Origin of the sequence: Methylobacterium sp. E-045, from assembly GCF_022829685.1 — a bacterium.
Lineage (GTDB): Bacteria > Pseudomonadota > Alphaproteobacteria > Rhizobiales > Beijerinckiaceae > Methylobacterium.
On record NZ_JAKSYE010000064.1, the window covers coordinates 114,475 to 304,297 of the forward strand.

Annotated in this window: 166 protein-coding genes, 2 tRNA genes, 1 other RNA gene, 1 pseudogene and 1 riboswitch; of the genes and pseudogenes, 92 read left to right on the forward strand and 78 right to left on the reverse strand. The window is 65.9% G+C overall.

Annotation, left to right across the window (positions count from 1 at the left end; translation table 11 throughout):
* Positions 1 to 19: 19 nt before the first annotated feature.
* The 6 genes from truB to rimP all read right to left on the reverse strand — a co-directional run bounded on the left by truB (position 20) and on the right by rimP (position 8,028).
* Positions 20 to 1,045 carry a tRNA pseudouridine(55) synthase TruB gene (truB, locus tag MKK51_RS09160; protein ID WP_243976537.1) on the reverse strand — a complete coding sequence of 342 codons (1,026 nt, stop codon included), beginning with the start codon at positions 1,043 to 1,045 and terminating at the stop codon, positions 20 to 22.
* A gap of 135 nt (positions 1,046 to 1,180) precedes the next feature.
* Positions 1,181 to 1,612: a 30S ribosome-binding factor RbfA gene (gene rbfA, locus MKK51_RS09165; RefSeq protein WP_243976540.1), complete on the reverse strand. Its 432-nt coding sequence runs from the start codon at positions 1,610 to 1,612 to the stop codon at positions 1,181 to 1,183.
* Between the two features lie 143 nt (positions 1,613 to 1,755).
* Positions 1,756 to 4,680 carry a translation initiation factor IF-2 gene (gene infB / locus MKK51_RS09170; RefSeq protein ID WP_243976541.1) on the reverse strand — a complete coding sequence of 975 codons (2,925 nt, stop codon included), beginning with the start codon at positions 4,678 to 4,680 and terminating at the stop codon, positions 1,756 to 1,758.
* The gene (locus MKK51_RS09175) at positions 4,681 to 5,499 is read right to left on the reverse strand and encodes an RNA-binding protein (protein ID WP_243976543.1); all 819 of its coding nucleotides are present in this window, start codon (positions 5,497 to 5,499) and stop codon (positions 4,681 to 4,683) included.
* Between the two features lie 73 nt (positions 5,500 to 5,572).
* Complete coding sequence (gene nusA, locus MKK51_RS09180; RefSeq protein ID WP_243976544.1) at positions 5,573 to 7,174, reverse strand: transcription termination factor NusA; 1,602 nt, start codon at positions 7,172 to 7,174, stop codon at positions 5,573 to 5,575.
* 86 nt (positions 7,175 to 7,260) lie between these two features.
* Positions 7,261 to 8,028: a ribosome maturation factor RimP gene (gene rimP, locus MKK51_RS09185; protein WP_243976545.1), complete on the reverse strand. Its 768-nt coding sequence runs from the start codon at positions 8,026 to 8,028 to the stop codon at positions 7,261 to 7,263.
* A gap of 241 nt (positions 8,029 to 8,269) precedes the next feature.
* Between rimP and MKK51_RS09190 the strand changes: the two genes are divergently transcribed.
* On the forward strand, positions 8,270 to 8,938 hold the full coding sequence (locus MKK51_RS09190; RefSeq protein WP_243976546.1) for a CatB-related O-acetyltransferase: 669 nt from the start codon (positions 8,270 to 8,272) through the stop codon (positions 8,936 to 8,938).
* 13 nt (positions 8,939 to 8,951) lie between these two features.
* On the opposite strand, the gene MKK51_RS09195 is transcribed toward MKK51_RS09190, so the two are convergent.
* From MKK51_RS09195 to MKK51_RS09205, 3 genes are all read right to left on the reverse strand, one after another.
* Positions 8,952 to 9,635, reverse strand: coding sequence for a hypothetical protein (locus MKK51_RS09195; protein ID WP_243976547.1), 684 nt, complete (start codon positions 9,633 to 9,635; stop codon positions 8,952 to 8,954).
* Positions 9,635 to 10,648: a hypothetical protein gene (locus tag MKK51_RS09200; protein WP_243976548.1), complete on the reverse strand. Its 1,014-nt coding sequence runs from the start codon at positions 10,646 to 10,648 to the stop codon at positions 9,635 to 9,637. The genes MKK51_RS09195 and MKK51_RS09200 overlap by 1 nt, the downstream gene beginning before the upstream one ends.
* A gap of 370 nt (positions 10,649 to 11,018) precedes the next feature.
* A complete protein-coding gene (locus tag MKK51_RS09205) occupies positions 11,019 to 12,050 on the reverse strand; it encodes an aspartate-semialdehyde dehydrogenase (RefSeq protein ID WP_243976549.1) in 1,032 nt (343 codons plus the stop codon).
* Positions 12,051 to 12,571: 521 nt separating this feature from the next.
* Between MKK51_RS09205 and MKK51_RS09210 the strand changes: the two genes are divergently transcribed.
* Together MKK51_RS09210 and MKK51_RS09215 are read left to right on the forward strand one after the other, a co-directional pair.
* Positions 12,572 to 13,399: a hypothetical protein gene (locus MKK51_RS09210; RefSeq protein WP_243976550.1), complete on the forward strand. Its 828-nt coding sequence runs from the start codon at positions 12,572 to 12,574 to the stop codon at positions 13,397 to 13,399.
* A 101-nt stretch (positions 13,400 to 13,500) separates the two neighbouring features.
* Positions 13,501 to 13,905 carry a hypothetical protein gene (locus tag MKK51_RS09215; protein ID WP_243976552.1) on the forward strand — a complete coding sequence of 135 codons (405 nt, stop codon included), beginning with the start codon at positions 13,501 to 13,503 and terminating at the stop codon, positions 13,903 to 13,905.
* Positions 13,906 to 13,998: 93 nt separating this feature from the next.
* On the opposite strand, the gene leuB is transcribed toward MKK51_RS09215, so the two are convergent.
* The 3 genes from leuB to MKK51_RS09230 all read right to left on the reverse strand — a co-directional run bounded on the left by leuB (position 13,999) and on the right by MKK51_RS09230 (position 18,048).
* Positions 13,999 to 15,108: a 3-isopropylmalate dehydrogenase gene (leuB, locus tag MKK51_RS09220; protein ID WP_243976554.1), complete on the reverse strand. Its 1,110-nt coding sequence runs from the start codon at positions 15,106 to 15,108 to the stop codon at positions 13,999 to 14,001.
* 99 nt (positions 15,109 to 15,207) lie between these two features.
* Positions 15,208 to 16,692, reverse strand: a complete 1,485-nt coding sequence (locus tag MKK51_RS09225) for a SulP family inorganic anion transporter (RefSeq protein ID WP_243976556.1) — start codon at positions 16,690 to 16,692, stop codon at positions 15,208 to 15,210.
* A 396-nt stretch (positions 16,693 to 17,088) separates the two neighbouring features.
* On the reverse strand, positions 17,089 to 18,048 hold the full coding sequence (locus tag MKK51_RS09230; protein ID WP_243976558.1) for a polyprenyl synthetase family protein: 960 nt from the start codon (positions 18,046 to 18,048) through the stop codon (positions 17,089 to 17,091).
* A 151-nt stretch (positions 18,049 to 18,199) separates the two neighbouring features.
* On the opposite strand from MKK51_RS09230, the gene mtgA reads away from it, so the two are divergent.
* Positions 18,200 to 18,859: a monofunctional biosynthetic peptidoglycan transglycosylase gene (gene mtgA / locus MKK51_RS09235; protein WP_243976560.1), complete on the forward strand. Its 660-nt coding sequence runs from the start codon at positions 18,200 to 18,202 to the stop codon at positions 18,857 to 18,859.
* A 129-nt stretch (positions 18,860 to 18,988) separates the two neighbouring features.
* Entirely contained in the window at positions 18,989 to 19,558 is a 570-nt protein-coding gene (locus MKK51_RS09240; protein WP_243976562.1) for a hypothetical protein, read from the forward strand.
* Between the two features lie 51 nt (positions 19,559 to 19,609).
* Here MKK51_RS09240 and MKK51_RS09245 read toward each other — a convergent pair whose 3' ends face one another.
* Complete coding sequence (locus MKK51_RS09245) at positions 19,610 to 20,851, reverse strand: argininosuccinate synthase (protein ID WP_243976565.1); 1,242 nt, start codon at positions 20,849 to 20,851, stop codon at positions 19,610 to 19,612.
* A 205-nt stretch (positions 20,852 to 21,056) separates the two neighbouring features.
* Between MKK51_RS09245 and MKK51_RS09250 the strand changes: the two genes are divergently transcribed.
* The gene (locus tag MKK51_RS09250) at positions 21,057 to 21,683 is read left to right on the forward strand and encodes a 2-hydroxychromene-2-carboxylate isomerase (RefSeq protein WP_243976566.1); all 627 of its coding nucleotides are present in this window, start codon (positions 21,057 to 21,059) and stop codon (positions 21,681 to 21,683) included.
* Positions 21,684 to 21,808: 125 nt separating this feature from the next.
* Here MKK51_RS09250 and MKK51_RS09255 read toward each other — a convergent pair whose 3' ends face one another.
* Complete coding sequence (locus MKK51_RS09255) at positions 21,809 to 23,287, reverse strand: PAS domain S-box protein (protein WP_243976568.1); 1,479 nt, start codon at positions 23,285 to 23,287, stop codon at positions 21,809 to 21,811.
* A 505-nt stretch (positions 23,288 to 23,792) separates the two neighbouring features.
* Here MKK51_RS09255 and MKK51_RS09260 point away from each other — a divergent pair.
* The 7 genes from MKK51_RS09260 to atpC all read left to right on the forward strand — a co-directional run bounded on the left by MKK51_RS09260 (position 23,793) and on the right by atpC (position 30,233).
* Positions 23,793 to 24,488: a DsbA family protein gene (locus MKK51_RS09260; protein ID WP_243976570.1), complete on the forward strand. Its 696-nt coding sequence runs from the start codon at positions 23,793 to 23,795 to the stop codon at positions 24,486 to 24,488.
* Between the two features lie 287 nt (positions 24,489 to 24,775).
* Positions 24,776 to 25,345 (forward strand): F0F1 ATP synthase subunit delta, encoded by a 570-nt coding sequence (locus tag MKK51_RS09265; protein WP_243976572.1) that lies wholly within the window; start codon positions 24,776 to 24,778, stop codon positions 25,343 to 25,345.
* A 74-nt stretch (positions 25,346 to 25,419) separates the two neighbouring features.
* Positions 25,420 to 26,949, forward strand: coding sequence for a F0F1 ATP synthase subunit alpha (gene atpA, locus MKK51_RS09270; protein ID WP_027172267.1), 1,530 nt, complete (start codon positions 25,420 to 25,422; stop codon positions 26,947 to 26,949).
* A gap of 170 nt (positions 26,950 to 27,119) precedes the next feature.
* The gene (locus tag MKK51_RS09275; RefSeq protein ID WP_243976574.1) at positions 27,120 to 27,995 is read left to right on the forward strand and encodes a F0F1 ATP synthase subunit gamma; all 876 of its coding nucleotides are present in this window, start codon (positions 27,120 to 27,122) and stop codon (positions 27,993 to 27,995) included.
* 46 nt (positions 27,996 to 28,041) lie between these two features.
* Positions 28,042 to 29,502, forward strand: a complete 1,461-nt coding sequence (gene atpD, locus MKK51_RS09280; protein WP_027172269.1) for a F0F1 ATP synthase subunit beta — start codon at positions 28,042 to 28,044, stop codon at positions 29,500 to 29,502.
* A 2-nt stretch (positions 29,503 to 29,504) separates the two neighbouring features.
* Positions 29,505 to 29,753: a hypothetical protein gene (locus MKK51_RS09285; RefSeq protein ID WP_243976577.1), complete on the forward strand. Its 249-nt coding sequence runs from the start codon at positions 29,505 to 29,507 to the stop codon at positions 29,751 to 29,753.
* A gap of 78 nt (positions 29,754 to 29,831) precedes the next feature.
* Positions 29,832 to 30,233 (forward strand): ATP synthase F1 subunit epsilon, encoded by a 402-nt coding sequence (gene atpC / locus MKK51_RS09290; RefSeq protein ID WP_056257347.1) that lies wholly within the window; start codon positions 29,832 to 29,834, stop codon positions 30,231 to 30,233.
* 14 nt (positions 30,234 to 30,247) lie between these two features.
* On the opposite strand, the gene MKK51_RS09295 is transcribed toward atpC, so the two are convergent.
* From MKK51_RS09295 to MKK51_RS09315, 5 genes are read right to left on the reverse strand one after another with little or no spacing between them, the layout of a single operon-like run.
* Positions 30,248 to 31,516: a CCA tRNA nucleotidyltransferase gene (locus tag MKK51_RS09295; RefSeq protein ID WP_243976579.1), complete on the reverse strand. Its 1,269-nt coding sequence runs from the start codon at positions 31,514 to 31,516 to the stop codon at positions 30,248 to 30,250.
* The gene (locus MKK51_RS09300) at positions 31,513 to 31,770 is read right to left on the reverse strand and encodes a DUF6111 family protein (RefSeq protein WP_243976582.1); all 258 of its coding nucleotides are present in this window, start codon (positions 31,768 to 31,770) and stop codon (positions 31,513 to 31,515) included. Before MKK51_RS09300 ends, MKK51_RS09295 begins: the two co-directional genes overlap by 4 nt.
* A gap of 33 nt (positions 31,771 to 31,803) precedes the next feature.
* Positions 31,804 to 32,442 (reverse strand): CoA pyrophosphatase, encoded by a 639-nt coding sequence (locus tag MKK51_RS09305; protein ID WP_243976584.1) that lies wholly within the window; start codon positions 32,440 to 32,442, stop codon positions 31,804 to 31,806.
* Positions 32,439 to 33,029: a DUF1285 domain-containing protein gene (locus MKK51_RS09310; protein WP_243976586.1), complete on the reverse strand. Its 591-nt coding sequence runs from the start codon at positions 33,027 to 33,029 to the stop codon at positions 32,439 to 32,441. The genes MKK51_RS09305 and MKK51_RS09310 overlap by 4 nt, the downstream gene beginning before the upstream one ends.
* 25 nt (positions 33,030 to 33,054) lie before the next feature.
* Complete coding sequence (locus MKK51_RS09315) at positions 33,055 to 33,276, reverse strand: hypothetical protein (protein ID WP_243976588.1); 222 nt, start codon at positions 33,274 to 33,276, stop codon at positions 33,055 to 33,057.
* A gap of 94 nt (positions 33,277 to 33,370) precedes the next feature.
* On the opposite strand from MKK51_RS09315, the gene MKK51_RS09320 reads away from it, so the two are divergent.
* From MKK51_RS09320 to MKK51_RS09350, 7 genes are all read left to right on the forward strand, one after another.
* A complete protein-coding gene (locus tag MKK51_RS09320) occupies positions 33,371 to 35,518 on the forward strand; it encodes a sodium-translocating pyrophosphatase (protein ID WP_243976590.1) in 2,148 nt (715 codons plus the stop codon).
* 481 nt (positions 35,519 to 35,999) lie between these two features.
* Entirely contained in the window at positions 36,000 to 36,197 is a 198-nt protein-coding gene (locus tag MKK51_RS09325; RefSeq protein ID WP_243976592.1) for a type II toxin-antitoxin system ParD family antitoxin, read from the forward strand.
* A gap of 4 nt (positions 36,198 to 36,201) precedes the next feature.
* Entirely contained in the window at positions 36,202 to 39,507 is a 3,306-nt protein-coding gene (locus MKK51_RS09330; protein ID WP_243976594.1) for a PAS domain S-box protein, read from the forward strand.
* Between the two features lie 186 nt (positions 39,508 to 39,693).
* Positions 39,694 to 39,846: a hypothetical protein gene (locus tag MKK51_RS09335; RefSeq protein ID WP_243976596.1), complete on the forward strand. Its 153-nt coding sequence runs from the start codon at positions 39,694 to 39,696 to the stop codon at positions 39,844 to 39,846.
* A gap of 376 nt (positions 39,847 to 40,222) precedes the next feature.
* On the forward strand, positions 40,223 to 41,314 hold the full coding sequence (locus MKK51_RS09340) for an alkene reductase (protein ID WP_243976598.1): 1,092 nt from the start codon (positions 40,223 to 40,225) through the stop codon (positions 41,312 to 41,314).
* A gap of 287 nt (positions 41,315 to 41,601) precedes the next feature.
* Positions 41,602 to 42,240 carry an HAD hydrolase-like protein gene (locus tag MKK51_RS09345; RefSeq protein ID WP_243976600.1) on the forward strand — a complete coding sequence of 213 codons (639 nt, stop codon included), beginning with the start codon at positions 41,602 to 41,604 and terminating at the stop codon, positions 42,238 to 42,240.
* A 386-nt stretch (positions 42,241 to 42,626) separates the two neighbouring features.
* A complete protein-coding gene (locus MKK51_RS09350; protein WP_243976602.1) occupies positions 42,627 to 43,028 on the forward strand; it encodes a hypothetical protein in 402 nt (133 codons plus the stop codon).
* Between the two features lie 345 nt (positions 43,029 to 43,373).
* On the opposite strand, the gene MKK51_RS09355 is transcribed toward MKK51_RS09350, so the two are convergent.
* Positions 43,374 to 43,448, reverse strand: a tRNA-Gln gene (locus tag MKK51_RS09355).
* Positions 43,449 to 43,537: 89 nt separating this feature from the next.
* Between MKK51_RS09355 and MKK51_RS09360 the strand changes: the two genes are divergently transcribed.
* Both MKK51_RS09360 and MKK51_RS09365 read left to right on the forward strand, forming a co-directional pair.
* Positions 43,538 to 44,290: an SDR family oxidoreductase gene (locus MKK51_RS09360; RefSeq protein WP_243976603.1), complete on the forward strand. Its 753-nt coding sequence runs from the start codon at positions 43,538 to 43,540 to the stop codon at positions 44,288 to 44,290.
* Between the two features lie 104 nt (positions 44,291 to 44,394).
* Positions 44,395 to 46,029, forward strand: coding sequence for a peptide chain release factor 3 (locus tag MKK51_RS09365; RefSeq protein ID WP_243976605.1), 1,635 nt, complete (start codon positions 44,395 to 44,397; stop codon positions 46,027 to 46,029).
* An 85-nt stretch (positions 46,030 to 46,114) separates the two neighbouring features.
* On the opposite strand, the gene MKK51_RS09370 is transcribed toward MKK51_RS09365, so the two are convergent.
* The 3 genes from MKK51_RS09370 to MKK51_RS09380 all read right to left on the reverse strand — a co-directional run bounded on the left by MKK51_RS09370 (position 46,115) and on the right by MKK51_RS09380 (position 49,072).
* Positions 46,115 to 47,092, reverse strand: coding sequence for a TIM44-like domain-containing protein (locus MKK51_RS09370; RefSeq protein WP_243976607.1), 978 nt, complete (start codon positions 47,090 to 47,092; stop codon positions 46,115 to 46,117).
* Between the two features lie 138 nt (positions 47,093 to 47,230).
* Positions 47,231 to 48,343 carry an ATP-binding protein gene (locus MKK51_RS09375; RefSeq protein ID WP_243976610.1) on the reverse strand — a complete coding sequence of 371 codons (1,113 nt, stop codon included), beginning with the start codon at positions 48,341 to 48,343 and terminating at the stop codon, positions 47,231 to 47,233.
* Between the two features lie 96 nt (positions 48,344 to 48,439).
* A complete protein-coding gene (locus MKK51_RS09380) occupies positions 48,440 to 49,072 on the reverse strand; it encodes a helix-turn-helix transcriptional regulator (protein WP_227436314.1) in 633 nt (210 codons plus the stop codon).
* Between the two features lie 204 nt (positions 49,073 to 49,276).
* Between MKK51_RS09380 and MKK51_RS09385 the strand changes: the two genes are divergently transcribed.
* The 4 genes from MKK51_RS09385 to MKK51_RS09400 all read left to right on the forward strand — a co-directional run bounded on the left by MKK51_RS09385 (position 49,277) and on the right by MKK51_RS09400 (position 53,672).
* Entirely contained in the window at positions 49,277 to 49,654 is a 378-nt protein-coding gene (locus MKK51_RS09385) for a DUF952 domain-containing protein (protein WP_243976611.1), read from the forward strand.
* Complete coding sequence (locus MKK51_RS09390; RefSeq protein WP_243976612.1) at positions 49,651 to 50,739, forward strand: quinone-dependent dihydroorotate dehydrogenase; 1,089 nt, start codon at positions 49,651 to 49,653, stop codon at positions 50,737 to 50,739. Before MKK51_RS09385 ends, MKK51_RS09390 begins: the two co-directional genes overlap by 4 nt.
* A gap of 330 nt (positions 50,740 to 51,069) precedes the next feature.
* The gene (locus MKK51_RS09395) at positions 51,070 to 53,370 is read left to right on the forward strand and encodes an FdhF/YdeP family oxidoreductase (RefSeq protein ID WP_243976613.1); all 2,301 of its coding nucleotides are present in this window, start codon (positions 51,070 to 51,072) and stop codon (positions 53,368 to 53,370) included.
* Positions 53,367 to 53,672 (forward strand): hypothetical protein, encoded by a 306-nt coding sequence (locus MKK51_RS09400; protein ID WP_243976614.1) that lies wholly within the window; start codon positions 53,367 to 53,369, stop codon positions 53,670 to 53,672. The genes MKK51_RS09395 and MKK51_RS09400 overlap by 4 nt, the downstream gene beginning before the upstream one ends.
* A 203-nt stretch (positions 53,673 to 53,875) precedes the next feature.
* Here MKK51_RS09400 and fliP read toward each other — a convergent pair whose 3' ends face one another.
* The gene (fliP, locus tag MKK51_RS09405) at positions 53,876 to 54,640 is read right to left on the reverse strand and encodes a flagellar type III secretion system pore protein FliP (protein WP_243976615.1); all 765 of its coding nucleotides are present in this window, start codon (positions 54,638 to 54,640) and stop codon (positions 53,876 to 53,878) included.
* Between the two features lie 175 nt (positions 54,641 to 54,815).
* Between fliP and MKK51_RS09410 the strand changes: the two genes are divergently transcribed.
* On the forward strand, positions 54,816 to 56,936 hold the full coding sequence (locus MKK51_RS09410; protein WP_243976616.1) for a M3 family metallopeptidase: 2,121 nt from the start codon (positions 54,816 to 54,818) through the stop codon (positions 56,934 to 56,936).
* On the opposite strand, the gene MKK51_RS09415 is transcribed toward MKK51_RS09410, so the two are convergent.
* From MKK51_RS09415 to MKK51_RS09425, 3 genes are all read right to left on the reverse strand, one after another.
* Positions 56,890 to 58,680 (reverse strand): hypothetical protein, encoded by a 1,791-nt coding sequence (locus tag MKK51_RS09415; protein WP_243976617.1) that lies wholly within the window; start codon positions 58,678 to 58,680, stop codon positions 56,890 to 56,892. The genes MKK51_RS09410 and MKK51_RS09415 overlap by 47 nt on opposite strands.
* A 147-nt stretch (positions 58,681 to 58,827) precedes the next feature.
* The gene (gene flgK, locus MKK51_RS09420; protein WP_243976618.1) at positions 58,828 to 60,729 is read right to left on the reverse strand and encodes a flagellar hook-associated protein FlgK; all 1,902 of its coding nucleotides are present in this window, start codon (positions 60,727 to 60,729) and stop codon (positions 58,828 to 58,830) included.
* A gap of 37 nt (positions 60,730 to 60,766) precedes the next feature.
* Positions 60,767 to 62,161: a flagellar hook protein FlgE gene (locus tag MKK51_RS09425; RefSeq protein WP_243976619.1), complete on the reverse strand. Its 1,395-nt coding sequence runs from the start codon at positions 62,159 to 62,161 to the stop codon at positions 60,767 to 60,769.
* Between the two features lie 246 nt (positions 62,162 to 62,407).
* Here MKK51_RS09425 and MKK51_RS09430 point away from each other — a divergent pair, with 246 nt between their 5' ends.
* Both MKK51_RS09430 and MKK51_RS09435 read left to right on the forward strand, forming a co-directional pair.
* Positions 62,408 to 62,875 (forward strand): BLUF domain-containing protein, encoded by a 468-nt coding sequence (locus MKK51_RS09430; protein ID WP_243976621.1) that lies wholly within the window; start codon positions 62,408 to 62,410, stop codon positions 62,873 to 62,875.
* A 55-nt stretch (positions 62,876 to 62,930) separates the two neighbouring features.
* Positions 62,931 to 63,383, forward strand: a complete 453-nt coding sequence (locus MKK51_RS09435; protein WP_243976623.1) for a response regulator — start codon at positions 62,931 to 62,933, stop codon at positions 63,381 to 63,383.
* A gap of 86 nt (positions 63,384 to 63,469) precedes the next feature.
* Here MKK51_RS09435 and rsmA read toward each other — a convergent pair whose 3' ends face one another.
* From rsmA to lptF, 5 genes are read right to left on the reverse strand one after another with little or no spacing between them, the layout of a single operon-like run.
* Entirely contained in the window at positions 63,470 to 64,306 is an 837-nt protein-coding gene (gene rsmA, locus MKK51_RS09440; RefSeq protein ID WP_243976626.1) for a 16S rRNA (adenine(1518)-N(6)/adenine(1519)-N(6))-dimethyltransferase RsmA, read from the reverse strand.
* Positions 64,303 to 65,322, reverse strand: a complete 1,020-nt coding sequence (gene pdxA, locus MKK51_RS09445; RefSeq protein WP_243976627.1) for a 4-hydroxythreonine-4-phosphate dehydrogenase PdxA — start codon at positions 65,320 to 65,322, stop codon at positions 64,303 to 64,305. The genes rsmA and pdxA overlap by 4 nt, the downstream gene beginning before the upstream one ends.
* 49 nt (positions 65,323 to 65,371) lie before the next feature.
* Positions 65,372 to 68,005 carry an LPS-assembly protein LptD gene (locus MKK51_RS09450; protein ID WP_243976628.1) on the reverse strand — a complete coding sequence of 878 codons (2,634 nt, stop codon included), beginning with the start codon at positions 68,003 to 68,005 and terminating at the stop codon, positions 65,372 to 65,374.
* A 56-nt stretch (positions 68,006 to 68,061) separates the two neighbouring features.
* Positions 68,062 to 69,150, reverse strand: a complete 1,089-nt coding sequence (gene lptG, locus MKK51_RS09455; RefSeq protein ID WP_243976629.1) for an LPS export ABC transporter permease LptG — start codon at positions 69,148 to 69,150, stop codon at positions 68,062 to 68,064.
* Between the two features lie 10 nt (positions 69,151 to 69,160).
* Complete coding sequence (gene lptF, locus MKK51_RS09460; RefSeq protein WP_243976630.1) at positions 69,161 to 70,330, reverse strand: LPS export ABC transporter permease LptF; 1,170 nt, start codon at positions 70,328 to 70,330, stop codon at positions 69,161 to 69,163.
* Positions 70,331 to 70,568: 238 nt separating this feature from the next.
* Between lptF and MKK51_RS09465 the strand changes: the two genes are divergently transcribed.
* The 4 genes from MKK51_RS09465 to msrP all read left to right on the forward strand — a co-directional run bounded on the left by MKK51_RS09465 (position 70,569) and on the right by msrP (position 75,728).
* Positions 70,569 to 72,065 carry a leucyl aminopeptidase gene (locus MKK51_RS09465; RefSeq protein ID WP_243976631.1) on the forward strand — a complete coding sequence of 499 codons (1,497 nt, stop codon included), beginning with the start codon at positions 70,569 to 70,571 and terminating at the stop codon, positions 72,063 to 72,065.
* Between the two features lie 95 nt (positions 72,066 to 72,160).
* Positions 72,161 to 72,841: a hypothetical protein gene (locus tag MKK51_RS09470; protein ID WP_243976632.1), complete on the forward strand. Its 681-nt coding sequence runs from the start codon at positions 72,161 to 72,163 to the stop codon at positions 72,839 to 72,841.
* A 97-nt stretch (positions 72,842 to 72,938) separates the two neighbouring features.
* The gene (locus MKK51_RS09475) at positions 72,939 to 74,630 is read left to right on the forward strand and encodes an AMP-binding protein (protein ID WP_243976633.1); all 1,692 of its coding nucleotides are present in this window, start codon (positions 72,939 to 72,941) and stop codon (positions 74,628 to 74,630) included.
* Positions 74,631 to 74,771: 141 nt separating this feature from the next.
* Entirely contained in the window at positions 74,772 to 75,728 is a 957-nt protein-coding gene (gene msrP / locus MKK51_RS09480) for a protein-methionine-sulfoxide reductase catalytic subunit MsrP (RefSeq protein ID WP_243976635.1), read from the forward strand.
* A 13-nt stretch (positions 75,729 to 75,741) separates the two neighbouring features.
* On the opposite strand, the gene MKK51_RS09485 is transcribed toward msrP, so the two are convergent.
* The 6 genes from MKK51_RS09485 to carB form a co-directional block, all read right to left on the reverse strand.
* Positions 75,742 to 76,632: a LysR family transcriptional regulator gene (locus MKK51_RS09485; protein ID WP_243976785.1), complete on the reverse strand. Its 891-nt coding sequence runs from the start codon at positions 76,630 to 76,632 to the stop codon at positions 75,742 to 75,744.
* Between the two features lie 232 nt (positions 76,633 to 76,864).
* The gene (gene trxB / locus MKK51_RS09490) at positions 76,865 to 77,839 is read right to left on the reverse strand and encodes a thioredoxin-disulfide reductase (RefSeq protein ID WP_243976637.1); all 975 of its coding nucleotides are present in this window, start codon (positions 77,837 to 77,839) and stop codon (positions 76,865 to 76,867) included.
* A gap of 14 nt (positions 77,840 to 77,853) precedes the next feature.
* A complete protein-coding gene (locus MKK51_RS09495; protein WP_243976638.1) occupies positions 77,854 to 78,882 on the reverse strand; it encodes a mitochondrial fission ELM1 family protein in 1,029 nt (342 codons plus the stop codon).
* A gap of 34 nt (positions 78,883 to 78,916) precedes the next feature.
* On the reverse strand, positions 78,917 to 79,453 hold the full coding sequence (locus tag MKK51_RS09500; RefSeq protein WP_243976640.1) for a hypothetical protein: 537 nt from the start codon (positions 79,451 to 79,453) through the stop codon (positions 78,917 to 78,919).
* 17 nt (positions 79,454 to 79,470) lie between these two features.
* A complete protein-coding gene (gene greA, locus MKK51_RS09505) occupies positions 79,471 to 79,947 on the reverse strand; it encodes a transcription elongation factor GreA (protein ID WP_187273304.1) in 477 nt (158 codons plus the stop codon).
* 126 nt (positions 79,948 to 80,073) lie between these two features.
* A complete protein-coding gene (carB, locus tag MKK51_RS09510; RefSeq protein WP_243976641.1) occupies positions 80,074 to 83,559 on the reverse strand; it encodes a carbamoyl-phosphate synthase large subunit in 3,486 nt (1,161 codons plus the stop codon).
* A 317-nt stretch (positions 83,560 to 83,876) separates the two neighbouring features.
* On the opposite strand from carB, the gene MKK51_RS09515 reads away from it, so the two are divergent.
* Positions 83,877 to 84,317, forward strand: coding sequence for a pseudoazurin (locus MKK51_RS09515; RefSeq protein WP_243976643.1), 441 nt, complete (start codon positions 83,877 to 83,879; stop codon positions 84,315 to 84,317).
* Positions 84,318 to 84,368: 51 nt separating this feature from the next.
* Here the strand turns inward: MKK51_RS09515 and MKK51_RS09520 are convergent, their stop codons facing one another.
* Positions 84,369 to 84,746, reverse strand: a complete 378-nt coding sequence (locus MKK51_RS09520; protein WP_243976645.1) for a hypothetical protein — start codon at positions 84,744 to 84,746, stop codon at positions 84,369 to 84,371.
* A gap of 296 nt (positions 84,747 to 85,042) precedes the next feature.
* Here MKK51_RS09520 and MKK51_RS09525 point away from each other — a divergent pair, with 296 nt between their 5' ends.
* On the forward strand, positions 85,043 to 85,309 hold the full coding sequence (locus MKK51_RS09525; protein WP_243976646.1) for a hypothetical protein: 267 nt from the start codon (positions 85,043 to 85,045) through the stop codon (positions 85,307 to 85,309).
* A gap of 341 nt (positions 85,310 to 85,650) precedes the next feature.
* A complete protein-coding gene (locus MKK51_RS09530; protein WP_243976647.1) occupies positions 85,651 to 86,769 on the forward strand; it encodes a helix-turn-helix transcriptional regulator in 1,119 nt (372 codons plus the stop codon).
* Positions 86,770 to 86,871: 102 nt separating this feature from the next.
* Here MKK51_RS09530 and carA read toward each other — a convergent pair whose 3' ends face one another.
* Positions 86,872 to 88,107, reverse strand: coding sequence for a glutamine-hydrolyzing carbamoyl-phosphate synthase small subunit (gene carA / locus MKK51_RS09535; protein ID WP_243976648.1), 1,236 nt, complete (start codon positions 88,105 to 88,107; stop codon positions 86,872 to 86,874).
* Positions 88,108 to 88,325: 218 nt separating this feature from the next.
* Here carA and MKK51_RS09540 point away from each other — a divergent pair, with 218 nt between their 5' ends.
* The 3 genes from MKK51_RS09540 to rpoD all read left to right on the forward strand — a co-directional run bounded on the left by MKK51_RS09540 (position 88,326) and on the right by rpoD (position 93,058).
* Positions 88,326 to 88,787, forward strand: coding sequence for a GatB/YqeY domain-containing protein (locus MKK51_RS09540; RefSeq protein ID WP_243976649.1), 462 nt, complete (start codon positions 88,326 to 88,328; stop codon positions 88,785 to 88,787).
* A 149-nt stretch (positions 88,788 to 88,936) separates the two neighbouring features.
* Entirely contained in the window at positions 88,937 to 90,859 is a 1,923-nt protein-coding gene (gene dnaG / locus MKK51_RS09545; protein ID WP_243976650.1) for a DNA primase, read from the forward strand.
* A 198-nt stretch (positions 90,860 to 91,057) separates the two neighbouring features.
* Positions 91,058 to 93,058: an RNA polymerase sigma factor RpoD gene (rpoD, locus tag MKK51_RS09550; RefSeq protein WP_243976651.1), complete on the forward strand. Its 2,001-nt coding sequence runs from the start codon at positions 91,058 to 91,060 to the stop codon at positions 93,056 to 93,058.
* Positions 93,059 to 93,190: 132 nt separating this feature from the next.
* Here rpoD and MKK51_RS09555 read toward each other — a convergent pair whose 3' ends face one another.
* Positions 93,191 to 93,580, reverse strand: coding sequence for a hypothetical protein (locus MKK51_RS09555; RefSeq protein ID WP_243976652.1), 390 nt, complete (start codon positions 93,578 to 93,580; stop codon positions 93,191 to 93,193).
* A 160-nt stretch (positions 93,581 to 93,740) separates the two neighbouring features.
* On the opposite strand from MKK51_RS09555, the gene MKK51_RS09560 reads away from it, so the two are divergent.
* The 5 genes from MKK51_RS09560 to MKK51_RS09580 all read left to right on the forward strand — a co-directional run bounded on the left by MKK51_RS09560 (position 93,741) and on the right by MKK51_RS09580 (position 98,123).
* Positions 93,741 to 94,991, forward strand: a complete 1,251-nt coding sequence (locus MKK51_RS09560) for an adenylate/guanylate cyclase domain-containing protein (RefSeq protein WP_243976654.1) — start codon at positions 93,741 to 93,743, stop codon at positions 94,989 to 94,991.
* 65 nt (positions 94,992 to 95,056) lie between these two features.
* Positions 95,057 to 95,187, forward strand: a riboswitch (TPP riboswitch).
* A gap of 33 nt (positions 95,188 to 95,220) precedes the next feature.
* Positions 95,221 to 96,474: a glycine oxidase ThiO gene (gene thiO / locus MKK51_RS09565; protein ID WP_409565654.1), complete on the forward strand. Its 1,254-nt coding sequence runs from the start codon at positions 95,221 to 95,223 to the stop codon at positions 96,472 to 96,474.
* Complete coding sequence (thiS, locus tag MKK51_RS09570) at positions 96,471 to 96,683, forward strand: sulfur carrier protein ThiS (RefSeq protein WP_243976656.1); 213 nt, start codon at positions 96,471 to 96,473, stop codon at positions 96,681 to 96,683. The genes thiO and thiS overlap by 4 nt, the downstream gene beginning before the upstream one ends.
* Positions 96,684 to 96,699: 16 nt before the next feature.
* Positions 96,700 to 97,494: a thiazole synthase gene (locus tag MKK51_RS09575; RefSeq protein ID WP_243976658.1), complete on the forward strand. Its 795-nt coding sequence runs from the start codon at positions 96,700 to 96,702 to the stop codon at positions 97,492 to 97,494.
* On the forward strand, positions 97,491 to 98,123 hold the full coding sequence (locus MKK51_RS09580; RefSeq protein WP_313898803.1) for a thiamine phosphate synthase: 633 nt from the start codon (positions 97,491 to 97,493) through the stop codon (positions 98,121 to 98,123). Before MKK51_RS09575 ends, MKK51_RS09580 begins: the two co-directional genes overlap by 4 nt.
* A gap of 36 nt (positions 98,124 to 98,159) precedes the next feature.
* On the opposite strand, the gene MKK51_RS09585 is transcribed toward MKK51_RS09580, so the two are convergent.
* The 6 genes from MKK51_RS09585 to map form a co-directional block, all read right to left on the reverse strand.
* The gene (locus tag MKK51_RS09585) at positions 98,160 to 98,909 is read right to left on the reverse strand and encodes a peptidase (protein WP_243976661.1); all 750 of its coding nucleotides are present in this window, start codon (positions 98,907 to 98,909) and stop codon (positions 98,160 to 98,162) included.
* Positions 98,910 to 98,966: 57 nt separating this feature from the next.
* Complete coding sequence (locus MKK51_RS09590; protein WP_243976663.1) at positions 98,967 to 99,794, reverse strand: transglutaminase family protein; 828 nt, start codon at positions 99,792 to 99,794, stop codon at positions 98,967 to 98,969.
* Positions 99,795 to 99,830: 36 nt separating this feature from the next.
* On the reverse strand, positions 99,831 to 100,775 hold the full coding sequence (locus MKK51_RS09595) for an alpha-E domain-containing protein (RefSeq protein ID WP_243976665.1): 945 nt from the start codon (positions 100,773 to 100,775) through the stop codon (positions 99,831 to 99,833).
* A gap of 67 nt (positions 100,776 to 100,842) precedes the next feature.
* Positions 100,843 to 102,282, reverse strand: a complete 1,440-nt coding sequence (locus tag MKK51_RS09600) for a circularly permuted type 2 ATP-grasp protein (RefSeq protein WP_243976667.1) — start codon at positions 102,280 to 102,282, stop codon at positions 100,843 to 100,845.
* Between the two features lie 139 nt (positions 102,283 to 102,421).
* Positions 102,422 to 103,141, reverse strand: a complete 720-nt coding sequence (radC, locus tag MKK51_RS09605) for a RadC family protein (protein ID WP_243976670.1) — start codon at positions 103,139 to 103,141, stop codon at positions 102,422 to 102,424.
* 26 nt (positions 103,142 to 103,167) lie between these two features.
* Positions 103,168 to 103,998: a type I methionyl aminopeptidase gene (gene map, locus MKK51_RS09610; RefSeq protein ID WP_027172324.1), complete on the reverse strand. Its 831-nt coding sequence runs from the start codon at positions 103,996 to 103,998 to the stop codon at positions 103,168 to 103,170.
* Between the two features lie 212 nt (positions 103,999 to 104,210).
* Here map and MKK51_RS09615 point away from each other — a divergent pair, with 212 nt between their 5' ends.
* The 13 genes from MKK51_RS09615 (at position 104,211) to MKK51_RS09675 (ending at position 118,353) form a co-directional block, all read left to right on the forward strand.
* A complete protein-coding gene (locus tag MKK51_RS09615) occupies positions 104,211 to 104,465 on the forward strand; it encodes a zinc-finger domain-containing protein (protein WP_243976671.1) in 255 nt (84 codons plus the stop codon).
* Positions 104,466 to 104,497: 32 nt separating this feature from the next.
* Positions 104,498 to 105,715, forward strand: a complete 1,218-nt coding sequence (locus tag MKK51_RS09620; protein WP_243976673.1) for an FAD-dependent monooxygenase — start codon at positions 104,498 to 104,500, stop codon at positions 105,713 to 105,715.
* Between the two features lie 37 nt (positions 105,716 to 105,752).
* Positions 105,753 to 105,839, forward strand: a tRNA-Leu gene (locus MKK51_RS09625).
* A 149-nt stretch (positions 105,840 to 105,988) separates the two neighbouring features.
* A complete protein-coding gene (gene edd / locus MKK51_RS09630) occupies positions 105,989 to 107,812 on the forward strand; it encodes a phosphogluconate dehydratase (RefSeq protein WP_243976675.1) in 1,824 nt (607 codons plus the stop codon).
* A 118-nt stretch (positions 107,813 to 107,930) separates the two neighbouring features.
* Positions 107,931 to 108,548 (forward strand): bifunctional 4-hydroxy-2-oxoglutarate aldolase/2-dehydro-3-deoxy-phosphogluconate aldolase, encoded by a 618-nt coding sequence (eda, locus tag MKK51_RS09635; RefSeq protein WP_243976678.1) that lies wholly within the window; start codon positions 107,931 to 107,933, stop codon positions 108,546 to 108,548.
* A gap of 290 nt (positions 108,549 to 108,838) precedes the next feature.
* Positions 108,839 to 110,113 carry a dicarboxylate/amino acid:cation symporter gene (locus MKK51_RS09640; protein WP_243976680.1) on the forward strand — a complete coding sequence of 425 codons (1,275 nt, stop codon included), beginning with the start codon at positions 108,839 to 108,841 and terminating at the stop codon, positions 110,111 to 110,113.
* A 59-nt stretch (positions 110,114 to 110,172) separates the two neighbouring features.
* Positions 110,173 to 111,075 carry an amino acid ABC transporter substrate-binding protein gene (locus MKK51_RS09645; RefSeq protein ID WP_243976682.1) on the forward strand — a complete coding sequence of 301 codons (903 nt, stop codon included), beginning with the start codon at positions 110,173 to 110,175 and terminating at the stop codon, positions 111,073 to 111,075.
* A 98-nt stretch (positions 111,076 to 111,173) separates the two neighbouring features.
* On the forward strand, positions 111,174 to 112,679 hold the full coding sequence (locus MKK51_RS09650; RefSeq protein WP_243976684.1) for an aspartate ammonia-lyase: 1,506 nt from the start codon (positions 111,174 to 111,176) through the stop codon (positions 112,677 to 112,679).
* 466 nt (positions 112,680 to 113,145) lie between these two features.
* A complete protein-coding gene (locus MKK51_RS09655) occupies positions 113,146 to 114,768 on the forward strand; it encodes a porin (RefSeq protein WP_243976686.1) in 1,623 nt (540 codons plus the stop codon).
* 423 nt (positions 114,769 to 115,191) lie between these two features.
* The gene (locus MKK51_RS09660) at positions 115,192 to 116,070 is read left to right on the forward strand and encodes an amino acid ABC transporter substrate-binding protein (RefSeq protein WP_243976688.1); all 879 of its coding nucleotides are present in this window, start codon (positions 115,192 to 115,194) and stop codon (positions 116,068 to 116,070) included.
* Between the two features lie 28 nt (positions 116,071 to 116,098).
* Positions 116,099 to 116,821 carry an amino acid ABC transporter permease gene (locus MKK51_RS09665; protein WP_243976691.1) on the forward strand — a complete coding sequence of 241 codons (723 nt, stop codon included), beginning with the start codon at positions 116,099 to 116,101 and terminating at the stop codon, positions 116,819 to 116,821.
* A 57-nt stretch (positions 116,822 to 116,878) separates the two neighbouring features.
* Positions 116,879 to 117,571, forward strand: a complete 693-nt coding sequence (locus tag MKK51_RS09670; protein ID WP_018044823.1) for an amino acid ABC transporter permease — start codon at positions 116,879 to 116,881, stop codon at positions 117,569 to 117,571.
* Positions 117,572 to 117,624: 53 nt separating this feature from the next.
* On the forward strand, positions 117,625 to 118,353 hold the full coding sequence (locus tag MKK51_RS09675; protein WP_198290855.1) for an amino acid ABC transporter ATP-binding protein: 729 nt from the start codon (positions 117,625 to 117,627) through the stop codon (positions 118,351 to 118,353).
* A gap of 67 nt (positions 118,354 to 118,420) precedes the next feature.
* Here MKK51_RS09675 and MKK51_RS09680 read toward each other — a convergent pair whose 3' ends face one another.
* Positions 118,421 to 119,401: a substrate-binding domain-containing protein gene (locus MKK51_RS09680; protein WP_243976693.1), complete on the reverse strand. Its 981-nt coding sequence runs from the start codon at positions 119,399 to 119,401 to the stop codon at positions 118,421 to 118,423.
* 75 nt (positions 119,402 to 119,476) lie between these two features.
* On the opposite strand from MKK51_RS09680, the gene MKK51_RS09685 reads away from it, so the two are divergent.
* The 4 genes from MKK51_RS09685 (at position 119,477) to MKK51_RS09700 (ending at position 122,414) form a co-directional block, all read left to right on the forward strand.
* Positions 119,477 to 120,172 carry an ABC transporter permease gene (locus tag MKK51_RS09685; protein ID WP_243976695.1) on the forward strand — a complete coding sequence of 232 codons (696 nt, stop codon included), beginning with the start codon at positions 119,477 to 119,479 and terminating at the stop codon, positions 120,170 to 120,172.
* Positions 120,169 to 120,900: an ATP-binding cassette domain-containing protein gene (locus MKK51_RS09690; RefSeq protein WP_243976696.1), complete on the forward strand. Its 732-nt coding sequence runs from the start codon at positions 120,169 to 120,171 to the stop codon at positions 120,898 to 120,900. The genes MKK51_RS09685 and MKK51_RS09690 overlap by 4 nt, the downstream gene beginning before the upstream one ends.
* Complete coding sequence (locus MKK51_RS09695; RefSeq protein ID WP_243976698.1) at positions 120,873 to 121,709, forward strand: substrate-binding domain-containing protein; 837 nt, start codon at positions 120,873 to 120,875, stop codon at positions 121,707 to 121,709. Before MKK51_RS09690 ends, MKK51_RS09695 begins: the two co-directional genes overlap by 28 nt.
* 120 nt (positions 121,710 to 121,829) lie before the next feature.
* The gene (locus tag MKK51_RS09700) at positions 121,830 to 122,414 is read left to right on the forward strand and encodes a hypothetical protein (protein WP_243976700.1); all 585 of its coding nucleotides are present in this window, start codon (positions 121,830 to 121,832) and stop codon (positions 122,412 to 122,414) included.
* Positions 122,415 to 122,481: 67 nt separating this feature from the next.
* On the opposite strand, the gene MKK51_RS09705 is transcribed toward MKK51_RS09700, so the two are convergent.
* The 5 genes from MKK51_RS09705 to MKK51_RS09725 all read right to left on the reverse strand — a co-directional run bounded on the left by MKK51_RS09705 (position 122,482) and on the right by MKK51_RS09725 (position 128,205).
* On the reverse strand, positions 122,482 to 123,183 hold the full coding sequence (locus tag MKK51_RS09705) for a TerC family protein (RefSeq protein ID WP_243976702.1): 702 nt from the start codon (positions 123,181 to 123,183) through the stop codon (positions 122,482 to 122,484).
* Positions 123,184 to 123,337: 154 nt separating this feature from the next.
* The gene (gene glp, locus MKK51_RS09710; protein ID WP_243976704.1) at positions 123,338 to 124,594 is read right to left on the reverse strand and encodes a gephyrin-like molybdotransferase Glp; all 1,257 of its coding nucleotides are present in this window, start codon (positions 124,592 to 124,594) and stop codon (positions 123,338 to 123,340) included.
* On the reverse strand, positions 124,578 to 125,117 hold the full coding sequence (gene mobB / locus MKK51_RS09715; protein WP_409565655.1) for a molybdopterin-guanine dinucleotide biosynthesis protein B: 540 nt from the start codon (positions 125,115 to 125,117) through the stop codon (positions 124,578 to 124,580). The genes glp and mobB overlap by 17 nt, the downstream gene beginning before the upstream one ends.
* A gap of 11 nt (positions 125,118 to 125,128) precedes the next feature.
* Positions 125,129 to 127,123, reverse strand: a complete 1,995-nt coding sequence (locus tag MKK51_RS09720; RefSeq protein WP_243976707.1) for a molybdopterin biosynthesis protein — start codon at positions 127,121 to 127,123, stop codon at positions 125,129 to 125,131.
* Positions 127,120 to 128,205 (reverse strand): molybdopterin-binding protein, encoded by a 1,086-nt coding sequence (locus tag MKK51_RS09725; protein ID WP_243976709.1) that lies wholly within the window; start codon positions 128,203 to 128,205, stop codon positions 127,120 to 127,122. Before MKK51_RS09725 ends, MKK51_RS09720 begins: the two co-directional genes overlap by 4 nt.
* A 185-nt stretch (positions 128,206 to 128,390) precedes the next feature.
* Here MKK51_RS09725 and MKK51_RS09730 point away from each other — a divergent pair, with 185 nt between their 5' ends.
* Entirely contained in the window at positions 128,391 to 129,686 is a 1,296-nt protein-coding gene (locus MKK51_RS09730; RefSeq protein ID WP_243976710.1) for a c-type cytochrome, read from the forward strand.
* A gap of 11 nt (positions 129,687 to 129,697) precedes the next feature.
* Here MKK51_RS09730 and MKK51_RS09735 read toward each other — a convergent pair whose 3' ends face one another.
* On the reverse strand, positions 129,698 to 131,740 hold the full coding sequence (locus tag MKK51_RS09735; protein ID WP_243976711.1) for a 4Fe-4S dicluster domain-containing protein: 2,043 nt from the start codon (positions 131,738 to 131,740) through the stop codon (positions 129,698 to 129,700).
* Between the two features lie 128 nt (positions 131,741 to 131,868).
* Between MKK51_RS09735 and MKK51_RS09740 the strand changes: the two genes are divergently transcribed.
* From MKK51_RS09740 to MKK51_RS09795, 12 genes are all read left to right on the forward strand, one after another.
* Positions 131,869 to 132,606 carry a biotin/lipoate--protein ligase family protein gene (locus MKK51_RS09740; RefSeq protein ID WP_243976712.1) on the forward strand — a complete coding sequence of 246 codons (738 nt, stop codon included), beginning with the start codon at positions 131,869 to 131,871 and terminating at the stop codon, positions 132,604 to 132,606.
* Positions 132,603 to 133,898: an OprO/OprP family phosphate-selective porin gene (locus MKK51_RS09745; protein WP_243976713.1), complete on the forward strand. Its 1,296-nt coding sequence runs from the start codon at positions 132,603 to 132,605 to the stop codon at positions 133,896 to 133,898. The genes MKK51_RS09740 and MKK51_RS09745 overlap by 4 nt, the downstream gene beginning before the upstream one ends.
* 133 nt (positions 133,899 to 134,031) lie before the next feature.
* The gene (locus MKK51_RS09750; protein WP_243976714.1) at positions 134,032 to 134,610 is read left to right on the forward strand and encodes a DUF6505 family protein; all 579 of its coding nucleotides are present in this window, start codon (positions 134,032 to 134,034) and stop codon (positions 134,608 to 134,610) included.
* Positions 134,607 to 135,617, forward strand: a complete 1,011-nt coding sequence (locus MKK51_RS09755) for a DUF6352 family protein (protein ID WP_243976715.1) — start codon at positions 134,607 to 134,609, stop codon at positions 135,615 to 135,617. Before MKK51_RS09750 ends, MKK51_RS09755 begins: the two co-directional genes overlap by 4 nt.
* Complete coding sequence (locus MKK51_RS09760) at positions 135,614 to 136,156, forward strand: DUF3305 domain-containing protein (RefSeq protein ID WP_243976716.1); 543 nt, start codon at positions 135,614 to 135,616, stop codon at positions 136,154 to 136,156. Before MKK51_RS09755 ends, MKK51_RS09760 begins: the two co-directional genes overlap by 4 nt.
* Positions 136,153 to 136,815 (forward strand): DUF3306 domain-containing protein, encoded by a 663-nt coding sequence (locus MKK51_RS09765; RefSeq protein WP_243976717.1) that lies wholly within the window; start codon positions 136,153 to 136,155, stop codon positions 136,813 to 136,815. Before MKK51_RS09760 ends, MKK51_RS09765 begins: the two co-directional genes overlap by 4 nt.
* 95 nt (positions 136,816 to 136,910) lie before the next feature.
* Positions 136,911 to 137,558, forward strand: a complete 648-nt coding sequence (locus tag MKK51_RS09770) for a molecular chaperone (protein WP_243976718.1) — start codon at positions 136,911 to 136,913, stop codon at positions 137,556 to 137,558.
* Positions 137,559 to 137,602: 44 nt separating this feature from the next.
* Positions 137,603 to 137,827 (forward strand): formate dehydrogenase, encoded by a 225-nt coding sequence (locus MKK51_RS09775; RefSeq protein ID WP_019905151.1) that lies wholly within the window; start codon positions 137,603 to 137,605, stop codon positions 137,825 to 137,827.
* A 7-nt stretch (positions 137,828 to 137,834) separates the two neighbouring features.
* Positions 137,835 to 140,777 (forward strand): formate dehydrogenase subunit alpha, encoded by a 2,943-nt coding sequence (locus tag MKK51_RS09780; RefSeq protein WP_243976720.1) that lies wholly within the window; start codon positions 137,835 to 137,837, stop codon positions 140,775 to 140,777.
* A 12-nt stretch (positions 140,778 to 140,789) separates the two neighbouring features.
* Complete coding sequence (gene fdh3B / locus MKK51_RS09785; protein ID WP_243976722.1) at positions 140,790 to 141,386, forward strand: formate dehydrogenase FDH3 subunit beta; 597 nt, start codon at positions 140,790 to 140,792, stop codon at positions 141,384 to 141,386.
* Positions 141,387 to 141,433: 47 nt separating this feature from the next.
* Complete coding sequence (locus MKK51_RS09790) at positions 141,434 to 142,465, forward strand: formate dehydrogenase subunit gamma (RefSeq protein ID WP_243976724.1); 1,032 nt, start codon at positions 141,434 to 141,436, stop codon at positions 142,463 to 142,465.
* Positions 142,466 to 142,528: 63 nt separating this feature from the next.
* Entirely contained in the window at positions 142,529 to 142,732 is a 204-nt protein-coding gene (locus MKK51_RS09795; RefSeq protein WP_243976726.1) for a hypothetical protein, read from the forward strand.
* 119 nt (positions 142,733 to 142,851) lie between these two features.
* On the opposite strand, the gene MKK51_RS09800 is transcribed toward MKK51_RS09795, so the two are convergent.
* Positions 142,852 to 143,628, reverse strand: coding sequence for a HesA/MoeB/ThiF family protein (locus tag MKK51_RS09800; protein ID WP_243976728.1), 777 nt, complete (start codon positions 143,626 to 143,628; stop codon positions 142,852 to 142,854).
* 112 nt (positions 143,629 to 143,740) lie between these two features.
* Between MKK51_RS09800 and dapE the strand changes: the two genes are divergently transcribed.
* Positions 143,741 to 144,925 (forward strand): succinyl-diaminopimelate desuccinylase, encoded by a 1,185-nt coding sequence (gene dapE / locus MKK51_RS09805; protein ID WP_243976729.1) that lies wholly within the window; start codon positions 143,741 to 143,743, stop codon positions 144,923 to 144,925.
* A gap of 5 nt (positions 144,926 to 144,930) precedes the next feature.
* Here dapE and MKK51_RS09810 read toward each other — a convergent pair whose 3' ends face one another.
* The 5 genes from MKK51_RS09810 to recR all read right to left on the reverse strand — a co-directional run bounded on the left by MKK51_RS09810 (position 144,931) and on the right by recR (position 149,328).
* Entirely contained in the window at positions 144,931 to 146,214 is a 1,284-nt protein-coding gene (locus tag MKK51_RS09810) for a hypothetical protein (RefSeq protein WP_243976730.1), read from the reverse strand.
* Positions 146,215 to 146,344: 130 nt separating this feature from the next.
* A complete protein-coding gene (truA, locus tag MKK51_RS09815; protein ID WP_243976731.1) occupies positions 146,345 to 147,097 on the reverse strand; it encodes a tRNA pseudouridine(38-40) synthase TruA in 753 nt (250 codons plus the stop codon).
* 25 nt (positions 147,098 to 147,122) lie between these two features.
* A complete protein-coding gene (gene fmt / locus MKK51_RS09820; protein WP_243976732.1) occupies positions 147,123 to 148,052 on the reverse strand; it encodes a methionyl-tRNA formyltransferase in 930 nt (309 codons plus the stop codon).
* Positions 148,053 to 148,080: 28 nt separating this feature from the next.
* A complete protein-coding gene (locus tag MKK51_RS09825) occupies positions 148,081 to 148,599 on the reverse strand; it encodes a peptide deformylase (RefSeq protein WP_243976733.1) in 519 nt (172 codons plus the stop codon).
* 123 nt (positions 148,600 to 148,722) lie between these two features.
* The gene (gene recR / locus MKK51_RS09830; protein WP_056251929.1) at positions 148,723 to 149,328 is read right to left on the reverse strand and encodes a recombination mediator RecR; all 606 of its coding nucleotides are present in this window, start codon (positions 149,326 to 149,328) and stop codon (positions 148,723 to 148,725) included.
* A gap of 347 nt (positions 149,329 to 149,675) precedes the next feature.
* Here recR and MKK51_RS09835 point away from each other — a divergent pair, with 347 nt between their 5' ends.
* The gene (locus MKK51_RS09835; protein WP_243976734.1) at positions 149,676 to 151,292 is read left to right on the forward strand and encodes a phosphoenolpyruvate carboxykinase; all 1,617 of its coding nucleotides are present in this window, start codon (positions 149,676 to 149,678) and stop codon (positions 151,290 to 151,292) included.
* A gap of 64 nt (positions 151,293 to 151,356) precedes the next feature.
* On the opposite strand, the gene MKK51_RS09840 is transcribed toward MKK51_RS09835, so the two are convergent.
* The 4 genes from MKK51_RS09840 to MKK51_RS09855 form a co-directional block, all read right to left on the reverse strand.
* Positions 151,357 to 151,677 carry a YbaB/EbfC family nucleoid-associated protein gene (locus MKK51_RS09840; RefSeq protein WP_243976735.1) on the reverse strand — a complete coding sequence of 107 codons (321 nt, stop codon included), beginning with the start codon at positions 151,675 to 151,677 and terminating at the stop codon, positions 151,357 to 151,359.
* A 60-nt stretch (positions 151,678 to 151,737) separates the two neighbouring features.
* Positions 151,738 to 153,597, reverse strand: a complete 1,860-nt coding sequence (locus MKK51_RS09845) for a DNA polymerase III subunit gamma/tau (protein WP_243976736.1) — start codon at positions 153,595 to 153,597, stop codon at positions 151,738 to 151,740.
* A 67-nt stretch (positions 153,598 to 153,664) separates the two neighbouring features.
* An RNA gene (gene ffs / locus MKK51_RS09850) (signal recognition particle sRNA small type) lies at positions 153,665 to 153,763 on the reverse strand.
* 55 nt (positions 153,764 to 153,818) lie between these two features.
* Entirely contained in the window at positions 153,819 to 154,082 is a 264-nt protein-coding gene (locus MKK51_RS09855) for a PepSY domain-containing protein (RefSeq protein ID WP_027172369.1), read from the reverse strand.
* A 145-nt stretch (positions 154,083 to 154,227) separates the two neighbouring features.
* On the opposite strand from MKK51_RS09855, the gene MKK51_RS09860 reads away from it, so the two are divergent.
* A complete protein-coding gene (locus tag MKK51_RS09860; RefSeq protein WP_243976737.1) occupies positions 154,228 to 155,763 on the forward strand; it encodes a YifB family Mg chelatase-like AAA ATPase in 1,536 nt (511 codons plus the stop codon).
* A 97-nt stretch (positions 155,764 to 155,860) separates the two neighbouring features.
* On the opposite strand, the gene MKK51_RS09865 is transcribed toward MKK51_RS09860, so the two are convergent.
* Together MKK51_RS09865 and scpA are read right to left on the reverse strand one after the other, a co-directional pair.
* Positions 155,861 to 157,294, reverse strand: coding sequence for a mannose-1-phosphate guanylyltransferase/mannose-6-phosphate isomerase (locus MKK51_RS09865; protein WP_243976739.1), 1,434 nt, complete (start codon positions 157,292 to 157,294; stop codon positions 155,861 to 155,863).
* A gap of 173 nt (positions 157,295 to 157,467) precedes the next feature.
* Positions 157,468 to 159,636: a methylmalonyl-CoA mutase gene (scpA, locus tag MKK51_RS09870; RefSeq protein ID WP_243976741.1), complete on the reverse strand. Its 2,169-nt coding sequence runs from the start codon at positions 159,634 to 159,636 to the stop codon at positions 157,468 to 157,470.
* Positions 159,637 to 159,843: 207 nt separating this feature from the next.
* Between scpA and MKK51_RS09875 the strand changes: the two genes are divergently transcribed.
* Both MKK51_RS09875 and MKK51_RS09880 read left to right on the forward strand, forming a co-directional pair.
* Entirely contained in the window at positions 159,844 to 160,749 is a 906-nt protein-coding gene (locus MKK51_RS09875; protein ID WP_243976743.1) for a DUF817 domain-containing protein, read from the forward strand.
* 74 nt (positions 160,750 to 160,823) lie between these two features.
* Positions 160,824 to 161,024, forward strand: coding sequence for a hypothetical protein (locus MKK51_RS09880; RefSeq protein WP_243976745.1), 201 nt, complete (start codon positions 160,824 to 160,826; stop codon positions 161,022 to 161,024).
* 218 nt (positions 161,025 to 161,242) lie between these two features.
* Here the strand turns inward: MKK51_RS09880 and MKK51_RS09885 are convergent, their stop codons facing one another.
* Positions 161,243 to 161,458: a hypothetical protein gene (locus tag MKK51_RS09885; RefSeq protein WP_018044781.1), complete on the reverse strand. Its 216-nt coding sequence runs from the start codon at positions 161,456 to 161,458 to the stop codon at positions 161,243 to 161,245.
* A gap of 424 nt (positions 161,459 to 161,882) precedes the next feature.
* Here MKK51_RS09885 and MKK51_RS09890 point away from each other — a divergent pair, with 424 nt between their 5' ends.
* The 3 genes from MKK51_RS09890 (at position 161,883) to MKK51_RS09900 (ending at position 164,070) form a co-directional block, all read left to right on the forward strand.
* On the forward strand, positions 161,883 to 163,016 hold the full coding sequence (locus tag MKK51_RS09890) for a S1C family serine protease (RefSeq protein ID WP_243976748.1): 1,134 nt from the start codon (positions 161,883 to 161,885) through the stop codon (positions 163,014 to 163,016).
* Between the two features lie 86 nt (positions 163,017 to 163,102).
* Positions 163,103 to 163,360, forward strand: a complete 258-nt coding sequence (locus MKK51_RS09895) for a hypothetical protein (protein ID WP_243976750.1) — start codon at positions 163,103 to 163,105, stop codon at positions 163,358 to 163,360.
* Complete coding sequence (locus tag MKK51_RS09900; protein ID WP_243976752.1) at positions 163,357 to 164,070, forward strand: J domain-containing protein; 714 nt, start codon at positions 163,357 to 163,359, stop codon at positions 164,068 to 164,070. Before MKK51_RS09895 ends, MKK51_RS09900 begins: the two co-directional genes overlap by 4 nt.
* Before the next feature lie 145 nt (positions 164,071 to 164,215).
* On the opposite strand, the gene MKK51_RS09905 is transcribed toward MKK51_RS09900, so the two are convergent.
* The gene (locus tag MKK51_RS09905; RefSeq protein WP_243976754.1) at positions 164,216 to 165,706 is read right to left on the reverse strand and encodes an SPOR domain-containing protein; all 1,491 of its coding nucleotides are present in this window, start codon (positions 165,704 to 165,706) and stop codon (positions 164,216 to 164,218) included.
* A 301-nt stretch (positions 165,707 to 166,007) separates the two neighbouring features.
* Between MKK51_RS09905 and MKK51_RS09910 the strand changes: the two genes are divergently transcribed.
* The 4 genes from MKK51_RS09910 (at position 166,008) to MKK51_RS09925 (ending at position 170,176) form a co-directional block, all read left to right on the forward strand.
* Positions 166,008 to 166,352 (forward strand): phasin family protein, encoded by a 345-nt coding sequence (locus tag MKK51_RS09910; RefSeq protein WP_243976756.1) that lies wholly within the window; start codon positions 166,008 to 166,010, stop codon positions 166,350 to 166,352.
* A 307-nt stretch (positions 166,353 to 166,659) separates the two neighbouring features.
* Positions 166,660 to 167,106 carry an ATP-dependent Clp protease adapter ClpS gene (gene clpS / locus MKK51_RS09915; protein ID WP_243976757.1) on the forward strand — a complete coding sequence of 149 codons (447 nt, stop codon included), beginning with the start codon at positions 166,660 to 166,662 and terminating at the stop codon, positions 167,104 to 167,106.
* 23 nt (positions 167,107 to 167,129) lie between these two features.
* Positions 167,130 to 169,619 (forward strand): ATP-dependent Clp protease ATP-binding subunit ClpA, encoded by a 2,490-nt coding sequence (gene clpA / locus MKK51_RS09920; RefSeq protein WP_243976758.1) that lies wholly within the window; start codon positions 167,130 to 167,132, stop codon positions 169,617 to 169,619.
* 281 nt (positions 169,620 to 169,900) lie between these two features.
* Complete coding sequence (locus MKK51_RS09925; RefSeq protein ID WP_243976759.1) at positions 169,901 to 170,176, forward strand: hypothetical protein; 276 nt, start codon at positions 169,901 to 169,903, stop codon at positions 170,174 to 170,176.
* A 3-nt stretch (positions 170,177 to 170,179) separates the two neighbouring features.
* Here the strand turns inward: MKK51_RS09925 and egtD are convergent, their stop codons facing one another.
* Together egtD and egtB are read right to left on the reverse strand one after the other, a co-directional pair.
* Complete coding sequence (gene egtD, locus MKK51_RS09930) at positions 170,180 to 171,151, reverse strand: L-histidine N(alpha)-methyltransferase (RefSeq protein ID WP_243976760.1); 972 nt, start codon at positions 171,149 to 171,151, stop codon at positions 170,180 to 170,182.
* A gap of 49 nt (positions 171,152 to 171,200) precedes the next feature.
* Positions 171,201 to 172,472 carry an ergothioneine biosynthesis protein EgtB gene (egtB, locus tag MKK51_RS09935; RefSeq protein ID WP_243976788.1) on the reverse strand — a complete coding sequence of 424 codons (1,272 nt, stop codon included), beginning with the start codon at positions 172,470 to 172,472 and terminating at the stop codon, positions 171,201 to 171,203.
* Positions 172,473 to 172,667: 195 nt separating this feature from the next.
* Here egtB and murI point away from each other — a divergent pair, with 195 nt between their 5' ends.
* A complete protein-coding gene (murI, locus tag MKK51_RS09940) occupies positions 172,668 to 173,546 on the forward strand; it encodes a glutamate racemase (protein ID WP_243976761.1) in 879 nt (292 codons plus the stop codon).
* A 204-nt stretch (positions 173,547 to 173,750) separates the two neighbouring features.
* Entirely contained in the window at positions 173,751 to 174,368 is a 618-nt protein-coding gene (rpsD, locus tag MKK51_RS09945) for a 30S ribosomal protein S4 (RefSeq protein WP_027172386.1), read from the forward strand.
* Positions 174,369 to 174,662: 294 nt separating this feature from the next.
* Here the strand turns inward: rpsD and gltA are convergent, their stop codons facing one another.
* The gene (gene gltA, locus MKK51_RS09950; RefSeq protein ID WP_243976762.1) at positions 174,663 to 175,952 is read right to left on the reverse strand and encodes a citrate synthase; all 1,290 of its coding nucleotides are present in this window, start codon (positions 175,950 to 175,952) and stop codon (positions 174,663 to 174,665) included.
* A 229-nt stretch (positions 175,953 to 176,181) separates the two neighbouring features.
* The gene (gene gltX / locus MKK51_RS09955; protein WP_243976763.1) at positions 176,182 to 177,609 is read right to left on the reverse strand and encodes a glutamate--tRNA ligase; all 1,428 of its coding nucleotides are present in this window, start codon (positions 177,607 to 177,609) and stop codon (positions 176,182 to 176,184) included.
* Positions 177,610 to 177,785: 176 nt separating this feature from the next.
* Here gltX and MKK51_RS09960 point away from each other — a divergent pair, with 176 nt between their 5' ends.
* Positions 177,786 to 180,050, forward strand: a complete 2,265-nt coding sequence (locus MKK51_RS09960) for a ComEC/Rec2 family competence protein (protein ID WP_243976764.1) — start codon at positions 177,786 to 177,788, stop codon at positions 180,048 to 180,050.
* Here the strand turns inward: MKK51_RS09960 and lexA are convergent.
* Positions 180,044 to 180,781, reverse strand: a complete 738-nt coding sequence (lexA, locus tag MKK51_RS09965) for a transcriptional repressor LexA (RefSeq protein WP_243976766.1) — start codon at positions 180,779 to 180,781, stop codon at positions 180,044 to 180,046. The genes MKK51_RS09960 and lexA overlap by 7 nt on opposite strands.
* Before the next feature lie 295 nt (positions 180,782 to 181,076).
* Positions 181,077 to 181,769: a GntR family transcriptional regulator gene (locus tag MKK51_RS09970; RefSeq protein WP_027172391.1), complete on the reverse strand. Its 693-nt coding sequence runs from the start codon at positions 181,767 to 181,769 to the stop codon at positions 181,077 to 181,079.
* Between the two features lie 774 nt (positions 181,770 to 182,543).
* Between MKK51_RS09970 and oxc the strand changes: the two genes are divergently transcribed.
* Complete coding sequence (gene oxc, locus MKK51_RS09975) at positions 182,544 to 184,280, forward strand: oxalyl-CoA decarboxylase (protein WP_243976768.1); 1,737 nt, start codon at positions 182,544 to 182,546, stop codon at positions 184,278 to 184,280.
* 92 nt (positions 184,281 to 184,372) lie between these two features.
* On the forward strand, positions 184,373 to 185,647 hold the full coding sequence (gene frc, locus MKK51_RS09980) for a formyl-CoA transferase (protein ID WP_243976770.1): 1,275 nt from the start codon (positions 184,373 to 184,375) through the stop codon (positions 185,645 to 185,647).
* Positions 185,648 to 185,779: 132 nt separating this feature from the next.
* On the opposite strand, the gene MKK51_RS09985 is transcribed toward frc, so the two are convergent.
* The 4 genes from MKK51_RS09985 to MKK51_RS10000 form a co-directional block, all read right to left on the reverse strand.
* Positions 185,780 to 185,941 carry a hypothetical protein gene (locus MKK51_RS09985; protein ID WP_243976772.1) on the reverse strand — a complete coding sequence of 54 codons (162 nt, stop codon included), beginning with the start codon at positions 185,939 to 185,941 and terminating at the stop codon, positions 185,780 to 185,782.
* Positions 185,942 to 186,135: 194 nt separating this feature from the next.
* Positions 186,136 to 187,962 carry a zeta toxin family protein gene (locus MKK51_RS09990; RefSeq protein WP_243976774.1) on the reverse strand — a complete coding sequence of 609 codons (1,827 nt, stop codon included), beginning with the start codon at positions 187,960 to 187,962 and terminating at the stop codon, positions 186,136 to 186,138.
* A 74-nt stretch (positions 187,963 to 188,036) separates the two neighbouring features.
* The gene (locus tag MKK51_RS09995) at positions 188,037 to 188,318 is read right to left on the reverse strand and encodes a hypothetical protein (protein WP_243976775.1); all 282 of its coding nucleotides are present in this window, start codon (positions 188,316 to 188,318) and stop codon (positions 188,037 to 188,039) included.
* A gap of 325 nt (positions 188,319 to 188,643) precedes the next feature.
* Complete coding sequence (locus MKK51_RS10000; protein ID WP_243976776.1) at positions 188,644 to 189,060, reverse strand: CBS domain-containing protein; 417 nt, start codon at positions 189,058 to 189,060, stop codon at positions 188,644 to 188,646.
* 577 nt (positions 189,061 to 189,637) lie between these two features.
* Here MKK51_RS10000 and MKK51_RS10005 point away from each other — a divergent pair.
* Positions 189,638 to 189,823 (forward strand): annotated as a pseudogene (locus MKK51_RS10005) (oxalate/formate MFS antiporter); the annotation flags it as partial.

Here is a 189,823-nt window from a genome sequence, read left to right on the forward strand (position 1 = left end):
CTCATCGTTGGTGGTCCGCTCAACCCTGGCGTGCTGTCCCGCCGAGGTGGAATACGCGATGCGGAACCAACTCGCCGCGCTCGACGTCGCCGACGGCCACGAGGATACCGCCGCACGTGGCAAAAGCCTTGCCCTCCGTGGGGGCGTCTTGCCCACGGAGAAGAACCGGCTGGCCCCGCATCAGTCGAAGCGCCATGTCGCGCGAGACGGCGACGGAGACGACCGCGTCGAGGGCCGTCTCGACGGGTCGGAGATTGGCGGAATTGCCATCGGGGCCGCCCTCTTCAAGGGTCGCGACGAGGCACGATTCGGCCTCCGCGAACGGACCGACGCGGGTGCGGCGGAGCGCTGAGACGTGTCCGTAGCAGCCCAGCACGCGGCCGAGATCGCGGGCGATGGCACGCACATAGGTACCCTTGCCGCATTCGGCCGAAATGACGGTGCGATCGGGCGTATGTTCCACTACGGCGAGGTGATCGATCTGGACCGGGCGCGCGACGAGCTCAACCACCTCGCCGTCACGGGCGAGATCGTAGGCCCGTTCACCGGCGATCTTGATCGCCGAATAGCGCGGTGGCACCTGCTCGATGGCGCCGATGAAGGCGGGGAGCGCAGCCTCCACGAGGGCGCGGTCCGGCCGGGAGTCGCTGGTGGCGACAGGGCGTCCTTCCGCATCGTCGGTATCCGTCTCGATGCCCCAGGTCACGGTGAAGATGTAGGCCTTGCGGCCATCCATGACGAAGGGAACGGTCTTGGTCGCTTCGCCGAGGGCGATCGGCAGAATGCCGGAGGCCAGCGGATCGAGCGTGCCGGCATGGCCCGCCTTCTTCGCGTTGAAGGCTCGCTTCACCACGGCGACAGCATGGGTCGAGGTCATGCCGACGCTCTTGTCGAGGATCACCCAGCCGTTCACGTCGCGGCGCTTGGGCCGATCCGAGCCTTGACCCCGTTGCGGGCGGCGGCCCTGGGAGGGTCGTTCCTCGCCGGGATGGTGGGGAGGCGTGGAGGCGACGTCGGAATGCTCGATCGTCGGATCGTTGATCATGATGTCCTCGTCGACGGCGAGATGGAAGCAACGGCTTCTGCAGCCGGGACATCCTTGTCTACGCCAGGGTTAGTTCGTGATGGGATGTAACGCGGGACTGGGATCACTTGGATCCAGTCGGTGTCACCGCGACGGTCAATTCTGAGCGTCACCGTCTCGATCGTCCGAATCCCGAGGCTGCGATTCGAGATCGCGCCGAACCTTCTCGGTCCTCAGGAGGGCGTCGATCCGATCCGCCTCGTCGAACGTCTCGTCACGGAGGAAGCGCAGATCGGGCGCGAATTTCAGGTTCACGCGCCGGGCGACTTCTTGGCGCAACGCCTTCTTGTTGCGCTCCAGAGCCGCGATAACCGGTTTCTCGTCGAGCCCGCCGAGCGGCATGATGTAGGCCGTGGCGATCTTGAGATCGGGTGACATCCGTACTTCCGGCACGGTGATGACGTGTGAGCCGAGGACGGGATCCTGGATATCACCGCGCTGAAGCACCTCGGCGATGGCGTGACGGATGAGCTCCGCCACGCGCTGCTGGCGCTGTGAGGGGCCGCTGGGATTGGGTTTCTGAGCCATGGTCGTTTGGTCTCGGATCCGGGATCGCCTGGAGGTGAGCGCGACCCGCCTGCGGGGGCGCATCGAAATGCCGGCCCGCTTCAAAACAAAACGGCGGCTGCAGCGCGCGCTGCAGCCGCCGGGTTCGTCTGGCCGCGTCGCTGCTAGAGCGTGCGGCGGATCTCCTCGACCCGGTAGCACTCGATCGTATCGCCGGCACGCATGTCCTGGAAGTTCTCGAAGGACATACCGCACTCGTAACCCGAACCGACTTCCTTGGCGTCGTCCTTGAGGCGCTTCAGCTGAGACAGCTTGCCCTCGTGGATCACCACGCTGTCGCGGATCAGGCGGACATGGGCACCGCGCTGAACGACACCGTCGGTGACGCGGCAACCGGCGATCTTGCCGACCTTCGACACGTCGAAGATCTGCAGGATCTGCGCTTCGCCGAGGCGCTCCTCGCGCAGCGTCGGCGGGAGCATACCCGACAGGGTCGCTTTGATGTCATCCACGAGGTCGTAGATGATGTTGTAGTAGCGGATCTCGACGCCCTTGTTCTCGGCCGATTCGCGCGCTTCCTTGTGGGCGCGCACGTTGAAGCCGATGACGACGGCCTTGGAAGCCTCCGCCAGGGTCACGTCCGACTCGGTGATGCCGCCAACACCCGCGAGCAGGATTCGTGCCGACACCTCGTCGTTGCCGAGCTTTTCCAGCGCGCCGATGATGGCTTCCACCGAACCCTGCACATCGCCCTTGACGACGAGGGCGAGTTCCTTGCGGCCCAGCCCTTCCTTCAGGTCCCGCATCATGTCGACAAGCGAGCGGTTCGCTCCGCCGGTCCGTGCGGCGATGCGCTCACGCTTCTGACGGGCGCGGTACTCGGTGACCTCACGGGCACGGGCTTCGTTCGGCACCACGGCCACGCGGTCACCCGCGTCCGGAGTACCATTGAAGCCAAGCACCTCCACCGGCACTGATGGGCCGGCATAGGGGATGCTCTCGCCCTTGTCGTCGATGAGGGCGCGCACGCGGCCCCACTCGGCGCCGGCGACCACGATGTCCCCGGTGAAGAGCGTTCCGCGCTGTACGAGCACCGTGGCGACGGGGCCGCGACCGCGATCGAGCTTCGCCTCGATGACCGTGCCCTCGCCGTCGCGGGCCTCGTTGGCGCGCAGGTTCAGGATCTCGGCCTGGAGTTGCAGACCTTCGAGGAGGTCCGGCAGACCGTCGCCGGTCTTGGCGGAGACTTCGAATTCCAGGGTCTCACCACCCATCGATTCGACCTGGATGTCGTGCTGCAACAGCTCGGTACGGACCCGCTGTGGGTTCGCTTCGGGCTTGTCGATCTTGTTGATCGCCACGATGAGCGGCACGCCGGCCGCCTTCGCGTGGCTGATCGCTTCCACCGTCTGGGGCATGACGCCGTCATCGGCCGCCACAACGAGCACCACGATGTCCGTCACCTTGGCGCCACGTGCGCGCATGGAGGTGAAGGCCGCGTGACCTGGCGTGTCGATGAAGGTGACCATGTCACCCGACGGCGAGGCCACCTGATAGGCGCCGATATGCTGCGTGATGCCGCCGGCCTCGCCGGACACCACGGCCGTCTTGCGGATGGCATCGAGGAGCGAGGTCTTGCCGTGGTCGACGTGGCCCATGATGGTCACGACGGGCGGACGCGGATCAAGATCCTCCTCGAGGTCCGGCTCGTCGTTGAACAGGCCTTCCTCGACGTCGGACTCGGCGACGCGGCGAACGGTGTGACCGAGCTCTTCGGCGATGAGCTGCGCGGAATCCGAATCGATCACATCGGTGATCTTATGGATCTCCCCCTGCTTCATGAGCAGGCGAATCACGTCTACGGCCCGCTCCGACATGCGGTTCGCGAGTTCCTGGATGGTGATCGTCTCGGGGATCGTCACCTCGCGGGAGAGCTTTTCCTTCTGCTCCACCTGCCTGTTGCCGCTCATGCGCTGCTGGCGGCGGCGGAACGAGGCGACGGAACGCGTGCGCTCGTCCTCGCCCGACGTGGCGGTGGCGATGGTGAGACGCCCACGATTGCGGTCGCCGCCCGGCTGCTTCGGGGTCTTGGGCGGCGTAATGATCTTGAGCGGCATGCCGGGGCGGCGGATCACGCGCTTCTGCTCGCTCTCCTCCTCGGCGGCCTGGGGCCGTCCAGGCACGCGGGCGGCAGGAGCCCCCGCACCGGCCGGACGGGCGGCCGTGGCGGCGGTCGGGGCCGCCTCGGGCTCGGGCGCCGGAGCGGGCTTCGCCATGAAGTTCAGATCGCGCGGTTTGCGCACGTCGGCGGTGATGGTCTTGCGCGGCTCGGCCGGTGTCGGACGGGCCGTGAGCGGCTGACGTACCGCAGGGGCTGCCGGACGTGCCGGAACCGCAGCCTGCGGGGCGGGAGCAGGTGCAGCCGGAGCGGGCTTCGGAGCAGACGATATCGGAGCCGAAACGGGCGCCATCGGCACCGTCTTGGAGACGGGCCTCGGCGGTGTCGCCGCAACCGGGGCCGCAGCGGAGGGGGCTGCCGCGGCGGCCTCCTTCGCGGCGGCGTCGGCGGCGCGAGCCGCCTCGCGAGCGGCTTCTTCCTCGGCACGCAGGCGGGCCTGCTCCTCGGCGCGAAGGCGTTCTTCTTCCTGGCGACGACGCTCCTCGGCCTCGCGCTGGCGGACTTCCTCCGCCTCGCGAGCACGCTGGGCAGCTGCCTCTTCCTCGACCTTACGGCGAGCTTCCTGCTCGCGGCGCTGGGCGTCGGCGAGAGCGGCGGCTCGCGCATCACGCTCCTGCTCGCTTAACGTCCGCAGCACGACGCCGCCGGCCGCCCGCTGGGCGGGACGCGGCGCCGCAGGGGCGGGAGGCGCCACGCGCGACGCCGGGGCGACCGGTTGCGTTTCGCGCACGGGAGCGGCCGGTGCCGCCCCGATGACGCGTCGCTTCACGGTCTCGACCACGACCTGCTTCGAGCGGCCATGGGAGAAGCTCTGACGCACAGTTCCCTGCTCGATCGGGCGCTTCAAGGACAGCGGCTTCGAGGGGGGTCGTGCCTGCGTCTTGTCGCCCGGATTATTCGTATCGCTCATTCAGTCCAAACCCTGAGGGTTTCCATCGTCCCGTGAACCGGCAAACTGCTGTGCGCCGGGTAAATCCGTCTCGTCGTCGTCCTGCAGAGTCGAAGCGGTCTGCCCTGTTCGGGCGTAACCGGCCTCCTCGGCCGTCGTGGGCTTGCCCTCGAAAGAGCGTAGCCGACGCCAACGCGCAAGGCAGCCGGTGCTTCCGACTCCTGCGACAAGCGCCGCATGTATCACATGATCCCGACCCAAGGCCACGTCCAATTCTTCATTGGACAAATCATCGATGACCGGGATACGGGATATGGCATCGCCATGCCTCCGGTGCAATGCCGCAGCGATCTTCCGCCTGCCGTCCGCACTGCCATCGGAGGCCTGGATCACGGCGGCGACCCCGGCCTTGTCGCCGATCGCGGATTCGACCTTGGCGAAGCCTGCCACGAGGCAACCCGCCTTATTGGCCAGCGACAGGGATTGGCGCAGGTCCTCGCGCAGGATCGCAGCGATTCGGTCGCCGAGATCCGCCGGTGCCGCAGCATCCTTGGTCTTGAAGGCACGCTGGAACAGCCGCTTCTTCAACGCCGCCTCGACGGTGACGCGATCGGCGGTGAGCCAGGCGCCGCGCCCCGGCAGTTTCCCTTTCAGGTCGGTGACCACCTCGCCGTCCGGCGACAGGACAAATCGAATCATCCCATCCGGACTTTGCGGGACCCGGCTGACGAGGCATGTGCGCATTGCATTGCGCCGGCCGCGCCCGAGACCGGCATCGAGCAACGTGCTCGGCTCCGGATCGGCGGCATCGTCCGCGACTTCTGCGTATTCGCCCGTCATGCGGCGGTCGGATCCCTGTTGATCGTCGCACGGACCGCAAGAATTCGCGGACCCATCGCCTCGCACTCCGTGGTCAGACCGCCTCGGGCTCTCCATCGGTGGTCGCGATCTCATCCGCCTCGACCGGCGCCTCGATCCAGCCGGCCTTGACGCGGGCGGCCATGATCATGGCTTCCGCCTCTGCCCGGGAGATCTCGAACCCATCGAGATAGCCCGCGTGCTTGGTGGCCTCGGGGCCGCGTCCCTCGGTGTAGCCCACGAGATCGTCCGTGGCGCAGCCCGCGAGATCTTCGACCGACTTCACGTCGTTCTCGCCGAGGGCCACCAGCATCGGTGTGGTTACGCCATCGATCTCACGAAGTTCGTCGGCGACGCCGAGTTCCTGGCGCTTGGCATCGAACTCCGACTCGACGCGGGCGAGGTGATCCTGGGCGCGGGCCTGGATCTCGGTACCGCTCTCCTCGTCGAGGCCCTGGATGTTGGCGAGCTCGCCCGGCTCGACATAGGCGATTTCCTCGACGTTGCGGAACCCTTCCGCGGCGAGCAGCTGACCGACGGTCTCGTCGACGTCGAGGGCAGCCATGAACACGGCGGTCCGCTCGGCGAATTCCTTCTGGCGCCGCTCGGACTCCTCGGCCTCCGTGAGGATGTCGATGTCCCAGCCCGTGAGCTGCGAGGCGAGGCGCACATTCTGACCGCGACGGCCGATCGCCAGCGAGAGCTGGTCGTCGGGAACCACCACCTCGATACGGTCGGCCTCTTCATCGAGGACCACCTTGACCACTTCGGCCGGCTGGAGCGCGTTGACGATGAAGGTCGCCTGGTCTTCCGACCACGGGATGATGTCGACTTTCTCGCCCTGCAACTCGCCGACCACCGCCTGGACGCGGGAGCCGCGCATGCCGACGCAGGCGCCGACGGGATCGATGGAGCCGTCCCGCGAGATCACGGCGATCTTGGCACGCGAGCCCGGATCGCGGGCCACCGCCTTCACCTCGACGATGCCGTCATAGATTTCCGGAACTTCCTGGCCGAACAGCTTGGCCATGAATTGCGGATGCGAGCGCGACAGGAAGATCTGCGGGCCGCGCACTTCCCGGCGCACGTCGAACAGGTAGGAGCGGATGCGGTCGCCGGGGCGGAAGGTCTCGCGCGGGATCATCTCGTCGCGGCGGACGATGCCCTCGCCGCGTCCCAGATCAACGATGACGTTGCCGTACTCGACGCGCTTGACCAGACCGTTGACGATCTCGCCGATGCGGTCCTTGTACTCATCGAACTGACGGTCGCGCTCGGCGTCGCGCACTTTCTGGACGATGACCTGCTTGGCCGACTGGGCGGCGACGCGGCCGAAATCGAAGGGCGGCAGCGTGTCGGAGATCACGTCGCCGACGAGAGCGCCGGGATTGTAGCGGCGTGCCTGGTCGAGAGTGACCTCGCGGGCGTCGTTCTCCACCTCGTCCACCACCACGAGGTGGCGGGACAGGCGGAGCGCACCGGTCTTCGGGTCGATCTCGGCATGGACGTCCGTCTCCGCGCCATAGCGCGAGCGGGCGGCCTTTGCGATGGCCTCCTCCATGGCGTCGATGACGATGGAGCGGTCGATCACCTTCTCACGGGCGACCGCTTCGGCGATCTGCAGGAGCTCGAGCCTGTTGGCGCTGACGACAGCCATCGGATTTCGTCCTTCTCTTCGTCGTATGTTCGTCTCGGAAAACCCGGCACGCCAAGAGGCGCCCGCCGAGGTTCCGGATGGATGCTCTAGTGAAGCTTGCCGTCTTCCTTGACCCGCACCGCCTTGGTGCGGACAGGCTTGGCCTTGTTGGCCCGGCTCGCCTCGGTCTCGGTCTTTTCAGGCTTGGGCTTGGCCGAAGCCTTGGGCTTCAGCGGTCGCTCGACCTTCTTCTTCAGAGGGGCAGGGGGCGCGATCTCGGCCTCGGCGTCCTCCTCGATCTCGTCTTCGTCGTCCAGCATCGGCGGCGGCCCGCCGCCGCGGCGCAGCGACTCGCGCACGAGATCGTCGGTGAGGACGAGGTATGCGTCGCCGAGATCGCGAAGGGGCAGGTCAATGCGGCTCGGCAGGCCTTCCTTCACATCGGGAAGATCGATCGGCACGGTGAGGCCATCCGCGTTCGGGGTTCGGATGATCCCGCGAAAACGCTTGCGGCCGTCGAGGGGTATCGCCAACTCGATCTTGGCCTCGTAGCCGGCCCAACGTTCGAAATCGACGGCCCGCACCAGCGGCCGGTCGATGCCGGGGGAGGAGATCTCCAAATAGTAGGCCTTGCCCACCGGGTCATCGAGATCGAGGAGGGGCGAGATCGCCCGGCTCACGGTCTCGCAATCGTCCACCGTCATGGTGCCGTCAGGCCGTTCGGCCATGATCTGCACGGTACAGCCGTTGGCGCTCGACACCCGCACCCGAACCACGCGATAGCCGAGGCCCTCGATCGAAGCCTCGATGACCTGCACGACCCGCGCGGCGACGCCGGTCTCGGTGATCAGACGTTTTTCGGAAGTGTCCGCCATGCTGCGCTGTACGTCCGGCCTTGCGTGAGGCGATCCGGTGCGAGAGGCATTGCGGCAATAAAAAAGAGCGGACCCGGTGGGGCCCACTCCCGAACCGCAGCCTCAAGACTGCAACCAGAACTGATGTGGTATAAGTAGTCCGATCATCGGATCGTTTCAAGCGGTTTCGCGAGCCGTTCCCCCGGTGGAGCGCGACCTTCCCGCTCCATTCCCCATGACCGTTCGCCAGGGAGCCTCCGCCATGGCAGCCGATCCGCGTTTCGGCCCCGATCCGGACAGCCTTCACCCGGTTCCAGGCCACAGCCGCATCACCTTCATCCGCAATCTCGACCTGCCCCCGAATGTCGACGTCGGCGCCTACACCTATTACGACGACCCCGCCGGGCCGGGCGCCTTCCTCGACAACATCCTCTACCACTTCGCCTTCCTGGGCGACCGCTTGCGAATCGGTCGGTTCTGCGCCCTCGCGGCGGGCACGCGCTTCCTGATGAACGGGGGCAACCACCGCCTCGACGCGCCCTCCATCTACCCGTTCCTGATCTTCGGCGGCGCCTGGGCCGGACGCTTCCCCGAAGAGATGGCCTTTCCCAACCGGGGCGACACGGTGATCGGCAACGACGTTTGGATCGGCTACGACGCGACGATCCTGCCGGGCGTCAACATCGGCGACGGCGCCGTGGTGGCAGCCAAATCCGTGGTCACCCGCGACGTGCCCCACTACGCCATCGTCGCCGGCAACCCGGCTACCGTCGTACGGATGCGCGTACCGCCCGACATCGTCGCGCGCCTCCAGGCCGTGGCATGGTGGGACTGGGATGCGGAGAGGATCACCCGGTGCCTGCCGGCGATCAGTGGCGGGGACATGGCGGCGTTGGAGCACGAGGCGACCGGAGGCCTGACCGGTAGGTGAGCTGCCATGGGCATCAGAAAGGGTATTGTCCGGGAGACCAGTAGGGCTCCAACGGCGATCCGGCGATGGTCTCCGCCTCCCAGCGGCTTAGGATTGCGAAGAGCGCGTCCCGGTCAGCCGCCCGCAAGGGTTCATCGAGCAGGCGAAGCCGGTCGTGCATCTGCTGTTCGAATGCGTTCTCCGGGATGTAACCGCTGAAATAGAACGGACGCATCGAAGCCCAGATCTCTTGGGCTTTCTCGATCTCATCGAGGGCGATGCAGGCGGCGAGGTGCCAGTCCTTGTTGAGGAAACCGGCGCAGTACGGGTGAGTCCGTAAGAATTCTAGGCACTTGCGGCCGGTATCCAGGGGGCGGAGGGCCGAGAGGGCCACCGCATCGACCTGAAACACGAAGTCCTCGTAAATGGTGGGATCGGACCAGAACCAACCATAGCCTCCAGGAAAGTGACCGGATCGCTGGATTTCATCGCCGCCTCGTCCAAGGTCCTGCCAAGACCGCGTTTCGTGCATGAAGAATGGAACGAGGTGCCAGCTCACCACACAGACTTTTGGGCTCGAGATCCGATCGACTAAGATCATCCGTCCTACGGGCCCCACGGGCTTTAGCCAAACCTTGTTTCTGCCGGCGGGGAGCAGATCCGGGTTGGTTTGGAGCAGTGGCGCGTAGAGGCCTTTGATTTGCTGCTTCGTCGTCATCAGTTCGGCCTCACCTGGACAATAACGACGCCTTTGGCGTCCGGGAAATGCATCCGCGCGATCCTAGCCAGCAGGAGTGCTCTCGTTGGGCTGAGCCCCCTTCTGCCCGTCTTGTAGTCATAGACGCAAACCATCTGTCTTGGGGTATATTCATACAAATCCAGGCGAACAGAATTTTGCTTGCCATAACGAGATCTCGTTCCCCCGGTTTGATCGATTGAATATTCGACGCGAACGTTAGGATAGTTCCGCGATTTAAATGTCTCGCCGATATCGTAATGAATGAGGGTGCCAAGTACCGGCTCGCTAAGATGGGGATTCAAGGCTTTCAGCCGACGCGTCGCTTCGTCTGTCACCTCTTGGACTTCGGAGTTGAGCGGGCAATAGTCATTCAGGGTCGTTTGATCGACGCGCCCGACCCATATGCTTGGCAGCCTGTCTTTCTGATCGACTTGAAAATCGTATCGGAAGGCCGTTCGACCCGGTTGGCGTCCGAACGTGTCCGGCCGCGTCAGTAGATATGTGAAGAGAAGCGCGCCGGCTTCGATCGTCGCCGCGATGGCAGGAGCCACAACGAAGGGCACGACCGGCAGGAATGCTGGCTGCAGCGTCGCCTCCGGCGTGGAGCCCGAGGTGGCGAAGGGCGAGCGGGACAGAACCTCGCCGGTCTGCCCGTCGCGAATCGTCTGGATGTCGCCGTTGTTCTCGAAGACGCGGCTGTCGCCGTCCGGCGTGACGACGGTGTGCTCTTCGTCCCAGTCGCCCCGTCCAGATCGGATACGGAGGGTGAGAACCTCGCCGCCGCCGTCCAGCAGGGTACGTTTCGGTGCCTCCGTCTCAGGATCCGCCGCGTCGAGGGACGCCTGGCGTCCGCCCTGAGACCGATCGGCCGGAATACCGCCGGCGCCGCCACTCGAAACCCAGCGCCCGCCATCGCTCTGGCCCGCGGGCGCGCGAGGCTGATCCTGGCTGTACTTCCGGCTCAACGCGCGGCGCAGGCGGACCAGCTTCATCTCCGTCCGCAGCACCGCGAGGAGGAGGCGTAGATCGCGCACTTCGGCGGTATTCCCGAAGGCGACGCGGCGCTCGATCTTCGACGTCGTGATCGCCTCAGTTCATGATATGTTCTACCCCGCAATAATCGATTATAGGAAAAAATTCAAGGTATTTTGTCTTTAGGAGACGGCTTCAAAACGCAGAACGCCGCCCCGCGAGCGGGACGGCGTCGATCCGATCAGTCTCAGGAATGTCGCACGATGTCCGTCTGACACCCTGAGATCGAGTCCTCCCACCCAATCTCCGAATTTTTTTCCAAGCAAGACCAGAGCTTTGTCCTTCGGGCGAGCCCTCCGGTCGTCGCTGTGTCGCTCGAAGAAAACCTCCTCAGGCCGCTGCCCGCTCCTGCAGCAGCTTGCGGTTGATCAGCATCTCGGCGATCTGCACCGTGTTCAGGGCCGCGCCCTTGCGCAGGTTGTCGGCGACGCACCAGAACGAGAGGCCGTTATCGACCGTCGAATCGGCGCGGATGCGCGAGACGTAGGTCGCGTCCTCGCCTGCCGCCTCGTGGGGCGTCATGTAGCCGCCGGGCTCGCGCTTATCGACGACCAGGATGCCCGGCGCCGAGCGCAGGAGGGCGGTGGCCTCCTCGGGCGAGATCGGGTGCTCGAACTCCACGTTCACTGCCTCGGCATGGCCGATGAACACGGGCACGCGCACGCAGGTCGCCGTCAGCTTGATCTTGGGATCGAGCATCTTCTTGGTCTCGGCGACCATCTTCCACTCTTCCTTGGTGGAGCCGTCGTCGAGGAACACGTCGATCTGCGGGATGACGTTGAAGGCGATGCGCTTGGGGAACTTCTCCATGGTCATCTGGCCGGCGGTGAAGACCGAACGGGTCTGCTGGAACAGCTCGTCCATGGCCTCCTTGCCGGCGCCTGAGACCGATTGATAGGTCGCCACCACCACGCGGGTGATCTTGGCCACGTCGTGCAGGGGCTTCAGCGCAACGACGAGCTGCGCCGTGGAGCAGTTCGGATTGGCGATGATGTTCATTTTCGAGAAGCCGGTGATCGCCTCCGGATTCACTTCCGGCACGATCAGCGGCACGTCGGGATGGTAGCGGAAGGCCGACGAGTTATCGATGACGACGCAGCCGGTCTGCCCGATGCGCGGCGACCATTCCTTCGAGGTCTCACCGCCGGCGGACATCAGGCAGATGTCGATGTCGGAGAAATCGTAGGTGTCGAGTGCCTTCACCTTCAGGATTTTGTCACCGAAGGAGACTTCCTGTCCGGCACTGCGGCGCGAGGCGATAGCCACGACCTCGTCGGCGGGGAATGCCCGCTCCGACAGGATGTCCAGCATCTCGCGTCCGACATTGCCCGTCGCACCGACGACGGCGACCTTGTAACCCATCTCTCCAACTCCGCTTCGTAATGCCCTGGCTCACGCCATGGCCGGGCTCTTCGCCTCGGAACCGCAGCACGTATCCGTGTACCGTTGCCAGTAAGGTTCGCAGAGGTTCCCGGTCTCGACCGAACCGGCCGGCTGCGAAAACGCGTCGTACCGCAGACATGCCGGCACGCCCCGTCTCGTCCGGCCCGTAAAGAAGACCGGATGTCCCGTAAGCGGCGGAGCAAGACGCCTCGTCTGCGCGGCTGTCAAGGGTTGCGCCGCACGCGAGACTTGCCCGGTTGCACAGACGGGTCGCGAGGTCAGATGCGCCGACGCTCCGGCAAGGATTGATTCACCGCGAATTCCGAAACCTCGAGCCGGACACCTGGCGGGAAACCCGATCTGCGTACCCTCGACGGCATGGTCGCCACCCGAGCGGCGCGAGCCGCGAGACGAGCCGCCGGTTTCAGGGTTTCATGCATCGCATCGCTGTTCAGGACGAGACTGAGAAATTGCCGCCCAGAGGAGCCGGCCGATCCCTCATGCGGGTCGCCGTTCCCTGTCTCTCGGCCCTGCTCTGCTTTGCCGCCATCGGACGCCTTGCCGGAGGCGAGCCGACGCTCGTCGATCCGACAGCGAGGACAGCCAGAGCGGCGGACGCGACCCCTCCGGCATACGGCCCGTCCGGCGCCGCGAACGTCCGCCCGGCCCTTCCCATCGCCGCATCGGCGCCGCGATACCGGCTCGACGACCCCGATGCCCTCGATCAGGCGAAGATCGAGCCCGCGCGCATCAATCCGGTGATGGGGCTCCGCGAGGATAGCCTCTCGCAGGGCCGCTCCGACGCCAGCGAGGCTTCCTATCTGAGACTGACCATCGGCGAAGGCCCGAATCCTCCGGCCAGCCTGTTCGTCACCATCGCCCGGCGCGCCGCCGAGGGGCAGGGACTCGGGGTGGTGCGAACCGGCGAGCGGGGCTTGATCGTCACGAAGTTCGGTCCCTTCGAAACCCTGGACGCCACGTTGAGCGGTCCGGTGACGCGGGTCTGCACCGGCTTCTCCAATGCGGGGCAGAACGGGCTCGTGCCGCTCACTCCACGTATCGACGGCTGGCTCTGCGCTCCCTTGAGCCAGCCTCCCGAGCCGCGCGCCATCGTCTGCGCCCTGGACAAGCTCGTTCTGAATGGCCAAGCTTCTGCCAGCCTGGATACGGCGTATCGCGTGTTCGAGGCGAGGCGGGTGGATGGGTGCACACCGCCTGTTGCCGTCGCACCCAACCGAGAGGCCGCCGGGGAAACCGGTTCGATCTCGAAGCGACGCATTCGACATAATGAGGCGAAACTGCGGCGTACCGAACAAGCGCGGCCGTGAGCTGGGAACAACGGCGCCGCTGGCACGTCTACACACCATGAATGGCCGAGTTTCTTAAGGAAATCAGGTCTACCCTCACACAGGTTCAACGAAGGTCCGTCATGCGCACTGCCACGATTGCCCTGATGGGCGCGCTCACCCTCACCGCCGTCGCCGCGAACACTGCCGTCGAGGCACAGGGTCGATACGCCCCCGGTATCCGCGTCAGCCAGCCGCTGCCGATCCGTATCCGTCCGCGCAGCTGGCTTGATGCCGGCAACGTCGTCGAGGCGAACAACGGCTCGATCAGCAACCCGGCCACGAACCCGCACTTCATCACGGCGAGCTACCTGAACTCCCCGCCTTACGGCCGCAACGATCGCTTCGGCGGCGCGATCCTGCCCGATCCGATCACCAACGGTCCCTTCGTCGGCGCCCGCTCGAGCGCGATTCACAATATCGACTTCTCCGGCGTCGATGCGATCGACCCGACCTCCTACGTGTCGCGCAACGGCAACCCCTACTAAGCTCCACTGTCGCACGACAACGAACGAAAGGCGCCGACCCGGCCGGGTCGGCGCCTTTTTCCTGTCCGGACGCAGGCCGCGGAGCGAAGGCGCCTACCGCACCCGCGACCTGAGAGCCGCCACCACGGCCTCGCCCATTCCCGCCGTACCGAGCGGTGTCACACCCTCTCCGGCGATGTCCTTGGTGCGGGCGCCCGCCGCGAGGGCATCGGTGATGGCGCCGTCGAGAAGGTCGGCCGCCTCGCCGAGACCGAACGAGTAGCGGAGAGTCATCGCCAGCGAGCCGATCATGGCGAGGGGGTTGGCAAGATCCTGGCCGGCGATGTCCGGGGCAGAGCCATGGACGGGCTCGTAGAGCGCTTTGCGGCTGCCCTTGTCGTCCACTGCGCCGAGGGAGGCCGAGGGCAGCATGCCGAGGGAGCCGGTGAGCATCGCCGCCACGTCCGAAAGCACATCGCCGAACAGGTTGTCGGTAACGAGGACGTCGAACTGCTTCGGGCGGCGCACCAGCTGCATCGCGCAATTGTCGGCGAGGACGTGCTCCAGTTCGACATCGCTGTAGTGCTCGGAATGGACCTTGGTGACGACCTCCTTCCACAGGACGCCGGACTTCATCACGTTGTGCTTCTCGGCCGAGGCGACGCGGCCGGAGCGCTTGCGCGCCAGATCGAAGGCCACATGGGCGATCCGCTCGATCTCGCCCGTCGTGTAGACTTGGGTGTCGACGGCGCGCTTGGTGCCGTCGGGGAGGGTGGTGATCTCCTTCGGCTCACCGAAATAGACGCCGCCGGTGAGCTCGCGCACGATCATGATGTCGAGGCCCTCCACGAGATCGCGCTTGAGGGCCGAGGCGTCGGCGAGGGCAGGATAGCAGATCGCCGGGCGCAGGTTGGCGAACAGGCCGAGATCCTTGCGGAGCCGCAGGAGCCCCGCCTCGGGGCGGATGTCGTAGGCGACACCGGACCATTTCGGGCCGCCCACCGCCCCGAGCAGGATCGCATCGGCGGCGTCCGCCCGCGCCAGGGCCGCATCGGTGAGCGGCACGCCGTGAGCGTCGATCGATGACCCGCCGACGAGGTCGGTCTCGGTCTCGAACGTGGCGAGACCGGCCTCGGCCAACGCGCCGATCACGGTCGTCACCTGGGCCATCACCTCCGGGCCGATGCCGTCGCCGGGGAGAAGGAGGAGCTTGTAGGCGGTCATGGGAGCACTCTCGCGGCCAGGGGTGATACGTCGGGCGGCTGTAGCGAGGGGCTCGGGCGCTTGGCAAGCATTCCCGCGCGACGCCGGCCATCCCGCTGGTCAGTGACCCGACCCGGCGAGCACCGCACCGGGCTTCTGGTGCGTGCCGACTTGGTCCACGAGGGTCGCGGTCGCAGCATTCATTCCGGAGATTTCCACCGGAATGCCGTGGTGCCGGAACTTCAGCACCACCCGGTCGAGGGCATTGATGCTCGTGATGTCCCAGAAATGCGAGGCGGCGAGATCGATGACCACGCCGTTGAGGTTGTCCTCGCGGAAGTCGAACGCGGCGTGGAAGGCTTCGGCCGTGGCGAAGAAGATCTGGCCCGTCACCAGGTAGGTGCGTATGCGGGCGCTCTCGTCGCGTACCGACGACACGCGGAAGAACCGCGTCACCTTGTGGGCGAAGAACAGGCCCGAGAGGATCACGCCGAACAGGACGCCCTTGGCGAGGTCGTGGGTGGTGACGACGACGCCCACCGTGCCCAGCATCACCGCGCTGGAACTCTTCGGATGGGTCAGCAGCGTGCGGACAGAGTTCCACTGGAAGGTGTTGATCGAGACCATGATCATCACCGCAACCAGGGCCGCCATGGGAATTCGCGCCACGTAGGGGCCGAGGACCACGATGAGGAACAGCAGGAACGCGCCGGCCCAGAGGGTCGAGAGGCGGCCGCGTCCCCCGGACGAGACGTTGATGACCGATTGCCCGATCATGGCGCAGCCCGCCATCCCACCGAACAGGCCGGAGGTGACGTTGGCGAGGCCCTGACCGGCGCATTCGCGGTTCTTGTCGGAGGTCGTATCGGTCATCTCGTCGAGGATCGCCGCCGTCATCATGCTCTCGAGGAGACCGACCATCGCCAGGGTAAGGGCGTAGGGCAGGATGATTCGCAGGGTCTCCAGGGTGAACGGAACCTGGGGCAGGGCGAAGACGGGCAGTTCGCCCGGCAGGGCGCCCATGTCGCCGACGGTCCGGATGTCGAACCCGAACCATACGGTGACCCCGGAGAGGACGAGGATGGTGACGAGGGGGGAGGGGACGGCCTTCGTGAGGTAGGGCAGGCCGTAGATCATCGCGAGGCCGATGGCGGTCATCGCGTAGACGATCGGCCCCCGCCCGATCAGTTCCGGCATCTGCGCGAGGAAGATCAGGATCGCCAGAGCGTTGACGAAGCCGGTCACCACCGATCTCGAGACGAAGCGCATCAGGTTGCCGAGGCGCATCAGGCTTGCGCCGATCTGCAGGAGGCCGGTGAGGATGGTCGCGGCGAACAGGTAGCCGAGCCCGTGTTCCTTCACGAGGGTCACCATCACCAGGGACATGGCTCCGGTGGCGGCCGAGATCATGGCCGGGCGTCCTCCGGCAAAGGCAGAGATCACCGCGATGCAGAACGAAGCGTAGAGACCGACCTTGGGGTCCACGCCCGCGATGATCGAGAAGGCGATGGCCTCGGGGATCAGGGCGAGGGCGACCACCGTTCCGGCGAGGAGTTCACGCGTAACGTCGGGAGCCCACTCGCTCCGGAGGTGCTGACGGTTCATGGATGAGACTTTTCGAGGGTCCCCGCGCGCGGTGCGCCGGCAGGGACGGACATCTGAAACGCCCGGGCGCCTCAGCGCTCGCCGGGCACGGACGGGCCACGATACGGCACGCTGTCGCCTACGGCGGCGTCAGCCCGAGAAAATCGATGAACCGCTTCAGATGCATGGACGTCTGATAGCATGGACCTGCCGCAATGCAACATTGCGGCGGATCGGAGAGTCGACCGCACTCGTGGCGACGCGGCTCCGCATGACGTCCAGGGTGTCACCTCGTCATTCCGGGGCACCGAAGCGAAGCCGGAATGATGGTGGATGTCCTGGAGCGAGCGAACCTCTCACATGAAGGAGATGTTGCGGACCGGAAGTTCGAGCCCTGCGGACGAGGCGTAATTCTCGTCAGACCTTGCGCGCCACCGTGAACCGCGCCGCCTCGCGCAGGGTCTGGGCCTTGTCGCCCCAGGCGGACACAGCCTCCTCGCAGATGCCGACCAAGCGGTCACATTCGGTGCGGGCTCCGTCGATGCCGAGACGGTCGACGAGGGTCGCCTTGCCGGCATCCTTGTCTTTGCCCGTGGCCTTGCCCATGGCTTCCGGCGAGGCCTCGCGGTCGAGGATATCGTCGGCGATCTGGAAGGCCTGGCCGAGGGCGAGGCCGTAGCGCCACAGGGCGGCGCGCTGGTCGGCTGTCGCTCCGCCCACGAGGGCACCCGCATCCACCGAGAAGGCGAGGATGGCGCCGGTCTTCATCGCCTGGAGCTGGAGAGTGTCCTCGACGTCGAGGGAGACGGCACCGAAACGTCCTTCCGCGCCGAGATCGAGGATCTGCCCGCCGACCATGCCGCCGAGGCCCGAGGCCTTGGCGAGGCCCAGCACGAGGTCGGCGCGGATCGACGGGTCCGGCTGCCATGCGGCATCCGCCAGGATTTCGAAGGCGAGGGTCTGGAGGGCATCGCCGACGAGGATGGCGGTGGCCTCGTCATAGGCCTTGTGGACCGTGGGCTTGCCGCGCCGCATGTCGTCGTCGTCCATGGCCGGCATGTCGTCGTGGACGAGGGAGTAGCAATGGACGAGCTCGATGGCCGAACCGGCGGCCAGCGCCCCGGCCTCGGAGCCGCCCAGCATCCGGGCGGTCTCCACCGCCAGGAACGGGCGCAGGCGCTTGCCGCCGCCGAGAACGGCGTGGCGCATGGCCTTCATCAGCCGAACGGGCCGCGTGATCTCGCCCGCCTGCGTCTCGGGACCGAGGCGTTCGGCCAGAAACGCCTCGACGGCGTCGGCCACGCTCGAAAGCTTGTGGGAAAACGCCTGAGATGCGTCCGCCTTGACCGAAGCGTGGGATGCTTGTGGTGAGGTCATCGTAAGAAGGGCCTTGGTCAAGGGTGGGCGCGTCGTTGTGCGGGAGGTAGGAATTCAGGAACGGCGCGACGGTTCGGCGGAGGACGGAGATTCGCGATCGCGCCATGCGCGCGATCTCGATTCCATCCGCCAACGAGGAAAGAAGCATTGGGTGAGGCGGCTCGTCGGCCTCGTCATGCTGCTCCCCGTCATGGTGCTGGCCCTGATTCTTCTTCTCGGGCTCGTCTATAGTGCGCTGACGCCGCCCTCAACCCTGATGCTGGCGCGATGGGTGAGCGGGAAACCCGTAAGCCGCGAGGCCGTCACCCTCGATGCGATCTCGCCGCTTCTGGTCCAGGCCGTCATCGCCTCCGAGGACCAGCGCTTCTGCCTGCACAACGGCGTCGATTGGGGCGCCCTGCGTGACGTGGTGGATGACGACGAGGGGCCGAGCCGCGGGGCTTCGACCATCTCCATGCAGGCCGTGAAGAACGTGTTTCTCTGGCCCGGCCGCTCCTTTATCCGGAAGGGTCTCGAAATTCCCCTCGCCGTCGTCGCCGACGCCCTATGGGGCAAGCGGCGGATGATGGAGGTCTATCTCAACATCGCCGAATGGGGGGAGGGCGTCTACGGCGCCGAAGCCGCCTCGCAGCGCTGGTTCGGAAAGAGCGCCCGGAATCTCAGCCGCAGCGAGGCGAGCCTGCTCGCCGCCGTCCTGCCGAACCCGATCCTGCGCAACCCGGCCCTGCCGTCACGCGGCGTGCGCGCGGTCGCCGCCCGCATCCAGGCGCGGATGAACGGAGTCGGCGGATTGATGGGCTGCCTTCGCTGAATCCGAATACGTGGAGGCTTACCGCGAGTCGTGCCATAGAGCCGTGCATTCCCCGGCAGGCGGTCGGGGCCGGCCCGTGATGGGGCGGATACGAGACAAGACGAACATCACAGCGGTAGCGGACGCGACATGGCCGACAGCACAACCTTCGACCTCACCCTCGAGCGGATCGCCCTGATCCGCCGGATGGTGGTGGCCTGGAACCCGGCCGGGCAGGGGGCGCCCATCGTGCATCCGGACGCTCCCTATGGCAGCACCGACCGCGATGGCGACATCTTCAACGTCACCGGGGACGATGACGGGGCGGACGAGGAGCACCGGGCGCTCGGCGATGCGCTCGCGGTCTTCCTCCACAACGCCGTGCTGAAGCCGGGCCGCTACGCCTATCACAACACCCTGGCCAAGCTGTCCTCGGAGGATGTCGGCGACGTGTTCCGCGACGAGGCGACGGGCGTGACACCCGAGCACGTCACCTTCGACGTTACGGCCCAGCATCTGGCCCTGGTGCCGAAACTCAATGTCGTTTGGGACGAGAGCCGCGATGTGCCGGCCTTCGACACGGCCGAGCCTTACGGGGCTGAGACCGAACTCCCGGCTGTGCATCACGAGATGCAGCCGGCCCTGCAGATCTTCCTGCGCTACGGCGATCTCGGGCCGGGCCCCTTCGGCAAAGCGGGCGACCGCTGGGCCGCCGTCTGAGTATCGACACCATCCCTCCCCCGCGACGGGGGAGGGGTGGTGTCGCGAGTCCTATGCCCCGAGTTTCTTCTTGCGCTGCGCCAGAGTGCGAAGGCGAAGGGCGTTGAGCTTGATGAAGCCCGCCGCGTCGCGGTGGTCGTAGGCCACAGCGCCCTCCTCGAAGGTAACGAGATCCTGGTCGTAGAGGGAGTTCGGGCTGGTGCGGCCGATGACGTGGATGCCGCCCTTATAGAGCTTCAGCCTGACCTCGCCGGTGACCATCTCCTGGCTCTTGTCGATGAGGGCCTGGAGCATCTCGCGCTCCGGCGCGAACCAGAAGCCGTTATAGATCAGCTCCGCATATTGCGGCATGATCTGATCCTTCAGATGGGCCGCACCACGGTCCAGCGTGATCGACTCGATGGCGCGGTGGGCCGGCAGCAGGATCGTGCCGCCCGGCGTTTCGTACATGCCCCGGCTCTTCATGCCGACGAAACGGTTCTCCACGAGATCGAGACGGCCGATGCCGTTGTCGTGGCCGAGCTGGTTGAGCTTGGCGAGCAAGGTTGCCGGCGACAGTGCCTCACCGTCGATGGAGACCGCGTCGCCCTTCTCGAAGCCGATCGTGACGATGGTGGGCGTATCGGGTGCCTCCTCCGGCGAAAGCGTGCGCGAGTAGACGTAATCCGGCACCTCGTCGGCGGGGTCTTCGAGAACCTTCCCCTCGGAGGACGCGTGCAGGAGGTTGGCGTCCACGGAGAACGGGCTTTCGCCGCGCTTGTCCTTTGAGATCGGGATCTGGTGCTGCTCAGCGAAGGCGATGAGCTGTTCGCGGCTCTTGAGATCCCATTCGCGCCAGGGAGCGATGACGGTGACGTCGGGCTTCAAGGCATAATAGCCGAGCTCGAACCGGACCTGGTCGTTGCCCTTGCCGGTGGCGCCGTGACAGACGGCGTCTGCGCCGAGGCGCTCGGCGATCTCGATCTGCTTCTTGGCGATGAGCGGGCGGGCGATGGAGGTGCCGAGGAGGTAGACGCCCTCATAGACCGCGTTGGCGCGGAACATCGGGAAGACATAGTCGCGCACGAATTCCTCGCGCAGGTCTTCGATGAAGATGTTTTCCGGCTTGATGCCGAGCAACTCGGCCTTCTTGCGCGCCGGCTCCAGCTCCTCGCCCTGCCCGAGATCGGCGGTGAAGGTGATGACCTCGCAGCCATAGGTGGTCTGCAGCCATTTCAGGATGATCGACGTATCGAGGCCACCGGAATAGGCGAGCACGACCTTGTTGACGGGCTTCGGATTCGCGTCGGACATCGGGCTCGCTTCGGTTCTCGTGGAGTCGGGGCGACTTATCAGCCGAGAGCCGCGTCGTGCAACCGGCATGCCGCAGGAGACGTTGCAGAGAGGTTCGATCCCGCTTTCCACGACCGCGTCAGCGCGGCCTGTTGCCGCGATGGTCGTGACCGCCGAAACTGCGTAATCCGACCTCGCCTGTGACCCCACGCCGGAGATTCGACGAATGCCGCGACGGCCGACCCTCGAATTCTGGTACGAGTTCTCTTCCACATATTCCTATCTCGCGGCCATGCGGATCGACGGGATGGCGGATGCTGCCGGGGTCGCCGTGCGTTGGCGCCCGTTCCTCCTCGGCCCGATTTTCGCCAGCCAGGGCTGGAACTCCTCGCCGTTCAACCTCTTCCCGGCCAAGGGACGGCACATGTGGCGGGACGTGGAGCGGGAGGTGGCGCGACAAGGCCTCCCTCCGCTCAAACGTGTCGACCCATTCCCACAGAACAGCCTGAGCGCGACGCGTGCTGCCACCTATGGCATGGATCACGACTGGCTCGTTCCGTTCTCGAAAGCCGTCTACGAAACCCAGTTCTCCCTCGGGCATTCCATCGCCGAGCCTCAGGCCGTGGCCGGGATTCTCGACCGGCTCGGTCTCGATGGTACGGTGATTCTCAAGGCCGCCGCCTCGGAGGGTAACAAGGGGCGACTGCGCGTCAACGGGGAGGAGGCGCGCTCGCGCGGCATCTTCGGCGCCCCGACATTCCTGACCGGCGACGGCGAGCTGTTCTGGGGCAACGACCGGCTGGAGCAGGCGCTCGCCTGGGCGACGGGGGATCGGCCGGGGGCGATGCGGTAGTCGCATCTGTCCCCGGCGCCGCTACGGCCGGGGTGCATAAAGGCCAGGAGGTGGCGTCCTGCTAGCGGGATGCAGCCGCGTGCCTTGCCAGGCCGCGACTGCGCTCCTCTGGTCTGAACCGGTCCTTATGCAGCTGCCTGCGAGGCTGTCCTGACCTTCTGCGTGGCCTCGTCGACCTCTTCAGTGGAGCGCGCGATTTCACTGAGGCTTCCGGTGATGAGGGAAACGCCGTTGGAAGCGGTCTGCATGCTCGCCGACATCTCGCGGGTGACGGCGCTCTGCTCCTCCACCGCCGCCGAGATCGCGCTCGCGACCTCGTTCAGGGTCATGATCGTATTCTGGATCGAGGAGATCGCCCCCACCGCGTCACCGGTGGCCTGCTGGGTCGACGCGATCTGTGCGCTGATCTGTTCGGTGGCCTTCGAGGTCTGGGCGGCCAGCGCCTTCACTTCGGTGGCGACCACGGCAAAGCCCCGCCCGGCTTCACCGGCCCGTGCCGCCTCGATCGTGGCGTTGAGGGCGAGAAGATTGGTCTGTGCCGCGATGCCCTGGATCAGGGCGACGACCTCGCCGATCCGGGTCGCCGCACCGGAGAGGCCGGCGATGATGGTGCTGGTTTCCTGAGCCTGCCTGACCGCCTGACTGGAAATCTCCGACGCGTGAGAGACCTGCATGCTGATCTCGGACACTGATGCCGCCAATTCCTCCGCGCCGGACGCCACGGTCTGGATGTCGGCGGAGACCTGGGTCGAAGCCTGAGCGGCCTGACCGGCCTGCTGCGACGCGCCCGAGGCGGCTCCGGCTATGGCGTTGAGGTCGGTGGCGATGGCGATCTGGAGGTCGGCGCGGCGATTGCGCTCCAGCACCTGACGCGTGACGTCGATGCAGAATTTGACGACTTTCAGCGGTCGGCCATCGCGGTCGAGGATCGGGTTGTAGGTACCCTGGATGAAGACCTCGCGACCGCCTTTGGCTATGCGTCGGTACTCGTCCGACTGATACTCTCCGCGGCCGAGGTCGTCCCAGAAGCGCTTGTATGCGGCGCTGGCGCGCAGCGCGGGATCGACGAACAGGCTGTGGTGCTTGCCCCGGATCTCGGACAGGTCGTAGCCCATCACGTCGAGGAAGTTCCGGTTGGCGGTGAGGATGGTGCCGTCGAGGGCGAACTCGATCACCGCCTGCGAGCGGTGGATGGCCCTGATCTGGCCTTCATTGTTGATCGATTGCATCACCCGCTCGGTGATGTCGGAGGAGAACTTGACGATCTTGGCGGTTTTCCCGTCGCGGCCGAGGATGGGATTGTAGGTGGCCTGGAGCCAGATCTCGCGCCCGCCCTTGCCGATGCGCTTGAACTCGCCAGACTGAAAAGTACCGGCAACCAGCGCGTTCCAGAAGGCGCGGTAATCCTGGCTTTCCCGGTACGCCGGATCAACAAACAGGCTGTGGTGCTTGCCCAGGATTTCCGACAGTTCGTAGCCGATGGCGGCTAGAAAGTTTTCGTTGGCGGTCAGTACCTTGCCATCGGCATCAAATTCGATGACCGCCTGCGAGCGATCCAATGCTTCGATCTTTGATCGCAGATCGGTGTTCGTGAAGAAATTCATCACCGGATTTGACGCGTAAGGGTTAGGGGGATCGCCGCGCTCGACCCTGAAACCTCGGATACATTGGCTTCTCTATCCGCTAAGTTAACGAAATCATCATCGGGTCGAGAAAATTGGAAATTGTCCATCGAGACAACGCCATGAGAAACGATAAACATAGGTTGTATCTAAACTGCATCCCATTCGATTGCCGAATATTTTTTTTGCAAACCCGAAAAGAGATTTGCCGAAACCAGCCGATAAATCTGTCATGTCCGTTTATAAGTATATGTTGAATGAGCTTATCGTCTGAATACGTCGCAATTCTTCAAGTCGACCGGAGGGCGATATGACGTGGTAGGTAGCGGGACATGGAACGATATCTCGCCGACGGGCCGATTGTTTCCTGCGGGCCAACCGCCGGATCGGGGACCGGCAGACTGGATGCGATCACCAACCGGGATTAGAAGGCGCGACCTGCGGCGCCCCATGATCGGAAACCGCGCACATTCGAGGCCGGGTTCCCATGACCATCGACCGTCGATCTTTCCTGACCGGATCCGTGAGCCTGGCGTTCCTTGTCGCCTCCTCCGGCGCGAGCGATGCCCAGGGCTACGGCCAGACCTTCAAGGTCGATAACGACGACGGCCGACCGATCGCGAACACGCGGTTGCCGGGCGAGATCGTCGGGGAAATCCCCGCGCTGAAAGGCGTGACATACGTAGGGGCCCGTGAGGCGGAAATCACGCTCTACGAATTCTTCGACTGCAATTGCCCGTATTGTCGGAAAGCGGCGGCCGACATGGTGTCGCTCGCCGCGAGCGACACGGCCTTGCGAATCGGGCTCGTCAACAATCCGATTCTCTCGCCGCAATCGGCTCAAGCGGCGAAGGTCGCATTGGCGATCCAGCGCAAGCTGGGTTCGGCCGCGGCCTGGACGCTCTACCAGAGGCTTCTCGCCAAGCCGGGCAAGATCGACGGTACCGGCGCGCTGCAGATTGCCGCCACCCTGGGCGTACCCGCCTCCGAGGTGGAGACGATCGCCGACAGCGACGAGGTGCGTCTGGCGCTCAAGGCACAGATGCGGATGGCCGCCGATCTCGGCCTCGTGGCGACGCCCTCCTACGTCCTGGGCAATACCGGTCTTCTCGGACATCCCGGAGCGAAGTCCCTCGCGCGGATGATCGGCGCGATGCGCCGATGCGATCAGATCGCCTGCTGACGGCCCTTGTCGATGGTCCCGGCCGATGCCCTTCATCCGGCGCCTCACCTTCGCCATCGTTCGCGCGGATTGAGGACGACCGCACGACCGTGCTCCGCACAAGCTTATGCAGAGCCGTCTTCGTCTTGCGCCTCCCCAACACGCATGCTAGGCCCTCGCCGCGCCGGGAGGACGGGTTTCAGACCTGTATTCCGAGGCGGTTCCCACTCCTGACGGTTTCAGAGCCGATGCCTTGATGGGCGTCACGGGCCGAGACCCCGGGCCGGATTAAAAAGAGAGAGTGGCGCGTGGCGCAGACCAGTTCCGAGGCGGGTTCCCCGGTTGCAGGCGTAGCAGGTCGCTATGCCTCCGCACTGTTCGAGCTGGCCCGCGACGAGCGCCAGATCGATGCGGTGGCGGCAAGCCTTCAGCAGTTCGACGGCCTCCTGAAAGAGAGTGCCGACTTGACGCGCCTCGTGCGCAGCCCGGTCTTCACCGGCGAGCAGCAGGAAGCCGCCATCGGCGCCATCCTCGACAAGGCCGGGATCACCGGCCTCGGCGCCAACTTCATCCGCCTCGCAGCCGCAAACCGCCGTTTGTTCGTGCTGCCGGACATGATCCGCTGCTTCAACCGGCTCGTGGCCGCCTCGAAGGGCATCGTCAGGGCCGAAGTCACGGTCGCCGAGCGTCCCTCCGACACCGTCCTCGAAGAGATCAAGGCCTCTTTGCGCGATGTGGCCCGGTCCGAGATCGATCTCGACCTGCGGGTGGATCCGGCCCTGATCGGCGGTCTCATCGTCAAGATCGGCAGCCGGATGGTGGATGCGTCCCTGCGGACCAAGCTCAACGGTATTCGACTCGCGATGCGGGAAGCCTGAGGTCGGCGCCCCGGCGCACGACCGCTCCCGTTTTCTCCACAGCAACTTCGTTCCGAATTTAAAGAGGCCAGACGATGGACATCCGCGCTGCCGAGATCTCCGCGATCCTGAAAGAACAGATCAAGAATTTCGGCCAGGACGCCGAAGTCACCGAGGTAGGCCAGGTGCTCTCCGTCGGTGACGGCATCGCCCGCGCCTACGGCCTCGACAGCGTCCAGGCCGGCGAGATGGTCGAGTTCGAGTCGGGCGTGCGCGGCATGGCCCTCAACCTCGAGCAGGACAACGTCGGCATCGTGATCTTCGGGTCCGATCGCGACATCAAGGAAGGCCAGACCGTCAAGCGTACCGGCGCCATCGTGGACGTTCCGGTGGGCAAGGCGCTCCTCGGCCGCGTCGTAGACGCGCTCGGCAACCCCATCGACGGCAAGGGACCCATCGCCACCACCGAGCGTCGCCGCGTCGACGTCAAGGCCCCGGGCATCATTCCGCGCAAATCGGTGCATGAGCCGATGGCCACGGGCCTCAAGGCCATCGACGCCCTGATCCCCGTCGGCCGCGGCCAGCGCGAGCTCATCATCGGCGATCGCCAGACCGGCAAGACCGCCATCGCGCTGGATACCATCCTCAACCAGAAGCCGGCCCATGCGGGCACCGACGAGAACGCCAAGCTCTACTGCGTCTACGTCGCCATCGGTCAGAAGCGCTCCACCGTCGCCCAGTTCGTGAAGTCCCTCGAGGACAACGGCGCGCTCGAATACTCCATCGTCATCGCCGCCACCGCCTCCGACGCCGCGCCGATGCAGTTCATCGCCCCGTTCGCCGGCTGCGCCATGGGCGAGTATTTCCGCGACAACGGCATGCACGCCGTGATCGTGTACGACGATCTCTCCAAGCAGGCCGTGGCCTACCGCCAGATGTCGCTGCTGCTGCGCCGCCCGCCGGGCCGCGAGGCCTATCCCGGCGACGTGTTCTACCTTCACTCGCGCCTGCTCGAGCGCGCCGCCAAGATGGGCGACGCCGCCGGCAATGGCTCGCTGACCGCGCTTCCGGTCATCGAGACCCAGGCCAACGACGTCTCGGCCTACATCCCCACCAACGTGATCTCGATCACCGACGGCCAGATCTTCCTCGAGACCGACCTGTTCTACCAGGGCATCCGCCCGGCGGTGAACGTCGGCCTTTCGGTCTCCCGCGTGGGCTCCTCCGCCCAGACGAAGGCGATGAAGAAGGTCGCCGGCAAGATCAAGGGCGAGCTCGCCCAGTACCGCGAGATGGCCGCATTCGCACAGTTCGGCTCGGATCTCGACGCCTCGACCCAGAAGCTCCTGAACCGTGGCTCGCGCTTGACCGAACTCCTGAAGCAGCCGCAATTCTCGCCGCTGAAGATGGAAGAGCAGGTCGCGGTCATCTACGCTGGCGTGAACGGCTACCTCGACAGCCTCCCGGTCTCGAAGGTCCGTCCCTTCGAGGACGCTCTGCTCTCGACCCTGCGCACCAAGCATGCCGACCTGCTCGGCAAGATCCGCGACTCGAAGGACCTGTCCGACGACAGCGCCAAGACGCTGAAGGGCGTCGTCGAGAGCGTCGCCAAGTCGCTGGCCTAACCACCTCGCGGGCCGAACAAGGCTCTTCCCCTCTCCCTCGCGGGGAGGGGCAGGGGTGGGGGTGGCGCCGGACATGGCGCGACCTTTTCGGCACCACCCCCACCTCCGGCTTCTCCCCACAAGGGGGGGAGAGGCGCCCACGTCGAACGGCACGGATCTGGAAGACACCCATGGCGAGTTTGAAGGATCTGCGTAACCGCATCGCTTCGGTGAAGGGCACGCAGAAGATCACCAAGGCGATGCAGATGGTCGCCGCCGCCAAGTTGCGGCGCGCCCAGAATGCGGCGGAGAACGCACGCCCCTATGCCGAGAAGATGTCCCAGGTGCTCGGCAACCTCGCCGCGAACCTCATCGGTGGCGTCCAGGGACCGAAGCTTCTCTCCGGCACCGGCTCGGACAAGGTGCACCTCCTCGTGGTCTGCACGGCCGATCGCGGCCTCTGCGGCGGTTTCAACTCGTCGATCGTGCGTCTGGCCCGCGAGCACATCCGTGTGCTCAAGGCCGAGGGCAAGACGGTCAAGATCATCACCGTCGGCAAGAAGGGCTACGACCTGATGCGTCGTCAGTTCCGCGACGAAATCATCGAGAACCGGGATCTGCGCGGCAACAAGCCGGTGGACTACAACTTCGCCGCCGAAATCGCCGACAGCATCATCGCCCGTTTCGACGCCGGTGAGTTCGATGTGGCGACGCTGTTCTACTCGCGCTTCCGCTCGGTCATCGCCCAGGTGCCGACCGCCCAGAAGCTCATTCCCGCCGAGCTCCCCGAGGCCGGCGAGACCGTTCCCGATGCAGCCCTCGAATTCGAGCCGAGCGAGGAGGCGATCCTCGACACGCTCCTGCCGCGCAACCTCACCGTCCAGGTGTTCCGCGCGCTCCTCGAGAACGCCGCCTCCGAACAGGGTGCACGCACGGGTGCCATGGATTCCGCAACGCGTAACGCGGGCGAGATGATCAAGAAGCAGACGCAGATCTACAACCGTACGCGTCAGGCCATGATCACCAAGGAACTGATCGAAATCATCTCGGGTGCCGAAGCGCTCTAAGCGCTCCCCGTCGCCCTGACCGCAACATATTCGAAGGACCCGTAACATGGCGAACACCGCTCTCCCCGGCGCCGGCTCCAACAAGGTCGGCAAGATCACCCAGGTCATCGGCCCCGTGGTCGACGTTCACTTCGACGGCCACCTGCCCGAGATCCTGAACGCCCTCGAAACCAAGAACAACGGCAATCGACTCGTCCTCGAAGTCGCCATGCAGCTCGGCGAGAGCACCGTGCGCTGCGTCGCCATGGACACCTCGGAAGGCCTCGTGCGCGGCCAGGAAGTCACCGACACCGGCGAGGCCATCAAGGTCCCGGTCGGCTTCAACACCCTCGGACGCATCATGAACGTCATCGGTGAGCCGATCGACGAGGCCGGCCCGATCGTGTCGGAGACCCTCCGCGCCATCCACCAGCCCGCTCCGTCCTACGCCGAGCAGTCCACCGAGTCGCAGATCCTCGTCACCGGCATCAAGGTGGTGGATCTCCTCGCCCCCTACGCCAAGGGCGGCAAGATCGGCCTGTTCGGCGGCGCCGGCGTCGGTAAGACCGTGCTGATCATGGAGCTTATCAACAACATCGCCAAGGTGCACTCGGGATATTCGGTGTTCGCCGGCGTCGGTGAGCGCACCCGCGAGGGCAACGATCTCTACCACGAGATGATCGAGTCCAAGGTCAACATGGACCCGAAGGAGAACAACGGTTCCGCCGAAGGCTCCAAGTGCGCCCTCGTCTACGGCCAGATGAACGAGTCCCCCGGTGCCCGCTCGCGCGTGGCGCTCACCGGCCTGACCATCGCGGAAGACTTCCGCGACCAGGGCCAGGACGTGCTGTTCTTCGTGGACAACATCTTCCGCTTCACCCAGGCCGGTTCGGAAGTGTCCGCGCTTCTCGGCCGTATCCCCTCGGCCGTGGGCTACCAGCCGACGCTGGCCACCGACATGGGCGCCCTGCAGGAGCGCATCACCACCACCACCAAGGGTTCGATCACCTCGGTGCAGGCCATCTACGTGCCGGCCGACGATCTGACCGATCCGGCGCCCGCCGCCTCGTTCGCCCACCTGGACGCCACGACGGTGCTCTCGCGCTCCATCGCCGAGAAGGGCATCTACCCGGCTGTGGATCCGCTGGACTCGACCTCGCGCATGCTCAACCCCGCGGTGCTGGGCGAAGAGCACTACGATGTCGCCCGCCGCGTCCAGCAGACCCTGCAGCGCTACAAGGCCCTGCAGGACATCATCGCGATCCTGGGCATGGACGAGCTCTCGGAAGAGGACAAGCTCACCGTCGCCCGCGCCCGCAAGATCGAGCGCTTCTTCTCGCAGCCCTTCTCGGTGGCCGAGATCTTCACCGGCTCGCCCGGCATCCAGGTGCCGCTGGCCGACACGATCAAGGGCTTCAAGGGCCTCGTGAACGGTGATTACGACGACCTGCCCGAGGCGGCGTTCTACATGGTCGGCACGATCGAGGACGCCAAGGAAAAGGCGAAGAAGATCGCCGCGGCCGCCTGATCTTGAACGCCAGGATCGGTCTCCTCCTCGTCGGCCTCGTGGTCGGCGGTCTGGCCGGGTATCTCACCCGGCCCCAGGCCGCCGAGATCAGGATCGGCGATTTCAGCCTCGAGGTTCAGGGTGACAAGCCGGCCGGCACGTCCGGAGGTACCCTGACCACCGGCCAGATGCAGCATATCGGCATCTTCGCCGTCATCGGTGCGGCGCTGGGCCTCGGGATCGGCTTCGTCGCCGGTCGCGGCAGGGCCTGACCCCTTCCACGGCGCACGGCCCCGGGCCGCGCGCCGTCTCTTAGAAGCCAACACATCCGAACCGGGATCTCCCACGCTATGGCCACTTTCCAGTTCGATTTCGTCGGCCCCGAGCGGACGGTCTATTCCGGTCAGATCGAGGCCGTGCAGCTCCCCGGCGTCGAGGGCGAGATGACCGTGCTGCCGGGCCATGCTCCGGTGCTCACCGCCCTCAAGGTCGGTGTCATCGTCATCAACGAGGCCGGCCATGCCGGCAAGCGCGTGCTGGTGCGCGGCGGTTTCGCCGATATCGGACCGACCATGGTCACGGTCATCGCCGAGCGTGCCAACCCGTTCGAGGAGATCACGCCCGATTCCCTCGACAAGGATATCGCCGCCCTCGAACTGCAGCGCGATGCCACCGAGGATTTTGCCAAGAAGGACGAAATCACCGGGCAGATCGTTCAGCTTCAGGACGCCAAGGTCGCCCTCAACTTCTGAGTTCCCCGCCGCGCTCAGGCTTTCGAGCGGGCGATGGTGACGGCGTGATCGAGGAGGAGCGCGCGCTCCTCCTGCCCGGACTGGCATCCCCGTTTCAACCAAAGGGAACGGCCGGCAGCCAGACCCTGACCGACAGAGCGGCCCGGCGGGATCCCAGCTGCGACGAGGTCGCTTCCGCTCAAGGGAAAGACGGGTACAGATCGGTTGCCGTCGATAAATTGCTGCAAGACCGAGCGGGCCTCCGGGTCGATCAGCTTCTTGTAGTGGTCATCCAGTACGGCAATGGCCAGCCCCAAGCTTTCCAGGTCCTGTGTCGCGACAAGCCGGACGACATCGGTAGCCGCAATGACCGGCAGACGTTCAATCGCCCGTCTCGCCGCCGCATATGCCTGAAGGCAGGCATGCTCCTCGTTCGATAATCGTAGGGCCCATCTCAGTCGTTCGGCATCGGCGTTGGAATCGACGGCCAGGGTGGCGAGCCGTGCGACAGGTTCGAGTGGTGAGGCGTCATTGGCGCTCGCCGACAGGGCTCGTTCCAGACGATCGAGATATCCTTCCGTTCCGATGATGCGCGACAGAAGGCCGGCCTTCCGCATCTCAAGGACGGCTGCGATGACGCCGGGCGCGTCCAGGAGCTTCAGCAGTTCCGAACGGACCCGTTCGCGCGATAGGCCGTCGAGCGCCGTCCCCGCATCGGTCGCTGCCCGCAAACCGTCCTTGTCGGGTGCTCCGATGCCGTAGCGGGCATGGAAGCGGAAGAAGCGCAGGATTCGCAAGGCATCCTCGCGGATGCGTGTCGCCGCATCGCCGATGAAGCGCACGCGGCCCCCATGAAGATCCGCTTCACCTCCCGTCGTGTCGTGGAGTACGCCGTCCCGGCTCAGGGACAGGGCATTGATGGTGAAGTCGCGGCGCTCCGCATCGCGGGCGAAATCGCGTCCAAACCTCACCACCGCATGCCTCCCGTCGGTCTCGACATCCTCCCGCAGGGTCGTCACCTCGAACGCCCGTCCGTCGGCCAGGATCGTCACCGTCCCATGCTCGATTCCGGTGGGGATCGCCTTCAAGGAGGCGGCCGTCGCCCGCCGCATCACATCCTGGGGAAGCAGGGTGGTGGCAAGATCGATATCGGCGCCGACTTGTCCGAGCAGGGCATCGCGGACGGAGCCCCCGACGATCCGGGTTTCCTCCCCGTCCCCTTTCAGCACGGAGAGCACATGTGAGACGGCGGGATCCGCGAGAAGCGTATCGAGCCCGTCCCGCCGCAGAGCACGGATCGTCATTGGAAATGGCCAGGAACGACCTGACCGTTCTCGATCCGCGGCGGAACGTAGCCACCGCGATGCGCTTCGCCGGTCAATCCGACGATGACCAGGGACAGGATCACCAGAACGAGCCCTCCCATGGTCAGGCGGAACACGGACCCTTCCCAATGGGCGCCATGACGCGGATTGCGGCCTCTGATCGCGAGATAGAGTCCGAAGAGCACGAAGGGCAGCAGGAAGATGAGGAATTCTTCGGAGAGGCGACGGATCATGGGGCTTTCGGGGGGCGAGGGAAGGCCGTCATGTCACGGAAACAGGCGTTCGTGGAGATTGTTCACGATCCCAGCCGTCACACCCCAGATCATGCGCTCACCGAAGGGAATCGCGTAGTAGCGGCGCGGTCGGTCCTGCCAGAGCCCGACGCCGAGGCGCCGATAAGCCGGGTCCATCAGACGAACCAGCGGGACTTCGAATACGTCCGCCACTTCCGCCGGATCGAGAGCGAGCGGGATGTCTCCGGTGCAGAGCCCCACCACCGGCATCACGAGGAAGCCCGTGGCCGAAAGATAGGGGTCGAGATAGCCGAGGATACGGATGTCGTCGGGTCGAAGGCCGACTTCTTCGCGGGCTTCGCGAAGTGCGGCGTCCACCGGGCTCCTGTCGAAGGGTTCGATCTTGCCGCCGGGAAAGGCGATCTGGCCGGAATGGTCGCGCAGGTGCGAGGCCCTGACCGTAAAGAGCACGGAGAGTTCCGCGTCTCTGACGATCACGGGGACCAGCACTGCCGCCGGCCGGTGTGGCTTGCCCGGAGGCTGCGCGATGCCGACGGGATCGAGGTCGTGGTCGCCGCGCGGGTTCGAGATCGGGTCGTCGGCTTTGGGCGGAGTCGCGGAGAGGCCCCGTTCGGCTCTGACGAGCAGATCAGACACCGCGTCGACACTCATGCGCCTTCGCAGCGCGCCACGGTGTGAAAGCTGCCGCCGCCGGCGATGCCGAACCACGAGACGCCATCGATCAGGCGTTCCTCTCCAAGCGCCAGAAGGTCGTAGGTCGTGGCGCGGGTGAGCAGTGCCCAGAGGCCGCGGCGCACATGGACATAAGGGCGTAAGCCCCCGTCATCCCCCTCTTCGAACCGGAGGGAATGGTCGGCGTCGACGGTGACGAGATCGTCGACATTGGTGCGGAACGCGATGCGCCGGTCCTCGCCTTCCCCCTCCGCCGCCATTTCCACCGCAGCGAACGGTGCATCGTCCACGACGATGCCCACGCTCTCCACCGGTGTGACCAGGACGATACGGCCATCGGGCTCCCGCCGAAGGATGGAGGAGAACAGCTTCACCAGGGCCGGGCGGCGGATCGGCGAGCCGTTGTGGAACCATGTTCCGTCCGCGGCGATCCGCATGTCGATTTCGCCGCAATAGGGCGGGCTCCAGCGTTCCACCGGCGGCAACCCGCGTTGGGGTATCCCATCGAGCGCTAGGCTTAGCCGGGCGAGAGCCGGGTCCGGTGTCTGTTGTTCCAACTGAGTCATGGTGTCAGGAAATAGCGCGTTTCCGTTATTTTGAAACGGCCCCCTGTTTGGGAATCGATGCCGAAGCGGTGTCGCCGTTCAACGCTTCGTTGCGCTGCATTCTGCTTCGGCGCGGTTGCGTAAACATGCGAATACGAACGATTTCAATCAAACGCTTAGCGATTTGTGCGATGCAACAATATTCGTTGGAAAAATAGCGCAACAGGATTTGCTCTTGCCCCGGAAGTTTGGCACTCAGAGCAGGCATCCCAGGGAGGGAATGCCTAAAACGCATCAAGCGCCTCGTCCCACGGCCAGCCAGCCGAGCTTCGTCATCACGATAACAACGCAAGGACGGTAGAATGACCGCATTGTTGCTTATCATCCTGGGCGGTCTGTGTGCCGTCGCCTACGGGATCATCACGATCAACGACGTGATGAAACGCGACGCCGGCACCCAGCGGATGCAGGAGATCGCCGGAGCGATCGCGGAAGGGGCGCAGGCCTATCTGCGCCGGCAATACGCCACCATCGGCATCGTCGGCGTGGTCCTGTTCGTGGCGCTCGCCTATTTCCTCGGGCTCAAGGTCGCCATCGGCTTCCTCATGGGCGCGGTGCTCTCGGGAGCGGCCGGTTTCATCGGCATGAACGTGTCGGTTCGGGCCAACGTCCGCACGGCGCAGGCGGCCTCGACCTCCCTCGGCGCGGGGCTCGACGTCGCGTTCAAATCCGGCGCCGTCACCGGCATGTTCGTGGCCGGTCTCGCCCTCCTGGGGGTCGCGCTCTACTACACGTTCCTCACCCGTGTATCCGGCCTCGCGCCCGCCAGCCGCGAGGTCATCGATGCCCTGGTGGCCCTCGGCTTCGGGGCTTCGCTGATCTCAATCTTCGCGCGTCTCGGCGGCGGCATCTTCACCAAGGGCGCCGATGTGGGCGGCGATCTCGTCGGCAAGGTCGAGGCCGGGATTCCGGAGGACGATCCGCGCAACCCCGCCACCATCGCCGACAACGTGGGCGACAATGTCGGCGACTGCGCCGGCATGGCGGCCGATCTGTTCGAGACCTACGCGGTGACCGTCGTCGCCACCATGGTGCTCGCAGCCATCTTTTTCGCCGGCCAGACCGATGTCGGTGGTCGCAACGTGCTGGAGGCGATGCTTCTCTACCCGCTCGCCATCGGCTCGGCCTGCATCCTCACCTCCATCGCCGGCACCTACGCCGTGCGCCTTGGGGCCAACCAGTCGATCATGGGGGCGCTCTACAAAGGCCTCGTCACCGCCGGCGCCCTCTCCATCGTCGCCATCGCCCTGGTCAATTTTGCCCTGTTCGGTGGCTTCGCCACGGAGTTCAAGACCAATGCCGGCGTGACCTTCACCTCTGGCGGTCTGTTCGGCTGCGCCGTGATCGGCCTCGTCATCACCGCGCTCATCGTGGTGATCACCGAATACTATACCGGTACCAACTTCCGCCCGGTGAAGTCGATCGCCGACGCCTCCGTCACTGGCCACGGTACCAACGTGATCCAGGGCCTGGCGGTCTCGCTCGAATCGACGGCCCTTCCGGCCCTCGTCATCGTGGCGGGCATCATCTCCACCTACTCCCTGGCGGGCCTGTTCGGCATCGCCATCGCCGTCTCCGCCATGCTGGCGCTTGCCGGTTTCATCGTCGCTCTCGACGCGTTCGGCCCCGTCACCGACAATGCCGGCGGGATCGCCGAAATGGCCGGCCTGCCGCCGGAGGTCCGCAAGTCCACCGATGCCCTCGATGCCGTCGGCAACACCACGAAGGCCGTCACCAAGGGCTACGCAATCGGTTCGGCCGGCCTCGGTGCCCTGGTGCTGTTTGCCGCCTATACCAGCGATCTGGACTACTTCATCGCCCATGCGAGCCCGACGCAGTACCGCTTCTTCCAGGGCGTCACCGTCGATTTCTCTCTGTCGAACCCCTACGTCGTCGTCGGTCTGCTTCTCGGCGGCCTGATCCCGTTCCTGTTCGGCGGCATGGCGATGACGGCGGTGGGCCGCGCCGCCGGTGCCGTAGTCGAGGAGGTGCGTCGGCAGTTCCGCGAAAAGCCCGGCATCATGGCGGGCACGGACCGTCCGGATTACGGGCGGGCCGTCGACATGCTCACCCGCGCGGCGATCAAGGAGATGATCCTCCCCTCGCTTCTGCCGGTTCTGTCGCCCATCGTGCTGTTCTTCGCGATCCAGGCCATCGCCGGCAAGAGCCAGGCCTTCGCGACGGTGGGCGCCTCGCTCCTCGGCGTCATTCTGACCGGCCTCTACGTGGCGATTTCGATGACGTCCGGCGGCGGCGCGTGGGACAACGCCAAGAAGTACATCGAGGACGGGCACCACGGCGGCAAGGGCTCCGACGCGCACAAGGCGGCGGTGACCGGCGATACCGTCGGCGACCCCTACAAGGACACGGCGGGTCCCGCCGTGAACCCCGCGATCAAGATCACGAACATCATCGCCCTGCTGCTGCTCGCGGTCCTCGCCCATCTGTGATGATGGCCGATCGAAAGATGTGCGTTTACCCCCCGGAGTTCCGCCATCAATCAACTTAGAGTATGGCGAGGCGGTCCCAGCAGGGGCCGCCTCGCTGAGTTGAAGCGCCGGGTTTCGGCATCGGAGGCCGAGCTTCGGCTGCGGCTGGCTCCGCGTCTCGCTGGGAGTCGTCGGGGGACTGTTGCCAGGATGGATCCGAGTTTTCCGCCCGTCCGAGGGCCGCGAAGCCTCCGCCGACCATCGCCATCACCCAACTCGCCGACGAACTGGGCACGCCGGATAGGATATCCTCGGCCTGTCCAGGCGAGCCGGACTACGACGGGCCCGAGCACGTCCGGACGACAGCCAAAGCCGCCAATGATGCGGGCGCCACCCGCAACACCGACGTTGACGATAACCGGAACTCATGCAGGCGATCGGCCGCAAGTTCCGGCACGAAGCCAAGCTGTAAGCGGATGTATGAACGTGGTATCCGTGGACGATGGCCGTTCGTGAAACCATCACCGTCTCCGGCGCGCCCGAACCGCATGGCTTCCTCGGAGAGCGCGTGCATTCCGGGCGCTGCGGAAGCGTAAGCGGGGAGGTGAGGGCGGCCCTTCGGATGCTGGAGCAGAGCGAACCGGACGTCCCGCTCGACAAGAAGTCCCGTTTCCTCGCCGCCGACCTCAAGGCCCGCTGACACCATGCGGTACGCTTCCCGCTTCCCGGTCGGCGGCGGAGCCATGGGCGATGCCATCCGTTCGCACGATTGGTCGTCGACGCCCCTCGGGCCGATTGACGGATGGCCGGCGGCGCTCCGCATCAGCTTGAGCAACATGCTGAACTCCCCCGAGAGCATGTACCTCGTCTGGGGACCGGCGCTGACGCTCCTGTTCAACGATGCCTACCGTCCGATCCTCGGGCCACGCCTCGACGAGGCGCTTGGCCGGCCGCTTCCCGTGGTCTGGCCGGATGCCTGGGGCGCCGTCCGGCCGGCGGTGGAGCGGGCCTTTGCCGGTAAGGCGGGTCGTTTCGTCGACGACCCCATCGCCATGGCTCGGCACGGAACCGAGGAGGCCACATGGTGGTCGTATTCCTTCTCGCCCATTTTCGACGGACCCGACGTGTCGGGCATCCTCTGCCTCACGACGGAGACCAGCGATCGGGTTCTCGCGAGGAAGCGAAGCGCGTTCCTCCTCGAAATCATCGATGCCCTGCGCGGCTGCGATGCATCCGAGGCACTCATCGAAGCCGGATGCGAGCGACTCGGACTTCACCTGGGGGCGGACCGATGCGGGTTCGCCGAGTACGATTCCGAAGGCGGCGGGTTTCAGACGGTCGGAGCCTGGACGGACGGCGACGGGAGTGTCCATGGCGTCACGGAGCCGGGACTTCTGGCCAAGGAGGCATTGCGCGCCGGTCGATGCGTACGCATCGACGCTCCCCCGCACCGCCGGGGCGATACGGACAGAGCGACCCTATGCGTGCCGGTCATGGCGGAAAGCGGCCTTGCCGCCGCCGTCCTCATCGAGCGAGCCCCGTCCGGACGCTGGACCGACGAGGAGGACTCCCTCGTCCGCGACGTGTCCGGCAGAATCTTCGCGTCCTATCGCCGGTTACGGGCGCAGGAGGCGCTTTCAGCAAGGCACGGGGATCTCGAGGCCGCCCTGACGGCCACGCGCGAAAGCCAGGCCCGCCTGTCGATGGCCGTCGGCATCGCCCGCCTCGGCATCTTCGAATGGGACACCGTTACCGGTGCGGTGGAGATGGACGGCAGAAGCCGCGAGATCTTCGGTCTCGCGGCGGAGGGGCCGGTCCACCAGGACCAGGTCTTCTCCCGGTTGGAGAAGGTCGATGTCGAACGAGCCCACGCACTGACCGAGGCGGCGGGGGTCGATGGTGCCGAGGTCGTCGCCGATTATCGCGTCACCCGGCCCGACGGTACGACGCGGACGATCCTGAGCTCCAGCGAACCCCTCCACGACGACGGCGGCCACCTGAGAATGATCGGCGTCTTCCACGACGTCACGATGCTGAGGCAGGCCGAGACCGACTTGCGCAATCTCAATGCGGACCTGGAGCGCCAGGTCATCGAGCGCACCCAGGCCCGAGGGCGGACCTGGACGCTCACCCCGGACCTGATGTGCGCCCTGGACCGGCGCGGTCGTTTCGTGACCTCCAACCCCGCCTGGAAGTCCATGCTGGGATGGACCGAGGACGAGGTCGCCCGGATGCCCATCTGGGAGTTCCTGCATCCTGACGACGTCGAGCGAACCCGTGCGGGCCTCGAAAGGACGATGGACGGACAGCCCGCCGTGGGCGAGGCCAACCGTTACCGCTGCAAGGACGGCTCCTATCGTTGGATCTCGTGGATCGGCGTGACCGAGGACGGGCTCGTCTACTGCACCGGGCGCGACGTCACGGTCGAGAAGGAACGGGAGGCGGCGCTTGCCGCCCGGACGGCGGAGCGCGACCTGCTCGCCACCATCGTCGAATCGGACGCGGCGCCGATCTGCGCCTTCGACCATGATTTCCGCCTCATCGCCTTCAACCAGGCGCACAGCGACGAATTCCACCGAATCTTCGGCTATCGGGTGAAGCTCGGGGATGTCTTCCCGGACCTGTTCACGGACGACCAGTCGCCCATCATGCGGGCACTGATGGCGCGGGCGTTGGCCGGGGAGGTGTTCTCCGTCGTCGAGGAGTTCGGCGACCCGAGCATCGTCAAGCCGTACTGGGAGGTCTCGTACACCCCCCTGAGGGACGAGGCCGGACAGATTTTCGGTGCGTTCCACCACGCCCACGACATCACAGAGCGGGTGCGCGCCGCGGCCGAACTCGACAGGGCCCAGGACGCTCTGCGGCAGGCCCAGAAGATGGAAGCCGTCGGCCAGCTCACGGGCGGGGTCGCCCACGACTTCAACAATCTGCTCACCGTGATCATGTCGTCGACCGACCTCCTGAAGCGGCCGAACCTCTCCGAGGAGCGGCGCCAGCGATATATCGGCGCGATCTCCGACACGGTGACGCGGGCAGCGAAGCTGACCGGTCAGCTCCTCGCGTTCGCGCGGCGGCAGGCGCTCAAGCCCGAGGTCTTCGACGCCGCCCGCAGCGTCGAGACCATCGAGGAAATGGTCGGTACCCTGACGGGGTCGCGCATCCGTACCGTGACGCGGCTGCCGGCCGAGGCCTGTTTCATCGACGCCGATCCGAGCCAGTTCGAGACCGCCATCGTCAACATGGCCGTGAACGCCCGCGACGCGATGGACGGTGAGGGGAAGCTGACCATCTCCGTCCGGACCGTCGTCGCGATCCCCGCCGACCGGGTTCATGCGAGGGTCGGCGGTTCTTTCGTCGCCATCTCGATCTCCGACACCGGCACCGGCATCGACGCGGGCATCCTCGACAGGATCTTCGAGCCCTTCTTCACGACCAAGGAGGTGGGGCACGGCACCGGCCTCGGCCTGTCCCAGGTCATCGGCTTTGCCAAGCAGTCCGGCGGCGAGGTCCGTGTGGCGAGCGTCATCGGCGAGGGGACGACCTTCACGCTGTATCTGCCCCGTGCCACCGAGGAGGCCGCGCCCATGGTCGATGACGCAGACCCGGACCCCCTGATGGACGGACATGGCACCCGAGTGCTCCTCGTCGAGGACAATCGGGACGTCGGCACTTTCGCCAGCCAGACGCTGCATGACCTCGGCTACGAGACCGTCTGGGCCATGGATGCACGGCAGGCGCTCGCCGAGCTTGGCAAGGCCCCCGACCGCTTCGACGTGGTCTTCTCCGACGTGGTCATGCCCGGCATGGATGGGGTCGAACTGGCGCGGGAGATCGGCTTGCGGCACGGAGGCCTACCGGTGGTCCTCGCCTCCGGCTACAGCCACGTCCTGTCACAGAACGGGACGAACGGCCTCGACCTGCTGCACAAGCCGTACTCGGTCGAACAGCTTTCTCGCATCCTTCGGAAAGTGACGACGCGACGGCGCCAAATCAGGGACGCGGCACGGTAGGCGGTACCGGAAACGCTGATGCCCAGGGATTGCAAACCGAAGTGCGGTCCGTCTGTCAGATACCCATACGAGCGACGCGCCTTCTCGAAGCATCGGTCGTCCGCATGGTGGAAGACGACGGTCTCGTACGCCTGAATGCCGTGGACATGCTGGAGGATGCGGCCTTCACGGCGACTGCGGCCCGTCATGCCGACGGAGGCCTGGAACGGCCTGCATCTGCGACCCGACACCCGCGAGCTGTTCACCGACGTCGACATGCCGGGAGCCATGTGCGGCGAGACCCTCGCCGAGCGGGTCAACGAGACATGCCTCTTTCGCCGACCCGGATGCCCGGCCTGATCGTAGGAGCGCCGGCCGGGAGAGCCGGATGAGAGGGCGTCGTACAGGAGGTTATGCAGGCCCCCGTAGTCTGTGCGGATCATCGATGATCCAGGCGTGCAGCGGTGTTTGCCGCCCCGTCACCCCCAAGGTTCTCGAAGCGGAACGTTGGGTCGGCTATTGTCTGAAGATCGTAGTCGCGCCATCGCCTGGGCCATCGTTCCGACATCCCGCATCGAACCGATGCGCCAGACCGCCGCGTGCGGCGCCGCACAAGCGACATCGCACTGCACTCTCGGTCCCCCTGACGGTCTCTCGTCAGCGCCATAACTACCCACCTCGAAGGCGCGCCCGAAACGGTCGTGCCTCTGTTGTCGTAGTCTGACGAGAGATCTTCATGCCCTCACTGAACGATCCGATCCGCATCGGCGCGATCGACGCCAAGAACCGCATCTTCATGGCGCCTCTCACCCGTGGCCGCGCGACCCGGGAGCATGTCCCGACATCGATCATGATCGAATATTATACCCAGCGCGCCGGTGCGGGCGTGATCCTCACGGAAGCGACGGGCATCAGCCAGGAAGGCCTCGGCTGGCCCTTCGCGCCGGGCATCTGGTCGGACGAGCAGGTGGAAGCCTGGAAGCCGGTGGTGAAGGCGGTCCATGACGCCGGTGGCAGGATCGTATGCCAGCTCTGGCATATGGGGCGTGTGGTGCATCCGAGCTTCAACGGCGGCAAGGCGCCGATCTCGTCATCCGCCACCACGGCGCCCGATGAGGCCCACACCTACGAGGGCAAGCAGCCCTATGCCGAAGCCCGCGCCCTGCCGATCGACGAGATACCGCGCCTCCTGGCGGATTATGACCGCGCCGCACGTAATGCCATCGCCGCCGGATTTGACGGCGTGCAGATCCATGCGGCGAATGGCTACCTCATCGACCAATTCCTGCGCGACAACACCAATCATCGCGACGACCGCTACGGCGGCTCCATCGAGAACCGCATCCGCCTGCTGACGGAGGTCACGCAGACCGTGGCCGACGCCATCGGGAAGGACCGCACCGGAGTGCGCCTGTCGCCGAATGGCCAGATCCAGGGCGTGGACGATTCGAATCCGGACGCCCTGTTCGGGGCGGCGGCCGCGGCGCTCGGCAAGATCGGCATCGCCTTCCTCGAACTGCGCGAACCCGGCCCGAACGGCACCTTTGGCAAGCCGAACCACCCGCCGGTGGCGCCTGTGATGAGAAAGGCCTTCGATGGGCCGCTGATCCTCAACTCGGATTATGACCCCTCCGCCGCCGAGGCCACCCTGGCCGAGGGCAGGGCCGACGCCATCGCCTTCGGTCGCCCCTTTATCGCCAATCCCGATCTGGTCGAGCGGATCGCGACGCGTGCTCCTCTCCAGAAGGATGTGCAGGCGACGTGGTACAGTCAGGGTCCGGAGGGCTATATCGACTACCCGACGCTCACGGAGCCCAAAGCGGCCTGATCCGATAGGGGTATGGGTGCAGTTGCCCGATACCGCTTCGCTTGCAGAAAAATCGGCGCGAAGGAGATAAACCATCCTTCGGGCCGACGTCTTTCGTCGGTCCTTCCCCTGATTGAGTGGAACGGCCGCGTGGATCAATGGACACGTCGACGGTGTTGGGAACGGAGCCGTTTTTCGGGCGCATCGGCGCTCTCGGATGCCGAAGCGATGGTCCAGAGCCGGCGCCGTGACCGCGGACCTCTCAGGCGGGTGCGGGGACGGTCTTTCCCGTGTGGGGTGCCTGCGTGATGGGTAGACCCTACGCTGTCGTCGTCTTCGACTTCGACGGAACGCTCGCCGATACGTTTCCTTGGTTCTGCAGCGTCATCAACGGTGTTGCCCGTCGCTACCGGTTCCGCCAGATCGACCCCGCCGAGATCGAGGCGCTGCGCGGGCTGTCCGCCCGCGCCCTCATTCGCGAACTCGGCGTGCCTGCTTGGAAACTGCCCTTCATCACACGGCACATGCACCGCCTCGCGGCCCGCGATATCCATGCGATCGAGCTGTTTCCCGACATCCGCCACATGCTTCGCAAACTCGATGAGGCGGGAATCACGCTCGCAATCGTGAGTTCGAACAGCGAGGCCAATATCCGCCAGGTACTCGGACCCTGTGCCGCTCGCGTCCGCCACTATGCCTGCGGCGCATCGATGTTCGGCAAGGCCAAGCGCCTGAGGGCTGTCATGCGAAAGGCCGGCTTGAACGGCGGCGTCATCTATGTTGGCGACGAACTGCGCGACCAGGAAGCAGCCGAGGCGGCCGGTTGCGATTTCGCAGCCGTATCATGGGGATATACGCGACGCGATGTGTTGGCCGCCAATCAACCTGACGCTCTGTTCGAGCATCCTGGCGATGTTCTGGACGCGACCTGCCCGGCGGAACTCTAGGAACCTTGGCCTGCGGCATCGATATTGTATGGCCTCCCATCGTGAAGAGGGAGGTCGGGCTGAATGCCGTGCCCAGGACCGACGCGGTGCGCAAACCTCCGATACCATCTGCGGCAACGGGACGACGCGATGTCAGTTCAACGTTCTTCCGACGCATCGGATCACGGCGTTCGCCCTGCGGACGGCCATAGGGCGGCGGGGCGTCGCTCGCCTGGAAAACGGACCGTGGACAGCCTGACCGGTGGCCTGCGGTCAGTCTATCCACTCGATGATCAGGCCACGACCTCCGAGGTTTTTGCGGATGTGATCGATCGTCTGCGCCAGGGTCGTGACGAGCCACATTAACCCTCGCCACCCGAACGGTACGCGCGCGATCCCGAGTTCCGGTGACCGGCCTTCGAACAATCCCGACGCCCTGGCAGCGGGCCGTCGACCGCAAAAAAGGCCCGCATGCAAGATCGCAGAGGAGCGCCTCGCCCGGTGGTCCTTCAATCTTCCATCATGCGAAGAACCCGTTCGCCGAAGAGGCGGATCGTGCACAGGACGAGCACCGGAACCAGCGCTATGGCTCCTATATTGGGTCCAAGCAGAAACGACAGACCGACTCCAAGACCGGCTGTAAAAGCGGCGGGCACCATGGTGAACTCACACATTGCTATGATTGGCTGGCGAAACATCGCAACCGTATCCATTTTATAATGCCAATCAAGCAAAAAAATTCCGGTTTGAATCTGGATCTACCTGCCCCAAGGTTTCGAGGTGGATTTATTTTGCCATACGAGCAGTGAAGACTGCTATCTGTCTCTCGATGCGCAACGCCAAGTTTTAACGAATATGAGATCTATCGTTATGGCATATATTTCAATTATCATGCGCTTTTGAGATCTTTTTTATAATATACATATTATGGCAGATTTAATACATAATGATACTTGATTTGTCGACGATCGAATTAAATGCAGAGGTACTGTAGTAAAACACGTTGCATAAATATATCGTAGAAATTTATTAATAAAAGCACTCTCTTTGCTTCGTCCGAATGTCGAAGGGAACGATGAGGTGCGACTGGTAGGGCCGACGTTCCGGGCCAGGATCGCGAGCGAGGGGCCTGCGAGTCTGCCCGTTTGCGTGGATGGCTGGGGCGGGAGGATTCGAACCTCCGAATGGCGGTACCAAAAACCGCTGCCTTACCACTTGGCGACGCCCCATCGACGCAAGGCCGCGCGTTGTCTAGACGCCGCGTCGGCCCGTTGCAACAGCCTGTTCGCTCCGGTCGACACGGAAATGGAGAGGGCGGATGTCGAAACGCATCGCGATCGTCACGGGGGCGGGGTCCGGGATCGGGCGGGCGGTGTCGCTCGGGCTCGCGCGGGCCGGCTTCGTTCTCGTCCTGTCGGGCCGTCGGCGGGGGCCTCTCGATGAGGTCGCCGAGGCGGTGCGGGCGCTCGGGGGCGAGGCCTTGCCCCTGGTGACCGATGTCGGCGATGCCGCAGCCGTCGAGCATCTCTTCGCGGAGGTGAAGGGACGGTTCGGCCGCCTTGACCTTCTGTTCAACAATGCGGGGCTGTTCGCGCCTTCCGTGCCGCTGGACGAACTCACCCTGGCGCAGTGGCGGAGCGTGGTGGATGTCAACCTCACCGGCGCGTTCCTGTGCACGCAGGGCGCCTTCCGGATGATGAAGGCGCAAAGCCCGCGCGGCGGCCGCATCATCAACAACGGCTCGATCTCGGCCCAGGTGCCGCGCCCGAACTCGGCGCCCTACACGGCCACGAAACACGCCATTACCGGGTTGACCCGCTCCACCTCCCTCGACGGGCGCGACCACGACATCGCCTGCGGGCAGATCGACATCGGCAACGCCGAGACCGACATGACGAAACCGATGGCCGCCGGCATCCGCCAGCCCGACGGGTCGCTGAAGGTCGAGCCGGTGATGGATGCCCGTCACGTGGCGGATGCGGTGGTCTACATGGCGGGATTGCCCCTCGACGCGAACGTTCAGTTCATGACCGTGATGGCGACGAAAATGCCCTATATCGGGAGGGGTTGAGGCCCCGCGCTTTCGCCGTCTCCCCGTTCGCATTACAGACGGGACACGCGCCCGACCCGTACAGACAAGCCCGCCCCGGCGGACGAGAGAAGCAACCGCCCGCCATGTTGATGCAGACAGACCCCAAGGACGCCACCGGCAAGGAGGCCGACAGGGCGAAGGATCCCGTCGCTCGTCGCCGCACCTTCGCGATCATCTCCCACCCGGATGCGGGCAAGACGACGCTCACCGAAAAGCTGCTCCTGTTCGGCGGCGCGATCCAGCTCGCCGGCGAGGTCAAGGCCAAGCGCAACCGCGTCTCGACCCGGTCCGACTGGATGGGCATCGAGAAGGAGCGTGGCATCTCGGTGGTCACCTCGGTGATGACCTTCGAATATGGCGACTGCGTCTTCAACCTCCTCGATACGCCGGGCCACGAAGACTTCTCCGAGGATACCTACCGGACCCTGACGGCCGTCGATTCGGCGGTGATGGTGATCGACGCCGCGAAAGGCATCGAGGCGCGCACGCGAAAACTGTTCGAGGTCTGCCGCCTGCGCGACATCCCCATCGTCACCTTCATCAACAAGCTCGACCGCGAGGCCCGCGACCCGTTCGAGCTCCTCGACGAGATCGAGAAGACCCTGGCCCTGGACGTCGCGCCGGTCACTTGGCCCATCGGCCGCGGACGGAGCTTTGCCGGCACCTACGATCTCGGCAATGGCCGTGTCCGCCGGCTCGACGCGGCGGACGATGCCGGCACCGTGGCCGTGTCCGGCGTGGACGATCCGCTCTTCGACCAGCTTCTGACGGAAGAGGGCGAAGTGGCGACGTGGCGCGAGGAGGCGGAGCTCGCCGAATCCGGCCTGAAGCGGTTCGATCTCGAGGCGTTCCGCGAGGGGCACCTCACGCCGGTCTTCTTCGGCTCGGCCCTGCGCAATTTCGGCGTCCGCGACCTCATCGATGGGCTCGCCCGGTTCGCGCCGCCCCCGCGCGGTCAGGATTGCGACAAACGCCTGGTGGAGCCGACCGAGCCGAAGATGACGGGCTTCGTGTTCAAGATCCAGGCGAACATGGATCCCAACCACCGCGACCGCATCGCCTTCATGCGGGTCTGCTCGGGCAGGCTCAGCCGCGGGATGAAGGCGAAGCTCGTGCGCACCGGCAAGCCGATGTCGCTCTCCGCACCGCAATTCTTCTTTGCGCAGGACCGCGCCATCGCCGACGAGGCTTTTGCAGGCGATGTGGTCGGTATCCCCAACCACGGCACCCTGCGCATCGGCGACACGCTCACCGAGGGTGAGGAGATCGTGTTCCGCGGCGTGCCGAGCTTCGCCCCGGAAATCCTGCGCCGGATCAAACTCACCGACGCGATGAAGGCCAAGAAGCTGCGGGAAGCGCTGCAGCAGATGGGCGAGGAGGGCGTCGTTCAGGTGTTCCGCCCGCATGACGGCTCGCAGGCGATCGTCGGCGTCGTGGGTGCCCTGCAGCTCGACGTGCTGAAGGAGCGGCTCCAGGCCGAGTACGGCCTGCCCATCGATTACGAACCGACGCGCTTCTCGATCTGCCGCTGGATCGAATCGGATGCGGAAACCGATCTCGATGCCTTCATCGGCACACACGGCTCGGCCATGGCGAGCGACCTCGACGGGGCGCCCGTCTTCATGGCGACCACCGCCTTCTCCCTCCGCTACGAGGAGGAGCGCGCGCCGAAGGTGCGGTTCACGGACATCAAGGATTACCAGAAGCGCGCCGTCTGAGCCTGGGCGACGGCTGGATGAGAAAAGGGCCGCGCGGTTCTCGCCGCGCGACCCTATGTCGGTTTCAGTCAGTGCCGTGAGACGATCAGCGGCCCTGCTGGATCGCCGAGAGGATCCAGCGTCCGCCGCGCTCGCGCACGAACGTCCAGAGCTCCAGGGCCTCCGGCTCGCCGGTCTCCACCGTCTGGTTGGTCCGGAGGTCGACCGTCACATCGGTGATGGCATAGCGCATCGCCACGGTGGCATATTCCATCCGGCCCTCGCTCCAGGCTTCCGACAGGTCGCCCTGCAGAAGCTTCACGTTCGAGATCCGATTGACGACCCCACGGGATTCGTTGCCGCGCAGTTCGTCGACGAAGTAGCCCGCCATTTCCGGTGTCGCGAGGTTACGCAGGGCAGCGACGTCGCCACGGCCATAAGCGGCCTGCACGTCGTTGAGGGCGATCTCGAAGCTCTGGAAATCCCCGGGGCCGATATCGACCTTGCCGATGGTCGGCTGAGGCGCGCCGCGCGGGGCCGCACCCATCGCCGGTCCGGCACCCGTGGTCGAGCCCGGTGCGGCGCCGTAGCGGCCCGGCGTGGAGTCACCCTGGAAAACGGAGCGGGACATGCCGGCAGGAGCCGGATTGCCCTGGCGACGGCGGAACCACCGCACCGCGAAGGCGACGACCATCACGATGAGGCCGACCTGCAGCAGGAGGCCGATCATCGACGCGATGCCACCGAGTCCACCGAAAAAGCCGCCGCCGAGGAGCGCGCCGAGCAAACCCGCACCCAGCAGGCCCGCCATGAAGCCGCCGCCGAAGCGGGGGCGCTGCGTGGCGGCACTGGTCATGCCGGGATTGCCCATGGTCGACCCGGGCTGCGTCTGCGAACGCTGAATCGGCGCGGCGCTCGGTGCGGTATTCGTGGAGGAGGGCGCGTTGAAGGTCTTCGAGCCGCGCGAGCCCATGCCACCGCCGCCGCCTGGACGGGCCTCGGCAACGGGCGCAGCAACGGCCAGCATCGCGGCGAGCGCGAAGACGGTCGCGGCGCGGGTGCGACGCGTGGAGGGGATGAACATGAATACGCCTCTGAACCAAGTCTGAGAGAGTTCCGGCGGGAATGCCGAACCTTATATGGTGACGTCCGCCTCAGAGTTTTAGTCCGTTTTCGCCGTCGCTTTTGTTCAGCGGACGACGATGGGAAGAGTTGGGACGCCTCAGCCGGCGGCGGGGAAGATCATCCGCACCGTCGTTCCCTCCCCGGGCTTGCTGTCGAGGGCGACCGTGCCGTTCTGGCGCTTCACCAGGCCATGGACGATGGCAAGCCCGGCGCCGCGTCCGGCCTCGCGCGTGGTGATGAACGGAGCCAGCGCGCGTGCCGCCATCTCGGGGGTCATTCCGTGACCTGTATCGCGCACCGAGATGCCGACGGCGCCGTCTCCCTGCCGGCGGATGGCCGGATCACTCGGCGGCACCGGGAAGCTCGCGATCTCGACGCTGCCGCCGGCCGGCATCGCCTCGCAGGCATTGGCGAGGATGTGGGCGAGGGCGAGATCCACCTGGGTCGGGTTAGTGAGGCCATTGGGCAGGTCCGGCGCGGTGTGCACCGTCAACGTCACTCCGGGGCGAAGCGTCGCCTGCATGCGCGCGGCGAAGGCGGTGATGAGGGCATTCATGTCGACGGGGCGGACATCCGGCGCGATCCGCCGCGAGAAGGTCAGCAATTGCCGCGTCAGAATCGTCGCCCGCTCGACCGCATCGGTGGACCGGATCACGGCTCGCTGGATGAAGGGTTCTTCCCGGTCGCCCAGGCGCCGCTTCAGGCCGTCGATGTAGCCGATGAGGATCTGCAGGAAGTTGTTGAATTCGTGGGCGACGCTGTTGGTGAGCAGCCCCAGGGCCTCGCGTTGCCGAGACAACGCCAGCGCCCCCTCCGCGTCCCGCCGCCGGCTGACGTCGATCACCTGGGCGAGGAGGAGGTCGGTATCGGGTAGGGGGACCGCGAAGATCTCGGCCCAGAAGGTCGAGCCGTTCCTGCGCCAGGCCAGCACCTCGATTCCCTCGGGCCGCGTCCCTGCGAGGGCCGCCGCGAAGGCGCCGCGGGCTTCCCTGTCGGTGTTGGCTCCCAGAAGGAGATGCGCGTCGCGTCCGGCGAGCTCGCCGGTTTCATGGCCCGTGAGGTGCGTGAAGGCGGGATTGGCCGAGACGATCCTCGCGGCCGCCGGATCGATCAGCAGGGCCGGTATGGCACTGGCCTCGAGGGCCGAGGGAAAATCGATGCCCCGGCCCGGAGGATCGCCTCGTTCACCGTCCTGATCGTGCAACGCCATGCTCTCTCCAGGCCTGTCGGAGCGAAACGGGCTCCAGCGTGAGTCGCAGCGGGCGCGGGCGCCAGGATCGATCGGCGCGGTTGCTCCCGGCGACGGCTATTGCCGCACCCACATCACCCGCGCGATCCAGGCGATCTCGGCCACCTGGACGATGCGTTCGGGGTGGCTCGGGTTCAACGAAAGCAGCTCGATGGTCCGGGCGGTCTTCCGGCGCAGTTCCTTGGCCAGCACCTCGCCGCTCGCCAGCCGCACCACCACGCGGTCGCCCTTGCGGACGCTGGCGGTGGGGGAGACGATCAGCACGTCGCCGTCGCGGTAGAGCGGCTCCATGGAATCGCCCTGCACTTCGAGGGCGAAGGCGCGGTCCTCGCCGAGATCGGGAAACTCGATCTCTTCCCAGCCCGGCCCGCCCGTGGGCATGCCTTCCTCGGTGAAGAGCCGGCCCGCGCCGGCCTGGGTCATGCCGATCAGCGGCACCATGGCGCGCGGCATGCCTTCCCGCGGCTCGATGAGACGAAGGAAATCGTCGAGCGTCGCATTGGTGGCCGCGAGCACTTTCGACACCGATTCGGTGGAGGGCCAGCGCTTGCGCCCGTCCGGCCCGATCCGCTTCGACCGGTTGAAGCTCGTTGCATCGAGGCCCGCGCGGCGTGCGAGACCGGAAGCCGAGAAGCCGTGGCGTTCCGCGAGACGGTCGATGGCGGTCCAGATCTGCTCGTGGGACAGCATGGCGAGACTCGATCAGAAGAGCTAAGACATCCAGCCTAGCTTTAGGAAAGTAGAACTAAAACGCGCTGGAAGCAACGGCGTGCCGCCATTATCCTGAACGCGTATGAGCTCGGAACGGACGACCTGAGGTAGCAGCCGCTCATGGTTGCGACGGATGCCGACCCGTTCTATCGCGTGGGCCATCGAACCGGAAGGCAACGCGCGATGCCCGTGATCTACAAGATATGCCCGCGCGCCCTGTGGCGCGAGGCGGAGGAAGCGGGGCGGTTCGCGGGCGCGCCCATCGATATCGCCGACGGGTTCATCCATCTCTCCACCGCCGACCAGGTTGCGGAGACGGCCGCCCGACATTTTGCGAATGTCTCCGATCTCCTCCTCATCGGCATCGAGGCCGAGGCACTGGGCGAGGCCCTTCGCTACGAGCCCTCCCGCGGCGGGGCGCTGTTTCCCCATCTCTACGGTGACCTGCCCGTCGATGCCGTCCGGTCCGTGGTCGAACTCCCGATCGGGCCCGACGGACGGCATGTCTTTCCCGCCGATCTGATCGCAGCCGCCGGTCCGGCGAACGGAGCATCGGTATGATCGGCGCTCTCTTTCCCCTCGCCAGGCCGATCCTGCACGGCCTCGACGCCGAGACGGCGCATAACCTCACCTTGCGCGGGCTGGCCCTTCTGCCGCCGCGCAAGCCGGCTCCGGACGATCCGAAGCTGGCGGTGACCGCTTTTGGCCGCCGCTTCCCCAATCCGGTTGGCCTCGCGGCGGGTTTCGACAAGGGTGCGCAGGTGCCCGATGCCCTGCTCGGCCTCGGCTTCGGCTTCGTCGAAGTCGGCGGGGTTGTGCCGAAGCCGCAGGGCGGCAATCCGCGCCCGCGTGTCTTCCGCCTGAGCGCCGACGGCGCGGTGATCAACCGCTTCGGCCTCAACAGCGAGGGGCTCGACATCGTGCGCGGCCGCCTCGCGGCGCGAAGCAGCCGGTCCGGTCTGGTGGGCATCAACATCGGGGCCAATAAGGAGTCGACCGACAGGATCGCCGATTACGTGGCCTGCACCACGGCGCTGGCCCCGCACGTCGCTTTCGTCACGGTCAACGTTTCCTCGCCGAACACCCCCGGCCTGCGCGACCTCCAGGGCGAAGCGTTCCTCGACGATCTCCTCGGTCGCGTGGTCGAGGCCCGCGACGGGGCCGCGCCCAAGACCGCGATCCTGCTCAAGATCGCCCCGGACATCTCGCTCGAAGCCCTCGATTCCATCGTCGCCACCGCCCTGCGACGGAAGGTACAAGGCCTCGTCGTCTCCAACACCACCATCGCCCGGCCGGCCGGTCTCGCCGAAGCCTCCCTGGCGACTGAGACCGGTGGCCTCTCCGGCCGTCCCCTCTTCGCGCCGGCGACCCGCCTTCTCGCGGAAACCTACCTGCGTGTCGGGGGCACCATACCGCTCATCGGTGTCGGCGGGATCGACTCCGCCGAGGCGGCCTGGACCAAGATCCGCGCCGGAGCGAGTCTGCTCCAGCTCTACTCGGCCCTGGTGTATGCCGGTCCCGGCCTCGTGGGCACGATCAAATCCGGCTTGCTGCGCAAACTCGCGACCGAGGGCACCAGCGACCTGTCCGCCATCGTCGGGCGCGATGCCGCGACTTTGGCCAAGCTCGGCCTCGACGCGGCGTAGGCGACAGCGCCCGGTGCGCCCTCGTCGGACCATGCGATGGAGGGGCGCGAAGGGCTTCGCAAGACGTGATGTCGCGTTGCCATAGCTGCCAGGCCAAAGACGGTTCCGGCGTTATTCGCATGCGGCTCCCGCGCTGGGGGCGGGGCTGAGTTTAGAACTCCGTGGAACTGCTCGTTTTCGTGCCATGCCACGTCCGCAGGCGCATGACTGGCCCGCGTTTGCCCCTGATTGAGTGAAGCTTGTGCGGTGCGATATCGCTGATGGAATCGATGGTGGTCGCACCCTGCGACGGCACCGTCCCATCCATCCTTTGCCGAGCCAGGATCGTCCATGGATCACCCGGTCGCGTCCCCCAAGCGTTCCTCCGCCGCCGGCGGTTGGGGCGCGTTGAAGAGCTGCGGCAAGCACCTGCTGAGCAGCCGGGCCCCGCTCTCCGGGGCTCGCGCCATGCTCAAGGCCAACCAGCCGGACGGGTTCGATTGTCCCGGCTGTGCCTGGGGTGATCCGGCACACGGCTCGTCGTTCGAGTTCTGCGAGAACGGCGTGAAGGCCGTCTCGTGGGAGGCGACCGACAAGCGCACGCCGCCGAAATTCTTCGCCCGGCACACCGTGTCGGAGCTGCGCGGCTGGACCGACTACGCCCTCGAAGGCGAGGGCCGCCTGACGCATCCGATGCGGTACGATACGGCCAGCGACCGCTATCTGCCCGTCAGCTGGAACGAGGCCTTCGCCGAGATCGGCGCCACCCTGCGCGGGCTCGACAGCCCGGACCGGGCCGAGTTCTACACGTCCGGCCGTGCCTCCAACGAGGCGGCCTATGTCTACCAGCTGTTCGCCCGGCTCTACGGCACCAACAATTTCCCCGACTGCTCCAACATGTGCCACGAGGCCAGCGGCATCGCCCTGCAGGCGGCCATCGGCATCGGCAAGGGCACCGTCCTCCTCGAGGATTTCGAGAAGGCGGACGCGATTTTCGTGGTCGGTCAGAACCCCGGCACCAACCACCCGCGTATGCTCGGCGACCTGCGCAAGGCGGCCACCCGCGGCGCCCGCGTAGTCGTGTTCAACCCCGTGCGCGAGCGCGGCCTCGAGCGTTTCGCCGATCCGCAGAACACGGTGGAGATGCTGCGCGGCGCCAGCGCTCCGGTGGCGAGCCACTATTACCAGCCGCGTCCGGGCGGCGACATGGCGGCGTTCCGCGGCATCGCCAAGGCGGTCTTCGCCGCAGACGACGCGGCGCTCGCCGCCGGCCGTCCGTCCGTTCTGGATCGCGCCTTCCTCAGCCACCATGCCGAGGGCCACGAGGCCTATCGCGCCATCGTGGAAGCCACGAGCTGGGAGGCGATCGAGGACCAGTCCGGCCTCTCCCGCGCCGATATCGAAGTGGCGGCAGGGGTCTATCTCGGCGCCGACAAGGTCATCTGCACCTGGGCAATGGGCGTCACCCAGCACAAGCATTCGGTGGCCACCATCCGCGAGATGACCAACGTCATGCTCCTGCGCGGCAATATCGGCCGTCCCGGCGCCGGCCTCTGCCCCGTACGCGGCCATTCCAACGTGCAGGGCGACCGCACGGTGGGCATCAACGAGAAGCCACCCGCAGCGCTGCTCGACGCACTGGAGCGCGAGATCGGCTTCGTCGCCCCGCGCAAGCACGGCCACAACGTCATCGGCGCCATCGGCGGCATGCTCGACGGATCGTCGAAGGCCTTCATCGGGCTCGGCGGCAATTTCGCCCGCGCCACGCCTGATACGGCTTTGGTGGCCAAGGCGCTCGCCTCCTGCGACCTCACCGTCCATATCGCCACGAAGCTCAATCACTCCCACCTCGTGCCCGGCCGCGTCGCCTATCTGCTCCCCTGCATCGGCCGCACCGAGATCGACCGGAACTCGAAGGGCAAGATCCAGATCGTCACGGTCGAGGATTCCATGAGCATGGTCCACGGCTCGGGCGGCATCAACAAGCCCGCCTCGCCGGAACTGCGCTCGGAGATCGCGATCATCGCCGGGATGGCGGCGGCCACCGTCGGTTCGGACAAGGTCGACTGGGCGGCGCTCGCCGATGATTACGACGGCATCCGCGCGCTGATCGAACGGACCATTCCGGGTTTTACCAGGTACAACGCCCGTGTCCGCCAGCCGCGCGGCTTCATGCTGCGCAACCTCGCCGCCGAGCGCAATTTCGAGACGGCGACCGGCAAGGCGAACTTTTCCGCCGACGCCCTGCCCGAGGCAACCGAGCACCAGCAGGCGCGGGCGATGGGCGACACCTTCGTGCTCCAGACCTTCCGCAGCCACGACCAGTACAACACCACCGTCTACGGCCTCGACGACCGCTATCGCGGGGTCTACGGCGAGCGTCAGGTGCTGTTCGCCCATCCCGATGACCTGGCCGAGATTCGTGCCGTCGCCGGTGACCGGGTGGACATCGTCGGCACCCATGACGACGGCGTGGTGCGGGTGGCCGAAGGCTTCCGCCTCGTGCCCTTCGACATGCCGCGCGGCAGCCTCGCCGGCTATTATCCGGAGCTCAACGTCCTGGTTCCCCTGTCGTCCTTCGGCAAGGAGAGCGATACGCCGACCTCGAAATCGGTGATGGTCTCGATTCGCCGCCCAGCGGCCGCCGCGTGAGCGAGCCGCCCGCCGACGCCGAGACCTTCCTCGCCGTGACCGATTCCATCGCCGATCTCCAGCCCGGCCTCTCCACCCTGGAGGCCGGGCTACTGGCGGGGCTGCACCTGAAGCTCGCCGCCGACAGCCGCAGCTTCGCGCGGGTGTTCGGCGTCGAGCATGCCCTCGTCCTGCGTGCCGTGGAGACCCTGTCCGGGGAAGCCGAGCTTCTGGCGGTCATCGAGCGGAACCAGCGCACTCAACGGACCCGCTACGAGGCGACCCCGGCGGCGCTTGCGATCCTGGACCATCTCCATGGCTGATACCGTCACCGGCTGATCCCTTCGGTTTCCGGCGAGCGCGGGTCCCCTTTCCTGGAAGGAGAGGGACAGGGTGAGGTGCGTGACCGTGTCGGATGGGGCACGGCCCTCACCCCAACCCTCTCCCGCCCGGGAGAGGGAGCCCGTTCCGGCCAGACCAACCGAAGTGATCAACCGAGAGGGTATGAGCCGACGCGGCCGCGCGGTCAGCTTCCATAGCTCTGGATGAGAGACCCGGCCACGAGGGTCCAGCCGTCCACCAGCACGAAGAAGATCAGCTTGAACGGCAGGGCCACCGTCGCCGGCGGCACCATCATCATGCCCACCGCCATCAGGATCGAGGCGACCACGAGGTCGATGATGAGGAAGGGGATGAAGAGGAGGAAGCCGATCTCGAAGGCGCGCCTCAGCTCCGAGATCATGAAGGCCGGGGTGACGATCTCGAGGCCGATGGCTTCCGGGCCGGCCGGGGCGGGGGCCTTCGCCATGTCGAGGAAGAGCTTCAGGTCCTTCTCGCGGACGTTGCGCAGCATGAAGGTCTTGAACGGCGCCGAGGCCCTGTCGAACGCCACGCTCTGCGTGATCTGTCCGGCGATGAGCGGTTCGATGCCGGTGCGATAGGCTTCCCGCGCCGTCGGCGCCATGACGAAGGCGGTGAGGAACAGGGCAAGGCTGGTGATCACGGCGTTCGGCGGCGCGCTCTGCGTGCCGAGGGCCGAGCGCAGGATCGACAGGACCACCACGATCCGCGTGAACGAGGTCGCCATCACCAGAACCGATGGCGCCAACGCAAGGACGGTGATGAGAGCGATGAGCTGGAGCGCCCGCTCCGTCACCCCGCCCTGACCGAGATCGACCGAGAGGCTTTGCGCCATGGCCGCACCGATGCCGGCGGCAAGGAAACCGCCTCCCGCCAGCACGAGCCGGGCGGTACGCAGGGAAACGGATGTGGTTCGGGTCAGGAGTGCCATGGCGGGGCGCAACCTGCGTCGGTGGGAGCCCGGGCGCAAGCGCCCGCGCCTTCGAAGCTCCCTCGTCTGAACGCCGAGTGATACCGTGGCGAAAACGCCGACGGGATACTTTGCGCTCCCTTGCCGGGATGACTAGGTTCCCCCGCACCGACCTGGACGATACCGAAGGACGACCATGACGAGCGCAACTGCCACCCAGACCCGGGACATCGGACCGTTCGCGGAGCCCGTGTGGCAGACGCCGTTCGGCCTGCCGCCATTCGACCGGATCCGGCCGGAGCATTTCCTGCCTGCCTTCGAGACCGCCCTCGACTCGCACGATGCCGAGATCGCGGCGATCGCCGACGCGTCGGAGCCGGCGACCTTTGCCAACACGGTGGAGGCGATGGAGCGCGCGGGCCTCGATCTCGACCGCGTCGCCTCCGTCTTCTTCAACCTGAGCGGCAGCAACACCACCCCGGAGCTCCAGGCGGTCGAACGGGCGATTACGCCGCGTCTCGCCCGCCACGGCAGCGCCATCTACCTCAATCCCCGGCTCTGGGCGCGCATCGCCGCCGTCGACGCCGACGCGGAGACGCTCGGCCCGGAAGAGCGACGCGTTCTCGAGCGCTACCGCACGCGCTTTCGTCGCGCCGGCGCCGATCTCGCCCCCGAGGCGAAGACGCGGATGGCCGAGATCGCCGGGCGCATGGCCGAGCTTGGAACGACGTTCAGCCAGAATCTTCTCGCCGACGAGAGTGCCTTCATCCTCCCCCTCGACGGCGAGGAGGACCTTGCCGGCCTGCCCGAGTTCCTGAGGGCGGCCGCCGCCAGCGCGGCCAAGGACCGGGGCGGCGAGCATGGTCACGTCATCACCCTGTCGCGTTCGCTGATCGAGCCGTTTCTGGTCTTCTCCACCCGACGTGACCTGCGTGCGAAGGCCTACGAGGCCTGGACCCGCCGTGGTGAGAGCGGAGGCGCCACGGACAACACGGGAATCATCGCCGAGATCGTCGCCCTCCGCGCGGAGCGGGCGCGCCTCCTCGGCTTCGACAGCTTCGCTCACTTCAAGCTTTCCGACACCATGGCCGGCTCGCCCGACGCGGCGATGGAGCTCCTGCGCAACGTCTGGACGCCGGCTCATGCCCGTGCGGGCGCCGAGCGCGATCGGCTTCAGGCGCTGGCGACGGCGGAGGGGGCCGACTTCGCCATCCGCGCCCACGATTGGCGCCACTATGCCGAGAAGCTGCGGCGCTCCGAGCACGATCTCGACGAAGGCGAGATCAAGCCCTACCTGCCCCTCGACGGGGTCATCGCAGCCTCCTTCGACACGGCCTCGCGCCTGTTCCACCTGCGTTTCGAGGAACTCACCGATTTCCCCCGCTATCATCCCGACGTGCGGGCCTGGACGGTGCGCAATGCCGATGGATCCGAAGTCGGGATTTTCCTCGGAGACTACTTCGCCCGGTCGTCGAAGCGCAGCGGCGCCTGGATGAGTGCGTTCCGCTCGCAGGAGCGGCTCAACGGCACGATCACCCCGATCATCGTCAACGTGATGAACTTCGCGAAAGCGCCGGCCGGCGAGACGCCGCTTCTGTCCTTCGACGACGCGCGCACCCTGTTCCACGAGTTCGGCCATGCCCTGCACGGACTCCTCTCCGACGTGACCTACCCACTTCTCGCGGGCACGGCGGTGGCGGGCGATTTCGTGGAGCTGCCGTCCCAGCTCTATGAGCACTGGCTCGAACAGCCGGAGGTGCTGCGCGCCCATGCGCGCCACTACCGCACCGGCGAGCCGATGCCGGAGGAACTGCTCAAGCGCATGCTCGCGGCACGGGCCTTCAATCAGGGTTTCTCCACCATCGAGTACACCGCCTCGGCGATCGTCGACATGACGCTGCACCTGTCGAGCGGCGGCGAGGACGGCCTCGATGTCCTCGCCTTCGAGGCCGACGCGCTCCAGCGCATCGGAATGCCGGCGGAGATCTCCATGCGGCACCGCTCACCGCATTTCGCGCATATCTTCTCGGGCGACGGTTATGCCGCCGGCTATTACAGCTACCTTTGGTCCGAGGTGCTGGATGCCGATGCGTTCGACGCGTTCCGCGAGGCCGGCGACATCTTCCACCCCGAAACGGCGGCGCGCCTGCGCAAGTTCGTCTATGGGGCCGGCAACCTGCGCGATCCCGGCGAGGCCTATACCGCTTTCCGCGGGCGCCTGCCCAGCATCGATCCGCTGCTGCGCAAGCGAGGCTTGGCCGCCGCCTCACTCAGGAGAGATAGTTCGTCAGCGTCAGCTTCGAGAGCATCGAGGTGACCTGATAGCTCGCTTGAAGCTGGTTCTGGAGGGCCAGGAGCTTGGCGGTCACCTCTTCGATGGAGACCGAATCGACACCGTCGAGGCTGTCCTGCAGGGCCGCCCTGGCGGAGCGGTTGTCGGTCTTGGTGTCCGCCATGGTCCTGGCGGCCAGGCTGAGATCGCTGGCGATGCTCTGTACGCCCTCGCGGCCGTCGCTGGAGGTGAGGAGCGAACGCGCGCGCTCCGACACGGCATTGTAGCGCGCCGTTTCCGGCGATGCGGTCGTCGACGACGTGAAGCTCTGGACCGCGACCTGCGCGATGCCGGCGAGGATCGCACGGATCGGGGCCTCGTTGGCCTGGACTCCGATGCCGAGCCTGCGGTCAGCGCCGATCTGCACCGTCGCGGTCGTCCTGGGATCGGCCGACGTGTCGTCGCCGGTATACCAGATCACGGTCTCGGTGCTGGCCTGCTCGGCGTAGCCGTTTCCATCCTCCGACACGCGGCGTGGCGCGAAACCCTCGGATTTCGACCCGGCGAAGAAATCCTGCGAGGCGCGCGAGGCCGAACTCGCCGAGAGGGTCGTGCCGGCCGTCTCCTTGAGCGCGTTCGACAGGGCCTTGGAGATGTTGGCGGCCACGTCGCCGGTCAACGAGAATTCGGTCGTAGCGGTGGAATCCGCGTTGGCCTTCGCGGTCAGCGTGATCGTCTGTGTGGTTCCGTCGCGAAGCGCCACGTTGAAGGTCAGCGTGTCCCCCGCCGCCGGAGGCGTCTTGACGGTGAGTTCCAGGGAGGCCGGAGTGCCGGTGCCGAAATTCGCCGCGAGGCCGAGGGAGGCCTTGCCCTGGATGCTGGCGACGGGCTGGCCCTCGAATCTCTTGGTCAGGGCGGCGGCGGTCTCGGCGGCCGTACCGAGCGGGATCGTGTTGGTCGCATCGGCCGGAGGGTTGGCGGTGACGATCAGGTCGGTGAAGGTCTGGCTCCCATCGGGCTGATTGATCGCGACGCGGATGCGGTCGCCCTCCGCCGGCGCGTTGGCCACGGTGAAGGTCACGTCCGGCGCCGTGCCGCCCGTCTTTGCCCCCGCCGTGATGGCGGACGGGTTCGAGCTCGCGGCCGAGATCAGCTTGAAGCCGAAATTCGCGCGCGCTTCCGTGCCCGCCGTGCCCGTGCCTTCCTCACTGACCGTCACGGTGGAGCCCGACGCGCTGGTCGCGATGCGGCCGTTGCCGTTCGGACCGAGATCGGCTGCGATCTGCTCGCTCACCAGGGTCTTGAGACCATCGAGGCCGAGACCGGGAACGCCGTTCAGGATCGCATCCGACGACGCCACCGGGGGCGTATCGGAGATCCGACCGCCGAAGACGTAGTTGCCCGCCACGTCCTGGTTCAACGCGTCCACGGCCGCATCCAGGCTGTTCCTGGCAACCTGCGTCACGGTCGACACCGTCCCGGTCGTGCTGGAATTCAACGATTGCTGCAGGATGCCACTCAAGGACGAGAGCTGCGTCACCGCCGAGCTGGTGACGGTCACCCGCGTCGTGTTCGCCGTGATGGCGGCATCGTAGCCGTCGAGGGCGCTGAGGGAGGCGTGGGCGCTGAGGCTGGTGGTCCGCGCCGCGCCGATCCCGCCATACGTCTCCGCGGTGCGGCCGCTGGCGAGCTGAGTGGACAACGCGTCGAGACGCGCCTTCTGGCTGACCAGGTTCGCGGTATTGCGATCCTGGACGTAGGTGCCGGCCGTAAAGGCGCTGATCGTCATCGTGACCTCGGCAGTAGGGTCTTCAAGCGGTCAACCGGGTGAAGACGCCGGAGAATCGACCCGAACCGTGGAGGCCACGTTCGGGAAGAACCGGATGGAGAAGAAGACCTGGAGCCCCTGCGCGGACACGAGGTCCGCGACGACGCCCTAGATCCGGAGGAGCGTATCCAGCATGTCGCGTGCGGCGGTGAGCACGCGGGCATTGGCGGTGTAGGCCGTCTGCAATCCGACGAGCATCGACATCTCCTCGTCGATCTTGACGCCGGACGTGCTCGCGAACCGGCCCTGCGCCGTCGCGAGGGCGATGCTCTGGCCTTCGTCGAGATTCTGAGCGGTCGCCGCAGCCGCGCCCTGGGAATCGATGATCTTCTGGGCGAAGCCCTGGACGGAGGACTCGTAGGGCGCGGTGATGCCGCCGATCCCGCTCGCCGCCGAGAAGGTCCGGTTCGCGCTGGTAAGGGCATCGTACAGGTATTGCGGCCGCGTCGGTTCGCTGCCCTGGGTTCCCGACGCAAACTTCACCAGGGTTTCCGTCTTGGCGATCACCGCCGGGTTCACGGCGATGCGCTGGGCGAAGCCCGTCATCTGCGAGCCGCCATCGAACGACCCGGTATAGAGGCTGGCCTTGCCGCCGCCATCGACGAAGAGCGGGATCTGAGGCTTACCGTTCGTGACATCGTCTGGCGATGTCGACTGGGTGACGCTGGCCTTGATCCCAAGGATCGTTGGGGCGCCGCTGGTCGGGGCCAGGATGCGAACACCGCCTTTGCCGACCGTGGGGTTGGACGTCACGGTGAAGGACGAACCGAACACATCGGTGACCGCTTTCGAGCCGAGGGCGGCGGCGATCGAGCTGCAGAAGGTCGCCGGGTCGCTGCCCACCGTGAACGGGACGATGGTCGCAAGCGGGTCGGCGACATCGGACGGGTTCACCGACGCGGGCGGGTTCAGCTTGGACGGGACCAGGATCAGGTTACGCTGGGCACCCTTGTTATCCTTGAGGGTGATCGTGATGGCGTTGCCGGCGCTCAGGCCGGTGAGGTCGATGTCGAATCCAGCCCCGGCCGCCGCCGCTACGGGCGTGCCGACCGCCGACGCGTCGGACAGCGACCGCGACAGGCCCGCCGCCAGATCGTCGAGCTGGCGCTGGGCCTGGGGCAGAACCGTATCGCGCAGCTCGATCCCGGCGGCCAGCGAGCCCGAACGGATCGCGTTCGAGGCCACGAGATCGATGGTGCCGCCCCCCTGGGTGGTCGCCGTGATGGTTCCGACGCGGCGTTGGGTGGGGTCCGTGGAGTAGGCGTCCTGGGGACCGAGCGTCCCGCGACCGTCGAAGCTCAAGCTCGCCGCGCTGGCCCGGTCCACCAGCGTCATCCCGGACGTGGTCATCACCGTGACGGTCCCGTCACGCTGGACGGACGCCTGCACGTCGAGATAGCCGGACAGGGAATTGAGGGCCTGGTCGCGCTGATCGAGGAGGTCGACCTTGGCCCCATCGTCGCTGGTGGCGGCGATCTTGGTGTTGAGCTGTGCGATGGAGGAAAGCAGGCCGCTCGCCGCCGCCGTATCGTTGGCGAGCTGGCTCTCGGTCGCGCTGCGCAGGGACTGGACCCCCTCTGCGATGGATCCGACCTTCGTCGCGAGGTTGGACGCGGCCGAGACCACGGACGAGCGGGCGGGGGAGGATGACGGGTCTGCCCCGAGGGTCTGCAGCGCCAGGGTAAAGCTGTTGACCACGCCGTCGAGGGCGCTCGTGGTGCCCGGTATGCCGTAGAGTTTGTCGAGTTGGGTCCGGACGTCCGCCATCATCCCGGTATAGGACGCGCCGGACGTCTCGAGCCGCAACTGCTTCACCGAATTCTCGTCGATGATCCGGTCGATCGTGCCGATGGCGACGCCGGAATTGCCGGGTCCCTGCGCGACGGTGTCGAGCGTGCGCCTGACATAGCCGGTGGTTCCGACATTCGCGATGTTCTGCGAGACGATGCCGATGGCGGCCTGAGTGGCCTTCAGACCGGCCGCGGCCGTGCTCAGCGCTGTGAACGACACGATCGCCCTCCCTCTACGTCACCGGAAACCCCAGAGCTCAGCGGATGATATTGATCAACGAGGACATCATGTCCTGCGCGGTGGAGATTACCTTCGTGTTCGCAGAATAGGCCTGTTGGGTTACAATCATCTTAGAAAATTCACTCGCAATGTCGGTATTCGACTGCTCGATGTTCTGGCCTACGACCTTCGTCGCGTTGAGGCCCACCAAGGGATTGCCCGAATCGAGCGTCTGTCGATAATTTCCGGACGAGTCCGCCTTCAGCCCGTCGGGATTTGCGAATTGCACAACCTTGATCTTGGCGAGGGCAATCGTGCTGCCGTTGCTATAGCTGCCGACCACCTCCCCGTTTTCATTGACTGATAGTTCATTCAAGGTCCCGGATGTGAATCCATCCTGACCAAGGGCCGTCGTCGTTATCAATGTGCTGCTGTTCGCAGTCAGTCTTGATCCGTAATCGAGCGTAATAGGGTTGAGGGTAACGCCGTTGATGGTCGGTGCTGCAATCGGAATGGATCCTGTTGTAGGATTGGTCATCTTACCGCTTGAGTCGAATTCGAACGCCGTTCCTGCATTCGTCCACGATGATGCCGATTGATCGACCGTCGTATCATTGGCATAATACAAATTCCAGACGTCCTTTTTAGCTGGAACTGCGGTTGTCGTGCCATCTGAATTCGTGATTGTCGTGGCATTTGCCGCGTCTTGGACTTTTGCCCATACCGTCGTCAAGTAGACCGGTGCGCCGCTAGGTGAATAGGCCGTCAGCGCGGGGCCACTCATGCTGCCGTTCATGAGCTTCGTCGCATCCGCACCTGCGGAGACGGTTCCGGCTCCCGTTCCTGACAGGATGACCGGATTGGTGGAGGCCGCAAACGTCGTTCCGGTCAGGTCTTTCGACGGAGATATTGGAAGATTGGCCGCGTATGTGATCGTGCTCGTCGCCTTGGCGGGAATTGGCAAGGCCGAGATCTTGATAGGGCCTTCACTCGTGGGGCTCCCCGTGCTCGGGTCAAGACTCGTCCCCGTGAGAAAGGCGCCGCCGCCATTGCGGAGATAGCCTTCCTGATCCTTAACGAAATCGCCCCGGCGCGTGTAGAGATTGCCCGGCGAGAACGATGTCTGTCCATTGACGTCGTTCGTCTTCGTCTGCACCGCAAAGAAGCCTGGACCATTCAAGGCGATATTGGTCGGGGTCTCGGTCGAGATGATGTTGCCCTGGATCGAGTTGGTCAGGACGGAATTCGCCCTGACGCTGCCTGCGACCTGGCGGTTGGGCGCCTGCTCGGCGACGAGGTCGACGAAGCTGGTATCGACCCGCTTGAAGCCCGTCGTCTGCGAGTTGGCGATGTTGCCGGAGATGTTCTCGAGGGAAAAGCCCTGGGCCTTCATGCCCGAAACCGCCGTCTGCAACGCAGAGAACACATCCATGACCGGCAACCTTTGGTGAAAATGACGTGGACCGAGATTGGTTCAGGCCACCATCCGCAAGCGGGATGCCAAAACTAAGCTATTGAAAATAAGAGATTATTTTTTAAGATGGCCGGCAAAAACCGACATTCTCCGGAAATGCCCCGGCAGCTTTTGCCGGTTTCGTGGTAGGGTTGAGCGGGCCGTTTACCCAGCGTTATGCCTGGGTCGGCTATCGTCGGGCCGTCGGCGCAACGGAGAGGGATCATGAAGAGCAAGCGGACGACCCTCGTCCACCTCATCTATTTCTCGCGCCTCAACCTCGCCGCCGATGCGGCGGGACGGACCCGGCAGCTCGGAGAAATCACGCGCCAGGCGCAGAAGAAGAACGAATTCTCCGTCATCACCAGCTTCCTGCTGGTGGAACAGAATTTCGCAGCCCAGATCATTGAGGGCGAACGCACCTCGGTGAACGAAACGTTCGGACGGATCAGCAACGATACCCGGCATCGCGACGTCCAGATCGTCGAGTGGCGCGAGATAGTGAAGCGGGAATTCGTGAATTCCTTCGTGACCGTCATCCGCAACCCCGCGAACGACGCGACCTTCCAGAAGGCCGGCCTGCTGCCGATGTTTCAGCGCGGCACGCCAAAAGGCGGGGTGATCCATTCCCTCGCCATCGCCCTGCAGGCCGAATCGATGGCGAAGCAGGGCATCGACCATCTTTTCGTCTGATTCTGCATCTCAGCCATCCTGACGTCGGATATCCGACTTTGAGCTTCGAAAGCCCATGAGTGAGACGCCACCGATCCTGATTGTCGACGATCAGGAGAAACTGCTGAAGCTCGTCATCCTTCTGTTGACGCGGATCGGATTCCCCGATGTCGACGGCGTGACCAGCGGTACGGAGGCGCTGGAGCGGCTGCGCGAGCGCAAGTACGCCCTCGTGATCTCGGACCTGATGATGGAGCCGATGGACGGGCTGACGCTTCTGCGCGAGATCCGCGGCGACGATGTGCTCATGAACACGCCCTTCATCCTCACCGAGGCGTCGTTCGATTTCGAGGACATCAACCTCGCGCACCAGGCCGGCGCCGACGCCTTCATCCTGAAGCCGTTCGACATGTCGGTGCTGAAGTCGAAGCTGAAACAGGTGATCAACCGCAAGCCCCGCCGCCGCGAGGCACCGCTGGCCGCGGAATCCGCGTTGAGCGTCGACTTCCCGATGCTCGGCAAGTTCTGATGACCTCCTCCGCCGCACGGGGTGTCGCCGGGCTCGGGGGACCACGAGGCACGGGGAGAGGTACCGCGCCGTAGTCCGGCCGGGATTTAGTCCAACGCCCGTGCCATGGCGACGAAGCCTTCCACCGGGACCTCCTCCGCGCGGGCGGTCTCGGCGATGCCCGCCGCGTCGAGCAGGCGCGACGGATCGGGGGTCGCCGCCTTCAGGCTCTGGCGCAGCATCTTGCGGCGCTGGCCGAACGCCGCCCGCGTGACGCGTTCGAGCGCGGTCACCGAACAGGGCAGGGGGGCACGCCGCGGCTTCAGGTGGACGACGCTCGATGTCACCTTGGGCGGTGGCACGAAGGCCGAGGGCGCCACGTCGAACAGGATGTTCGCCTCGGTGCGCCAGCCGCAGAGGACGCCCAGGCGCCCGTAATTCGCCCGGTCTGATTCGTCGGCGACGATCCGCTCGGCGACCTCGCGCTGGAACATCAGCGTGAGGGAGTCCCACCAGGGCGGCCAGGCCGCATCGGTGAGCCACCCCGTCAGCAGGGACGTCCCGACATTGTAGGGCAGGTTGGCGACGATCCGCACCGGGCCATCACCCACAAGGGGGCGCGGATCGAACTTCAGCGCGTCGGCATCGACGACGTCGAGGCGGCCCGGATAATGAGCGGCGATCTCGGCCAGAGCGGGCAGGGCGCGGGGATCGCGCTCGATCGCCACCACGCGGGCGGCGCCCGCCGAGAGAAGGGCGCGGGTCAGGCCGCCGGGGCCCGGCCCCACCTCCACCACGGTCACTCCCTCCAGGGGGCCGGCGGCGCGGGCGATCCGCCCGGTGAGGTTGAGGTCGAACAGGAAGTTCTGACCCAGCGCCTTCTTCGGCGCGAGGTCGTGCTTCAGCACCACGTCGCGCAGGGGGGGAAGTCCGTCCTCGCTCACGCGTGCTGCCCCGCAAGTCTCGCGGCGAGCCGCAGGGCGCCCATCAGACTGTCCGGCCGCGCCACGCCCTTGCCCGCGATGTCGAACGCGGTGCCGTGATCCGGTGAGGTCCGGATGAACGGCAGCCCCAGCGTGACGTTGACGCCGTCGTCGAAGGCGATGGTCTTGATCGGGATCAGGGCCTGGTCGTGAGTCGGCGTCAGCGCGACGTCGTAGGCCGCCCGGGCGCGGGGATGAAACAGCGTGTCCGCCGGGAGCGGGCCTCTGATGTCGATCCCCTCGTCTTGGAGCTGCGCCACGGCGGGTTCCAGGACGTCGCGGTCTTCCGTCCCCATGGTGCCGGCCTCGCCCGCATGGGGGTTCAGCCCCGACAGGACGAGGCGGGGACGGGCAATCCCGAAACGCTCCGTGAGGTCGCGGGCCACGATGCGTGCCGTCCGGACCACGAGATCCTGGGTCAACAGGTCGGGCACCCGGCGCAGGGCGACGTGGATCGTCACCGGAACCACGGCCAGGGTCTCGCTCCACAGCATCATCACGGGGAGTGGCGCGGCCTTGCCGGGCTCGGCCGCCAGGGCAGCGAGGAACTCCGTATGGCCGGGATAGGCGAAGCCGACACTGGTAAGGACGTATTTCGCGATCGGATTGGTGACGAGGGCGATCGCCTCGCCCGACCGGACCAGACCCACCGCCGTCATGATCGATTCGAGGGTCGCGCCGGCATCGGCCGCGCTCGGCCGTCCCGCCACCGCACCGACACGGGCTCCGCTCGGCAGCGGCATCACCGGAAGCGCGCGGGGAAAGACCTCGACCGCGAGATCGGGGCCCACTGCCGCCACCGGGACCTGAAAGCCGAGGCTGCTCGCCTGCGCCTCGATGAAATCGGGATCGCCGATGAGGAAGAACGGTGGAAGCCCGGGGCCCTCATCGCGTGCAAGCCATGCCATGAGCGCGATCTCGGGCCCGATGCCGGCGGGATCGCCCATCGTGAGCGCAATGGGTCTGTGCACCGTCATAGCCTGTCGTGGTCGCCGGATGAGGGCGGGACCGGGCTCTCGCCCGATCTCACCGGGTGGCCGCGATGCCGTCGGCCGTGCTCGCGATGTTGACGTTCTGGCGCAGGTCGACCTCGCCGAGGGTCTTTAACTCGATGCGCAGCAGCACGGTGCGGTTGCGCTCCGTCACCCCGAGGGCCGCGGCCGTCGGAGAGACGATGTAGTTGAGCGAGAAGGTGGTGCACTCGTCCTGATAGCCGCCGCCGACGCTCAACCCGGCGAGGTTGGCGCGGCCGGGATTGGTGTAGACCGGCGCCGCGCCGACAGGATTGGCGAGGTAGGAGGTGTAGGCGTTGGCGAAGGTATCGCGCACGTCGAGATAATGCGTGAGATCGACGAGGGCCGAGCCGGTGACGAACCAGTTCGGGGTGATGTGGTAGGTCGCCGACGCGGTCAGGCCCTCTCTGCGGTTGTTGAATCCGAGCAGGGGCTGAGCGGCATAGTAGGAATAGAACATCGACAGATCGATGGGCGCGAAGGGGTGGAGGCGCGCGATGACGCCCGTCTCGACACGGTTGACGCTGAAGTCCCGCTGTTCGAAGCGCGCGCGGGTGACGAAGGTGATGTTCTGGTTCGGCGAGAGCTGGAACCGGCCGACATAGTCGGATTCCCGGCGCTCCAGGCCGGAATCGAGACCGACATTGGCGAGATCGCCGCGCCGGAACGAGTTGACCCCGGCGACCTGGATGGATTCGCCGAACATCACGTTCGCGTACCAGCCCGACGGCGTCACCACGGAGTATTGCGCGCCGAGATTCGTGCGCACGCCTCCTTCGACACGGTCGTAGCCGGAGAACTTGTCCCACTCGAACAGTGACGTGTCGTCGAAGACGAGGCTCTGCGCGTCCTCGTTGGGCAGGCGGCCGATATGCGTCTCGCTCGGACGGATCACGACCTGCGCGATGGGTTCGAGGGTGTGGACGCCGAGGGGGCCGAAATTGCTCACAAAGGGATAGCGGTAATCGAGGCCCACCGCCGGCATCACCCGGCCCGAGAAATCCGAATCCGTGGTGCTGATCGTCTGCGCCAGGGCGTTCTGATAGCCGGAATTGCGTGGGTCGACGAAGAAGGCGTCCGTGCGCAGGTAGGCAAAGGGCGTGAAGACTTGGCCGGCATCGTCGATGAAGGTCCGGCGCCACGACAGCTGCGCGGATGCGCGCGTGTTGCTCCCCGACAGACCGCGGATGATGCAGGTGCTGCGCGTGAAGGTGGTGCAGGTCTCGTAGAGCGGATAGGTCACCCCGTTGACCGTGGGGTTGAAGTAGTACGAGCCCGTGCGCGGGATGGCCTGGAAATCCGTGGCCTCGCGATCGAGATGGGTGATGTTCGCCTCGAAACGCACCTCGCCGCCGAGGAAGCCCGGACCGTTGATGCGCTTGTCGTAATCGATCACTGGCGCGACGACCGGCTGCTCCTTCTGCCAATCGTAGCTCGACAGGCCCTTGAAATAGTAGGCGCGCGCCTCGAACCACGAGCGGTCGCCCTGGCCGATCAGGTAGGCTGTCGACACCGCCTCACGGAAGTAATCCGTGGTGATGCTCGAATTGCGGACGCGGTAATTGTCGAGGAACCACTTGTCGGTGACGCCGACCACGTCCCAGCCGGTGCGCCAGCGGTCGTTGATGTAGAACTGGCCCGTGGTCTCGATCGAACCGCGGAAGTCGCGGTCTCCCGCACCGAGCGGGCCGGGGAGGAAGGCGCTGGGCGTCGTCTGGAAGATGCCGCTGGCGCGAATGGTGTACGTGCCGGTCTCGAGGCGGTGACGCAGCTCGCCCTGCCCGAGAAGCCCCTGCTTGCTCAGGAAGGACGGCGTCAGGGTGAGGTCGAAATTCGGCGCGACATTGATGAAGAATGGCGTCGAGATGCCACTGCCGAGGGCGGTGGAGGTGACGAAGCGCGGCGTGAGGAAGCCGGTCTTGCGCTTCACCGTCGGATCCGGGGCCTCGAAATACGGCAGGTAGCCGACGGGGATGCCGGCGATCTCGAGGGTCGATTCCTCGAAGCCGATCGTGTGCGTCTCGTTGTTGTGGATGATCTTGGCGGCGCGCACCTGCCACAGCGGCGGCGTCTCCGGATTGTTCTTGCACGGCTCGCAGGCCGTGTAGGTGCCGGACTCGAAGGTCGTCTGCTCGCCGTCCACCCGCTCGCCGCGCGGCGCGGAGAAGCGCGTGCGCACCGGCTGGCCCCGCATCTCGACGGTCTGCTGGATGCGCAGGGCGTCCACGAATCCGTTCCGGAAATCGTCCGTCAGCTCCATCGTGTCGCCGGTCACGACGGCGCCGGTCTCGTCGGTGAGACGGACATTGCCCTCCGCGAAGACACGGCTGCTGGCCCGGTCGTAGCGCACGCGGTCGGCCTGAAGGGTGCGCGGGCCGTAATGCAGCTCGGCATTGCCGCGGGCCGTGACGGTGTTGTTGTCGTTGTCGTAGATCAGCTCGGCGGCCTCGACGAGGAGCCGCTCGGCCGGCTTGCCCGTGGGCGCGGGCTGCGCGGCGGCCTTCGGCGCCGCGGCGTTGCGGGCCTGGCTCTTGTCGCCCCGGCCGGCCGCCTGCGCGCTCGCTCCATCGGAGCCGAGCGTGAGCGCGGCGCTGGAGACGAACGCCAGCAACCCGGCGAGCTTCGCGATGTCGGAGACTGTACGCAACCCGTGTCCCAACCTCTGCCTCGGCCCCGTTTCGCGTCCCGTCACCGACAACGGCATCAGCCGTCCTCCTGATAGAGAAGCGTGAGCGTACCGAGAAGACTCCCTACCACGGCCGGGAACCATGCCGCCACCGGGGGCGACACGATGCCTGATGCGCCGAGGCCCTCCATGACCTGCCGCGCGACGTAGAGGAAGAACCCCGCCATCACACCGCCAAGCACAAGCTTGCCCACTCCACCAAAGCGGAAGAACCTTAAGGAAACGCTGGCTGCCACGAGCACCATGGCAACGAAGAGAATGGGCCTCGCCATGAGGACATCATACTGGAGTCGGTAGCGCGTCGCATCCAACCCCGCCCTCTCCGTGCGTGCGATGGTCTCGTTCAGTTGCCAGAAAGGCACAGAATCCGGGGGCGTGAAGCGCTGCTTGACCTGTCCGGGGTCGAGGTTCGAGGCGAGGATATAGGTGTCATAGCTCTCGGGAGGCTGGCCCTTGGCGAGGAGCCGGGCGTCCTGCAGGGTCCAGTAGCCGTCATGCAGCGTCGCCCGCGCGGCCTCGATCTGGGACTGAAACACCCCGGCCTCGTCGAACGTATAGACCGACACGCCGGCCAGGGTGGTGGTGCCCTCGATCGCCGTCCCGGCGCGCAGGATCGCCTGTCCGTCGAGACTGTTCTGGCGGATCCACAGATCCTTGCCGGAATTCGCCTTCGTGTTTTTCGCGAAGATCTTGGCCTCGATCTCCGTGGAGCGCTGCTTCATCGCGGCGGAGACCGGATTGTAGACCCCCACCGTGAAGGCTCCGATGGCCAGCGCCACCAGGATGCCCGGCTGGAGGAATTGCCAAGCCGAGATTCCGGCGGCGCGCGCCACCACGAGTTCGAGCTTGCGCGACAATTGCAGCAGGGCCGCCATGGAGCCGAACAGGATCGCGAAGGGGAGCACGCCCTCGGCCACCGCCGGCGTGCGATAGAGCGAGAGCTGCGCCATCAAACTTGTGGACGCGCCCTCGGTGTCGCCCGCCCGCCGCAGCAATTCGACGAAATCCAGGGTGTAGACCAGGGCGAAGACGGTGATGAAGACGCCGAGCACCGTGCGCAGGAAGCGCAGGGCGAAGTAGCGTCCAAGGGTGAAGCCGATCATCATGGCGGCGGCCTCACCCGTCGCCGAGGCGCGGCCGGCGCATCACGGTGCGGCCGAGATTCGAGAGGGTCCTGGAGACGCGCGTGTTCCAGTCCCGCACCGCGGCTCCGTTGAAGACGACGAGGCACGAAATCGCCAGCGCCAGGGCCGGGGCGGCATAGATCGCGATCACGGCGCCCTGGCTGCGCACCGCCGCGCTGCTGGCGGCAAAGCCCGCGATGCGCAGGACGATGACGGCGATCACGGCACCCGCCATGGCCACGCCGCGGCCCTGACGCGTCGTGCGCGGGTCGCCCAGAGCGGCGAAGGCGATCAGCGTCAGAGCGAGAGGGTAGAGCCAGGCCGAGAGACGGTCATGCACCTCGGCACGGAAACGGCCCTTCTGCGACTGGTAATAGGTCTCGCTCGTGTCGGGGAAGAGGAGCTGCGCCGTCGACCGTTCGCGCGGCTTGTAGACGGTATCGCCGTCCGGCGGGGTGAAGGCCGCGAGGTCCACCGTGTAGCGCTCGAAGGTGATGATCGAGGAATCCCGCGAATCCTTCTGCTGCCGGTGGATGCTGCCCTTCTCGAGGGCGAGATAGCTCTGGCCCTCGTAATCCACAGCCTGACCCTGCTCGGCGAGATAGACCACCGTCTTCCCGGCCTCGCGCTTGTCCTGGATGAAGATGCCCTGCAGCGTTCCGCCCGGGCCCCGCTCGCGGAAATGGAAGGTGATGCCGCTGTCGAGCTCGGTGAACTGGCCTTCCTTGACCACGTTCGCGATGAAGTCGCCGCGTACGCGGGTCAGGACGTCCCGCAGTTCCTGGAACGAGGACGGCATCACCTGGATCGTGAGGAAGGCGACGCCGGCGCTCACGATCAGCCCCAGGGTGAGGAACGGGCGCAGTATCCGCCGCGGTTGCATGCCGGCGGCCGACATGACGATGAGCTCGGAATCGCCGTTCAGCCGGTTCAGGGCGTAGACCACGGCGATGAACAGCGCCACGGGCGCGATCACGGTGATCAGCGTCGGCACCGACAATCCGGTGATCAGGAAGAAGACGATGAGGGTCTGGCCCTTGGCCGTGATCAGGTCGAGTTCTCGCAGGGCCTGGGTCACCCAGATCGTGCCCGTAAGGCCGATCAGGCAAGCGAGGAAGGCCCCGGCTGCGATCCTGAAAATGTAGCGCTCGATCTGCGTCATCGGATCTCGTGGCGGGCCCTGCGCACGGCTTGCGTGGGAGGCGTCCCACGGGCCTTCCTCATGCCCCCCGGCATCGCGCCCGTCCACCGATGTCGATCGCCTTGGGGCGCTTCAATTCAGGCGGTTTCGCGGCGGCCGGATCGCGTTGCGTTCTTCGCATCAACGGGTACACAGGGAGCGTCGCGGCGGCGTGTGTCGAGCCGCACGAACCAATTCAGACCTTCGGAAAGCGTGACTTATGGCGGACGGTATCACGATCGCATTCGGGCCGCTCGGTCCGGTCGGCCAGGGCGACGTCGTTCTCTTCGTCGGCGATGATCTGGCCCTCTCGCCTGCGGTCGCACAGGCCCTGGGCCGCGGCGCGGCCGAGCTGGTGGCGCGCGCCGCCGCGAGCGAGCGCTTCAAGGGCAAGTCGCTGACCTCTCTGGCGCTCCCGGCCCCCGCCGGGCTCGACGCCGACAGGCTCCTCGTCATCGGCCTCGGTTCGGAAAAGGACCGCGCCAAGATCGATTGGCCGGCTCTGGGCGGCTATGCCGCGAGCAAGCTCACCGGCCGTCAGGCCCATGTCGCCCTCGACTGGCCCGGCTCGTCGGTGAGCCCCGCGAACGCCGCCGATTTCGCTCTCGGCGCGCGTCTGCGCGTCTACAGTTTCGACCGCTACAAGACGAAGAAGAAGCCGGAGGGCGAGGAAGGCCGCGTGACCGCGCTGACCCTCATGGTCAGCGACCCCTCGGCAGCCGAGGCGGCCTCCAAGGTCTCCGAGGCCGTGGCCGGCGGCGTCCTGCTCGCGCGCGAACTCATCAACGAACCGCCGAACGTCCTCTATCCGGAGGAGTTCGCGCGGCGCGCCGAGGAATTGACCAAGCTCGGCGTCGAAGTCGAGGTTCTCGGCCCCGGCAAGCTCGAGGCCCTCGGCATGGGAGCACTCCTCGCCGTCGCCCAGGGCTCCACGCGTGAAGCCCGCGTCGTCGTCATGAGGTGGAACGGCGGCGACGATGCGGCCGAGGCGCCGATCGCCTTCATCGGCAAGGGCGTCTGCTTCGATTCCGGTGGCATCTCGATCAAGTCCGCCGGCGGCATGGAAGACATGAAGGGCGATATGGGCGGCGCCGCCTGCGTCGTCGGGACGATGTATGCCCTCGCTTCGCGGAAGGCGAAGGTCAACGCCATCGGCGCCATCGGCATCGTCGAGAACATGCCGGACGGCAACGCCATGCGTCCGGCCGACATCGTCACCTCCATGTCCGGCCAGACCATCGAGATCATCAACACCGATGCCGAGGGTCGCCTCGTCCTCGCCGACGTGATCTGGCACGTGCAGAGCGCCTACAAGCCGAAATTCATGATCGATCTGGCGACGCTCACCGGGGCGATCATCGTCGCCCTCGGTCAGGACATCGCCGGCATGTTCTCCAACGACGACGCCCTCGCCGCCAAGATCGCCGCCGCAAGCGAGGCCACCGGAGAGGCGGTGTGGCGGATGCCGCTGATCCCGGCCTACGACAAGGCCATCGACTCGAAGTTCGCCGACATGAAGAACACCGGCGGACGCCACGGTGGTGCGGCCACCGCCGCCTCCTTCATCAAGCGCTACGTCAACGACGTACCGTGGGCGCATCTCGACATCGCCGGGGTCGCGATGTCGTCGAGCCCCAGCGAGATCAACCGGAGCTGGGGCGCGGGTTGGGGTGTGCGTCTCCTCGACCGGCTCGTGCGCGACAATTACGAGGCGTGATGTCGTCCGGCGGCGCGTCCGCGGTGCTTGTCCCGGCCGCCGCCTCACCTCCCGCAGCTGCGACATTTCCGGTCATGGCTGCGGCGCTTCCTCTGATGGCTGCGGTACTTGCGGTCTGCACCGCAGCCCTGACAGGGCTGAGCCAGGCCTCGGCGCTTCCGCCCGAGCTGGCGGCGCGGTTCTATGGGTTCTTCCTGCAGCAATACCCGCTCTTCACCTTTGCGCTGATCTACGCTCTCGCGCGGATCGTCGCGATGGCGGCGGCAAGCACCGCATCGCTCCCCAGGCGCATCGCCGGGGCCTCGGTGGGGGTCGCGCTGGTCCTCGTCCTCGGTCTTTATCCGACCTTCGGCGGTCTCGTTCTCCGCGCAGGCTTCGCCACCGGGGGCATGACCTTCCTCACCTACCAGCCCATGAGCCTCGCCTTTGCCATCGGTTCTGCGGCATCGGCTTTCGTCTTCGGGGCGGCGTTGGCCGTGGGCGCGATCCTGATCGGCGGCCGCGCCTCCACGGCATCGTGGGGCCGCCGCCTCGCCACCGGCTTCTTCCGCGGCGGCACGGGCTTTCTCGCCCTCTGGTTCGCCTTCGCGGTGATCGGGCAGGCCCCGACGGCGGGTTTCGGGCCCTGGCCGCGCCGCGCCCTGTCGGCCGGCGAGACAGGAGTAGGAATGTCCCTCGTCCTCGCCGCGTTTCTCCCCCATGCCATCCTGGTCTGGCTGGCACTGCGTGACAAATCCCGGAGAACGAAACCCGGTGCCCCATCGATTGCGGCTTGATCCCATGCACGGGACACGGGAAAGATAGTTTATATGTGAACGAAGACGGCACCAAGCTGCCTCGCGCATCAAAGGGAGGATCGAGATGATCCAAGGCATGGCCCAAGAGCCGGTTTCCGTGCGCCCGTGGCTTTCCATGTATCCGCCCGGCATACCCGCCGAGATCGATGTCGCGAGCCAGCGCACCCTCGTGGACATCCTGCGCCACGGCACGAGGGAATGCGCCGCCCGCCCGGCGATCCGGTGTTTCGGCAAGTCCGTCACCTATGCCGAACTCGGCGCCTCGGCCGACGCCATCGCGGCCTGGCTGGTGGCCGAAGGGTTCGTTAAGGGCGACCGGATCGCCGTCATGATGCCGAACGTGCCGGCCTATCCGGCGGCGATCTATGGAATCCTCCTGGCCGGTTGTGTCGTGGTCAACGTCAACCCGCTCTACACCCCGCGCGAACTGACGGTGCAGCTCAACGATTCGGGGGCTCGGGCGCTCTTCGTCCTGGAGAATTTCGCCCATACCGTCGCCAGTGCGGGCGCCGACCTCGATCTGGATCGTATCGTCGTCGCCGGACCGGGCGACGGGCTCGGCCTGAAGGGCCGGATCATCGATCTCGCCTCGCGCCATATCAAGAAGGCGGTGCCTCCCTATCGCCTGCCTGCGGGGAAGACGCTGCGCTTCGACGCTGTCCTGCGCCATGGGCGAAGCCTGCCGAAAGCCTCTGTCACGGTCGGACCGCGGGATCTGGCGTTCCTGCAATATACCGGCGGGACGACGGGCGCCGCCAAGGCCGCGATGCTGACCCATGCCAACGTCGTCGCCAATGTGGATCAGTGCCGGATCTGGTTCTCTGTGTCAGAAGCCGATGGGGTCGAACGGGTGATGGTCACCGCCCTGCCGCTCTACCACATCTTCGCCCTTACCGGCTGCTTCTTCCTGTTCATGAGCATCGGCGGATGCTGCCTGCTCATTCCCAATCCCCGCGACGTGGATGGGTTCGTGAAGACCCTGAAGGGCAACCGCTTCACGCATTTCTCCGGGGTGAACACGCTGTTCAACCTGCTCAACAACCATCCGAAGATCGCGGAGGTGGATTTCTCCAAGATCCATTTCGTCATCGCCGGCGGCATGGCCGTGCAGGCTCCCGTGGCGGCCAAGTGGAAGGCGATCACGGGCAAGTCCATCGTCGAGGGCTACGGACTCTCGGAGACCTCTCCCGTGGTCTGCGTGAACGACCCGAAGGCGGATTGGACCGGCACGATCGGCTTTCCGGTTCCCTCCACCGATGTGGCGGTCCGCGATGCCGAGGGCAGGGACGTCCTCCCCGGCGAGCCGGGCGAACTCTGCGTGCGCGGCCCACAGGTCATGGCGGGTTACTGGAAGCGGCCGGACGAGACAGCGCGGGCGATGACCAGTGACGGCTATTTCCGTACCGGCGACGTGGCGGTCCTCCAGGCGGACGGACAGGTCCGCATCGTCGACCGGATGAAGGACATGATCCTGGTCTCGGGCTTCAACGTCTACCCGAACGAGGTGGAGGAGATCCTCGTCGGCCATCCCGGCGTGCTCGAATGCGCCGTGGTCGGTACGCCCTGCGAAGAGACCGGCGAAATGGTCGTCGCGCATGTGGTGCTCAAGGACAGAAGCGTCGGCGTCGAGGCGCTGCGGACCTACGCCCGGCAGCAGCTCACCGGCTACAAGGTGCCGAGGCGCGTCGTTTTCCACGACGCACTGCCGAAGACCAATGTCGGCAAGGTCCTGCGCCGGGCGCTGCGCGACCAGACGCCGCGTGCCTGACACCCCCGCCGGTGTAACCGGCGACGGCGGCGCGCCGAATGGTGACGATCGGCCCCGCTTGCACGGACGGGCAGCGGGGCCGATCTTCGCGGGATACGGTCGCTTCCATGCGGCCATCCCCTCTCTGTTCGAGGACGCCACATGTACATCAAGCGCATACGCGGCTGGGAAATGCCTGAGCGTCTCGCGACCCCCGAGAGCGTGTTCCTGAACCGTCGGGCGCTGTTGGGGGGAGCCGCCGGCCTCGCGGCGACCTCTCTTGTCGGCGTGGAGGCAGCATTCGCCGCCGCCGACCCGACGAGCGGCCTCTATCCGGCGGCGCGGAACGAGGCCTATACGCTGGACCGTCCGCTGACGGCCGAGAAGTTCTCGGCGGATTACAACAACTTCTACGAGTTCGGCACGTCCAAGACCGTGCTGCCGGCAGCCAACGCCCTCAAGACGCGGCCCTGGACCATCAAGATCGACGGGTTGGTCGAAAAGCCGTTCGAGATCGGGATCGACGATCTCGTCCGGAAGATGAGCCTGGAAGAGCGCCTCTACCGCCACCGTTGCGTCGAGGCTTGGTCGATGTCGGTTCCCTGGACGGGATTCCCGCTCTCGAAGCTCGTGGCCCTGGCAAAGCCGGCCTCCGGGGCGAAGTACCTCCGCATGGAGACGTTCATGGACAAGTCCATGGCGCCGGGGCAGCGCTCGTTCCTGTACCCGTGGCCCTATGTGGAAGGACTGACGATGGAGGAGGCCAACAATGACCTCGCCTTCGTCGCCACCGGCATCTACGGCAAGCCGCTGGCCAACCAGTTCGGCGCCCCGATCCGGCTTGCGGTGCCGTGGAAGTATGGCTTCAAGTCCGTCAAGTCGATCGTGAAGCTGTCCTTCGTCGCCGAGCGGCCAAAGACCTTCTGGGAAGGCCTGCAGGCCTCGGAATACGGATTCTGGGCGAATGTGAACCCGGCGGTCTCGCATCCGCGCTGGAGCCAGGCATCGGAGCGCGTGCTCGGAACCGACCAGCGCGTGCCGACCCTGATCTATAACGGCTACGGCGAGCAGGTGGCCGGTCTCTACAAGGGCCTGGAGAACGAGCGCCTGTTCGTCTGAGCGGGTTTCCCGGTCAGTAGGTCCAGCGCTGGGCTTTCGCCACGAGGAAGTCGCGGAAGGCCTGCACCCGGGCGACGGAGCGCATCTCCTCGGCATAGACGAGGTAGCTCTCCATATGCGGCATCTCGACGTCGCGCAGGACCTGCATGAGGCCGGTCTGCCCCTCCACGGCGTAGTCGGGGAGGATGCCGATGCCGGCGCCGGTCTCCATCGCCTTCTGCAGGGCGGCGATGTTGTTCACCGTAAAGTGGATCGACCGCCGCTCCTGCCCCTCGCGGCCCACCGTCGAGAGCCAGTGGGTCGCCAGCAGATAGGACGGCTCGTTGCCGCCGAAGGAGACGAGGCGGTGGTTGTCGAGATCCGCGATCACCTTGGGCTCGCCGAACCGCTTCACGTAATCGGCCGAGGCGAAAGCATGGTAGTGCACCGTGAACAGCCGCCGCTGTATCAGGTCGGGCTGGGCCGGGCGCCTCATCCGGACGGCGACGTCCGCCTCGCGCATGGCGAGATCGAGTTCCTCGTTAGTGAGGATGAGTTCGACGCGCACGTCGGGATAGAGGTCGAGGAACTCGGCGACGCGCTGGGCCAGCCAGGAGGTGCCGAGGCCCGTCGTCGTCGTCACCTTGAGGTCGCCGCTCGGCCGCTCGCTCGTCTCCACCAGCCGCGCCCTGGTGTTTTCCAGGCGCAGCTTCATGTCCCGCGCCGCCCGGAACAGCAGGTCGCCCTGCTCGGTCAGGATGAGGCCGCGCGCATGGCGATGGAAGAGGGGGGCCTTCAACTCGCGTTCGAGGGCGCTGATCTGGCGGCTCACCGCCGATTGGCTCAGGCCGATATCGTCGCCCGCGCGGGTGAAGCTGCCGGCTTCGGCAACGTTGAGGAAGATCCGGATCTTGTCCCAGTCCACGGCGTCCAACCCCCTCCCGCAGCCCCGTGCCGACGTCCGGCCTACCGAAGCCGGACCCGCTACGGGCTGGCATCGGTCCTTGCCGTGTCTCGGCGTGCCCGGCCGCCGTTTCATGCGGTTCGGCCGGTCAACATGGGACGCCGAGCCGATGGAACTCGGCTCACGCTGGTTTTAGGACAACGATCTTGCGATTAGGTTGATGCCCGACGCAAGGCGCCGGACGAAGATTTCCCTATTCCGCCGCAGCCTGCTGTGGGGTTTCGCCGAGTTCGAGGGCCGCGAGGTACTTCTCGGCCTCCAGAGCGGCCATGCAGCCCATACCGGCGGCGGTGATCGCCTGTCGGTAGACGTCGTCCGTCACGTCGCCGGCGGCATAGACACCGGGGATCGCCGTCTCGGTGGTGCCCGGCTTCGTCTCGATATAGCCGCCATGCCGCATGGCGAGCTGTCCCTCGAAAATTCCCGTCGCTGGCTGATGGCCGATGGCGACGAAGACGCCGTCCGCCTTGAGCTCCGTGATCGCACCCGAGCGCGCGTCCTTCAGGCGCAGATGCGTGACCGAGGGCGGAGTCTGTGTGCCGCAGATTTCCTCGATCGCGTGGTGCCAGACCACCTCGACGTTGGGATGCTTGAACAGGCGCTCCTGCAGGATGCGCTCCGCGCGGAACTCGCCCCGGCGGTGCACCACCGTGACCTTCGCGGCGAGGTTGGCGAGATAAAGCGCCTCCTCGACGGCGGTGTTGCCGCCGCCCACCACCACGACCTCCTTGCCGCGAAAGAAGAACCCGTCGCAGGTGGCGCAGGCCGACACGCCGAAACCCTGGAACTTGGCTTCGGAGGGCAGACCGAGCCACTTCGCCTGTGCGCCGGTGGCGATGATGAGCGAGTCGCAGGTGTAGGTCTCGCCGGAATCCGCCTCGAGATGGAACGGCCGTGCCTGCAGATCGACCTTGGTGATGTATTCGGAGACGATCTTCGTACCCACATGCTCGGCCTGGAGCCGCATCTGCTCCATCAGCCACGGACCCTGGATCGGGTCGGCGAAGCCCGGATAATTCTCGACATCGGTGGTGATCATGAGCTGGCCGCCGGGCTGGAAGCCGGAGATCAGAAGCGGCTCGACCATGGCGCGGGCGGCATAGATGGCGGCGGTGTAGCCGGCGGGGCCTGAGCCGATGATGATGAGCTTGGAATGGTGGGGGGGCATGGTTCGGACGTCTCCTACGGCCGCGACGCAGGTGCCAACCCGGCGCGGTGCTCGATATAGGCGCGGGCCATAGCTTCTGCGATGGCCGGCGTCGCGTCGAGGGGGGTGTAATGCAACTCTTCCAGACGGCCGGTGAAGGGCTTCAGGGCGCCCACCATGGCCAATCCGGCAAAGAGCCGCCTGTGTCGGATGTAGGTCTTCGGGAGATCGAAGAGAAGCACCGGCGCACCGCTGCTCACCGCTTCTCCCACCATGTTGGCCGAATCCGACGTGACCACGATGGCGTCGGCCAGAGCGAGCAGGGCGACGTAGGGGTTCGCCCCCGAACCGTCCCAAAAGAAACCGCCCTTCTCCGAGACGAGGCGCTGGAGCGCCGCCCGCAGGGGCGGTGGCGTGCGGCGGGACACCGTGAGCATCAGCGACGATCCGCCATCGGCGAGCTTCGTCAAACGAGCGAGCAGCCGCTTCATGTCGGCGGAACGATAGCTGAGATGGCGGCTGTCGCCGCCGATCAGCACAGCCACGCGGGGCTCCGGCAATTGGACGAGGCGCGGGTCGGGGGAGCGGCGCGCCGCTGCCAGCCGCGCCGCCGTCACCTGATGCGGCGCCGTCAGGGTCGTGAACACGTTCGGCCCGCGAAGGTCGTCGTAATCCGGCACCCAGATGAAGTCCGCCGTGTCGTGGCCCGTCCGGGGATCCTTCAGGAATGCGGTGAAGGTCCGGCCTTTCGACGCCTTGCGGATCGCGCGGAGATAGGGAACCGCTCGGCGTCCCGAGGCGATCACGATCTCGGGAAACGGGCCGGCCAGGGCACCGCCGCGAAGGCCGGGGCGGTCGCGCGGATCGATCGGTCCCCATGGAGCGAACCAGCCGAAGGGAGGACGGGGGGCGACGCGGTGGATCTCGAAATCGAGGCCGAGGGTCTCGGCGAGACCGATGCACTGGTTCTCATCACCGGCCTTGCCGTCGGTGACGATCCACGCTCCCACCTGGGCCAGTTTGGAGGCGAGGCCGGGGCCGAGGTCACTTCCAGCAGATCGCATCACACCGGACGCTCCCGATATCGACATGGCGGCGTCAGTTCGACGGGAATGCCCGGCGCAGCCAGCCGGCATAATGCTCGGCGATCGCGGCCACGCGGCGACGTTCCGAATCCGGATCGTACCATGCCCCACCCGAACTCGACGGCAGCGCGGAGAGCTGCGGATGCCGGGCGAGAATTTCGCCGCGACGGCCGACGATCAGGGCTTCCCCGTCGAGATAGTCGGAGGGCGAGCCGCCGCCGATGCCGCTGCGGCCTCCCTCGCTCCCGGTATAGGGACGGAGCGACAGGCTCTTGATCCTCACCACCAGGACCGGACCGGCGCCGCCGATCCTGTCGGCGAACTCGCGGTTCAGCGCGCCGAGGAGATCGTCACGCAAGGCTTCGGCAGGGGCGCCCCCGCCCTGTGCCAGGAGCGGCCCCACATCGACGCGGATCGACGACAGCCGCGTGGCACCGAAGGACGACAGTCCCTCGGCGAGGGCAGGACATGTCATGGCCAGGGCGGCGACGAGGCCGATCCAAGCCCGCCGCCGGCCCGTGATGGACCGGCCGGATACGGTCTGGCGCATGGTCCGAACCTCGGGCGTCAAACGCCGTATTGGACCGCCACGACCTCGTAGGATTTGCCACCCCCGGGGGTCGTCACCTCCACCGTGTCGCCGACGCCCTTGCCGATGAGGGCGCGGGCGATGGGGGAGGTGATCGAGACCAGCCCCGAACGGACGTCGGCCTCCGGCTCGCCGACGAGCTGGTAGGTCTTCTCTTCCTCGGTATCCTCGTCGACGAGCTTCACCGTGGCGCCGAACTTGATCTTGGTGCCCGAGAGCTTGGTGACGTCGATGACCTCGGCCCGGGCGATCATGCTCTCGAGCTCCATCACCCGTCCCTCGTTGTGGGACTGCGCCTCCTTGGCGGCATGATACTCAGCATTCTCCGAGAGGTCGCCGAGCGCCCGAGCTTCGGAGATGGCCTGGATGATGCGCTGACGCTCCACCTGCTGGCGATGCTTCAGCTCGGCTTCCAGCGCAGCGAACCCGCGCACCGTCATCGGAACCTTGTCTATCGTCATCGTCTCGCGCCACAATGAATAGGCCCGGTCGGGAGCGGAACGCTCCCTCCGGGCCAGAGTAAGATGGTCTTGAAGCCTTGGCATCTGCTGTGTCCGTCAAGACGGACACGACATCAAATGTTAAGCCGCGAAGTATTCCTGCAAGGCGCGGACCTGGAGATCGCCTTCGAGATAGGCCTTGATCCCCTCGGCCGCCGCCATCGCTCCGGCTAGAGTGGTGTAGTACGGCACTTTATGCAAGAGGGCCGCCCGGCGCAGGGAGCGCGAGTCCGCCAGGGCGCCGGCGCCTTCCGTCGTGTTGAACACGAGCTGGATGTCGCCGTTCTTGATCGAATCGACCACGTGCGGCCGGCCCTCCAACACCTTGTTCACCCGCTCCGTGGGAACTCCGTTCTCGACGAGGTAGCGTTGCGTGCCGCTGGTGGCGACGATGGTGAAACCGGCCTCCGACAACTCCCGGATGGCCGGGAGGATCCGAGCCTTGTCGGCGTCACGGACCGAGACGAACACCGCGCCGCTCTTCGGCACGAGGGTACCCGAGCCGAGCTGGCTCTTCGCGAAGGCGACACCGAAACTCGAATCGAGGCCGATGACCTCGCCGGTAGAGCGCATCTCCGGTCCGAGCAGAACGTCGACGCCGGGGAAACGGGCGAAGGGGAACACGGCTTCCTTGACGGCGATGTGGTCGAGGACCTTGGGCTCGAGCCCGAAACTCGCCAGGGGCTCGCCGGCCATCACGCGCGCCGCGATCTTGGCGATGGGCTCGCCGATGACCTTGGCGACGAAGGGCACCGTGCGGGACGCCCGCGGGTTCACCTCCAGCACGTAGATCGCGCCGTCCTTGATGGCGTATTGCACGTTCATCAGGCCGCCGACCTGAAGGGCCAGTGCCATGGCCCTGGTCTGGCGCTCCAGTTCGGCGATGGTCTCGGGCGAGAGCGAGCGCGAGGGCAGCGAGCAGGCGGAATCGCCCGAATGGATGCCCGCCTCCTCGATATGCTCCATGATGCCGGCGATGTAGACGTCCTTGCCGTCGCAGATGGCGTCCACGTCGATCTCGGTGGCGTCCGACAGGTAGCGGTCGAACAGCAGCGGGTTCTTGCCCAGCACCGTGTTGATCTGGCCGGTCTTGTCGTTGGGGTAGCGCGATTTCACGTCCGACGGGATGAGGCTCGGCAGGGTGTCGAGGAGGTAGTCGGCGAACTGGACCTCGTCGCGGATGATCGCCATGGCGCGGCCGCCCAGCACGTAGCTCGGGCGCACCACGAAGGGCAGGCCGAGATCGGAGGCCACGAGGCGGCTCTGCTCGACGGAATAGGCGATCCCGTTCTTCGGCTGCTTCATCCCGAGCTTGTCGAGGAGTCGCTTGAACTGGTCGCGGTCCTCGGCGAGGTCGATGGCGTCGGGGGAGGTGCCGAGGATCGGCACGCCGGCCGCTTCGAGGGCACGGGCGAGCTTCAGCGGGGTCTGGCCGCCGAACTGGACGATGACGCCATGGAGCGTGCCGGCCTGCCGCTCGGTCTCGATGATCTCGAGCACGTCCTCCTGCGTCAGCGGTTCGAAATAGAGGCGGTCGGAGGTGTCGTAGTCGGTGGAGACCGTCTCCGGGTTGCAGTTGACCATGATGGTCTCGTAGCCGGCCTCGGTGAGCGCGAAGCAGGCGTGACAGCAGCAATAGTCGAACTCGATGCCCTGGCCGATGCGGTTGGGTCCGCCGCCGAGGATGATGACCTTCTTGGCGTCCGTCGGCTGGGCCTCGTCGACCACGGTGCCGGCGAAGGGGGCCACGTAGGTGGAGTACATGTAGGCGGTCGGCGCCTTGAACTCGGCCGCGCAGGTGTCGATGCGCTTGAAGACCGGGCGGACCCCCAGCGCCCGGCGGGCGGCGCGCACGCTGTCCTCGTCGGTCTTGGCGAGGACCGCGAGACGGGCATCGGAAAAGCCGGCGGCCTTAAGCTGGCGCAGCGCGCCGGGCGTGTTCGGGATGCCGTGCGCCTTGACCCGGTTCTCCAGGTCGATGATCGCCTGCAACTGCTCCAGGAACCACGGATCGATCTTGCACGAAGCGTGGACCTCCTCGTGGCTGACGCCGAGGCGGAGCGCCTGACCCACCTTGAGGAGACGGTCCGGCGTCGGCGTGCCCAGAGCCGCCTTGATAGCGTTGTGATCGTCGCCCTTGCCGAGACCCTCGATCTCGATCTCGTCGAGGCCGGTGAGGCCGGTCTCCAGCGAACGCAGGGCCTTCTGCAGCGACTCGGCAAAGCACCGGCCGATGGCCATGGCCTCACCCACCGACTTCATGGCCGTGGTGAGCGTCGGTTCGGCGCCGGGGAACTTCTCGAAGGCGAAGCGCGGGATCTTGGTGACGACGTAGTCGATCGTCGGCTCGAACGAGGCCGGGGTCGCGCCGCCGGTGATGTCGTTGGCGATCTCGTCCAGGGTGTAGCCGACGGCGAGCTTGGCCGCGACCTTGGCGATGGGGAAGCCCGTGGCCTTCGACGCCAGCGCCGATGAGCGCGACACGCGCGGGTTCATCTCGATGACGATCATCCGGCCGGTGGCCGGGTCGATGGCGAACTGCACGTTCGAGCCGCCGGTCTCGACGCCGATCTCGCGCAGCACCGCGAGCGACGCGTCGCGCATCACCTGGTATTCCTTGTCCGTCAGCGTCAGCGCCGGCGCCACGGTGATGGAATCGCCCGTATGGACGCCCATCGGGTCGATGTTCTCGATGGAACAGACGATGATGCAGTTGTCGTTCCTGTCGCGAACGACCTCCATCTCGTATTCCTTCCAGCCGAGGACGCTTTCCTCGATCAGGACCTCGTTCGTGGGCGACGCGTCGATGCCACGCTCGACGATGTCGAGGAATTCTTCCCGGTTGTAGGCGATGCCGCCGCCGGTGCCGCCCATGGTGAAGGACGGGCGGATGATGGCCGGGAGGCCGACTTCGGCAAGGGCGATCAGGGACTGCCCGATGGCATGCTCGCCGTAACGCTTGCGCCGGTCGGATTCGCCCGCATGCCATTTCTTCTCGAACGCGGCGAGGGCGACCGGGCGGGCGGCCTCGTCCGTGGCGGTCTCGATCCGGGCGATCTCGGCGAGGTACTTTTCGCGGTCCACCTTCTTGGCGGCGGACGCGTTGGCGACCGCCGATTTCGGCGTCTCGAGGCCGATCTTGGTCATCGCGTCACGAAACAATTGCCGGTCCTCGGCCTTGTCGATGGCCTCGGCCGTGGCGCCGATCATCTGGACGTCGAATTTTTCGAGAATGCCCAGCTTCTTGAGCGAAAGGGCGCAGTTCAAGGCCGTCTGGCCGCCCATGGTCGGCAGCAGGGCGAAGCCGCCAGGGAGGACGTGACGCTCCTTCTCGATGATCTTGGCGACGATCTCCGGCGTGATCGGCTCGACATAGGTCGCATCCGCCATGTCCGGGTCGGTCATGATGGTCGCCGGGTTCGAATTGACCAGCACGATCCGGTAACCCTCCTCGCGCAGGGCCTTGCAGGCCTGCGTCCCGGAATAGTCGAACTCGCAGGCCTGCCCGATCACGATCGGACCGGCACCGATGATGAGGATCGTGGAGAGGTCGGTGCGTTTCGGCATCGGGCGCCTTGGCTTGCGGACGCGCGCGTCCGTCAAGCGCGGCGCCACAATCTGGAGCGGGCCGGATATGGACGCGAGCGGCGTGAATGATCGTTAGGGTTCGCGTCTACACGCGGCGGGAGGGTTTTGGAAGAGCGCCGGGAGGCTTGGCGACGATTGTGCCCGCCCCGGACGGCCGCCGATCCGCCGCCAACGAAAATCAAACTATAATAACTATAAATCTAAGAACATACGAAATATTGCACGCTCGGCGGAGCCGTGTAATTGAGACGATCGGCGCCTCGTCGATCTCGAACAAGACTAAATCGAGGATAAGAATGATAAAGCTAGGAACGCTCGTGGGCACTCTGGCCCTGTGCATCGCCACCGGCCCAGCCGCTTTCGCCGCCGAGATTACCGTAAAGACCCTCAATAGCGGGCCGGGCGGTATGATGGTCTTCGACCCGGCCTTCGTGAAGCTGGCGCCCGGCGACAGCATCAAGTTCGTCCCCCAGGACAAGGGGCACAATGCCGAGCTGATCAAGGGCATGGCGCCCGAGGGGGCGGAAACCTTCAAGACCGTCGTCGGCAAGGAGGAGGTCGTCAAGTTCGACAAGCCCGGCGTCTACGGCATCAAGTGCTCGCCGCACTACCTCATGGGCATGATCGCCGTGGTCGTGGTCGGCGACAAGCCGGAGAACCTCGAAGCGGCAAAGGCGGTGACGCACAACAAGCTCGCCGCCAAGCGGTTCGAACCCCTGCTCGCCCAGGTTCAGTGACGTGAGAAAGGAGGCGGCGCCAAGCCGCCTCCGACGACCCGCGCGGTGTCGTCAGAGGCCGATGTAGAGGGCGGCCACCGCGCGATCGATGGAGAGATAGAACACGCCGAAGGCCACGGCGGCGGCGGCGGCGAATTCGAGGGCCACATTGGGCAGTGTCTGTGAGCGGCGCAGGATCTCGCGGCCGAAGAACACGCTGAGCCAGGCGATCGTGAGAACGACGGGCAGGACGAACAGGAAGGACCAGGTGCTCTCGACGGTCTGGGCGCCGACGGCCGGGTCGATGAGCGCGCGGATGTTGCGGACCCATGGGGCGTAGCAGGCCGAATACAGCGCGGTCATCCAGGCGAGGGCGACGGCCACGCCGAGATGGAACGTGAAGACCCGATGCAGCCGCGAGAAATCGTCCCGCGCGTCGTCGAACGTCATGTGGAAACCCCGTGATCGTGGCCGCCGGACGATCGTTGGATGCGTCGTCTCTCAAGCTGGCCGTTGATGATTCGGGAATGCCGGCCAAAGCCGGATTTTTTGTGACGTCAGCTTCCGGGAGGTTCGACGATTCATGGGCGCGCGCCCAGACGTGATCGATCACGTTTGTACGGTCACGCGTGCAGGGGGGGGGGCGCGGTGAATTTTATTCACCTCGCCTACCACATATAGAGTATTACCGCACCGCGTTGTGAGACAATTCTCAAGGCTGTTCCAACAGCATTGAGGACGGCGCCATGAATAGACTCAATCTTATCGGCCTTATCGCGATCCTGTCATTTGTCGAAATGTTGCCAGCGGCCGCAGGCAATCCGGCGCATCGCGATGCCACAAATCATCATCAAGTACAAATTGAAAAGACCGCACCACAAAACTACGTGTCGTTAAACGAGGATTCCGCCTATCCGACCGCTCGCGAGACACCGATCTCGCAAATGCTCGACGACAATACCCAGGCTGCAATCTATATTCAGGAATGCCATCACGGCGAAGGCGGTATTTGACGTCGTAAATGTCGCCGAGAGACCCGTCGGTCGAGACAACGCTCCGGTGGCAAATGCTGCCACCGGGGAGGTCAGACGCGGCTTCCTTCGTATACAGTTACCAGGCCAAGTGCAGTATCTTGAATATGCACCAGAGCAGCTTATATCGACTTGAGAAAATGAAAACTTGCAACAAGACCGATTGATTGGTAAATTTACGAAATTATCAGACGATATGATTCTTATGGACCGGCGATAGTGGTGGATATATATTACCTATAACATCAAATAGACATTTAGGACACTGGTCATTCATTGTTTTCTCAAGCAGGTATTGGTTCCTCACTCAGGCATCCAACGCCATGTCCGAGTTCGATTTAGGATTGATTATAGATGGGTGCTATGCGGCTGCGCTCGATCAGCGGCTTTGGCCCGACGCTCTTGCTGCAGTGAGCAGGGCAAGCGGAGCTCGCGGCTCCGTCATTGTCTCTCTGAACCCTCTGCGGACGCCTTCGCCCATTGCGTCGGACGGCCTCGCCGAGGCGAACGCAGATTATCAGGCGCGCTGGTGGCAGTTCGATACACGCGTAGCCAAGGCGAGGTCCTTCGGGTTACGCCCCGGCCACGTCTTGTTTGACAGACATTTCCTAACTCCGGACGAGAAACGCGGCGATCCATTTTTCGAGGATTTCAGCGTTCGGCACCGACTCGGTGAACTGGCCGCATTCGCAGCCGTCGACCCAATCGACGGCTGTACTTTTACGCTCAGCATGTTTCGAGATGCGCGCAGCGATCTCTATAGCGAGCGCGAGGTCAAGCGGATCGAGGTGCTCGCCCCGCACGTGGTCCGGGCCGTGGGTCTTGCGGCGGCGCTAGGCCAAGCGCATCGGCATTCTGAGGAGTTGGAGCGCGGGCTCGAACGAATGAGGTTCGGCGCAATCCTGCTCGATGGGCAGGGGTGCGTGCGTCATGTCAGTCATCTGGCCGAGCGGTTGATGGAAGGACGGCTCCGTCTGGATGCCGACCGCCGCACCCGCACCGTGGTTTGCTGTGAACAGGCCAGACTCGATGACCTGATCGCAGCCGCTTTGAAACCCGCTTCCCGGAACGATGGAGCATCACTTCTTCTCCACTCAGCGGGTGGACGTCGTCCGGTCTTCATCGAGGCGGTTCCTCTGCCCATCGACGTGGCGCGTGCGGCACCGAATGGTGGAGTACTCCTCATGTTGCGGGATCTCTTCGCTCCGACATCCGAAACGATCTGCCCACAACTCGAACAGCTGGGACTCAGCCCCGCCGAGGCTCGCGTCGCGATGCTGGTCGGTCGAGGTCATGCACCAAGGCAGGTCGCGAAGATGCTGGGGATCACCGAAGGCACCGCACGGGTTCACCTCCGTGCGTGCTTTTCCAAGCTCGATCTCGTGCGCCAGAGCGAACTCGCCATCCTGGTCACGCGTCTCGACGATTGCGCCCGTTTCTGATGCCGCCTTACGGCATCGGAACATAACCACGATCCGATGCCGTAAGCACTTGTCGTCGAACGATGAGTTTCGTGGATCGAAGGCCGTTTTCGGGCAGATGATTCAGCTTGCGGCGGTCACTGTCTCCGCCTTGCCGCTGCGCATGAGCGCCACGAACCGCTCGAACAGGTAGTGGCTGTCGCGCGGGCCCGGCGAGGCTTCCGGGTGGTGCTGCACCGAGAAGGCCGGACGGTCGGTGAGGGTGAGCCCGCAATTCGAGCCGTCGAACAGCGAGATATGGGTCTCGACCGCCGTCTCGGGCAGGCTGGCCGGATCGACGGCGAAGCCGTGGTTCATCGAGACGATCTCGACCTTCCCCGTCGTCTTGTCCTTCACCGGATGGTTGGCTCCGTGATGGCCCTGAGCCATCTTCACGGTGCGACCGCCCAGCGCCAGGCCCATGAGCTGGTGTCCGAGGCAGATGCCGAAGGTCGGCACCTTCTCGTCCAGAAGCTCCCGGATCACCGGAACGGCATACTCGCCAGTGGCGGCCGGATCGCCGGGACCGTTCGACAGGAAGACGCCGTCTGGCTTCATCGCCATGATCTCGGCGGCGGAGGTGGTGGCGGGCACGACGGTGACGTCGCAGCCGGCCGCGGCGAGGAGGCGCAGGATGTTGCGCTTCACCCCGTAATCGATGGCGACCACCTTGAGGCCTTCGCCGATCTGGCGGCTGCCGTAGCCGCTCTTCACCGCCCAGGTCGTCTGCGACCAGTCGGACGTCTCGCGGCTCGTGACCGGCGGTACGAGGTCGAGCCCTTCCATCGGGGCGAGGGCGGCGGCGCGCGCCTTCAGCGCCTCGCGGTCGAACCGGCCCTCCGGATCGTTGGCGATGACGGCATTGGGCATGCCGTGGTCGCGGATGAGGGCGGTGAGCGCCCGCGTGTCGATCCCGGTGATGCCGACGATGCCGCGCGCCTTCAGCCAGGCGTCGAGATGGCTCGACGAGCGCCAGCTCGACGGGTTGGTGACGGCCGAGGCGATGACCGCGCCGCGCACGCCGGAGGCGGGAGCCGCATCGAGGCTCTCGAGATCTTCGTCGTTGGTCCCGGTGTTGCCGATATGCGGAAAGGTGAAGGTGACGATCTGCCCGGCATAGGAGGGGTCGGTCAGGATCTCCTGGTAGCCGGTCATCGCCGTGTTGAAGCAGACCTCGCCATCGGCGGCCCCGGTCTGGCCGATGCCGAATCCTTCGAGGACGGTGCCGTCGGCCAGCACGAGGAGGGCTGTCGCGACCGGCTCGGCCCAGGGTGCGGGCGTGGAGGATGATTGCGCCGGGGCGCCTTCGTCTTGCAGCATCGTCGCGATCTCGCTTATGTCCGGCCGACCCATCGACGCCGGTGCGACGGCGCGTGCGGGTGGCGCTTTGTGCGGCGCTCATAACGAGCGGGCCGTGATGGGGTCAATGTGGCCCCTGTTCCCGACCGGCTCAACCACCTCGGTCGGCCGATCACAGCAATTCGCAGACCATCCGGGCGCCGAGCCCAGCGACCAAACCAATCTTTCAGGAGACGACCATGCTGCGCGCGCGCCTTACCACCGAGATGAAGGAGGCCATGAAGGCCGGAGACAAGGCCAAGCTCGCCACCGTGCGGATGATCCAGGCCGCCTTGAAGGACAAGGACATCGAGGCCCGCGGCCTCGGCAAGGAGCCGGCCTCCGAGGAGGAGATCCTCGCCCTGCTGCAGAAGATGATCAAGCAGCGCAACGAATCGGCCGGCGTCTACGACCAGGGCGGTCGTCCCGAACTCGCCGAGACCGAGCGGGCCGAGGCCGCGATCATCGCGAGCTACCTGCCCCAGCAGATGGACGAAGCCGAGACCCGCGCCGCCATCGAGGCCGCCGTGGCCGAGACCGGTGCGGCCAGTCCGAAGGACATGGGCAAGGTCATCGCCGCCCTGAAAGGCAAGTTCGCCGGCCGGATGGATTTCGGCAAGGCGAGCGGGCTGGTGAAGGACGTGCTCAACGCCAAGGCTTGAGGGCAAGGCTCGAGGGCAAGGCTCGAAGGCTTGCGCCGATCGGGCGGACGGTGACGAGGCCCACGCGTCACCGTCGGATGCGTCGAAGCGTTCGGGACTCCTTAAACGCGGTGGGTTAGACTGCCGGCCTGCAAAGGTCTGGTTCACCCGTGCGTTACCCACCCCACATCCTCGAAGAGATCAGGGCGCGGCTTCCCGCCTCCGACGTGGTCGGGCGGCGCGTGCGGCTGAAGAAGGCGGGCCGCGAGTGGCGCGGCCTGTCGCCGTTCAATTCGGAGAAGACCCCGTCCTTCTACGTCAACGACCAGAAGCAGTTCTATCACTGCTTCTCGTCCGGCAAGCACGGCGACGTCTTCACCTTCCTCATGGAGACCGAGGGCCTCAGCTTTCCCGAGGCGGTGGAACGTCTGGCCGGAGAGGCGGGGGTGACCCTGCCTGCGCCCAGCGCCGATACGCGGGAGATGGAGACGAAGCGCACCGGTGCGTTCGAGGTGATGGAACTGGCGGCCGCCTATTACGAGGACCAGCTCAAGGGCCGCCTCGGCACCAGCGCCCGCGCCTATCTCGACCGGCGCGAGCTCGGCCCCGACATCCGCGCGCGGTTCCGCCTCGGCTACGCGACGTCGGAGCGCTACGGCCTGCGCGATCATCTGGCCGCGAAGGACGTGGACAAGGAACTGATGGCCGAACTCGGCCTGCTCGTCAGCGGCGACGACATCGCCGTTCCCTTCGACAAGTTCCGAGACCGGGTGATGTTTCCCATCACCGACAGCCGGGGCCGGGTCATCGCCTTCGGCGGCCGCGCGATGCAGGCCGACGCCAAGGCGAAGTACATGAATTCACCGGAGACCCCGCTCTTCCACAAGGGCCAGGTGCTCTACAACCTGCATGGTGCCCGCAAGGCCGCCCATGATCGCGGGACGATCATCGCCGTCGAAGGCTATGTCGACGTCATCGCCATGACCATGGCCGGACACCCGAACGCCGTCGCCGGCCTCGGCACAGCCTTGACGGAGGAGCAACTGGCGCTGCTCTGGCGCCATGCCGACGAGCCGATCCTGTGTTTCGATGGCGACGGCGCCGGCCAGCGCGCGGCGTTCAAGGCCCTCGACGTGGCCCTGCCGGGACTGACGCCGGGCAAGTCGCTCCGCTTCGCCCTCCTGCCGGAAGGGCAGGACCCCGACGACCTGCTCCGCTCGGCCGGGGCCTCGGCCATCGACCGGGTGCTCGAAGGCGCCCGCCCCCTGGTGGAGGTGTTATGGTCGCGCGCCACCGAATCGACGCCGACGGATACGCCCGAACGCAAGGCAGGCCTCGCCAAGGGCCTGCGCGAGATGGTCGCCTCGATCCGCGACGAGACGGTGCGGCGGTTCTACAAGGACGAGATCGAGGGGCGCCTCCGGGTCCTTTCTCCCGGAGCGGGCGGAGGCCAGCGCCGGAGCGGCTACGAGCCCCGGAGCGGAGGTGGCTCGACGTTCCAGCGCAAGGCGAGACCGGGAGACCCGCCACCTTCGCCGCGAATCACCACGAAGTTCAATCCGCTCTTCGCCGGGTCGACGAATTCAGGCGGAACGGCTATGTTCAGGGATCGCGAGGCGATGATCGTCTCCAGTCTCCTCGCTCACCCGGAATTGTTGGGGATAGAAGCCGAGGATCTGGCGGCGCTGGAACTCGACGATCCCGATGCGCAGGCGCTGCGGTCCCTCCTGCTGGACCAGGCCGCCGACGCCGATCAGCCCGATGTCGAGGTTCTGGAGAGCCGGTTGCGGAGGGCGGGGCTCGACGGCGCGGCCCTTCGGCTCGCGACCCATGTCCGTCCGGGCGACCGCTGGACACTCGATTCGCATGCGGACCGGATGCGTCTGGAAGACGCATTGCGTCAGGCCGTGATCTTGCACCGGAAGTCTGGAGCGCTAAATAGCGAACTTCGCGCTGCCGAGAGAGCACTGGCCGAGGACGGATCCGAGGCCAACTTCGCTTGGCTATGTGACGTCAAGGAACGTATGGCCGTGATCGCAGGGGCAGAGGCAGAGGCCGACGAGCCGGAGTCCGACGATACGGCGGCCGCGTAGTCGCGACGAACGGAAATTAAGGTGCCGCTCGCGGCACATGGTTAACAGTCGGTCAAGCGTAGCGCTTGTAGACCGGGACATGAGATATCGACGCGGGCGCTTCGTGCGTGCCGCACATCAACGAGAATGGCGGCGTGGACGACGTGGAGTGAGCCGAACGCTCCCGCTCAACGCGACCAGGGCAACAATAGGCGGACCATGGCGACGAAGGCAACGGAACGGGACGAGACGGATGCTGCTCCGGAGCAACAGACCGACGGACCGCTCCTCGATCTGACCGATGCCTCGGTCAAGCGGATGGTGAAGCTCGCCAAGAAGCGCGGCTACATCACCTACGAGGAGATCAACGAAGTGCTGCCCGAGGGCCAGTCCGATCCGGACCAGCTCGAAGACGTACTGTCGCAGCTCTCCGAGATGGGAATCAACGTCGTCGAGGCGGAAGAGACCGAGGATGCCGGCGGCGAGAAGCCGGCCAACGGCGAAGCCTCCGACGACGACGAGGCCGCCGAAGGTACGGAAGTCGCAGAAATCGCGCCGACCAAGCCCCTCGCCGTGCGCGAGACCACGGCCAAGGAGCCCACCGACCGGACCGACGATCCGGTGCGGATGTACCTGCGCGAGATGGGCTCGGTGGAGCTCCTCTCCCGCGAGGGCGAAATCGCCATCGCCAAGCGCATCGAGGCCGGCCGTGAAGCGATGATCGCGGGCCTCTGCGAGAGCCCGCTGACGTTCCAGGCCATCATCATCTGGCGCGACGAGCTCGTCGACGGCCGTGTGCTTCTGCGCGACATCATCGATCTCGAAGCCACCTATGCCGGCCCGGACGCGAAAAACGCACCGCAGCTCACCGAGGGTGAGGACGGCGACGAGGCCGAGGCGGAGGCACCGATCCCCGCCGAGGGTGGCGACGACGACGACGACATGGAGAACAACGTCTCGCTCGCGGCGATGGAAGCCGAGATCAAGCCGCGCGTTCTCGAGACGTTCGACAACATCGCCAACAATTACAAGAAGCTGCGCACGCTCCAGAACGAGCATGCCGACCTGAAGGCCGGGGGTGGTACGCAGACCTCCGCCCAAAGCCAGAAGCAGTCCGATTTCAAGGACACCGTCGTCGCCGACGTGAAGTCGCTGTCGCTGAACTCGAACCGCATCGAGGCGCTGGTCGAGCAGCTCTACGACATCAACAAGCGCCTCATCAGCCATGAGGGCCGCCTCATGCGCTATGCCGAGAGCCATGGCGTCGCCCGCGACGAGTTCCTGCGCCACTATCAGGGCTGGGAGCTCGACCCGAACTGGATGGAGCGCGTCGGCAAGCTCGGCGGCAAGGGTTGGAAGAACCTCGTCGAGAAAGGCGCCAAGCAGGTCGCCGACCTGCGCGAGCAGATCCTGACCCTCGCCTCCGAGACCGGTCTCGAGATCGGCGAGTACCGCAAGATCGTCAACATGGTCCAGAAGGGCGAGCGCGAAGCCCGGCAGGCCAAGAAGGAGATGATCGAGGCCAATCTCCGCCTCGTGATCTCCATCGCCAAGAAATACACGAACCGCGGCCTGCAGTTCCTCGACCTCATCCAGGAAGGCAATATCGGCCTGATGAAGGCGGTCGATAAGTTCGAGTATCGCCGGGGTTACAAGTTCTCGACCTACGCCACGTGGTGGATCCGGCAGGCGATCACCCGCTCCATCGCCGATCAGGCGCGCACCATCCGCATTCCGGTGCACATGATCGAGACGATCAACAAGATCGTGCGTACGTCTCGCCAGATGCTCCACGAAATCGGCCGCGAGCCGACTCCCGAGGAACTGGCCGAGAAACTGGCCATGCCGCTGGAGAAAGTCCGCAAAGTCTTGAAGATCGCCAAGGAGCCGATCTCCCTCGAGACGCCCATCGGCGACGAGGAGGATTCCCACCTCGGCGACTTCATCGAGGACAAGAACGTCGTTCTGCCGATCGACGCGGCGATCCAGTCGAATCTGCGCGAGACCACGACCCGCGTGCTGGCCTCGCTGACGCCGCGCGAAGAGCGGGTGCTGCGCATGCGCTTCGGCATCGGCATGAACACCGACCACACCCTCGAAGAGGTCGGCCAGCAGTTCTCGGTGACCCGCGAGCGTATCCGTCAGATCGAGGCGAAGGCGCTGCGCAAGCTCAAGCACCCGAGCCGGTCGCGCAAGCTGCGGAGCTTCCTCGACAATTGAGGTCCGCGCGGTCCCGCCTCTCGTGAGGAGGGACTGTCCGTCGGAAACGACAATGGCGCACCCGAGGGTGCGCCATTGTCGTTTCAGGTCCCGACTCGAGACCGGGGAAGGCTACCCACCGTCGCCGAGGCTTCAGTGAGTCTCCGCGCGCTCCGGATCGAAGCCGCGCTTGCGCGAATAGATGCTTTCGGCATCGGGCATGACGGCGCCCGCCACGGGGGTCACGCGCCCGGTGGCCCGCTGCCTCTGCCGAACGCCATCCGTCCTGCAACCCGTGCAGAGAGATGCGATCGCCCGCTCGCCGCGGCGGGCGATCCGCTCGTTGAAGACCGCCTGACGCCGGCTGCTGGCTTCGTTGGACTCCGAAAAGCTCGACGTCGTCGGAACGCCGGCTTCTATCTGCGAGGCGGCAGGGGCCTGCGGGGGCAGGTTCGCCGCGGGAAGCAGGACGGGCTCGGCCTGCGCGGCCCCGGCAAGCGCCAAGGCGATCACGAGGGCGAGGGCGCGGGGTGCGAAAGGCATGGGGGGTCCGATGGCAGGATGGAATCTCGGCGTCATCTTCAGCCGGTCATGGTCATTTTCACCTTATCATGGCGCCAATGGGACGATATTTACCGTCGGACCTCGTGACGAACGGGCGACACCCGTTGCCGCTCGCCTCCCTCCGACCCATTTTGGAAACATGCTCGATCTTGGCCCGCCTCATCCCTCGCCGACTGCCGAAGCGGATGGGTCGGAGGCGAATGACGTGCCGTTCGGGTCCCTGCAGGAATGTGTCGCCCTACGGGACTGGCTTCTGAGCGAGGGGGCACGCCTGCCGCAGGCGGACGATCTTCTGGCGGGCATGTCCGAGCGGCTGATCACCCTGGGCGTTCCCGTCGATCGGTCGTCCACCGCGATCGACACGCTCCATTCCGAGTATTCCGGGGTCGGCCGGTTCTGGACACCCGAGAGCGGATCGACCGTGCGTTTGTTTCCGCATGGAGAAGCGTCCGACCGGGCCTACCACGAAAGCCCGTTCTTCACCGTCCATGAGACCGGGGAGTGGCTGATCGTCGACCTGAACGATGCCGATGATCTCCAATACTCGATCATCGGCGATCTGAAGGCCGGGGGCTACACGCACTACATCGTGGCGCCGCTGTTCTTCACGAATGGATCGCGCAACGGCATCACCTTCGCGACCCGTGCCCCGGAGGGATTCCGCGACGAAGATATCGCCATACTTCGGTTCGTCATGCCGACCCTGGCGGCGGTGATGGAGATGCGGATCGTCAACAAGACGCTGGATCAGGTCCTGCGCATCTATGTGGGCGACGAGCCCCACCGGGCTATCCTGTCCGGCGATATCCGGCGCGGTCAGGTCAAGCGCATCCGCTCGGCCATCCTGTTCGCCGACATGCGGGACTACACCCAGATCTCCGCGAACATGACGCCGGAAGAGGCCGTCGACCTCCTCAACATCTTCTTCGACTGCCTGGTACCGGCGGTGGAGCGCGAGGGCGGTGAGGTTCTGAAATATCTCGGCGACGGGTTGCTGGCGATCTTTCGCGAGCGCGGCGACGATCTCGGCGGAGCCGCCAAGGGCGCACTCATCGCCGCCCGTTCGGCCCTCTCCGCCCTCGACGAGGCGAATTCCATCGGTCGTTTCGCGCAGCCGGTGGTCGCCGGCATCGCGCTCCACCACGGGGAGGCGGCCTACGGCAATGTCGGTTCCGGTGCGCGCCTCGACTTCACCGTCATCGGCCGCGACGTGAACCTGGCGAGCCGGCTCGCGCGCCTGAACAAGGTTCTCGGCGAACCGCTCCTGATGTCGAAGCCCTTCGTCGATTTTCTCTGGGACGAGTCGGAATCCCTCGGCGAGCACGATCTCGACGGGTTCGCCGAACCCCTGGGCGTCTACCGGCCGGGCCGTACACCGGCGGCACTCTGATACCGGCGGGGGTATCAAACGACGGTCACGGGGATTGACCGCAGCCTGGTCCTTGCCCACATCAGTCGTGTTCCAGGGAGATCCCCGTCAAGGGGCTGAGAAACCGATGAGCGTGGCCCTCGGGTCCGCGCGGCGCGGAAATCCTTCGAACCTGAACCGGCTCGTACCGGCGTAGGGATTGGACCGTGGGTTTCTCAAGACGGAAACCCGGCACGCTTCGGATCAGAAGCTGAAGGACACCAATCTCTGCGGATCATCGCGGAGGTTCCTTTTGGACGTCTCAGCCACCTCGACCACCCTGTCGCGCCGGTCCACCGGTCTCGTCATCGACGGCAACGCTCTGCCCGCCCGGAGTGATGTCGTGATCGTGGGCGCCGGATTGATCGGCCTTTCGGCGGCCTGGCGCCTGGCTCGAGCGGGCCTCACCGTGACGGTCATAGAACGCGACACCGTGGGCGCCGGGGCGAGCCTTGCGGCCACGGGAATGCTCGCGCCCGCGGCGGAACACGAACCGGGCTCCGATCCGCTTCTCCCGCTGGCCCTCGAGAGCCTGACGCGCTGGCCGGGCTTTCGCGACGAACTCCAGGCTGCCTCCGGTATCGGCATCGACTACCGGGAGGAGGGGACCCTCGTCCTGGCCATCGGCCGCGACGAGGTGGACCGTCTGCGCTTTCGGCACGACCTCCAGATCCGGTCCGGCCTCACGGCGCGCTGGCTGTCGGGAACGGAAGTCCGTGCCCGCGAGCCGGCCCTTCGCCCTTCGGTCACCGCCGGCCTGTTCTGTGCGGAGGATCATCAGGTCGATCCGCCCCTCGTCATGGCGGCGCTCACGCGCGCGGCGCAGGCGGCCGGAGTGACCATCGTCGAGCGATGTCCGGTCGAAGCTCTGGATTGGCAGGGCGGCCGGGTCAGGGGCGTCGCGACGCCTCGCGGATCCGCCTCGTCCGAGACCGTGATCCTGGCGGCGGGCGCCTGGAGCGGGCAGGCCGGGCTCCTGCCGGACGAACTCGCCTTGCCGGTCCGGCCGATTCGCGGCCAGTCGCTGGCTCTGAAGACCAACGCCCGGACGGGCAACCTCTCGCACATGGTCTGGACCGAGCAGGTCCATATGGCCCCGAAAGCCGACGGTCATCTCATCGTGGGGGCCACGGTGGAGGATTGCGGCTTCGTTCCGGGTGTCACCGCCGGCGGTCTCTATGCTCTCCTGGAAGGGGCACGGCGCGTCCTGCCCGGGATCGAGGAGATGGAGGTCGCGGCGGTCTGGAGCGGGTTCCGGCCCACCTCCGACGACGATGCGCCGATCATCGACACGCTGGCGCCCGGCCTCGTGGCGGCCACCGGCCATCACCGGAACGGATACCTTCTGGCGCCCGCCACGGCCGATGCCGTCTGCGCCCTTCTCACCACGGGCGCGCTGCCCGATTTCGCGCACGGCTTCGGCCTCGCGCGGTTCCAGCGGCCCGCGCGGAGGGCTGTCGCATGAGGCTCACCGTCAACGGTCACACGCGCGAGGTCGAAGCGGAGGACCTGTCGGCCCTCTTCCGGGTCGAGGCGGAGGAGACGGGGATCGAGAGCGCCCAGGGCATCGCCATCGCCTTGAACGGCACCGTCATCCGCCGACGCGACTGGGAGACGACCCCGGTCGCCGAGGGCGACAGGGTCGAGATCGTGCGCGCCATGCAGGGCGGATAGTCGAGGGATCGGGATCATGAACGGACACACGATCGAAACCGCTGCGGAGGACGCGCTGGTCATCGCCGGCGTGAGCTTGGGATCCCGCCTTCTGATCGGCACGGCGGGATATCCCACGCAGAGCATCATGGTCGATGCGGTGGAGGCCTCCGGCGCGGAGATCGTCACAGCCTCGATCCGCCGTGTCTCCCTGCAGGGCCATGGTTCGGATACGGTGCGGCGCCTGAAGGGCTATCACTTCCTGCCCAACACCGCCGGCTGCGAGACCGCCCGCGACGCGATCATGACGGCTGAGCTCGCCCGTGAGGCCCTCGACACGAATTGGATCAAGGTCGAGGTCATCGGCGACCGCGAAACGCTCTATCCCGACGTGGCCGAACTGCTGGAAGCCTGCCGCCATCTCGTCGATGACGGGTTCGTGGTGCTGCCCTATTGCAACGACGACCCCGTCGTGTGCCAGCGGCTCGCCGATATCGGCTGCGCGGCGGTGATGCCGATGGGGTCGCTCATCGGCTCGGGGATGGGCGTCGCCAACCCCGCCAATCTCGAACTGATCTGTCGCCGGGCCAGCGTGCCGGTCATCGTCGATGCGGGGATCGGAACCGCCTCCGACGCCGTCGTGGCCATGGAACTCGGCGCCGCCGGCTGCCTCCTCAACACCGCCGTCGCCAAGGCCGACGACCCCGTTCGCATGGCCCGCGCCATGCGCCACGCCGTCGAAGCCGGCCGGCTCGCCCATCTCGCCGGTCGCATCCCCAAGCGCGGCCGCGCCGAACCGTCCAGCCCGCAGCTCGGACTCGTCGGTTCGTGACACCGACGCCGTCCGGGCTCCTCCTGGTCACGGACCGGGCCGGAAGCCCCCGGACATTGGTCGAGAGAATCGAGGCGGCCCTCGCGGGCGGCGCCCGCTGGATCTGGTTCAGGGACCGCGACCTCGACGCGGCCTCACGCCGTGCCCTCGCCGAAGAGCTGATGGGGCCGGTGCGGGACGTAGGGGCGAGGCTCGTCGTCGGGGGAGACGTGGCGCTCGCCCGCGCCATCGCTGCGGATGGGGTCCATCTCGGCGGAGGGGCGAAGCACGAAGACATTGCGGCGGCACGTCGGGATCTTCCGCCCGGATGCCTCGTCGGCGTGTCGGCCCATTCCCCGGTGGAGATCGGCCGCGCCGCCGAAGCGGGCGCGGACTACGCCACCCTCAGCCCCGTCTTCGCGACATCGAGCAAGCCGGGATATGGACCGGCCCTCGGCCCGGACATCCTCGAACGCGGTCCCAGACCGACGATCCCGGTCTTCGCCCTGGGCGGCGTCACCCCGGCGAATGCGGGACCCTGCCGCGACGGCGGGTTTTCCGGGATCGCCGTCATGGGCGGGGTGATGGGGACCGCGGATTCGGGAGCGGCGGTGCGTGCCTATCTCGCCGCCTGGGAAACCCGTGGCTGAGCGCCCCTCCGAGGCCCGGAGCGAAGCGTCCCCGCGTCAGTGCGCAGCGGGGCCGTAAGGAGGCCGTGGGATGGCCCGGTGCGCCGCGCGCAGGGCCGCGGACCAGCGCTCACGCAGATCGTGGAAGTAGGATTCTCCCGCCTCGATCCGATGGCTCACTTCGAGGTCGAGCGCATTGCGACGGGCCACGGCGATGTCGATGGGCAATCCCACGCCGAGATTCGAGCGCATGGTCGAATCCATGGAGACGAGGCTTACCTTGAGGGCGTCATAGAGGTCGGTCTCGAATTTCACGGCCCGGTCGAGGATCGGCTTGCCGTATTTGTGCTCACCGATCTGGAGGAACGGTGCATCGGTGCTGCACTCGATGAAGTTGCCCGCCGAATAGATAAGGAACAGGCGCATGGGCTCGGTTCCGATCTGGCCGCCGAACAGCAGCGAGATCGAGAACCGGAGATTGGCCGCCTCGAACCCGGCCTTCTCGATGGCGCGGACGCGACGGATCGCCTTGCCGATGAGCTGGGCGGCCTGGAACATCGTCGTGGTTTCGGTGAGCTTCAGGGTCGGTTCCCCGTCGTCGCCGGCAACGCCCTCGGCGAGCATGCTGAGCACCGATTGGGTCACGGAGAGGTTGCCGGCCGAGGCCAGCATCATCACGCGCTCGCCGGGAACGTTGAAGTGATGCAGCTTGCGGTAGGTCGAGATGTCGTCGAGCCCCGCATTGGTGCGGGTGTCGGCCACCATAACGAGCCCTTCCTCGACCAGGAGCCCGACGCAATAGGTCATGATACCGATACCCCTGATGGCCCGAGAGTCTCAGACCATTCTCGATGCTGTGACAGGCTACACCTGGACGGTGGCCTGAGCCTGTTCGACGCGAAGCTTTACGTCGAGTGTTTCAGTCCCGCCACCCATCCGGCTCCCCCTGATCGGGGCCGCACCTAAATAATCCAGCCCGATGGCGACGCGGATATGCGCCTCCGTCGTAGCGATACCATTGGCCGGGTCGAAACCGACCCATCCCAGACCGGGCACCAGAGCTTCCGCCCAAGCATGCCCCGTTCCCTGGTCCTCCTCGCTGTCGGCGTCGAAGAAATAGCCGGAGACGTAGCGGGCGGGAATTTCCAGATGCCGCGCGGCGGCTATGAAAATATGGGCGAGATCCTGGCAGACGCCCTTTCCGGCGGCGAAGGACTGCGCGGCGGTGGTGCTGGCGCTGGCCGGACCCGGCTCGAAGGCGACCGTGTCGAAGACGGCGGCGAGGAGACGGTGAAGGCAGGGAAGAACCGAGGAATCACCCTCGTCGACCACGCTCTTGGCAAAGGCCTGAAGCTCGCCGTTGGCCGTCGCGAGATCGGAATCACGCAGGTAGAACACGTCGGGCAGGCGTTCCACGGTGCCGCGGACGATGCCGTGCATCTCGTTGGTATCGACTTCGCCGGTCACCCGGATCGTCAGGGCGTCGGCGGGCTCGTCGGCCGTGAACCAGTGGGTGACGTTGCCGAACCCGTCCTCACGCTCGCTGATCCGCCCATCCACCGAGGGCTCGATCCGCCAGCGGCGGACATATTGCCCGTCATGGTCGCGCGGTCGAAGGCGAAGAAGCTGGATGAGACCCCGGGCCGGCTGCTCGTAGGTGTAGCTGGTCTCATGGAAGACGCGGATGCGCATGGACGTCTCTTGCAGAACTCGGGATTCGACGGAACCCTACACCAGATATTGTTCGATGACCGCCGCGCCGAGACGATTGTTCTCCACGATGAAGGCCGTCACGAACTCGTGCAGACCCGACCGGAAGACCCGGTCGATGTTCTCGCCTTCCAGGCGTGCGAGGGTGTTGCTGGCCAGACGCTGGCTCGCACCACGGCGGCCATAGGCGTCGGCGATCAGGTCGAGATGCTCCACCAGCATGCCGTAGCAATTGGTCAGGGAGCGGGGCATCTGCCGGTTCAGGATGAGCAGGTCGGCGACCAGCAGCGGTTTCACGCTCTCGCGATAGACCCAGTGATAGGCGTTGAAGGCCGAGACCTCGCGCAGGATCGTGGTCCACTGGAAATAATCGAGGCTGCCGCCGACCTTCTCCGTGGCCGGCAGAAGGATGCGATACTTCACGTCGAGGATGCGGGCCGTGTTGTCGGCCCGCTCGATGGCGGTGCCGAGCCGCGTGAACCAGTAGGCGTCGTTGCGCAGCATGGTGCGGTAGGCCGAGCCGTCGAAGGCGAGGGACACGCCCTTCACCCATTCGAGGAAGCGGCTGAACTCGTCGCGATTGAGATCGCGGCCCTCGTAGTTGCGCAGTTCGAGCCACGCACCGTTGATCGCGTCCCACATTTCCGTGGTCAGGGCGGTGCGGACGGATCTCGCATTCTCGCGCGCGGTCTCGATGCAGGAGCGGATCGAGGACGGGTTGTGCGGCGAGAAGGCGAGGAAGTTGCACACCGTCGCTTCGTTGACGGTGTCATAGAGCGGCTTGAACACCTCGGGATCACCCGCCGAGGCCAGGGCCGACGCCCATTCGTTGGTCTCGCCGCCACCATAGCTCGAGGGGAGGGCGGCGAGCCGATGCGCCGCATCGAGGATGCGGGCGACGAACTCGGCCCGCTCGGCGTAGCGCGAGAGCCAGTACAGATTGTCGGCGGTCCGGGACAGCATGGGCTTCCGTTAAGGCATGGGCGAGAAAACGATCCACCCCGCTTCCGAGGTGGGCTTTGGCTTGGCGTCAGGCGTCCAGCACCCAGGTATCCTTGGTGCCCCCGCCCTGGCTGGAATTGACCACGAGCGACCCTTCCTTGAGGGCGACGCGGGTCAGGCCGCCGGGAACGATCCTGATCTCGTCGGAGCCGCATAGCACGAAGGGCCGCAGATCGACGTGGCGCGGCGCGACGCCGGACGCCACGAAGGTCGGGCAGGTGGACAAGGCCAGGGTCGGCTGGGCGATGAACCCGTCCGGCGCATGGCGCAGCTTGCGGCTGAAGTCCTCGATCTCGCGCTTGGTGGCGTGCGGGCCCACCAGCATGCCGTAGCCGCCCGATCCGTTGACCTCCTTCACGACGAGGTCGGCGAGGTTGTCCATCACGTAGGAGAAGGCCTCCTTCTCGCGGCAGCGATAGGTCGGCACGTTGTGCAGGATCGGCTCTTCGCCGGTGAAGAACCTGACGATCTCAGGCATGTAGCTGTAGACGGCCTTGTCGTCGGCGATGCCGGTGCCGACCGCGTTGGCGAGGGTCACGGTCCCGCGCTCGTAGGCGTTCATCAGGCCGGGCACGCCGAGGACCGAATCGGGCCGGAACACCAGGGGGTCGAGGAAATCGTCGTCGAGGCGGCGATAGATCACGTCGACCCGGCGCGGACCTTCCGTGGTGCGCATGTAGACCACGTCGTCCTTGGTGAAGAGGTCGGAGGCCTCCACCAGATCGACGCCGAGCTTGTCGGCCAGGAACGAGTGTTCGTAGAAGGCGGAATTGTAGCGTCCCGGTGTGAGCAGCACGACGGAGGGGTCGCGCGTCGCCGTCTGCGGGGCGAGGCTGCGCAGGGTCGCCAGGAGCGCATCGGGGTAGTTCTCCACCGGCGCCACGCGATGGCGCGAGAACAGTTCGGGGAAGAGCCGCAGCATCACCTCCCGGTTCTCCAGCATGTAGGAGACGCCGGACGGCGTGCGGGCATTGTCCTCCAGCACGAAGAAGTCGTTCTCGCCGGTGCGGACGATGTCGATGCCGGCGATGTGGACATAGAGGTCGTGCGGGACTTTGAAGGCCCGCATCTCCATCCGGTAGTGCGGGTTGCGATAGACGAGATCGGCCGGAATGATTCCGGCCTTGATGCATTCCTGGGCGCCGTAGATGTCGCTGAGGAAGGCATTGATCGCGGTGACGCGCTGCTTCAGCCCGCGCTCGAGGAAGGTCCATTCCGGCTTCGTGATCACCCGGGGGATGATGTCGAAGGGAATCAGCCGCTCGGTGGATTCGTTGGCGCCGTAGACGGCGAAGGTGATGCCGATGCGCCGGAACAGCATCTCGGCCTGGCTGCGGCGCGTGTTGAAGTGCTCGGGCGGCGTCGTATCGAGCCACGATTTGAGGCTGTCATAGGCTTCGCGAACCGAGGCATCGCTCAGGGCGGCTCCCGGTATCCCATTCATTTCGTCGAACGCAGCGAGCGCCATTCGCGCCTCCCCTTTTATCCCGGCATCTTCGCAAGAGGCGCGCCACCGGGACGATGTGCGCTTCGCAGCAGGCCGATGGTGTCGTCCGATCACCGCGAAGCGAACGATCCGCCGCGATCCGATCGCCAGAGTAGCACGTTCAGATCAGCTTCAACCCTTTCAGACTCGCGTGTCCATCCCGGCCGAGGATGACGTGGTCGTGGACGACGATTCCCAGCGGGTCGAGGATCGCCACGATCTCCCGCGTCATCCTGATGTCGGCCGCCGACGGCGCCGGATCGCCGGAAGGGTGGTTGCGCGCGAGGATGATGGCGGTGGCGGAGAGTTCGAGGGCGCGGCGCGCCACCTCCCTGGGATAGACGGGAGTGTGGTCGACCGTGCCGCGCCCCTGGACCTCGTCGGCGATGAGGTGGTTGCGCTTGTCGAGGAACAGCACGCGGAACTGCTCGCGCGGCGAGAACGCCATGGTGGCGCGGCAATATTCCAGGAGCGCCGCCCAGGAGGAGAGCAGGGGACGCGCGGCGATGGCGCCCCGGGCCAGGCGATGGCCCGCCGCCTCGATGAGCTTGAGATCGGCGACGACGCCCTGGCTGACGCCCTCCACCTCCGCGAGGCGGTTCGGCTCCGCGCTCACCACTTCGGCGAAACTGCCGAAGCGGCGGATCAGGGCTTTCGCCAGGGGCTTCACGTCCCGTCGCGGGATCGCGCGAAACAGGACGAGTTCGAGGAGTTCGTAATCCGGCAGGGCATCCGCCCCGGCCTGGGCGAAGCGCGCCCGCAGCCGGTCGCGGTGCCCGACATAATGGGGCGTGTCCGAGGCCGCCTCGCCGGCGGGCGGTTCGAGGGGGAGGCGCGGCATCGTCTTGCCTCCGGACCCCCGCATCGTCAGGCGGAGGGATCGATCGGCTGATGCAGGCCCTTGGGCGAGAAGGTGAAGACCTCGACCCCCGTCTCCGTCACCGCCACCGTGTGCTCGAACTGCGCCGAGAGCGAGCGATCCCGCGTGACCGCCGTCCAGCCGTCGGAGAGCACCTTCACCGCCGGGCGGCCGAGATTGATCATGGGCTCGACCGTGAAGAATTGTCCCGGCTCGAAGGTCACGTCGTAGCTCGGCTCGACATAGTGCAGGATGGTCGGGGCATCGTGATAGATGCGCCCGAGGCCGTGCCCGCAGAAATCGCGCACGACTGAGCAGCGCTCCGCTTCGGCATAGGCCTGGATCGCGCGGCCGATATCCGTGGTCGAGCCGCCCGGCTTGATCGCGGCGATGCCGCGCATGAGGCATTCGTGGGTGATCTCGCACAGGCGTGCGGCCTTGCGCGGCACCTCGCCGACATAGGCCATGCGGCTGCTGTCGCCATGCCAGCCGTCCACGATGAGGCAGATGTCGAGATTGACGATGTCGCCGTCGCGCAAGGGCTTGTCGTTGGGGATGCCGTGGCAGACCACGTGGTTGATCGACGTGCAGATCGACTTCGGATAGCCGCGATAGAGCAGCGAGGCCGGGTAGGCGCCGTTGTCCATGGCGAATTCGTAGGCGAGGCGGTCCAGCGCCTCGGTGGTGACGCCGGGGGCGGTGGCCTCCATCAGCACGTCGAGGGCTTCCGCCGTGAGGCGGCCGGCCTTGCGCATGCCCTCGAATCCTTCGGGACCGTGAATCGGCGGCCGAGGCGCGCGGCGTCCGCCTTCGACGACGGCCTGTTCGTTCTGGGTCATGAGGAACGTGGTTTCGTAAAAGCAGATGAGAGACATCCCTCTCTACGGCGGCATGCGCGGGAGGCCAAGCCTCGACGATGCGGGCTTTTTGCTGGGCTCGGGGGATCGTCGGCGCTAGGCTTGAGGCCGTCGAGCGAGTAGAGAATGCCCCTGACGGAGCAATGGTGCCCGGGCGGGGCTCGGCCCCGGCGGGCAGGAGGCAGGATCGGGCGATGGCTGACAAGGCGGTGCCGCATTTCCACAACGACCTCGGAGTTGCCCTGATCGAAGTGGGCTCGAAGGAGTTCATGTGCATCGGCGCCAAGCCGCCCTTCGATCATCCCCACGTCTTCCTCGACATGGGGACCGACGACGAGATCATCTGCCAGTATTGCTCGACGCTCTACCGCTATCGCCCGGGCCTGAAAGCCGGCACGGCCGATCCGGCCGCCGCCGTCTGGGACGACCGCGGCGCGAAGGCCGCCTGATCGCTCACGATTCGCGAGGGCGAGATCCGCAGGTGTCCGACGGTTCCCATGGGTCGCGAACCCCTCACGCCGCCCCCGGCCTGGCCGTCGCCATCGTCGGCGCGGGCATAGGAGGCCTGACCGCCGCCCTTGCCCTCGATGCCGCCGGGCATGAGGTGACGCTCATCGAGCGCAGGACAGGGTTCAGCGAGGTCGGCGCCGGCCTGCAGCTCTCCCCGAATGCCAGCCGCGTGCTGATCTCCCTTGGCCTCGGTGCCGCCCTGCGCCGGGCGGCGAGCGAGCCGCCGCGGGTGGTGGTCCGCGCTCTCGGGTCCGGTCGCGAGATCGGCGGCGTCGAACTCGGGGCCGAACTGCGCGGCCGCCACGGCGCGCCCTATTACGTCATCCACCGGGCCGATCTGCAGACGCTCCTCCTCGACTCCGTGCGCAGCCGGCCGGGAATCCGCCTGCTGATGGGGCGGGATGTCAGGGGACTCGCCGAATCGGACACGTCCGTCGAGCTGACCCTCGAAAGCGGCCAGGGCTTGCGATCCGAGACGCTGGCCGTCGACCTCGTGGTGGGAGCCGATGGCGTGCGCTCCACCCTGCGCGGCCATTTCGACGGCAGGCGGCTGCGATCCTGCGGCGAGGCCGCCTGGCGCGCGACGATCCCGCGCGATGCCGCGCCTCCGGAATTGCAGGGCGACGAGACCGGCCTGTGGCTGGGACGCCGCCGGCACGTGGTGCATTACCCGATCCAGGGCGGGCGGAGCATCAACATCGTGGCCGTGGTGCCGGAGCGCCTCGGCAGCGAGGATTGGGGCCAGCTCGGCGAACCCGCCGTCCTGCGCGCGCAGTTTCCGGACGCCACCCCGGTTCTGACCGAGCTCCTGACCGCGCCGGATTCCTGGCTGGTCTGGTCCCTGGTCGACCGGCCGACGGCGCGGCCCATGGCGCGGGGCCGGGTGGCCCTCATCGGAGACGCGGCCCATCCGGTCCTGCCGTTCCTGGCGCAGGGGGCGGCGCTGGCCATCGAGGATGCGGCCGTCTTCGCCCTGACCCTGCGGGCCGACGACGTGGCGGCGTCCCTGGCGGCCTATGCGGGCCTGCGTGCGCCCCGCACCCGGCGCGTGCAATCGGCCGCGCGCGGCAACGGCCGGACCTACCATGCGGGCGGCCTCGTCGGTTTTGCCCGCAATATCGTCATGCGCCGCCTCGGTCCCGCCGGGATGGGCCGCCGCTACGACTGGCTCTACGGCTGGGCGCCTTGATCTCGGGGCCGGGCCTCGCTACCGCTGATCCCGCAATGCGGACGTGGCGAAACTGGTAGACGCACGAGACTTAAAATCTTGCGGCTGAAAGGCTGTGCGGGTTCGAGTCCCGCCGTCCGCACCATCGAACGAGACGAACCGCGATGGCCTGAAACGTGCTGAGCCGATTCGGTCATTGATCGTACCGCGCGGCGACCGATCTATCGCCGGCGAGACGAGCTCTCTACGTTTCTGACAGCAGGTGGCTTCGCATCAGCGAGGGAAGGATCTGCCATGACCGAGCTTCACCCGGAAGTCGCAGCCGTCACCGAGCGCGTGGTGACGCGCTCGAAGGCGAGCCGGCGCGCCTATCTCGACCTGATCGCCCGCGAACGCGACGGCGGCGTGCACCGGCCGATGCTCAATTGCGGCAACCTCGCCCATGGCTTCGCCGCCTCCGGCGAGGACAAGCCGGCGATCAAGTCCGGCCGGGGCATGAATATCGGCATCGTCACCGCCTATAACGACATGCTGTCGGCGCATCAGCCCTATGGCCGCTACCCGGAGCAGATGAAGCTGTTCGCCCGCGAGGTCGGAGCAACGGCCCAGGTGGCGGGCGGCGTGCCGGCCATGTGCGACGGCGTCACGCAAGGCCAGCGCGGCATGGAGCTGTCGCTGTTCTCCCGCGACACCATCGCGCTCTCCACGGCGGTGGGCCTCAGCCACGGCATGTTCGACGGGGCGGCCCTGCTCGGCATCTGCGACAAGATCGTGCCCGGCCTGCTCATCGGGGCGCTCCGCTTCGGCCATCTGCCGCAGATCCTGATCCCGGCGGGGCCGATGCCCTCGGGCCTCGCCAACAAGGAGAAGCAGCGCATCCGCCAGCTCTATGCCGAGGGCAAGGTCGGCCGCGACGAGCTGCTGGAATCGGAATCCGCCTCCTATCACGGGGCGGGGACCTGCACCTTCTACGGCACCGCCAATTCCAACCAGATGATGATGGACGTGATGGGCCTGCACATGCCCGGCGCGTCCTTCATCAATCCCGGCACGAAACTGCGCCAGGCCGTCACCCGCGCCGCCGTGCACCGGCTCACCGAGATCGGCGCGGCGGGCAACGATTACCGGCCGCTGGGGCGCTGCGTCGATGAGAAGGCGATCGTCAACGCGGTCATCGGGTTGCTTGCCACCGGCGGCTCCACCAACCACGCCATCCACCTGCCGGCCATCGCCAGGGCCGCCGGGATCATCATCGACTGGGAGGATTTCGACCGGCTCTCGGCGGTGATCCCGCAGGTGGCCAAGGTCTATCCCAACGGTTCGGGCGACGTGAACCACTTCCACGCCGCCGGCGGCATGTCCTACGTCATCGCCAGCCTGATCGATGCGGGCCTGCTGCACGACGACATCCTCACCGTGGCCGGCGGGCGCCTGCGCGACCACGCCCGCGACCCGAAGCTGATCGAGGACGAACTGGTGTTCGAGGAGGCGCCTGCGGCGTCGCATGACGAGAGCATCCTGCGCGGCCCCGCCAACGCCTTCCAGCCGGATGGCGGGATGCGGCTGGTGAAGGGCAATCTCGGCCGGGCCACCTTCAAGACCAGTGCCGTCGATCCCTCGCGCTGGACGGTGGAAGCCCCGGCACGGGTGTTCGACGATCAGGACGACGTCATGGCCGCCTTCAAGGCCGGCGAACTGGAACGGGACGTGGTCGTCGTCGTGCGGTTCCAGGGGCCGAAGGCCAACGGAATGCCCGAATTGCACAAGCTGACGCCGCAGCTCGGCGTTCTTCAGGATCGTGGCTTCCGCGTCGCCCTCGTCACCGACGGGCGCATGTCTGGCGCGTCGGGCAAGGTGCCGGCGGCGATCCATCTGAGCCCGGAGGCCCTCGGCGGCGGTCCGCTCGGCAAGCTGCGCGACGGCGACGTCGTTCGCCTCAGCGCCGAGGACGGAACGCTCCAGGCCCTCGTCGACCCTGCGGACTGGGAGGCGCGGGAGGGCGCCACCCCGCCGCCGCCGGCGTTCGGGACCGGCCGCGAGCTCTTCGCCTTCATGCGCCACGGAGCCGACGGCGCCGAACAGGGCGCGTCCGCGATGCTGTCCGCCGCGGGACTCTAGAGCATTTTCAAGCGAGGTGGATGCCGGCTCGCGTGAAGAAAATGCTCTAGCCGAAGCCCTTCGAACCCCGTTCCCACGACCGACGGAACACTCCACCCTTCGCCAAGGACGGTTCTCAATGACGACCATCGACGCGCTGATGCGCTCCGTTCCCGTGATCCCCGTCCTCGTGATCGAGGAGGCCGCCCATGCCGAGCCGATCGCCAGGGCGCTGGTGGATGGCGGGCTGACGGCCCTGGAGGTGACCCTGCGGACCCCCGCCGCCCTGGAGGTGATCCGCATCATGGCGCAGGTCGAGGGGGCCGTCGTCGGCGCGGGCACCGTGCTCAACGAGCGCGATCTCGACGCGGCGATGGAGGCGGGCGCGGAATTCATCGTCAGCCCCGGTCTCACCGACCCGCTGACGAAGGCCGCGATCGATCGCGGCATCCCGTTCCTGCCGGGGGTCGCCAATGCCGCCGACATCATGCGCGGCCTCGACCACGGCCTCGACCGGTTCAAGTTCTTCCCCGCCGAGGCCGCAGGGGGCATCAAGGCACTGAAGGCCCTCACCGGCCCGTTCGGACAGGTCCGCTTCTGCCCCACGGGCGGGATCACCGAAGCCACGGCACCGGACTGGCTCAAGCTCGCGCAGGTTCTCTGCGTCGGCGGCAGTTGGGTCGTCCCGGCCGGCGAGCCGCAGCCGGAAGCCATCCGCCGGGCGGCGAGGGTCGCGTCGGGCCTGCGCCAGAACTGACCGAAGCCTCGCGCCGACGGGTCTTCGGGGCCTTCGCCGGACGGGCCTGCTCGATCATCGAAGAATGCTTGCGCAGCTGAAGAAAAGGAATAGCATCCTCCCTTATCGACTTCACGAAGAATGTAGGTATCGCGGCTGAAGCACTTCCGAATGCTCGCGCCCGCGCTATGCGGGACGGGCTGGACCGGCCAAGCAGATCGCCCGGCATCTAGACCTCGTGATGCGACGTCGCCAAGCATGGCATAGGGCATGCAGGATCGTGGAGACGGTTCTGCCGATAAGGAAGTGCGATGCAGTCCAGGCTGACGACTTATATCTTCATCGGTATGCTTCTCGGCATCGCGGTCGGATATCTTTGTAACATCACCTGGCCGGACCCTCAGACGTCCAAGGAAATCTCCGGCTACATCGCCCTCGTCAGCGATGTGTTCCTGCGGCTGATCAAGATGATCATCGCCCCCCTGGTGTTCTCGACCCTCGTCGTCGGCATCGCGCATATGGGCGATACCGCCTCCGTCGGCCGTGTCGGCGGCAAGGCGATGCTGTGGTTCATCGGTGCCTCCCTGTGCTCGCTGCTGCTCGGCCTCGTGATGGTCAACATCCTGCGGCCCGGGGACGCCCTGAACCTGCCGCTGCCGGATGCCGGCGCCACCACCAACCTCAAAGCCGCGTCCCTCTCCCTCAAGGAGTTTGTCACCCATCTGGTGCCGAAGAGCCCCGTGGAGGCGATGGCCAACAACGAGATCCTGCAGATCGTCGTCTTCTCGATCTTCTTCGGCGTCGCGCTCGCGGCGCTGGGGGAGAAGGGCAAGCTCCTGGCCGAAGGCATCGAGGGCCTCGCCGACGTGATGCTGAAGATCACCGGCTACGTCATGGGATTCGCCCCCGTCGCGGTGTTCGCGGCCATCGCGGCGACGATCACCACGCAGGGCATCGGCGTCCTCGTGACCTACGGCAAGTTCATGGTGGAGTTCTACTTCAGCCTCGCCATGCTGTGGTGCCTTCTGGCCTTCGCCGGATTCCTACTCGTGGGAAAACAGATGCGGCGGCTCCTCAACCTAATCAAGGAGCCCTTCCTCCTCGCCTTCTCCACCGCGTCGAGCGAGGCGGCCTATCCGAAGACCCTGCAGAACCTCGAACGCTTCGGCGTGCCCAACAAGATCACCTCGTTCGTCCTGCCGATGGGCTATTCGTTCAACCTCGACGGCTCGATGATGTACTGCACCTTCGCGGTGATGTTCATCGCGCAGGCCTACAACATCCCGCTGACCCTCGGGCAGCAGTTGACCATGCTCCTGCTGCTGATGGTGACGTCGAAGGGCATGGCCGGCGTGCCCCGCGCCTCGCTGGTCGTGATCTCCGCCACGCTCTCGACCTTCCATATCCCGGAGGCCGGTCTCCTCCTCATCATCGGCATCGACCAGTTCCTCGATATGGGCCGCTCGGCCACCAACGTCCTGGGCAACAGCGTCGCCACCGTCGCCGTGGCGAAATGGGAGGGGCAGCTGGAACTGACCGACCAGAGCCTCGACCGGGACGTGTCGCCCTTGGCCGAGCCGGCCTGAACGCCGACGGCCTCGCTCGCCGCCGATCGCAACCCCTACGGCATGACGGGACACGGACAATGCACGCGAAGGGCATGATGGCAGCGGTCGCCGGGGCCCTGGTGCTCGCCTTGGGCGCCACCCCCGCCGCCGCCATCGATGTTCTCACCGGAACGCTCAAGAAGATCGCCGAGTCCCGCGCCGTCACCCTGGGCTACCGCGAAAACTCGCTGCCCTTCTCGTTCAAGGACGCGTCCGGGCATCCGGTCGGATACGCCATCGATCTGTGCCTGGAAGTGGTCGACGCCATCGGCAAGGAGATCGGCCGGACCGATCTCGCCGTGCGCTACGAGCCCGTCACCTCGGAAACCCGGATTGCCGCCCTGACCTCGGGCAGGATCGACCTCGAATGCGGATCGACTACGGCGAATGCGGAGCGCCGCAAGCTGGTGGCCTTCTCGCCCATCACCTATTTCAGCGCCACCAAGCTCCTGGTGAAGCGCGGCGCGTCCATCGGTTCCTATCGCGACCTTTCCGGCAAAACCGTCGCGGTCACCGCGGGCACCACCAACGAGGCGGCTCTGCGCGCGCTGATGGCGCGGTTCAACCTGTCGGCCACCATCGTCACGGGCCGCGACCACGCCGAATCCTTTGCCATGGTCAGGGACGGCCGGGCCGACGCGCTCGGCCTCGACGATGTCCTGCTCTATGGCCTCATCGCCGCGGCGGGGGCGGACGGGGCGTCCTATACCGTGCTGGCGGACAAGCTCTCCTTCGAGCCCTACGGCCTGATGTTTCGCAAGGACGACCCGCAATTCGCCGGGCTCGTGAGCGCCGCCTTCGAACGTCTCGCCGAGTTGCGGGAGCTGCGCTGGATCTACGAGCGCTGGTTCCTCAAGCGGCTGCCGAACGGCGAGCGCCTCAACGTGCCGATGTCCGACGAGCTGAAGACGAATTTTCAGGTCATCGGGCTTCAGGATTGAGCCGATGTCAGCATTGCCCGCCGAGGGCGCTTGACGGCTGAGCCGCCGCATGTGGCCTTCGGCGGTGCCGCCGCGAGCGCGGGCGAGGGAGATGGCCGATGGCGACGGACACGCAGAAACCCACCGAGGCGCCGGCCGAGAACATCGCCGTCGCCACCGTGCGGACCGTCGAGATGGAGGGCGCGCAGACCCGGACCGAGCACGACCTCCTCGGCTATGGCGAGGTGCCGGCCGGAGCCTATTGGGGGATCCACACCAAGCGCGCGGTGGCCAACTTCCCCATCACCGGCGTGCCGGTGGGTCACTTTCCCGAATTCGTCAAAAGCCTCGCCCTGGTGAAACAGGCGGCCGCCCGCGCCAACAGGCGGCTGGGCTACCTCGCAGCCGACAAGGCCGATGCCATCGACCGCGCCTGCACCCTCGTCGCCACCGAGCCGCGCTTTGCCGAATCCTTCGTGGTGGACGCGATCCAGGGCGGGGCCGGCACCTCCACCAACATGAACGCCAACGAGGTCATCGCCAACGTCGCCCTGGAACTGATGGGGCACCCGCTGGGGCATTACGAGGCGCTCCACCCCAACGACGACGTCAACATGGCGCAATCCACCAACGACGCCTATCCGACCGCCCTGCGCCTCGCCGTCATGTTCGCGACCCAGCCCCTCATCAAGGCCCTCGACGACCTCGCCTACGCCTTCAAGGGCAAGGCCGTGGAATTCGCCGACGTCCTCAAGATGGGCCGCACCCAGCTCATGGACGCGGTGCCGATGACCCTCGGCCAGGAGTTCGACGGGTTCCACGCCACCATGAAGGAGGATGTGGCCCGGCTGAACGAGATCGTCGGGCTGTTCCGCGAGGTCAATCTCGGTGCCACCGCCATCGGTACCGGCATCAACGCGGATCCCCGCTATGCGTCCCTAGCGGTGGAGGAGCTGTCGCGCATTTCCGGACACCCCATGGTGCTCGCCTCGAACCTGATCGAGGCGACATCCGATCTCGGGGCGTTCGTGCTGTTCTCGGGCGTGCTGAAGCGCGTGGCCGTGAAGCTGTCCAAGATCTGCAACGACCTGCGCCTGCTCTCGAGCGGGCCGCGCACCGGGTTCGGCGAGATCCGGCTGCCGGCCGTCCAGGCCGGTTCCTCGATCATGCCGGGCAAGGTCAACCCGGTGATTCCCGAAGTGGTGAACCAAGTCGCCTTCCTGGTGATCGGCCACGACCTCACCGTGACCCTCTGCGCCGAGGGAGGGCAACTCCAGCTCAACGCCTTCGAGCCGACCATCGGATATTGCGTGCTCAGTTCCCTGCGCATGCTCACCGCCGCAGTGGATACCCTGACGAAACGCTGCATCGAAGGGATCGAGGCCGACCGCGAACGCTGCCGTTCCCTCGTCCACGGCTCCATCGGCCTCGTGACCGCCCTGGTACCGGCCCTGGGATACGAGGCGTGCTCCAGGGTCGCTCAGCGCGCCCTGGCCGAGAATCGCCCGGTCGCCGACATCGTGCTGGAGGAGGGCCTTCTGACGGAGGCCCAGCTCGACCACCTGCTGGAACTCGAGGCGATGACCCGTCCGTCCCGCGTGAGGCGCACCAATCCGGGGGCCTGACGGCGATTGCCTGGCGATGGAGCCGTCTTCACCCTGGCTTCGCCCCGGCCGGCGCCGATGCGCGCCGACGCCGATCCATGACGGTCCGGTGACGGTGCACAGCACAAAATCTAAGCAAAGGGCGCGTTGGCGGGAATAACTGATCCCAATAGCGCCGCAGGATGCACTGGTTTTCTTCTCCGAGCCCTCTCTCTGACCATCAATCGACCCCGGCGATGACATGGTTTGCCGCCTGACGAACGTTGCAGCGCCGCCACAGCAGTTCAGAACCGATCTGGCATCCGCGATTCCGAGTTGCCCGCAGGAACCCGCTCGCACAGAGTGAATACGCACTGGGGAAACCCCGGGGCACGGTCGAGACGGGGCACTCAAGCCCTGCCGGCTAACAAATAAAGGCAAACGAACGCCGGTCCATGCCGGGTTGAAGTTGCCTGTCCCTCGGGTCTCGAAGCTTTTGGAGATATCAATGAAGCTCTTGAAGAGCTCACTCCTCGGTACCGCCGCAGCCTTTGCGTCGGTCGCTGGAGCACACGCCGCCGACCTTCCCGTGAAGAAGGCCGTGCCGATCGAATACGTCCGCGTCTGCAGCGCCTACGGCGCCGGCTTCTTCTACATCCCCGGCACCGATACCTGCATCCGTCTCTCGGGCCGCGCCCGACTCGACATCGGCTACCAGCCGACCTCCGCGCGCAGCGCCGCTGGAAGCCAGGGTGACACGACAGGATACATCGCCCTCGCCCGCATCAACGTCGATGCCCGCACCCAGACGGCCTACGGCACCCTGCGCGCCTTTACGCGTATCCAGTTCGCCTCACGTACGAGCGCCACTGGCGGTCTCCGCTCCGGCACCCAGGAGCGCATCGGCTCCGCTTTCGGCGCCACCGGCCAGGACCAGTTCGGCCGCGACCAGCAGTTCGTGAACACCGACAAGGCGTTCATCCAGTTCGCCGGCCTCACCGCCGGTCGCGCCTCCTCGTTCTTCGACTTCTACGCCCACGACTTCGAGTTCGCCGGCGCGACCCTGAACTCCGACGTCCAATCCACCAACCTCCTCGCCTACTCGGCCAAGTTCGGCGAAGGCTTCTCGGCTACGATCTCGCTCGAAGACCCGACCTTCCGTCGCAACACCATCTACTCGCAGACGTACGCTTCGGGAACGGCCGCGGCTCCTTCTCCGGTCGCCGTTGCCTTTAATGCAGCTGGTGCACCCATCCTCTTCCAGAACGTGGATGTTGCACAGCGCAACCGTATGCCCGACTTCGTCGGCGTGCTCCGCTACGATGCGGCTTGGGGCTCTGCTCAGCTGTCGGGTGCAGTCAAGGAACTCAACACCGGCAACTACATCAACAACTCCGGCTTTCTGCCCGGTGCTAGCGGCGCAGCCGGACTGCCGAACATCGCTGCGGCTATTCCCTCCAGCGAATACGGCTGGGCTGTTCAGGGTGGCGTGAAGATCAACACCCCGTTCATCGCTCCGGGCGACACGTTGTACCTGCAGGGTGCCTATGGCGAGGGTGCGACCCTCTACACCGGCTACTCCTCGTACAATGGCAGCTACACATCCCGCGCCAGCACGATCAACGGTGCCGCTTTCGACCCCTACATGTCGGATGCGACTCTGAACCCGCTCACGGGCAAGCTCGAGACCTCCACGAGCTTCACGGTTGTTGGCTCATTTCTGCACTACTGGTCGCCTGAATGGCGTTCGGCCGTGTTCGGCAGCTACGGCGAGATGTCCTTTGCCAAGGGTGCCCGTGAAGCCAACGCCGCTGCCTTCGGAAACCTCGGGACCACCGCGCAAAACAACTTCACTGGCGTTGTTGGCTCTCGTGCCTTCAGCCTCAGCCCGACTCTGCGAGACACCTACCAGATCGTAGCCGGCGCAAGCCTGATCTGGTCGCCGGTCAAGGATCTCGATATCGGTCTTGAAGGCTTCTACACCAAGGTCGGCCTGCAGAGCGGCCGGGTCGTGGACCAGTACAAGAACGGCGCCATTTCTGCGGCCAACTTGAACGCTGGTGCTGCTGTGAAGACCGTGGACGCTGCGGATACCTTCCAGATCCGCGCTCGCGTCCAGCGCGACTTCTAAGCATCCGAGCTGATCTGGATCGGAGCAACGATGCCCTCGCGGCAGCAGCGCTCCGATGCTGCAAGATGCTTCGAAATCTAACGAGACAGGCCCGGCTGAAGAGCCGGGCCTTTTTTATGTCGCTTGCTGATCTGCAAAGGGCTGGTCTTGCCTCGACCGAAGGAATTTCAAAGAGAGGGGATTGTCTCGCGTTAAAATTTTGAGGCCGACCTAACGGCACGGTGATTGCTATGATGTCCGTCAGCGGTTGACATCTCCGGTGAGGCCTCATTCACCGATTGCGATGGGCGAGACCGCTGCTACGTTGAGCCTCAAGAGCCGGTCGTCCGATCGGTGAGAACCCCTCCGGGAGCCAGCCTTCACATGCAATTTGGTCCTCACAGGTCCGCCGCTCCGTCGACGGCGGTCGTCCTTGCATCGGCAATGAGCATCATGCTCGGCGCAGCCGGCGCCAATGCCCAGGAACTGACCGGCACTCTCAAGAAGATCAAGGAGACCGGCGAGATCACGATCGGTTATCGTGACGCCTCGGTCCCGTTCTCCTACCTCGACGGCGACCAGAAGCCGGTGGGCTACGCCTTCGAGATCTGTAAGAAGATCGCCGAGGCGGTAAAGACCAACCTGAAGCTGACCAAGCTCGAGGTGAAGCTCAATCCCGTCACCTCCGCCACCCGCATCCCGCTGATCGCCAACGGCACCGTCGATCTCGAATGCGGCTCGACCACCAACAACGTCGACCGCCAGAAACAGGTGGCCTTCACGAACACCCACTTCCTCACCGCCACCCGCTACGTGGCCAAGAAGTCGGCCAAGCTCGACACGATCGAGGATCTCAAGGGCAAGACCGTGGTGTCCACCTCCGGCACCACCAACATCCGCCAGATCAACGAGGCCAACACCGCCAGGAGCCTCGGCCTGACGATCCTGCCCGCCAAGGATCACGCCGAAGCCTTCCTCATGGTCGAGACCGGCCGCGCCGCCGCCTTCGTCATGGACGACGTGCTGCTGGCCTCCCTGGCCGCCAGCTCCAAGGAGCCCGGCGCCTACGCAATTTCGAGCGAGGCCCTGTCGAAGCCCGAGCCCTACGGCATCATGCTCCGCAAGGACGACGCGCCGTTCAAGGCCGTGGTCGATGAGGCGACGGCCAAGCTCTACAAAAGCCCCGAAGGCAAGGTCCTGTACGAGACCTGGTTCACCAAGCCGATCCCGCCGCGCGGCATCAACCTGAACCTTCCCATGAGCGACCCCATGAAGAAGGCCTTCGAGTCGCCGAGCGACAGCGCCGACCCGGCCGCCTACTAAGCCGCCGCATCGGAGCACACGACAGGCGATGAACTATAACTGGAACTGGCGGATCTTCTTCGAACCGTCGCCGGAAGGCACCGGCACCTATGCCGACATGCTTCTCTCCGGCCTCTCTTGGACGATCGCCACGGCGCTCTGTTCCTGGATCATCGCCTTTTCCCTCGGCTCGCTCATCGGGGTGCTGCGCACCCTTCCGAGCCGGGGGGCCCAACGGGTCGGCACCACCTATGTGGAGCTGTTCCGCAACATCCCGCTCCTCGTGCAGATGTTCCTGTGGTTCTACGTGGTGCCGGAGATCCTGCCCGGCTCCTGGGGGACCTGGCTGAAGCAGCTGCCGAACTCGTCGTTCTACACGGCGGTCATCTGCCTCGGCTTCTTCACGGCCTCCCGCGTCGCCGAGCAGGTCCGCACCGGCATCGAGACCTTGCCGCGGGGCCAGCGCATGGCTGGCACGGCTTTGGGCCTCACCACGTGGCAGACCTATCGCTACGTGCTGCTGCCCAACGCCTACCGGGTGATCCTGCCGCCGCTGACCTCCGAGTTCCTCAACAACCTCAAGAACACCTCGGTGGCGCTCACCATCGGCCTGCTCGAACTCACCGCGCGGGCCCGCTCGATGCAGGAGTTCTCCTCTCAGGTCTTCGAATCCTTCACGGCGGCGACGGTCATCTATCTCGGCATCAGCCTTCTCGTGGTGACCCTGTCGAGCAAGCTCGAGACCCGCATCGCCGTCCCGGGATCGCGCTGATGACGGCGCGCTTCCTCTCCCCATCCTTCGCGACCGCCAGACGGGACTAGAGGACCGATGTTCACGGATTTCGACTTCGGGGTCGTCCTCTCATCCTTGCCGTACCTGTTCGGGACGGGAATGGTGTTCACGCTGACGCTCACCGCGCTCGCCGCCTCGGGCGGCATCATCCTCGGCACCATCATCGCGATGATGCGCCTCTCCGGGATCACCGCCCTGGCGCTCCCGGCCAAGATCTACGTGAACTTCATGAGGTCGCTGCCCCTCGTGCTGGTGATCTTCTGGTTCTACTTCCTCGTTCCCTATATCGGCCAATGGATGACGGGCGCGTCGCGGCCGATCTCGGTGGGCGCCTTCACCTCGGCCCTCGTCACCTTCACCCTGTTCGAGGCCGCGTTCTTCTCCGAGATCATGCGCGCCGGCATCCAGGCGATCCCGAAGGGCCAGACGGCGGCGGCCCAGGCCATCGGCCTGACCTACGGCCAGACCATGCGGACGGTGATCCTGCCGCAGGCCTTCCGCAATATGCTGCCCCTGCTGCTGACCCAGACCATCGTGCTCTTCCAGGACACGTCCCTGGTCTACGTCATCTCGCTCACTGACTTCCTCGGCGCCGCCTCGAAGGTCGCCCAGCGCGATGGCCGCCTCGTGGAAATGTATCTGTTCGCCGCGGCCGTCTACCTGGTGATCTGCATCACCGCCTCGACCCTCGTCCGGCGTCTCCAGCGCCGCGTCGCCATCATCCGCTAAGCTTTCGAGGATCCGTCATGCCCCCCATCGATCCCCAGGCTTCGGCGAAGCCGATGATCGCCATCGACAACATCAGCAAGTGGTACGGCCCGGTCCAGGTTCTCAACGGCTGCACGACGCAGGTCACCAAGGGCGAGGTGGTCGTCGTCTGCGGGCCCTCCGGGTCCGGTAAGTCCACCCTGATCAAGACGGTCAACGCCCTGGAGCCGATCCAGAAGGGGGCGATCACCGTCGACGGCATCGGCGTCCAGGCCAAGGGCACCAACCTGCCCAAGCTGCGCGCCCGCGTCGGCATGGTGTTCCAGCATTTCGAGCTGTTCCCCCATCTCTCGATCATCGACAACCTGATGCTCGGCCAGTGCAAGGTGCTGGGACGGGCCAAGGACGATGCCCATGATCGCGGCCTGAAGCTTCTCGGGCGGGTCGGTCTCTCGGCGCATTCGCACAAATATCCGGGCCAGCTCTCCGGCGGTCAGCAGCAGCGCGTCGCCATCGCACGCGCCCTGTCGATGAACCCCATCGTCATGCTCTTCGACGAGCCGACCTCGGCCCTCGACCCCGAGATGGTCGGCGAGGTGCTCGACGTGATGATCGAGCTCGCCCGCGAAGGCATGACGATGATGGTCGTCACCCACGAGATGGGCTTTGCCCGCAAGGTGGCCAACCGCGTCGTCTTCATGGATCGCGGCGAGATCGTCGAGGACGCCACCAAGGACGACTTCTTCGACAAGCCACGTTCCGAGCGCGCGCAGACCTTCCTGTCGAAGATCCTGGCTCACTGATCCCGAACCCTCGGGCGAGGGCCGTCCAAGCTCTCGCCCCTGGCCCGTCATGCGCGACGGTCTCGTTTCACCCATAGCCCGGCGTGGCCTCCGCCCGCCGCCGAATGGCCGAGGCGATGGCATCCAGGCGCTCTGCACCGACGAAGGTGCGGACGGCCAGGAAGTACGTCTCCTCGCCGAGGGGCAGGTAATCGAGCTCGAACCGCTCCGCCACGGCGCGGGTCCCCATTCCCACATCGGCGGCCCCCGATGCGATCATGGCCGCCACGGCCTGATGCGTGAACTCCTCCGTCTCGTAGCCGCGTATCTCCGACCCGCCGATGCCGGCCTCGGCGCAGAGCCGGTCGAACCAGATCCGCGTCCCCGCGCCAAGTTGACGGTTGACGAAGCGGATACCGCCCCTGGTCAGGTCCGTGATGCCGGACACGGCGAAGGGATTGCCCCGCTCCAGCATCAGGCCCTGCTCGCGCCGCAGGACCGGGCGTGTGAGGAGGGCCGGGTCGGCGAGGATGTCGGCGAAGACGGAGCCCGGATCGGGCCTGGCCGCGCCGAAATGGAACCCCGCCCCTTCCGCCCGGCCGGCCTTCAGATGCGAGAGGGCGTCCATGCTCCCCGCGATGGTGACCGCAATGCCGCCCATCTCGCGCAGGGCGTCGAGCAGGACGGAATCGTGGCTGACCGCGAGGGTCAGGGGGCCTGCGGCGCCTCCGACCAGACCGGCGAGCGTCGCCTCCAACCGCCGCTCTTCTCGCGCGATGACCTCTACGCTCGCCCGCGATGCGTCGCCCAGCGCCCGATGGAACGCGGCTCCGAAGGCCGTCAGAACGGTGCCGTGCCCCTTGGTCTTGCGGATGACGGGCTGGCCGAGCGCCGCTTCGAGGATCTGAAACCGTCCCCAGGCGGAGCGATAGGACAGGTCGAGCCGCGCCGCGGCGCCCCTCAGCGAACCTTCCGCGGCCAAAGCCTCCAGAAGCACCAGGGTCGGGGCGAAGGCGAGGGGCCGGTCCGCCGCCGCAATGGTCCCGTCCAGCGTCAATCCGACCTTCATAGGCAATCCGTTTCCTATTGAACTGGCGCAGAGAGCGGTAGCATGAGGTAGGCAGCCGCGCACAGCACCGGAGCCATGCTTCAGACCCTCGAGGAGACGTTCCAGCGGATCGCCGCCCTCGATCCGGAGGTGATCGCCATCGCCGGCCTGTCGTTGCGGGTGAGCCTGTCGGCGGTGGGGATCGGAACCCTCGTCGGCGCGCCCCTCGGGGCCCTCGTCGCCGTGTCGGCGTTTCCGGGGCGAAGGCTGGTCGTGGGATGCCTCAACGCGGCGATGGGCCTGCCGCCGGTGGTCATCGGCCTCGTCCTCTACCTCATCCTGTCGCGGTCCGGCCCCCTCGGCAGCCTCGGCCTGCTGTTCACGCCGGGCGCGATGATCGCGGCCCAGACGGTTCTCGTGGTCCCGCTCATCGCCGCCCTCGCACGCCAGATCGTCGCCGATGCGGCGGAGCATCTTGGCGAGCAGCTTCGCTCCCTCGGCCTCGGACCCGCCCGGCGGGCCGCGATCCTGATCTACGATACGCGCTTCTCCCTGGTGACGGCGGTCCTCGCCGCGTTCGGCCGCGCCATCTCGGAGATCGGGGCCGTCCTCGTCGTCGGCGGCAATATCGACGGGCACACCCGCACCATGACGACGGCGATCTCCCTGGAGACGCAGAAGGGAGACCTGCCCCTCGCTTTGGCCCTCGGACTCGTCCTCATCGCCATCGTCCTCGTCGTCAGCGCCACCGCCTCGCTGCTGCGCTCCTATGCCATGCGGGCCTACGGATGAGCGCGGCGCTTCCCATCGTCATCGACGGACTGCGCTACCGGGTGGGAGACCTCCCGATCCTCAAGGGCGTCGACATGTCGGTGACGTCGGCCGGCATCACGGCGATCATCGGTGCAAACGGCGCCGGGAAGAGCGTACTCCTGCGCCTCATCGACGGGTTGCTGGCGCCGACGGGCGGGACGATCAGCATCGGCCCATCGGCCGCTAACCGTCCGAGCACCGCCTTCGTGTTCCAGCGGCCCGGACTCGTCCGTGCGAGTGCGGCCGCCAACGTGGCGCTGGCCCTGGCGCCGCTCGGCCTCGGCGCGGGAGAGCGGGCGGAGAGGGTGCGGGCGGCACTCCAGCATGTCGGGCTCGCCGAGCGGGCCGGCGCTCCGGCCACCCGCCTGTCTGGGGGCGAGCAACAGCGCCTCGCCATGGCACGGGCCTGGGCGCGGGCGCCCGATCTCCTCCTTCTCGACGAGCCCACCGCCAATCTCGATCCGGCCTCGTCCCACGTCATCGAGGACCTCGTGGCTTCGATGGCGAAGGCCGGCACGAAGGTCGTCCTGGTCTCGCACAATCTCGGTCAGGTCATGCGTCTGGCCGAGGATGTGGTCGTCCTCGCCGGGGGGCTCGCCGTCGAGCACGGACCCGTGCGCACCACCCTGTCATCCCCCCGTTCGCCGCAGGCGCGGGCTTATCTCACCGGAGAAATGCCATGGACCTCCTTCGCCGCTCTTTCCTGAGCCTCGGCCTTCTCGTCGCGGTCTCCGGACTGTCGTCCTTACCGGGTGTCGCCGAACCCGCCGAGAGCATCACGGTGGCCTCCACCACGTCCACCGAGCAATCCGGCCTGTTCAAGGACTTACTACCCAAATTCACGCAAGCCAGCGGGATCGGTGTGAAGGTGGTGGCTCTGGGCACCGGGCAGGCCCTCGATGCCGCCCGGCGCGGAGACGCCGACGTCGCCCTCGTCCACGACACCGCCGCCGAGGAAAAATTCGTCGGCGAGGGGTGGAGCACGAAGCGCTATCCGGTGATGTACAACGACTTCGTCCTCATCGGACCGAAAGACGATCCGGCCGGTGCGGCCGGCTCCAGCATCATCGAGGCCCTGCGCAAGATCGCCGCCGCCAAGGCGCCCTTCGTCTCGCGCGGCGATCGCTCGGGCACCCACAGCGCCGAGTTGCGCTACTGGAAGGAGGCCGGTCTCGATCTCGGCGCCGTGCGCGGCGATTGGTACAAGGATGTGGGCCAGGGGATGGGCCCGGCGCTCAACACCGCCTCGGCCGCCAATGCCTATCTGCTCAGCGACCGGGGTACCTGGCTGTCGTTCAAGAACCGGGGCGACCTCAAGATCCTGGTGGAGGGCGACAAGCGCCTCTTCAACCAATACGGCGTGATGCTCGTGAACCCCGAGAAACATCCGCATGTGAAGGCGAAGGCGGGTCAGGCCTTCGTGGACTGGCTCGTTTCGAGCCCGGGTCAGGCGGCCATCGCCGCCTACCGGATCGGGGGAGAGCAGCTCTTCTTCCCCAATGCGGAGGCTCAATGACGGACGGTCCCCGACGAAACAGCGCGCCGCGCCGCCCTTGACACCTCTCGCCTGCCGCGCACCTTCCTTGGTCAATCGCGCCGTCGCAGCTGCGGCGGCTGGCCTCGGGAGGGCCGTGTCATGATGAGTTTGGGTATCAGAGGGTTGTCCGTCGCGGCCGTGACGGCAGCGATGGCGATGGTTCCTGCGGTCGCATCGGCGGAGTCGGCGGGCAAGCCGGCCAATATCTGCAAGGAGCTCACCGCGTTCCTGCATGCGCCGGCGCAGCCGGCTGAGTCCGGTCCGTCTTCGGCCCAGGCGAGCACGGCCGTCACCGCTCCGGGGTCGGGGTCGCAGAAATCCTCGGGCAATGAGACGCAGAAGGATTCCGGCCTGAGCGGACCGACATCCTCGAACGGTCCCGGTGCCGCCGGTCCCCAGGGGGCGACCCAGAACGCGGCGGCACCGTCCGGGGCATCGGCTCAGGCCCCGGCTCCCGCGTCGGCCCAGCCACAAGCTCCCGCGGCAGCGGCCGCTCCGGCGGCACCACCGCCGAAGATGGCGAGCGCTGCCTTCATCGAGCAGGGCGATGCCGCCGCCGGTGCCAACGACATCGCGGGGTGCCAGCGGGTCGCCAGGCTGATCCGCCGCGACGGCGTCGTCATGCCGTCACCCCTGATGTCGCTCGCCGCCCTCGACCTGAAATATCTCGAAACGGCTCGGTAAGTCCGATCTCCTATCGACGACGAAGAACGGCCCCTCGCGAGGGGCCGTTCTTCGTCTTGCACCCACCTCACCGGCGGCTCTGATCGGCGATCGGCTCGGGCGGCGCGATCGCCCGTTTCCAGATGAAGGCCACGGCGACGACGAGCACGGCGCAGATCGAGGCGGCGGCCCGGTGCGCGTGGGGCACGGAGGCCACGTGTTCGGCGACGTAGGGATCGGTGACGATCATCTCGCCGGCGATCCAGCCGAGGAGCGCGGCGCCTGCCCAGACGACCAGGGGAAACCGTTTCAGCAGCGTCGTGATGAGGGAGGCGCCCGCCACGATGAGCGGGATCGACAGGAGCAGGCCGAAGACGAATAGCGAGACCTCGCCCTTCGCGACGGCGGCGATGGCGACCACGTTGTCGAGGCTCATGACGGCGTCGGCGATGGCGATGGTCCGCACCGCCTTCCACAGGGTCTTGCTGGCTCCGACCGCGTGGCCTTCCTCGTCCTCGCCGAGGGCGAGCTTCACCGCAATCCAGAGCAGCAGGAGCCCGCCGCCGATCCGCAGGAACGGCACCGCCAGCAGATAGGTGATGACGACGGCGAACAGGATGCGAAGCCCCACCGCCGTTCCCGCGCCGAGGAGGATGCCAGTGCGGCGCTGCTCGGGGGGCAGGGATCGGCAGGCCATGGCGATGACGACCGCGTTGTCGCCGGAGAGAAGCAGGTCGATCCAGACGATCTGCAGCACCGAGACGAGAAAATGCGAGTCGAGAAAGTCCATCGGCGCTTTCGGTGGGGTCGGAGAGGCAATGGAAGAGGGCGAGCGGCTCTCCGCTCGAACACCGAGGATCCTCGGTCCTGACCGGGCACATCGTGCCGGAGGCCGCGCAATGCAAGCGTCGGTTACGCTCTCCGACAGGGAGACGGGAGATTCCCTATCGGTACAGCACGACGTGAGGGTAAACCTCGATCGTGTCGCCGGGCTCGATCGCGGTGACCTCGTCGTGGAGCGCCGCCAGCCCGTCGCTGCCCGTGAGCGAGGTGAGGAGGCCGGCCCCGTCCCGGGGGAACTTTACCGCCTCCAAGCCGCCATCGCCCGAGCGTCTCAGGCTGACGCGCACGAATTCGCGGCGGCCGGCCTTCTTGCGGTAGGTGAAGGAGGAGCGGACCGGGATGGCGAGAGGTGCTTCCGGACGCTCGCCGCCGAGACGCGCCAGCAGGGGGCGCACCACGAAGAGCAGGGTCACATAGGCGGCCACGGGATTGCCCGGCAGCCCGACGAAGGGTGTGCCCCGCACGACGCCCATCGCCACGGGCCGGCCCGGCTTGATGCCGAGACGCCAGAACACCAGGCTGCCCACGCTCTCCACCGCCGGCTTCACATGGTCCTCCTCGCCGGTGGAGACGCCGCCGGAGGTGAGGAGGAGATCGTGGGCGGACGCGGCCTCCGCGAGGCGCGCTGCGAGAACCGCCCGGTCGTCGCGCAGGATCCCGAGGTCGCTCACCTCCGCGCCGAGGCGCTTCAGCAGGGCGACCAGCATCACCCGGTTAGAATCGTGGATCGCCCCCGGCGCCAGGACGGCGCCCGGTTCGGCCAGTTCATTTCCTGTGGAGAACACCGCCACCCTCAGGCGGCGGCGGACGGCCAGGGACGAGCGGCCGGTGGCGGCGGCCAAGGCCACGTCCTGCGGCGCCAAGCGACGCCCGGCGGTGACGATGACGCCGCTCTCGGGTACATCCTCGCCGGCGAGCCGGCGGTTCGCCCCGCGCTTCAGGCCCGGCGGCAGGACGATGTCCGCCCCCTCCACCGTCACGTCCTCCTGCATGAAGACCGTGTCGGCGCCGTCCGGCATCCGCGCGCCGGTGAAGATGCGGACCGCGCTCGGCCCGCTCCCCAACGTCCGGCCGGCCTGACCGGCAGCGATCCGACCTTCGACGATCATCCGCGTCTCGCCCGACGGGGCGAGGTCGGCATGGCGCACGGCGTAGCCGTCCACCGCCGAATTGTCGAAGGGCGGCAGGTCGATCCCGGCGGTCACGTCCTCCGCCGCGACGCGTCCGTCCGCCTCGCATAGCGGCACGTCGTCGATCCCGGCGAGGACGGGAAGCCGCTCCGCGATCAGCGCGAGGGCGTCGTCCACGCTCATGAGCTGCCCGCCGAAGGCGAAGCAATCGTCAGTCAGCTGCGCCATGGCCTTCGATCCTGTTCAGGACTGTATCCACCGGTTCGGCCAGGGACGCGACGAGATCGGCGATGGCCGCCACGTCGTCGAGATCGACCACGGGAATCCCCGCATCGGGAAACGAACCGTCGCTGGCGATGGCGACGATGCCCCGGTCCTGCGGGTGGAGGGGAGAGCGGCCGTTGGCGTCCCGATGCACTTCGAGCTTGGGATGGCCGTCGCGCTTGAACCCCTCAACGAGCACGAGATCGCAGGGGCTCAGACGACGCAGAAGGTCGGCGAGGCTGGCCTCCTCGCCGTCGCGCACCTCGTGCATCTGCACCCACCGGACCGCCGACGAGATCAGCACTTCCGACGCGCCCGCCTGCCGATGGCGATACGAATCCTTGCCCGGCTGATCCACGTCGAAGGCGTGATGCGCGTGCTTGATGGTCGAGACCGTCAGTCCGCGGGCGGTCAGCGCGGGGATGAGCTTGGCGAGGAGCGTGGTCTTGCCCGCTCCGCTCCACCCGGCCAAACCGATCACCCGCATCGCATGCTCCGTCATGGCTGGGTCCGCGCGAGGGGAAAGCCGAGCTCGGCCAGGGCCGAGCCGGTCTCGGGCTCTCCGAGGAGGGAGAGGAAGGCGGCCAGAGCCGGTTCCAGCGCCCGGTCGCCGGCATAGGCGAAATCGTAGCGCTCGTCCGTCAGCGCCAGGAATCCGAGGCCGTAGGCGCGGGCGACGCTCTCGATGGCGACGCCCCAATCCGCCCGGCCCTGCGCCACGGCGGCGGCGACGGCATTGTGCGAGCGGGGCTGGTTCCAGAACCCCGGCGGCCGGGCTCCATCGAGCACCCCGTCGATGAGGAGCCGCGTCCCCGAGCCGGTGTTGCGGTTCACCATGATGGCGTCCGGGTCGCGGACGAGGGACGAGACCGCCTCCGCCGCATCCCGCCCCGCGAACCGGGCATCGCCGGGGCGAAACACCACGCCCTGCATCCGCCGCCAGCCCTCGGCGAGGCGCAAGGCCGGCGTGAGGAAGGGCGTGTTGTAGCGGCCGGTCTCCGGATCGAGGAGATGCATCGCGGCGACGTCGCATTCGCCCCGCTTGAGGGAGGCGAGGCCCCCCGAGGACCCGACCCAGATGGTGCGGGCGGTAATCCCGCGCTCGGCCAGGCGTCCGACGACGGCGTCGAGGCCGATGCAATGGCTGCCCACGATGGTGAGGTCGGGCGCGCGGGTGCCGGCCCCGATCCGCGAGAGACTCACCCGCTCGCCGGCCTCCATCCCCGCCCTGGCGGCGGGGATCGCGAAGAAGCCGTCGGCCTGGGAGAAGGCCGTCACCGAGCCGGAGCCCTTGGAGAGCGGGACCGCGACGGGAGCGTCGCGCCCATGGGTGAGCGAGGCCATGACGAACTCCATCCGTCCTCGCTCGGAGGCGATGCGCTGGGGCAGCGAAGCCTCGACGCTGTCCTCCTCCCGTGGGGGAAGCCCGGCGAGCGACCGGACGAGGGGCACCACGAATTCGTGGAAGGTGAACATCGCCGAGGTCGGGAAGCCCGGCAGCACCACGATGGCCTTGCCCTGCGCCTTGGCGAGGCAGAGGGGCTTGCCCGGTTTGAGGGCGACCCCGTGGACGAGGATGCCGGGCTCGCCGAGGCGCGAGAGAATGCGGTGCGAGACGTCGCCCGCCCCCTTCGAGGTGCCGCCCGACAGGACGACGACGTCGCACTCCGAGAGCGCGGCGCGGATCGCGGCCTCGAGCGCCCCCTCGTCATCGGCGACGATGCCGAACGGCACGGGCTCGCCGCCATTCTCGGCGACCGAAGCGGCGACGATGGCTCCGTTGGAATCATAGATGCCGGCGGGCGGCAGGGGCCGGCCCGGAGCCGCCAGTTCGTCGCCGGTGGAGAGTACGGCGATCCTCGGCCGGCGTACCGTTCCCACCTCGGCGAGGCCGCAGGCGGCGAGCATGCCGATCTCCCGCGCCGTGATCACGGTGCCCTTGCGCAGGACGGTCTCGCCGCGCGCCATGTCGGAGCCGGCATAACCGATGAACTGCCCCGGCGCGGCCGCCCGGTCGAGATCGATGGCGAGCGGACCGTCGCCGGACGCGATCCCGGTGGCCTCCACCATCACCACCGCGTCGGCGCCGCGCGGCATCACGCCGCCGGTGGCGATGGCCGTCGCCGTGCCGGACAGGACGACGAGACGGGGCGCGACGCCGCAGGCGAGGATCTCGTGATTGAGACCGAGCCGGCGCGGCTCGGCCTGGCTCGCACCCATCGTGTCGGCAGCGCGGAGGGCGAAACCATCGACGAGGGCGCGGTCGAAGGGCGGTACGTCGATGGGCGAGGCGACGTCGCCCGCCAGGGCGCGGCCGAGGCAGGCGGCCAGCGGCACGGTCTCCGGCGGCAGCGCGATGTGCGGGATCGCCGCACGAAACCGAGAGACGGCCTCGTCGCGGCTGACCACCTGGAGGAACTGCTCCTGACGGGCCGCACGCGACAGCCTCGCCAGGAAATCCTCTCTCGTCTCAACTCCGTCGGGTCGGCTCACAGGGGTACGATCTCGATCCACTCGCCCTCAGGGTAGCCTTCCCGCTCCGGCGGCACCAGAACCGCGCCCTCGGCGAGGATCAGACGCCGCAGCGGCAGATCCCCGCCGCCGATGGGCTCCACGCCGCCCTGCGTCCTTCGCACGAAGACGATCTCGCTGACACCGACGGTGGAGGTGATCTTCCGGGTGAGGCGGCCCTCGACGGCGCCGGGCGGGACCGCGCCCGAGAGACGGGCCAGCAAGGGCCGCCCGAGGGCGAGGAACGTCGCGAGAGCGGCGTCCGGCCGGCCGGGCAGCAGCAGGACCGGGACCGTCCCGATCCGGCCGAAACCGGCGCTCTCCCCCGGATGCAGGGCGATCCCGTGCGCGTCGAGGTGGCCCACGCGGGCAAGGGCCTCCGCACTGTGATCGGTGCGGCCGAACCCGGTGCCGCCGACGACGAAGACCGCGTCGGCTTCCCGCGCGCGAAGAGCCGCGGCGATGGATTCCCCGTCGCGGGCGGAAGCGCTCGACGTCACCTGGCCCCCCGCGGCCGCGACCCAGTCGGCGACCGCCGAGGCCGACCCAGTGCCGATCCCGACGATGTGGATGCGGGGCGTCCGGACCACGACCGTGTCGATCCCGGCGCCGAGGAGGGCGAGGGAACGAAGGGACGTCAGCCGCTCGCCGGCTCTCGCCAGCACGTCCCCGAGCACGACGTCCTGACCGACGCGGGAGACGCCCTCGCCCTGGGCCGCATCGGAGACGATGTCCCCTTCAGGGCCGATCGCGTCCGGCGGCAGCACGGTGTCGGCGCCCGGCGGCATCGCGTCGCCATCCTCCACCCATGAGGGCGGTCCGCGCGGGGTGACGGGTGCGTAGGGGGAGGCGCCGGTCACATCCCCGGCGGCCACGGCCCAACCGTCGCGCCGCGCGCGCGGCGCGGCGGGATGATCGACGAGGGCGACCGCATCCTCGGCGAGGACCAAGCCGATCCCCTCCCGGACGGGCACGAGGATGGTGTCGACCGGCGCGACGGCGAACAGCCGCGCCAAGACCTCGTCGAGGGGCATCGAGGCCGAAGTGGCGGACCGGATCGACATGCGCCGGAACGGATGCGGCATCGCGGCCCGGTGGGCAACCCCGCCCGTGACGGATCAGCCGAGGGGTGGCTGGCGGGGCAGACAGAGGGCCTCGCCCCGGCTAATTCCAAACGTCCTTGGCTATCCAGGAGAGCGACGGCGTGGCGCAGACATCCGGGTTGTCCGTTCGACCTCGATTCTCCCGCTTGACGGGGCGTCATGCCCGGTCGATCTGCGCGGTGCTTCTCCTTCTCTCCACGTCCCTTCCGGCCTCGGCGCAGTTGCGCGGGCATGGCGGCCCGGTCCGGGCTCTCGCCATCGCGGCCGACGGACGCATGGCGATCTCCGGCGGGTTCGATCACTCGGCCATCCTCTGGGGAATAGACCAGGGTGCGGCCCTGGCGATCCTGCGATTCCACGATGGCGCGGTGAATGCCGTCGCCGCCCTCGACGAGGGCCGCTTCGTCACGGCCAGCGAGGACGGGCGCATCGCCCTGTGGCAGGGGGGGCGCCCGGAGCCGGTGGAGGTCTTTTCCGACCATTCGGGGCCGATCGCGGCCCTCGCGGTCTCGGCGGATGGAACGCGCCTCGCCTCCGCATCCTGGGACGGAACCGCCCATATCCGATCCCTTGCCGGTGGACCGGTGCGGGTGCTGCGGGGCCATGCCGGCAACGTCAACGCCGTCGCCTTTCTCGCCGATGGCAGGCCCGTGACGGGAGGCTACGACGCCACGCTTCGGGTCTGGCCGCTGGCCGAGACCGCCGAGCCGCCGCGCATCGTTCAACTGCCGTCACCGATCAACGCCGTGGCCGTGACGCAGGACGGCGAGATCGCCGCCGCCGGGGCGGACAGCGTGGTGCGCTTCCTCTCCGCCGACGGGACCATCCGCGCGTCGGTCGATCTCGCGACCAACCCCGTCATCGGCCTTGCCGTGTCGCCGGACGGGAGACGGGTGGCCGCCGCCACGGTGGCCGGCACCGTGGCCCTGATCGATCGAAGCGCTGCCAAGGTGGCGTTCAGCCTCGTCGGACCCGGACTTCCGGTCTGGTCCCTCGCCTTCCGGCCGGACGGGAGCGAATTGCTCACCGGAGGTGGAGACAGGCTGGTGCGCCGCTGGGATGCCAGGACCGGCGAGCCGATCGGGCCGCTGTCGATGGCGCGGCCGGTGGATGCGCTGGCCGCCTACAAGGGCGATCACGGGGCCGAAGTCTTTCGTGCCTGCGTGGCCTGCCACACCCTGACGCCGGAGGAGGGCAACCGTGCCGGCCCCACCCTGAGCGGGGTATTCGGCCGCCGCATCGCCACCGCCGACGGCTACAAGTTCTCGCAGGCCCTGAAGGACCTCGACATCGTCTGGGATGCGCGGACCATCTCGAAACTGTTCGAGGTCGGCCCGTCCCGCTACACCCCCGGCACCAAGATGCCCGAGCAGACGATCAACGACCCGGCCGACCGCGAGGCGTTGGTGCGCTTCCTCGAAAGAGCGACGAAGACGCAGTGATCCACGGCGGATCAGGCTTTGCCGGTCCCGCCCGTCTCCCGCGCCCGAAAATAATCCTCGGAGGTTCGCGGCTTCGACCGCTCGGGCACCGTGTGCGGGTCGAAGGCCTCGTTGACGACCACCTCGACGCGGCAGGTGTCGCACATCATCAGGGTGCGGATTCGGGCCTCGCCGGCGCTGCCCTTGAACATCCAGTGGCGGCCCTGAAGCTTTTCGATGACCCGCTCGATGCTGCTGCGCGTGCCGAAGGGCTTGCCGCATGACACGCACTCGAACGGCTCCTCCTCCTTGACGATGCGGCGCGGCTGGCTCCAGGCGGCGAAATCCACCTGCGGCTTCAGGGTGATCACATCCTCCGGGCAGGTGGCGGCGCAGAGCCCGCATTGCACGCAGAGGCTTTCCTCGAAGGCCAGCAGCGGCCGGTCCTGGCTGTCGCTGAGGGCGTGGGTCGGGCAGGTGCCGACGCAGGCGAGGCACAGAGTGCAAGCCTCGCTGCGGAAATCGAGGCCGCCGAAGGGCGATCCGGCCTCCAGCGGGACCAATGCGACGGGGGCCGGGGCGGCGACATGCATCTCGCGGAAGGCGAAGTGCAGCACGTTGCGTTTGGGACCCACCGGCATGAAGGCGGCGGGAACCGGAGCGGGGGTGCCGAGGCTGCCGGACGACAGGGCGGACCCGAGCTGATCCGGATCGTCGGTCTCGATCAGGGAGACCACGGGCGTTCCGTCGGCGGACCCGTAGCCCAATGCCCCGGCGAGCGTGTCGGCGAGGAGCACCATCCTGCGCAAGGGTGCGATATCGTGCTTGGGACGGTCGCGGACGAGGAGGCGGATCCCCACGGCGCCGTAGGCGAGCAGTGCCGCGGCGGCCTCCGGTCCAAGCTGCGTAACCTCGTTGACCGCGACCGGAAGAACGTTGGCCGGCAGGCCGTCGCCGTAGCGGGCCAGCGCCTCGATCAGGGGCCCGCCATGCTCCTCGTCGTGGAACAGCACGATTCCGTCCCGTCCCCCGGCCTCGTGATAGGCGAGCATCAAGGTGCGCAGCCGCCGCATCAGCGCATCGGCCGCGGGCAAGGCATAGGCGGCCGCCCCTGTGGGGCAGACGGAGGCGCAGGATCCGCAGCCGGCGCAGATGTAAGGGTCGATGGCGACGTGATCGCCGGCGGGCGCGATGGCCCCGGTCGGGCAGACATCGAGGCAGCGCGTACAGCCGGTGATGCGCGAGCGCGAATGGGCGCAGAGATCGGCCTGGAAATCGACGAAGCGCGCCTTCTCGAACTCGCCCACGAGATGGGAGATCGTGAAGATCGCCCGCTCCACGGCGGCCGGGTCGCGGGGATCGGCGCGGACATAGCCGCTGCGCAGGTCGTGCGCGGGAAACAGCGGCATCCCCCCCGTCAGGTCGAGGACCACGTCGCAGGTGGAGGTGGCGCCGTTGCGCGACGGGCCGAAGGAGAGGGACTGGCGGGAGGACGGGCTCGGCACCGCGTAATCGTCGATGCGCAGGGAGAACGCCCCGAGATGCCCGCTGGCCGATACGACACTCCCCTGGAGCACGGGAAAGTCGTGTCGGCGCGGCACCGGCACGTCGCGCGGCCGGCTCAGCAGCACCGTCACGTCGAGATGGTCGGCGAGGCGCCGCCCGGCCTCGATGGCCACTTCGTCGCTCCCATAGATCAGGGCGACGCCTTGGCTCACCATCGCGACGGTGCCCGGCGCGGGAGACATCTCCGCCGCAGCGGCGAGGAGGGCCGCGATCTTCGGCCCGGCCGCGTCGGCCTCCTTCGACCAGCCGGCCGTCTCGCGGATGTTGGCAAAGGTCACGCGGGTCTTCGCCCCGGCCCCGGCGGCGATGTCGGTGAAGAGGGGGGCCTGGAGCGTGCACGAGACGGTGATGGGCGCACCCTGCGCCAGGGCGTCCTCGAACCGGGCGATCTCGCGCCCGCACAACTGATCGGCGGTCTCCAGGCGGCCGCCGCATGCCTTTCCGATCACCTGCCCGTCGAGGGCGACGGTCTCATCGCAGGAGCAGGCGAACACGATCCGGTCGGACACAGATTTACCCTGAACGTTTGGTCGCAGCGCCGAAGGGGCCGGCCCTCTCGCACGCAAGTTGGTGCATCGTATACTATAATGGCTCGAAACTAGGACACGCCATACGGGCGCAGGTAGAACCGAAACGCATGGCGCCGAGCCCCGACCACCCGGACCTGATCCTGCCGCCCGTCTTCTCCCTCATGGTTACGAGCGGGCCAGAGAACGCGTTCGACGAAGCCTGCGCGGTCGCCGCCTCCGGTGACGCCACCGGGCGTCTCGTTTGGCGTCGAAGCGCAGAGGTGTTCGATCTCGCCGTCATCCTTGAGCCGGACGAGCCCCTCGCCCGGGCGCGCCGCGCCTTCTTTGCCGGCATGGTGGCGCTGGCCGACGCCATCGGTGCCCATGGGCCGCCCGAGATCCCGGTTACGTTCGACTGGCCCGACACCGTCCGTTTCGACGGCGCGCGCCTCGGCGGCGGGCGTCTCGGATGGCCGCCGGCCTGCGGCGAGGACGAGGTGCCGGACTGGTTGGTCTTCTCTGCGACGGTCATCGCCTCGAAGGCGCGGGCCGGCGATCCCGGCCTGACGCCGGATTCGACGTCCCTGGAGAACGAAGGGTTCAATGTCGAGGACGGTCACGGCCCCCTCGTCGAGAGCTTCGCCCGGCATCTGATGAAAGCGTTCGCCGTCTGGGACGAGGACGGGTTCGCGGGGATCGAACGGCGCTATCTCCGGCGCCTCGCCGATGGCGGTCCGTCGGCTCGGATGGGGCGGATCGACGCGAATGGCGATCTCCTCGCCGATGGCGGTGAAAGACACCCTCTCGTGGCGGTCCTGACGGGGGTCGCATGGCGCGATCCGCATACGGGTGAGCCGCGCCTGTGACCGTATCGGCGAACACCCGCACCGCCCTCATCGTCGCGCTCGCGGCCTCCCTGTTCCTGCCGGTCGGGCTTCGGGCCGAGGATGCGCCGAGGGGCGCGGCCATCGAGGCCAAGGGCATGCCCGGCCCCTATGGCGAACAGCTCACCATCGACGACAAGGGCATCACCCTGACCTTTCCCGATGAGTCCGTGAAACTGCGCATCGGCGGCCGTCTTCACCTCGATTTCGGTGCGGCCGGCATCCGCCAATCGGGTTTCGGCGATCCGTTCAGCGACACGATCGCCGTTCGCCGCTCCTGGATCGAGACGACGTTGGGCCTCGGCAAGGATGTCGGGATCGGTTTCCAGTACGATTTCGCCGATCCGGTGACCCCAATCAACGATGCGGTCCTCGTCTATCGCGGCGTGCCGGACATGCTCTTCAGTATCGGCAACGAGAAGGAGCCGTTCGGTCTCGATCAACTCGCCTCGAACAACAACATCCTCTTCACCGAGCGAGCCTTGTCCGACGCGTTCGTGCCGGCCCGAAACTTCGGTTTCGCCGTCGGGGGGCACGGGAAGGACTGGAGCATCGTCACCGGAGTTTTCGGCGGCAACGCCAATACCGGCATCGGCACCGAAGGCATCGCCTCGACGAGCCGCGTCACCTACGCTCCGATCAACGACGACAACCGGACCCTGCATGTCGGTCTCGCCGGGAGCTACCGCGGCCTGCCCCGCGACGAGAGCCCGCTCTCGCTGTCCAGTCGGTCGGAAGCGTTCCTGTTTACGAGAAGCTTCGTCGATACTGGAGACATCCGCGATGCCGCCAGCATCGCCCGCCTCGGCGCCGAACTGGCCTACCGCTCCGGCCCGCTGCTGGTGAGTGCCGAATACACGCGGACTGAGATCGGTCGCTTCGACGGTGCTAAGCCGCTGAGTTTCCAGGGCGGGTACGTCCAGGCGAGTTGGGTGCTGAACGGCGACAACCGGGCCTATCGCATGGCTCCCGACTTCAACGGAACGAGTTACGCCGTCTTCGGCGGCGTCAAGGTCGCCGAGGCCCAGCGCATCACCCGAGGCGGCTTCGGCGTGTTCGAGCTCGGCCTGCGGTTCTCGGCCATCGATCTCGACGATGGCGGCATACGCGGCGGCATCGAACGGGACGGCACCGTGGGACTATCGTGGTATCCTGACACCAACATCCGCATCATGGCCGATTACGTCCGGTCCCATACGTCACCCTCGGCTCTTCAGAACGGCCGGACCATCGATGCCGATACGTTCATCGGCCGTTTCCAACTGTACTGGTGAACCCGTGTCGTCCTTGTCCGCGAGCAATCGCGGTCGCCCCGCACCAGATACCGGCCTTGAAAGCCGCGATCATCGCCGTCATCCGGAACGCGAGTCCGGCGAGCGGCGACAGGATGGGTCCTCGGAATCGTCGATGAGCAGTCTCAAACTTCCACGGACCCTTCGCCTCGACCCTTCGGACACCTTCGTCTTCGCGCAGGCTGCCGAGCCCGGTGAATGGGCGGTGACCGGGTCGTTTCTGTTCTGGGATGCCGACGTTCCGCTGCTCCAGGGCAAGGAGCGGACGGCGTTCCGCTCCGGGTTCCTCGGGGTGACGTCCCTGGGATTCTCGACCCTGGTCGTCGTGAGCGAGGCGACACCGACCGAGCGGGACGCGGCGGTGGAGGATCTGGCACGTCATCTCTGCGAGCGCCTCGGCGCCCCGAGCCTCGACGTGGCCCGCGTCGCGGCGGCGGAGGAGATCGAGTTTGCCGGCTCCCTGTGCCAGCCTGCCATCGGCAGCGTGATCGCTCTGCACAGGACCTTCGAGGACGGGGAGATCCGGGAGGCGTTCCGCACCCTGCACCAGCGCGGGCTGGGTGTGGCGGGGGCGGACAAGCTTCATGCCCACGCCAGGGCCTTCACCTTCGTCGAGAGCGATGATGAGCCCGAGGAGCGGGCGGACCTCATCGGCCTGGCGACGGCACCGGGATCGAAAGGCGAAGCACGATGACCGAGTTCTGGGTCTCCAGCGGCCACCATCTTGCCGGGCGGACCGAGGGGGGCGGCCTCGCGGTCACCGACGAACTCATCCTCGCCTATCTCGCCAGGCCGGAATTGGTGCCGCCCGACGAGGCCTGCATGGCCGAGCGGGCGCTCCACCGCAGCCTCGTGAGCGCACCGCGCCGGCCGGTCTCCCCCGGAGAGATCGCCGCCATGGCGGATGGCGATGCGCGCGAGAACTGGACGATGATGCTCGCCTTCCGCGACCGACTGACGGCCGCGCGCTCCGTGGAGGCCGCCTATCTCGATCTCGTTCGCAGGGGCCTGAACGGGACGCCGCCGATCTTCCTCAGCCAGTTGGCTCATCTCATCCTGCGCAATGCCCTCGATGGCTGCGACGATCCCTACACCCTTCGCGCGGGTGAGCTCTTCTTCCGGCCTCAGCGCGTGTCCTTCGTCGATGGCGCCGCCCTGCTGGCCGATGCCGAGGTGATCGAGGCGCGGGAGACCGGGGCCGCGCAATCGCCCCTCGTCGCCATGCTCGGCAAGGAGGCCGCGAACGAACTCGACGTGCTCACGGACGAGACCGCCTGGACCTATTGGAGCCGCTCCGACGCCTTCACCATGGCGCTCAACCTCGGGAGCAACCCGAAGAGCCGCGACGGACTCGCCCGCGCCATCGAGGCCTGGATCCGCCACCTCCTGCACGTGCAGGCGACGGTGGAGCCGATCGCGTCCATGGACGATCCGGATTGGCGCTGGTTCGTCGGGCTCGACGCGCAGGCGACCCGGATCGGCAACGCCCTATGGAACGGCGAGTCCCTGGACGAGACGAGCCGCATGCGCATCCTGGCCCTGTTCCGCCTGACCTTCGCCGATGACCGGCGGATCGACCCGCGCGCGGCCGGCCGGCCGGTCTATCTCCTGATGGCCATGGATCTTGACAAGCGCCTTTTCCTTAAACCTCAGAACCTCGTGGCGGGATTGCCGCTCACTGACGGTGCGGAGGCCGCATGACCGAGCAGAACCCAAGCCAAGCCGCGACGCCGCCCGACGACCGTTTCGAGGTTGGGATCATCGTTGCCAAGCGGACTCTGAAGAGCCGTTGGGCGAGCCATGCCTGGCTACCGGTCGCGGCCCTTCCGGCGATCCCCGCCGCCTTGCCCTGGACCATGCTCTCGGCGACTCCCGAGGAGGAAACCTTCTACGCCGGTGCCTACGAGGTCTCGCTCCATCCCGCCGAAACGTCGCATTACCGCGACAACCTGATCTCGGGCCGGCCCTCGCTCTGGGTCGCCCTGCGGCAGGTCGCGGAAGGAAGCTACGATCTCGCTACCGTAACGGCCGATCCCTACGAGGGCGAATCCATGGCCGAGGGCATCGGCGAGGTGGTGGAAGCGGTGCCCATGCCGCTGGAGGTCCAGGCGAAGGTCCTGGCCTTCTTCGAGGCCTTCCACGTCGAACAGGTTTTCCACAAGCGCAAGCGCGACAGGGCCGATCCCGAGGCCCTGGCCCGCCAGGGCACCGGCACGCGCAGGCGGGGTGACGAGGGATGAGCGGCGGCGATTTCTTCTCGCGCTGGTCGAAGCGCAAGCGTGCCGTCTTGACCGAACTTCCGCCCGCGCGCGAGCCGGCCGGGAGCGAGGCGGCCGGGAGCGAGGGGGCGCCCCACGCGGAGGAGCTTTCCGATGGTGAAACCCTGCCGCCCGAGGAGCTCGCCAAGCTGCCCTCGCTGGAAAGTCTGACGGCTCAGACCGACCTGACCCAGTTCCTCCGGGCGGGCGTGCCGATGGTGATGCGCAAGGCGGCCCTGCGCCGGATGTGGTCGCTGGACACAAACATCCGCGACTACGTGAGCGAAGCGCGGGAATACGCCTATGACTGGAATGCGGTGGGTGGCGTGCCGGGGAACGGGCCCCTTCTGCCTACGGATGACATCAAGGCCATGCTGCGGGACATCTTCGATGGGACGCCCGTCGAAGACGTGGAGCCCGAGCAGACGACCGCCGAGGCCACGTTGATCGAGGCGGATCAGCCGGAAGAAGACGAAGCGCCCGCGAAAACCGACGACGATATCGATCACGCCGACGCGGACGAGCAGCTCGTCGCATTACCGCAAAGCAATCCGAGCTCGGCCGCTCGCCCGCCAAGACCCGCTCCTGTCGATGCGTCCGTTCCGAGACCGCGACGACATGGCCGTGCTGTCCCGCTTTGAGCGATTAAAAACTACGTTGCGCACGTCCCAATCCGGGCTATTGTGCGCGAAGTGAATTCACTTCGCCCGCGATCGGGTCGCGGTTTGAGGATGGTATGCGTTCGGTGGAGTTGTTGCGCGAGGACGAGGCGAAGCCCGTTTCCGGCGCGCCTGGCATCTCACAGTCGGTCGCCGAAGACGTCGATTTTCTGCGCGCGCATCTCTACGATCTCCTGGCGGCCTTGACCGGTCGGGCACCGTCCGACGATATCCTGTCTCTCCTTGCCGGATCGGACGGCGATGGCAGCCCCCTGGGCAAGGCGTGTTCCTCACTCGCGGGCGAAGCGGCCGGTGCGGACCTCGCGAAGGTGGGACGCGAATATTTCGACCTCTTCGTTGGCGTCGGGCGCGGCGAGGTCGTGCCGCATGCCTCCTACTACCTCACCGGCTTTCTCAACGAGCGCCCGCTGGCCCGCATCCGCCAGGATCTCGCCCGGCTCGGCATCGAAGCCACTGGCGGGATGAGCGAGCCGGAAGACCACGTGGCGATGCTGCTCGAGACCATGGCGGGTCTCGTCTCCGGTCGGTTCGAGACCGAACCCGGTGAGGACCGCGTCTTCTTCGAACGGCATCTAAAGCCCTGGGTCGGGCGTTTGTTCGACGATGTGGCGGCCAATACCCGTTCGTCTTTCTACCGCGCCGCGGGCGACCTCGGCCGGACGTTCATCGACATCGAGACCCAGGCCTACGCGCTCGACGCGTGAGGTGGGGACCATTGAGACATCGGTCGCATTCAGGAGTGACGAGCATGCGGGACGATCGAAAGGACGAGATGGGACGGCGCCATTTCTTCCGCGCCCTCGGCGGCGGATCGGTGGCGGCCGCCGCCGCGATCACGGCCCAGCCGATGATCGCGACGCCCGCACAGGCCTACGATCCCGGTGCCGAGGAGACGAAGGCCCGCTACCGCGAGTCCGACCACGTCAAGGCGTTCTACCGGACCAACGGCTACGAGACACTGAAGAAGAATTGAGGGCGCCATGCTGATCAAGCGCAAGACCGGCGGCCCGGACCGCACTTTCCATCCGGCCGTGGCCATCGGCGACACGCCGAAGGCCATCGACCGTCGCGCCTTCCTGCGCAATTCCGGCCTCGTCGCGGGAGGGCTCGCGGCGGCCGGTTCAATCCAGCTCGGCTCGGTCCGCAAGGCCAAGGCGGCGGGCTCCTCCGCGATCGGTCCCGAGGTGACCATCAAGAAGAACATCTGCACCCACTGCTCGGTGGGCTGCACGGTGACGGCCGAAGTGGTGAACGGCGTCTGGGTCGGACAGGAGCCGTCCTTTAGCAGCCCGATCAACCGGGGTACCCATTGCGCCAAGGGCGCAGCGATCCGCGAACTCGTCTCCAGCGACCGTCGTCTGAAGTACCCGATGAAGATGGTCGACGGGCAATGGACCCGCATTTCGTGGGATCAGGCGATCGACGAGATCGGCGACAAGATCACCGGGCTCCGTGACAAGTACGGCCCCGATTCCGTCTACTGGCTCGGCTCGGCCAAGTTCACCAACGAGGCCGCCTACATCTTTCGCAAGTTCGGCGCTTTCTGGGGTACCAACTCGGTCGATCACCAAGCGCGCATCTGTCACTCGACCACGGTGGCCGGCGTCGCCAATACCTGGGGCTACGGGGCGCAGACCAATTCCTACAACGACATCCGCAACGCCAAGACCATGATCATCCTCGGCGGCAACCCCGCCGAGGCGCATCCGGTCTCCCTCCAGCACCTGCTCTCCGGCAAGGAGATCAACCGTGCGAACATGATCGTCATCGATCCGCGCTTCACGCGGACGGCGGCTCACGCCACGGAATATGTCCGCATCCGCTCCGGCACCGATATCCCGGTGGTCTGGGGCATCCTCTGGCACATTTTCCAGAATGGATGGGAAGACAAGGAGTTCATCAGCCAGCGCGTCTACGCCATGGACGACGTCCGCAAGGAAGTCGCCAAGTGGAACCCGGAGGAGGTCGAGCGCGTCTCGGGTGTGCCCGGCGAGCAATTGCGGCGCGTGGCCGAAACGTTCGCGAAAGAGAAGCCCGCGACCCTGATCTGGTGCATGGGCGCGACCCAGCACACGGTGGGTACCGCCAACGTCCGTGCGCTCTGCATCCTGTGTCTCGCCACCGGAAATGTCGGCAAGCCGGGCACGGGCGCCAACATCTTCCGCGGCCACACCAACGTGCAGGGGGCCACCGATATGGGCCTCGATGTGACGTCGCTGCCGCTCTATTACGGTCTCGTCGAGGGGGCCTGGAAGCATTGGGCCCGTGTCTGGGACGTGGAGTATGACTGGCTTCAGTCGCGCTTCGACGAGGTGCCTGCCAAGGCCGGCCGCAAGGCCCGGACGCGCAAGGAAAGCATGGAATCGCCCGGCATCACCTCGACCCGGTGGTTCGACGGCGTGAACCTTCCCGAAGAGCAGGTCGACCAGCGCACCGGCATCAAGGCGATGATGGTGTTCGGCCATGGCGGCAACACCGTCACCCGCTTGCCCGAGGCAGTGAAGGGCCTGACCAAGCTCGATCTGCTGGTGGTCGCAGACCCGCACCCCACCACCTTCGCCGCCCTCGATGCGCGGCGCGACAACACCTACCTTCTGCCGATCTGCACCTCCCTCGAGATGGACGGCAGCCGCACGGCCTCGAACCGCTCGCTGCAATGGGGCGAGCAGATCGTGAAGCCGGCCTTCGAGTCGAAGAACGATTACGAGGTTGTCTATCGCCTCGCCACGAAGCTCGGTCTCGCCGACAAGATGTTCAAAAACATCAAGGTCGTGGACAATGTGCCCGAGGCTGAGGATATCCTGCGGGAGATCAATCGCGGCGGCTGGTCGACAGGCTATTGTGGGCAGAGCCCGGAGCGCCTGAAGGCGCATATGCGCAACCAGGCGAAGTTCGATCTGGTGACCCTGCGCGCGCCCAAGGATGACCCGGAAGTCGGTGGCGATTATTACGGCCTGCCCTGGCCGTGCTGGGGCAAGCCCGAGCTGAAGCATCCGGGAACGCACATCCTCTACAACACCAACCTCCACATCAAGGAGGGCGGCGGGACGTTCCGGGCCCGGTTCGGTACCGAGCGCAACGGTGTGACGCTGCTCGCCGAGGATTCCTTCGCCAAGGGGTCGGAACTCACCGACGGCTACCCCGAGTTCACCATGGCGGTTTTCAAGAAGCTCGGCTGGGACAAGGACCTCACGGCCGAGGAAATGGCCAGCATCACCAAGACCGGCGGGGCCAATATCGATGCGGTGAGCTGGGCCACCGACCTGTCGGGCGGCATCCAGCGCGTCTGCCTCGACCACGGTGTCACGCCCTATGGCAACGGCAAGGCCCGGGCGAATGCCTGGAACCTGCCCGATCCGGTTCCGGTGCACCGCGAGCCGATCTACACGCCGCGTCCCGACCTCGTGGCAAAATACCCGACGCGCCCCGACGAGCGTCAGCTGCGCATGCCGAATATCGGATTCTCGGTACAGAAGGCGGCGGTGGATCGCGGCATCGCCAAGGACTTCCCGATCATCCTCACCTCCGGCCGCCTCGTGGAATACGAGGGCGGCGGCGAGGAGACACGGTCGAACCCGTGGCTCGCCGAGCTGCAGCAGGACATGTTCGTCGAGATCAACACCGGCGACGCCACCGATCGCGGCATCAAGGACGGTCAGTTCGTCTGGGTCTCCGGCCCTGAGAACAACGCCAAGGCCAAGGTGAAGGCGTTGGTGACGGACCGGGTCGGCAAGGGCGTCGCCTTCATGCCGTTCCATTTCTCCGGCTGGTACCAGGGCGACGACATGCGGAAATTTTATCCGCACGGCACCGACCCCGTGGTGCTGGGCGAGAGCTCCAACAACACGACCACCTACGGCTTCGATCCTGTGACGGGCATGCAGGAGACGAAGTGCACCCTGTGTCAGATCCGGGCCGTTTGAGGAATAATCGCCATGGCTCGCATGAAATTCCTCTGCGACGCGGACCGCTGCATCGAGTGCAACGCCTGCGTCACCGCCTGCAAGAACGAACACGAGGTGCCGTGGGGCATCAACCGCCGGCGCGTCGTCACGCTCAATGACGGAAAGCCCGGCGAGCGTTCGGTTTCCATGGCCTGCATGCACTGCACCGACGCACCCTGCGCGGCGGTGTGCCCGGTGAACTGCTTCTACACCACGGCCGATGCGGTGGTTCTACATTCCAAGGACATCTGCATCGGCTGCGGCTACTGCTTCTACGCCTGTCCCTTCGGCGCACCGCAATATCCGAAGGTCGGCAATTTCGGGTCGCGCGGCAAGATGGACAAGTGCACCTACTGCGCCGGTGGCCCCGAAGCTGATTTCTCCACGATCGAATACGAGAAATATGGCTCCAACCGCCTCGCCGAGGGCAAGCTGCCACTCTGCGCCGAAATGTGCTCGACCAAGGCGTTGCTGGCGGGCGACGGCGAGATGATCGCACAGATCTACAAGCAGCGCGTGATCAAGCGCGGCTACGGCTCCGGCGCCTGGGGCTGGAAGACCGCCTATCGCGAAACCGTCGCCATCTAGGCGACGAATCGGACTGCCGGGGTCAAGGCTTCAGGAAGGAAACGCCGATGCGGCGGACACTGACGATTTTCAGGACGCTGGTCGCAGCGACGATCCTCACAGCGGCTGTCGGCGCCTCGTCGACCTCCTTCGCGCAGCAGACGCGCGACGGACTGAACCCGACCGGGCAGAATCCGACGGCGGAATCCGTGAATGAGGAGTTTCTGTTCAAGCAGGACCCGAAGATCACCGGTCGTATCAGCATCCCGGACGGCAAGGCCGCGAACCTGATCCAGCCCGCCGGCCGGGATTATCGCGACTTCCGGGAACGTTGGCTGCCCTGGCTCAGTGCGCTGGCGGTTCTCGGTGCCGTCGCGCTTCTCGGTCTGTTCTACTTCTTCCGGGGCCGCATCCTGATGGAGCGCGGACCCGATACCGGCCGCAAGATCCTGCGCTTCAACGGGTTCGAGCGCTTCGCGCATTGGATGACCTCGAGCTGCTTCATCATCCTGGCCCTGTCCGGACTCAATTATATCTTCGGCAAGCGCCTGCTGATGCCGCTCATCGGTGCGGATGCATTCGGCGTCGTCGCGCAGTACGCGAAGTTCAGCCATATCTACCTGGCGTGGCCGTTCATGATCGGCGTCGCCCTCATGCTGGTGCTCTGGCTGAAGGACAACATCCCGAACAAGATCGACATCGCCTGGATCAAGGCCTTCGGTGGATTCGTCGGCGACAAGCATCCCAGCGCCGGCCGATTCAACGCGGGCCAGAAGATGGTGTTCTGGATGGTGATCGGCTTCGGCTCGGCCATGAGCGTCACCGGCCTGATGATGATCTTTCCCTTCGTCCTCACGGACATCACCGGAATGCAGCTGATGCAGGTGGTTCATGCCCTCATCGGCATCGCCTTCATTGCCGGCATCCTCGCTCATATCTACATCGGCACCCTCGGCATGGAGGGCGCCTACGACGCCATGGGCAGCGGCAAGGTCGATCTCGGCTGGGCCAAGGTCCACCATGACCTCTGGGTCGAGGAGGAGCAGGCCAAGAACGCGAATGGCCCGCAACTCGGTCGCCATCAGGTGCCTGCCGAGTAACCTGCCGGACAACCACAGACGGTCGGCCACCGGCGCCGGCATGTCGAGGATCGGACAACGTCCATGAAAGCCTTCATCATCGCCCTCGTCGTCGCCGTCGCCCTCGGCACGCTGGCCGCCACGCTCCTCAATCAGCAGCAGCGCTTCGCGTATCAGGCCTTCTCGACCTCCGGCGCGCGGGTCTCCGACCCGGCGGGTCACAGCAACCTCGTCGGGCCCCATTGGAACGGCGTAACCCCCGATCCGGAGAAACCTTCGAAATCCTGAATTCCTTGCCCTGGCGGATCGCCCAAAGGGCCGGTTCAGGCTCTCGAAAGTAGCCACGCATCGCCGGCCCGTCGCACAGGAATCGGCCCGCACAGCAGAGCAAGAGCAACCGTCCGCCCCTACGTCGCTGATCCGCTCAACGGATTATTCTCGTCCCAGCCGTAGCCAAGCGTTTCGAAGCGCATGGACCGGGCATCGACCATGAGCAGCCGCCCCACCAGCGGCTCGCCGAAATCCGCCACCGCGCGGATGACTTCCATCGCCATCAGCGAACCCATCACTCCGGCCAGAGCGCCGAGCACGCCGGCTTCCGCGCAGGCGGGGACGCTGCCGGGCGGTGGCGGGTTCGGGAACAGGCACCGATAGGTCGGATTGGGGCGGCCATCCGGCCCGGTCTCATGCGCGCGGATCGTCGTCAGGGTGCCATCGAACTGTCCGAGCGCGGCCGTGACGAGCGGACGCCTCGCGTGGAAACAGGCATCGGACACGGCGTAGCGGGTCGCGAAATTGTCCGACCCGTCGGCCACGATATCGTATCGGTCGATCAGGCCGGCGGCATTGTCCCGGTCGATCCGCATAAGATGTGGTTCGATCCGCACATGCGGGTTGAGACGCGCAACGGCGTCGCTGGCACTGTGGATCTTCGTGCGGCCGATATCGGGTGTCCCGTGGATGACCTGCCGCTGCAGATTCGAAAGCGAAACGGTATCATCGTCGACGATGCCGATCGTGCCGATGCCGGCCGCGGCCAGATATTGGATCAGCGGAGCGCCGAGACCGCCGGCTCCGATGACCAGTACCCGTGCGGCCTGCATGCGTGCCTGTCCCGGTCCTCCGACCTCGCGCAGGACGAGGTGACGGGCGTAGCGTTCGACTTCGTCGGTTGAAAAGGCCATGGCGGTGAAATAGCCTCTGTGACGGGGCGCCGAAAGGCCGCCGGGCCGGTATTTGCGTCATGCCGCTCCGCCGCCTATTCGCCACGGCGGAATGTCCCACCTCGACGAGACGATGCCCGTGTCATCTCCTGTTATCGCCGATCGCTCGCCGCTGGCCCTCGCCCAGGCCCTCATCCGTTGTCCGTCGGTGACGCCGGAGGAGGGCGGGGCCCTGCAATGGCTCGGCGGCGTCCTGGAGGCGGCGGGTTTCACCGTCGAGCGCCCGCGCTTCTCGGAACCGGGAACGCCCGACATCGACAACCTCTACGCGCGGATCGGGACCGGCAGCCCCTATCTCCTTTTCGCCGGCCATACCGATGTCGTCCCGCCCGGCTCCGTCGAAGCGTGGCGGCATGGGCCGTTCCACGGCGCGGTCTCGGACGGGATGCTCTACGGCCGGGGCGCCGTCGACATGAAGGGCGGCATCGCCTGCATGCTCTCGGCAGCGCTTGCCTTCGTCGCCGAGCGGGGAGGGGCGTTCAACGGATCCATCGGGTTCCTCGTCACCGGCGACGAGGAGGGGCCTGCCGTCAACGGCACGGTGAAGCTCCTCGCATGGGCGAAGGCGCGGGGCGAGCGTTTCGACCATTGCCTTCTCGGCGAGCCCACCAACCCATCGCGCCTCGGCGAAATGATCAAGATCGGCCGGCGCGGCTCCCTCACGGGCAAGCTTGTCGTCCATGGCCGTCAGGGCCATGTGGCGTATCCCCACAAGGCCGAGAACCCCATTCCCGGCCTGCTGCGTCTCGCATCGGCCCTTCTCGATGAGCCCCTCGATGGCGGTAGCGCGCATTTCGATGCGTCGATCCTCGAATTCACCACCATCGATGTGGGCAATCCGGCGACCAACGTCATCCCGGCCGACGCGCGTGCCACGTTCAATATCCGCTTCAACGACGGCTGGACGGCTCAGACCCTGGGGGCCGAGATCCGACGACGGCTGGAAGCGGCCGCCGGCAACGCGGTCCGCTTCACCCTGGACCTTCAGCCATCGAATTCGCCGGCGTTCCTGACGGCACCGGACGCGTTCACCCATCTCGTGGCCGAGGCGATCGAGGCGGAGACCGGGCTTCGGCCGACCCTATCCACCACCGGGGGCACGTCGGATGCCCGTTTCATCAAGGATGCCTGCCCGGTCATCGAATTCGGCCTCGTGGGCGAGACCATGCACCAGACCGATGAATGCGTGGCGGTCGCCGATCTGGACCGGCTCACGGCGATCTACCAGCGGTTGCTGACAGCTTACTTTAATAGATAGAAATCCTATCGGTATCTTTGAGGAAAGCGTCTGTTATTTTCGCCAATAGTGTTGCCGACCATAATGTATATCTGGCGAAGCCGATGGATATGCGGATCGTTCAAGCGTAACTTTATGTTTGCAATGCGGGTTTCATGTGAAATATCCTTAGTTATTCCATCTTCCCTGATGCTTGAGCGAACATGATCTGCAAGCAAAATTCCTCCAACCATATCAATTAGGCCGGCCTCACTGACTTCTTGATCAAATATGACTCGTTCTAGATCAAATATAGTTCTGATCCCTAGTCCCCAGAGCTTTACTAGAGACGATTGACCTGTTGAACAATAGAGTTGCGCCTGAGCAACCCAGTCCATGATTTGATAAACGCCATATGGTGTCTCAACAAAAAGCATCAGTGGATTGGCTGCTGCTAAGTTTTGAACAGACTTTATATGGTAGTCTGCTAGGCGATCCCTAATTTCTGTATCGATCCCGTCTATCACTTCAACGGGTGTTGTAAAAAACATATCATAAAAATTTTTATTTTCTCTTTTGTACCCTCGAAGTTTGCTTTTTGTAATTAGTGCTCGAGTGGCCACCTCTGGAAAATATCCAATCGCAAAGGCTACAACGAGACCAATGTACGGAAACGGATTAAGATTTGCACCTGCTGTGGTCTGCACAGTTATAGAAGACAATGGCTTGAATAAGGCTTCGTTAGAAAGTAATGCGACTGTTACACCCACAATAAGGTTGTTCGCAGCGCCGACAAACGAAGCCGGACTGAGATCAAAGTTGTTTATTGCTCGAAAGAAACTTCTAATCAAGAAGATGTATCCTCCCGAAAATGCGATTATGAACACCAAAATCCAACTTGCATTATGCTGTTCGTCGCCTTGGAATATCATGGCACATTCTTTAATTTTTATACACGATATTATATTTGTGCTTGATATAATTTGAAGTACATAGCTTGATAAAATTAACGACGCAGAAAAAAGAGCAATTATGAGCGGTATTGAACTTACAACCCAAGCAAATATACTATAGTCTTTATTGATAAAATCTTCAGATTCAGACTTATTTTCAATTTTTTGCGGTTTTCTTTCAATGAAATATTTATATTTGACAAATTCAAAGGAGGGAATAAACATATCTCCAACGCGTTGACTATCGAAAACAGCAGATAGATCGTTTATTATTCCCTGTCTTTGCCCTTTTACTGATTCTCGAATTATAAAAAATATTAAAGGCGGCAGAACGCTGATTGCTAGAGAAATCGCTAAAACGGCCAGTGGAAATTCCATTGAAAATACCTCAAATAAGGCAGACTTCACGGGATTCTAAAAAGCTTAAATCCACTGACGTTGCAATGTTTGGTTGTGAGTTTTAATACTGAGTGCCGATTTTTTCGTGCGCCGTGCAGCCGGAATCTGACTACGGATAATCCACCCCCACGAAGGTCAGTCCCTTCGCAGGTGCCATGGGACCGCAGCGGGCACGGTCGCGGCTCGCCAGGATCTCTGCGACCTCGGCGATGCCGAAGCGGCCGCAGCCGGCCATCATCAGCGTTCCCACCATCGCACGCACCTGATGGTGCAGGAAGGACCGGGCCGAGGTCGAGATCACGATCTCCTCGAACAGGCCCATCGTCACTGTGGCGACGTCCAGTTGTTCCAGGGTGCGGATCGGGCTGTTCGCCTGGCACTCGGCGGCGCGAAAAGCGGTGAAGTCGTGCCGGCCGAGCAGGCCCTGCGCGGCCCGGTGCATCACCTCGGCATCGAGCGCCCAAGGCACGTGCCAGACATGATCGCGCGTCAGGGCGGGCGGGCTGCGCCGGTTGAAGATGCGATAGCGGTAATGCCGGCGGATGGCGGAATGGCGCGCATCGAAACCGGGGCCGACCTGCTCGGCGCTGACGATGGCGACCGGAAGCGGGCGGAGATGGGCGTTCAGAGCATCGCGCACCGTATCCGTGCGCCATTCCTTCGTGAGGTCCAGATGGGCGACCTGATGGATGGCGTGGACGCCGGCATCCGTGCGACCCGCGCAGGTCAGGCGCAGATCTTCGCCTGAGAAGCGTTTGACGGCATCTTCGATGACGCCCTGCACTGTGATGTCCTCGGCCTGTCGCTGCCATCCGCAAAACGGGGCGCCGTCATACTCGATGACGAGCTTGTAGCGGGGCATCAGCCGCGTCCCCCGGTGCGGGTCTTCACGGAAACCGCGTTCCCGGCGCCAGATGCGCTCCGCGCACCAATTCCGATCCCGTGACGACGCCGCCTTTGCCGGCCCGGCGCAGCTCGTTGAGCCGCACAGCGCCCTCGCCGCAGGCGATGGTGCCGGACGCATCGAGCAGAATGCCGGGAGCGCCCCCTCCCTCCGCCGGGAGGGCGCGCAACACCTTCACCCGTTCCGGCCCCCTACCGAGATCGGCCTCGAAGAAGGCTCCGGGGAAGGGCGAGAGTCCGTTGATGTGGTTCGCGACCACACGCGCCGGTTTCGACCAGTCGATGCGTGCCTCGTCGTTGGTGATCTTGTGCGCGTAGACAAGACCATCCTCGCCCTGTGGCGTGAGGGTGAGGGGCCCGTCTTCCAGCTTGCGGAGGGCTTGGCTCATGAGCGCTGCGCCGACCGGCATCAGCGTATCGTGGAGGTCTCCCGCGCTCATGCCGGGGGCGATGGCGACGCGTTCTTCCATGGCCACGGGACCGGTATCGAGACCCGCCTCCATGCGCATGATGCCGACGCCGCTCGCCGTATCCCCCGCCATGACTGCGCGCTGGATCGGTGCCGCCCCGCGCCAGCGGGGCAGAAGGGAGGCGTGGAGGTTCAGGCAACCATGGCGCGGCACGTCGAGGATCGCCTGCGGCAGAAGCATCCCGTAGGCGACCACCACGGCGACGTCGCATCCGTGGGACCGGAAGACCGCGAGCGCGTCCGGCGTCTTCAGGGTTGTGGGGGTGTGAACCGGCAGGCCGAGCCCGTCAGCCAGCGCATGGACGGGTGACGAACGCAGCGCCATGCCGCGCCCGGACCGTGCCGGTGCGCGGGTATAGACCGCGGCGATGTCGTGGCCGTCCTCAACCAGACGCGCCAGGGTCGCGACGGCGAAGTCGGGCGTCCCCATGAAGACGAGCTTCATCGCGCGCGCTTTCTGCTGAAGGGTGGGATCAGGCGTCCTCGCCGCGCTTGGCCGCCTTGACGAATTTCTTGATGACGCGGTCGCGCTTCAGCTTCGACAGGTGATCGATGAAGAGCACGCCATCGAGGTGATCGATCTCGTGCTGGATACAAGTGGCCAGAAGCCCGTCGGCATCGATCTCGCGGGTTTCTCCATCGAGGTCGCGGAAGCGGACGCGCACCCGGTCCGGCCTCTCCACCTCGCCGTAATATTCCGGGATCGACAGGCAGCCCTCGTCGTAGACGCGCTTCTCCTCCGAGGCCCAGACGATCTCCGGATCGATGAAGACCTGCGGCTGGCGCGCGTTCTCGTCCTTCGACGTGTCGATGGTCACGACGCGCTTGGTCACGCCGACCTGGATGGCGGCGAGGCCGACGCCCGGGGCGTCGTACATCGTCTCCAGCATGTCGGCGGCCAGGGTACGAATCTCATCGTCGATCGCACCGACGGGGGTCGACACCTGGCGCAGGCGGGCGTCTGGTAGGATGACGAGGGGGCGGATGGTCATGGCTCGGCCGGATCTGTCGATGACAAAGGCGCAGCTCCCTGTCTCTCGGGTCCGCCGTGCCGGACCCGCAGATAAGGTTTGGCGGGTGGCCGGTCAAATCGGACGAGAGGCAACGATAGCGCCTCAGAAAGCCGTCCGGCTTCGGATGGCGGCCGAGAGCGTCCCCTCGTCGAGATAGTCGAGCTCTCCCCCCACCGGCACTCCATGGGCCAGGCGCGTCACTTTCAGCCCATGATGCGCCAAAGATTCCGTGACGTAATGCGCCGTCGTCTGGCCATCGACCGTGGCGTTCAGCGCGAGGATAATCTCGCGGACATCGCCGTTCCCGGCCCGATCCACGAGGCTTGCGAGATTGAGATGCTCCGGCCGGACGCCATCGAGGGCGGAGAGCACGCCGCCGAGGACGTGATAGCGCGCGGTCACCGCACCCGACCGCTCGAGGGCCCAGAGGTCCGAGACATCCTCGACCACCACCAGGATGGAGGGATCGCGCGATGCGTCTCGACAAATGGTGCAGGGGTCGCTGGTATCGACGTTGCCGCATTCCCGGCAGACAACGATGCGTTCGGAGGCCACCTTCATCGCCTCCGCCAGCGGAGCGAGCAACGCTTCGCGCTTCTTGATGAGATGCAGGGCCGCGCGTCTCGCCGAGCGCGGCCCGAGCCCCGGCATCCGGGCGAGGAGCTGGATCAGGCGCTCGATTTCGGGACCGGCAACGGCTTGGGCCATACGTGTTCCGTCAGACGGCCGTGGCCGTACTCGTGAAATGGGGGCGGATCTCGGTCCCTTGTAGTCGGGAATCGCCGCCGCTGCATGCGTTGCGACGCCGCTCCGGGCGTTGTTCGGCGACCCTCTTATTTCTCTGACAGATCCATCCGTTCGTCTTTGAAACCCATGGCGGCTCAATTGACCGGTGTCCTTCGCGGAATAAGCAGGTCAACGCGATAGAGTGGCGAACCTGCGTGCGGCGGACCTGAACGACCGCGCGGACGCTCTATCCGACGGGCCGAAAGCCGAATGGGAGATTCCGGCAAAGCCAGACATCAAAGCGATCAGGTGTTCGAGGAGTGACGGACGTGACACATTTCGGTGAGTTCAACGCCAGCCATGGACCCGAGAAAATCGGCCTGCGCGACCTCAAGGCTGTTCATTGGAACCTCGACGCTCCTCGCCTCTACGAGGAATCCCTGAGTCGCGGTGAATCGCAACTCGCTCATGGCGGAGCCCTGGTGGCGACCACGGGTACCCATACCGGTCGTTCGCCCAAGGACAAGTTCATCGTCCGCGACGCCTGTACCGAGAACGAGATCTGGTGGGAGAACAACGGCGCGATCACGCCGGAGCAGTTCGAGACCCTGTACCAGGATTTCCTCAGCCATGCCGAGGGGCGCGAGCTCTTCGCCCAGGATCTCTATGGCGGCGCCGCTCCGGCTCACCGCGTCAGGGCGCGGGTCTTCACCGAACTCGCTTGGCACTCGCTCTTCATCCGCAACCTGCTGATCCGGCCCGAGCGCTCGTCGCTGGCCGAATACATCCCCGATCTGACGATCATCGACCTGCCGAGCTTCCAGGCCGAGCCGCACCGCCATGGCTGTCGCTCGAAGACCGTCATCGCCATCGACTTCACCCGAAAGATCGTCCTCATCGGCGGCAGCGCCTATGCGGGCGAAATGAAGAAATCCGTCTTCACGTATCTGAACTATGTACTTCCCGGCGCTGGCGTGATGCCGATGCACTGTTCGGCCAACGTGGCGCTCGATGCCGAAGGCGATTCGGCCCTGTTCTTCGGTCTGTCCGGAACCGGCAAGACGACGCTCTCCAATGATTCCTCGCGGCAGCTGCTCGGCGACGACGAGCACGGCTGGAGCAAGGACGGCATCTTCAACTTCGAAGGCGGCTGCTACGCCAAGACCATCCGTCTCTCGCGCAATGCCGAGCCGGAGATCTACGCCACCACCGAACGCTTCGGCACGGTGATGGAGAACGTGGTGATCGACCCGCTCTCGCGCCGCCCCGATTTCGACGATGCAACGCTCACCGAAAACACCCGCTGCGCCTATCCGCTCGACTTCATCGCCAATGCCAGCGCCACGGGACGGGCGGTGCACCCGAAGAACATCGTCATGCTCACCTGCGACGCGTTCGGGGTGATGCCGCCGATCGCCAAGCTCACGGGCGCGGAGGCGATGTACCATTTCCTGTCCGGCTATACCGCCAAGGTCGCCGGCACGGAGCGGGGCCTGACCGAACCGGAGGCAACGTTTTCGACCTGCTTCGGTGCGCCGTTCATGCCGCAGCATCCAAGCGTCTACGGCAACCTGCTGCGCGACCTCATCGCTCATCACGATGTCGATTGCTGGCTTGTGAACACCGGCTGGACCGGTGGCGGCGTCGGCACGGGGCGGCGCATGCCGATCCGCGTGACGCGCCGACTGCTGGCGGCAGCGTTGGATGGATCGCTGTCGAAGGCGGAATTCCGCCGCGATCCGTATTTCGGCTTCGCTGTCCCGGCATTCGTTCCGGGAGTCGAGCCGCATATCCTTCAGCCGGTGAAAACCTGGGGCAACAAGGTCGCTTTCGCCGACACGGCGACGCGGCTGGTGACCATGTTCAAGGACAACTTCAAACGCTTCGAGGCCCATGTGGACGCGGACGTACGCGCCGCAGAGCCCGTACAGGTCATCGCCGCCTGAGGGCGGACCATCGCCCGATCCCGGCTCACGTCGGGGTCGGCGACGTCCTAAGTCGGAAATAGCTTCAAAAAAGCTTCATGCCGGGCGGGATCGGCAGGCCTTTGGTCAGTTCGGCCATGCGCTCCGCGGCCACGCCCTCGGCCTTGCCGCGCGCGTCGTTGACCGCCGCCACGATCAGATCCTCCAAGATTTCCCGCTCATCCGCGATCATCAGGCTCGGATCGAGGGTCACTCCCTTGACGAGACCCTTGGCCGTCATCGTCACGGAGACGGCCCCGCCGCCGGAGGCGCCTTTCACCTCCACGAGGTCGAGCTCGTTCTGGAGGCTCGCCATCTTTTCCTGCATGGCCTGAGCCTGCTTCATGATTCCCATGAGGTCGCGCATGGCGTGAGATGTCCCAAAGGGTTGCGGGGAACGTGATCCGAGGCGGTGCCTGCTGGAACGCTATGGTTCCTCGTCCGGTTCGTCGCCGCCCGCAATCTCCGGGCCGGCGAGGTCGACGCCGTCGGCGATCTCGACGGGAGGGGCCTTGTCCCGCACGTCGACGATCTGAGCTCCCGGAAAGCGCGCCAAGACCTCCCGCACCAGGGGATGGGCGGCGGCATTCTCGTGGCGCGATTCCAGGGCGGCACGGGCCTTGTAGGCGAGGGTCGGTTCGCCCGCCTCCTTCGAAAGGGCGACGATCCAGCGCTGCCCCGTCCAGGCGTCTAGGGACCGGGCAAGATCGTTGGCGAGACTCTGGCGACCGCCGTCGGCGAGACGGAATTCGATCCTGCCTTCCTCGAAGCGCACGAGATGGACCTCCCGTTCGAGGGCCATCTTGAGGCCGATATCGCGCCTCTCGTCGGCCATCGCCACGACGTCCTCGAACCGTGCCAGGCGGGGACCGGCCGAGACGGCGGGAACATGCGGAGCGGGCGACGGCACGAGGGCGGCCCGCACGCCGCCGCTGGCGGCGAGGGTCAGGGCGGGTCGCGGCGGCGGCTCCACCGATGCCGGGGGCTGAAGCGGGGGAAGGGGGCTGGTGGGAGCGAGCGTAGAGGCGGAGGGTAACGCGTGCGCCTGAGGCGATGCCAGAGCCTCGGTCCTCAATTGCCTCAGCGCCTCGTCCGGCGTCGGAAGGTCGGCGGCGTAGGCGAGGCGCACGAGCGCCATCTCGGCTGCGGCCAGCGGCCTCGCTGCGACCTGGACTTCAGGGATGGCTTTCAGAAGGATCTGCCACGCCCGTGACAGGGCACGAACCGAGAGCCTAGCCGCGAATGCGCCGCCCCGGCCGCGCTCGTCGGCGCTGAGCGTCGGGTCTGCGGCGGCGGCCTCCGGTACCAGTTTCAGGCGAGTGACGAGATGGGTGAAGCTGGCGAGATCCGACAGGATCACCGCCGGGTCGGCACCGGCCTCGTATTGACCGCGCACTTCCGCGAAGCTCGCCGGAACGTCGCCACGCATCACCGCCTCGAAGAGATCGACGATCCGCCCTCTGTCGGCAAGGCCGAGCATGTCGCGCACGCTCGCCCCGGTGACGAGACCAGCCCCATGGGCGATGGCCTGATCGAGGAGAGAGAGTGCATCGCGCACCGAACCCTCAGCGGCGCGGGTGATCGCAGCCAGGGCTTCCGGCTCCGCCTCGACATTCTCGGCGGCGCAGATCCGGGCCAGATGCGCGACCATGGTGTCGGCTTCGACCCGGCGCAGATCGAAGCGCTGGCAGCGCGACAGGATCGTCACCGGAACCTTGCGAATCTCGGTGGTGGCGAAGACGAACTTGGCGTGGGGCGGCGGCTCTTCCAGCGTCTTCAGGAAGGCGTTGAACGCCTTCTCCGAGAGCATGTGGACCTCGTCGACGATATAGACCTTGTAACGGGCCGAGACCGGCGAGTAGCGGATGCCGTCGATGATGCCGCGGACGTCGTCGATACCGGTATGCGAGGCGGCATCCATCTCCAGCACGTCCATGTGCCGGGATTCCATGATGGCTTGGCAATGGCGTCCGAGTTCCGGCATGGCAATGGTCGGGCCGGTATCGGCATGGCCGTCACGGACGTAGTTGAGGCCCCGGGCGAGGATGCGGGCCGTCGTCGTCTTCCCGACGCCTCGCACGCCGGTGAGCATCCACGCCTGCGGAATGCGATTGGCTGCGAACGCATTGGCCAGCGTGCGAACCATCGCGCCCTGGCCGATCAGGTCGTCGAAATTCTGGGGGCGGTATTTGCGCGCGAGGACCCGATAAGGCGTCGTCGCCGGAACGGGCTCGGGAAGACCCGGAAGGCCGGGGAAATCGCTCGGAGTGCCGGAGGTCGCGTCCATGCCGCCTTGCGTGGTTCGAGCGGCCCCGGGTCGGGGGATGCCGCCACGCGGACCTCAAAAGAAACGAAGGTGGGAGGCTGGACGAAGACCCGCTCGGTCTCGTTAGGGCTGCTTCCTTCCGGACCTGACCCGGTTGGCGAGTGAAACGTCCCTCGCCAACCTCCCAGGCGCTATATGGCCGGCGCTTCGGCGTAACGCAAGCGCCTCAGAAAGCCGGATGCTTATTCAGCTTCGCGGGTGGTGATGGCGAAGGTCTTGGGGTCGAGCTCCAGGTCGAACTGCTTGCCGTTGGCATCGATGGCGTCGTCCACGTCGATCTCGTGATCCTCGACCTCGATCTTCTTCCACTTGACGAAGCCTTCCTTCTTCAGGGTCGCCTCGATCTTGGTGAGTTCCTCAGGCGTCGGTGCCCGGTCGGCAAAGGCAGTGCCGGTCAGGGCGAAACCGAGAGCGATGGCTGCGAGGCCGGCGGTCTTGATCGACATGGACATCTCCTTGGTCAGAAATCAGACGGTTGCGAACGGCGAAGTCGTAGCGGAGTTCCATGACAATTCCGCAATGGCGCACGCGCTGGTTGTCACGGGCGCCGGCTGACCCTAACCTTGGCCTTGATCTCAAGGGCTCGAAACCATGGTCACCCGCGTCGCCACCGTTGCCTTCGAGGGGATCGAGGCGCGCGCCGTCGACGTGCAGGTGCAGATCGCCCCGGGGGCAGTCGTGTTCATGGTAGTCGGACTGGCGGATAAGGCCGTGGCGGAATCCCGGGAGCGCGTGCGCTCGGCTCTGATCGCGTCCGGCTTGGCGCTTCCGGCAAAGCGCATCACCGTCAACCTCGCGCCGGCCGACCTGCCGAAGGAGGGGTCGCATTACGATCTGCCCATCGCGCTCGCGGTGATGGCCGCCATCGGCGCGATCCCGGCCGATGCGCTCGCCGGTTACTGCGTCCTCGGCGAGTTGGCCCTGGATGGTACGATCACGGCCGTGAACGGCGTCCTGCCCGCCGCCATGGCGGCGAATGCGCAGGGGCTTGGTCTGATCTGTCCGGCGGCAACGGGGCCTGAAGCGGCCTGGGCGGGTGGCGACATGGATGTCCTCGCCCCGCGTTCCCTGATCCAGCTCGCGAACCATTTCAAGGGAAGCCAAGTCATGGCACGTCCCGAGCCGGCGGTGGCCACGACCACGGGACGGTTGCCGGACCTTCGCGACATCAAGGGCCAGGAGGGCGCCAAGCGCGCGCTTGAGATCGCCGCCGCCGGCGGCCACAACCTCCTGATGAATGGCCCGCCCGGCGCGGGCAAATCGATGCTCGCGGCCCGGCTTCCCTCCATCCTGCCGCCACTCGGGCCCCGCGAACTCCTCGAAGTCTCGATGATCCAGTCGGTGGCCGGCGAGTTGAAGGGCGGCGCGCTGTCGAACCGCCGACCATTCCGGCAGCCCCACCATTCGGCGTCGATGGCGGCGCTGGTGGGGGGCGGAATCAACGCTCGCCCCGGCGAGGCCTCGCTGGCGCATGGGGGCGTGTTGTTTCTCGACGAGCTCCCGGAATTCACACCGCAGGTGCTCGATTCCCTGCGCCAACCAATGGAGACGGGCGAGGTCATGATCGCTCGCGCCAATCACCGGGTGACCTACCCCGCGCGGTTTCAGCTGATTGCCGCCATGAATCCCTGCCGGTGCGGTCAGGGGCTGGAACCGGGTTATGCCTGCCGGCGCGGCCCCAACGACCGTTGCGTCGCGCAATACGGCGCGAGGATCTCGGGGCCGCTTCTCGATCGCATCGATTTGCGGATCGAAGTCGGTGCCGTCACGGCGGCGGATCTGATCCTGCCTCCTCCGGCCGAAGGCTCGGCGGAGACGGCGGCACGGGTGGCCTCGGCACGGGCCCTGCAGGCCTCGCGCTTTGCGGCGCACGGCCTGACCGACGTCGTCACAAACGCAACGTGTCCGGTGCCGCTGATCGAGGAGATGGCCGCGCCGGATGTGGACGGTACGGCACTGATCCGCAACGCGGCTGAAACTATGCGCCTGTCAGCGCGCGGCTTCCACCGCGTCCTGCGCGTGGCGCGAACCCTGGCGGATCTCGACGGCGAGGAGCGGGTGTGCCGCATCCATCTCGCCGAGGCCCTGTCCTATCGAGGCCGGGCCGAGCGACCGGTTGCCGCTTAGTGTCTCTCACAAAACTCCCGCTGCGCCGTCTTGCTCCGAGCGAGAACCGACCGAGACCGGGAGTTTTGTGAGGCACTTTTAAGCCCGACCGTCGCGCCTATCGTCCGTAGATGTCCTCGACGCGGATGATGTCGTCCTCGCCGGTATAGGATCCGACCTGAACCTCGATGAGTTCGAGGGGTATCTTGCCCGGATTGGTCAGGCGATGCATCGATCCGATGGGCAGGTAGACCGCCTCGTTCTCGTGGACCAGCACGACGCGATCGTCCACCGTGACTTCGGCCGTGCCGCGCACGACGACCCAATGCTCTGCCCGGTGAAAGTGTTTCTGCAGCGAGAGACGGCCGCCCGGCGTCACCATGATGCGCTTCACCTGGAAGCGCTCACCGATATCGATGCGCTGGTACCAGCCCCAGGGGCGGAACATTCGGCGGTGTGCATCCGCTTCCGGATGGGCTTTCTCGCGCAGTTGCGTCACCAGTTCCTTGACGAGGCCGGCCTTGGCCTTCGAGGTGACGAGGACGGCGTCCGGGGTCGAGACCACGATGATGTCGTCGAGGCCGACCACGGCGGTGAGATGTTCGCCCTCGCTGTGAACCAGGCTGCCGCGGGTCTCGACGAGTTCCACACGGCCACGCACGGCATTGCCGAGGGTGTCACGGGGCAGGACGTCCCACACCGCATCCCAGGTGCCGACATCGGACCAGGCGAACGACACCGGCAGCACGCCGGCCCGGTCGGTCCGCTCCATCACCGCGTAGTCGATGGAGGTCTTCGGTGCGAGGGCGAAGGCCGCAGCGTCCAGACGGAGGAAGTCGAGGTCGGTGGCCGCACCCTCCAGGGCCGCGCGGGTGGCCGCCAGGATCTCGGGGACGTAGGTCTCAAGCTCGGCCAGCATCACGTCGGCACGGAACAGGAAGTAGCCGCTGTTCCACAAGGCGCCGTCCGCGATGAGGCTTTCGGCGCCGTGCCGGTTGGGCTTCTCGACGAAACGGCCGACCTCGTAGGCGCCGTCGACACCGTCGATCGGAGCACCTTTGCGGATGTAGCCGTAGGCGGTGGACGGGCTCGAGGGCTCGATGCCGAGGGTCATGATGCGGCCGGCCCTGGCCCCCACGGCGGCGGCGCGCGCCGCGTTTACGAAAGCCGCCGTGTCGCCGATGACGTGGTCGGCGGCCAGGATCAGCACCACCGCCTCCGGGTCGCGCCGGGCGGCATGGATCGCCGCCACCGCGACCGCTGCGGCGGAGTCGCGGCGCTCCGGCTCCAGCACGATATCGGCCTGGATGTCAGCCTGCAGCAGTTGCTCGGCGACGATGAAGCGGGCGTCACTGCTGGTGATGATCGTCGGCCGCGAGAACGCGGTTCCATCCGCGACCCGCCGTGCCGTGTCCTGGAATGTGGAACTGTCGGCATTCACGAGCGGCGTGAACTGTTTCGGCATGCTCTCGCGGGACGCCGGCCACAGTCGCGTACCGGAGCCTCCGCAAAGGATGACCGGATGGATGAGATGGGGAAATCCTGAGGCCATCGGCGTCAACTCACAATGTCAGTTCAGTACGGTGTCGCGAAATACAATTTTGTTGCGCCGCAACCAACCCGGTTCAGAGCCGAATATGCCACGGAAGCGATCGAGGCAGGGGTTGAGTTCCGGCGACAGCCTCGATGCGACCTTCATGAATGCCATGGACCGATACGGTCGCCCTATTCAGCGGCCTGGCGCGCGTTGTATCCGAGCCGGCCGTTCAATTCCTCGATCAGCTTCACGGCCGCTTCAGCAATGACCGTGCCGGGCGGGAAAATCGCTGACGCGCCAGCGGCATGGAGTGCGGGATAATCGCCCGGGGGGATCACGCCCCCGATCACGATCATCACGTCGCCGCGCCCCTGTTCGGTCAGAGCCGCCTTCAATTCCGGCACCAGCGTCAGGTGGCCGGCGGCCAGGGACGACACACCGACGATATGGACGTCGTTCTCCACAGCCTGACGCGCGGCTTCGGCGGGAGTGGCGAAGAGAGGTCCGATATCCACGTCGAAGCCGAGGTCGGCGAACGCCGAGGCGATCACCTTCTGCCCCCGGTCGTGCCCATCCTGGCCCATCTTGGCGACAAGGATGCGCGGGCGGCGCCCGTCATTCTCTTCGAAGGTCTCCACGAGCTGACGAACCGTTTCGACCACCGGCGACATGCCACCCACCTCACGTTTGTAGACGCCCGAGATAGAGCGGATCTCGGCACGATGCCGGCCCCAGGCCTTCTCCAGAGCGTCGGAAATCTCTCCGACCGTCGCCTTCGCGCGCGCTGCATCGACGCCCAGGGCAAGCAGGTTGCCCGTGCCGTCCTGAGCCGCCTGGGTGAGGGCCGCCAAGGCGGCGTCCACATCGGCCTGGCTGCGCTCGGCGCGGAGGCGCTTGAGCTTGTCGATCTGCAGCATGCGGACATTACCGTTATCGACGCGCATCAACTCGATGGCGCGGTCGTCCTCCGGCTTGAACTTGTTCACGCCGACGATGGTTTGGCGGCCGGAATCGATCCGAGCCTGGGCACGGGCCGCGGCCTCTTCGATGCGCAGCTTGGGGATACCGGCCTCGATGGCCTTGGCCATCCCACCGAGCTCTTCCACCTCGCGAAGATGCTCCCAGGCGCGGGCGACGATGTCCTGGGTCAGCTTCTCCACATAGTAGGAGCCGCCCCACGGATCGACGATGCGCGTCGTGCCGCTCTCCTGTTGCAGGAACAGCTGAGTGTTGCGGGCGATGCGGGCGGAGAAGTCGGTGGGCAGGGCCAGCGCCTCGTCGAGGGCGTTGGTGTGGAGGGACTGTGTCCCGCCCTGCGTCGCGGCCATCGCCTCGATGCAGGTACGGGTGACGTTGTTGAACACGTCCTGTGCGGTCAGCGACCAGCCGGATGTCTGGCTGTGGGTGCGCAGTGGCAGCGACTTGTCCGTCTTCGGCTCGAACTCCTTCACGAGCTTGGCCCAGATCAGGCGCGCCGCCCGCATCTTGGCGATTTCCATGAAGAAGTTTGTCGAGATCGCCCAGAAGAACGACAGGCGCGGGGCGAACTTGTCGATGGTGAGCCCTGCCGCGAGCCCCGCCTTGATGTACTCGACGCCGTCGGCCAGCGTGTAGGCGAGTTCGAGGTCGTTCGTCGCCCCGGCCTCCTGCATGTGATAGCCGGAGATCGAGATCGAATTGAATTTCGGCATGTTCGCCGAGGTGTAGGCGAAGATATCGCCGATGATCCGCATCGAACCCGCCGGCGGGTAGATGTAGGTGTTGCGGACCATGAACTCCTTCAGGATGTCGTTCTGGATCGTGCCCGCGAGTTTTTCAGGCGGCACGCCCTGCTCCTCGGCCGCGACGATGTAGAGCGCCAGAATCGGCAGCACCGCGCCGTTCATCGTCATCGACACCGTCATCTCGTCGAGGGGAATGCCCGAGAACAGCGTCCGCATGTCGTAGATGGAATCGATCGCGACCCCGGCCATGCCGACATCGCCCGAGACGCGCGGGTGATCGGAATCGTAGCCGCGATGGGTCGCGAGATCGAAGGCGACCGATAGGCCCTTTTGTCCGGCGGCGAGGTTGCGCCGGTAGAACGCGTTCGAATCCTCGGCCGTGGAGAAGCCGGCATACTGCCGGATGGTCCAGGGCTGGGTGACGTACATGGTCGGGTAGGGGCCGCGCAGATACGGCGCAACGCCGGGATAGGTGTGGAGAAACTCGATCCCGTCTCGATCCTCCGGCCCGTACACGCCCTTCACCGGGATTCCCTCCGGCGTCATCCAGGGCTCGCCCACCGGCGGCACGGGCGCCGTGAAGGCGTCTGCCGCGTAGGGGACGTTCGCGAAATCGGGGATCTGGGACGTCATGTGATCGAACTCGTGCGGCGGCATTCGGCGAAGCATTATAGTGAAGCACCGGCTTCGGGCTATCCCTCTCAAATCCATTTTGAGGACGAGCCCCGATCCCACTTCCGGCGTTGCCCGTCTGCGACCGGAGCCCCCGTCCGATCGATAAGGTCGAGCGTCACGCCCGCTTGCGCTAAGTCAGGCTGCGCCACAGCCGGAACCGCTATCGTGACAGACATCCCGCCCGACGGCGCGGCCCACACCTGGCCGCTTATCGCGCACTTCGCCGGCCTCGAGAGGCGACTCGGCGCCTGGGTTCTCGCGAGGGGGACCATCGCGGCGGGGCTCTACGAATTCCTGCGGTTCGGCATCAAACAGGGATGGGCGTGCCTCTTCGGCGGATCGCTGTGCGCGCTTCTCATCGCGAGCTATTGGTTCTACCCGGCGCATGCGCCGATCAGCCGATACGATTGTCTCACCCTGGCGGCGGTGGCGATACAGATCGCCCTTCTCGCCCTACGCATGGAGACCTGGGAGGAGGCGAAGGTCATCGCACTCTTCCATGTGGTCGGTACCGCGATGGAGATCTTCAAGACCGCCGTCGGGTCATGGATATACCCGGAGGCCAGCCTGCTCCGCATCGCGGGGGTGCCGCTCTTCACCGGCTTCATGTATGCGAGTATCGGCTCATACATCGCCCGTGTATGGCGCCTGTTCGATTTCCGCTTCACCCATCATCCCGGCACCGGCGCGACACTCCTGCTGGCCGCGGCGATCTACGTGAACTTCTTCACCCATCATTACGTGGTGGACATCCGCCTCGGATTGTTCGCGGCGACAGCGCTGCTGTTCGGTCGAACCTGGGTGCATTTCAAGGTCTGGCGGGTGCACCGGAGAATGCCGCTTCTCCTGGGTTTCCTGCTCGTCGCCCTGTTCATCTGGTTGGCCGAGAATATCGGCACCGGCACGCGGGTGTGGCTCTATCCGAACCAGGCGTCGACCTGGGCGATGGTCTCCTGGCAGAAACTCGGTGCCTGGTATCTGCTGATGATCATCTCCTACGTCCTGGTCGCCTTCGTGAACAAGCCGGAGATCTATCGGCGCAGCGAAATCGGGAGAGGAGATTGCAGGTAATATCGACCGGCTTTCTTCAATATTTGGCAAGACCGAGCGGGCTATGCCCGTTCGAGCCATGAGGAACCCCATACATGAGTGATTCCATCGCCGGCCTCGCACAGTCGATCGTCTCGAACCAGAGCGCGGCGACGCGGGAGTCGATGCAGACGACCTTCATACGCAAGCAAGGCGATAGCGATCGGGCCATCGCCCAACTCTTGCAGCAATCCGCCGATCAGCAGAAGGCCGTGCTTCCCGAAGGTCAAGGCGCGCTCGTGGACCGGAAGGTCTGATCCCCGGGTACCGTCGGCGACAGCCCCCGATGATCGTCTCAATCGGGGCGGGCGATGCCGAGGGACGTGTCAGCGTTTCGCCAAGGTCAGAAAACGTAACGGACAGCCCGGTCCGGTTCACGAGATGATGGCCACGTCCGCTGCGCGGCGCGGGCAGTTCCGCGCCGGCGGCTGGGTCATCCGTGCCTCGTCAGGAGGCCTCAAGAAGCCGTATCGCCTCAGTTGAGATAGGTGCGGATCCAGTTCGGCGAGAGGATTTCGCCTTCCTCGGTGATGATCCACGGCTGCTTTGCCGGATCGGTCAGCGCACCTGCGGCGGCCTCGATCGCCTCGCGAAGGGTGCCGTATCGCGCGGGCTGTGCCAGCGGTGCCGGGACGGGGGTGGTCCGCCAGATCGTCAGATCGGCAGGACGTTCGAGGGCTTCGGTTTCCATATCGAGTTTTTCCTTGAACCTGAGAGGGTCGTTCCCCGCGGGTCTGTGCGGCTGTGCCAGCATTCGGTGCAGCCAGCGCGGGACGTGTTTCCGTGAGAATGGAAGCATCTCTAGGGCAGCTTTGCGATCAATTTGGGCATTGCCATGATGAGTATGGCAAACCCGATCCTTTATCCCTCGCCTTAAGCATCATGTTTTGGACACAAAGCTTGAAGCGGCGACCCCAGGACGCCCTCTTTTTATGATGAAGAGTTGAGAGTGGCAGTCGTGACCGAACTCGTAGCTTGAACTTGGGGGCAGAACCGTGTGCCTGCGCACCCGGATCGTGCCACCCGTCAAAACAGTTGAACGGAGATGCGTCACCGACCAGTTAATGCGACGGAGCCAGTCCAGAATTTTTCCAAAGCCGTGAAAGGGATGTGACATGTCGGATCGCTTCGGCCGCATTGCGATCACGGCGGCCCTGGTCCTCATGGCCCTCTATGTCGGGCAGCCTTATGTGGCGGCCGTCCTGTTCTCAGCCGAAACCCCTCGGGCGATCACGGCGCGGGGGGATCTGGCTCCGTCCGAAGTGTCCACCGCGACCTTGTTCGAGCGTGCGAGCCCGTCGGTCGTCCATGTCTTCGCTCAGGCGGCGGCCCAGGGGAGTTCCCTGATGAGCCCCGATTCCGAGGAGGGCGAAGGCGGCAACGGCGCACAGACGGGCACGGGCTTCGTGTGGGACGCGGCCGGGCACGTGGTCACCAACAATCACGTGGTGGCGGGCGCGGCCCAGCGGGGCGGGTCGGTGTCCGTCCGCCTGTCCTCGGGGGAAGTCCGCCCGGCTACGATCGTCGGGACCGCGCCGAGCTACGACCTTGCGGTGCTTCGCCTCGGTGGGACCGGTGTCGTTCCGCCGCCCCTGGCCATCGGCACCTCGACGGATCTCAAGGTCGGGCAGGCGGCCTTCGCCATCGGCAACCCGTTCGGCCTCGACCATACCCTCACGACAGGCGTCATCAGCGCTCTCCGCCGCCGGCTCCCCACGGGAGAGGGGAGGGAGCTATCCGGCGTCATTCAGACCGACGCCGCGATCAATCCCGGCAACTCCGGCGGGCCGCTCCTCGATTCCGCGGGGCGACTCGTCGGCGTCAACACGGCGATCTATTCTCCCTCGGGCGCCAGCGCCGGCATCGGCTTCGCGATCCCCGTGGACGTGGTGAACCGGGTCGTCCCCGAACTCATCCGCAACGGTCGCACCCGCAATCCGGGTATCGGCATCATCGCCGGCCAGGAAGCCACCGCCGCGCGACTGGGGATCGACGGCGTCGTGGTCCTGCGGGTCCTGCGCGGCTCACCGGCCGCCGAGGCGGGGTTGCGCGGTGTCGATGTCCAGACCGGCACGATCGGCGATGTCATCGTCGGAGCGGGCGGCCAGCCGGTGCACCGCCTCGCCGACCTCACCGCCGCCATGGAGGCGGCGGGCATCGGCAAGACCATCGATCTCGCCGTGGACCGGGACGGGCGCATCCGCAAGGTGAGGGTCACCACGGCGGACGTGGCGGAGACGCGGCAATGAGGCTTTCCCTGTCCGGGCTGTAACATCGGCCGTTTCCGGTGCAGTAGGGTTGGAACCGTGCCGCACGAGAACACACAAGACACGCAATGACGACGAAGGCCCGCCTGTCCCGATCCCTCGTCTACGTCGCGCTGACGCTCGGCGCGATGCCGGCCGAAGCCGAGGACGGAGCGCGGCGCCTATGCCCCGACGATGCTCCCGAGGGAGTTCGCCTGCCGCCGCGTGCCAGTTGCCCGGATCGCGGCGCTCAGCAGGCCGGCTGGCCGAGCGGTTCGCACCGGATCGGCGACGTCCAGATCAGGATCGACGGACGGGTCTCGCTCGATCACGACATCCGCCGATGACGATGCTCGCCGCCCTCGTGGCCCTGTTCGTCCTGTGGTGGTACGCCAGGAACGCCAAGCCCCAGCTCGTCCGGCGCCTGCGGCGGTTGATCACGCCGCGCGTCATGAGGCGCAGCGGCGGTTATGTCTTGCTCGCCCTGGCGGCGGTTGCGGCAATTCGCGGACGGATCGAACTCGCGATCCTGTTCGGGGGTGTCGCGTTCTGGTTCCTCGACGGTGTCGATGCCCTGGTCGTGCGGCTGCGCGGCTACGTCCGTCGCGCCGCCGTCGCGCGGCCCGCGATCCTGCTGTTCGAGGTGATGCCCGACGGACGGACCGCCGACGGCATCGTTCAGATCGGTCCCTATGCCGGGCGTCGTCTGTCACAGCTTCCGGAAGCGGCGCTGATGCAGATCCTCGCGGTCTGCCGCAAGGCGGACCGCATCGCCGCCCGCCGGTTACAGGCGTATCTCGACGGCAGGACGGCCACCGGGCGTGTAGACGCTGAGAGAGATGCCAACGCGGGGTCGCGCCGTCCGCCGGATCCAGGGGCGATGACGCAGGAGGAGGCTCACCAGATCCTGGGGCTTCAGAGCGGGGCGACCTTGCAGCAGATCCGCACGGCTCATCGGACGCTGATGAAACGGTGGCATCCCGACCAGGGCGGAACGGTCGAGGGGGCGTCGCGCATCAACGCGGCCCGAGACAGGCTTGTGAGCCGACATCGCTGATACTCCACGCGCGTTGCCAGGAAACTGCTCGATCGGACCCGACGGCGAACAGCCGAGGGGGTTCGGCGAGGACGCGAGGGGCGTCGTCGCCGTTGTCAGAAGGGCTTCGCCATTCCGGGGGACGCAGCCCCTGCCATGGCGCGATTCAGCTTCGCGTGGCGAAGCAGTTGAAGCCGTTGCGCTTCAGGGTGGAGCAGGCATCCTGCGCTGCTTCCTGCTCGCTGAAGCCCGAGAACCGCGCGCGGTAGAGGGTTGCGCCGCCATGGTCGACCCTCACGGTGTAGGGTGACGCCTTCGAGAGCGCGCTTCCTGCCCGGCTGCGGGCTTCGGAGAGCATCGACTTGGCCTTGTCCTCGTCGTCCATGGCACCGAGCTGGATCACCCAGGCGGTGGGCGTGACGCGGCTCGTGGACGATGCCTTCGGCGCGGGCTCGGGCCGGGCGCCATCCACCGATGCGAGACGTGCATCGGACTTGCCGCTCGGGGAGACCTTGGTTCCGGGGAACGCCGTGGGCGCGCTGCTCGGCGCGTAGGCCTGAGCCGAGGCCGGGAGGGCGCCGCTCCGCCACTTGGCGCCGGCGCTTCCGGGCGTCGTGGTCTGGCGCGGGCTGATATCGAGGGGCTGGGTCGAGGCGGTGGTCTCGACCTCGACATCCTCCTCGTCGGCCGAGGCGACCTGGGTGCGGGTCCGCGAGGTGGCGTCCGCGACCACGGCGGGACGGCCGCGCTCGGCGACCTCCGTCACCGCCGGGGCCTGGCGGTTGCCGGCATAGGCGCGGGGCAGGTTCGCCCGGACGAGATCGGCCATGATCCGGTCGCGGCTGGCACCCGACTTTCCGCCCAGCACGATCGCCACGATCTGGCGGTCGTCGGACTTGGCGGCGGTCATCAGGTTGAAGCCGGAATCGCGGGTGTAGCCGGTCTTGATGCCGTCGACGCCCTCGACATTGCCGAGAAGGCGGTTGTGGTTGCCGATGACGCGACCGCGGAAGGCGAAGGAGCGGGTCTGGAAGTACTTGTAGTAACGCGGAAACCGGTCCTGGATCGCGCGGGCGAGGATGGTCAGGTCGCGCGCCGTGGTGATCTGGTCCGCATCGGGCAGGCCCGAGGCGTTGGCGTAGTTGGTCCTGGTCATACCCAGGGCCTGCGCCTTGCGGGTCATCATCTCGGCGAATTTCGGCTCCGAGCCGGCGATGTTCTCGCCGATGGCACAGGCCACGTCATTGGCAGATTTCGTCACGATCGCCTTGATCGCGTCCTCCACCTCGATGGTCGAGCCCGGCCGGAGGCCGAGCTTGGACGGCGCCTGGGCGGCGGCAAAAGCCGAGACGGTCAGCGGCGAATCGAGGTTGAAGCGGCCGCGCTCGAGCTGCTCGAACAGCATGTAGAGCGTCATCACCTTGGTGATCGATGCCGGGTGGCGGAGGGAATCCTCGTTGACCGCATGCAGGGTGCGGCCCGTCTTCACGTCGACCACCATGGCGGCGTAGGGCGGGTTGTAGCCCCCTCCGCCGCCCCGGTGATGGTGCCCGCGACGCGCATCGGCGGGCGAGGCGATGGCCGTGAGAACGGCCGCGGCCGCAATGAGGGCCGGCAGCCCATGGGTCGTCCGGGAGCGACTCGGAACGCTACGCATCGCGACGGGGTGTCCTCGACAACCGACCCTGGGATCGGCTTGCACTGCATCATCACTGCAAGGCCGGCGAACGGGCCGCCGTGCCCTCACAACATCTGTCAATCACGCTAGGTCGACGCGGTTACGGCCCGGTTAATGCCATGCGATTGATTTGATCGCTTTTGCTGCGATGCGGTATGGTCTTGACGTTTTATGTTGCAATGCACATAAACCTTGCATTGGTCGATTCCGCGGGTCGGGGGAACGGCCGTGTCGACATCCGGCCCCCCAGAGGAATGCCCGAGAGGGTATCTCACATCCCATGACGAATCAGCTTTTCGACAAGATCCCCGCTTTCGACAAATCCGGCCTCGACTCCGTGATGAAGAACGTGTCGCTGGTCGCGCGGACGAACCAGACCGTCGGCACCGAGATGGCGGATTACACCAAGCAATCGTTCGAGCATGGCAGCGCCACCATGAAGAAGCTGGCCGAGGCGAAGACCCCTCAGGGCGCCATGGAAATCCAGGCCGAGTTCATGAAGGCATCCTACGAGCGCATGGTCGCCCAGGCGAAGCTCGTCGGTGGCCTGTATGCCGAGCTCGCCAAGGAGATCGGCAAGCCGCTCGAAGGCCTGGCCAACATCAAGCTTCCCGCCGCCAACTGAGCGACCATCCGGCGCCGGAGCCGGCTACGCCTGGAGTGACAAAGGGCGATCGAGCGAAGGCTCGGTCGCCCTTTGTCGTGTGCCATGGCACCTCCCCGCGACATCGCCGGGCGATGTCCGCCTCGCGGTGGGCGTTCATGGCTTGGCGTACCGGACAAGTGCGCGCAGGCGACTGGCGAAGTCGGGAAACGGCCTATAGATTGACGCAGAAGCAGGTGCGCCGCGCCAGCGTGCAGTCTGGAAGCCGGTCGGTTCTCTCAATCCGCGTCCGGACTCCGCTGCCACAAATGGGGTCGATGCTATTCCGATGTTCGACGACCCGATGCGTTGTCCGGTCTTTTCCGTCCTCGATCACGGTGGTTTCGCCGCGGCCGCCGGGCATCACGGGGCGATCCACGCCGGTCCTCCGGCCCCGCGCGGCGCCGATCCCATAGGACCCGGCGGCAATGACGACGGCCGCTCGGGGACGGCCATCATCACGCGGACCAAGCCAAAGACCAAACGGCCGAGCTTGTACCGCGTGCTCCTTCTCAACGACGATTACACGCCGATGGAGTTCGTCGTGCATGTGGTCGAGAAATTCTTCAACAAATCACAGGCCGACGCCTACCAGATCATGATGCACGTGCATCAGAATGGCGTCGGCGAGTGCGGGATCTTTACCTACGAGGTGGCGGAGACCAAGGTGACGCAGGTCATGGACTTCGCGCGTAAACACCAACATCCTCTCCAGTGCGTCATGGAAAAAAAATAGGCACCCCACACGAGGACCCGCTTTTGCCCAGCTTCTCTCGCAGCCTAGAACAAGCTCTCCACCGCGCTCTGGCGCTCGCCGGCGAGCGCCGGCACGAATACGCGACGCTGGAGCACCTGCTCCTTGCCCTGGTGGACGATCAGGATGCAGCAGCCGTCATGCGTGCCTGCAACGTCGAGGTCGACACGCTGAAACGCAGCTTGGTCGAGTATGTGGACACCGAACTCGCCAACCTGATCGGCGACGGACGCCAGGATGCCAAGCCGACGGCGGGTTTCCAGCGCGTGATCCAGCGCGCGGTCATTCACGTCCAGTCCTCCGGGCGCGAAGAGGTGACAGGGGCCAACGTGCTCGTGGCGATCTTCGCCGAGCGTGAGAGCCATGCCGCCTACTTCCTGCAGGAGCAGGACATGACCCGCTACGACGCGGTCAACTACATCAGTCACGGCATTGCCAAGCGCCCGGGCGCCTCGGAGGCGAAGCCCGTTCGTGGTGCGGAAGAAGAGGCCTCGTCCGAGCGTCCGAGCGGCGAGGAGACGGACAACCGAACCAAGAAGAAGGGCGACGCGCTGGAAGCCTATTGCGTCAATCTCAACAAGAAGGCGCGCGACGGCCGGATCGATCCGCTGATCGGACGCGAAAGCGAGGTCCAGCGCACGATCCAGATTCTCTGCCGCCGGCAGAAGAACAACCCTCTGCTCGTCGGCGATCCCGGCGTGGGCAAGACCGCCATCGCCGAGGGCTTGGCGCGCAAGATCATCAACAAGGAAGTGCCGGAAGTCCTCATCGACGCGACGGTGTTCTCCCTCGACATGGGCACCTTGCTCGCGGGCACGCGGTATCGCGGTGATTTCGAGGAGCGTCTCAAGCAGGTGATGAAGGAGATCGAGGCGCATCCGAATGCGGTGCTCTTCATCGACGAGATCCACACGGTCATCGGTGCCGGCGCGACCTCGGGCGGTGCGATGGACGCATCGAACTTGCTCAAGCCCGCCTTGGCCAACGGCTCGCTCCGCTGCATTGGCTCGACCACCTACAAGGAGTACCGTCAGTACTTCGAGAAGGACCGGGCTCTGGTACGGCGCTTCCAGAAGATCGACGTGAACGAGCCGTCGATCCCGGATGCGATCGAGATCGTAAAGGGGCTCAAGCCCTATTTCGAGGAGTTTCACAAGCTCAAGTATACGACCGAGGCCGTGAAGGCCGCTGTGGAGTTGTCCGCGCGCTACATCAACGACCGCAAATTGCCCGACAAGGCGATCGATGTGATCGACGAGACCGGAGCTTCGCAGATGCTGGTGCCGGAAGCCCGCCGCAAGCGGACGATCGGCGTCAAGGAGATCGAGGCGACCATCGCCACCATGGCCCGCATCCCGGCAAAGACCGTCTCGAAGGACGACGCGGTGGTTCTGAAGAACCTTACCGAGAACCTGAAACGGGTGGTCTATGGTCAGTCGAACGCCATCGAGGCGCTGACCTCGGCGATCAAGCTGGCACGTGCGGGATTGCGCGATCCCGACAAGCCGATCGGCTCGTACCTGTTCGCCGGGCCGACCGGTGTCGGCAAGACGGAGGCGGCCAAGCAACTCGCCTCGTCCCTCGGCATCGAGATGATCCGCTTCGACATGTCGGAATACATGGAGCGGCATACGGTGAGCCGCCTCATCGGCGCGCCCCCCGGCTATGTCGGCTTCGACCAGGGCGGCCTGCTCACGGACGGGATCGACCAGCATCCGCATTGCGTGTTGCTTCTGGACGAGATCGAGAAGGCCCATCCGGACCTATTCAACATCCTGTTGCAGGTGATGGATCACGGCAAGCTGACCGATCACAACGGCAAGCAGGTGGATTTCCGCAACGTCATCATCATCATGACGACGAACGCGGGCGCGTCGGACATGGCGAAGTCCGCCTACGGCTTCACCCAGACGAAGCGCACGGGAGACGACGTGGAGGCGATCAACAAGCTGTTCGCGCCGGAATTCCGCAACCGCCTCGATTCCATCATCTCCTTCGGTCACCTGCCGAAGGACGTGGTGGCCAAGGTGGTCGACAAGTTCGTGCTCCAGCTTGAGGCTCAGCTGGCTGATCGCAACGTCACGATCGAGCTTTCGGACGAAGCGCGCGAATGGTTGACCGAGAACGGCTATGACGAGGCGATGGGCGCGCGGCCCATGGCGCGCCTTATCCAGACCACGATCAAGACGCCACTCGCCGACGAGGTCTTGTTCGGACGCCTCAAGGATGGCGGCGCCGTGCGGGTGGTGCTGAAGAAGGCCGAGGACGGCGAGGCGTTGGCGCAGAAGGATGCGCTGGCCTTCGAGTTCCCGGCCGGACCAGTGACCCCCAAGCCGGAGAAGGACGTCTCCAACGCCGGCGGGGCCAAGCGCAAGCGGAGTCGGGCCAAGGCTGCGCCACGAAAGAAGGACGACGCGAAGAAGGACGACAAGGGCGGCTCGGGGGGATCTGGCGGCGTCCGCACCGTGCCGAAGGTGCCTCTCGTCCGGGCTTGATCGTACCGGCTGTCAGTCTGGCGGGGCGCGTCTTCCTTCGGGAAGCCGCGCCCCTTCTTGCGTTGGGCCTCGAAAACATCGGTCCGGCGGTCGACACGGGCAGGATCGGTCGCTAGCAACCGCGTTGGAACGGGCGCAGAGGCTCCCGTCCGGACGTGAATCCTGCGAGGGGGCTCGCGAGCGACGTCACAGCCTTTTGTATCCCGCGGCGGTTCGGACCGTTGCGAGGAGCATCTGGTGAAAGATCGTCAGAAGCCACTCGCGATAACAGGGGAGTATCCATGAGCGATCTGCAAGAGGGCCCCCTGACGCCGCTCTCGAGCCAGGGCACGCCCGTCGCGGCTCGCCCGCAGAAATTGACGCGCCGGGAAGAGCGCCGGCGCCGGCGCATACGTCGCCGTCGGGGCGAGGAAATCCTGGGTTGGATCCTCGTTCCGATCATCTGCTACGGGATCTACTGGGGGATCAGCGCCGGCTTCGACGTGCTCGGCACCACCCCGGGCACGGTCTGGGACCAACTGATGCAGGTCAAGCAGATGCTCGAGAAGAAGGCCTGACCCTCAGCGGGTCAGTGCATGGACCGAGAACAGGCCCTCGGCATCGGTCCAACTCTTCGCCACGTCCCACCCTGCCTCGGCGGCGAGGTCGCGGAAGCCGTCGATCGTGTACTTGTAGCTGTTCTCGGTGTGAACCGTCTCTCCCTCCGAGAACCGGAAGCGGCGGCCCTCCAGCGACACGTCCTGGGCGCGCAGACTCACGAGGTGCATCTCGACCCGTGACGTCTCGGGGGCGAAGTAGGCCCGGTGGGCGAAGGAGGATCGGTCGAAATCGGCATCAAGTTCGCGATTGATCCGATCGAGCAGGTTCAGGTTGAACTTCGCCGTCACGCCGGCCGCATCATCATAGGCCGCATCCAGTACGGCTTTGTCCTTCACGAGATCGACGCCGACGATCAGGGATGCTCCACGCCCGAGGACCCGTCCGAAATGAGCGAGGAGACGGGCGGCCTGGGGCGGCTCGAAATTGCCGATGGTCGAGCCGGGAAAGAAGCCTGCGACGGCGCCGTCGGAAAGACCGTCGGGAAGGGTGAAGGGCCGGGTGAAATCCGCGGCGACCGGCTGGATCGACAGGTGGGGGAAGTCCCGCGACAGGGTTTCGGCCTCGCTCCGGAGAAAGCTTTCCGAAACGTCAACCGGCACGTAAGCGGCCAGATCGGTCAGATGGGCGAGAAGACGCCGGACCTTCACCGTCGAGCCGCTGCCGAATTCCACCAAGTTCGCGTGCGACGGAAGGAGTGACGCGATGTCCGAGCCGAACGCTTCGAGGATGCCGATTTCCGTCCGCGTGGGATAATATTCGGGCTGTTGGGTGATGGATTCGAACAGGTCCGAGCCGATCTCGTCGTAGAAGTACTTCGCCGGAATGAACTTCTGCGATGCCGCGAGCCCAACGAGGACGTCGTCGCGGAATTGTTCCTCCGGGCTTACGGTGGACAGGGGAGTGGCGTCCGTGAAGACGGGGTTGATGGTCACGGGCAAGTCTCCAAGGAACGCCAAAGGACGCGGGTGGGGGAAACGGCGCTCAATCGCGATAGTTCGACAGCCGCAGCCCCGTAAACTGCCAGCGCTGATGTGGATAGAAGAAGTTGCGGTAGCCGATCCGGGCATGCCCGTCGGAGGTCGCCACGGATGAGCCTCGCAGGACGAACTGGTTCGACATGAACTTACCGTTGTATTCGCCGAGCGCACCGGGAACGGGCCGATAGCCCGGGTAGGAGAGGTAGGCCGAGCGAGTCCATTGCCAGACGAGGCCGAAGGCATCGTCGAGAAGCCCCTCCGTGGCGGCAGTTTCCCACTCGAACTCGGTGGGCAGATCGCGCCCCGCCCATCGCGCATAGGCGTCCGCCTCGAAATAACTCACATGAGTCACGGGCAGGGCCGGGTCGATGCTCGTCTGTCCGGCTAGGGTCATACTCGACCATTGCCCGGCATCGTTACGCTGCCAGTAGCCGGGGGCTTCCCAGCCCTCTGCCTGCACTGCGAGCCAGCCATCCGAGAGCCAGAGTTCCGGGCGCGCGTAGCCGCCATCCTCGATGAAGGCCAGCCATTGTGCGTTGGTGACGAGGCCCCTGTCGATCTGACAGGGCAGGATCAGCGTCTCATGCCGTGGGGATTCGTTGTCGAAGGAAAATCCATCGCCATCGTGCCCGATCTTCACGACCCGCCCCTGCAGTTCGGCGGTTCCGTTGCTCGATACCGGGCGAGGAAACCGCCACTCGGCATCGTAGACGGGGCCCAGGGGGTTCTGCGCGAAGGCGTGGAGGATGTCGGTCAGCAGCAATTCCTGATGCTGCTGCTCATGATAGAGGCCGATTTCGAGGACGGGCAGCACCGTGTCGAGGGTCGAGTCGGTGGCGTCCGACAGGAGACGCTCAACCGCCCGGTCCACATGGGCGCGGTACCCGGCGACCTCATCGGCGGTCGGCCTTGTGATGAGACCGCGCATGATTCTCGGCTGCCGGGGTCCAGCGGCGACATAGTAGGAGTTGAAGAGGTAATGCAGCCGCTCATCGTAGATGCAGTAGCCGGGCACGTGTTCGCGCAGGAGGAATTGTTCGAAAAACCACGTGGTATGCGCCCGGTGCCATTTCGTCGGGCTGGCATCGGCCATGGACTGGATCTGCTGATCCTCGGGCGATAGCGGAGCGGCGCGGTGCTCGGTTTCGTCGCGCACGGCGCGGAAGGCCCTGATCCAGGCTGTGCGATCCACTGGCCTCGCCGAGACGTTCGGCGGTGGGAAGGCCACGCTGTCCGTCTGGTGCGAGGTCTCGCGCATTGCCGCCGTCGCTGCCATATCGATCATCCCACTCGTATCCACGGTGCGGAAATATGGCTCCGCCGTCATTCGGCAACGGCCCCTCGCCTGCGCCCATCGACGCGGTGCGCCAGTGCGAAAAATGCCGGGCCTTTTTCATGCCTCAGTGACACGGCCTTAACCCTGCCGGCCCGACACTCCTCCATCCACGCACAGTGTCCAGGCAAGGCTCGTATGCGGATCGATCTGATGGCGGGAGCGATGACAGCGGCACTGGCGGCGGAAATCCGGCCGACCCCGACCATCCTCGTCTTCGATTCCGGGCTCGGGGGGCTCACAGTTCTCGAACAGGTCAGGCGCGCCCGGCCTGATGCGCGGTACGTCTATGCCGCCGACGACGCCGCCTTTCCCTATGGACGCCTGGCGGAATCCATCCTTGTCGCCCGCGTGCTAGCGGTGATGGAAAGGCTTCTCCTGCGCCACGCCCCCAATCTCGTCGTCATCGCCTGCAATACGGCGTCGACCCTGGTGCTGCCTGCGCTCCGGGCGCGCTTCTCGACACCCTTCGTCGGCGTCGTGCCGCCGATCAAGCCGGCGGCGGAGGCGACACGCTCGCGCCGGATCAGCCTTCTGGCGACGCCGGGCACCGTGGCGCGGCCCTACACCCACGACCTGATCGAGACCTATGCCAGCGATTGCACGGTGACCCTCGTCGGATCCCCGAATCTGGCGGCCTATGCCGAAGCCGAACTCGCCGGCCATCCAGTCGACGACGCGTTGCTTGCGGCCGAGATCGCGCCCTGCTTCGTCGAGGGAGAGGACGGGCGGCGCACGGACGTGGTCTGCCTCGCCTGCACCCATTACCCCCTGCTGCTTGCGCGCTTCCAGCGCCTCGCCCCCTGGGAAGTGACCTGGATCGACCCTGCGCCGGCCATCGCCCGGCGGGTGACGCAGCTTCTCGGTCCATCTCGGCGCAATCCGATGGACGACGTCCCCCCGGGGCTCACAGCCTTCACCAGCGGTGCGGGTATCACGCCTTCCCTGCGTCGCTCTCTCGATGCCAGGGGCGTCGGCGACGTCGCCGTGGAGATGATGCCGCTGGCCCTGCAATAGACGCGTTGCCGCCGCGGCATTGACCAAAGGGCGTCTCTCGCCTATGCAGCGCTCAGTTACGGGGCTCCGAGAGGGGCCCCGCAGCTTTTTCAAGCGCACCCGTGAGCGGCAATGTCCGCTCTGTCGTTCCGCCTCGGCCCTGGGCCGCTTCGGAAAGAGGAGGGCGCGTTCCTCGACCAATCTCACTCGCTGAGAGGAACCGCGATGTCAAAACGTATTCAGGCGAAGCACAAGCTCGATCGCCGTATGGGCCAGAACATCTGGGGCCGCCCGAAGAGCCCCGTCAATCGCCGCGAGTACGGCCCGGGCCAGCACGGCCAGCGCCGCAAGGGCAAGATGTCCGACTTCGGCACGCAGCTGCGCGCCAAGCAGAAGCTCAAGGGCTACTACGCCAACATCACCGAGAAGCAGTTCCGCCGTTACTACGCCGAGGCGATCCGCCTGCGCGGCGACTCGAGCGAGAACCTGATCGGCCTGCTGGAGCGTCGCCTCGACGCGGTCGTGTACCGTGCCAAGTTCGTGCCGACCCCCTTCGCCGCCCGCCAGTTCGTGAACCATGGCCACGTCAAGGTGAACGGTCGCCGCGTGAACATCGCCAGCTTCCTCGTGAAGCCGGGCGACGTGATCGAGGTGAAGGATGCCTCGAAGCAGCTCGAGATCGTGGTCGTCGCTTCGCAGCTCGCCGAGCGTGACGTGCCCGACTACATCGAGGTGGATCACGCCAAGATGACGGCCCGCGTCACCCGCGTGCCGAGCCTCAGCGAGGTTCCCTACCCGGTCCAGATGGAACCGAACCTCGTGATCGAGTTCTATTCGCGCTGATCCCATAGGATCATCGCCGAGACGAGAAAGGCCGCCCGAGAGGGCGGCCTTTTTGTTTGGCTATGGATCGCCCCGGGCCGGCCTGTCAGTCCAAGCACTCATTCCAGATGCTTGCCGCACGGCCAGGGTGGTTCAAGAGGTATCGCGGAAAAAGCCGCCAAAGCGGCTCGTCTTCGAGCCGAGAAAAGGACGCCTCGCGCCTTCTCGGCCCGGCCTCCGGATCGGGTTCGTCAGGCGCTCCACCCGTTCGACGAAGGGGTGGAGCGGACCTTTGTCTCGCTCCTCTCGCCAGCGTCAGCCGCGCTGGCCGATGGGCACGTATTCGCGCTTGTCCGGGCCGATGTAGAGCTGGCGCGGGCGGCCGATCTTCTGCGACGGATCCTCGATCATCTCGGCCCACTGGGCGATCCAGCCGGTGGTGCGGGCGAGCGCGAAGAGCACAGTGAACATCGACGTCGGGAAACCCATCGCCTTGAGGGTGATGCCGGAATAGAAATCGATGTTCGGGTAGAGCTTCTTCTCGATGAAATACTCGTCCTTCAGGGCGATCTGCTCGAGTTGCACGGCGACTTCGAGGAGCGGATCGTCCTTGATACCCAACTGGCTGAGGACCTCATGCGTGGTCTTCTGCATGATACGGGCACGCGGATCGTAATTCTTATAGACGCGGTGACCGAAGCCCATCAGGCGGAACGGGTCGTTTTTGTCCTTCGCCTTGGCAACGTATTTCGCCACGTTGTCGGGCGTGCCGATCTCTTCCAGCATCTTGAGCGCCGCCTCATTGGCGCCGCCATGGGCCGGTCCCCACAGGCAGGCGATGCCGGCGGCGATACAGGCGAAGGGGTTGGCACCCGACGAACCGGCGAGGCGCACGGTGGAGGTCGAGGCGTTCTGCTCGTGATCGGCATGCAGGATGAAGATCCGGTCCAGCGCACGGGCATAGATCGGGTTGACCACGAACTCCTCAGTCGGCACCGCGAAGCACATCCGCAGGAAATTCGAGGTGTAGTCGAGATCGTTCTTCGGGTACACGAACGGCTGTCCGATGGAATACTTGTAGGCCATCGCGGCCAGCGTCGGCATCTTGGCGATCATGCGCAAGCTCGCGATCATCCGCTGCTTGTCGTCCGAGATGTCGGTCGAGTCATGATAGAAGGCCGAGAGTGCACCGACGCAGGCGACCATGATCGCCATCGGGTGGGCGTCGCGGCGGAATCCCTGGAAGAAGCGGTTCATCTGGTCGTGCACCATGGTGTGGCGCGTGACCCGGTAGTCGAAATCCGCCTTCTGGGCAGGCGTCGGCAACTCGCCGAACAGCATGAGATAGCAGGTCTCGAGGAAATCGCCCTGCTCGGCGATCTGCTCGATCGGGTAGCCGCGATAGAGGAGGACGCCGGCGTCGCCGTCGATATAGGTGATCTTCGATTCGCAGGACGCGGTGGAGGTGAACCCCGGATCGAAGGTGAACATGCCGGTCTTGGCGTGGAGCTTGCCGATGTCGATGACGTCGGGTCCGATCGTACCGGTCTTGATCGGAAGATCGACTTGGTTGTCGCCCACGGAGATCGTGCTGGTGGCGCTCATGGAGACGTGGACCCTTTCTTGGCAGAAGGCAGACCTTGGCAGAGGGTAGCACCGGCCCGCGTGGCGACATTCACCACGCCGGCCCGGTGCGCACGAACAGATTTATGCTGCAGGTGCTCACACTCCTATCGGGTTAGCGGATCATCAGACCGCCTACAACCGATCCCCCTCGCCACTCCGCCGCTCAAGCGAAAACCAGGCCGATCTGTCACCGTTCGAACGTCGGAGATCAGGTCGAAGACGACTGATCGGCAAGGCGCCCCAGACACTCTTCGCGACCGAGGACAGCCATGACGTCGAAGACAGGCGGCGAGGTCGCGCGCCCGGTTAGCGCAGCCCGAAGGGGCTGGGCGATGAGTCCCAGTTTGAGTGCGTTCTCTTCGGCGAATCGGCGCACGGCCCCCTCCGTGCTCGCCGCATTCCACTCCGGCAGGTCGGCGAGGGCCGGCAGGATCGCGGTGAGGCGCCGGCGGGCCTCGTCGCTCAAGAGTGCGTTCGCCTTGTCGTCGAGGCCGAGGGGGCGTGAGGCGGTGAGGTAATAGGCGCTGTCGAGAAGGTCGACGAGTGTCTTGGCGCGCTCCTTGAGACCCGGCATCGCCGCGCCGAGCTTGGCACGAAGCTCGGGCGACAAGGAGGCGGGCAATCCGCGGTCGGGGGCAAGGACCGGAAGGATCGTTTCGATCGCATCGATCAACACGGTATCGTCAGCCCCGCGGATGTAGAGCCCATTGAGGTTCTCCAGCTTCGCGAAATCGAATCGGGCAGCGGAACGACCGATCGACTTCAGGTCGAAGGCGGCGATCATGTCCTGCGTCGAGAAGACCTCCTGGTCGCCATGGCTCCAGCCGAGGCGGACGAGATAGTTGCGCAAGGCCGCGGGAAGGTAGCCGAGGTCGCGATAGGCATCGACACCGAGCGCACCGTGACGCTTCGACAGCTTGGCGCCATCCGCCCCGTGGATCAGCGGGATATGTGCCATGATCGGCGCGGCCCAGCCGAGTGCGTCGTAGATCTGTCCCTGCCGCGCGGCATTGGTAAGGTGATCGTCGCCGCGGATCACATGGGTCACGCCCATGTCGTGATCGTCGACGACGACGGCGAGCATGTAGGTCGGGTTGCCGTCGGAGCGAAGCAGGACGAGATCGTCGAGGTCCTTGTTGGCCCAGGTCACGCGGCCCTGGACCTGATCCTCCACCACCGTCTCGCCGTCGGACGGAGCACGCAGACGAATCACCGGCTTGACGCCGGCCGGCGCCTCGGACGGATCGCGGTCGCGCCAGCGACCGTCGTAACGCATGGGGCGCCCTTCGGCGCGGGCTGCTTCACGCATGGCGGTGAGTTCGTCCGGCGTGGCATAGCAATGATAGGCGTTGCCCGAGGCGAGCAGGCCTTCCGCAACTTGGCGGTGCCGGTCAGCGCGGGCGAACTGGTAGACCACGTCCCCGTCCCAATCGAGGCCGAGCCAGCTGAGCCCGTCGAGAATCGCGTCGATGGCGCCCTGAGTGGAGCGCTCCCGATCGGTATCCTCGATTCGCAACAGCATCTTGCCGCCGAAATGGCGGGCATAGAGCCAGTTGAAGAGCGCCGTGCGCGCTCCCCCAATGTGCAGGTAGCCCGTAGGGGAGGGGGCAAAACGCGTGACGACGGGTGACGACATCGGGCGGCTTAACTTGTGCGTGAAAGTGGGAGGGCGGATCGACCGGCCCGGATCGGCGCATGTAGCATGCGTTTGCGGTGACGTTAAGAAAACGTGGCGCCGAGTCGCGAGGTGGGACCGATGCCGCGCGCGGGCGTTCTCGAACAGGGTGAGCCCCGAGGGGGACTCAGCGGGAGATGGCCGAGGCCAGTGCGCGAGCAAAGGACGCCACGATCGCAGGCCTGGCCCGCCTGCGATCGCCGTCGGCTTCGTTCGATGCGGTAAAGCGCTGGTTCGCCGGCGGGCTCGCGGAGGAATCCGAACAGCGCCGGCTGTTTCCATGGCTCGCCGTCGCGTTCGGCCTCGGCATCCTCGTCTGTTTCACGGCCACCCACGGCGAGCCGTCGCTGGCAGCACCACTCCTCGTGGCGTTCGCCCTTTCGGCCGCCGTGCCGTTCCTCGGCGCGAGGCCGGTCGCTCTCGCTCTGGTTCTCGGGCTTGCCGCATCGTTCCTCGGCTTCTCGGCCGCCGTATTGCGTCTACGGATCGTGGCGTCTCCCGTCCTTGCCCGGACGACCATCGCGCCGCTCACCGGCCTCGTGGAAGCCCTCGACGAGCGGGAAGTCGGTGCTCGCCTCATCGTCCTCGTGGAGAGTTTCGGCGCCTTGACGCCCGATCGCCGGCCGACCCGGGTTCGCGTGTCCTACAAGAAGGCGCTCACCCTGAAGCCCGGTGATTTCATCTCGGCGACGGCACGGCTCCTGCCTCCGCCAGAGGCGGCCCGGCCGGGCGGATACGATTTCGCGCGCGATGCTTACTTTCGCGGGATCGGTGCCGTCGGCTCCCTCGTGGGCAAGATCGAGGTGAAGCCTCCGCCCAGACCCTTGCCCTGGCAGGTCTTGCTCGCCGCTGCCGTGGATGATGCGCGCAACGCGCTGACCCGTCGGATCACCGACGCCAATGGCGGGCAGGCCGGCGCGGTCGCGGCGGCCCTGGTGACGGGCAAGCGCGGCCTCATCAACCCGGAAACCAACGATATCCTGCGCGCGGCGGGCATCTACCACGTGGTCTCGATTTCCGGACTCCACATGGTGCTCGCGGCCGGCGTGGTGTTCTGGCTCGTCCGCGCGTCCCTCGCCCTCGTTCCTGGGCTCGCCCTGACATGGCCGATCAAGAAGATCGCCGCCGGCTTCGCCATGGTGGGCGTCACCGCCTATTGCACCTTCTCGGGCTGGGACATCGCCGCCGAGCGGTCGCTCATCATGACCCTGGTGATGCTGGGTGCGATCCTCGTGGATCGCCCCGCCTTGAGCATGCGAAATCTCGCTCTCGCCGCCCTGATCGCGCTGGCTCGCGAGCCAGACGGACTTCTCGGCCCGAGCTTCCAGATGTCCTTCGGCGCAGTGGCCGGCCTCGTCGCCTGCGCCGGCACGCTCCATCGCTGGATGCCGCCACGCGAAGGCGCGAGCCTTTTGGCCCGCGCATGGCGGTTCCTCGCCGCCGCGATCCTCGGCACCCTGGCGACGACCATGATCGCCCAGATCGCCACCGCGCCGTTCGCGACCTATCATTTCCAGACCGTTCAACCCTTCGGAATCATCGGCAATGCCCTGACCTTGCCCCTCGTCTCCCTGGCGGTGATGCCGGCGGCGGTCCTCGGCATCCTCGCCTATCCCTTTGCCCTCGATCAGCCGGTCTGGTGGGCGATGGGGCTCGCGGTGCGCGGAATGCTCACGATCTCGGGGCGGATCAGCGGGTTTGGCCATGCCACCCTCGTCGTGCCGGCCTTTGGCAGTACGCCGCTCTCCCTGTTGGCCCTCGCCCTGCTCCTGCTGACGCTCCCCGTCTCGCGTTTGCGTTGGATCGGCCTCGCTCCGGCCGCTCTCGGCATCGCCCTCGCCGCCACGGCGCAACGCTACGACCTCTATGTCGACCGCGAAGGTGGGGGCGCCGCCTTGCGCGACCATGACGGGCGGTTGGCCATCCTCGGAAACCCGCCGGCCTTCGTCCTCGAACAATGGCTCAAAGCGGACGGCGATTCCCGTAAGGCCGGGGCAGTATCGGCCTCCACCAGAAGTCGCTGCGATGCGGTCGGCTGCGCCGTGGGGACGGAGACAGGTCGCATCGTGGCCCTGGTCAAGGACAAGCGAGCCTTTGCGGAGGATTGCGAGAGGGCAAGCGTCGTTATCGCCCGCATGAAGGCGCCAGAAGGATGCCGAGCCGACCTGATCATAGACCGGGCCTTCCTGGCGGCTCGGGGGGCAACGGCCGTCCGCTTCGGGCCAGACGGCCCGATCGCGACATCGGCCCATGAACCAAACGTCCGGCCTCCGTGGCGACCGGCCAGTGCCGACATCGCGCCCGCCCCCTCGACGAAGGCACGAATCGCGACACCAACGAATTCGGAGATCGACGAGGGCGACCCGTTGCCGGAGACACCCTCGGACGACCAGCCTCAATAACGGCGGACGAGACTGACGAGACGCCCCTGGATCTGGACGCGGTCGGGGCCCAGTACCCTCGTCTCATAGGCGGGGTTGGCCGCCTCGAGGGCGATCGAGGAACCGCGACGACGCAGGCGCTTCAACGTGGCTTCCTCATCGTCGATGAGGGCGACGATGATGTCTCCCGTATTCGCGGTATCCTGCTTCTTGATCACCACAAGATCGCCGTCGAGAATACCCGCATCGATCATCGAATCACCACGCACTTCGAGAGCATAATGCTCACCCCCCGACAGGAAGTCGGGAGACATCATGACTGAATGACTTTGATTCTGGATCGCCGAGATCGGCGTACCGGCCGCGATCCGGCCCATGACCGGAATGGTGATGGCCCGTCCGCTCTCGTCCTGGGCCTGGGTCGTGGGCGGGCGCAGGGAAGGCGTCGCTTTGGATCGTCCGCCCTCGACGACGCTGGGCGTGAAACGACGGACTTCGCCGGCGGGGGCCGGTTTCTGCGCAGGAGCGCCGATCAGGCTTTCGGGCATCCGGATCACCTCGATCGCCCTGGCCCGGTTCGGCAGGCGCCGCAGGAATCCACGCTCTTCGAGGGCCGTGATCAGCCGGTGGATCCCCGATTTCGACTTGAGATCGAGCGCGTCCTTCATCTCGTCGAACGACGGCGGGACGCCGCTCTCCTGCATCCGTTGCTGAATGAATTGGAGGAGATCCAGCTGCTTACGCGTCAACATACAGATCACTCTTCCACTGAAGCCAATGGCCGCGACTAACGCCGCTGAAACAAAACACGAACACGGTAGACGTTCCGCAAGTGTTCTGCAAGGGTTCCGTTAACGCGGTGGTCGAACTTGGTCCCGGATCGATACGCGCCGCCGTCGAGGCGTCGGCGCCCGGCAGCTTTTTCGCGCCGGGCTGGACCGCTCCGTCCCGTCGATGTTCCGCCAGGGACGCATTCCCTCGATGACGATCGGGCCGGATGTCGTTTCTCGTCCGGTTGTCGTGTGGGGAAGCCGGCTACAGGACAGGTCAGTCGAGATAGTCGCCGTATTTCTCCACATGACTGGCGAGCCCGAGGCCGTGCTCGCGCACGAGGCGTTCGGCGAGGTCCGCGTCGCGCGCCTCCAGGGCCTTGATGATCGCCACGTGCTCCTTGATCGAGTTGGCGGCGCGGTCGCCCTGGCGCATGGCCGTGTTGCGGATGCCGCGGACGTGCATAAGGAGATTGCTGGTGATGTCCTTGATCACGTCGCATTGGCCCAGGGAAATGATCTTCTGGTGGAAGCGGATATTGGCTTCCGAATACTCGTCGAGATGATCCGACGGACGACCCTCGTAAAATTCCGGAAAATGCTCGCGCAGGCAGTGTAACTGCTCGTCCGTGGCTCGCTCGCAGGCGAGGCGCGCGGCCATGCTCTCCAGGGCCGACCAGGCCTGGATCATGCTGACGATCTCTTTCTTCGACTTCTTGATGACGAAGACGCCGCGCCGGGCTTCGAACCGTACGAAACCTTCCTGCTCCAGCACAGTCAGCGCTTCGCGCACCGGCGTGCGGCTGACACCCAGATTCAGAGAGAGCTTTCGCTCATCCAGCCGAACTTCCTCGCGCTGATTATAGATATTCATATTTGTAATTGCTTCTTTCAGTGCGTCGTAGGCCAATGCACGCAAGCTGGAAGTCGCAACGATGGGTTTTACTTGAAACGTATCGGTTTTGACCATTTTCGACACCTGGAATGATTTCAACTCGCACACATGGTCGAGCACACTTGGTGTGAAGCATGCCAAACCCGCGTTAGGAATACAAGGAACGCTTCGGGCCAACGCAATCCCTCAACACAAGAATAGCATCGCCGCTTGCTCTCGCAGTCTGGAGAGAGAGCAATTCCGGCGCCAGTGGCGGAGCGATGTGGCCGTCGCCATTTTCCCCTGCGTTCGGTGAACGCATTCCCGGACGCCCGACCGATCCAGCAAGATCCTGCAAATCAATTTGACAGTTGGTATTTGGTATGCCACCAATCTCCAGGGATTTGCGGTGTCTCAAGAGCGAACGGACTGAGCAACAGGGTGGATGAGGTCGGTGACGAGGCCCCGGCATCTCGGCGGTGGTCCCGGATCGTATCGCGAACGGAATGGGGTGCATTATAAATCATCATCCGTGGAATGCTGCGACGGAGGAATGCAATGGCCACTCGTAAGATGAAGGCGCTTCTTTTCTTGAAGAGGTCATAATTTTTTCGAGCTGACTTAAGAAAAATACAAGCTCGCCGAGACGGTCGGTCATGGATGTCGATTGCATCCATACTTGCAACGCTCAGCACGTCTCGTCTGCGGGGCGACCAGAGTTGCGGCGAGATCGAATCGCCGGATGCGTGGGGTGCTTCGTCCTCGGCCGAGGCCCTCGGCGCCTCGCGATAGGGACGTCATGTCATCGATCCGCCTGCCCAGCGGGTCGTCAATCAGAACAAAACATCAAACAAACAGGGAGAGAACACGATGTCCGCTTTGGCCCAGAGAATCGATGTCGACGTTGCAGCGGAGCCTGAGCTCACCGATGGCTTTCATCTCGTCATCGATGCGCTGAAGCTCAACGACATCCATACGATCTACGGCGTGCCCGGAATTCCGATCACAGATCTCGGCCGCCTTGCCCAGGCTGCCGGTATGCGCGTCATCTCCTTCCGCCATGAGCAGCATGCCGGAAACGCCGCCGCCATCGCGGGCTTCCTGACGAAAAAGCCCGGTATCTGCCTCACGGTCTCGGCTCCCGGCTTCCTCAACGGTTTGACGGCGCTCGCCAACGCCACCACCAATTGCTTCCCGATGATCCTCATCTCCGGCTCGTCCGAGCGCGAGATCGTCGACCTGCAACAGGGCGATTACGAGGAGATGGACCAGCTCGCCATCGCCAAGCCCCTGTGCAAGGCAGCCTTCCGGGTGCTCCATGCCGCCGATATCGGCATCGCCGTCGCCCGTGCCATTCGCGCCGCGGTGTCCGGCCGCCCAGGCGGCGTCTATCTGGATTTGCCCGCCAAGCTCTTCTCACAGGTGATGGAGGCCGAGGCCGGCGCCAAGTCGCTGGTCAAGGTCATCGACGCCGCCCCGGCCCAGCTGCCGGCCCCCTCGGCGATCAAGCGCGCGCTCGATGTCCTCAAGAGCGCCAAGCGCCCCCTCATCGTTCTCGGCAAGGGCGCGGCCTATGCGCAGGCCGACGAGGAGGTCCGTGCTCTGGTGGAGACCAGCGGCATCCCCTACGTCCCCATGAGCATGGCCAAGGGCCTCCTGCCCGACACCCATCCGCAATCGGCCGGTGCCGCCCGTTCGCTCGTCCTCAAGGAGGCCGATGTCGTCCTTCTGGTGGGCGCGCGCCTCAACTGGCTGCTCTCGCACGGCAAGGGCAAGACCTGGGGCGCCCCCGGTTCGAAGAAGTTCATCCAGATCGACATCGAGCCGAAGGAGATGGACTCCAACGTCGAAATCGTGGCGCCCATCGTTGGCGATATCGGCTCCTGCGTCACCGCGCTCCTCGACGGTATGAAGGGCGACTGGCAGGCCCCGCCGAAATCCTGGACCGATGCCATCTCCGCCAAGAAGGAGGAGAACCTCGGCAAGATGGCATCGAAGCTGCGCAAGAACTCGATCCCGATGGACTTCCACGGGGCGCTGGGGGCGCTGAAGACCATCATCGCCGAGCGGCCCGACGCGATCCTAGTCAACGAAGGTGCCAACACCCTCGATCTGGCGCGTGGCATCATCGACATGTACCAGCCGCGCAAGCGCCTCGATGTCGGTACCTGGGGCATCATGGGCATCGGCATGGGGTTTGCCATCGCCGCCGCCGTGGAAACGGGCAAGCCCGTCCTCGCCGTCGAGGGCGACAGTGCCTTCGGCTTCTCCGGCATGGAAGTGGAGACCATCTGCCGCTACAACCTGCCGGTCTGCATCGTCGTATTCAACAACAACGGCATCTATCGCGGCACCGATACGGACCCGACCGGACGCGACCCCGGCACGACCGTCTTCGTCAGGGATTCCCGTTACGACAAGATGATGGAGGCGTTCGGCGGCGTGGGCGTCAACGCGACGACGCCGGACGAGCTGTCTCAGGCCGTGAACGCAGCGATGGATTCGGGCCGCCCGACGCTCATCAACGCGGTCATCGATCCCCAGGCCGGTACCGAGAGCGGCAATATCGGCAGCCTCAACCCGCAGAGCGTGGTGAAGAAGAAGTAGGCCCCTCGGCCCATTCCGCCGCTGCCGCGCCAGAGACGCGGGAGCGGCGGGTGTCCCTCTCCGCCGAACGCCCTTCAATGCGGAAAAGTCCCATGAATGCCCTCGAAGGCGTGAAGATCCTCGACTTCACCCATGTCCAATCCGGCCCGACCTGCACCCAGCTCCTGGCTTGGTTCGGCGCGGATGTGATCAAGGTCGAGCGGCCGGGCGTCGGCGATGCCACGCGCCAGCAGCTCCAGGACATCCCCGATGTGGACAGCCTCTATTTCACGATGCTGAACCACAACAAGCGGTCCATTACCCTCGACACCAAGAACCCCAAGGGTATCGAGGTGATGTGGCGTCTGGTGAAGGAGTGCGACGTTCTGGTGGAGAACTTCGCACCCGGCGCTCTCGCCCGGATGGGCCTGACCTGGGAGGCGATCCACCAAGCCAACCCACGCATGATCCTCGCTTCGGTGAAAGGGTTCGGACCGGGCGTCTACGAGAATTGCAAGGTCTACGAGAACGTCGCCCAGTGCGTCGGAGGCGCTGCCTCCACCACGGGGTTCCGCACCGATATCCCGATGGTGTCGGGCGCTCAGATCGGTGATTCCGGCACGGGCCTTCATCTGGCGCTCGGCATCGTCACCGCGCTCTACCAGCGGACCCATTCCGGCCTCGGCCAGAAGGTCGATTGCGCCATGCAGGATGGCGTTCTCAACCTTTGCCGGGTGAAGCTGCGAGACCAGCAGCGATTGGAGCGCGGGCCGCTCAAGGAATACAGCCAGTACGGGGAGGGGATCGGTTTTGGTGACTCGGTTCCACGCGCGGGCAACGATTCCGGCGGCGGCCAGCCGGGCCGCATTCTCAAGTGCAAGGGCTGGGAAACCGATCCCAACGCGTACATCTACTTCATCGCCCAAGGTGCGGTCTGGGAGCCGATCTGCGACGTCATCGGCGAGCCGACCTGGAAAACCCATCCCGATTACGCGACGCCGAAAGCGCGGCTGCCGCATTTGAACGAAATCTTCACCCGCGTCGAAGCCTGGACGATGTCGAAGACCAAGTTTGAGGCGATGGAAACGCTCAACGCGCTGCACGTCCCCTGCGGCCCGATCCTTTCGATGAAGGAGATTGCGGAGGACGAGTCGCTGCGGAAATCCGGCACGGTGGTCGAGGTCGACCATCCGGAGCGTGGAAAATACTTGACCGTGGGAAACCCGATCCGACTGTCGGCAAGTCAGGTCGAGGTCAAGCGCTCGCCCCTGCTGGGCGAGCATACCGACGAGATCCTGCGCGACGTCCTCGGCTATTCCGAGAACGACCGGCTCAAGATCTCGGAATCAGGGGCGATCGGCACGGTCCAGAGGATCGCTGCCGAATGATCCGCTCCTGAACAAAGCGCGGGCCGCGTGTCTCAACATCCCGGCTCGCGCGCATGACGTGAAACTCCTCCCGACTCAGCGCGGTATCGGCCCCGAGCCCGATGCCGCGCTCTTTCGCTCGTGCGCGATCGATCAGGCGATACCGGTGAAGCGTCCGGCCGAACCGGCCACGTAATCGCCGCTCTCGGACCGGGTCTTCTCAGGGCGCACCGACAGGAGATCGGCGGCTTTCACAACGAGGACGACCTGAAGAGCGATCATGCAGAGAACGGCGGCGAAGATGGTGACGAGCATGGTGGGCTCCCGATGGCGCGTTGCAGCATCGTGATGCCATGGTGCGGCGCAAACTGATATATCACATTTAATCGACCAGACATGTCTGTGGCGCATGCGGAGGTCGATGGTGGCCGGTAACCGGCGCCGGACGCATCCTCAGAAGGCATCCCCTCCTCTGCCTGCGCAATTAGCGGGCAGTCGCCGGTGGACGATCAGAACGGGGCCGCGTCGCCCCATCGGCCCAACGTGTGAGTGTCCTGCGGTCGCAGCCGCTCCCCTGGTCCCTCGAAGGCAGGAGTCTGATCCGTTACGCCCATGACGGACAAGGCCGCGTGCAGGTCAGGATTCTCGACCGCGCATAAAACCACGTCCGCGGCGAGGTGGGTCAGGCGGGCGCGTTCGAGACGAGCATAGACGCGCCCCGTTCCGTGATCGGCAAATCGGATCGTCGTCATCCGGCGAACGCAGTCGCGCAGGAAGCTCAGGTTCTGCGAAGACTCCATTGAGCCAGCGGCGGCATACACCTCGTCGGGCGATCGCGCGGTGACATCGATCTTGCGGTACCTGTCGATGTCGAAGATGAACTTCAGGTCGAGAATGGTCATCCCGCCGTTGATGCCGAAGGCAATCGTTCTCGGCCGCTCACCCTCCGGGACGCTGTTGTCGAGAAACTCGAAATGGACCTGCTTGTCCGTTCTCAGAGCCCAGGTGAAAAACAAGCGGGGCATGCCGGTATAGGCTTCGACATTGTGCGCGAGCAGATCCTCCACCGCTTTGTAGCGGCCAAACTGTTCGCCGCGCTTCCATGCCCGCTCCACCGTCGCCTCCGGCGGCGTGATCATGAACTGCATGTAGACGCAGTGACCGAAGCGGGTGAGGAGCTGGCTGCCGCTCTCGGCGCCGGGATCGACGGTGAAGCTGTCGAACCGAAACCGGTCGATGAGGAGATGCGAGATGCGCCCTTCGGCAGCTTTGACCGCCATATGACGGTCGAGCTTGCGATCGATGATCTCCACCTCGCGCCCGGTCAGCGTCCCGGCATAGCGCTGCGCGGGGCCGAGGCTGTCGTAATCGAGCAGGAACTTGCGCCAGACGTCGGGGGTGATCACCGCGAAATCCGATCCATCGAGCCCGAGCCGCCCGGCAAGCGCCCGCTGATAGGGCCGGATCGTGCTCTTGCCCGATGCCGAGGCACCCTTGACGTTCATGACCACCGGCCGGTCCTGGGCCGCCAGCACATAGTAGCCCTGGCTGGCGACGACGTCGCGAACCCATGGCTCGATCAACTGTCCGATCCGGGTACTGCCGTACTGGTTCGAAACGAGCGTGCAGGCGAGGCTCGAGAGAAGCGCCCTGTCGCGGATGAGAAAACCGCGCCGGCTGATGATGCTCGTCACCACGTGTCGTAAAGCTGCGCAGGCTGCCGCTTCGACGGGAATGGCCGACGCCGTACATCGCGCCTGCCAGGCGTCGAGATGCAGGAGAGCCGCCTGTTCCGGTGTCCCGGCCTCCCGCCTTCGCCTCTCGGGCTCGGACGATCCGTGGATGAACCGCCACGAGGATCGCCATGTCTTGACCGGTTCCTCCGCACTTCTCGGCATGAGCATCACGGAAAGCTCGCGCTCGAGGATGTGCACGGCCTCGTTCCGGACCCGGTCGAGCAGGCCGGAGATCTCGCCCTCATGGGACGCGACCCCGTCGCGCAGGATGGTGCCGACCATGGCGCGGAAATTGACCCCGAGATCGCCATAGGTCCGGCCGACCGGTACCGACAGGTCGGCCATGACGCGGATGAGCACTTCGTGGACGACGAGGCGACGTGCTCGAAAACGGACCAACTGCGTCAGCGGAAGCCCGCTGACGTCCATGAGTTCGCGCGCGTCCGCGAGGGTGGTCTCGACATGATCTGACCGAAAGATCGTCTCCAGGGCGAGGAACGCCCTGGGCAGGCTCGATTCGAGTCCCGGATTCCAGGGGCCGAATTCCTCGCGCGGCTTGGGCTCACCGAGATTCGCAACCTCTCTCTCCGGAATGGACATTGTTGGCCGCTCCGAGAGTCAACACCTTCTTGGGCGGCCGGGCGTCGTCGTGGCGAAATCCGGTTCGCCTGACTTTACGCGACCGCTGCCTCGTCGATGGCCTCGAGCCGCAGTTGATAGCGGTCGCCCCAGAGAACTCCCGCCTTCTCGTACCAATCCGCGTCGAAGAACAGCTTAGCGCAGAACTCGCTCTGCCAGATGCAGACGGCGATGACCCTGGAATCGATCACTTTCACATGCCGGCTGATGAGCCCGCGTGTGATCCCGGCCGACGGACACATGTCCATGCTGGTCATCCCGTTGGGGGATTCGCCCCCGAAGACGACGGGACATTCGAGAATGGCCAAGTAACGCATCGCTGCTAACCCTGTTGTCCACGAGATGCGCGGGGCCGGTCTGTTGCCGACCGGCACGGTCCCGTAGCGTCTCCCTGCCTCGATACTCGTATGAATCGCGCCTTGATCGAAGGCCGAAACGACGAGGTACCTTGGATAAATTTTGAATGCAAAACGGATGCGGGTCAATGATCACGCGCAGGATATCTTGTCCTGCGATTGCGATACGATTGGTTTGCAACGCAATACTGCCGCACGGAGATCGATTGCGCGTAACCTAGTCTGCGCCGATAGATACCGGGATTGTACAGGTCTCAAAATCCTGGTGCCGGATACGCACTCATGTTCAGACCTGAGCCGGTCCACCGGCTCCGGACACCTCATCGAGGCAGCTCCAGATGTTCTGGACCGATGTCAGCACGAAACCATCCGTCACCGCGATATGATCTGTCTTGTGGGCGCAGAACTGCTTCAGCCTGTCGTGACCGGACATCCCGATATCGACGGAGGTGAAATCCTCCTTTGCCAGCATCCAGACGAGATTGTCGAGCGCTTCGAGGCCGCGCGCCGCCATGGCACGGAAGATCTCACGCTCGGTGATGATCCCGATGATGGCGCCATCCGTGGGACGGTCACCGTCGATCACGACGAGGGCGTCGACACCGGGACTGCGCAGCAACCGCAATGCGTCGCGCGCCGATCGATCCATACGGATATAGTGCAGGCGGCCCGCGCTATCGCCGGTCCGCTGGCTGGCTTCCATGGCGTTGCCTCTCCGGGATCTCTTGTTGAGGCAGGACTCTGGTATGCAGAATACCTGTTGTCAACGGTCGAAATAGAACTATGGTGCCGGCTCCTCGTCCGGGGAGCGTGATCCGTAGATGCCGTCAACGGCCATCGCCTGATTGCTTCACGCGTCGAGGTGCCTTCGGTTGGCTCAGGGCGTATCGGTTGATCCGACGCATGAATCGGTCTTTTTCAGCTTACGGTGAGCGACTTCGGACTGTAGTCCCGAAATGAGGGCTGCCGTTCGCATCAATCGCAGTATGTGTTTGAAGACATGACAGGCTGGCATTTGGCCGTTAGCGCTGTTTGAGTTGCATGGCTGGCCTCGTACATCGCCTCATTTAATGAGAGCTTGAAAATAATCCCTGTTTGCTGCGTTGCGGAATCGATTTTTCTGCAACTTGCTCTTGACGAGCCGACACGCACGATGGAGGCTGGTATTCCACATACCAGAATGCCGGCGGCGCCAAGGGCCGGCCTTCTTCAAGACCGGATGCCGGTCAACCGGCTCCAATGCCTCGAATGATGCACAATAGAACAACGTGGAGGACGCGATGACGAGGGCGGAAACAACGACCGAGCGGGTATCCGATGGATACCGTTGGGGTCAGCTGGTGATCGGCGTGATCTGCATGGTGATGATCGCCAACCTGCAATACGGCTGGACGTTCTTCGTCCCCGACATCCAGAAGAAGTTCGGCTTCGACCGGGCGGCGATCCAATGGGCCTTCACCCTGTTC

Coding starts and splice junctions, on each gene's coding strand:
- truB (WP_243976537.1), bottom strand. CDS start 1,045: ATGATCAACGATCCGACGATCGAGCATTCCGACGTCGCCTCCACGCCT.
- rbfA (WP_243976540.1), bottom strand. CDS start 1,612: ATGGCTCAGAAACCCAATCCCAGCGGCCCCTCACAGCGCCAGCAGCGC.
- infB (WP_243976541.1), bottom strand. CDS start 4,680: ATGAGCGATACGAATAATCCGGGCGACAAGACGCAGGCACGACCCCCC.
- MKK51_RS09175 (WP_243976543.1), bottom strand. CDS start 5,499: ATGACGGGCGAATACGCAGAAGTCGCGGACGATGCCGCCGATCCGGAG.
- nusA (WP_243976544.1), bottom strand. CDS start 7,174: ATGGCTGTCGTCAGCGCCAACAGGCTCGAGCTCCTGCAGATCGCCGAA.
- rimP (WP_243976545.1), bottom strand. CDS start 8,028: ATGGCGGACACTTCCGAAAAACGTCTGATCACCGAGACCGGCGTCGCC.
- MKK51_RS09190 (WP_243976546.1), top strand. CDS start 8,270: ATGGCAGCCGATCCGCGTTTCGGCCCCGATCCGGACAGCCTTCACCCG.
- MKK51_RS09195 (WP_243976547.1), bottom strand. CDS start 9,635: ATGACGACGAAGCAGCAAATCAAAGGCCTCTACGCGCCACTGCTCCAA.
- MKK51_RS09200 (WP_243976548.1), bottom strand. CDS start 10,648: ATGAAGCTGGTCCGCCTGCGCCGCGCGTTGAGCCGGAAGTACAGCCAG.
- MKK51_RS09205 (WP_243976549.1), bottom strand. CDS start 12,050: ATGGGTTACAAGGTCGCCGTCGTCGGTGCGACGGGCAATGTCGGACGC.
- MKK51_RS09210 (WP_243976550.1), top strand. CDS start 12,572: ATGCGGGTCGCCGTTCCCTGTCTCTCGGCCCTGCTCTGCTTTGCCGCC.
- MKK51_RS09215 (WP_243976552.1), top strand. CDS start 13,501: ATGCGCACTGCCACGATTGCCCTGATGGGCGCGCTCACCCTCACCGCC.
- leuB (WP_243976554.1), bottom strand. CDS start 15,108: ATGACCGCCTACAAGCTCCTCCTTCTCCCCGGCGACGGCATCGGCCCG.
- MKK51_RS09225 (WP_243976556.1), bottom strand. CDS start 16,692: ATGAACCGTCAGCACCTCCGGAGCGAGTGGGCTCCCGACGTTACGCGT.
- MKK51_RS09230 (WP_243976558.1), bottom strand. CDS start 18,048: ATGACCTCACCACAAGCATCCCACGCTTCGGTCAAGGCGGACGCATCT.
- MKK51_RS09240 (WP_243976562.1), top strand. CDS start 18,989: ATGGCCGACAGCACAACCTTCGACCTCACCCTCGAGCGGATCGCCCTG.
- MKK51_RS09245 (WP_243976565.1), bottom strand. CDS start 20,851: ATGTCCGACGCGAATCCGAAGCCCGTCAACAAGGTCGTGCTCGCCTAT.
- MKK51_RS09250 (WP_243976566.1), top strand. CDS start 21,057: ATGCCGCGACGGCCGACCCTCGAATTCTGGTACGAGTTCTCTTCCACA.
- MKK51_RS09255 (WP_243976568.1), bottom strand. CDS start 23,287: ATGAATTTCTTCACGAACACCGATCTGCGATCAAAGATCGAAGCATTG.
- MKK51_RS09260 (WP_243976570.1), top strand. CDS start 23,793: ATGACCATCGACCGTCGATCTTTCCTGACCGGATCCGTGAGCCTGGCG.
- atpA (WP_027172267.1), top strand. CDS start 25,420: ATGGACATCCGCGCTGCCGAGATCTCCGCGATCCTGAAAGAACAGATC.
- MKK51_RS09275 (WP_243976574.1), top strand. CDS start 27,120: ATGGCGAGTTTGAAGGATCTGCGTAACCGCATCGCTTCGGTGAAGGGC.
- atpD (WP_027172269.1), top strand. CDS start 28,042: ATGGCGAACACCGCTCTCCCCGGCGCCGGCTCCAACAAGGTCGGCAAG.
- atpC (WP_056257347.1), top strand. CDS start 29,832: ATGGCCACTTTCCAGTTCGATTTCGTCGGCCCCGAGCGGACGGTCTAT.
- MKK51_RS09295 (WP_243976579.1), bottom strand. CDS start 31,516: ATGACGATCCGTGCTCTGCGGCGGGACGGGCTCGATACGCTTCTCGCG.
- MKK51_RS09300 (WP_243976582.1), bottom strand. CDS start 31,770: ATGATCCGTCGCCTCTCCGAAGAATTCCTCATCTTCCTGCTGCCCTTC.
- MKK51_RS09305 (WP_243976584.1), bottom strand. CDS start 32,442: ATGAGTGTCGACGCGGTGTCTGATCTGCTCGTCAGAGCCGAACGGGGC.
- MKK51_RS09310 (WP_243976586.1), bottom strand. CDS start 33,029: ATGACTCAGTTGGAACAACAGACACCGGACCCGGCTCTCGCCCGGCTA.
- MKK51_RS09315 (WP_243976588.1), bottom strand. CDS start 33,276: ATGCCTGCTCTGAGTGCCAAACTTCCGGGGCAAGAGCAAATCCTGTTG.
- MKK51_RS09320 (WP_243976590.1), top strand. CDS start 33,371: ATGACCGCATTGTTGCTTATCATCCTGGGCGGTCTGTGTGCCGTCGCC.
- MKK51_RS09325 (WP_243976592.1), top strand. CDS start 36,000: ATGGCCGTTCGTGAAACCATCACCGTCTCCGGCGCGCCCGAACCGCAT.
- MKK51_RS09330 (WP_243976594.1), top strand. CDS start 36,202: ATGCGGTACGCTTCCCGCTTCCCGGTCGGCGGCGGAGCCATGGGCGAT.
- MKK51_RS09335 (WP_243976596.1), top strand. CDS start 39,694: ATGCCGACGGAGGCCTGGAACGGCCTGCATCTGCGACCCGACACCCGC.
- MKK51_RS09340 (WP_243976598.1), top strand. CDS start 40,223: ATGCCCTCACTGAACGATCCGATCCGCATCGGCGCGATCGACGCCAAG.
- MKK51_RS09345 (WP_243976600.1), top strand. CDS start 41,602: ATGGGTAGACCCTACGCTGTCGTCGTCTTCGACTTCGACGGAACGCTC.
- MKK51_RS09360 (WP_243976603.1), top strand. CDS start 43,538: ATGTCGAAACGCATCGCGATCGTCACGGGGGCGGGGTCCGGGATCGGG.
- MKK51_RS09365 (WP_243976605.1), top strand. CDS start 44,395: ATGTTGATGCAGACAGACCCCAAGGACGCCACCGGCAAGGAGGCCGAC.
- MKK51_RS09370 (WP_243976607.1), bottom strand. CDS start 47,092: ATGTTCATCCCCTCCACGCGTCGCACCCGCGCCGCGACCGTCTTCGCG.
- MKK51_RS09375 (WP_243976610.1), bottom strand. CDS start 48,343: ATGGCGTTGCACGATCAGGACGGTGAACGAGGCGATCCTCCGGGCCGG.
- MKK51_RS09380 (WP_227436314.1), bottom strand. CDS start 49,072: ATGCTGTCCCACGAGCAGATCTGGACCGCCATCGACCGTCTCGCGGAA.
- MKK51_RS09385 (WP_243976611.1), top strand. CDS start 49,277: ATGCCCGTGATCTACAAGATATGCCCGCGCGCCCTGTGGCGCGAGGCG.
- MKK51_RS09390 (WP_243976612.1), top strand. CDS start 49,651: ATGATCGGCGCTCTCTTTCCCCTCGCCAGGCCGATCCTGCACGGCCTC.
- MKK51_RS09395 (WP_243976613.1), top strand. CDS start 51,070: ATGGATCACCCGGTCGCGTCCCCCAAGCGTTCCTCCGCCGCCGGCGGT.
- fliP (WP_243976615.1), bottom strand. CDS start 54,640: ATGGCACTCCTGACCCGAACCACATCCGTTTCCCTGCGTACCGCCCGG.
- MKK51_RS09410 (WP_243976616.1), top strand. CDS start 54,816: ATGACGAGCGCAACTGCCACCCAGACCCGGGACATCGGACCGTTCGCG.
- MKK51_RS09415 (WP_243976617.1), bottom strand. CDS start 58,680: ATGACGATCAGCGCCTTTACGGCCGGCACCTACGTCCAGGATCGCAAT.
- MKK51_RS09425 (WP_243976619.1), bottom strand. CDS start 62,161: ATGGATGTGTTCTCTGCGTTGCAGACGGCGGTTTCGGGCATGAAGGCC.
- MKK51_RS09430 (WP_243976621.1), top strand. CDS start 62,408: ATGAAGAGCAAGCGGACGACCCTCGTCCACCTCATCTATTTCTCGCGC.
- MKK51_RS09435 (WP_243976623.1), top strand. CDS start 62,931: ATGAGTGAGACGCCACCGATCCTGATTGTCGACGATCAGGAGAAACTG.
- pdxA (WP_243976627.1), bottom strand. CDS start 65,322: ATGACGGTGCACAGACCCATTGCGCTCACGATGGGCGATCCCGCCGGC.
- lptG (WP_243976629.1), bottom strand. CDS start 69,150: ATGATGATCGGCTTCACCCTTGGACGCTACTTCGCCCTGCGCTTCCTG.
- lptF (WP_243976630.1), bottom strand. CDS start 70,330: ATGACGCAGATCGAGCGCTACATTTTCAGGATCGCAGCCGGGGCCTTC.
- MKK51_RS09465 (WP_243976631.1), top strand. CDS start 70,569: ATGGCGGACGGTATCACGATCGCATTCGGGCCGCTCGGTCCGGTCGGC.
- MKK51_RS09470 (WP_243976632.1), top strand. CDS start 72,161: ATGGCTGCGGTACTTGCGGTCTGCACCGCAGCCCTGACAGGGCTGAGC.
- MKK51_RS09475 (WP_243976633.1), top strand. CDS start 72,939: ATGGCCCAAGAGCCGGTTTCCGTGCGCCCGTGGCTTTCCATGTATCCG.
- msrP (WP_243976635.1), top strand. CDS start 74,772: ATGTACATCAAGCGCATACGCGGCTGGGAAATGCCTGAGCGTCTCGCG.
- trxB (WP_243976637.1), bottom strand. CDS start 77,839: ATGCCCCCCCACCATTCCAAGCTCATCATCATCGGCTCAGGCCCCGCC.
- MKK51_RS09495 (WP_243976638.1), bottom strand. CDS start 78,882: ATGCGATCTGCTGGAAGTGACCTCGGCCCCGGCCTCGCCTCCAAACTG.
- MKK51_RS09500 (WP_243976640.1), bottom strand. CDS start 79,453: ATGCGCCAGACCGTATCCGGCCGGTCCATCACGGGCCGGCGGCGGGCT.
- carB (WP_243976641.1), bottom strand. CDS start 83,559: ATGCCGAAACGCACCGACCTCTCCACGATCCTCATCATCGGTGCCGGT.
- MKK51_RS09515 (WP_243976643.1), top strand. CDS start 83,877: ATGATAAAGCTAGGAACGCTCGTGGGCACTCTGGCCCTGTGCATCGCC.
- MKK51_RS09520 (WP_243976645.1), bottom strand. CDS start 84,746: ATGACGTTCGACGACGCGCGGGACGATTTCTCGCGGCTGCATCGGGTC.
- MKK51_RS09525 (WP_243976646.1), top strand. CDS start 85,043: ATGAATAGACTCAATCTTATCGGCCTTATCGCGATCCTGTCATTTGTC.
- MKK51_RS09530 (WP_243976647.1), top strand. CDS start 85,651: ATGTCCGAGTTCGATTTAGGATTGATTATAGATGGGTGCTATGCGGCT.
- carA (WP_243976648.1), bottom strand. CDS start 88,107: ATGCTGCAAGACGAAGGCGCCCCGGCGCAATCATCCTCCACGCCCGCA.
- MKK51_RS09540 (WP_243976649.1), top strand. CDS start 88,326: ATGCTGCGCGCGCGCCTTACCACCGAGATGAAGGAGGCCATGAAGGCC.
- rpoD (WP_243976651.1), top strand. CDS start 91,058: ATGGCGACGAAGGCAACGGAACGGGACGAGACGGATGCTGCTCCGGAG.
- MKK51_RS09555 (WP_243976652.1), bottom strand. CDS start 93,580: ATGCCTTTCGCACCCCGCGCCCTCGCCCTCGTGATCGCCTTGGCGCTT.
- MKK51_RS09560 (WP_243976654.1), top strand. CDS start 93,741: ATGCTCGATCTTGGCCCGCCTCATCCCTCGCCGACTGCCGAAGCGGAT.
- thiS (WP_243976656.1), top strand. CDS start 96,471: ATGAGGCTCACCGTCAACGGTCACACGCGCGAGGTCGAAGCGGAGGAC.
- MKK51_RS09575 (WP_243976658.1), top strand. CDS start 96,700: ATGAACGGACACACGATCGAAACCGCTGCGGAGGACGCGCTGGTCATC.
- MKK51_RS09585 (WP_243976661.1), bottom strand. CDS start 98,909: ATGACCTATTGCGTCGGGCTCCTGGTCGAGGAAGGGCTCGTTATGGTG.
- MKK51_RS09590 (WP_243976663.1), bottom strand. CDS start 99,794: ATGCGCATCCGCGTCTTCCATGAGACCAGCTACACCTACGAGCAGCCG.
- MKK51_RS09595 (WP_243976665.1), bottom strand. CDS start 100,775: ATGCTGTCCCGGACCGCCGACAATCTGTACTGGCTCTCGCGCTACGCC.
- MKK51_RS09600 (WP_243976667.1), bottom strand. CDS start 102,282: ATGGCGCTCGCTGCGTTCGACGAAATGAATGGGATACCGGGAGCCGCC.
- radC (WP_243976670.1), bottom strand. CDS start 103,141: ATGCCGCGCCTCCCCCTCGAACCGCCCGCCGGCGAGGCGGCCTCGGAC.
- map (WP_027172324.1), bottom strand. CDS start 103,998: ATGACCCAGAACGAACAGGCCGTCGTCGAAGGCGGACGCCGCGCGCCT.
- MKK51_RS09615 (WP_243976671.1), top strand. CDS start 104,211: ATGGCTGACAAGGCGGTGCCGCATTTCCACAACGACCTCGGAGTTGCC.
- edd (WP_243976675.1), top strand. CDS start 105,989: ATGACCGAGCTTCACCCGGAAGTCGCAGCCGTCACCGAGCGCGTGGTG.
- eda (WP_243976678.1), top strand. CDS start 107,931: ATGACGACCATCGACGCGCTGATGCGCTCCGTTCCCGTGATCCCCGTC.
- MKK51_RS09640 (WP_243976680.1), top strand. CDS start 108,839: ATGCAGTCCAGGCTGACGACTTATATCTTCATCGGTATGCTTCTCGGC.
- MKK51_RS09645 (WP_243976682.1), top strand. CDS start 110,173: ATGCACGCGAAGGGCATGATGGCAGCGGTCGCCGGGGCCCTGGTGCTC.
- MKK51_RS09650 (WP_243976684.1), top strand. CDS start 111,174: ATGGCGACGGACACGCAGAAACCCACCGAGGCGCCGGCCGAGAACATC.
- MKK51_RS09655 (WP_243976686.1), top strand. CDS start 113,146: ATGAAGCTCTTGAAGAGCTCACTCCTCGGTACCGCCGCAGCCTTTGCG.
- MKK51_RS09660 (WP_243976688.1), top strand. CDS start 115,192: ATGAGCATCATGCTCGGCGCAGCCGGCGCCAATGCCCAGGAACTGACC.
- MKK51_RS09665 (WP_243976691.1), top strand. CDS start 116,099: ATGAACTATAACTGGAACTGGCGGATCTTCTTCGAACCGTCGCCGGAA.
- MKK51_RS09670 (WP_018044823.1), top strand. CDS start 116,879: ATGTTCACGGATTTCGACTTCGGGGTCGTCCTCTCATCCTTGCCGTAC.
- MKK51_RS09675 (WP_198290855.1), top strand. CDS start 117,625: ATGATCGCCATCGACAACATCAGCAAGTGGTACGGCCCGGTCCAGGTT.
- MKK51_RS09680 (WP_243976693.1), bottom strand. CDS start 119,401: ATGAAGGTCGGATTGACGCTGGACGGGACCATTGCGGCGGCGGACCGG.
- MKK51_RS09685 (WP_243976695.1), top strand. CDS start 119,477: ATGCTTCAGACCCTCGAGGAGACGTTCCAGCGGATCGCCGCCCTCGAT.
- MKK51_RS09690 (WP_243976696.1), top strand. CDS start 120,169: ATGAGCGCGGCGCTTCCCATCGTCATCGACGGACTGCGCTACCGGGTG.
- MKK51_RS09695 (WP_243976698.1), top strand. CDS start 120,873: ATGGACCTCCTTCGCCGCTCTTTCCTGAGCCTCGGCCTTCTCGTCGCG.
- MKK51_RS09700 (WP_243976700.1), top strand. CDS start 121,830: ATGATGAGTTTGGGTATCAGAGGGTTGTCCGTCGCGGCCGTGACGGCA.
- MKK51_RS09705 (WP_243976702.1), bottom strand. CDS start 123,183: ATGGACTTTCTCGACTCGCATTTTCTCGTCTCGGTGCTGCAGATCGTC.
- glp (WP_243976704.1), bottom strand. CDS start 124,594: ATGGCGCAGCTGACTGACGATTGCTTCGCCTTCGGCGGGCAGCTCATG.
- mobB (WP_409565655.1), bottom strand. CDS start 125,117: ATGCGGGTGATCGGTTTGGCCGGGTGGAGCGGAGCGGGCAAGACCACG.
- MKK51_RS09725 (WP_243976709.1), bottom strand. CDS start 128,205: ATGTCGATCCGGTCCGCCACTTCGGCCTCGATGCCCCTCGACGAGGTC.
- MKK51_RS09740 (WP_243976712.1), top strand. CDS start 131,869: ATGGCGCCGAGCCCCGACCACCCGGACCTGATCCTGCCGCCCGTCTTC.
- MKK51_RS09750 (WP_243976714.1), top strand. CDS start 134,032: ATGAGCAGTCTCAAACTTCCACGGACCCTTCGCCTCGACCCTTCGGAC.
- MKK51_RS09755 (WP_243976715.1), top strand. CDS start 134,607: ATGACCGAGTTCTGGGTCTCCAGCGGCCACCATCTTGCCGGGCGGACC.
- MKK51_RS09760 (WP_243976716.1), top strand. CDS start 135,614: ATGACCGAGCAGAACCCAAGCCAAGCCGCGACGCCGCCCGACGACCGT.
- MKK51_RS09765 (WP_243976717.1), top strand. CDS start 136,153: ATGAGCGGCGGCGATTTCTTCTCGCGCTGGTCGAAGCGCAAGCGTGCC.
- MKK51_RS09770 (WP_243976718.1), top strand. CDS start 136,911: ATGCGTTCGGTGGAGTTGTTGCGCGAGGACGAGGCGAAGCCCGTTTCC.
- MKK51_RS09775 (WP_019905151.1), top strand. CDS start 137,603: ATGCGGGACGATCGAAAGGACGAGATGGGACGGCGCCATTTCTTCCGC.
- MKK51_RS09780 (WP_243976720.1), top strand. CDS start 137,835: ATGCTGATCAAGCGCAAGACCGGCGGCCCGGACCGCACTTTCCATCCG.
- fdh3B (WP_243976722.1), top strand. CDS start 140,790: ATGGCTCGCATGAAATTCCTCTGCGACGCGGACCGCTGCATCGAGTGC.
- MKK51_RS09790 (WP_243976724.1), top strand. CDS start 141,434: ATGCGGCGGACACTGACGATTTTCAGGACGCTGGTCGCAGCGACGATC.
- MKK51_RS09795 (WP_243976726.1), top strand. CDS start 142,529: ATGAAAGCCTTCATCATCGCCCTCGTCGTCGCCGTCGCCCTCGGCACG.
- MKK51_RS09800 (WP_243976728.1), bottom strand. CDS start 143,628: ATGGCCTTTTCAACCGACGAAGTCGAACGCTACGCCCGTCACCTCGTC.
- dapE (WP_243976729.1), top strand. CDS start 143,741: ATGCCCGTGTCATCTCCTGTTATCGCCGATCGCTCGCCGCTGGCCCTC.
- MKK51_RS09810 (WP_243976730.1), bottom strand. CDS start 146,214: ATGGAATTTCCACTGGCCGTTTTAGCGATTTCTCTAGCAATCAGCGTT.
- truA (WP_243976731.1), bottom strand. CDS start 147,097: ATGCCCCGCTACAAGCTCGTCATCGAGTATGACGGCGCCCCGTTTTGC.
- fmt (WP_243976732.1), bottom strand. CDS start 148,052: ATGAAGCTCGTCTTCATGGGGACGCCCGACTTCGCCGTCGCGACCCTG.
- MKK51_RS09825 (WP_243976733.1), bottom strand. CDS start 148,599: ATGACCATCCGCCCCCTCGTCATCCTACCAGACGCCCGCCTGCGCCAG.
- recR (WP_056251929.1), bottom strand. CDS start 149,328: ATGGCCCAAGCCGTTGCCGGTCCCGAAATCGAGCGCCTGATCCAGCTC.
- MKK51_RS09840 (WP_243976735.1), bottom strand. CDS start 151,677: ATGCGCGACCTCATGGGAATCATGAAGCAGGCTCAGGCCATGCAGGAA.
- MKK51_RS09845 (WP_243976736.1), bottom strand. CDS start 153,597: ATGGACGCGACCTCCGGCACTCCGAGCGATTTCCCCGGCCTTCCGGGT.
- MKK51_RS09855 (WP_027172369.1), bottom strand. CDS start 154,082: ATGTCGATCAAGACCGCCGGCCTCGCAGCCATCGCTCTCGGTTTCGCC.
- MKK51_RS09860 (WP_243976737.1), top strand. CDS start 154,228: ATGGTCACCCGCGTCGCCACCGTTGCCTTCGAGGGGATCGAGGCGCGC.
- MKK51_RS09865 (WP_243976739.1), bottom strand. CDS start 157,294: ATGGCCTCAGGATTTCCCCATCTCATCCATCCGGTCATCCTTTGCGGA.
- scpA (WP_243976741.1), bottom strand. CDS start 159,636: ATGACGTCCCAGATCCCCGATTTCGCGAACGTCCCCTACGCGGCAGAC.
- MKK51_RS09880 (WP_243976745.1), top strand. CDS start 160,824: ATGAGTGATTCCATCGCCGGCCTCGCACAGTCGATCGTCTCGAACCAG.
- MKK51_RS09885 (WP_018044781.1), bottom strand. CDS start 161,458: ATGGAAACCGAAGCCCTCGAACGTCCTGCCGATCTGACGATCTGGCGG.
- MKK51_RS09890 (WP_243976748.1), top strand. CDS start 161,883: ATGTCGGATCGCTTCGGCCGCATTGCGATCACGGCGGCCCTGGTCCTC.
- MKK51_RS09895 (WP_243976750.1), top strand. CDS start 163,103: ATGACGACGAAGGCCCGCCTGTCCCGATCCCTCGTCTACGTCGCGCTG.
- MKK51_RS09900 (WP_243976752.1), top strand. CDS start 163,357: ATGACGATGCTCGCCGCCCTCGTGGCCCTGTTCGTCCTGTGGTGGTAC.
- MKK51_RS09905 (WP_243976754.1), bottom strand. CDS start 165,706: ATGCGTAGCGTTCCGAGTCGCTCCCGGACGACCCATGGGCTGCCGGCC.
- MKK51_RS09910 (WP_243976756.1), top strand. CDS start 166,008: ATGACGAATCAGCTTTTCGACAAGATCCCCGCTTTCGACAAATCCGGC.
- clpS (WP_243976757.1), top strand. CDS start 166,660: ATGTTCGACGACCCGATGCGTTGTCCGGTCTTTTCCGTCCTCGATCAC.
- MKK51_RS09925 (WP_243976759.1), top strand. CDS start 169,901: ATGAGCGATCTGCAAGAGGGCCCCCTGACGCCGCTCTCGAGCCAGGGC.
- egtB (WP_243976788.1), bottom strand. CDS start 172,472: ATGGCAGCGACGGCGGCAATGCGCGAGACCTCGCACCAGACGGACAGC.
- murI (WP_243976761.1), top strand. CDS start 172,668: ATGCGGATCGATCTGATGGCGGGAGCGATGACAGCGGCACTGGCGGCG.
- rpsD (WP_027172386.1), top strand. CDS start 173,751: ATGTCAAAACGTATTCAGGCGAAGCACAAGCTCGATCGCCGTATGGGC.
- gltA (WP_243976762.1), bottom strand. CDS start 175,952: ATGAGCGCCACCAGCACGATCTCCGTGGGCGACAACCAAGTCGATCTT.
- gltX (WP_243976763.1), bottom strand. CDS start 177,609: ATGTCGTCACCCGTCGTCACGCGTTTTGCCCCCTCCCCTACGGGCTAC.
- MKK51_RS09960 (WP_243976764.1), top strand. CDS start 177,786: ATGGCCGAGGCCAGTGCGCGAGCAAAGGACGCCACGATCGCAGGCCTG.
- lexA (WP_243976766.1), bottom strand. CDS start 180,781: ATGTTGACGCGTAAGCAGCTGGATCTCCTCCAATTCATTCAGCAACGG.
- MKK51_RS09970 (WP_027172391.1), bottom strand. CDS start 181,769: ATGGTCAAAACCGATACGTTTCAAGTAAAACCCATCGTTGCGACTTCC.
- oxc (WP_243976768.1), top strand. CDS start 182,544: ATGTCCGCTTTGGCCCAGAGAATCGATGTCGACGTTGCAGCGGAGCCT.
- frc (WP_243976770.1), top strand. CDS start 184,373: ATGAATGCCCTCGAAGGCGTGAAGATCCTCGACTTCACCCATGTCCAA.
- MKK51_RS09985 (WP_243976772.1), bottom strand. CDS start 185,941: ATGCTCGTCACCATCTTCGCCGCCGTTCTCTGCATGATCGCTCTTCAG.
- MKK51_RS09990 (WP_243976774.1), bottom strand. CDS start 187,962: ATGTCCATTCCGGAGAGAGAGGTTGCGAATCTCGGTGAGCCCAAGCCG.
- MKK51_RS09995 (WP_243976775.1), bottom strand. CDS start 188,318: ATGCGTTACTTGGCCATTCTCGAATGTCCCGTCGTCTTCGGGGGCGAA.
- MKK51_RS10000 (WP_243976776.1), bottom strand. CDS start 189,060: ATGGAAGCCAGCCAGCGGACCGGCGATAGCGCGGGCCGCCTGCACTAT.